Raw genomic sequence first — 230,686 nt, forward strand, 5'->3', positions numbered from 1 at the left:
AAAAGAGCTGGTGTCGATTTTTTAAAGTGGTTTTAGGAAGTGGTTTTAGGAGTTATTGTATTGATGTTGGAATAAAAGACCATAATAAATGTAATCAATTTACTAGGATGATTTCATGATCTATATCTATAATGATTTCGGTGGGACTCATACGACATCTATGGCAGCTGCGTATCATTTAAACCAATTACCTCAATCGGAAAGAAAATTAACTACGGAAGAAATTTTAAATGTAAATTACTTTAATAAATTAACAAAGAAGGATGCAGGAAGACTTATTTTTCACGGAGTCGATGAAGATGGCAACTCGGTTTATACAATTGGGAGGAGAAGGAACAAACTCGTTGTCCCGGCTTTAAAAGAAATGGTGTTGCTTTTAGAGGAGAAATTTCACAGTAATGAAAAAATTGTCTTTTCCAATACATCGCCAACTGTTCCACTTGTCATGTCTTTGGGAGGATTCTTCTCAAGAGGATTAAAAATTGATTTTATCGGTGTACCATTATTAGTTCTTGGCGCTAAGCAATGCTGTGATCATATTTTCCGCTTGGTAGAGCATACAAAGAAAATGGGCTTAACGGAGAATGGAGAAAATGTGGTGATAGTAGAAAATGAGATGTATAAGTAATAATGAAAAACCTTATCCCCTTGATGAGGTTTTTTTGTTGTTTCCGTTTTATAACAGATTTATCGAATGAAAGTGTATTACTAATCATACCAATAGGGTCGTGTTGTGATAAGGTACTTGCAAGAGTAATTCCAATGATTTTTTTTGTCTAATAATTTGCTATATATTGTTTCAGCTGGTTTGTTTAGTGGAAAGATATAAATCTATAAATAGTAGTTATCTAATTCTCGCTCCTTATTCTGCAGTCATGGAAGTTGGTTATTTTAATAGTGGGTCAAGGGACCTGTCCCTCCGTTCCAAATGTTCACGGAATCGTCATAAGTGGGGGATGGTGTGGGGGGATTTTGGGTAGTAGATTCTTGAAAATATAGGGAGAGAGCGGTATTTTTATTATAGTAATAGTTTGGATGGGGGTAGCAATGCGGAAAAAAATTATGAACAAGTATGTTTTCTTAATGATAGCTACAGTTTCCATGTGGATGAAGACATATATTGTGTATCGAACAAGCTTTGATCTGAAAATAGAAAATGCGATGCAATCTTTTATTCTATTTATAAATCCATTAAGTTTCTTTTTACTGATTTTTGGATTTGGTTTATTCATGAAACAGAGGACAAGAAATATATACATTATTGTTGTCAGTACGCTAGGGACGATTTTGTTAATATCAAATATGAGTTTTTATAGCTTTTACACTGATTTTATAACGATCCCTGTATTGTTTCAGTCAAGTAATATGGCCGATCTTGATAGCAGTATTCAAGAGATCATCAAACCGAGTTATTTTTTAATGTTTATTGATATTCTTATTTTAATGTGGTTAGCAAGAAAAAATAGAAATAAAGATTACGGCGTTGTAACTTCTAAGGAAAAGGTCTCTTACTTTCTAGTGGTCTGCGTCGTGTTTATGTTTAATGTTGGATTAGCTGAAGTACAGCGCCCACATTTTTTAACTCGTTCGTTTGACCGTGAGATTCTCGTGAAAAATATTGGACTTTTTAATTTTCATATCTATGATGGAATTGTCCAGTCAGCAACAACGGCACAAAGAGCACTTGCAGATAGTGATGAGCTTGTGGAGATCGAGAATTATATCAATGCTAATGAAAAAGCACCAAGTGAAGAGATATTTGGAATTGCGAAGGGACGTAATGTGATTTTTGTTTCATTAGAATCAACACAAAGCTTTGTTCTGAATGAAACATTAAATGGCAAGGAACTTACACCTTTTCTTAATGATTTTATAAATGAAAGCTATTACTTTGAAAATTTCTATCATCAAACAGAGCAGGGAAAAACATCGGATTCGGAATTTATCGTGGCAAATTCATTGTATCCGCTGGGACGCGGCTCAGTTTTTTTTACAAATACTGAAAATGAGTACAATGCAACACCTGAAATTCTAAAAAACTATCATTATTATTCTGCGACATTCCATGCAAATAATGCGACCTTTTGGAACAGAGATGTGATGTATGATTTGTTTAAAGTGGATAAATTTTTTGATATCGAAAGCTATGATATTACTCCTGAAAATTCGTTCGGATGGGGTCTTAAGGATAAAGAGTTTTTTGAGCAATCCGTTGATCTGATGAAAGAGCTACCTCAGCCTTTTTATAGCTACTCGATTACGTTAACAAATCATTTCCCGTTTGAACTTGAGGAAGAGGATAAGCTAATTGATGAGTATGATTCGAATAGTGAGATCTTCAATCGATATCTTCAAACAATTCGTTATCAGGATGAAGCATTAAAACGATTTATTGAGAAGTTAAAGGAAGAAGATCTTTATGAAAACTCCGTTATTGTTTTGATGGGAGATCATTATGGCATTTCAGAAAACCATAATGAAGCATTAGCTCAGTTTTTAGGTAAGGATGAAATTACACCGTATGATACAATTCAGCTTCAACGAGTGCCGTTTATCATTCATATGCCTGGTATTACAGATCAGCATCCGGAGTTAATTTCGGATATTTCAGGGCAAATTGATGTAAAGCCGACTCTTTTACATTTGTTAGGAATCGATACATCTGATATGATCCAATTTGGTCAGGATTTGTTTTCACCTGAGCGGACATCATTCGCTGTTTTAAGAAATGGAAGCTTTATTACAGAAGAGTATATTTCTGTTTCGAATATGTGTTATGACCGCGATACAGGAGATCAGATTGATCGTGAGGGCACTTGTGATGTGTATGAGGACATGGCCCATGATGAGCTGAGCTTTTCCGATCAGATTATCTATGGAGATTTGCTGAGATTTTATAATAAAGAAGAGGAAAGTGTGGAGGAGTAGCTTCCACACTTTTTTACTTTTAGGATGTTTAAATAAGAAAACTTCCGCCATTTTAGGAGGAAGTTTTCTATTAAAAATTAAAGAACCAAGTATTTATTTAATGCCTGCTGCAATGTTCCAAGTGTTTCAGTTTTATTATCAAATGAGATACCGAGATGAATCATTTTGCGGACCACTTCTTTTCTCAGCCCTGTGATAACAGAATTACAGCCCATCATAGAAGCACCATGGATGATTTTTAGTAAATGTTCGATCACTTCAGCTTCCATATCTGCGATACCTGATAGGTCAATAATTAATGTTTGAATACGTGTATGGCCAATTTCGGTTAGAACCTTTTCCTCAAGGATATTTGTCCGATAGTCATCAATTGCCCCGATCAATGGCAGGATACAAACAGATGAATTAATCGGAATAATGGGTACAGAAAGGTTCTCTACCAGCTTTCTATGGGCTCTTATCAAAGAATCCTTATATGTAGAATAACTAATAAAAAAGCTATTTAAAAATCCATCAATTTGATCATTAATTTCTTTTTCAAGACTGAAAAAATTTTCAGATACTTTCCCGTTTGTCAATTCATTATATTCTCCTACAAAGTACCATACTGTCCTGCGGATTGCTTGAATCCATTCGAGTTTAAATGTTAAATCAATTGAATGTGTAGACCAGGCAATACCTTCTTGCTTTGCAAAGAGCTGCACTTCCTTTTCTTGACCGTCAATGATATACGTAACAAGCTTTTTCGCATTATTTACAAGGTCAATGTTACCGATTGCCAGGATTTCATCAATCTTATCTGTTACATTCACAGCTTCCCTTAGTAATTGCTCTTCAAAACTTTTGATATTGTTTTCAAAGAATTGTTTTAGCTCATACGATTCATGGAAGTTGAATTTCATCATTTTTCCCCCTTATGCTGAATTTTTGAAATTCAATACCTTACTTTTATTTTAATCTATAAAGTAGGAAAAATAAAATGCTATCACTCAATATTATTCAGTTGGGAACTTTTACCTTCGTCAATCGTAGTAATGGTATTACTTCAATTTAGAGGGGAGCTTTCTTTTAAACTAAAAACGCTTAAGCATATACTAATTGCAAAAATATCAAACAATCATTAAATTGAAGGAGAATAGAAGGAATGAAAATGATATTAGCGTATGTCATCATTTTTTTATTGGGAGCAACACCTTTTTTTGAGGTGGTTGGGGTGATCCCAATAGGAGTCGCAGCAGGACTGCCGGCCCTTCCAGTTGCAGTTCTTGCTTTATTGGGTAATATCCTTACACTTTGGCTGCTCATATTGTTGATGGATCGAGTAAAAGGATGGCTTCAAAGACGTAAAGAAAAGAAGGGGAAAGAAGTATCAGAGAAAAAGCAGAAGCGTGCAGAAACAATATGGAAAAAATACGGTTTACCTGGGCTAACCTTTGTAGCGCCATTCTTGATCGGTAGTCACCTTGGAGTTATTTTAGCCATGAGCTTTGGCGGAACGAGAAAACAAATCTTCTTCTGGATTACGGTTAGTGTTGTTTTCTGGGCTGTCGTAATGGGGCTTGTTTCGTATTTTGGCTTTGACTTATTATTCAAACAAACCGGCCAGGACGGATTGTTGAAAAATATATTAGAATAAGGAACGGGGGGACAGGTTCCTCGTCCCATTCTGGGACAAAGAACCTGTCCCCCTGTTCCAGTCTCTAAGATTCCCTTCATAAACAAGGTTGAAGTCGTCACCTTTTATAAGATCATGAGGTGTGATAAGTGAAGGTGGCTTAGAAAAATTAACACAATCACACTCTTGTAGAACGGTTGCGACAAATTGTGAACAGAAAAATGCGTGCTTTCTATTTATTTGCTTGTTTAATAGAATGGCAAATAAACCTAGTAGGTTGTAGCGGTACAAGGACTTTTCTTTATCTATTTTTTGAATGTAGTCAATCATACTTTCATATTGAGCCGTTGAGACCGTACAGCTGTAAACCCGACATTTTGCCTGTCTGAAAAAATGTGATTTCATGTTTTCCTTCACAAATCCGCCAATGAAAGGATTAGAAGGTGTTTTTCTTCCAAAGCTATATACCTCAGTTAAAGATTTGTCAAAAGATATTGATGCATGATTGAACGATTTTTTTGTATATAATTTAATAAGTCTAGTAAACAATGTACCTGTGTCAGTTAATACTACATAAATCTCTTTTTCTTCCACCCTTAATTCCTCCCTCAAATAACCCACATTCTATTATCAAGAATCCAGGCAATTCAAAGAAGAACCTGTGGCTGTATTTGTAGCTAAGTCTTGGGACGGAGGTTCCCTCCTGTGGAACAGAGGGACAGGTCCCTCGTCCCATTCTGGGACAAGGGACCTGTCCCCGTGGTTCACAAACTCATCTGATGCAGCCATCTAATTATTTTCCAATTGAGATATAGTAGTAGATAAAGGAATGGATAGATTATAGCTGAATACCATAATTTCCAACCGTTATAGTGAAATAAATTAGTGTTCACAGCAAACCATTCATATACAACTGCAAATAGTGTCCATCCGAGTATATAGTAGACGGAGGAACTGAATTTTTTAGATGTAGGATAAAAATTCAAAAATATGATACTAACTGAAGGATAAATCCAAAACACGACCCAAAGAGTAATGTAGTCTACCCCTGGACTAAAATACCAGTAAAAATGGTATTTAAATTCTAAATAAATATCTGTGATCAGTTGCAAAACGGTTGAAAATAGAGAGGTTGTATACATTTCGAAATAAGAAATCTTTTTTGGCATAAAATAAATAATCAAACCAAATATGATGACAGAAAAAAATAGCAGTAAAATAGAAATCCACCTCCATCATCATTTTGGCCATTGTTTTATATAATAAACCTCGAGAGGGACAAGGGACCTGTCCCCGTGGACCACTTAGATTCGAGCCAGTAGTCGTTTGATGGAGGAATTTGCTTCTGTTAAGATGGATTTTTTATCCATGGTTTTCATGACGCGATTTTCCATGACGATTTGACCGTTAATTATGGTTGTTTCGACGTCGGCTCTTGTTGCTGAGTAGACGATTCTGGAGATAGGATCAACTCCAATTGCCGGGTAGGTATGAAAGTCATGTAGGTTTAAGATAGCCAGGTCAGCTTTTTTACCGATCTCAATACTCCCAATTTCATTTTCAATTCCGACCGCCTTTGCCCCTCCAATTGTCGCCATCTTAAAAACCGTATGTGCGTCCATTGAGGTTGGACCATGTACCGGTTTTTGAATGAGTGCAGCTAGTCTCATTTCATTAAACATGTCTAAATTATTATTACAAGGTGCTCCGTCAGCCCCTAAACTTAGAGACACCTGTTCATTTACCATGTACGGAGTATCTGCAATACCTGAAGCCAGCTTTAGATTCGAACCGGGACAATGACTAACATGAACACCTTTTTCACGGATGATTCGTTTTTCCTCTTCATCTAACCAAATACAATGAGCGAGAATCAATCGATTATTGGCTAAGCCTAAATGGTCCAAATATACAATATTTCTCATCCCGGTTTCTTTTTGCACAATGTCAATTTCACCTCGATTTTCAGAAGCGTGTGTGTGGACCATGACATTGTAATAGTCGGATAAAGATTGTACTTCTCGAAGCAGCTGTTCTGTACAGGAAACTACAAATCTCGGCGAGAATGCATATTTAATTCGGCCAGAATCATAGTTATGCCACTTTTCCAGTAAGTCGACGCTTTCTTTTATTGATCTTTCCGTTTTCTCCTGGAGGGGCAGAGGCACTTCATCTCCCTTATCCATCATGACCTTTCCTGATAAGGCTCTAATTCCACTTTCAGCAATCGCTTTAAATGCATACTCAGTATGATGAACAGTCTCCATATCAACAATTGTTGTTGTTCCGCTTTGAATGAGCTCACCAATTCCAAGCATAGCAGAATAATAGATTGACTCCTCATCATGTGCTGCTTCCAATGGCCAAATCCTTTGTTTTAACCAGTCCATTAATTCTAAATCATCCGCCTGACCACGGAAAACCGTTTGACATAGATGAATATGTGTTTGAACAAAGCCGGGGATAACGGTTTTTCCTTTTGCATCAAGAATTTTATCAGGGTGTTGAACATCTAAATCAGGTCCAATATTCTGGATGATATCGTCAGCAATGTAAAGATCCCCGATAAAAATTTCCTCATCTTTATTCATCGTAATAATTTGGGCGTTTTTAATAAGTATATTCATCTATGATCATCCTCCAATTCTTATCTTAAAGCTGTTTTTAACACAAAAAAGCCACGAGAAAAATATGCCAAGAAAGCATATTTTCCTCGTAGCAAGAAATTTACGGTTTCTTTGTAGAGACCCTTAATCCAATTATTAAGGTTATACGAGAAAATCCTAACAATATGTTATTTATAAGTAATCATAATTAGCTGACACCATAGATACAACAGGTTTGTTAGGTAATCTAACGATTTTTCTGTAGACTCTTTTCTAAAATAAAGTTATGTTCCCCCATATTAAAAACAAAAATTTTTTTGGTTGATTGAAGCGGAAGGTGTGAGACTCCTGTGGGAGCAGTGGGATAGGTGAGACCCCGCAAGCGCTTGCGCTGAGAAGGCTCATCGCCCACCCCACGGAAAGCGAGCATCCTGGAGCTTCAATCAACCATGCACAACACTCATTACTATAAACATAGTTAGCAAATACCTCTTCTAAATGGAACCTACTTTATTTTGAAACAAATATGAATACCTTGTGAACATAACTAAATCAACATCACAAAACCAAAACGTATCACTGTACGCTTTGGTTGTACATATGCTATGATTTATTCTAATTACTAAGAAAGGGGGCGGATCTATTGGGAAGGCGTTATTGCATATTAGGAAAGTGGCGGAACTAACTGAATCAACACAAAGTTTAATTCATTACACAATGCAAGTCTCTTCAGTACATCGGTCTTCTTTAAACGGAGTTCATTGGCATTTAAGAATTAGTTTGAAGGTCTAAGAAGTAGGATGTACATGAGGGAAGAGATTACACATGTTATTAAAGAACGTTATGATGATCGATAACATCAAATGTTACCTATTTCTGGAGGTGAATCCCTCTATAGAGGGAAGTAATTGGATATAGTTACAATCACAAATCTTTTTTTACTTGTTATTTTACTCGGCCTGACAGCCTTCTTTGTTGGTTCAGAATTTGCAGTTGTTAAAATCCGTATGTCAAGAATTGAACAATTAATTGCAGAAGGAAATAAAAAAGCCATAGTAGCAAAAAAGGTAGCAAGTGATCTTGATTACTACCTGTCAGCATGTCAGCTTGGGATTACAATCACGGCACTTGGTCTTGGTGCATTAGGAAAACCGGCTGTTGAGCGTATTATGTACCCGGTGTTTGACTTTCTAAATGTTTCAGATTCAATTGCATCTGTTGCTTCATATGCGATTGCCTTTATCTTAGTTACATTTCTTCACGTCGTAGTCGGAGAAATGGCGCCGAAAACATTAGCTATACAATTTTCGGAAAAAATGACGTTACTGCTTGCTCCACCATTATATTGGTTTGGAAAAATTATGGCCCCGTTTATATGGGCATTAAATGGAGCGGCCCGTGTTCTCTTGAGGATCTTTGGTGTACAGCCGGCAGGACATGAACAGGCATATTCAGAGGAAGAGTTAAAGATTATCATGACCCAAAGCTACCAGGGTGGTGAAATTGATAAAACAGAGCTTTCATATATGGAAAATGTCTTTTCATTTGATGAACGAGTTGTGAAAGACATCATGGTTCCGAGAACTGAGCTTGTGTCTCTTGATAAGGATATGAATTATGCTGATATTGTTGGGATATTGGATGAATATAACTATACCCGATACCCTGTCACAGAAGATGGAGACAAAGATCATATTGTGGGTGTTGTCAATGTGAAAAAAATGCTTACTCATATTGCGGCAGGACGGGAACGAAAGCTTGAAGAATTTGTTCGTGATCTGCCATTTGTTCTTGAATCAACACGCCTTCAGGATGCCTTATTAAAAATGCAGCAGGAACGGGTTCATATGGCCCTTGTTATAGATGAATACGGCGGTACAGCCGGTATCATCACAATGGAGGATATTTTGGAAGAGCTTGTTGGAGAGATTCGCGATGAGTTTGATGCTGATGAAGTAGCTGATATTAGACCAGCCGGTGATGACTCCTATATCATCAATGGCCGCGTCCTGTTAGTAGAGCTTGAAGAGCGTTTTGGGCTAACATTTGAGGAAAGTGGAGAAATTGATACAATCGGAGGCTGGATTCAATATCAAAGAGTTGATCCGGCTCAAACAGGTGATGAAATCATCCACGGTGAAGATTTATGGACGGTCTTAGAAATGGATAACAATCAAATTAAACAGATTGTTTTAAAAAGGGCGCGCATGGCGAATGTTGGATAACAAAAGCAACATAACAGCTCTTATAATCTTGGAGGTGAATCCCTTAATTAAGGGAAAGAATTGGACTTATTAATCGGATTAAATTTGTTTTTAGTGGCTGTATTTATCGGCCTAACTGCTTTTTTCGTTGGTGCGGAATTTTCTATTTTGAAAGTGCGAATGTCAAGGATCGATCAATTAGTGGCAGAAGGAAACAAAAGAGCGGTCATTGCCAAAAAAGTAGCTTCTGACCTGGACTACTATTTGTCAGCCTGCCAGCTTGGGATTACCATTACAGCACTCGTACTTGGTGCGCTTGGTGAACCAACAGTAGAAAGAATGCTCCATCCGCTATTTGAAAGATTTGCAGTGCCAGAGGCAGTAGCAACCGTATTATCTTATGGAATTGCCCTTGCGATCGTGACCTTTTTACATGTCGTGATCGGGGAATTGGCACCGAAAACATTGGCTATTCAATTTGCGGAAAACATGACATTGCTACTTTCCACACCGCTTTACTTGTTTGGGAAAGTGATGTATCCATTCATTTTTGTTCTTAACGGTTCATCTCAGAGGTTACTTGGTTTTTTTGGCGTAAAGTCTGCAGGCCATGAAACAGCACATTCTGAGGAAGAATTGAAATTAATCGTAACGCAAAGCTATGAGAGTGGTGAAATAAACCAAACAGAGCTAGCGTATCTCGAAAATATTTTTGCTTTTGATGAACGTGTTGTAAAAGATATTATGATTCCTGAATCTCAAATCGTTACTCTCAAAAAAGATATGGAACTAGCAGATATCCTTGAGGTTCTTGATGAATATGACTACACACGTTATCCAGTTAAAGAGGGCGGACAGCAAAACAAAATGATTGGTTTTATTAACACAAAAGAGATGCTTACTAGTATTGCAGCTGGAAGAGAGAAAAGAATGGAAGGGTTTATCCATGATATGCCATGTTTCTCAGAATCTACACCAATTAAACATGTCCTTCTAAAAATGCAGCAAAGTCGGGTGCACATGGGCATCATTCAAGATGAAGAAGGCTCTACAACTGGTCTTGTCACAATGGAAAATATTTTAGAAGAAATCGTTGGTGACATCCGAGAAGAACAAACAGGTGTTGAATCCTCTGTTGCAGGGTAAACAACTATTACACATTAATAAGTATTGACTGTTTAGAACTGTTTTCATTTGTATATGGTTCTGTGTGAATACGAATTAGGGTTAATGAAGCGAGCATCCTGGAGCTTCAATTAACCCACACCAATACTTACTAAAAAGCTACAAAGTTAATGATTAACTTAATTCTAAGCTAAATTATGAAAGTTTGATTAATTTTCACATATCTAAGTTGTATCTGCAAAACCGTAATAATATAATACAACCATCACGTGACAGTTTGGAGGATAAGATCTTGGGACTGAAAAATTAAAAATTGGCGAATTAGCAGAAATAACAGGCGTAACAAAACGTACAATTGACTATTATACAACCTTAGGCTTATTAAAGGCAGAACGTTCCACCTCCAACTACCGGTACTATGATTCTTCAGCAATCGAACAACTGCGATTTATTGAGGAATGCAAAGAGAACGGTATGACGTTGGAAGGAATAAAAAAGAAAATTATCGCTACTGCTGAAGAAATTGATGTTTTAGATTTACGATTAAAAATAAAAGGACTTGAAAAAGAAGTGGCGGAAGTTTTGGCACAGTTCGATAAAAAAGATCTGGAAAATCAGGATTTTGTTAAAAAACATATCTCAAAAGAAAGTCTGTCATTAATTCAAACTTTACTTTTATTAATAAATTAAAACCGGGGGGTTTGTGTAAACAATGTTTTTTCATCCAATGGATATTCTTATTTTTATTACATTAGGTATTTCAATATGGGCTCAGTTTAGAGTAAAGGGTAATTTTAATAAATGGGCGGAAGTTGCGACAAAAACGGGTTTATCAGGTGCGGAAACAGCAAGACGTATATTGGACAGCAATGGGTTATACAATATACCTATAGAAGTTGTACGAGGTACTCTTTCCGATCATTATGATCCAATCAGCAAAGTTGTGCGTTTGTCTGAAGCGGTTTACTATGGGCGTTCGATTGCATCAGTATCTGTTGCTGCTCATGAAGTTGGACATGCGATTCAGCATCAGCAATCATATGCTGCTCTTGTGATAAGACACAAGATTTTTCCGATCGCAAATTTTGCTTCAGGGATTGCGCCATTTTTATTTATTGGTGGGTTCCTATTACAGCAGCTATCTCTTATCGGAATTGGCATTGTCTTTTTCTCAGCAGCTGTAGCTTTTCAACTAATCACACTGCCTGTTGAGTTTGATGCTAGTAAACGTGCAAGAAACCTCATGTTAGCAGAAGGCATTCTTTATAATGAAGAAGAACATGGTGTGAAAAAAGTGTTAAATGCCGCAGCGTTAACATATGTTGCAGGGGCATTAATGGCTTTATTTGAGTTAATTAAGTTTATTATGATATTTACACAGGGTAATAATGAAGAATAAACAACATGCACGAATGAGGAGGTGGATGTCTTACAGATGTAAGACGACTCATTGACCACTGTTAATTTATTGCTAATTGTCATTTTAATTGCTTTAACCGGCTTTTTCGTGGCAACTGAATTTGCCATTGTAAAGGTAAGGATGTCAAAAATTGACCAGCTTATTTCTGAAGGAAAAAAAGGTGCTGTCGCTGCGAAGAGAGTTGTATCCCATCTTGATGAGTATCTATCTGCATGTCAATTGGGGATCACAGTAACAGCTTTAGGACTTGGTTGGTTAGGGGAACCGACTGTTGAAAAGCTTTTACATCCTTTATTTGCGTATTTTAATTTCAATGAATCAGTTACACATATCCTATCCTTTGGTATTGCCTTTGCCCTCGTCACGTTTTTACACGTGGTGGTAGGAGAGCTGGCACCAAAAACAGTTGCGATTCAAAAAGCAGAATTTATTACGTTACTGTTTGCTCCACCAATTATTTGGTTTTATAAAATCATGTATCCGTTTATCTGGTTCTTAAATGGATCAGCTCGTGTGTTAGTTGGAATGTTCGGCTTAAAACCAGCCTCAGAGCATGAGTTGGCTCACTCAGAGGAAGAGCTTCGAATTCTCTTATCCGAGAGCTATAAAAGTGGTGAAATTAATAAAAATGAATTAAAATACGTGAACAACATTTTTGAATTCGATGAAAGAATCGCGAAGGAAATTATGGTGCCACGTACAGAGATTGTCACAATCTCAATTGATAGCAGCTATGATGAGATTATAGAGTTGATTAAAAATGAGCGTTATACCCGATATCCGGTTGTTGATGGGGATAAAGATCATATTGTCGGCTTTTTAAATATCAAAGAGCTTTTAACATCTGCTTTTACAGAGTGTGACGAGCCTAAGCCGTTTGATATCAATTCCTTTGTAAATCCGGTTATTCAGGTAATTGAAACCATTCCAATTCATGATTTATTGCTTAAAATGCAAAAAGAACGTACACATATTGCGATCTTAATTGATGAATATGGCGGTACTTCAGGGTTGGTTACGGTTGAAGATATCCTTGAAGAAATTGTCGGTGAAATTAGGGATGAATTTGATGAAGATGAAATTCCTGAAATCCGAAAATTAAATGATGGCCACTATATATTGGACGGAAAAGTACGAATAGAAGATGTCAACAATCTTCTTGATACAGCATTATCTGACGAAGACATTGATACAATTGGTGGTTGGTTCCTTACGCAAAAATTTGATGCCGATGTTGGCGTCGAAGTTGTGGATCAAGATTACACCTTTAAAGTTCACGAAAGCGACGGCCACCATATTCAATATTTAGAAGTATTTAAAGTCAAAAGTAATATTGTGCCGATGCCGGAACATTAAATAGAAAAAGAGCGAAAAAGGAGACAACGTCAAAGTGAAAACTGACTTTGTCTCTCTTTTACTTTAAATGCATCTGTCACACACTCTCCTAAATCCCATACCTTATAAAGATTCCTTTCCATATCTACTACTTTTCCTATTCCTGGAGTGATCAATTTGTTGAAGAATTTATTACCAATTACCATCATTTTTTGTTTGTCATTAAGTGTTTGGCTGCTTCTACCCCAAACATTTCATGAGGATTATCCTGCGATTGAGGTATTTGGTAAACTGGGAACATGCATTTCTTTGCTGATTCTTGTATTGCTTAGTGTTATTCAATTATTTTATTACACATCAAAAAAGTAAATGCAAGTGGAATGGTGATAGTGACTTATCACCATTCCGTCATATTTATTCACATGGTATAGTTTAATGGAAATCATGGACAGGTGGATTTGAAAGGACTATTTTGAAACAATATAAATGAGGTAGATATAATGAGATTTATTGATATAGAGGACTATAACCCTTTAACGATGCAGCTGGCCATGCCAATTTATGATCGGATGAGAAGGGTGTTATTAACGGCAGGACGAACGATTCACCCTAACTATTTAGAGCGGATAAAAGCAATAGGTGTGTCAACTCTTGTTGTAGAGGATGCTGAGTCAACTGGCATTACCCTTGAGGAAATGCTTGATATGCCGACATGGATGGATACGATCGCTGTTGTTCAGCAGGCGTTTGAAGATGCTTCAAATAAAAAACGGCTAAATATTGTGGCTCTCCAAAGGGCTGTTGTGACTCTTATTAGAGAAGTATCTGCTCATAAAACGATTATCTTAGTGCCAACAACCTCACTATCAGAAGGCTTGGAACGGTACGCACATTCTGTAAATGTGGCATTATTAAGTTTACAAATATCCAAACATCTAGGCTACACTCAAGGTCAATTAAGAGATTTGGCTCTTGGTGCATTATTGCATGATATCGGAAAAGCAGTTACCGACCAGGAAGAAGAACATCCGATAAAAGGCTTTGACATCATGAAGGATAATCGGGAAATAAGTTTATTATCTGCACATATTGCCTATCAACATCATGAATGTGTCAACGGTCAGGGTTATCCGAGAAAGCTGAAGGGACAAGCTTTTTTAGAGCTTCCTCAAGTTGTAGGGATTGCCAATGTATACGATCATTTGTTATCAAATAAGAAAATACCGCCACATGAAGCATTAGAGTACATTATGACAAAAAGTGATGGAGATTTTTCCTATAAAGTGGTCCAGGCTTTTGTAAATAGTGTTCCATCCTATATACCCGGCACTAAGGTAGAGTTGTATACAGGAGAGCAGGTAATTGTCATTGGAATTAAAAAGCATTTGCAAAGACCGGTTATACGTTATGTGAAAAATGGAGAAGAAATGGATTTAGCAGAAAATCCTTCCGTTATGATAAAAGATGTAGTGAAAGAATAATACAGTAGGATTCGGAACGAATAGTTCGGAATCCTTTTTAGTTTATGTAAATTGCGGTTTTCTTTTTAAAAACACGTTTTACACTAGCGGTGAGGCAGTCAGTTTTCCATATAAAACACCTTTTAACGTAATTAGCTTATCACTTAGTGCTCTTAGATCAGCTGGTATTCCTTTCACAACGATTAGTTCTAAACAATTATGATGGTCAATGTGAAGATGAGTTGTCGCAATAATATTATCATGATAATCATGTTGAATGGTCATCATTTCATTTACTAATTTATTTTGATGATGGTTATAAAAAAGTAAAATGGCACCAGCTACGATTTCATTATTTTTTGACAAGCTATGTTGAAAAATAGCATCCCGAACTAAATCTCTCACAGCTTCTGAACGGTTTTGATAGCCCTTCTCCTCTATAATTTGGTCAAAGCTCTGGAGTAATTTCTCATCCATAGAAACACCAAATCTTGTTAGTTTCTTATCTTCCAAAGTTATTTAGCTCCTTTGATCATTTCTCTTATCCATATTGTAAAGCAAATGAAAGGGTAATAAAAGATGACCATTCTTTATTGGGCTGTTAAATGGTTTAGATAGGACATTAGTAGGGAAAATTGAATAAAGTTAGGTTTAGTAGACACTATAAAAAGGTGATTCAATAAGTGATTTCATCTTTTATGTTTATATTTTATTTAAAATTAAAGACTTTTCGACAATATTAGCCGTTGACAAAATGCTAACACTTCTTTCCAAAATTAATCTTGTCAACATTGTGTCAGACAAAATCGAGTTTAGTTTAAATTGTTTCTCTGCTGAAATCGCTTTATCATAAAGACAAGAACTATTAAAGAGGTGACTTACATGGAAGCGAATCAAAAGCAAGGTGATGTTCGCGTTAAAATACAAAGGTTTGGTAGTCATTTAAGTGGTATGATCATGCCAAACATCGGTGCTTTTATTGCATGGGGGATTATTACGGCATTATTTATCCCTACAGGCTGGGCACCAAATGAAACATTAGCATCATTAGTTGACCCGATGATCAAGTATCTACTTCCACTATTAATTGGTTATACAGGTGGTAAGATGGTATACGATGTTCGTGGTGGTGTTGTTGGTGCGACTGCGACAATGGGGGTTATCGTAGGAGCGGAAATCCCGATGTTCTTAGGTGCCATGATTATGGGACCACTTGGTGGATATTTAATTAAAAAGCTTGATGGCTTATTAAAAGATAAAGTTCGTTCTGGATTTGAAATGCTAGTAAACAACTTCTCGGCAGGTATCTTAGGAGCACTTTTAACATTAGCTGCCCTAGTTGGTATTGGTCCTGTTGTTGAGGGTTTAAACAAAGTATTAGCTGGTGCAGTTCAAGCAATCTTTGATGCAGGTTTATTACCATTAGCAAGTATTTTCATTGAGCCGGCAAAGGTTCTGTTCTTAAACAATGCAATCAACCACGGTATTTTAAGCCCGATTGGTATTGAGCAAGCTTCAAGTGCAGGAAAATCAATTTTATTCTTACTTGAGTCAAACCCTGGTCCTGGTTTAGGTATTCTTTTAGCTTATATGTTCTTTGGCAGAGGTTCGGCGAAACAAACAGCTCCTGGTGCAGTGATTATTCACTTCCTGGGTGGTATTCATGAGATCTACTTCCCGTACATCTTAATGAAGCCTATGTTACTTCTTGCAGCAATTGCAGGTGGAATCAGTGGTGTATTCACATTCTCAATCTTCAACGCAGGTCTAGTAGCAAGTCCATCACCAGGTAGTATCATTGCATTACTTGCGATGACACCAAGAGGCGGCTATGTAGGTGTTATTTTAGGTGTAATCGTGGCAGCAGCTGTATCATTCTTAGTTGCGTCACTTATCTTAAAAACTAGCAAACAAAAAGAAGAAGATTTAACAGAAGCTACAGCGAAAATGGAAGCAATGAAAGGTAAGAAAAGCTCTGTAAGTGGTAATCTTGCTGCTCAACCAACAGCTGAAGAGGTAGTAGAAGCTACAACTTCTGAAGAATTTGATTTCGGCAGCGTGAAAAAAGTAATCTTCGCTTGTGACGCTGGTATGGGATCAAGTGCAATGGGTGCATCGATTTTACGTAATAAAGTGAAAAAAGCAGACATTGAAGGTGTTGATGTGACAAATACATCAATCAACAACATTCCTTCAGACGCTGATATTGTCATCACACACAAAGACTTAACAGATCGTGCTGTAGCGAAATTACCAACTGCCTACCACGTATCTGTTGATAACTTCTTGAATAGCCCGAAATATGATGAAATAGTCAATAAACTTAAATAAGTTTTTGAAAAAATGGTGCGACTACATGGGTAGTGGCACCATTTTTGGGTAAAGGTATATAGAGTGGCTTGCGAGTAGATTTGGGCGAAAAATGTCGAATACTGACTAATCGCAAATAAATCTTGAAAATCGCAAATAAATTCTCAGAATAGCAAATAAAAATCCGGTATCGCAAATAAAGCCCGAAAATCGTAAATATTTCTGGATAATTAAATAATGTCAGCAATACCTTTGAAAAAATCACGCTTTCTATCTTTTGAAAACTACATAAACACAGGCCTATAATTAAACTATGTCAATAACTCATATTGAAGCGAGTTGATTTTCATGATTGTTTCCGCAAGAGAGCGTCTAATCGTTCAATTGCTTATGGAAGACGCAGATCAGGAAGTAACCATTAAGGAGCTTGCTGAACAAATTGATGTAAGCGAGCGAACGATACATCGAGATTTAAAAAATATTGAATCTGTCCTACAGCAATTCAATCTTAAGCTCGTGAAGCGGGCGGGAATCGGAATTAAGCTTGTGGGAAATGAGACAAGTCTCACAGAACTTAGAATTGCGATACAAAAACAGGATTATAAAGAATACACGCCTGACGAGCGGATGATCGTTGCACTTTGTACGTTGCTTGATCATCAGGACCCAATTAAGCTGCAAAGCCTGGCGAATGATCTTGGTGTGACAACAGCTACGATTAGTCATGATTTAGATAAAATGGAACCATTTGTTGAAGAATACGGCCTCACACTTATCAGAAGAAGAGGCTATGGAATTGAGCTTACAGGATCTGAAGAAGCAAAACGAAAAGCCATTAAAAGCTTAATATCAGACAGATTCGATGTACCGGACTTTTTAAGAATGGTACGGGAAAATATTGAGCGAAAATCAACGAATAAGGTTGACTCCATTTCTGAGCGTTTACTTGGACTTGTGCAGAAAGAAAAGCTCATTATTATTGAAAATTTAATTAACAAAATCAACTCACGTTTGCCTTATCCGTTAGCAGATAGCTCATATGTTGGCCTAGTTGTTCACTTGGCACTCGCAATTGAGCGTATACAACGCGGCGAAAACATCACAATAAAAGGTGATTATCTTAACCAGCTAAAAAGATCAAAGGAATTTACCTTTGCAGAAGAGATAGCCGAAAAGCTTGAGGAAACCTTTCAAATCACAATTCCCGAGGATGAAAAAGGCTATATTACCATGCATCTAAGGGGTGCAAAGCAACGGTTTGAAGGGAAAGTCGACATTCAGGATGAAAATGTTGAAATTGCCTATCTTGTACAGAGGTTGATTGGTCAAGTAGAACAGCGAACAAACAAGGAACTAAAGCATGATTCATCTTTATTTCAAGGCTTGCTCGCCCATCTTCAGCCAGCGGTTTATCGATTGAAACAAGGGATGATGATTACGAATCCTTTATTATTGGAGATAAAGCGGGACCATCAAGAGCTTTTCAAAATTGTTCAACAAGCTGCAAAAGCTTCCCTTCCCTTTGAAACTGTACCTGAGGAAGAAATAGGATATTTAGTTTTACACTTTGGGGCAGCTTTAAATAAAAGGAAGTCATTCCGAAAATTAAAAGCCCTTATTATTTGTTCAAGTGGAATTGGCACATCAAAGATGCTGGCAACCCAAATTAACAACCAGTTTCCACATATTGCAGAGCTGCGGAATATCTCGGCTTTTGAATTGAAGGAAATAGATATGAAGAAATATGATCTTATCCTGTCGACGATTCCTATTGAGGACATCTCGACAGATTATCTTCTCGTAAGTCCAATTTTAACGACTCATGAGCTGGAAAAAATCAAAGACTATATAGAAGAAAAGGGACTCGAAATCGAACAAGGTATGTCTTTTGAAGAGTCTAATGAACAAGTAGACATCTCGATTAGCTTTGACCAATATCAACGATTTACAAACCAGTCACAGAGATTGATAAGACTTTTGAAAGAATTGGAAGTGTTCAATCTTAACAACACAAAAAATGTTGAAAGTATCCTGCTGCCTGTCAGCAAGCAGTTAAGGCAAAAGGGACTCATTGAAAGTGAACAAGAAATTGTGGAGGCATTACTGGAACGTGAACATATCGGCGGTCTCGCCATTCCGGAAACAAAGCTGGCTCTGTTTCACGCGAGGAGTGCAGCGGTTGTTCGTTCGAGCTTTCACATGATTGATCTTCAGACACCGATGAAGCTTAGGGCAATGGATAATGAGCTAAATGACGTATCAAGAATCCTTTTGCTCATTGCACCTGATGATGCTGAGGCTGAAGAGTTGGAAATCATGAGTTTTATCAGTGCAAGTATTATCGAATCACAAGAAAGTATCCACATGTTTGAAAAGGCTGCAAAGAGCAGCTTAACTCAATATATAAGTCAAAAGTATTTTACAAACTATTTACAACAACTAAGGAGTGTTTAACAAATGTCAATTTTAAACGAATCAAATATTTTATTAAATCAACAATTCGATAACAAAACAGACGCAATTAAAGCAACAGGTCAAATTTTAGTAGAAAAAGGCTATGTAGAAGCTTCTTATATTGATGCGATGCTGCAAAGAGAAGAGCTTTCTTCTACATACATGGGGAACTTCGTTGCGATTCCACACGGTACAGAAGATGCAAAATCAGCTGTTCTTAACTCAGGCTTATCTGTTATCCAAGTACCAAGCGGTGTTGATTTTGGCGGCGGAAATATCGTGAAATTTTTAATCGGGATTGCTGGTAAAGGTGACGAGCACTTAGAAATTCTTTCAAAAATCGCAATCGTATTATCAGAAGAAGAAAATGTAGAAAAGCTTGTGCAAGCACAATCAAAAGAGGAAATTATCGACCTACTTAGCGAGGTGAACTAACTTGAAGGCTGTTCATTTCGGAGCCGGTAATATCGGAAGAGGCTTTATCGGCCTATTGCTTCATCAATCAGGCTATTCGGTAGAATTTGTTGATGTTAATGAAGCATTAATCGATGAGTTAAACAAAGAAAAAGCGTACCGGGTAATGCTGGCGAACGAGGAGAAGCAGGAGTTTTTTGTTGAGAATGTTTCAGGTATTAATAGTCAGCAAAATCCTGATGCTGTTGTTGAGGCGATCTCAAAAGCGGATATCGTAACAACAGCAGTTGGTCCAAATATTTTAAAATTCGTTGCACCGCTTATTGCAGAAGGGCTGAAGAAACGAAAGCAGATGAGTGGCGGAACAGTGAATGTCATCGCATGTGAAAACATGGTTGGCGGAAGCAGTGAGCTTAAAAAGCATGTTGTTGAAAAACTTGGTGCTGAAGAAATCGCTTGGGTTGAAGAAAATATCGGCTTCCCGAACTCAGCAGTAGACCGCATTGTTCCAAACCAAAACAACGAACGCTTACTTGATGTATTAGTAGAACCTTTCCATGAATGGGTCATTGATTCAACTGGAATTAAAGGTGCGCAACCTAAGATCGAAGAAGCGCTGTTTGTGGAAAATCTTCAAGCCTATATCGAGCGTAAACTATTTACTGTGAACACAGGTCATGCTGCAACAGCATATCTAGGCAACTTAGCCGGATATAAAACAATCGCTGAAGCCATTGCTCAAGATGATGTGAAGCAGGACGTACTCGGCACACTTAGTGAGACAGGAAAAGTACTCACAGCAAAATACGGTTTTGACGCAGATCAGCATGGAGCTTACATCGAGAAAATCATCGGACGCTTTGCAAACCCGTATATTGTCGATGATGTACAAAGGGTAGGAAGAGCACCTCTACGTAAGCTTGGAGCAAAAGATCGCTTAGTTGCGCCGGCACTTGAGTATATAGACCAATTCGATGGTGACGTACCAGCGAACCTCGTGAAGGTCATCGTTGCAGCACTACAATTTGTTTCTGACGAGGATCAGGAATCACTAACTCTTAAGCAGAAGGTCGACGAAAAAGGCGCTGCTGCCGCGTTTAGTGAGGTTTCAGGTTTAGCAATGGACCATCCGTTAGTTGTGAGCGTAGCGGAGAAGTTTTAATATAGGTAAAAGCCAGCACAGAATTAAGTGCTGGCTTTTTACGTTCGGCCCGGCAGTAAGTTTGTCGACTGAAAGGTTATCTCGCCTACTTGCAAAATTCCAGTCCAAAGTTGCAAGGTTTTTTCAAAACTTGCAATATTACCGGAAAACCTGCAAAAATAAAAGTAAACTTGCAAAAAAAATAGAAAAGTTGCAAGAATCCAACTCATAGCTCCCCGAAGTTCTTACGCGCCACCCTTGTTTAAAAGCAAAATGCCCACTACCAACCGGCAGTGAGCACCCTATCAACCACAAACTACTGCAAATCAGCAGCACCTTGAGCGATTAAGTCAAATAATTCTTCAATATCCTCAGCTTCTACACAAGAGAATGCAATACGTAAGTCAGTTGAGTTAATGGAAATTGTTCCAACTCCATATTTATCTAATAGATGTAAACGTAATTCCTCTGCATCAATATTGTGAAGCTTCAAGCACATAAAATAGCCTGAGTTAAACGGATAGTAAGTCCAGTATTTTTGATATTCTTCTTTTGCCAAAACTTCTTTAGTTTTGTCCGCACGGCTTTTCATTAAAGCAAATTTCTGTTCTTTTTCAACCGCAAATTCGTCTGATTTTAATGACTGTAAAATAAGCGATTGAGAAGGGTGTGAGCTGCTTGAAATTGTTCCTCTAATTAAGCCTTTTGTTTTTTGCTCTAATGCATTCAGCACGTTTGCTGATTTGCTTGCATATGTGATAAATCCAACACGGAAGCCCCATACATAATTTTCTTTTGTTGCCCCGTCAATTTTCACTGCTAAAATACGATCATGCGCATCTGCCAAGTAACTGAAAATTGATTCAGTCATTGAATCTTCGTAAAATAATCCGAAGTAAGCATCATCGATCAGCACAACAATGTTTAAGCCTTCTTCTGCAGCTTCTGTTAGAACTGCTGCAATTTCCTTTGCTTCAGACTCAAGCGGTGTGTAACCAGTCGGGTTGTTCGGGAAGTTTAGAAGAACAATCACTTTTTCAGCTGATTTTTGTGCATCAATTGTTGCTTTTAAACCTGCTGTGTTAAACCCATTTTCTTCATTAAATAATGGGAAGGTTTCCACAGTTGCACCGCGACGTGTTTTAAATGTGATGTTATAATTCCCCCAATACTTATCAGGTACAATTACCGGTGTACCTTCATCAGCAAATAAGTCTGCTGCAATACTTAAGCCGTGAGTAAGGGCATTTGTGACGATTGGTGAACCAACTACATCTTTATTTAAACTTGGGCTATCTTTAAAGATTTTTTCCTGCCATACTTTACGTAATTCTTCTTTTCCTTGAGGTGGTGCATAAGGGTAAAGGTCTTTAGGTGTTACTTTACCGTCAAAAAGGTCTTGCAAATGTTGAAAGTGCATAGGCTGATTGTTTTCTGTTGCAATACCGATTGTTGCATTAAAGCGATGAGCTTTTTTTCCTGCTTCTGCTGATTGACTTAAGATGCCTTTTGGATAGAACATTTCCTTTCCAAGCTGAGACAACATGTTATAAACGTGTTCGTTATCTTCTTTGATTGCTTGATTTAAAGCTTGTGCTAATTCATTCATGATCCTTTTTTTCACCTCTATAGGAAATAAAAATTTTTGAAAATTCATTAAGAGATATTTTATCACAGTGAAGGGTGTTCTCACAGTGGTAAAGCGAAAAAAATCTGACAAATAATTTATCTTTCAAGATATACTATGAGTGAGATTAGAAAAAGATATGAGAGGAATTTATATGGAAATTGGTTCAATCTTAATCGGGTTTATTGTCCTTTTAAATACGTTCTTTGCGATTGTTATGATTTTTAGAGAAAGAAGAGATGCCACATCGTCTTGGGCATGGCTGTTGGTGTTGTTCTTTATCCCGTTATTAGGATTTTTATTGTATCTTCTATTCGGACAAAATTTAAGTCGATATCGAATGTTTCAATGGGAGGATCGAAAAAAACTCGGAATCGATAAGCTGCTTGCTACTCAGCTGGAGGAAATCAGAAAAAATACCTTCAGTTTTAAAAGTGAGACTGCTGAAAAATACAAGCAAATGATTAACATGCATGTGCTCAATAATGATGCATTGTTAACAGACGATAATGAAGTAGAGATTTTTACAGATGGAAATGAGAAGTTCGAAACGTTATTGAACGATATTGAACAGGCAACACATCATATTCACTTGCAATATTATATTTTGAAAAAAGATGAGCTTGGCAAACGTTTAGTCGCGGCATTAACAAGGAAAGCAGAGCAAGGAGTGAAGGTCAGGGTTTTATACGATGATTTAGGATCAAGAAGCCTGAGACCAAAGTTTTTCAAAGAACTACGTAAGGCTGAAGGGGAGGTCGAAGTATTTTTTCCTTCGAAACTTAGATGGATCAATTTGAGACTCAATTATCGAAACCACCGAAAATTAGTGATCATTGACGGTGAAATCGGTTATGTTGGCGGTTTTAATGTGGGGGATGAATATCTAGGGCTTGACCCTTCCTTTGGCTATTGGCGTGACACACATCTTAAAATTCAAGGAACAGCGGTTCATGCCATTCAAGCCCGATTTATCCTTGATTGGAATCAAGCGACAGAAAAGCGGATGATTTCATACAGCCCTGAATTATTTCCAGTGCCGCAAACAACAGGTGGGAGCAGCTTACAAATTGTGACGAGCGGCCCTGATTCTGAATGGGAGCAAATTAAAAATGGATATATGAAGATGATTACATCAGCTAAGGAGTCCATATGTATCCAAACACCTTACTTTATTCCTGATGCCAGTATTTTAGACGCGCTAAAGATTGCCTGTTTATCAGGTGTAGAAGTAAAGGTAATGATTCCGGATAAGCCTGATCACCCCTTTGTCTATTGGGCAACTCTTTCATACGCAGGGGAGCTCTTAAAATCCGGTGCCAATGTTTACATTTATGAAAATGGCTTTATCCATGCAAAAAGTATTGTCGTTGATCATGAGATTGCCTCAGTCGGAACAGCAAATATTGATATGAGAAGCTTTAAATTGAATTTCGAAGTGAATGCATTTTTGTATGATGTTGACATTGCTACAAAGCTGCATGACTCCTTTATCCAGGATATGGAGAAATCAAGACAATTAACGTTAGAGGCTTATGTTCAGCGTTCAAGAGGTATTCGGATTAAAGAATCTGTCTCACGATTGCTTTCACCAATCCTATAAAAAAATTAGGACCTGTCAACACAGGTCCTAATACTATTTTAGTTTTCAACTTCCTCTTTATTTTTACCCCAAATAAAATTTAACTTTCGTTTTGAGTCTATCCCCTGATAAAGGAGAATAGCTGAATATATGGTTGTTAAAATGAGACCAAAGATTGCAGTCCAAAACAGCGTGTTAATCTTTTCTCCGATTCCAAACATTCTTATCCTCCTTTTATTTTTGGATTATGAATAATATTCCCAAAAGCAGATGGAATATAGGGGGATTTCATAAGAACATCTAGCCCATAAAATTGAATTTGAACCAATAGAGAAATTATTTTCCAACACATGTATAAATAACTAGCATTTAACTTAGCATGTAAGCTACAATACTTTAGTAATTTATATAGTAGAGTCTTGAAATGACAAGAGGTCACTTAATGGAGGATTTTAAATGATGTTTTCTAAAGGAAAAAAAGATAAATTTTCAGATCTGTTATTAAACATAATAAGCAATCTTCAACAAACAACAAAGTTTTGTGTTGAACAAGATATCTCAAACCATCATGAGTTGCAAATTTTTTTGGAAAATGTAAAAGAATTTGAATCAGCTGGTGATGAATTCATTCAACGTATTACAAAGGAGCTCAATCAGACATTTATTACACCGATTGACCGGGAAGATATTTTACAGCTTGCCCTGCATATTGATGATGTGTTGGACGGAATTGAACATATTGCCGCATTGTTTGAGATGTACTCGGTGACCAGCTTAACTGATCAAATGAAAAAGTTTTTGAGCATTACTCATCAATGTGCAGCAGAGATTTCAGAGGCAGTGACTTTACTGTCTTTAAAGAAACTACAGTCTATTCCAGCACATTCATTAAAATTAAAAGAGCATGAAGCAAACAGTGATAATTTGCTTCGGACAGCAGTAAAAAATTTATTCGCAACTGAAAAGGATCCGATCAAAATCATTCAATATAAAGACATTTATGAGTCGCTTGAAGGCATCGTTGATAACTGTCGGAAGGTTGCCATTACATTGGATAGCATTGTCATGAAAAATGCATAAGGGGATTTAGATATATGGATGTAACATTAATGATTACAATATTGATTGTCGTTGGGGCCCTGGTGTTTGATTTTATAAATGGCTTTCATGATACGGCAAATGCGATCGCAACAAGTGTTTCGACAAAAGCTTTACAGCCAAAACATGCAATCATTTTAGCATCGTTAATGAATTTTATCGGTGCCCTTACGTTTACAGGAGTTGCCAAAACAATTACAACCGGAATTGTTGATCCATTTACACTACATAACGGCTCTATCGTCATTCTAGCAGCGCTTATTTCGGCGATTGCCTGGAATCTTATCACATGGTATTACGGTATACCGAGTAGTTCCTCACATGCCATTATCGGGTCTATTGTTGGAGCGGCCATTGCAGCTTCAGGGTTTGGCAGTATCAATTATTCAGGTTTTTCAAAGATTGTACAGTCACTTATTTTATCACCAATCCTTGCATTCATAATTGGATATGTGGTATTTAGTATTTTTAAGGTTTTATTTAGAAATCATTCTTTGACAAAATCCAATAACCGATTTCGAAGAATTCAAATTGTTACGGCTGCGTTTCAGGCTTATACACATGGTACAAATGATGCCCAAAAAGCGATGGGAATTATTACACTTGCCTTAATTGCCAACAACTATCATAAGACAATGGATATTCCGGTATGGGTCCAGGTCTCATGTGCGCTTGCGATGGCGCTTGGAACATCAGTAGGTGGTTGGAGAATAATACAAACAGTTGGAAATAAAATTATGAAGATCAGACCAGTAAGCGGAGTTGCTGCAGATGTATCTTCTGCTTCCATTATCTTAGGAGCAACCTTTATGCATCTTCCGGTCAGCACCACACATGTGATTTCTTCATCTATTCTTGGAGTGGGAGCTTCAAATCGGATAAAAGGGGTTAATTGGGGAACCGCACAAGCCATGGTCTTTACATGGATTGTTACACTTCCTGCATCAGCGGTTTTGTCGGGAATAGTTTATTATTTTCTTAACTTCATCCTTTAAAATAATTGGCAGAATGCGACAGAATTCTGCCTTTTTGGTTAAATTTTTCCTTTTCATGTTATAAACTAGACTATAGAAGTCTTCTTAAAAGGAGTAACCCTCATGAAAAAGGTAATCTCATTAGTAGTACTATTTCTTATAGTCTGTGGTCTAGGCTTATATTTTGGCAAGATAGTATCAGCGCCTGAACAGAACATTGTCAAAGTGGAAGATAAAAGGAATCAACAAATTGTTAAGAAAGAAGAGAAAATAGAGGGAAAAATTACAACTACTACTGCTTCTCTTTCGGCTATAGGTGATATTTTAATTCATGACCGCGTGTATGAACCTGCCCAAATTGGTGAGGGAACATATGATTTTACACCTCATCTGAAAAATGTTCAGTCACTATTAAAAGAAGCCGATATTACCATTGCTAACCAAGAATCAATGATTGGCGGAACGGAGATTGGGCTTTCGACCTATCCTGCATTTAATAGTCCTTATGAAGTTGGGGACGAATTAAAAGAAAGTGGTATAGATCTAGTGACACTAGCCAACAACCATACATTGGATAGGGGAGAAAAGGCAATCCAAAGTGCCATTTCCCATTGGAATCAATTAGGGATTCCTTATACCGGTGCTTTTTTATCGGAAGAAGATAAAAGTAACATTCGAACAATTGAAAAGAATGATATTGTTTTTTCATTCTTGGCCTATACATACGGCACAAATGGGATTGAAACTCCGAAGAATAAACCATACTTAGTAAATAGAATTGAAGAAAGTAACATAAAACAAGATATTGAAAAAGCTGGTGCTATATCAGATGTAGTAGTGGTAAGTCTTCATTTTGGAAAAGAATATGAAAGAATGCCAAATGAGGAACAAAAGCAGCTAGCACTCAACACAGCAAACGCGGGAGCAGACATTATCATTGGACATCACCCACATGTTCTTCAGCCCGTGGAATGGATCGAAAGGGAAGATGGAAAGCGCTCTTTTGTTGCGTATTCCCTCGGTAACTTTTTTACAGGGCAAAATGAAGATTACAAGGACATCGGTGGCGTTTTAAAAATTAACGCTGAAAAAAATCTAAAAAGCGGTGAAATTACCATAAAGGAACCATCATTCGTCCCAACCTTTGTGAATAAGGAATATCATGTTTATCCTCTCGAACAAGTCCCTGACAAAGAAAAGGTATACGAAGAAATCATAAAGCATATGAAAACATGGGTACCAGAACTGACATTTTCCTTTACATGATTTATAAAAAAACATCATATTTCCCCATATCCAACATATACATCTGTACAAGAATGATTGGGGGAACAAAGATGGATATTTTATTTTTAATCATTAGTCTATTAATTTTATGCTTGGTCACAGGATTGCGAATACTCATCCATATTTGGGGGAAAAAATACCGATATAACACCGCATGGAGTTTAATTGACACGGAGAAAAGGAAAGTAAGAATAAGAGATAGAAAACGATATGAGCGATAAACAGGGGGGAACCTTCCTGTTTTTATTTTTATATTCACTTTTAAAGGACAGTCTTTGTAAGAGATATTAAAATTATAAAAATGATAGTGGAATGGAGCGGAAGACACTGACTCCTGCGGGAAGTGAGGAAAGGCTGAGACCCCGCAGGCGAAGCTGAGGAGGCTTAGCCTCCTCCCCGGCGCATGGAGTGTCTGCAGCGCAATGAAAAGGACCTATTCTAACGTTTACCGATCTTAAATAACAACAAAGTATATAAAAAACAGTCTTTTTAAAAAATTGTTCTTTGAATCGCTTTGTAGTATATTTGAGTCACATATTTAATTAAAAGAGGTTATTGCGAATGAGTTTACAACAGGAAATAAATAAACGACGTACGTTTGCGATCATTTCCCACCCGGATGCAGGGAAAACAACGCTAACAGAAAAACTGCTTTTCTTTGGTCAAATTATCCGTTCAACAGGAACAGTTAAAGGGAAAAAATCAGGGAAATTTGCGGCATCCGACTGGATGGAAATCGAAAAAAAACGTGGAATATCCGTAACATCAAGTGTAATGAGCTTTCCATATCATGAATTCCATGTAAACATACTGGATACACCGGGACACGAAGATTTCAGTGAAGACACATACCGTACACTAACAGCGGTTGATAGTGTTGTCATGATCATTGATTCAACAAAGGGTGTTGAGCCTCAAACGATTAAACTTTTTAAAGTATGTCGAATGAGAGGAATTCCAATTTTCACGTTTATTAATAAGCTGGACCGTGAAGGAAGAGATCCTTTGGATTTGCTTTCTGAAATTGAAGAAGTATTAGGGATTGAATCATATCCAATGAACTGGCCAATCGGCAGTGGAAAACGTTTCTTAGGTATCCATGACCGCTTTAATAAGCAATTTGTTCGCTTCAAAGGTGATGAGGAAGAAGAAGTGATTCCGTTAAGCGAGCTTTCTTCAACAGATATTGAAGAAAATCCAATCTATCAAGATACAATGGGTGAGCTGGAACTGCTTGAAGAAGCAGGAAATGAGTTTTCGCCTGAGCGAGTGGAAAAAGGGGAGCTAACACCTGTTTTCTTTGGTAGTGCACTTGCTAATTTTGGTGTGCAAACCTTTTTTGATACATTTTTGCAATTTGCTGCAAAACCACAGCCGCGTAAAACAGATCAAGGCTTAGTTGAGCCGGAAAAAGATCAGTTCTCAGGCTATATCTTTAAAATTCAAGCAAATATGAACCCGGCACACCGTGACAGAATCGCCTTCTTCCGAGTATGTTCCGGTAAATTCGAACGTGGAATGAGTGTAAACTTAAGTCGTACGAATAAAACGATTAAGTTGAACCAAACGCAAGCCTTTATGGCAAAAGACCGTGACACTGTAGACGAGGCTTATCCTGGTGATATTATTGGGATTTATGATCCAAATATTTATCAAATTGGCGACACGTTAATCGGTGGTAAAGACTCTTATGAATATGAAGAGCTGCCTCAATTCCCACCAGAGCTATTCAAACGTGTTCAGGCGAAAAACGTCATGAAAGCAAAGCAATTCCGAAAAGGAATAGAACAGCTTGTTCAAGAAGGAGCTATTCAATTATACCGCCAAGAGTTGAATGACTCGATCATCCTTGGCGCAGTTGGTCAGCTTCAATTTGAAGTGTTTGAATACCGAATGAAGGCTGAATATAATGTGGAAATTGAATTCACCTCACTTGGAGAACGAATTCCAAGATGGATTAAAAGCGAGAAGTTTGAGAAGCGCTTCTTTGATTCAAGAAGCATGCTTGTTCGTGATCGCTTTGGTGCCTATGCGGTACTGTTTGAAAATGAATTTACATTACGTTACTTTTTAGAAAATCAAAAAGACATTGAGTTAGTCGATTTATTAGAAGAAAATGACTATCAAGGTGTGACATCACAGAAATAATCTTAGGGGGCTAATTGTGTTAATTAGCCCTATTTTGTTTGGTTTTCATGTTATGATTGAGCTATACATAAGGAATTGAGGGGAAGCATGTGAACTTAGAAAAAGCAACACTATCTGATTTGGATGATGTATCTGTATTGTTTAATAAGTACCGTATCTTTTATGGACAACCATCTGATCTTGAAGGGGCAAAGGCTTTTATCAAGGAAAGAATGGAGCAAAAGGAATCAACGATATTCCTGGCAAAAAGCAACGATGGAATTCCTGCTGGATTTGTCCAGCTTTACCCGATTTTTACTTCAGTAGGGATGAGGAGAAAATGGCTGCTTAATGATTTGTTTGTTTCTGAAGACTTTCGACGTCTTGGAGTAGGAAAAGCACTAATGAATCAAGCAAAGGAATTTGCGATTGAAACGAATACAGCAGGAATTTTATTAGAAACAACCAAAGACAATGTAAATGCACAGGCTCTCTACGAAAGTGTCGGCTATGAAAAAGAGGATACTGTGTATTTTTACAATTTATCACTATAATAGCTGAATAGGTGATTACGATGGTTTTAAAAGTCATATTAGCAATCATTATGCCTTTTCTACTTGTCCTTCTTTTTACACGGGTAAGCTATAATCATTATGTTGGGATAGCATTAACAGCGGCTTTGCTTATTGCCTCCTATATGAAAGGTTACACACATGGTCCAAGCATCTTCTTTATTGACATCGTCTCACTTGGTGTCGGCTTTTTCTTTGCGAGAAAGATGAAGGAGGACCTGGTGAAGAAGAAATAGGTTTGAGGTTAATTAAAAAGTGAAATACTTAACTAAGAAAGGGCTATGACAGCTCTTTTTTTTATAGTTGCAAAAATATGTGCAAACTCGCAATAAATACAAGATAGTTGCAAAAATAGATGAAAAGTTGCAAGATTTCCATATAAAGGGGAATTTAATCAGGACAATATACATAGTAGAAAAAAATACGAACTATAGTTCGTATTTTTGGTGATTTTCCAACAATTTATGGTAAACTATTCATAGTGATAAAACGGAATGGAGGCTTATGAGTGAGCGAGCAATTTGAATTAGTCTCAAAATACAAACCACAAGGTGATCAGCCTAAGGCGATTCAATCATTGGTTGAAGGAATCCAGCAAGGCAAACGATTCCAAACATTGCTAGGGGCAACAGGTACAGGAAAAACCTTTACTGTTTCAAATGTGATCCAACAAGTAAATAAACCAACCTTAATTATTGCTCATAACAAAACATTAGCAGGACAACTGTACAGTGAGTTTAAAGAATTCTTTCCAAATAATGCTGTTGAGTATTTTGTTAGTTACTATGATTACTATCAACCGGAAGCCTATGTTCCACAGACAGATACATTTATCGAAAAAGATGCAAGTATTAATGATGAAATAGATAAGCTTCGTCACTCGGCTACATCTTCGCTATTCGAAAGAAAAGATGTCATCATTATTGCCAGTGTTTCTTGTATTTATGGTCTCGGTTCACCGGAAGAATATAAAGAGTTAGTTGTTTCGTTAAGAACGGGAATGGAAATTGAACGAAATCAATTATTAAGAAAACTGGTTGATGTGCAATATGAACGAAATGATATTGATTTCCGAAGAGGGACATTCCGAGTGCGCGGAGATGTAGTGGAAATTTTTCCTGCTTCACGTGATGAACAGTGTATCCGCGTTGAGTTTTTCGGTGATGAAATTGACCGGATTCGTGAAGTGGATGCATTAACAGGTGAGATTATGGGAGAGCGTGAACATGTAGCGATCTTCCCGGCTTCCCACTTCGTTACAAGGGAAGAAAAGATGGAGAAAGCCATCAAAAACATAGAAGCAGAGCTTGAAGAAAGATTGGAAGAATTGCGTGAAAACGGCAAGCTTCTTGAAGCACAGCGCCTGGAACAACGAACAAGATACGACCTTGAAATGATGAGGGAAATGGGCTTTTGCTCCGGAATCGAAAACTATTCCCGACATTTAACATTACGACCTTCAGGTTCAACACCTTATACACTGCTGGACTTCTTCCCGGAGGACTCACTTATTGTCATTGATGAGTCACATGTTACAGTGCCGCAAATTAGGGGTATGTTTAATGGAGACCAAGCACGTAAACAAGTCCTTGTTGATCATGGCTTTCGTTTGCCATCAGCAAAGGACAACAGACCTTTGCGATTTGAGGAATTTGAAAAGCATATCGAAAATATTGTGTTTGTCTCAGCGACACCTGGTCCATATGAGATGGAACATACACCTGAGATGATTCAACAGATTATCCGTCCAACAGGACTGCTGGATCCTACAATAGATGTTCGTCCAATTGAAGGGCAAATTGATGACTTAATTGGAGAAATTCAAACAAGAGTTGAAAAAAATCAACGTGTGCTGATTACAACATTAACGAAGAAAATGTCGGAGGATTTAACAAATTATCTGAAGGAAATCGGCATTAAAGTCAATTATCTTCACTCAGAAATTAAGACTTTAGAGCGTATTGAAATTATCCGTGAGCTACGCCTTGGTAAATATGATGTGTTAGTCGGAATCAACCTTTTAAGAGAAGGGTTGGATATTCCTGAGGTCTCACTTGTTGCCATTTTGGATGCAGATAAGGAAGGGTTCCTTCGCTCAGAGCGATCACTCATTCAAACGATTGGGCGTGCTGCCCGTAATGCAGAAGGCCATGTGATTATGTATGCAGATAAAATGACGAATTCGATGGAGATTGCGATTAATGAAACGAAGCGTCGCCGTCAAATTCAAGAAGAGTTTAACGAGAAGCATGGTATTACCCCGCAAACGATTCAAAAAGAAATCCGTGACGCTATCCGTGCGACAATGGCTGCAGAAGACCAGGAAGAATATGAAACAACAGCAGCAAGTAAACTGACGAAGTTAACGAAGAAAGAACGGGATAAAGTGATTGCTGATATGGAAAGTGAAATGAAGGAAGCAGCAAAAGCGTTGAACTTTGAACGGGCTGCCGAGCTTCGTGATTTAATTTTAGAACTGAAAGCGGAAGGATGAAGCAATTATGGCAATGGAACATATTGTTGTGAAGGGAGCGCGAGCCCACAATTTAAAAAATATCGATGTAACCATTCCGCGTGATAAGCTTGTTGTTTTAACAGGATTATCTGGTTCAGGTAAATCATCTTTGGCATTTGATACCATTTATGCTGAAGGACAGCGTCGTTATGTTGAATCACTATCTGCATATGCCCGTCAATTTTTAGGCCAGATGGATAAACCTGATGTTGACGCGATTGAAGGGCTATCACCAGCGATCTCAATTGACCAAAAAACAACAAGCCGTAATCCGCGCTCAACTGTTGGGACAGTGACGGAAATCTATGATTATTTGCGTTTACTTTATGCAAGAGTTGGTCGTCCAACTTGTCCTATTCATGGAATTGAAATCTCGTCCCAAACAATAGAGCAAATGGTTGACCGCATTTTAGAATACCCGGAACGAACTAAGCTACAAGTACTTGCTCCCATTGTGTCCGGTCGTAAAGGAACACATGTAAAAGTGTTTGAAGATATTAAAAAACAAGGGTATGTACGTGTGCGGGTTGATGGAGAAATGCGTGAGCTCTCAGAAGATATAGAGCTTGAGAAGAACAAAAAGCACTCCATTGAGGTTGTAATTGACCGTATTGTCGTGAAGGAAGGGGTTGCTTCAAGGTTAGCCGACTCCTTGGAGGCAGCATTAGGCCTAGGGGAAGGCAGAGTTATCATTGATGTTATGGGAGAAGAGGAACTTCTGTTCAGTGAGCATCATGCATGTCCACAATGCGGATTTTCAATCGGAGAACTTGAGCCGAGAATGTTTTCATTTAATAGCCCGTTTGGTGCTTGCCCTGAGTGTGATGGTTTGGGATCAAAACTTGAAGTTGACTTGGATCTTGTCATTCCAAATAAGGATCTGACACTTAAGCAGCATGCGATTGCCCCTTGGGAGCCAACTAGCTCGCAATATTATCCGCAAATGCTTGAGGCTGTATGCAATCATTATGGCATTGATATGGATATCCCTGTTAAAGATATACCTAAGCATTTACTCGACAAAGTGCTGTACGGAAGTGATGGGGAAGAAATTTACTTTCGCTATGAAAATGATTTTGGCCAAATACGGGAAAATTATATTCAGTTTGAAGGTGTTATTCGTAATGTGGAAAGACGTTATAAGGAAACAACCTCAGATTTTATTCGCGAGCAAATGGAAAAATATATGGGACATCAAAATTGTCCGACCTGTAAAGGATATCGCCTGAAGAAGGAAACACTTGCTGTTTTAATTCAAGGAAACCATGTTGGGGAAGTTACAAAGCTTTCCGTTCAAGAGTCACTTGATTTCTTTCAGAATCTATCTTTAACAGATAAAGAAATGCAGATTGCGAATCTTATTTTAAAAGAAATTCGTGAAAGATTAGGATTCTTAAATAATGTTGGACTTGATTATTTAACCCTTAATCGTGCTGCTGGAACGTTATCGGGCGGAGAGGCTCAGCGGATTCGCCTTGCCACGCAAATCGGCTCGCGGTTAACAGGGGTTCTATACATTCTTGATGAACCTTCTATTGGTCTACATCAGCGTGATAATGACCGATTAATTCAAACACTCCAAAATATGCGTGACATCGGAAACACACTGATCGTTGTTGAGCATGATGAGGACACGATGATGGCGGCAGATTATTTAATCGATATCGGACCAGGTGCTGGAATTCATGGTGGTAAGGTCATTTCAGCGGGAACGCCGGAAGAAGTAATGAATGATGACAATTCCTTAACCGGTCAGTACTTATCAGGGAAAAAATTTATACCACTTCCATATGAACGAAAAAAACCGGATGGCCGTTATATTGAAATAAAAGGAGCAAAGGAAAACAATCTCCGTAATGTTAGTGTGAAGTTTCCATTAGGTACTTTTATTGCGGTAACAGGTGTTTCAGGCTCTGGAAAAAGTACATTAGTAAACGAAGTTCTTCACAAAACATTAGCGCAAAAATTGCACAATGCAAAGTCAAAGCCCGGCGAACATAAAGAGGTAAAAGGAATTGAACATCTTGAAAAGGTCATTGATATTGATCAATCGCCAATCGGTCGAACACCACGTTCCAATCCCGCTACCTACACAGGTGTTTTTGATGATATCCGTGATGTTTTTGCGACAACAAATGAAGCGAAGGTTAGAGGATATAAAAAAGGCCGTTTTAGCTTTAATGTAAAAGGCGGGCGTTGTGAAGCCTGCCGCGGTGATGGAATCATAAAAATTGAAATGCACTTCCTGCCGGATGTCTATGTTCCTTGCGAAGTATGCCATGGGAAACGATACAATCGTGAAACACTTGAAGTTACCTATAAAGGCAAAAATATTTCTGACATCCTGGAAATGACAGTAGAGGATGCTGTTTCGTTTTTCGAAAATATCCCGAAAATCAAGCGGAAACTGCAAACGATTTATGATGTTGGTCTTGGTTATATTACGCTCGGACAGCCTGCAACAACTCTTTCCGGTGGAGAAGCCCAAAGGGTTAAATTGGCATCAGAGCTGCATAGACGTTCATCAGGCCGTTCCTTATATATTTTGGATGAACCAACAACAGGTCTTCACGTAGATGATATTGCACGCTTGTTAAAAGTCCTGCAACGCTTAGTAGATAATGGTGATACTGTGTTGGTCATTGAACATAACCTGGATGTGATTAAGGCAACAGATTATTTGGTAGACTTAGGTCCTGAAGGTGGGGACAAAGGCGGCCAAATCGTTGGCTATGGAACTCCGGAGGATATTATGAACAATGAACAATCCTATACAGGGAAATACTTAAAGCCAATTATTGAGCGAGACCGTGATCGAATGAGAAAATTAATAAAAGAAAAAGAAGAGGTAGCACAAAGCTAATCTTCTGGTTAAAAAGCTGATTTCTTTGGAAATCAGCTTTTTTAGGTTTACACCGTTTTTAAAAAACAATCCTCAATTTCCTTAATAATAGAAATTTGCAGCCGATATAATATTCGTACCATCCTGGAAAGGATAGAACTTGCACAAGGCTTATTATTGGACAGACCGATTCCCGAATTATGGTGATGTTCATACAGGATAATAAAAAAGAATATTTTCATCCAAATGAACTATTAACAATAAATAGCGAACCTGTTTCTTTTTAATCGTTTTATTTGAATTCTGCAAAAGTTAATTTGGTCCAAGGGTAGCGATTCTGCCACTTGCTAAAGGCGCGTATGATTCCAGGCTGAAGTATAGTTCCTTGGATTAGAGGTGTTTTTTTACTGTGTATGTAAATAAGCTTCACTAAAAAGGTCATTCAGAATAACAAGAAGAAAGGATTTAGGGCATCATGAATTTATCAATCAAGCGAAAATTAATTGGGAGTTTTTTGGTTGTCTCCATTATTTTTGGAGCAGCTTCCCTGTTTTCTTATCAAAGTATGAAACAAACAAATGAATCATATGAATATGTGATCGAAACGGTGGCAGAGTTAAGAGCCATTTCTCAAGCAATTCAAACAGATACAGCCTTACAGTCGGGGTATTATCGTGCATATATGCTGTACGATGACGAGAATTTTAGAGAAAAGATGAATGAAGCAAATACTCAATTAAATGAAAGTATATCCAAAGGACTAAAGCTTTCAACCTTACAAGAAACAAAGGATCGTCTTCAGACCATAGGACTTAAACAATCAGTTCAAGGAAACAGCAAATCGGGTGATGGATGAAAAATCAATTGACGAAGCAAAAGCAATTGAAGATGGTTTAAACCTGATTGTCCCAATTAGTACGAGTTTAATAGAGGAAGCTCTTTCTATGAATAACTGGTTAAGGGAAGATGTTTTAGAAGAAAGAGTGAAAGAAACCAAGGACGAGTCTGATCGGGCACAATTAACTCTGATTGTTCTAAGCAGTGTTGCTGCTGTTTTTGCCATTGCGTGTGGAGTAGTAATCTCGATTTTTATTTCGAGACCTATCGTACGGTTGGGTAACGCAGCGAAGCAGGTGGCTTCAGGAAATCTCCAAGTAGAGAAGATAACCATGAAGAATAAAGATGAAATCCATGATCTTAACGAATCATTTAATGCCATGACGGATAACTTGAGGGAAATGATTCGCTCGATAGCTGATCATTCAGATCAGGTTGCAGCATCAGCAGAGCAATTAAATGCAAGTGCAGAGCAATCGAGCATAGCAACAGAAACCGTTTCTTCTGCGATCCAAGAAATCGCAAGTAGTGCAGAGGAAACAACGACAAAGCTGGAACTTAATTCAAGCTCATTACATGAAGTTTTACTGGGAATTCATCATATTTCTGAAAGCTCCTCAACTGTTTCTGAGCTTTCAAGAGAAACAACAAAGGAAGCAGAAGAAGGCGGGCAATACGTGAAAAACAGCCTAGCCCAAATGAGGTTTATTCGTGAATCCGTTGGACGCTCAAATGAAGTTGTCCAATTACTATCACAGCGATCAACGGAAATAGGTTCCATACTAGATGTGATTAGTGACATTGCGAATCAAACAAATTTACTGGCGTTAAATGCTGCAATTGAAGCTGCAAGAGCTGGTGAACATGGAAAAGGCTTTGCTGTCGTTGCGGATGAAGTTAGAAAGCTGGCAGAGCAGTCTCAGCAATCAACAAAGAATATTGCAGAATTAATTACATTCATTCAAAAAGATACCGAAGAATCAGTAAATATAATGAATGAAGTTGTTCATAATGCGAATGAAGGTGTAAAAGTATCAGAAAGAACCTCTGAAAAGTTTGCTCAAATTTTGACAAGTACAATAAATATTACCCCGCAGATTGAACAAGTAACAGCAACGGTACAGCAAATATCAGCAAGTATTGATGAAATTGCAAATTCGGCAATGGAGGTTTCCCGCTTGGCTCAAGAGAATGCCGCCAGTTCTGAAGAAGTAGCTGCATCAACTGAAGAGCAACTAGCATCAATGCAGGAAATAGATTCATCCGCTCAGGCTCTTGCCCATATGGCTGAAGAGTTAAAAAATGTAGTTGGTCGTTTTAAGATTTAATAGATAACCGGAAAACTCGTCATAGCTGACGGGTTTTCTTTTTTTGATTATAGAATCGACCCAACTACTTATTTTTCATCATACTAACTTCCCGTCTAGTACATAAGATTCATTTCTTTCCAAATAGAAAGTGTGTCATCTAGTTTAGTAACCGTTCACAAACTCTATCAGAATAGGAATTAGCTTATTTTTGTGTGATAGTTTGACACATTTATCCAAGTTGACGAAACCTAAAAAATAGAATTAGATATGGTAATAAGAGATATGGCTTTTATGGAAAGGAGCATATGAATGAAGAGCATCAGAAGTCGTTTATTCCTTATGCTTCTTATTTTTATTATCATCCCGTATTTTTTATCTGTTTTTGTCATTTATGGATATACAAAAAATAGAGTGGAGCAGCAAGCACTTAAGGCTAGTCATAATCAGATGGATAAACTTTCGGAGGAACTGGAGCAATACTTTGATGAAATGGTCAACCTGCCTTACCTTATTTACCGAAATCCTGATTTTTTTACTATTTTCACAGACGAGTCAGAAGACCTTCCTCCACAATCTAAGGAAAACAGTGTTGAAACGTTTTACTTGATGAGAAATGAAATCCGTCAAGTTCGTTTTTATCTTGATAAAAAGAAAGAGTCGATTACGGCTTATCATGCAAAAGTGAGTGTTCCAAAGCAAAAGCCGGACGTATTGAATGAAGATTCTATTAAAAAACTATACAATTCGAACAGATCTGATCTGATTGAACCGCCGCATCAGATTGAAAATTATAATGATGCGGCGATTGTACCGGATTCTGACAAAACGGTTGTATTGACGATTCACCATAAAATAGTTGATATTTTATCAAATGAAGTTCTTGGCTTCATTTCTATTGATCTTGATCTTGATGTATATGCCAGGTTGTGTAACAGCCTGATTGAGGAGAATGAAGAATCAGTGCTGCTTATTGATGCTAATGATCGTGTCATGTATGCAACAGATGCTTCGTTAATTGGAAAAACTGCACCTGATGAGTTATTGGAGCAACTGAATGAAAAGAACAAAAATTCAAATGGAGAGATTATCTTATCAAAATCATTATCCGGACCACTCGATAAATGGGAATTGGTGAAAATCACACCTAGTCACTATTTATTTCAGGAGGCGAGACAAACAGCAATCATCAATATCTTAGTTGGTATCGGAGTTGGATTAATGGGACTTTTGATGATTGGATATGTTTCCTACAGAATTACCCGTCCGATAAAGACACTTAGCCAAAAAGTTCGGTCCATTGAGGGCGGAAATAGGCAGGTGCCGTTTGGCAGTGATAGAAAAGACGAAATCGGCCATTTAGACAATCATATGAAGGAAATGATGGATCGAATAAACCTTCATATTGACCGGGAATATAAATTGGAAATTGAAAATAGAAAAAATCAATTTAGAGCACTGAAAGCCCAGGTAAACCCGCATTTCTTATTTAATGCACTACAATCAATCGGGGCTGTGGCATTAAGGTCTGATGCTCCAAATGTCTATAAATTAGTAACAACTTTATCTAATATGATGAGGTACTCGATCAGAGCTGATCAATGGGTATTCCTACATGAAGAGGTTGAATATATTGAACGTTATCTTTCTCTCCAAAGAGAGCGTTTCGGACATGAACTTAATGTTTCTATACAGTTAAACAAAGAACTGCTAACTATGAAGATTCCGAGTATGATCGTACAGCCGCTAGTCGAGAACTTTTTTAAGCACTGTTATGAAGAAGGCTTCTATGATGCCAGTTTAAGCATTTATGGAAAAAGAACAGGTAAGAACATCATCCTTACCGTGGAAAATGATACGTCAAGTGTTACTTCTTCAAAATTGAACTCGTTAAGAGAACAGATCTATTCCTCTTCTTATGAGGGAACGATTTCAAATGATCATATCGGTCTGAAAAATATCCATGATCGTTTAGTTTTAAACTATGGAGAGAATGCAGGCTTGAAGCTCGATACGAAGGAAGGCAAAGTTTTTTGTGTGGATCTTATTATCCCGCTCGAGACTGACCTGCCAAAGGATGAACAGACGATCTTTTTAGATAAATCTAACATCTATTGATTTTTTTCTACATCAAAGGAGGATGGGATAAGGTGAAGGCTCTCATGATCGATGATGAAATCAATGTCCGTTTTGTGATGAAGCAATTAGGTGAATGGGCGAAATATGGAATTACGACTCTTTTTGAAGCGGCTAATGGACAAGAAGCCAAAAGAATTATAGAAAAGGAAAGTCCAGAGATCATTTTCACGGATATAAAAATGCCCGGAATGAGCGGGATGGAGCTGATTGAATGGCTGCATACCAACTCTTATACAGGAAAAGTGATTTTCATCACAGGCTATGACGACTATTCCTTCATGCGAAAAGCGATTCAGTATAACAGCTTTGATTATTTATTAAAGCCTATTGAAGCAGAGCCATTCAATAAAGCATTGGCTGCTGCAGTTGAAGCTTGGAAAAAGGAAGAGAAAGAACGAAACAACAAAGTAAATGAAGAGATGGAAAGTGTTCAAAGGTATCGCATGAACCAGGTCGTGACACAAGCCTGCATAGGAGAACATGTTGATGAGCTGGAAATAGCTTCATTTCTTCCAAATGCAAATCAATACGAATTAACACTTATTTCTTTTTATCAAATGCATCATGCTGAACCTTATGTACAGCAACTAGCTGCTGAGCTTATGAAACAAGAATGGGGAAATGCCTTTGCTCTTCAGAACGATATCAATCTTTGTTTGGTGATTTCAATAGAATCGTACTGGATCCTGATTGAAGAATGGATTAGTCAGCATTTTGATATTCCGGTCAGACTTGTAAGCGGCAAGCCGATAAGCTTTTTAAAAGAGATTCCAAGATCGTTTCAGGATTTACAAAAGGGATTAGAAGGCCAAACCTACCGTTCAATTCATCGTGTAAATGACTTGGATGATGCCCGTCGAATGCAGGATATCGTTGCTTATGTTGAGACGTATTATATGGAAGAACTAAGCTTGGAAAAACTGGCAAACCGCTTCTTCTTAAGTCGGGAGCATATTTCAAGAAAGTTTAAACAACAAACAGGATTGCCACTGTCCAAATATGTAATAAATCTCAGAATTAATCAAGCGAAAACGTGGCTTACGGAAACAGATGAGAGTATCCTCTCTATTTCATTAATGCTAGGCTATCAGGATGAAAAATACTTTTCAAAGCTATTTAAAAAAGTGGTTGGTATGACACCTTTTGAGTATCGAAATGCAAAAGAAAAACAAGCATTGACCAGTAGGGAATGTGAAACATACTGAGGTGAAAGAATGAAAAAAAGGATCGCAGGTTTATTTTTAATTGGGGGTCTAAGTCTAACCCTTTCAGCATGTCAGGAAGCGACGAATCTTAAGGAAATGAGAGCAGCTGAGCCCAAATTGACACTGCATGTTCGAAATCCAAAAGTGGAAATTTCAACACAGTTTGAACAAATGGCGAAGGCCTATGAAAAAGAAAATCCAAACGTTGACATCCAAATTGAAACGGTTGGGGGTGCAACAGATGACCTTGCGGATCTAAAAGCACAGATTGCAGCAGGAGAAGGTCCGGATATTTTCACGAATAATGGATATGAGCAAGGTAAGCTATGGAAGAACCTTTTAGAAGACCTATCAGATCAGCCGTGGGTAAAACAAGCTTACAATGAAACACTAATCCCTATGACGTTCGATGGAAAGTTATATGGAATGCCTGTCAATATGGAAGGATACGGCTTTATCTACAATAAAGATTTATTTGAAAAAGCGGGAATTCAAACACCTCCAAAAACACGAACAGAATTAGAAAAAGCCGCAGAACAATTACAAAAGGCGGGCATTACTCCTTTTACGAATGGATATTATGAAGAATGGAAACTTGGAGTTTTTCTATTAAATATAGCCTTTGCTCAGCAAGATGATCCTGATGAATTTATAAAAAATCTTCATTCAGGAAGTGAAAAAATCACGACAAATCAGGCATTCAAAGAGCTGATTGACTTGCTTGATCTAACCGTAAAATACGGAAATAAACACCCATTAACTACTGACTATTCGATGGAATTAAACATGTTTACAAAAGGTGAAGCAGCCATTCTCCTTCAAGGCAACTGGGTTCAACCGATGATTGACCAAGCTTCTCCGAATATGAATATTGGATTTTTGCCAATCCCAATCAATGATGAACCAAAAAACGATGCTCTTGTCGTCAGCGTCTCGAATTATTGGGTCATCAATAAACAATCATCATCTGAAAAGAAAATAGAAGCAAAGAAATTCCTAAATTGGATGGTCTCATCAACACAAGGAAAATCATATATGACCGAACAATTTAAATTCATCCCGGCGTTTAAGAACATTGAAACAAATCATCTAGGCCCACTTGCACACGACACCTTAACTTACTACAAACAAGGAAAAACCCTACCCTCCAACTGGTTTCACTTCCCAGTCGGCATAAGAGAAGAATTCGGCACCTCCATGCAGCTATACATCGACAACCAACTAAACCGCGACCAACTACTACAAGAACTTCAACAATCCTGGTAGGGACAGGGGGACAGGTACCTTGTCCCATTCAGGGACAGCGTACCTGTCCCTTTGTCCCATCCAGCCCCAGCGCCTTTGTCCCTATATCATATCAATTTAAGACGAAATTCCGATCAATTTGTGACATATCCGCGGATACCAATACTACCCTATAATTTTAGTTGTAAACAAAAACTTGCTAGGAGGACAAGCGATGAACTTTAAGAGTTTTGCCAAACAAGCAACAGTCGTAACACTTAGTACAGCTATTTTATTAGGGGGCGGTGAGTCACTAACGTTTGCGAAAGAAAAAGACTCCCGTGATCACAAAGAGGACTATGGAATTTCCCATATCACACGTTCTGATATGCATAAACTTATTGAACAGCAAGGAGATTCAAAATACACTGTTCCTGAGTTTGATGAATCAAAAATTAAAAACATCTCTTCTGCAAAAGGATATGATGAGCTAGGAAACTTAATTAATTTAGACGTATGGGACACTTGGCCATTACAAAATGCCGATGGGACAGTTGCAACATACAACGGCTACCAAATTGTTTTTGGTTTAGCAGGTGATCCTGACAGAGGCTGGGACACATTCATTTACATGTTCTATAAAAAAGTAGGCGACAATTCAATTGATAGCTGGAAAAATGCAGGAAGAGTCTTTAAAGATTCCGACAAGTTCAAATCAGATGAGCAAAATTTAAGAGACCAAGCAGAAGAATGGTCTGGTTCTGCAACATTAACATCTGACGGAGAAGTTCGCTTATTTTATACAAACCGTCATGGATGGGATCCGGCACATGGATTCTTCGGTAAGCAAACATTAACAACTGCACAAATCAATGTATCTGAGCCAAGTGAAAACACATTGAAAGTAGATGGAATTGAAGACCACAAATCGATCTTTGATGGAGACGGAAAAAACTATCAAACGGTTCAACAAGCATTTGGCGGTGGAGATTATTCAGATAATCATACATTAAGAGATCCCCACTATATTGAAGAAAATGGTCGCAAATACCTTGTCTTTGAAGCGAACACTGGAACAGAAACAGGTTACCAAGGTGAGAACTCATTATTTAATAAAGCTTATTATGGTAACAGTGAAGCATTTTTCCAAAATGAAAAAAGCAATCTATTAAATAGCCCTAAAAAAGATTTAGCAGAAATTTCAAACGGTGCACTTGGGATTATTGAAATTAATGATGATTACTCATTAAAGAAAGTCATGAAGCCACTAATTGCATCAAACACAGTAACAGATGAAATTGAGCGTCCAAACATCTTTAAAAAGGATGGAAAATGGTATCTATTTACAAGCTCACGAGGATCTAAAATGACGATTGATGGCATTGATGATGAAGATATTTATCTATTAGGTTATGTGTCAAACTCATTAACAGGTCCATACAAACCGTTAAACAAAACAGGACTTGTGTTACATCAAGACTTGGATCCATATGATGTGACATGGACTTATGCGCATTTCGCGATTCCACAAGAGGGAAGCGATAATACAGTCGTAACAAGCTATATGACAAACAGAGGATATTTTGAAGACCATCAATCTACCTTTGCACCAAGCTTCCTGTTAAACATTAAAGGTGATAAAACATCTGTTGTGAAAAATGGAATTCTTGAACAAGGTCAAATTACGATTAAATAATTTAGTTGAAAAGAAAATGCCGTTCTACAAATGGCATTTTCTTTTTTCTATATACTGAAACAAACAGTGGTGATAAAAATGAAAAAACATAAAAATATAGCCTTTCTCCTTATTTGCATTTTGATTGTAAGTGTACTTGTGTTTGTAATGAATTTAAAAAAAGAAACACCAGCTCAAAACATTAAAGAAGATACAGAAACGTCCTCCATTCGAGCTCACTACCATTTTACCGTACCTGATAAATGGAAAAACGATCCTCAAAGACCCCTTTATGTGAATGGGAAATATCATTATTACTATCTTTATAACCGTGATTACCCTCATGGAAATGGTACAGAATGGCGGCATGCAACTTCTGAAGATCTTGTTCATTGGCAGGATGAAGGTGTAGCCATTCCAAAATATACGACTGAAAATGGAGATCCCTGGTCAGGCTCAGTCGTCATAGATTGGGAGAATACAGCAGGATTTGGAAAAGGTGCTTTTGTTGCAATCGTGACACAGCCTTCAGCAGATGGAGGGAAGCAGGAACAATTTTTATGGTACAGCACCGACAAAGGACAAACATTCACTCCTTATGGAGATAAACCGATAATGGAAAATCCGGGAACACATGACTTCCGGGATCCAAAGGTGATGTGGGATGAGCGTGATGAAAAGTGGAAAATGGTCATGGCAGAAGGAACTAAAATAGGATTCTACGAATCAAATAACCTGATAAACTGGGAGTATACAAGTGGTTTTACGACCGAGGGAATGGGGATTGTAGAATGTCCAGATCTCTATCTTTTGCAAGCGGATGATGGGGCTTTAAAATGGGTGCTTGGTGTGAGTGCAAACGGACTTTCTACAAATCAGCCAAATACGTATGCTTACTGGATTGGTGATTTCAATGGGAAAGAATTTATTGCTGAACAGAACGATCCCAAATGGCTTGATTACGGGTTTGATTGGTATGGTGGAGTGACATTTGAAGATGGAGCAGAAAAAGATAACCTAACAAGACGCTATGCCTTCGCCTGGATGAATAATTGGGCATATGCCAATAACACTCCAACATTACAGGAAGATTTTAATGGGATGGATTCAATTGTCCGTCAAATAGAATTAAAACATGAAGATGACAATCACTATTACCTGGCCTCACAACCAATTGAAGCCCTGAACAAGTTGGAAACAACAACAGAATCAATCAAGAACATAAACGTAAATGGATCTAAAACTCTCCCATTAAAAGGAGATGTCTATCAACTAGAAGCTCATGTCTCATGGAAAAAGCTCAAAAACGTCGGCTTGAGACTACGTGAATCGGCTGATAAGAAGAAACATGTTGATGTCGGGATTTTCTATAACCCGGAGCAGCCTTATTTTTATGTGAATCGCTCCAATACAGGCCATCCTGATGAAAATCAGCAATTAGTAGAAAGTACATCACCATTTAACAAAAACAAGAAGGAAGTTCATCTGAAGATCCTCGTTGACACAACCAGCATTGAGGTTTTTATTGACGATGGGGAAAATGTGCACACACAAGTTATTTTTCCAGAAGAAAAGGATCAAGGAATCTCACTCTTTTCAGAAGGTGGAGAAGCCGTTTTTTCCAACCTTAAGCTCACATATCTGAAGTCAGCCAACAACTAGCAGACCAAATCTCTTGATGATTTGGTCTAACTCCCTTACCATTAAATAAAAAAATCATAAAACAATACTGAAACCTCTTCCTCTTTCATACGTACTAAAGATAAGGAGAGTGAAGGAAATGGATAATACGAATAAATTCCTTGCTTCATTAAATTATTTTAGTGTGTTTATTGCCCCATTTTTGTTACCTATCATTATTTATTTCGTTGTCGATCACCGCGAAGTGAAACAACATGCAAAAAAAGCACTCGTTTCACACATTATTCCGTTCTTATCTATCATAGGATTATTCATCACAATTTTCGTTGCAGCAGGTACTAGTTCTTCTGAAGATACCGTTTTTTTTAGCATGATTATTGGTTTTGTGTTAGTCGGATTAATCAATATCATTGTATTCATCTGGAACATTGTAAAAGGAATCAAAATTTTTACAAAAGAATCTTAAGGAGGAGTTTAGATGAAAGAGCAAAGAAAACGAATTTTAAGATTAGTAGAAGAAGGCAAACTTTCTGCGGAAGAAGCGTTATCCCTTATTGAAGCCTTAGAAAAAGAGGAAACACTAAAAGAAGAAAAAATGACCGCTTTGTCTACTGAGGTGTTGGGAAATAAGCAGTCAACTAATAACGACCACGAATCTGCAGATCATAAGCAATCAATAGGGAACAAATTAATGGATTGGGTTGATTCAGCAGTTAAAAAGGTAAAGGATATGGATTTGGACTTGAATTTTGGAAAATCAATTGGTCTCCAGCATATTTTTCAATTTCAAGGAGAATCTTTTCAAGATATTGATATTCAGCTTTCAAATGGTAGTGTTACCTTTGAACCTTGGTCTGAAAAAGATACTCGTGTTGAGTGTGATATCAAGGTGTACCGTGTTGAAAATACAGAGCAAGCAAGAGAAACCTTTTTAGCCGGGGTGGATTGTCAAATAGAAGGAAATCGTTTTATCTTCTTTACTGAGAAAAAGACGATGAAAATAAACTTGATGATTAAACTACCAGAGCAAGCATATGAACAAGTTAAAGTGAAATTGTTTAATGGACCGATTAGAGGGGAAGATTTAAAAGTAGAAGAAATAAAGGCAAAGACAGCAAACGGTGTTGTTTCATTTTCGTCACTTCATGGTGCGAAAGGGGAATTTGAAACAGCAAATGGGCAAATTAAACTATCAGATGTACAGTTTGATTCGCTTGAAATGGAGACAATTAGCGGTCATGTTCAATTTAACGGCTCCACTGGTAAATTGGATGCGCAAAGCTTTAATGGAAATGTACAACTTAAGCTTAGCGATGATCGATGTGAAACTTTATACGCAAAAACTGCCACTGGAAATATTGACATTACAGTTCCAGAAGAAAGTACAATCGTTGGAGAGTTAAAGTCAAATTTAGGATCTTTATCTGCGCAGCTTAAAGATGTTGAAGTATCTTACGAGAAAAATGAAACGATTCAGAAAGAGCTTAAGTTTCGCACAGCTCAGCAGGCTAAAATGTCTCTTTTTGCCGACTCGAAAACTGGGTCAATTGAGATTAAATAAATGAAGGATGATGGCGCATGAAGAAACTAACAAGATCTCGACAAAATAAGAAATTAACTGGAGTTTTAGGCGGTTTATCAGACTATATAGGAATGGATGCATCTTTATTACGTATTCTATTTGTTGTTGCTTTAATTTTTACAGGCTTCTTTCCAATGGGTATTATCTATTTGATTTCCATTTTCATCATACCGGAAGAAACGGATACCCTGTAAGATGATAAGGTGGATTGTGAGCATTCTCGTGAATGCTCTCATTTTAATTGTTGTTGCCGGATTTTTTGATTCTTTTCAGTTAAGTAGTTTTTGGGCAGCTATAGGAGCGAGTTTCATTTTGTCGATCCTCAATGTGCTGGTCAAGCCGTTTCTTATTCTCTTAACTTTACCAGTAACCGTTCTAACTTTAGGTTTATTTCTTTTTGTCATCAATGCTGTCACACTTATGATTACAGAAGGCTTGATGGGTGATGCATTTAATATCGATGGCTTTGGTGCGGCGTTACTTGCTGCTATCTTTATTTCAATCTTACATTTAATGATTCAAAAAGGGATTGTTGAACCGATGCAGAAAGATAAATAAACGTTTGTTTAAAAAGAGCGGAGCGTCATTTCGCTTTTTTTTGTAGGCTCTATTTCGTGAATTTTTTTCTATGTACTAAGTGTTGTGTAAGGTTGATTTCAGCTCCAGGTTGCTCGCTTTCCGTGGGGCGTGCGGTGAGCTTCCTCGGCGCAGGCGCCTGTGGGATCTCACCTGTCACGCTACTCCCACAGGAGTCTCGCACCTTCCGCTGAAATCAACCAAATTAGTTTTTGTTATAGAACCCTAATGACAACAACTTCTATTGTAAATTTCATATACATTGCTAATCCGAACTTTTAGAAAAACAATCTTATTTAAACTAGTAAAAAACATAATACCTGCACATACTAAGCTTGGGTGAGTAGCATGTATAAACAACGGCTTAACAAACTATTAATGATCACTTGTTTAACCTTTCTTTTACCTGCGATTGTACAGACTAGTGATAGTGGTATTCCGTCAATACCTGTGCAAGCTAGTGCTCCACAAAATTATTTTCATGCACATCAATACACCTCAACAGATAGAGGTGACATGATGGTAAGTGAAAATGCTACGAAAACAGAACCTCCCCGTTCTTATTCTCCGATCGGAGAGCGTGAATTTTCCAAAGAAAAATATCAGTCCTTAAGAAGTATGTATACAGCTGAAAATGAAACACATTCACAAGTTGAATTTCCTTATCATCGATTTGATGTAAAAGTACATCGAAATGTAAAACCGTCCGATAAAATCACCCTTTATTGGAAAGGAAAATCATTACCAGGAAGGCAAGTTACGATGTATGGGTGGAATGTTTTAGAGGGAAAATGGGTGGAAATTGAAGGTGTGGTAGCCGGTGATACTTCCATTGAGTTAAAAGGGACAGTAAATGTGGAAGATTTTGTGCAAAATCGAAAGGTAAGTGTAATTGTACAAGATCAACTTTCACAGAAATCAAAAAGCTATGATTATTCGTTTGTGTGGATGTCAGATACACAGTATTATTCGCAGGATTATCCGGCCGTTTTTAAATCGATTACGGAATGGATCGCTGAGAATAGAGATGTGATGAATATAAAATATGTTTTCCATACAGGAGATATTGTGAATAGAGGGAATGATGATCGTCAATGGAAAAGAGCAAGTGCTTATATGAACACGTTGGATGTCGCAAGAATTCCTTATGGTGTTTTGCCTGGTAATCATGATGAAGGCCATGACTTTCAGCATTATCAAGCACACTTTGGTGAACAAAGATTTAAGAAAAAGTCCTATTATGGTGGATCTTTCGAACAAAACCGGGGTCATTATGATTTGATTTCAGTTAATGGAAAAGACTATATCTTCGTTTATATGGGCTGGGGAATTGGAAAAAAAGAAATTGAGTGGCTAAATGAGGTTCTTGAACGATATCCAGATCGAACAGCCATTCTTTCATTTCATGAGTACTTGAAAAAGAATGGCGACAGAAGTCGTAAGGGTAATGAAATATATGAAAAAGTCGTCAAACCAAATTCAAATGTTGTTGCAGTGCTTTGTGGTCATTATCATAGCAGTCGACTTGCTGTTGATGAGCTTGATGATGATGGCAATGGTACAGTTGATCGGAAAGTTTATCAAATTCTTGCAGATTATCAAAAAGGTCCTGAAGGTGGAAGTGGTTTTGTACGCTTGCTCCATGTGGACGAAGAAACGAACACAATCGATGTAAGAACCTATTCGCCATACACAAATAAGTATCATTATTACAACCCTGACAAACATCCAAAAAAAGAACAATTTACCATGGATATTAATGTTGAAAAAACAAATAAAATGATTTCAACAACATACTTTGAATTGAATATTTACAAACAAGTTTCAACTCAAAAGGTTGCAGCTGGGAGCATGCCTTGAATGAAAGAAAGGGCAGTCATAGAAAGCGACTGCCCTAATTACTCATTTTACAATAATCGTTTCATATCCTTTTAATTTCAGTTCTTTAGCAAGTGCTTCTGCATTTTGTTTGTTCGCAAAGGCCCCAACTTGTACTTTGTAAAGAGAAGAAGAATCAGTTCTTTTTGTAAGTTTATAATACTGTTCAATTCCTCTTACAATTGCTCTAGCACATGTAAGACGATAACTGGAAGATCTAAGTAATGCAGCCTCTTCTTTGTTTGTCATAAATCCACATTCGCAAAGAATGGCTGTCATGGCTGTTTCTTTTAAGACATGGAAACTAGCTGTCTTCACGCCGCGGTTTTTTCGGTTTGTACGTTTAACGAGCTCTTGTTGAATAATTTGGGCTAACTCGTTAGCCGCTCTTGGTTTTGACTTATAAACATAGGTTTCAATTCCTTCAGCACTTGTCCATTCTTTCCCGTTACCATGAGCGTTTGCGTGAATGGATATATACACATCAACGTTCTCTCGATTTGCCTTTGCCGTTCTGTCGTGTAAAGGGACATCTCGTTGGTCAGAATGGGTAAATAAAACAGTAACACCTTCATAATTCAACAATAGTTTCTTCATATCGTTGGCCACCGCACGATTAAACTCATACTCCTTCATTCCATCCACTGTCCGCTTTCCAGGTGTTTCATATCCATGCCCTGCATCAATTGCAATTTTCATCAACATTCCTCCTAGTTATTTTTTCAATTGTTATATAGGGTTTTTTCAAAAATTAGTAGCGGACAAATTAAGCAAGCAGAATAGATTAATTTTTATTTTGGAAAGTATGACACTAGTGCTAGAATAGAAACAGAAGTTATAGTTTTTTTATGAGTTGTTGTTTTTCAACAAAGTTCTATAAAAATACTGATTTTGGTTGATTGAAGCGGAAGGTGCGAGACTCCAGTGGGAAGTGTGGGACAGGTGAGACCCCGCAAGCGCTAGCGCTGAGGAGGCTCACCGCCCACCCCACGGAAAGCGAGCAACCTGGAGCTTCAATCAACCAGGTACAATACTAATTATAAAGCAAAAAAGTTTGAGGAACGCATCACTTGCTTTTCATGTTCAAAAAGGAGGAAACATCATGCCAAAAGTTCGTACAAAAGATCTTGTTGATAAATTTAATTTTGAAATTGTAAGTGGAGAAGAAGGAATCAATCGTCCAATTACAACGAGTGATTTATCTCGTCCTGGAATTGAAATGGCCGGCTTTTTTACATATTACCCAAAAGAACGTGTTCAATTACTAGGGAAAACCGAACTATCGTTTTTCCATCAACTTACTGCTCAAGAAAAGAAACATCGTATGGACGAGCTTTGTACAGATATTACACCTGCGATTATAGTGACAAGAGAAATGGAAACTCCTCAAGAGCTGATTGATGCCTCTGAACGTGAAGGTGTTCCTGTGTTACGTTCTCCGATGAAGACAACCCGTTTGTCGAGTCATTTAACAAATTTCCTTGAAGGGAAATTAGCGCCAACAACTGCAGTTCATGGAGTATTAGTTGATATTTATGGAGTCGGGGTTTTAATTATAGGAAAAAGTGGAGTCGGGAAAAGTGAAACAGCTCTTGAACTAGTCAAACGTGGACATCGCCTTGTAGCAGATGATTGTGTAGAAATTCGTCAGGAAGACACAGATACTCTAATTGGTAGTGCCCCAGAGTTAATTGAGCATTTGTTGGAGATTAGAGGACTTGGAATCATCAATGTAATGACATTGTTTGGTGCAGGAGCGGTTCGGAGCTTCAAACGCATCACGCTTGTCATTAACCTTGAAATATGGGATCGAAACAAACAATATGACCGCCTGGGACTTGAAGAAGATAAAATGAGAATCATTGATACAGATATTACAAAGCTAACTGTTCCTGTTCGTCCTGGACGAAACTTATCCGTTATTATTGAAGTAGCAGCCATGAACCATCGTCTGAAAAGAATGGGTGTGAATGCGGCTGAGCAGTTTACAAACAAACTTGCAGGTGTGATTGAAGAAGGAGATCATGAAGAGGAATAATGCTCCTAATGAAGCTGAAAGATTATAGTGGAGTCGGAGATTGACCGATTCCACTCCTGTTAAATTTGGAAGAATCAGGTAGATATCATTACATAAAACAAGTAAAATAAGTATGATTGTGCCAAACAACATCTCCTGGTTGAAGGAAATAGAGAAAGTAACAATCATACGTAAAGGGAGATGAAGAAATGGAAGAGAGTATTAAGCCGCTTGATCCAATCGCTCTTGAATTAGGACCACTGCAAATTCACTGGTATGGTGTCATTATTGGTCTTGGTGCATTACTTGCACTGTTGATTGCAGTAAGAGAAAGTGAAAGACGCGGATTGCATAAAGACACATTTGTTGATCTTGTATTATTCGCGATTCCACTTGCCATTATAGGGGCAAGACTTTATTACGTTATCTTTCAGTGGGACTATTATTCTCAAAACCCGGGTGACATTATTAAAATTTGGCAAGGCGGACTTGCCATACACGGAGGATTAATCGCTGCTGTAATTACAGGGGCCGTTTTTGCCCGAGTGAAAAAGATTTCCTTTTGGAAATTAGCCGATATTGCGGCACCAAGTATTATACTAGGTCAGGCAATTGGTCGCTGGGGTAACTTTATGAACCAGGAAGCACATGGGGGACCTGTAACAAGAGAGTTTTTAGAAAGTTTATATTTACCGGATTTTATCGTGAATCAAATGTATATAAATGGTCAATATTATCATCCGACATTTTTATATGAATCATTATGGAGTCTTGTTGGATTTATTGGTCTTATGCTGCTTCGCAGGGCAAACTTTAGACGTGGAGAGCTTTTCCTGACTTATGTTATTTGGTATTCAATCGGTCGATTCTTTATCGAAGGACTTAGAACAGATAGCTTAATGTTGACAGATACACTACGTATTGCACAGGTTATTTCCATTGTTTTAATCCTTATTGCTGTAGGAGTTATGATTTTCCGCAGAATGAAGGGCCATTCAAATGAACGGTATCTAGATGCTAGTCAATAAACCCCTGGCCGATTAACTATTACACCAAGGGAGAGGGTTGAAGTGGTTAACAGTTTGAAAACAGGATTAAAGGCAGGATTGCAGACAACATGGACATTAGGAAAGATCATTTTCCCTATTACATTAATTGTAAGCTTGCTGCAATATACACCAATATTGGGTTGGGTTGTAAAGCTAATTTCACCATTGATGGGGATATTCGGGTTGTCAGGTGAAGCGGCAATCCCCCTTGTTATTGGAAACTTTCTAAACCTCTACGCAGGAATTGGAGCGATTTTATCTCTGGAGTTAACGGTGAAAGAAGTATTTATTTTAGCCGTTATGCTCTCGTTTTCACATAATTTACTCGTTGAGTCCTCGCTTGCAGTAAAGGTTGGATTAAAGTTATGGATCATTTTAATTGTAAGAATTGGTCTTGCCTTTATTTCGGCAATTGTCGTAAACCTTACCTGGCATGGTGGAGGCGAGACCGCACAGTATGGATTTGTAAGCCAAACAAGTGATATTCCAAACGGTTGGCTGGAAATCATCGGTCTTGTCTTACAAAAAGCAACACTTGGAGTTGTTCAATTAGCCTTAATTGTCATTCCATTAATGGTCATTATCCAATATTTAAAGGATTATGGCATTTTAAACATATTTACCCGTTGGATGGCTCCGGTAACGAGGATGCTGGGAATGAAGGAAAATACATCGATGACATTATTAGCCGGATTAACAATCGGGCTGGCATATGGAGCGGGTGTTATGATTCAAGCAGTCAAAGAAGATGGTGTTAGCTATAAGGATTTAACACTTGCCTTCATCTTTTTAGTCTCCTGTCATGCCGTTGTAGAGGATACGTTAATTTTTATTCCATTAGGAATTCCTGTTTGGCCCTTGCTTGTCATTCGTTTGTCGGTAGCTATTATCCTGACAATGACGATAGCCGCCATCTGGAGAAAGCTAGAAGCAGCACCAAGAAGAAAGGAAGCGACGTATGAAAATTAATACACTATTATTCGACCTGGACGGAACATTGATCAATACAAATGAATTAATCATAGAATCCTTTCTCCACACACTACATTCGTATTATCCGGATCAATATAAAAGAGAAGATGTCTTGCCGTTTATCGGTCCTACTCTTTATGATACGTTCACAAGTATCAACCCGGAGAAAACAGAAGAAATGGTAAAGGTGTATCGTAAGTTTAACCACGAACAGCATGATGTGCTTGTAACAGAATACGAAACAGTGTTTGAAACAATCAAGACGTTAAAGGAACATGGTTTCAAGCTGGGCATTGTAACAACAAAAATTCGCGATACCGTGAACATGGGCTTAAAGCTTACAAAGCTTGATCAATTCTTTGATGTTGTTGTTACTCTTGATGATGTAGAAAACGCAAAGCCACATCCAGAACCTGTTTTAAAAGCATTAGCACAGCTTGACTCGAAGCCTGAGGAAGCAATTATGGTCGGGGATAACCACCATGACGTGGAAGCAGGAAAAAATGCTGGTACACAAACAGCGGGTGTTTCCTGGAGTATAAAAGGTAGAGAGTATATTAGCAGCTACAACCCGAATTATCTATTAGAAAGAATGAGTGATTTACTTCCGATTGTTGGAGTGAAGTAAGGTGAGACGAACAACAAGATACCCTGTGTCAGGAGCCAACTCGCTTTGGCATGTGTATAAGACCGTCCCGTTTTGGAAGGTTGTTCGAAACTTTGTTGTTATTCAGCTTGCACGTTATACACCATTTTTAGGCATGAAAAATTGGCTCTACCGTACCTTCTTACACATGAAAATCGGTGATCAAACATCGTTTGCCCTTATGGTAATGCTGGATGTGATGTTTCCGGAAAAAATATCAGTCGGAAGAAACAGCGTTATCGGCTATAACACAACCATTCTTGCTCATGAATATTTGATTAAAGAATACCGGCTTGGTGATGTTCACATTGGTGACGAAGTGTTATTAGGAGCAAACACAACCATCCTGCCGGGTGTCAACATCGGCGACAATGCCATCGTTTCAGCAGGAACGCTTGTGCATAAAGATGTCCCGGCAGGTGCCTTCGTCGGTGGAAATCCAATGAAAATCATTTATACAAAAGAAGAGCTGGCAAAAAAAGAAGAAGCTGCTAGTACTAACTAGCGGCTTTTTCTTTTAGCTGTTTATCTTATAAAATTTCATACTTCTTATTCTTTAGTTAGGACATCTTTAGCAGAAACTATTTAGGTTGATTGAAGCGGAAGGTGTGAGACTCCTGTTCGAAATGCAGAAGAGCCTTGAACAGCCCCGACAAGCATAAGACGATTTAGAATAGAAGGCGCTCTTTGCCTTCAATTCTAAATTGGCTTATGACCTCGAGGGGCTAGGCGCTGGAGCAAGACACGGGAGGTGCGAGACAGGTGAGACCCCACAGGAGCTTGCTCCGAGGGAGGCTCAGCGCTCGCCCCGCGGAAAGCGAGCAACCTGGAGCAGCAATCAACCAACACAACACTACTTACATAGTATCCAGGTATAAAACTGACTTAATCAAACGTTTGTTTAAACACTAAAATATCAGAATAATATGTAAACTAAACAAATTTCACCTAATAAATAGTAAATCCTTGAAATTCCATCTTTACTTTGGTAGTATATTAGCATATTAGCGAAGTAAAGGATTCTGAAAATTAACTTAGTATTCAATAACGGGGGTACTGACACAAATGTTTATGTTTGAAAAACCGCTTGGAATGGTTGATACATTACCAAATCTATATGAAGTAAAAAAGAAAACTCGCAATGAAATGACAAGTGAAATTGAAAGCTGGGGATTTGAATTTATTGAAACACCAACATTGGAATATTACGAAACTGTTGGTGTTCAATCAGCCATTTTAGATCAGCAGCTTTTTAAACTACTAGATCAACAAGGCCATACACTCGTGCTTCGTCCAGATATGACAGCACCAATTGCACGTGTCGCAGCTTCAAAACTATTTAACAATCTATATCCGCAACGACTTGCTTATTCAGCCAATGTATTTCGCGCTCAACAGCATGAAGGAGGACGTCCGGCAGAATTTGAACAAGTTGGTGTAGAGCTGATTGGTGATGGCACCTCAAGTGCGGATGCAGAAGTAATCGCGCTAATGGTTTCAGTATTAAAGAAAGCAGGCTTAGCTAATTTCAAAATTGCGATCGGACATATCGGCTATGCAAATGCGTTATTTAAAGAAGTATTAGGAAACCAGGAACGAGCAGATGTATTAAGAAGGTTTCTTTATGAGAAAAACTATGTTGGCTATCGTGAGCATGTTAAAAGCTTACCTTTATCATCCATTGATAAAGAGAGGTTGTTTACATTATTAACGCTTCGTGGAGGTATTGACAAAGTAAATGAAGCAAAAGAACTTGTTACCTCACAGGAAGCATTGAGCTCTCTTGAAGAGATTTCACAAATTTGGAGTGCACTTGAGGCTTATCAAGTAACAGATTATTTAAAGCTGGATTTAAATATTGTCAGCCATATGAGCTATTACACAGGTGTTTTATTTGAAGTGTATGCTGACAATGTCGGCTTCCCAATTGGAAATGGCGGCCGCTATGACCACTTATTTGAAAAATTCAACCGTGCTGCACCTGCAACAGGATTTGGTCTGCACTTAGATCGTTTAATTGAAGCTCTAAACGTTACAGAAGATGCAACACTTCAATGTGTGATATACAGCCAGGAACGACGTGCAGAGGCAATCTCTTTTGCGACAGAGCTAAGACAGTCAAATAAACGAGTTGTCATGCAGGATATTACTGGTATTAAAGATGTTGATGCGTATACAAAGAAATTCGAAGAAGTCAGTTATTTTATCGGTTCAAGAAAGGAGGAGCTGTAAAATGAGTCAACAGTTAACAATCGCGATGCCAAAAGGGAGAATTTTTGAAGAAGCGGCAGATATGCTTCGAAAAGCAGGCTATCAGCTTCCTCCTGAATTCGATGAATCAAGAAAATTAATTTTAGACGTTCCAAACGAAAATATTCGCTTCATTTTAGCGAAGCCGATGGATGTTGTGACATATGTTGAGCATGGAGTTGCAGATGTTGGAATTGCAGGGAAAGACGTCATGCTTGAAGAAGATCGTGACGTGTATGAGGTGCTTGATCTGAAAATCAGTGAGTGCTATCTTGCTGTAGCAGGTCTTCCGGATACGAAGATTTCTAATGTCGCACCAAAAGTGGCAACAAAATATCCTAAGGTAGCATCAAGCTACTTCCGCGAGCAAGGGGAACAGGTGGAAATTATTAAATTAAACGGGTCCATTGAGCTTGCTCCTTTAATAGGATTAGCAGAGCGTATTGTTGATATAGTATCAACAGGTAGAACATTAAAGGAAAACGGGTTAGTCGAGCTTGAACATATTTGTCATATTACATCCCGTCTCATCGTAAATCCGGTAAGCTACCGAATGAAGGATGAACCAATTGATGAATTAGTTGAGCGTCTATCAAAAGTAATTGGGGGCTAATCGATGAAAATTACGACAATTACAGATAAAAAGGTTAGTTTAAGAAGAACGATCGATACAGGAACAGAAGAGCAACGTAAAACTGTTCAATCGATCATTGCAGACGTCCGTGAAGAAGGCGATGCTGCGTTATTTTCCTACACAGAAAAATTTGATCGTGTTTCACTAGATTCCTTAAAGGTAACGGAAGCTGAATTTGCAGCAGCCTATGAAGCATTAGATCAAGAATTAATAGATATCATCCGCGAAGCTGGATCCAATATTCGTTCTTTTCATGAAAAACAAAAGAGAGAATCTTGGTTTAGCTACAATGAAGAAGGAACGATGCTCGGACAGAAAATCACGGCACTTGACGCAGTTGGCGTGTATGTACCAGGTGGAACCGCAGCCTATCCTTCATCTGTATTAATGAATGTCATTCCTGCTCAAGTCGCAGGTGTAAAACGAATTGTGCTAGTATCACCGCCAAATCAACAAGGAACTCTTCCTGCAGGTGTACTCGTTGCAGCAAAGGAGCTTGGCATTCAGGAATTGTATAAAGTGGGTGGAGCACAAGCGATTGCAGCACTAGCATATGGTACAGAAACAATTGCTGCTGTTGATAAAATCATGGGTCCTGGAAACATCTTTGTAGCCTTAGCAAAACGAGAAGTGTTTGGGAACGTTGATATCGACATGATCGCAGGACCAAGTGAAATTGTTGTGTTAAGTGATGAAACAGCAAGAGCAAATGAGATTGCAGCAGATCTGTTATCACAAGCTGAGCATGACAAACAGGCATCAAGCATTCTTGTGACAACATCAATGAAGCAAGCAGAAGAGGTAAAAGCTGAAGTCGAACGACAAGTCGATACATTACCGAGAAAAGAAATTGCGAAGGCTTCAATTGAAGCGTATGGACATATTTATGTTGCTGAAGATCTTGAAACAGCGATTGCGGTTGTAAATGAACTTGCCCCTGAGCATCTTGAAGTTCTGACAGAAAATCCAATGGCAAGCCTGAATGAAATCCGCCATGCAGGAGCTATTTTCCTTGGCCGTTATAGCTCAGAGCCTGTTGGTGATTATTTTGCAGGTCCTAACCATGTTTTACCAACAAATGGGACAGCTCGTTTTTCAAGTCCTCTGAATGTTGATGACTTTATAAAAAAATCAAGCATTATTCAATATAGTGAGAAAGCATTCCACAACAATTATGCAAAGGTTGCGAAACTAGCGAGATTAGAAGGCTTGGAAGCACATGCTCGTGCGATGGAAGAAAGGCTTAAATAGGAGGAAAACGAAATGACAAGAACAGCTTCAATTAAACGTGATACAAAGGAAACCCAAATATCTTTGTCCTTTTCAATTGATGGAGAAGGTCAATCTTCTTTAAAAACAGATGTACCATTTATGGATCACATGCTTGACTTGTTTACAAAGCACGGGCAATTTGATTTATCAGTTGATGCAAATGGTGATGTTGAAATTGATGATCACCACACAACAGAGGATATTGGCATTTGCTTAGGACAGGCCATCCGTGAAGCATTAGGAGATAAAAAAGGAATTAAACGCTACGGAAGTGCATTCGTTCCGATGGATGAGGCATTGGCACAAGTTGTTGTTGATCTAAGTAACCGACCACATCTTGAGTTCAGAGGAGAACTCCCAAGCACGAAAGTCGGAACATTTGATACAGAGAATGTCCATGAATTTCTTTGGAAGTTCGCATTGGAAGCACGTATGAATTTACACGTTATTGTCCACTATGGCCGCAACACACACCATATTATTGAAGCGATTTTCAAAGCATTAGCAAGAGCGCTTGATGAAGCGACAATGGTTGATCCACGTATGGAAGGGAAGCTTCCTTCAACGAAAGGGATGTTATAAGCATGATCGCGATTATTGATTATGGCATGGGGAATCTGTATAGCGTCAGCAAAGCGTTGGAACGGATGAATGTGGACTATATTTTAACGAGTGATCAAGAAGAACTTGCCAAAGCTGACGGTTATATTTTACCTGGAGTGGGTTCATTTAACGATGCGATGTCCATCTTGAATGAAACAGGATTAACTCAGTTTATTCAAAACGTGGTATCTGAAGGAAAGCCGTTATTAGGAATTTGCCTTGGTATGCAGCTGTTATTCAATGAAAGTATTGAAAATGGTGAAGCAAAAGGTCTTTCTCTCTTACCTGGCAGGGTCATTCGTATTCCTGAGTCTGTAAACGGTGAATCATACAAGGTACCACATATGGGTTGGAATAACTTGACGATTCGTAACGAAAGTCCTCTATTAGCGGGAATATCCAGTGGTTTTGCTTATTTTGTTCACTCGTATTATGTGGATGCAGCTGATGAAGATACATTGTTAGCGACAGCAAGCTACAGTGTTGAGGTACCGGCAGTTGTAGGGCGCGGCAATGTGTACGGAACACAGTTTCATCCAGAAAAAAGCAGTGAACTGGGGCTGGCCATTTTAGAAAACTATATCAACATGGTGGAAGGAGAAAAACGATGAGTCATTTTATCATTTATCCGGCAATCGATATGCGCGGTGGAAAATGTGTTCGATTGCTTCAAGGAGATTATAACAAGGAAACAGTTTATGGTGATTCTCCTTTTGATATGGCAAAGCAATTTGATGATCAAGGAGCAAGCTGGATTCACATGGTTGATTTAGACGGTGCGAAAGAAGGAAAGCTTGTGAATCATCAGCATGTCATTAACGCTGCTGCGAAACTATCAGCGAAAATCCAAATTGGCGGCGGAATTCGTACAGAGGAAGATGTTGAGTATTATCTATCAAATGGTGTAGACCGTGTTATTTTAGGAAGTGCGGCAATCTCAAATCCTGATTTTGTGAAAAAAATGCTCGCTGCATACGGTGAAAAGATTGCTATTGGTATTGATGCAAAAGACGGCTATGTCTCAACAGAAGGCTGGCTAAATACATCAAATGTAAAAGCAACAGATCTTGGAAAAGAGCTGGCAAACGCTGGTGCTGAAGTATTTATTTTCACAGATATTGCAACAGACGGTATGCTATCCGGTCCAAATGTGGAGGCAGTTGTGGAGATGGCAAAAGCAACTGGTAAACAAGTAATTGCTTCAGGAGGAGTTAGCTCTCTTAAAGACTTGGAAACTCTTTCCGAATACAAACAAACTGGTGTGGCTGGTGCGATCGTTGGAAAAGCTTTATATACAAATCAATTCAGTTTGCCTGACGCATTAAAGGTAGGCGCATCATCATGATTACTAAGCGTATTATCCCATGCCTTGATGTAAAAGAAGGACGTGTTGTCAAAGGTATTCAGTTTTTAGGATTACGAGATGCCGGTGATCCTGTAGAGCTTGCGAAGTTTTATGACCAAGAAGGAGCAGATGAGCTCGTTTTCTTAGATATTTCTGCTTCACATGAAGGACGTAAAACAATGGTTGATGTTGTTGAACAGGTTGCAGCACAGCTTGCGATACCGTTTACGGTTGGCGGTGGGATTAACTCATTGGAGGATATGAAGCGCATCCTGCGTGCCGGAGCTGACAAAGTTTCACTTAACACAGCGGCATTATTAAATCCAGATTTAATTACAGAAGGAGCCGGCTTTTTTGGTTCACAATGTATTGTTGTCGCTATTGATGCTAAATACGATGAAGAGTTAGGCAGCTGGAGAGTCTTTACACATGGCGGCAGAAATGCAACAGAATGGGAAGTTGTCGAGTGGGCCCAGGAAGCAGTGAAGCGTGGAGCAGGTGAAATTCTACTCACAAGCATGGATAGTGATGGCGAAAAAAGCGGCTTTAATCTTGCGCTCAATAAGGCTGTGAGTGAAGCTGTAACGGTTCCGGTCATTGCCTCTGGTGGTGCAGGAAACGCAGAACACTTTTTACATGCCTTTCAAGAGGGGAAAGCAGATGCCGCATTGGCCGCGTCTATTTTTCACTATAAAGAAACATCCGTGAAGGAAGTCAAAGCATATTTAGATCAACAGGGGGTGAATGTACGATGATAGAATCTATTAAGTTTGATTCAAATGGTTTAATTCCTGCCATCGTGCAAGATGCAGCTAGCAAGGAAGTATTAACGTTAGCTTATATGAATGAAGAATCACTGCAAAAAACGATTGAAACAAAGGAAACATGGTTTTACAGCCGTTCCCGTCAAGAGTTGTGGCATAAAGGGGCTACAAGCGGTAACACTCAAAAGGTTGTGGAAATGAGATATGACTGTGATCAGGACGCCATTTTAGTCCTTGTACAACCTGCAGGACCAGCATGTCATACAGGAGCCTACACTTGCTTCAGTGAGACAATCGATAAGCAAGAGGTACAAGCTTCCCAAGACCGTTTCCAAATCTTAAATACGTTAGAAGCGTTAATTGCAGAGCGTGAAAGTGCGCTTCCAGAAGGCTCTTATACAACATACCTATTTACTGAGGGTGTTGACAAGATTTTGAAAAAGGTCGGTGAAGAAGCCGGCGAAGTGATTATTGCAGCAAAAAACCGTGATCACGGTGAGTTAAAATGGGAAGTAGCTGATTTATTATTCCACTTGATGGTGTTATTACGTGAACAGAAGCTTCCGCTGGATGATGTGTTGGAGGTACTTGAAGAACGACATATTGGGAAATAATGAAGAGGGCTGTCTCCATTCAATGGGTTTAGGACAGTCCTCTTTTCATTGCTTAGAAATTAATAAAATCCTTGAACTGTGGATAAGCGCTTCGACATCCAGCTCCAGCGCCTAGCCCCTCGAGTCATAAGCCAATTTAGAATTGAAGGCAAAGAACGCCTTCTATTCTAAATCGTCTTATGCTTGTCGGGGCTGGTCAAGGCGCTTCCGCTTTTGTTCTTTAATGTTGTTTTGATAAGTAATCCCGATTCACAGCTTGAGGAGGCCGTTCAAACCAATTGTTTTTGATCATAATATTAGCGGAGTCTTCTGCATATGATCCAATGTCTTTCATCATTTTTAAATATTTAACCGATAAATCACGTCGCATTGCTAATGCTAACGAACCCCCAATATTACCTAAGCCAATACTATTTAATGAGTTAATATGAAAAAGCATTAATTTATCTGAGAATGGAGCAACTGTAGAATCAGTGACCTCTGTATCCCATGTCCTTGGGGATGGTAACGAACATTCCTCTAAAAGACGTCTGAGAGTTTCCATTATAGCGGAAGCAATGTCAATTCCACGCACAAAATGATTTCGTAATTCTTCTGTTCTGGCTGTTTGTGAAAAACCCATTAGTAATGCTTTCCCTAAAGCATTATTCGTATGGTTCATGGAGATATGGGCAATTTCCGTGGCTGTTAAGGTACGCCTATCACCAAACCAACCGCGAAGAAATCCCTGGTGCTCTACCATAGTCGCTTTATCAGGTTTTGCCAGGTTAGGTGTGCGAAGATACAATCCTTTGGAAAGCTCAATTTCCTTTGCCATTTCCTGAACCTTGGCAGCTTCAGTTAAATAATGAGTATAGATCTCACGCAGATCTTTCCTTGCAGACATTGTAAGGGCCATAGCATCAGCCGCGATGGCAGCCTTTCCTAAATTTCGAATAAAATAAAGGATATAGGGATCAGAAAATAATCTTGGTGCATTCACCTTTACATCCCGTTCTGAAAAACCGATGGGAAGAGGATACTTTTCCTTATGAAAAATCCCGGTTAATGTTCCGATATGCTCCTCACACTTTGCTAGGGCTATGTCAAGAAGCCCTTTTATTTCCGAATCCTCAACGATCTGGCTAAAGTATAGTAAAACTGGCTTACTCGCACTTTCCGACATATACGAAGCCCACAATGCACCTATTTCAGAAGCTGTAAGCTCTATATGATGAGGTGATAACTCTTCTTGATTCATTCATAAATCCTCCTGACGTTGTACTACTCCTATTCTTCGCTTTTTTAAAGTGAATATTTGTTGTTTTATCATTTGGAAGTATTTTTCCAAATCAGGTATGTAACGTCTTTAAATTTTACCTACTACTTTGTAAGCACATCTTGTGGTATACTTACGTACGGTGAAATGAATGAAATGGAGGATTTCAGTGGGAAAACAATTGAGCAAACAACAAAAAAACGCACAGGTTGTCCCGTTTCTCCAAGATGGACAATATTATTATAATAAAGGTCTTAAGGCATACCGAGAGCAAAACTATCAAAAAGCAAGTAAATATCTACAAAAGGCTGTTGACCTGGATCCGATGGATTCTGTCAAACTCTCCCAGCTCGCCACAATCTATACAGATATGGGAAAATACAGTCAATCAAATGAATTGCTTTCATATATACTTGATGAACTTGATAAAGATATGACGGAATGTCACTACTTTATGGCAAACAATTACGCACATCTTGGATTATTTCAGGAAGCATATAAATGTGCAACAGAGTACTCAAAAATAGATCCGTACGGTGAGTTTACTGAGGAAAATGAAGATTTGATTGATCTTTTAACAATGGAGGACGATGATGAAGAGCCATTTTTAAAAGATCCTGATGATTTAATTCTAAAGCAAGATGCAGCGAAGTCTCTTTTAGAATCGAGCCAGTTTGAAGAGGCTATTAACCTGCTTGAAGAAATTGTGGAAGAATATCCTGAATTTTGGTCGGCTCACAATAACTTATCTTTAGCTTATTTTTATGTGGGAGAAGTGGAAAAGGCGAAGCAATACTTGCAAACTGTTCTGGAACGAAATCCTGGCAATCTTCATGCATATTGTAATCTTTTAGTTTTTTATTATTATGAACGTCAGGACGACAAGGTCCAAGAAATTGCTAAAGTATTATCAAATGTTCATCCACTTATATTCGAGCATCGTTATAAGCTGGGAGCAACATTCGCTTTAGTAGGACATTACCCAATTGCCTACAGATGGCTTCGCTCGCTCTATAAACAAGGCTTTGAGGGAGATGAAGTCTTTTATTACTGGTTATCCTATTCTGCTTATTTTACAGGGAATGTCGCCTTTGCTGAGCAAATGTGGGAGCGGGTAATAAAGGAGAACAAAGACAAAGAGGGCTCAGAACCGTGGAATGTGACAGGAGATGCTAAACACCGTGTAGGAAGCATGACACTTGAGGAGCGCCTATACGCAATTTTTCTTGCCATTCAAACAAACAATTTAAATGAGATTCAGCAATATCAATTATCAACGGTACCACAATCACAGCTTGAAAAGGAATTCGTTAAATTTGCCTTATCAAATAATGATAGTACAGACGATAAAATGATCTCATTCTATCAAATTGCAAACTCATTATTTGTTCACTCAGAACAAGATGAATTATTTTTATTTTCTTTCAGAATTCTAATGAAGCTTTATAAAGATAATATCACCTTACAAAATCATCAAGGCTGGGCTGCAGCACTGGACTATGTATGGAGAAACAAGACAAATCAACCAATAAGTCAGGCAACGATCGCATCCCAATACGGAACAAGCGTCGCTACCGTTGGGAAATATGCAAAACTTGTCAAAAGCCTACTACCTTAAAAACCCGCCACTTGGCGGGTTTTTTGGTCCGGAGGGACAGGTTCGTTGTCCCGGTCCTGCTGTGGGTCAGAGGGACAGGTTCATCGTCCCGGTTGAAGAATAAAAACGGGAAAACGGAGTTATTTGCGATTTTAAAATTTTGTTTCCGATTAAGGAAATATATTTGCTATTTCTGAATTTTATTTGCGGTTTTCAACAATTTATTTTCGATTAGACAAATTCCTTCCAAAATCGACATAATTCTGTATCTGCGCTTCCCTTCATGAGCAAAAAAATGGCATCATTCTCTTTAATTTAATACGATGTGTATAGCACAAATTAATTGAAGGGTATTTGTCTTCTAAAAAAAGCAGATAATCAAAGTAAAGGTGTAATCGAAGGAGTGAACAATCATGTCAGAAGAAAAAATTTATGACGTTATTATAGCAGGAGCAGGTCCAGCGGGAATGACGGCGGCTGTTTATACATCACGTGCCAACCTGTCAACACTTATGATTGAACGCGGCGTTCCGGGCGGTCAAATGGCAAATACGGAGGAAGTAGAAAATTATCCTGGTTTTGATCACATTCTCGGGCCTGAACTATCAACAAAAATGTTTGATCATGCGAAGAAATTCGGAGCAGAATATGCATATGGAGATATTCAGGAAATCGTAGATGGAGAAGAATACAAAATTGTCAAAGCGGGAAAAAAAGAATACAAAACAAGAGCCGTTATTATTACAACAGGTGCAGAATACAAGAAAATTGGCGTCCCTGGTGAAAAAGAACTTGGTGGACGTGGAGTTTCTTATTGTGCGGTTTGTGACGGGGCATTCTTTAAAGGAAAAGAACTGGTTGTAGTAGGCGGAGGAGATTCTGCCGTAGAAGAAGGAGTATACTTAACTCGCTTCGCTTCAAAGGTAACAATTGTTCACCGTCGAGACGAACTAAGAGCTCAAAAAATTCTTCAACAACGTGCGTTTGATAACGAAAAAGTCGACTTTATCTGGAATCACACAGTAAAAGAAATACACGAGAAAGACGGTAAAGTTGGAAACGTAACATTAGTGAATACCCAGAATGGTGAAGAACAAGAATTCAAAACAGACGGTGTATTCATATACATCGGCATGGTTCCATTATCAAAACCGTTTGTAAATCTTGGGATTACAAACGAAAATGGATACATTGAGACAAATGATCGTATGGAAACAAGAGTTCCAGGGATCTTTGCAGCTGGTGATATTCGTGAAAAAATGCTTCGCCAAATCGTTACAGCAACTGGTGACGGAAGTATTGCAGCTCAAAGTGCACAACACTATGTAGAGGAATTAGCTGAAAAATTAAAGGCTGTAAAATAAGCGGGACGGAATTGTAAAAGGCTGTCGAAAGATGATTAACAATTTCGTAATTGTGTTTTAACTCTGTTGTAACATGAGTGAAACAATTATGAGGTACTATATAAATAGTAATTGACCCCCTTTTATAAATAGACTTATTTTAGAGCATGGGCGCCCTTTCCCATGCTCCCTTTTTTTGTCGTCTTCTGTTTTTATTTTTCTTTTGAAAAAATGAAACAGTTTTCTTTTACAAACGTATATACATTAGTAAATCCTCTTCTTAGAATTTTTCTCTCGTAAAACAATAAAAGAATAACTAACCTTGCCACCCCTGTAACATCGTGATTTTTTATTGCAAATCACCAATCCTGTTCGTTGTGAAGATAATTTGAAATATAGTATAATGGAAGAAAAAGTACGTTGCTAGAAACAGTAATGTTCTATGGGAAATTGAGGTGAAGAATTTGCAAAGAGTAACCAACTGCGTCTTAATGGAAGGAAATAAAGTTCTTCTCCTGCAAAAACCTAGAAGAGGCTGGTGGGTAGCTCCTGGTGGAAAGATGGAGTTAGGAGAATCGGTGAAGGATACGGTCACTCGTGAATTCCGTGAAGAAACGGGCATATATATTAAAAACCCACAGCTTAAAGGGATCTTTACCTTCATCATTAAAGATGGAACAGATATTGTATCAGAATGGATGATGTTTACGTTCTTAGCAACAGATTACCAAGGAACAAATGTATTGGAATCTGAAGAGGGAACGATTACTTGGCATGATAAAGATGTTATTCAGGATTTGCCAATGGCACCTGGTGATCATCACATCTTGGATTATGTGATAAAGGGAACAGGAATGCTTTATGGTACTTTTACATACACACCTGATTATGAGTTACTTTCCTACCGCTTAGATCCACAATAAGACGGGGATATCAGATGTGTGGCATATTTTCTTACAAACGTACATGAGCAAAAGGGAAAACATGGTAACGTTAAAATAAACGATGGAGAAGAAAGAGGGGAGGATATGAAATGACGATTGAACAAAATGATCAGCAGACACCACAAGAGGTGCAAATGGTGATTATTACAGGTATGTCCGGGGCAGGTAAAACAGTTGCCATTCAAAGCTTTGAAGACTTAGGATATTTCTGCGTGGACAACTTGCCTCCAACTTTATTACCAAAATTCTTAGAGTTAATGAAAGAGTCAGGCGCGAAAATGAATAAAGTGGCACTTGTAATGGATCTTCGTGGAAGAGAATTTTTTGATAGCTTGTTTGAAGCTCTTGATGATTTAGCGGAGAATGCATGGTTAACACCACATATCTTGTTTTTGGATGCAAAAGACTCAACTCTCGTGACAAGGTACAAAGAAACCAGACGTTCCCACCCGTTAGCATCAAAGGGTCTTCCATTAGAAGGAATTGGCCTTGAAAGAGAACTTCTTGAGGAATTAAAAGGAAGAGCACAGCTTATTTTCGATACATCTGATCTAAAGCCGCGAGAGCTAAGAGAAAAAATACTAAAACAATTCTCTTCAAGTGTTGAGCATACATTTACGGTAAATGTTACATCATTTGGGTTTAAATACGGTATTCCAATTGATGCAGACCTTGTCTTTGATGTACGCTTTTTACCTAACCCGCACTATATCGATCATATGAGACCAAAAACTGGTTTACAGGAAGAGGTTTCTTCCTATGTGTTAAAATGGAATGAAACTCAGAAGTTCTTAGAAAAGCTGCAAGATCTGCTCACGTTTATGCTGCCTTACTATAAGCGTGAAGGCAAAAGTCAACTCGTTATTGCGATTGGATGTACAGGAGGACAACATCGCTCAGTAACATTAGCTGAATACATTGCCAATTACTATAAAAATGACTACCACACTCAAGTGTCACATCGAGACATTGAGAAAAGAAAGCATCATTAAAGTAATGGCAGAAACATTACCTAAGGTAGTCATCATCGGCGGCGGTACAGGATTATCGGTTTTATTAAGAGGCTTAAAGAAATTTCCTGTTGATATTACTGCGATTGTAACTGTTGCCGATGATGGCGGGAGCTCAGGAAGGCTCCGAAATGAATTAAATATCCCACCTCCTGGAGATATTCGCAATGTATTAGCAGCATTATCTGATGTTGAACCTCTCGTTGAAGAGCTGTTCCAGCATCGTTTTAACAAAGGAAATAATTTAATTGGTCATTCGTTAGGAAACTTAATCCTGGCGGCAATGACGAACATTACCGGTGACTTTGTCCATGCGATCAGAGAAATGAGCACAGTGTTAAATGTGAGGGGAAAAGTATTGCCGGCTGCAAACACAAGCGTAGTTTTGCATGCAGAGATGGAAGATGGAACCGTTGTGTCAGGAGAATCAAAGATTCCTTTTTCAGGAAAGAAGATTAAGCGGGTGTTCCTCAGTCCGAATAAGATTGAACCACTGCAGGAAACGGTTGATGTGATTCGGGAGGCTGATTTAATTGTCGTCGGACCCGGCAGCTTATATACAAGTATTTTACCGAATCTTCTTGTTCCAAAAATAGGGGAAGAGGTTCGCAAAGCAAAAGCAAAAAAAGTGTATATTTGTAATGTAATGACACAAGCTGGCGAGACGTTGGATTTCTCTGCTAGTGATCATGTAAAAGCTTTATACGATCATATGCAGGAATCTTTCATTGATACAATTCTTGTCAATGAAGAGGAAATTCCGGCACACATTAAATCTCTTTATGAGGAGGAACTCGCAAAGCCGGTCCATTATGATATTGAGAACCTAAAGTCACTTGGGCTGGAAGTGTTAACAGATAAAATTGTAAGTTATGAAAACAATGTGATAAGACATGATACAAACAAGGTAGCTAAGCTATTATATGGAATTCTACAACATGAGATGACATGAGTTCCTGGTAAAGAATGGGGGTGCAGAAATGTCATTTGCATCTGAGACGAAAAAGGAATTAACCAACTTAGAACTAAAACCATGCTGTTTGAAAGCAGAACTTTCAGCACTTATTCGAATGAATGGATCACTTTCATTTTCGAATCGTATGCTTATCTTAGATATTCAAACGGAAAATGCAGCGATTGCAAGAAGAATTTATACTCTTCTAAAAAAACAATATGAAATATCAGTCGAACTGCTTGTTCGAAAAAAGATGCGCTTAAAGAAAAACAATGTCTATATTGTGCGTCTTGTTGAGCGAGCAAAAGAGATTTTAGAAGATCTTAATATTCTCAATGAAGGTTTTACATTTTATAGAAGTATTTCTGAAGACCTGGTGAAGAAGAAATGTTGCAAGCGCTCTTATATTAGAGGAGCCTTCCTTGCAGGAGGGTCTGTGAATAATCCGGAAACTTCATCCTATCACCTTGAAATTTTCTCACAATATAAGGAACATAATGATTCTCTTTGTGAGTTAATGAATACATTTGAATTAAACAGTAAAACTTTGGAACGTAAAAAAGGATTTATTACGTACTTAAAGGAAGCCGAAAAAATTACAGAATTTTTGAATATCATCGGCGCACATCAGGCATTACTTAGATTTGAAGACGTTCGAATTGTCCGGGATATGCGGAATTCTGTTAATCGTTTAGTCAACTGTGAAACAGCCAATCTAAACAAAACAATAGGAGCTGCTCTTAGACAAGTTGAAAATATTCGCTTTATTGATGAAAGAATTGGTTTAGATGCTCTACCGGATAAATTGCGGGAAATCGCAAGACTCCGAGTAGAATACCAGGATGTTACACTAAAAGAGCTTGGAGAAATGGTTTCAAGCGGTACAATTAGCAAATCAGGCATTAATCATCGCTTAAGAAAGCTTGACGAAATAGCTGAACAACTTAGATCAGGCCAGCCGTTATCTATAAAATAATAATAAAAAGGAAGAGGAGATTACCATGGTTGAAAAGTTAGTTGAAGTAAATCTAAAAACAGGTTTACAGGCACGTCCAGCAGCATTATTTGTACAAGAGGCGAATCGCTTTGCATCAGATATATTTTTAGAGAAAGATGGAAAAAAAGTAAATGCAAAGAGCATTATGGGTTTAATGAGTTTAGCTGTTAGCTCTGGAGCAGAAATCAACCTTATTGCTGAAGGCAGCGATGAGCAGGAAGCTGTAGACGCATTAGCTAAGTTTGTTGAACAAGAAGGGTAATAACAAGACACACCGAAGTTTACAGGCGGTGTGTCTTTCTGTTTAGAAGTAGTAGGTTTTGAACATGCTTATCATCAGACATTAATTTGCTTTTAAAACAAAAAAGCTAAAACCGTATTGGCTTTAGCTTTTTATCAATTTTATTTTCCTAGAGTATTACGATCTAACACTTTATCAATTAAACCATACTCCAGTGCACGTTCAGCTGTCATGAAGTTATCACGCTCTGTGTCACGCTCGATCACATCTAGTGGTTGACCTGTACGATCAGATAAAATTTTGTTTAATTTATCACGTAAGAATAAGATACGTTTTGCAGCAATTTCGATTTCAGTTGCCTGTCCTTGAGCTCCACCAAGTGGTTGGTGAATCATCACTTCAGAGTTAGGAAGAGCATAACGCTTTCCTTTGTCTCCAGCTGCAAGTAGGAATGCACCCATTGAAGCAGCCATACCGATACAGATTGTTGATACACTTGGCTTAATAAACTGCATTGTGTCATAGATAGCCATACCAGCTGTGATAGATCCACCCGGGCTGTTAATATAGATCGAGATATCTTTCTCTGGATCTTCTGCTTCTAAGAAAAGTAGTTGAGAAACGATAGAGTTTGCCACATTATCGTCAATTCCACTACCAAGCATGATGATACGGTCTTTTAAAAGACGGGAGTAAATGTCATAAGCACGCTCACCACGGTTTGTTTGTTCGATAACTGTAGGGATTAAATTCATTTTCGTATTCCTCCTTTAATATAAGAAAGATTTTTCGTCCTAAAGGGTATTATGTAGATACTATGTAATCCTTTAAGACTTTACACATAGACATGAAACAAAAGGTAAATCTTTATGTATCTCCATCATACAACTAAGGTCAATAAAGGTCAAACGAAAAGACCAATGCAGCACAATGAATTTTAAATATGGATATCTATGTGTTCCTTACTATCCTATGTATGGTAAAAGCATAACATGTAATCATGTTTCCCACATTTTTTGGATTTCAAACAACAAAAGCGCAAGCGCCTTGATCAGCCCCGACAAGCATAAGACGATTTAGAATAGAAGGCGTTCTTTGCCTTCAATTCTAAATTGGCTTATGACCTCGAGGGGCTAGGCGCTGGAGCTGGATGTCGTGCGCTTAGCCACAGTTCAAGAATTTTTATGGATATCCTAAACAATACTAAGAAAAGCAGCACCCATAAGATGCTGCTTATCATACATATTTTTAGAATGGTTTGATTGTCATTAGGATAATTAAGATAATAGCTGAAATATGTAATACATTGTTTAATGGAGCGGATTGTTTTGCGAGTGTTATGTACTCCTCCGGTAGCTCCTCACCTTGATGGTTTTCAAGAGCTTGCATTTGAGCCTTTGCTTTCTTTGGTAATAATCCTGCGGCAATTGGTTGGACAGCCACATAAATAACAAGTGATGCAATGTACCAAATTTCTTTGAATAAATAAGGATTAATAATGGCCATGATGATTCCTGTAATTAATAATACAATGCTTCCAACCTTCGCAAACTTTTCGATCCCTTCTGAAACAGCAAGCGCAAATTTCGCTTGTGAAACTGTTTTGACACTGCGCATCAAAACAGGCATGCCAAAGCTGGCACCAAGCCCAACAACTGCTGCAACAATATGGATTAGTAATAATAATGAGTAAATTGTCATAGTGCACCTCCTCCTTTTTACCTATATTGTAAATTATACATAAAAAGGGATAAATTAGAACCGTTATTTTGAAAGTATTTTTCCAATAAGAATACTTGAAAAGACAGTTGAAATTAAGAGAAAGTTAAAGTATAATTCATCGTACTGACATATATTGTGCGCTCGTAGCTCAGTTGGATAGAGCGGTGGTTTCCGGTACCACGTCTGTCGGGGGTTCGAATCCCTTCGAGCGCGTCTATAAATTCAAGAAAAGCAAGGGTTTGAGTTGATCTCAGGCCCTTGCTTTTTTTATGTAGTAAAAACATTGGAAACTACCAAATCAACGTGCTGCTGTGTATGTAGGCTTTTTTATTTTGGCTTGAAAAATGTCATGCTGCTAATACCTTACTTAAATTAGAAACACGGACACAATAGTCTTGAAAAATACGTAGACTCTATATGTACAAACATAAAGGAGGTATATATGGGGCTTATTATTTCTGATTTCAAACGACGTAAATTAAATAAATTTAAAATATTATATTCTATATTTTTAAATCGTGGGGTATCTGCTGTTCTAATTTATAGGATTTCTTTTTGGTGTTATAAACATAAAATGAAATTTTTAGCGTCTTTATTGTATCAACTAAATGTCTTGATTAATTCATGTGAAATATCATACAGCGCTGAAATAGGAAAAGGTTTTGCTATTGTTCATCCTGTAGGAGTTGTAATTGCAAGTATAAAAGCAGGAGACAATTTAACTGTTTTTCAAAACGTGACGATTGGTAAAAATGGCAAAGTTAATTCGAAAGGTCTATCAAGACCAGAAATTAAAAATAACGTTACTATATATTCAGGAGCAGTTATAGCAGGTCCTCTTGTTATCGGTGAAAATGTTATTATCGGAGCTAATACGGTAGTGCAGAAAGATCTACCGGATGGATCAAAAGTGATTGGTCAAAGACCTTCTATACAATATTCACCTGTAAATCCAGTATCGAACGTGGAGTGAAAGGAACAAAAAATCTAATACTGTAAAAGGGGCCGACCCAAAAGTCTAGATTTTAGACCTTGGGTTAGCCTTTTTTCATACTTTTATTTTTTTAATTCAGTTAACGTAAAAACCGAGACGTTCCATTGCGCTCCAGACACTTGCTTTCCGCGGGGAGGAAGCTGAGCCTCCTCGCCTTCGGCTGTGGGGTCTCAGCCTTTCCTCACTTCCCGCAGGAGTCAAGTGTCTTACGCTCCATTCCACTATCGATCTAAAATTATATTCATAGAAGCAAAACCCCTACGAAAACAGTCTTTTTTAAAGAGTAATTAAACAACAAAAAAATCGCCCCATTTTGTATAATTAAGTTACCACACCAAATTATCCAAGAAAGGAACGATTTTTTATGAAATATGATCATATCTCTTTCGTTAATTATAACATGAATCAGTTAGTTCTTCCATTAGACCTTGAAATTCTCATCCCTCAAAATCATTTATCTACCATTGTCCATGAAGCTGTAGAAAAGCTAGACGATACATTGTTATTTCAACCCTACAAAGGTGGTGGACGCCCATCATATCATCCAAAAATGTTACTTAAAGTCATCGATTATGCTTATACACAAAAAATTTACTCAGGAAGACAGATGGAAAAGTTACTAACCGAAAATATCTACTTTATGTGGTTAAGTGGTAGTCAAACTCCTGATTTTCGTACAATCAATCGGTTTCGATCCGAGCGAATGAAAGATATTATCTATCAAGTCTTCTTTTCAATTGTAGAGTTACTACGTGAAAAAGGATTGGTAAAGCTGGAGCACTATTTTGTTGATGGGACTAAGATAGAAGCAAATGCAAATCAATATACATTTGTTTGGAGAAAAGCGACAGAAAAATATGATAAAAGTTTAGATGACAAATATCGTCAACTCGCTTTCCAAATTGAGCAAATCCTTGAAGAAGAGGAAAAGTCCGCCCCTTCCGCGGGGCTAGAAGAAAAGCTGAAAGAAACACCGATTACTTCAGAACAGATTGAACATAGTATTAAAAAGTTAGAAAAACATTTAGAAACAGAACCCAAAAATAAAGAGGCGAAAAAAGTTGTTCGATTACTAAAAAAAGATTATCTTCCTCGTAAAGTGAAATATGAAGAACAAAATCGACTATTCAATGGAAGAAACAGTTTCTCGAAAACAGACACTGATGCGACCTTTATGAGAATGAAGGAAGATCATATGCGAAATGGGCAATTAAAACCAGGATATAATGTACAAACAGGGACAGAAGGTCAGTTTATTACGGGCTTCTCACTTCATCAAAGAGCAGGTGATCCAAGTTGCTTAATCCCTCACCTCAAACACTTGGAGGTGCACGGAGTGAAACCCCAAAAAATAGTTGCCGATTCTGGCTATGGTAGTGAGGAAAACTATGATTTTCTCGAAAGAGAAGGACGAACAGCATACATAAAATATAATACGTTTGATCAAGAACAAAAAAAGAGCTGGAAAAAGAAAATCGATCGTGTAGAAAATATGGAGTACGATGAGGAGGTAGATGAGTTTATTTGTGCAAACAAGCAACGCCTTATTTTTCAGTATGAAACCACAAGAACATCAGATAATGAATATGTATCAATTAAAAGAAGATATTCTTGTTTTGAATGTACCGGCTGCCCATTCCAAATAACTTGTGCCAAAGGGAAAGAACAAAAAACAATTACAATATCTCTAGAAAATCAAAGGCAAAGAAAAGAGATTCGTGAACGTCTTCAGAGTGAGGAAGGCCGGAAATTATATAGTCAACGAAAATGCGATGTGGAAAGTGTATTTGGACAGTTAAAACACAATCAACAGTTCAGACGGTTTTCAATGCGGGGTCTCCAAAAAAATACGATTGAATGGGGGCTTCTTTGCGTTGCACATAACTGTAAAAAAATGCAGAAAGCGATAAAAAGAAATAAAGAAATGAGGAAAATTGATACCAATAAGGGTTAGGAATAGCCCTTTTAATTGAAAAATCCCACTATTTGGATTCTTATAAAAACACATAAGAAAAGGGTGCTCAAAAGGTTGTCATTTAACGACCTTTTGAGTCACCCTCTTTTTTATGTTTTTAATAAGTGATCAATTATAAAATCATAAGGGGAACGAGGTTAATATTCTGAATTTAGGAGTCCTACAAGATACAACTCATTCTTGGTGCAATGATAACTTCAGAAAGTTAATGGCTTGTCGGTCCAAATACATGGAGTAAAATACGAAAAAGAAACTTCCCGTTTAAAAACGGGAAGTTTTCTTTATGCAAAGGTATATCAACCTTTCATCTGACTGATAATGATCCTGAGGAGGTGTGCGTAATGGACGAGGATTTATACATTATCAACGCTAAAGCAACTATCTTATCTTCATTATTAAACGGAAATATACCGTCAGCAGAAGAATGTCATCTCACAGCAGAAGAGTTCAATAAAATATGTGGGATGTTATATAACGAAGGATTTGTGAGACGGACAAACTTGGGAAATGCCCTTAATGCTGAAGTATCAGATAAAGGGATGAGCTTTCTTCATATGATCACAGAAGCCTAAAAGCCAAAAACAAGGTTTTTAGGCTTTATTTTTTCTTACATCTTTGCTCAAAAAATTAAAGTGACAATGTGTCACTTTTTTTATTGACTTATGACACGGTGTCATTATATAATACATCTTGCGATCAATTATGACACGGTGTCACTTATTGGAGAGGAAGTGAACAAATTGCCTAAACAAACATTTTTTCAAATACCAAAAGAAAAACAGGATACTTTAATTCAAGCAGCTAAGGAAGAGTTTTCCAGAGTTCCATTACATGAAGCGTCAATTGCCAATATTGTTAAGAGTGCTGGAATTCCAAGAGGAAGCTTTTATCAATATTTTGAGGATAAAGAGGATTTATTTTATTACTTAACAAACCAGTTGATTCAAAGAAATAATGAACGATTTATCACAATATTAAAGGACAAAAATGGAGATATATTCGAAGCATTTATTGAATTGTTTCAATTAGTCATCAAGAACCAAAGAGAGCAGGAGTATAAAAACTTCTTTAAAAATGTTTTTCTCAATATGAATTACAAATTGGAAAACAAGTTAGCGGATCATATGTATGAAAACAAGAAAAAGCAGTATCAAAATATCCTTGCTTTAATCAATCGAGATCAATTAAACATTAAAGATGAAGAAGAACTACGTCAGGTCGTTAAAATTTTGAGAGCTATTACCTCCCAAAATTTTGTTCAGGTTTTCGGTCAGGATTTAACGAATGAAGAAGCGTTAAACAATTATATGGCACAAATTGAGTTACTTAAAAGAGGACTTTGCAAGAAAGAATACCAAGTGAAAAACACTAACGAAGAAATTTACATGAAAGAAGGTTAAATGATGGAAGATACTTTACAAAAAAAACCGCCATATTTAATGATTGCTATTTTATTTATTGGAGCTTTTGTCTCTTTCTTAAATAACTCGCTATTAAACGTGGCACTGCCATCTATGATGGTGGACTTGGAAATTAAGGACTATTCTACAATTCAATGGCTTGCTACTGGTTACATGTTAGTCAGCGGTGTTTTAATTCCGGCATCAGCATTTTTACTAACGAAGTTTTCCAACCGAAGATTATTTATCACTTCAATGATTATATTTACGTTAGGTACTGCATTAGCTGCGTTTGCACCTAGCTTCGGTTTATTACTTACTGGACGTATGATTCAAGCGGCAGGTTCTTCTGTAATGGGACCTTTATTGATGAATGTTATGCTTGTCAGCTTCCCGCGTGAAAAACGTGGTGCAGCAATGGGTGTTTTCGGATTAGTTATGATTACCGCTCCGGCAATTGGACCAACATTATCCGGTTATATCGTGGAGAACTATGACTGGCGTTTACTTTTTGAAATGATTTTACCATTAGCTGTTATTACTCTAATCTTAGCATTTTGGAAGTTTGAGAACGTTATGGAACAAAACAAAGAAGCAAAGCTTGATTACTTATCAGTTGTTTTATCTTCAATCGGTTTTGGTGGTTTATTATATGGATTCAGTTCTGCAAGTGCAGATGGCTGGACAGATCCAATCGTGTTAACTACTCTCATTGCTGGTGTGATTGCCTTAATCATTTTCGTTGTCCGTCAATTGAAAATGGAAAAACCATTATTAGACTTGAGAGTATATAAATATCCAATGTTTGCACTAGGATCTGTTGTAATGATTGTCAATGCAGTAGCGATGTTCTCCGGGATGATTTTAACACCTGCTTATGTGCAAAATGTTCGTGGAATTTCACCGCTGGATTCTGGTTTAATGATGTTACCTGGTGCGGTTATTATGGGATTGATGTCACCAATTACAGGTAAGCTATTCGATAAATTCGGTCCACGTGCTCTAGCTGTTTTAGGATTATCGATTACAGCAGTCTCAACTTACATGTTAGCGAATGTGCAACTGGACACTAGTTATGGCCATATTATTCTTATCTACTCACTTCGTATGTTTGGGATGTCAATGGTAATGATGCCAATTATGACAAATGGTTTAAATCAATTACCAACTGTCTTAAACCCACACGGAACAGCTGTTAATAATACTGTTCAACAAGTGTCAGGTTCAATTGGTACAGCTATTCTTGTTACAATCATGAACTCTGTAACAACATCAGAAGCAGAAAACTTAATGACTGGTGTTGACCCTACAACGTTAACGGCATCTAGTCAGGCACTAATCATGCAGAAGTCACTATTAGAGGGAATTCAATATTCTTTCTATGTTACTTTAGTTATTAATATCGTAGCAATTTTGTTATCTTTCTTTATAAAACGTGTTGATACGAGTAAAGAAGCTGTTCAGAAATTAAATAAAGAGGCTAAAACACAAATGAAGCCTAAGACGATATAATAGTCAGAGCCGATTCCTAAGTAGGAGCGGCTCTTTTTGTCTATGAGGAGGAGTGAAATGTGTCGGATTTTGTCTAATAGCAAATAAATTTTGAGAATCGCAAATAAATTCCAGGAATCACAAGTAAAATTAATAAATAGCAAATAAAAACTCAAAATTGCAAATAAAATCAAATTTGCAAGAACATCACATATGTATAACCACTCAATACATAAATATAGTAAAAAAATACTTGTGTAATAGAATCAATGATTAGTAAAATAGTAAATGTAAGCGCTTTCGTTGAACGCTTTTCAACCGATTGTGTAAACTATTATTGGGAGGAAATAAAAATGAAAATGGATTTAGTGCAACAACAGGGGTTAAAACTAAATATGACTCAAGAACTTCAACAAGCCATCTCACTTTTGCAGTATTCCTCAGCAGATTTGCTTTCATATGTGCGGGAGCTTACATTAGAAAATCCTCTTATTGAAGTGAAGGAGAGAAGTAAATCACTCTTCCGTCATTCAAGATCATCCTCAACTAAACAATCCTTTATTGAAAATACGGTAAAAGAAAAAACAAATCTTCGCGACCATTTACGGCATCAGCTAATTAATTTTTCGTTATCAAAGCAAGATCGGGCATGTCTTGAACTGCTCATCAACGCATTGGATTCAAATGGATATGTAAAAGATTCACTTGAAGATCTGGCACATTTAATGAATGTTAACGAAGAGGTAGTTGAAAGTAAATTGTATTTTCTTCAAAGCTTAGATCCTGCCGGAATCGGTGCCCGCTCACTTCAGGAGTGTATTTTGCTGCAACTAAGACGTTTGCACACTAGAAATGAGCTCGCGGAAACGATTATATCTGACCATTTTCACTTGTTCGCTGAAAAATCCTGGAAGGAACTTGCCAAACTTCTAAAAATAAAAATAAATCAAATTCAAGAAATTCATGAAGTGATCAAACAGTTGGAACCAAGACCGGGGTTGAAGTATGGAGTAGACGATAGTACATATGTAACTCCGGACATGACAATAAAAGAAGTAAATGGCGCTTGGCATATCATTTATCATGATGAGTTAATTCCGAAGTTAATGGTTCATGATCCTCTGGAAACAAACGGACCGGTTAGAATAGATAAGGAAACGAAAAGTTTTTACACTAAAAATCTTACTCAAGGAAAATGGTTGATGCGGGCAATTGAACAAAGAAAAGAAACGATGATGAGTGTGATGAATGAAATCTTAAAAAAACAAAGTGATTTTCTTACTAAAGGGAAAAGTTCACTTAAACCATTGACACTAAAGGATATTGCAGATATGTTAGACATTCATGAATCAACAGTTAGTCGTACGGTAAAAGATAAGTTTGTTCAAACTCCACATGGATTAATGAACATGAAATCTTTTTTCACAACAAAGCTATCTGATAACCAAGGTGATGTTTCAACAGCTGCTGTTAAATTAAAACTAAAAGAAGTCATAGATTCAGAGAATAAGAAAAAACCTTTGTCAGACCAAAAAATAGCAAATACGTTAAAAACATTGTATGATATTGATATTTCCAGAAGAACGGTGACAAAATATCGTGAGCAATTAACAATTCCAACGTCTTCAATAAGGAAAGAATATTAATAAATGAAATGGAAGTGCAGGCAGCTGTGAAAAAAGTAGTCTTTTATTCAAAAGAGAATTGCTCGTTATGTGATAAAGGATTAGCCATTATTCATGAACTGCAGGAAGAGTTCGATTTTGAGTATGAAATAGTTGATATTTATCAAGATGATGAGCTCCTGGAAAAGTTTCAAATTATGATTCCAGTTGTTGAAATCGAAAAAGAAGTCGTCACATATGGGATTTTGGATAAAGATTCCATAAGAAAGCGTTTACTTTAAAAAGTCAGTAAACATTTCTTGAATATGTAATTTTCCCCTGTTAAAATAAAGTTATGGCAAGGGAGATTTTTTTTTGAGATGGTGGGACACAATATGTCACAGTGGGACCATTTAAGTCCATATCGACTCAGAAAGGGATAGCAAAAATGAAATCACTTATCGAAGTACAAAAAAAATTATTGCCTGACCTGTTACCGGTTATGCAAAAACGCTATCAAATTCTTCAGTACATACGGTTAATGCAGCCGATTGGACGCAGAAGTCTCTCAACTAGCCTGGGTATTAGTGAAAGAATTCTAAGAAATGAAGTGCAATTTCTGAAGGATCAAAATCTAATTGACATTCAAACTTCAGGTATGACCTTAACAGAAGAAGGAACATCATTGCTTATTCACCTTGAGGAAATGATGAAAGATGTTTTAGGATTGTCTTCTTTGGAAAATACATTAAAGAAGCGATTCAATTTAAACAGAGTCATTGTTGTTTCCGGTGATAGTGATCAATCTCCATGGGTTAAAAAAGAAATGGGAAGAGCATGTGTAACATGTATAAAAGAGCGATTAAAGGGTAATAATATCGTCGCTGTAACTGGTGGTACTACGTTGGCAGCTGTTGCAGAAATGATGACTCCTGATAGTAAAAATCGCGATACTTTATTCGTCCCGGCACGTGGAGGATTAGGAGAAACCGTTGAAAACCAGGCGAACACGATTTGCGCTAAAATGGCCGAACGTGCGAGCGGTGATTACAGACTTCTCTATGCTCCTGATCAACAGCTAAGTAAAGATGCATACCAGGCGATTATTGAAGAGCCGTCGATCAAAGAAACTTTAACAATCTTGAAATCAGCCAGTATGGTCGTTCATGGAATAGGGGACGCTAAAACTATGGCGGAGCGTCGGAAAACTCCTGAAGAACATTTTCGGAAGATTATCGACGGGAAGGCTGTTGCTGAAGCGTTTGGTTATTATTTTGACCAGCATGGTGAGATTGTACATAAAGTTCAAACGGTGGGGATTCAATTAGATGACATTGAGGAAATACCAACTGTTATTGCGGTTGCAGGAGGGGCCTCAAAAGCAAAGGCAATTAGAGCCTACATGAAACAAACATTGGACTCTATTTTAATTACAGATGAAGCCGCAGCTATTGAGTTAATAAGGGATTAACACTCCCTGATTATAAAAAGTTCTTCTCTTTACAAGAGTAGAACCATTTCTTATGAAAGTGTTCGAGGTAAACCCTTGAACAAATTAAAGGAGGAAATTAATCATGGCAGTAAAAATCGGTATTAATGGTTTTGGACGTATTGGACGTAATGTATTCCGCGCAGCTTTAAAAAATCCTAACGTTGACGTAGTAGCAGTTAACGACTTAACAGATGCTAACATGTTAGCTCATCTTTTAAAATATGATTCTGTACACGGAAAATTAGATGCAGAAGTTTCTGTTGACGGTAACAACCTTGTTGTTGACGGAAAAACAATCCAAGTTTCTGCTGAGCGTGACCCAGCGAAATTATCTTGGGGAGCTCAAGGAGTAGAAATCGTTGTTGAATCTACTGGTTTCTTCACTAAACGTGCAGATGCTGCGAAACACTTAGAAGCAGGTGCGAAAAAAGTTATCATCTCTGCTCCAGCTAGTGACGAAGATATCACAATCGTTATGGGTGTTAACGAAGACAAATACGATGCAGCTAGCCACGATGTAATCTCTAACGCTTCTTGTACAACTAACTGCTTAGCTCCATTTGCGAAAGTATTAAACGATAAATTCGGTATCAAACGTGGAATGATGACAACTGTTCACTCATACACAAATGACCAACAAATCTTAGACTTACCACATAAAGACTACCGTCGTGCTCGTGCGGCAGCTGAAAACATCATCCCAACTTCAACTGGTGCTGCAAAAGCTGTTTCTCTAGTATTACCTGAATTAAAAGGTAAATTAAACGGTGGCGCTATGCGTGTTCCAACTCCAAACGTTTCTTTAGTTGACTTAGTTGCTGAGTTAGAAAAAGAAGTAACTGTTGACGAAGTAAACGCAGCACTAAAAGAAGCTGCTGAAGGCGATTTAAAAGGTATCCTAGGATACAGCGAAGAGCCATTAGTATCTGGTGACTACAATGGTAACATTAACTCTTCTACAATCGATGCATTATCAACAATGGTAATGGAAGGCCAAATGGTAAAAGTAATCTCTTGGTATGACAACGAAAGTGGTTACTCTAACCGTGTAGTTGACCTTGCTGACTACTTAGCTTCTAAAGGTCTTTAATTCGTAAGAGTTAACGAACTATATAGCTACAAACCAATGGGGAAAGGGGATCATCCCCTTTCCTTATTTTTTACTTTCAGAAAGTATAAAACTAAGGCTTGCGCCATTAGGACTTGGCGATAAGTCAAATTTTTAAAATGCACGATACCTAACTTATCTGGACCTCATTCCGCTATACCTGACCTTCTGCTAATTATTAGCTGGAGATAGCAACTGATTTCAGGATATAATGTTAGATGTGTGCAATAAGCTTAGTTTTAATAAAAAGGGAGGGCTTTTCATGAACAAAAAATCAGTGAAAGACATTGATGTTAAAGGAAAAGTCGTCTTTTGTCGCGTTGATTTTAACGTTCCGATGAAGGATGGACAAGTTACGGACGATACTCGTATCCGTGCCGCATTACCAACGATTCAATACTTAAGTGAACAAGGTGCGAAAGTTGTTTTAGCAAGTCACTTAGGTCGTCCAAAAGGTGAAGTAGTGGAAGAGTTACGCTTAAATGCTGTAGCTGAAAAACTTCAAGAGCTTTCTGGTAAAAATGTTGTGAAAACTGATGAAGCTTATGGTGATACGGTTAAAGCTGAAATTGCTAAATTAGAAGAAGGCGGTCTTCTATTACTAGAAAACGTACGCTTCTATGCTGGTGAAGAGAAAAATGATCCAGAATTAGCAAAAGCGTTTGCTGACCTTGCTGATGTTTATGTGAACGATGCTTTCGGTGCAGCTCACCGTGCACATGCTTCTACTGAAGGGATCGCAAAACACCTTCCGGCAGTTGCAGGTTTCTTAATGGAAAAAGAACTTGAAGTATTAGGTAAAGCATTATCTAATCCAGAACGTCCATTCACAGCGATCATTGGTGGAGCAAAAGTTAAGGATAAAATCGGTGTAATCGATAACTTACTTGATAAAGTGGACAACTTAATCATTGGTGGCGGACTAGCTTACACATTTATCAAAGCTTTAGGCCATGATGTTGGTAAATCCCTATTAGAAGAAGACAAAATTGATTTAGCAAAATCATACCTTGATCAAGCAAAAGAAAAAGGTGTTAACTTCTATATGCCTGTAGATGTTGTTGTGGCAGACGACTTCTCAAACGATGCCAACACACAAGTTGTATCAATTGACAGCATTCCAAGTGATTGGGAAGGTCTTGATGCAGGTCCAAAAACACGTGAAATCTATGCTGACGTTATTAAAAACTCCAAGCTTGTTATTTGGAACGGACCAATGGGTGTATTTGAATTAGATACATTCGCTGGAGGAACAAAAGCAGTTGCAGAAGCATTAGCTGAGGCAAATGATACATATTCCGTTATCGGAGGAGGAGATTCAGCTGCTGCTGTCGAAAAGTTTGATTTGGCTGATAAAATGAGCCACATTTCAACTGGCGGTGGAGCATCTCTTGAATTTATGGAAGGTAAAGAGCTTCCAGGTGTAGTTGCATTAAACGATAAATAAAAAAACAATACAAAACGTTTGAAAGGTGCTCACCTTTTAACGGCATCTACCTGACTTCAAACATTTTGTATGCAATGAGGACGGTGTAAGCAATGAGAAAACCAATTATCGCAGGTAACTGGAAAATGAACAAAGTTGCTTCAGAAGCGAAAAGCTTTGTTGAAGAAGTAAAAAGCCTGGTACCTACAGCAGAAAATGTGGACTCAGTAGTTTGTGCTCCAGCTCTATTTTTAGAAAGCCTTGTTAGTTTAACAGAAGGTACTGACTTAAAAGTAGGTGCACAAAACATGCACTTCGAAGAAAACGGTGCATTCACTGGCGAAATCAGCCCGGTTGCATTGAAAGACCTTGGTGTTAGCTACGTGATCCTTGGACACTCTGAGCGCAGAGAAATGTTCGCTGAAACTGATGAAACAGTTAACCAAAAGACACTAGCTGCTTTCAAACACGGTTTAACTCCAATCGTTTGCTGTGGTGAAACATTAGAAGAGCGTGAAGCTGGCAAAACAAATGATCTTGTTGGCGACCAAGTAACGAAAGCTTTACAAGGTTTATCAGAAGATCAACTTAAACAAACAGTTATTGCGTATGAGCCAATTTGGGCAATCGGAACTGGAAAATCTTCATCTGCTGAAGATGCAAATGAAGTGTGTGCACACATCCGTCAAGTGATTGCAGAGCAATTTTCTTCTGACGTGGCACAAGCAGTTCGTATTCAATACGGCGGCAGTGTAAAACCGGCTAACATCAAAGAATATATGGCACAGCCAGATATTGATGGTGCATTAGTTGGTGGAGCTAGCCTGGAAGCACAATCTTTCCTTCAACTTTTGGAGGGTAGCAAAAATGAGTAAAGCACCAGTTGCACTGATTATTCTTGACGGATTTGCATGCCGCCAAGAAACAAAAGGGAATGCTGTTGCACAAGCGAAAAAACCAAACTTTGATCGCTTTTGGAACCAGTACCCACATGCTCAACTAATTGCTTCCGGTGAAGCGGTTGGTCTACCTGAAGGGCAAATGGGGAACTCTGAAGTTGGTCACTTAAACATTGGTGCTGGCCGCGTTGTGTACCAAAGCTTAACTCGTGTAAATGTAGCAATCCGTGAAGGTGAATTTGCAAAAAATGAAACATTCACAGAAGCGATAAATCATGTAAAGAAAAATGGTACAAGTCTTCACCTCTTCGGTCTTTTATCAGATGGTGGAGTTCACAGCCATATTCATCACTTATATGCACTTCTTCAGCTTGCAGCTAAAGAAGGCGTTGAAAAAGTATACATTCACGGATTCTTAGATGGTCGTGATGTTGGTCCGAAAACGGCAAAAGTTTACTTGGATGAACTTCAAGAAAAAATCAAAGAATACGGTGTCGGGGAAATTGCAACATTATCTGGACGCTACTACTCAATGGACCGTGATAAGCGTTGGGATCGTGTTGAAAAGTCTTACCGTGCAATGGTTTACGGTGAAGGTCCAACTTACAGCACACCAGATGAGCTTATTGACGATTCTTATAACAATGGAATTTTTGACGAATTCGTCATTCCATCTGTGATGACAAAAGAAGACGGTTCACCTGTAGCAACCATTCAAGATAATGATGCGGTCATTTTCTATAATTTCCGCCCTGACCGTGCGATTCAAATTTCAAACACGTTCACAAATGAAGATTTCCGTTCATTTGACCGTGGTGAAAAACATCCAAAACACTTACACTTTGTGTGCCTAACACATTTCAGTGAAACTGTTGATGGATATGTGGCTTTCAAGCCAACTAACCTTGATAATACGATCGGTGAAGTATTATCACAAAACAACCTAACACAACTTCGTATTGCAGAAACGGAAAAATATCCACACGTTACGTTCTTTATGAGTGGTGGACGTGAAGAGGAATTTCCTGGCGAAGAAAGAATCTTAATTGATTCTCCGAAAGTGGCAACTTATGATTTGCAGCCTGAAATGAGTGCTTACGAAGTAACGGACGCGTTACTTGGTGAAATTGAGGCTGACAAATTTGATGCGATTCTTTTGAACTTTGCTAACCCTGATATGGTTGGGCACTCCGGAATGCTGGAGCCAACAATCAAAGCAATCGAAACAGTTGACGAGTGCCTTGGTAAAATCGTGGATGCGATTATCGCAAAAGGCGGTAAAGCCATCATCACAGCTGACCATGGTAACTCTGACGAAGTAGTAACACTTGAAGGTGAGCCAATGACAGCTCATACGACTAACCCGGTACCAGTAATCGTTACTCAGGAAGGCGTAACCCTTCGTGAAGGTGGTATTTTAGGTGATCTGGCACCAACAATGCTGGACCTGCTAAATGTTGAAAAACCAGTTGAAATGACTGGAACAACTTTAATTAATAAGTAATTTATGTTGATTTAAATAAAAGACGTGTGGACCCAATCCCTCTCAGGCGGCCGCCGAGGTTGTTTGGACCACGAACGCTTTTATAGAAAATCAATCACCCGATATACTTAAAAAATCAATTTTTTATAAAAAGGAGATTAAACAATATGCCATACATTGTAGACGTATATGCTCGTGAAGTATTAGACTCTCGTGGTAACCCAACAGTAGAAGTAGAAGTACACACTGAATCAGGCGCTATGGGACGCGCATTAGTACCAAGTGGTGCTTCAACTGGTGAATATGAAGCAGTTGAGCTTCGTGATGGTGACAAAGAACGCTACCTAGGAAAAGGTGTTCTACAAGCTGTTAAAAACGTAAACGAATTAATCGCTCCAGAATTACTTGGTTTCGAAGTAACTGAGCAAATCGCTATCGACCAAGCATTAATCGAGCTTGACGGTACAGATAACAAAGGTAAACTAGGTGCGAACGCAATCCTTGGTGTATCTATGGCTGCTGCTCGTGCTGCTGCAGATTACCTACAAGTTCCTTTATACCAATACCTTGGCGGTTTCAGCGCGAAAACTCTTCCAGTTCCAATGATGAACATCGTTAACGGTGGAGAGCACGCTGATAACAACGTTGATATTCAAGAATTCATGGTAATGCCTGTAGGTGCTGAAAGCTTCCGTGAAGCACTACGTATGGGTGCTGAAATTTTCCACAGCCTAAAATCAGTTCTTTCTGGTAAAGGTCTTAACACTGCTGTAGGTGACGAAGGTGGATTCGCTCCAAACTTAGGTTCAAACGAAGAAGCTCTTCAAACAATCATCGAAGCAATCGAAAAAGCTGGTTACAAACCAGGTGAGCAAGTAATGCTTGCTATGGATGCTGCATCTTCTGAGTTCTACAACAAAGAAGACGGTAAATACCATCTTTCAGGAGAAGGTGTTGTTAAAACTTCTGCTGAAATGGTTGACTGGTACGAAGAAATGGCTAATAAATACCCAATCATCTCAATCGAAGACGGTTTAGATGAAAACGACTGGGAAGGTCACAAATTATTAACTGAGCGCCTTGGCGGAAAAGTTCAACTTGTTGGTGACGACCTATTCGTTACAAACACGAAAAAACTTGCTGAAGGTATTGAAAAAGGAATCGGTAACTCAATCCTTATCAAAGTTAACCAAATCGGTACACTTACTGAAACATTCGAAGCAATCGAAATGGCTAAACGCGCTGGCTACACAGCAGTAATCTCTCACCGTTCTGGTGAAACTGAAGATACAACAATTGCTGACATCGCAGTTGCTACAAACGCTGGCCAAATCAAAACTGGTGCTCCATCACGTACAGACCGTGTTGCGAAGTACAACCAATTACTACGTATCGAAGATCAATTACATGACGCTTCAAGATACGATGGAATCAAAACTTTCTACAACTTAAAGAAATAAGTTGAGTGGGAGAACTGCCGCGTGGTGCGGCAGTTCTTTTTTGGTTGTGGAGAGGGGGCGATTTTTGGCGAAAATTGTCTAATAGTAAATAAGTTTGTGAAAATCGTAAATATATTTTAATAATCAAAAATAAGTTACCAGAATCGAAAATATCAATTCACAAATAATAAATAAATGTCACTTTAAAGCAGGACTACAAGGAAAAAGAGAGAACATATTTAGTAAAACCAAATATGGAGTGAGAATATGATCGTAAAAACACACGAAGTTCCCCGTATTATTCTTCAATTAGAAGCCTTGCTCAAAAGACTACCGCAAAACCATCCAAAAATCCCGCAAATTATTGAAGATTTAAACATCAGAAATGCTGGTTTCAGAGGAGAATTAGCGATAGAATATCCACTTAGTTTCCTCAACGAAAAAGAATACTCTATTTTTCATGATTTAAGGTTAAAAACGAAAAAACACTATTTTCAATTAGATACATTGATTTTAAACCCGAAAGTGGCAATCATACTAGAAGTGAAAAATTATTCAGGCACGATCCACTTTGATCCAGAATTCAAACAGCTTATCCAAACAAAAGATGGAATTGAAAAAGGATATCCCTATCCACTGACACAACTAGAGCGTCATGAGGTACAGTTGAAAGAGTGGCTGCAGCAACACAAATTAAGGGAAATCAATATTTCTTCACTTGTTGTCATCAGCAACTCTTATACCATTATCCGCACTTCTCCAGAAGAGAGATCCCTCCATAAAAAAATAATCCATAAAGAAGAGTTACCCACCAAAATCCCAAAGTTAGCCAATTCCCAACAAAACCAACCACTTGAAGAAAAGGAGCTTAAAAAGATATCCCGTCTTTTAATTAAACAGCATACTAAAAGAGATTCTTATATATTGGAACGATATCAGATTGATAAAAAAGAACTAATAAAAGGAGCGATCTGCAAGAATTGTGGCTCACTTCCGCTTGTAAGAATAAAAGCCAATTGGCACTGTACCACATGTAATAGCAAAGATAAGCTAGCCCATTTACATGCTCTTGATGATTATGAATTGCTCTTTAAACCAACAATAACGAATAGTGAGTTTAGAAATTTTCTGTGTGTAAATTCTATCGCAACAGCTAATAGGTTACTTCAGTCAATGAACCTAAAGTATGATGGAGAAAAGAAGGGAAGGGTGTACTACCTGTAGAAGAAAGGGTGGGTGGATCTTGTCGAAAAAGGTCTAATAGTAATTAAATCTCCAAAATCGAAAATATAATCGTAGAATCGCAAATAAATCCCTAAAAAAGTAATTAAAATCCCAAAATCGAAAATAAACCAGCAATTCAACGATTTCAGCAGAACTAATCTCATAATCCCATCTTAATATTGTATCCCACCCCCACTTATGGTACATTTAAACTATCTACATGTGCGCATTTCAGGAGGTGTCAACTCATGCATACAGCATTAATTATTCTACTTGTTCTTGTATCTATTGCTTTAATTACAGTTGTCTTATTACAATCAGGAAAAAGCACAGGGTTATCAGGTGCGATCTCTGGTGGTGCAGAGCAGCTTTTTGGTAAGCAAAAAGCTCGTGGTTTGGATTTAGTTCTACACCGCGCAACGATTGTGTTATCCGTATTATTCTTTGTTTTGACAGTTTTAGTGGCATATGTCGTACAATAATGATAAAGATGAAGGGTCTGTAGAAACAGGCTCTTTTTTTATTAAGTTAACATATTGGTCAAGCACTACGTAGTTTGTTTAAAATAGTATACATACTGAAAGTAATACTGAGCGCCCATCTGGGTTAAACTAAATAAAAGTTGTAGAAGGAGTTACAAAGAAATGAAAATTGTGTTACCAAAACCATTTACTTTTGAAGGTGGAGACAGAGCCGTATTGTTATTACATGGATTCACAGGCAATACAGCGGATGTACGGATGCTTGCACGCTACTTAAGTGAGCGCGGATACACATGTCATGCTCCCCTATATAAAGGACACGGAGTACCGCCTGAGGAGCTTGTTCATACGGGACCGGAAGACTGGTGGAAGGATGTCCAAGCAGGATATGAGCATCTAAAACAAATGGGATTTGAAGACATTGCTGTTGGCGGATTATCTCTTGGCGGGGTGTTCTCGCTTAAACTAGGTTACACCGTGCCAGTAAAGGGTATTATCCCAATGTGTGCCCCTATGTATATCAAAAGTGAAGAAGTCATGTATCAAGGTATCCTTGAGTATGCTAGAAACTATAAGAAGTTTGAAGGGAAAACTCCTGAGCAAATTGAAGAAGAAATGAAGGAATTTGAAAAAACACCAATGAATACATTAAAAGAGTTGCAGGGATTAATATCAGATGTGCGAAATAATGTAGATATGATATATTCTCCAACCTTTGTTGTACAGGCCAGACATGATCATATGATCAACACAGATAGTGCAAATATTATCTATAACGAAGTGGAAAATGATCATAAACAATTAAAATGGTACGAGGAATCCGGACATGTCATCACACTTGATAAAGAGCGTGATCAAGTTCATGAGGATGTGTACCAGTTTTTAGAGAGCCTAGATTGGTAACCTATAAAAAGGAGGATGATCACATGGACCAAGACATTCAACTACATATTGATAAACTGCTTTCCTTTATGAAGGAAGAAGCATATAAGCCGTTAACGGTTCAGGAGCTTGAAGAAGCTTTTGGAATTGAAGATTCAACTGAGTTCAAGGACTTTGTAAAAGCATTGGTTGTCATGGAAGACCAAGGACTTGTTGTCCGTACGAGAAGCAATCGCTATGGCTTACCGGAAAAAATGAATCTAATAAAAGGGAAACTAATCGGCCATGCTAAAGGATTTGCTTTTGTTGATCCGGAAGATGTGAGCTTAGATGATATTTTTATCCCGCCTACTGAGCTAAAAACAGCGATGCATGGTGATACAGTTCTTGTCAGAGTGAGCCCAAAGACAGGAGGAACAAGACAAGAAGGAACGATTATCCGTATTATCGAGCGTGGCGTAACAGAAGTTGTCGGGACATATACTGAAAGCAAAAACTTCGGATTTGTTATTCCTGATGATAAAAAAATCGCAAATGATATCTTTATTCCAAAACAAGCATCAAATGGAGCGGTTGAAGGACACAAAGTTGTTGTGAAGCTAACGACATATCCTGAGGGACGTATGAGTGCTGAAGGAGAAATTATTGAAATATTAGGTCATAAAAATGATCCGGGTGTTGATATTTTATCGATCATCCATAAGCACGGACTTCCAGGTCCATTCCCGGTTGAAGCGTTGGAACAAGCGAATGATGTACCGGAAACGATAAAAGAAGAAGATTTAAAGGACCGTCGAGATCTTCGCAATCAAACAATTGTTACAATTGACGGAGCAGACGCAAAAGACCTGGATGATGCGGTAACAGTTACAAAGCTCGAAAACGGAAACTACAAACTAGGTGTTCATATCGCCGATGTTAGTCATTATGTAACAGATCAATCACCAATTGACCGGGAAGCATCAGATCGCGGAACTAGTGTGTATTTAGTGGATCGTGTGATTCCCATGATTCCACACCGCTTATCAAATGGAATTTGTTCCTTAAATCCTAAAGTAGATCGTCTTACATTATCATGTGAAATGGAAGTCGATGAAACTGGTACTGTTGTGAATCACGAAATTTTCCAAAGTGTGATTAAAACAACAGAAAGAATGACATACACAGATGTAAATAAGATTCTTGAAGATCGCGATGAGGAGCTTCTCCAAAAATATGAGAAGCTGGTCCCTATGTTTGAACTGATGGGTGAGCTTGCTCAAGTGTTGCGAACAAAACGTATGACCCGCGGTGCAATCGACTTTGATTTTAAAGAAGCAAAGGTCCTTGTTGATAAAGAAGGAAATCCAACAGAAGTTGTCCTGCGTGAACGTTCTGTAGCAGAGCGTCTAATTGAGGAATTCATGCTTTTAGCAAATGAAACAGTAGCTGAGCACTTCCACTGGATGAATGTTCCGTTCATATATCGTATCCATGAAGACCCTAATGCTGAAAAATTACAGCGTTTCTTAGAGTTTATTACAAACTTCGGCTATACAGTGAAAGGTTCTGGAAACGATATTCACCCAAGAGCTCTGCAAAATATTTTAGAGGAAGTAGCGGGTACACCAGAAGAAACGGTCATCTCCACAGTGATGCTGCGTTCCATGAAGCAAGCAAAATATGATCCGGAAAGCCTTGGACACTTTGGACTGGCAACAGAGTATTACACACACTTTACATCACCAATTCGCCGTTATCCTGACTTAATTGTTCATCGTTTAATTCGAACATATTTAATAGAAGGAAAAGTTGATGAAGAAACACGTTCAAGCTGGGCTGAGAGTCTTCCAGTACTCGCGGAACACTCTTCTAATATGGAACGTAGAGCAGTTGAAGCAGAACGTGAAACAGATGAACTGAAAAAAGCAGAGTACATGCTTGATAAAATTGGTGAAGAATATGACGGTATTATCAGCTCGGTCACAAACTTCGGAATGTTCGTGGAGCTGCCGAATACAATTGAAGGTCTAGTTCATGTTAGTTATTTAACAGATGACTATTATCGTTATGATGAGCGCCATTATGCCATGATTGGTGAACGAACAGGAACTGTCTATCGCATCGGGGATGAAATCACAGTACGTGTTGTCAATGTTAACAAAGACGAGCGCTCCATTGACTTTGAAATTGTAGGAATGAAGGGAACAAGAAGACGTCCTGCAAAAGAAACACCAAAAGTCATTGTCGCGAGTAAAGGAAGAAAAGGTTCTGGTTCACGTGGAGACAATGGAAAAAAACGTGAAAGCGACAGAGATGGAGAATGGTCAACCCGTCCTCCCCGCAAAAAGAAAAAGCATTTTGAAAATGCACCAAAAGCGAAGCGGAAAAAGAAGAAGCGCTAAAAAGGAAAGGGGCTTGCTTGATATTGAGCTTGCCCTTTTCGTTATCTAGCTAATCTTCTATTTCACTCAATAACATCCTTCTAAGTTTATAAAGAGGTGAGTTAGGGAAACTACCAGTAACGACCTATTCTGTTTAACTATGGTGGAAGTTTCTCTTTTATTGAGTTACCGCCCATTTTTTGCTAAAATAGAACGTATCGCTAGATCGAGGGGAGGGAATACAATGCCTAAAGGAATGGGAAAAGCATTAGCGCAAAATAAGAAAGCTAATCATGATTACGCCATTGAAGAAACATTTGAAGCCGGCATTGTCCTTCAAGGAACAGAAATTAAATCGATTCGTAATGGTCGTGTTAACTTAAAGGATTCTTACGCACGAATTGAACGTGGTGAGGTTTTCCTGCTTAATATGCATGTCAGTCCTTATGAACAAGGAAACCGCTATAACCATGATCCATTAAGAACAAGAAAACTATTATTAAAGAAACGAGAAATCGCCAAACTAATTGGAGCCACTAAAGAAGAAGGCTATGCACTTGTCCCATTAAAGATGTACGTCAAAAATGGCTATGCAAAAGTGTTAATTGGTCTTGGAAAAGGGAAAAAGAAATACGACAAACGTGAAGACCTTAAGAAGAAGGAAGCAAAACGTGATATTGAACGTGCCTTTAGAGAACGCCAGAAAATGTAGTGGGAAAACCTTACAATTGCATTTTTAGGCCAGTCTGTTATAATAGGTTTTGTAAGGCAGTCAACTTACTTTAAAAACTTCATAAGCAATTAAGCTTATCTATCTTTAACTTTTAATACTTCCCGTATTCCCTAGCTGGTATATACGGCTTATCATGGGGACGTTACGGATTCGACAGGGATAGTTCGAGCTTAGGTTGCGGGCCGAAGGGATCGTCTTCGTTAAAACGTCAACGCCAATAATAACTGGCAAATCTAACAATAACTTAGCTTTAGCAGCTTAATAACTGCTTAGCTGTTCCTCCCTCCATCGTCCATGTGGTAGGGTAAGGGACTCACTCTTAGTGGACTACGCCTGATTCCTCCGTCTGGGGATGATGGAAGAGACCAATCAGACTAGCTGCTCTGACGCCTGTCGATAGGCATAGGAGTTAGCGAAACCGCAAATATATCGACTACGCTCGTAGACGCTTAAGTGCCGTTATGTCTGGACGAGGGTTCGACTCCCTCCGTCTCCACCAATACATATTTTGGTGGTTAAATACGATAATATTCACGGACTTACCAAATGTGGTAAGTCCGTTTTTACATCTTATAATATATATCCACTGTGATAAGGCAATGCCGAGCGGTATGTGGAGCAATCCAACAGCCGTGTATCGACTTATAGGCTGCCATCTTGGTAGTACTAGGATACGAAAAACTGCCTGGAATTCAGGTAAAACTACTTTTCGTATAAGACGCCGAAGGACCTGTATAGAGGTTCAAGATATAGTCAGTGCCATGACGAAAGCATGGAATAGCACGTCCCACCGTCTCCACCAAATACATATTTGGTGGTTTTTATTTTGTTTATTTTTATATTAAATTTCAAAAAAAGCTTTCTCAAAAGCTAATTTTTTTATAATCCTGAAAAACATAAGGATTCTTTTACGCTAAATATAAAGAAAAAAGAAAAGGTTATTGATATACTCAGTCTTCGGATCCCTGCCCCTGAAATCTTTATCGGTGGAAGACTACCGAACTGCTATGAGTTCTAACATTACAAGACCGTTATAATTTAAAGATGAGAATTATTGGAATTAAATTATCCATCAATGGTAATCCTAAGCAAAAATAGGGAAAAGGAGTTTAGGCATGACCGGAGATAAAGATTTAAATCCAATGAATGTGATAAAACCATTAAATATATATACGAAAATATTAGATGAGACCCAACCATTAACAACTTTTGAAATGGGGAAACTTTGGGCTACGTATATGGGAAACAGTATGTCAATTCAAATCTTAAGTTATTTTCTTCAACACTGCGATGATGAAGATATAAGATTGCTTTTGGAGAATGGTTTAGCCTTATCAAAGGATTTCAAGCAGAGGATAGAAGATTTTTTTAAGAAAGATAACTTCCCCATACCTATAGGATTTACCGAAGATGATGTTAATCTTGGTGCACCTCGTTTATATGCTGACGAATTTTACCCTCATTATTTAAAATATGCTGCTAAAGCAGGGATGAGTCTTTACTCAGTAGCAGTTCCATTGGTCATGAGGGAGGATATAAGGGAGTTTTTTATTTACTGTAATCAATGTGCGACCGTTCTTTTAGGACAAATTAATAATGTTTTAATGGAAAAGAAATTTATTGCAAACCCTCCTATCATTCCAACACCAGATGGAATTGATAGAATCGGTAAACAAAGCTACTTAAATGGATTTATGGGAGATGTCAGACCATTACAGGCACTAGAAATCATTCATCTTTGGGATAACATAGAGAATAACACAACAAGTAAGGCATTATTATTTGGATTCTGTCAGATAGTGAAAGACGAAAAAATAAAAGCGTTGTTTAATAGAGGGTTAGATATGACTGAAAAATCTGTAAAGCAATATAAGGAAAAAATGCACATTGCACATATTCAATCACCGGCGTACTTAGACCATTTAGTTACTACATCTACATACCCACCTTTTTCCGATAAAATCATGCTGTTTCATAAAGTGGATATGTTCTCAATGAAGATAAGGTCATTCGGAAACTCACTTGCAGTAACTGCTAGAAGAGATCTAAATATGTTGTATGCAAGAACTCTTGTAAACATTGGTTTATTTGTTGACGATGGTATGAATATCTTAATTGATAAAGGGTGGTTGGAATCACCTCCGCAAGCTCAAGATAGAGGTTAGTTATACAATTGGAACAGCTTAAAATACAACAACGCTAAAAGGGAATCAGTAAAGCATTGCTAATAAGGCATTTACTTGATCCCTGATTATCATAATCCGACAGCTACCTGGCATCTTTCGTTGGTTGTTATTACCAGAAAAGATTACAGGTGCTGAATTTGAAACGTTAGCAGCTGAACAGGGAGTACAAGTATATGCAGCAGAACGTTTTGTCGTTGGAAATAGTTGTCCGGAAAGAGCTGTAAGAATTTCAGTATGTGTTCCAAAAACGTTTGAAGAGCTTGTGCAAGGTTTAATTATCCTTAACCGTTTGTTTAAAAATCTTACTTAATATTGTTTGCCATACAATTATCATATTGTATGGTTTTTTTGTGCGTGTTATGATGATTCAAATCAAGTTGGGGTTAATCAGCTTCTAGAAAGGGAGATTAGATCATGTTACAGAATGAAAGTGTAAAAGAGTTAGATTCCCAAACAGCTTCATTACAAAGCTACATGGGTTCTTCAGAAAAAAAGGCGTTATACAAGCGGACATTAACGGTTGTAAGCATTTCGCAAATTTTGGGTGGTGCAGGGTTGGCTGCCGGAATTACAGTTGGTGCACTTCTTGCACAACAAATGCTTGGAACAGATGCATATGCTGGACTTCCTTCAGCACTATTTACATTAGGTTCAGCAGGAGCTGCTTTAATTGTAGGAAGGCTTTCTCAACGTTATGGTCGCCGTACAGGTTTAACAGTTGGTTTTATGACAGGTGGACTTGGAGCAATAGGAGTTATACTGTCAGCTATAATAAGTAGTGTAATCCTTTTGTTTGTTTCCCTCCTTATTTATGGTGCAGGAACAGCGACAAATTTACAAGTTCGTTATGCAGGTACTGATCTTGCAAACGATAAACAGCGAGCAACTGCTGTTAGTATAACACTGGTTTTCACAACATTTGGTGCAGTTGCAGGTCCAATGTTAGTTAATGTTATGGGGGCTCTTGCTCTTGCTATTGGTATTCCATCACTAGCAGGTCCGTTTATTTTATCAGCAGTAGCATATATTTTAGCAGGTCTTGTCCTTTTCATCATGCTTCGTCCTGATCCATTAGTCATCGCAAAAGCAATAGAAGCGTCAAAACAAGAATCTAACAGAAGTGGATCCGCAAATACTGTTGAAATAGAGAACAAAAGAGGAATTATCGTTGGTGCTACGATTATGGTTCTGACGCAAATTGTTATGGTTGCTATTATGACAATGACTCCGGTTCATATGAGACATCACGGACATGGTTTAGGTGAAATAGGTCTTGTAATCGGATTTCATGTTGGTGCAATGTATCTCCCTTCACTCGTTACAGGTGTATTGGTTGATAAGTTGGGACGCACTGCTATGGCTATCGCAGCAGGAGCTACATTACTCCTGGCAGGTTTAGTATCAGCTTTTGCACCAGGAGATTCTATGATTCTACTCATAATTGCTCTGTCATTACTTGGATTAGGTTGGAATTTTGGTTTAATAAGTGGCACAGCTTTAATTGTTGATTCAACTGAACCTTCAATACGAGCTAAAACCCAAGGTACGGTGGATGTATTAATCGCTTTAGCAGGAGCTTCTGGAGGGGCCTTATCCGGAATGATCGTTGCTGGTTCGAGTTTTCCAACATTGTCGCTTGTTGGGGGGATTTTATCCTTATTGTTGATCCCAGTTGTAGTCTGGTCCCGTGGTAGTAAAAAATAAAAACACCTCCTGACTCGTATTCGATTTATACGATAACAGGAGGTGTTTTTTTTAATTCTGTTTTCGCATACTTTGGTGTTTTTTAACGCAGTAAAGTTTAGTAATTAGTTCGTTCCATTGCGCTTCAGACAATCCATGCGCCGGGGAGGAAGCTGAGCCTCCTCAGCTTTGCTTGCGGGGTCTCAGCCTTTCCTCTACTTCCCGCAGGAGTCGATTGTCTTCCGCTCCATTCCACTATAGAAGTATATAAGTATTCATAAGCAACAATCTTAGCGAAAACAGCCATTTTTAAAAAAGTCATAAGAAATTAAGCTATTTCTTCCCGTAAAAGTATATTAGGTACCAATCGTATATAAATTAACTCACCTGCAAGTTCAACGATTGTCTGTGTCACGATTATAGCGGCTACTAATGTGCTTAAATTATCTGGTAAAGCTAAAGCGAGTGGAAGCACGACAAGCGAATTACGTGTAGCTCCGCTAAAAATAAGAGCACGACCTGAACCAATATCAAGCTTGAACCACTTTGCAATAATTCTTGAAATAATCGGCATAATGATCATAAAAGCAAAATAAATAGGTATTACTTTGAGAATCAAGTCAATATATGTTGAAAGTTTACCTATTTGAGACGAAACAACAACAAAAAGAGTAAGAGCCATAAATGGAACAGGAAGCCAGGCTGAAAAATCTATTATTTTATTACCAACATGAGATTTCTTTGCATATATCTGTAGGGCGATAGCAAGTCCTAAAGGGATAACAATAAGCCCAAAAAATGCTTCAAGGAATGGACCCGGATCCACTATTTCTGCTGCGTCAACCCCAATAAACAAAAATAAATACAAAGGTAATAGCAGCATTTGAGTAATGAAGAGAATAGGTGTAGAAATTAGCATAATCTTTTCATTTCCACGACCTAGAGCTGTAAAAACAATTACATAATCAATACAAGGTGTCAGTAAAACTAAATAGACCCCCAGCAATAACGGCGGATAGTCGGGTAATAACTTTGCTAAAAGCCACACCACAATAGGAACGGCAATATAGTTAACCGTTAGTAAAGCCCAGATAAAACGACGATTAGCAAATGACTCTTTTAATGAAGTAAAAGGAATCTGTGAAAACATACTATACATTAAAATAGCGATAGCAACAGAAATTGTTACATCTAATTGTGCTCCGATATCAGGGAGGAATAATCCAAACCAAGCTGCTAGTATAAGTACAATGACATATAGCCAAACTTGATTGTTTTCTAATTTTTCTCTGGAAAGCATTTTTGTTTGCCCCTTTAATTGCCTCTAAATTGACGTTTGTGATGCTGTTAAAAGAGACTTATGAATAAGTCATGAACTTTAACTTAATAGTATCATAATTATATTTGTTTAGTTTTAAAAAAACTAAACCGAAAGCTTAGGGGGTGAGAATTTGTTGAAAATTTCATATGAAGAAAAATGTTCAGTATAAGGACCCTTAATATGAAAAATACTAAATGAAAATGGACTGAAAGGATTAACCATGAAACCGATAAAAGTGGGTTCTTATAAAACAAGCACGAACGAACGATTAACGTCAGCAGAATTGGGTAAGCTTTGGGCTACATATATGGGAAACAGCATGTCAAAATGCATTTTAAATTATTATCTCCAACACGTGGAGGATAAGGACATAAAAACGTTATTAGAAAATGCATTAAAACTATGCGGAGAATTCATGGAAGTTACGAAGGATATTATGGAAAAAGAGAATTATCCTATTCCGTTAGGTTTTAGTGATGAGGATGTCAATTTAGGTGCTCCACGTCTATTTCAGGATGAATATTATGTTCATTATTTGAAATATGTAGCAAAAGCAGGAATGAGTATTTATAATGCAGGTATCCCTCTTGTTTTTAGGAAAGATGTAAATGAATTTTTTAGATATATTATGATTTCCACAATTGATTTGGTTGACCAAATTAAAGAACTATTAATGAGTAAGGGGTTAATTATGAAACCACCCCTTATTCCAGTTCCGGAAAAGCCTGCTCTTGCTAGTGAGAACTTTTTAACTGGTTTCTTAGGGGATAGACGCCCTTTACATGCATTAGAAATCGCCCATTTTTACGATAACATTGAAAATAATGTAACAAGTAAAGCGTTAATCATGGCATTCGCTCAAGTAGTTAAGGATGAAAAGATACGAAAACTGTTTGAATGGGGCACAGATATGACCGCAGCCAATATTCAAAACTATATGAAAAAACTCCAACAAGACAATTTGCCAGCACCATCATTTCTTGATGATCTTGTTACATCTTCTACTTTTTCTCCTTTTTCAGATAAGCTTATGCTTTTTCATAAGATGGACATGTTTTCAATGAAAATAAGGGCGTTTGGTAATTCAGTGGCTGTAAACGGAAGACATGATGTAGGGCTTGTTTATACGAAGTCATTCATGAAGATTTCAAAATTTGTTGAATCTGCAGCAGATATTATGATTGAAAAAGGCTGGATGGAAATACCTCCCTTAGCAGCGGATAGAGGAAAATTAGCTTCTGATTAATAGGCTATTTTCCTTTTTTTACACTAGGGGAAGTACCAGCCTTTCATTTCAAGAATGTACCTTTGATGAAGACTTATTCATAGCCAAAAAAACAATCATCATTAAAATACAAGCTGTACCTGCCCATTGGAAAAGTCCAAAGGGTTCTTTTAACCAAAAAACTGTTGTTAAAACAGCGGCAAGCGGCTCGATGCTTCCAAGTAGGCTCGATTCTTTCGGTGCTAAACTTTGTAAGCTCTCTATATAAAACCAAAAAGCAATCATCGTTCCAAATACGATCACAAAGACTAAGTAAAAATACGATTCAAGTGGTAGCATTTTTAGAGCTATCTTCCATGGTGGGTGGATAAGACTAAGGGCTAAACCACCGATTATCATTGCCCAGCCAACAATGACAAGAGAATCGTATTGCTTCAGCAAAGGGATTGCATATAGAGTATAAAACGCTAAAGCTATTCCGGATAAAACACCCCAAACGATTGCTGGTATGGGTACAGAAAGTTGCGAGATTGATCCGTTTGTTAATAAGAAAAAACAGCCCACAAGTGCCAGAGATACAGTCAGCAAATCATTTCGTGTGAAGATCGTTTGTTTGCGGAAAAGTAAATAAACAATAATCATGACCGGTGCTAAATATTGCAATAATGTTGCCACAGCAGCATTACCATGTTTTATGGAGGCCATGTAAGTATATTGAACCGCAAGCATTCCAAATAACCCGAAAATCAGCAATTGAATAGCAATCCTTTTTGTTTTCCAAACACCAAGTATTTGCGAACGATCTTTTCTGAAAAATTGAACGGTTAGAAGTAAAAAGCCGGCAATAAGTAATCGGGTTGTCACCAGCCAATCTACATCAATCCCATATGTTTGAAAAAGCTTCTTAGAAACTGTCCCGCCAATTCCCCAAAACACAGCCCCTGTTAAAACAAGAAGTATTCCTTTTGTTCTATTCATGTATGACTTTCTCCTTAATATATAAAAATTGTGTTATAGTATCTTAAATAATAAAAGGTAATTTCCCGGAAGAATACATAAATCGAATCAAAAAATATAAGGATATTGAGGTGGACATATGCAAATAAAAGATTTTAAGATTGATAACAGCTTAAAAGAATTAACTGAACATCGTACAGTTTTATTACCAATTGCATGTTACGAAACAACAATATCAAAAAATATAAATGGATATATACCACTTCACTGGCATGAAGAATTTCAATTTGTTTTCGTTGTAAAAGGAGAAGCAACTTTTCAAATAAATGATGAAAGTGTTGATGTTAGTGAAGGTGAGGGGGTATTCATAAATAGCGGATGCCTGCATATGGCAAAAGAGAGGAATGACTCGGGATGTGTCTATATATGTTTAAATGTTTCTCCTAGTTTTATCGTATCCCAAGAGCTTTTTCCAACCTTTGTATCCCCCTTTATGCAGGCGACAAATATTCCTTATATACGGTTGGTTCCAAATGAACTTTGGGCGGGAAATATAGTAAACTCTATTTTAGAAATTAATCAAATGGTAAAACAAAAATCGCCATTCTATGAAATGGATATTAGTGTCCATCTAACATTAATTTGGAAAAACCTCATATTGAATGGAAGTCAATTAGAGTATGAACAGACCGAATTGATAAAGAGTAAGCGAATGAAGCAAATGCTAAATTGGATTCATCTTCACTATAATGAGAAAATCCTTTTAGACGATATTGCACAAGCAGGACAATTAAGCCGTTCTGAATGCTGTCGGTATTTCAAAAAAATGGTGAAGAAAACACCTTTGAATTATGTGACTGATTACAGGATTCAAAAAAGCTTACCACTACTACAACAATCAGAAGCTAATGTCACAGAAGTGGCCTATTTAGTAGGTTTTAATAGTACAAGCTATTTCATTGATAAATTTCGAAAGGCGATGCATATGACACCTTTAGCATACAAAAAGACTTTTCACCCTTGAAATAGCAACTTCAGTTTAAAAAAAGATTGGGAGGGAATTGAATGTTAATAAAAAAAATCAATGATGAGTTATCGTTAAAATTAATAGAATTAAATGATGCAAAAAGAGTGGTCGAGTTAACAAATAATCATACGATTAGGTGCATTCCATAAAAAGAATGCACATTTTTTTCGATATGAAAACATTAGGCTTGAATAACCAGGAATATTTACCTAAAATAATGGTATTACATATGGTAGGAGCTTGAAATAATATGATTTCAAATGAAGAAATGATTCTCTTTATGAAACAAATCAATTTGTTAATTAATGAGTATAATAAATGTCATGATTTACAGATCAAGGAGCAAATATATGAAGAAATAATCGTTCTTAGCGATTTAATTGATACCTAACTTCCGAAGACAGCACAGTCCTCTTACAATGCATTTACCAATCTTTCTCCAAGAAATCGTTATCTGTTTCCTTTTATTTAGGAAGTGGAGGGTCAAATATATTCCATAAAAAAATCACAAATACAATAGATAAAACCCATGCAATCCAGGGCTTCCTATAATGGATCACTAATAAAGAATATGTTGTGATATTAAAGATAAAAGACCAGGCAAGTGTCCACCCATGCTGATGGATGATGCTATTATTGTGTTTTTTTATTATTGCCTATATATATTGTCTTACTCTTATTAAGCTTACTGATTCTTGTAGATAAGATGTTGTTTCACTGAGGGACCTCTTTTGGCCATTCTTAAAAGGATATGCTAAGAAGTAAGGTAACATAAAGTTAAAAGTGAAAAATACTCCTTTTTCACCCTCCTGTGTATAAAAACACTTTAAAAATCTTCATTTCGACATAAAAACCCATGCTTTTACAAAAAACCACTATTGAAGGAAAAAAGTGCCTAATATATAATTCGTTTAGATAGGAAAAAAGTATCATATAACTCTATCAGATAATAAAATTTTCCTACGATGATGGCAAACTTATTGAAAGATAAGGACACAAAGTCACAGACCTACAATTTTCGAAAATTATGGTGGCTGGACTACCGAATAGCATGGAGGCTATTCCAATAGTCTCTTTTTTGACCATTAGCACTTGATTAAACAGAGGGTGGACTCATAACTAGGTGAGTGAGTATAAATTATCGGAGGGGATTTAAATGAAAAAACTATTATCAACAATTTTAGCAATGACTTTATCTTTTAGCGTTGGGACAAGCGTATTTGCTATGGAGAATACAGAAGTACCTAATAAAGATGTGAAAAGCGCACTTGAATTAATTGAAAAAACAAATTTGGATATTGATGTAAAGATTGAAAAGGCAGTAGAAGAGGCAGATAAACTTAATGCTGAATATCTTAACGATGTCAAAGAAATAGAATTAGGAAAAGAAATGTTTAAATTAATTGAAGAAAGGGAAAGGGCAGTTGAGGAATTACAAACTGCAATAGATTCTAATAAAGCAGAGAAAGCTCAAGAAAAATTAAATAAAATTGAAGAAAAAATGAAAGAACACCAAGATAAGATAAATGAAAAAATTAGTGCTTTACAAGAAGGCATTATTGAATTAACAGAAGAAATGTTGGCAGTAAATGGTGAAAGAAAGACTGAAAAAATAGAGGGAAAGATTGCAAAATTAGAGGGAAAATTAGATGGAAAATCAGCAAAGACTGCTGAAAGAACACAAAAATATACTAAAGACTTAGAAAAAACAATTGAAAAAGTTTACGATGAAACGTTAAAAATGTCAAATGAAACAGTAGAGAAAGCAGCTGAAAAAGGAGTTATTGCAGAATGTAGTTGGAAACTTGTAAGATTTGCTGATCGCTGGGTTTGGATTGATCCGATTAGAGTTGTAGGATTTTAATAATAAGTAATATGTACTATAGAAATGTAGTGAAAATATGAGGAACGGGAACTCTATTGATCTCGTTTTTTATTTATTCAGGGTTTGGGGTGAAACGAGTGGCTGGTTTCCAAGTGAGAAAAAAAGGTTCTTCATTAGAAAAAGTAAAATTAAATAGTGATGTTGAATTTAGCCTGCTTACTAGAGGAGATGGAGCCGAGGTATTGCATCAGACAATAGAAGAGGGAAGGTTATTCTACGTATATCCAAGTGATAATCCAAATTCATTAGAATTTTACTTTATTCTATCAGGACACGTCTCATTTGAGTTTGAAAATGAAAGGCATATCTTAGGTCCAGAGGATTATTTTATTGCAAGAGATTTAAAAGATCCAATTCATTTTACTACTTTATCTAAGTTATCTCTTCTATGTGTTTTTACAGAACAAGTATTTAAACATATAAGTAAAGATATATCAGCATTAATTGAAATAGTAAATAAAGTAGAAGAAAAGGACCGTTACACTTATAAACATAGTGAAAGAGTTGCACAATACTCCGTAAAAATTGCAAGAAAGCTCAAGTTAAATAAAGAGAATTTAGAAAATCTTACAATTTCAGCTTCTCTTCACGATATTGGGAAAATTCATGTCCCTATTGAAGTCCTTAATAAACCGAGCCGTCTAACTGATGAAGAGTTTGCATTAATAAAAAAACACCCAGTTGATGGTGCTAAAATGCTTAATGGTACATCCTATGAAGAACTTGCTCCAATTATTGAACAGCACCATGAGAGATTAAATGGTACAGGCTATCCATATGGATTAAAAGGAAATGAAATTCTACTTGAAGCTAGGATCATAGCAGTGAGTGATACTTTTGATGCAATGACAGAGGATCGTGCTTATAGAAAGGCAATGAATGACCAAATTGCCATAGATGAACTAATAAGATTATCGGGAACACATTATGATGAAGATGTCGTAAAAGCATTTGAGGAAATCTTAAAAGAAGAAGGAAGGATAAAATAATTTTTACGAAAAAACGGCAGATTCTCAGCCGTTTTATTACTTTATTAAATAATCCTCTAGACACATTGGGAGTTTTCAACACAAACAGCTTGCGCAGCTAAGTTTAAATTATTACTACGATAAAAACCTCTTTGTTTTTTTAGATCTACCGAATCACTAGCTTTTAGTCTAAACATGATAGAGATATTTCTAAATATTAACTATTATAGAAAGTTATTAACAGGAAGTGGACGAATTGAAATCTTTATTAAAGAGTGCTTACCAATCATATCATGCACTTGAAGTAATTTTTTCTTCATTGCGTTGGTTTTTTTTAGTAATTGCAATTGTTGTCTTCACTGTTCAATATGTTGAAAATCCAGTTTATTTAAAACTTAACCTATTTATAGCTTTAGTTGTCTTTGGATTTATATATATGGGTACTTCAGATTATTATTTACATAGGTCACCTAAAGGTTCGAGGATGTATAGAATAATGACTAAAGGAGGACCATTCTTCGACTTTATTGCTTTTTGTGCACTTATCCCATTAACTGGAGGAATTGATAGCCCGTTGTTTCCGGTGGCATATTTAATTCTTTTACACATTGCTGTTTATTGGAGATTTGTAGGAGGAATGATAGCTGCAATTTTATTTATTTCGATATACACTATCATTTTTTTTATACAAGTTTCAGGTGTCTATTCAATAAAAAGCTTAGTTCTTTTTTTATGTCAAGTTTTCTTTTTGTTATTAATTGGTGGTTTAGGTGGAATTATTGTATCGAGGGAAAGGCAGCATCATACAGAAAAAAATGTGTTAGCCGAAGCTGCTAATCGTGATTATCTTACGAATTTATTAAATCACCGTTCATTCCAGGAAAATTTAAGAAACGATTTAGAATACGGCGTAAATTTTTACCTTGTTCTTGCAGATATTGATAAGTTCAAATCAATTAATGATAAATATGGACATGTAATGGGAGATAACGTATTACGTCAAATTGGGAAAATTGTTAATTCGATTATACCAGAAAAACAAGGGAAGGTTTTCCGATATGGAGGAGAAGAGTTTGCCATAATAGTTTATATTTATGAACAATTAGAGGTGAACAAGCTCTTAGTTGAAATCAAACAATCTGTTTCCAACCATATTTTTGTCTGTGAAGGGGAACCCTTTTCTGTAACAATGAGTTTCGGAAGTTGTAAACAAAACGGTGAAAATCCAGGTCAGTTGATAGAAAAGGTTGATAAACTTCTATATGAGGCGAAGGATAGAGGAAGAAACCAAATTGTCCATTCATATGTGAAGGTATAAAACAATAATTAATTTATTTTGTTTTATAAATGACTAGATAATATATTCATTTTTGTTCACCTAAGCATGTACACTTTTACTTGTTTGACCTCTTCCTATACAGTTGAGTGATTAATTACAACTTGACACGGAGCCTCAACGAGCATGACTACTTCTCCAATTACAAAAGAATAAACTAATAATGACAAAAAACACAATAAAATCTTCTCTGAATTTTATTGTGTTTTTAATTATTGCCTTTATATATTTTCTTCCTCTTATTAAGCTTACCTGTAGGTTAGTTGCGTCTTTCAGTCACTATTAAATTAATTACGGCTTTTTTATGTTTTAATTCAATCTGTAAAGGGAATATGTAATAAGCATGTGTTAAAAATTGGAGTTAAATCATTTTGATCATTTCTATTTAACAATCTTACACTTTGTAAATGATAATAAAAAAATGTATATTCATCAGGAGAAAAACCATGATCATTCAACCAAATACTTTTATTTTCAATATTGGAATCGCAGCCATTTTATCTACAATTATTGGCCTGGAACGCCAATTAAAGAAAAAGCCGTTGGGTTTGAAAACCTGTTTAGTTATCGGTATTGTTAGTTGTTTATTAACTTCTGTTTCGATTGAATCGGCTGAAAAATTTGCAGAGGCTTACATAAGACCGATGGATCCTTTAAGATTAGCAGCCCAGATCGTTTCAGGTATAGGTTTTTTAGGTGCAGGTGTTATCTTAAGACGAAACAACGATATGATTTCAGGATTGACAACAGCAGCCATGGTTTGGGGTGCAGGTGGAATCGGGATTTCATGTGGAGCTGGATTTTGGTTCGAAGCTACCATAGCTACATTTCTTATCCTCATTAGTGTAGAAATCATTCCGTTTATCTTCAAATATATCGGTCCCAAATCATTAAGAGAGCGGGATTTAAAAGTAAAAATTACGGTTGACGATGAAGAGAAGATGACAGAAGTCTTAAAGGAACTTAAACAAAAAGATATGAAGGCAAAGAAAGTTAGAGTGAAAGATATCAAACAAGGTGAACTTCAGCAGTTAGATCTAATCCTAGTTGTGAATGAAAAACTATATATAACAGAGGTTTATTATACTTTAAAACAGATCAATCACGTGATTCATGTTGAAATGGAATCTTTGTAGAAGTAAAATAATATGTGTACGAATAAGAGAATATTGTTCTTTTGAACTGGAAAATTGCAGCTAGGGTTCCGCTATTATATAGGTCTGTGACCGAGGGCTGCATCTTTTACATATGTAAAAGGCACCTATTGACATAAAAGGTCCGAGGGGAAAGGTTCAGTGTATTTGTAATGCGCTGATATCTTTCCCTCGGACCTTTTTTATTTTAAGGGTTTATTGTATGAAGAATATTGCTGAAGTAAAAGCAGGTGTGGCGGTGTTGATTTTCAATGAAAATTATCAGGTTTTATTACAGAAAAGAGCAGATGTAGGGTTATGGGGCATCCCTTCAGGTCATATAGAAATCGGCGAAACGGTATCAGAGGCAGCTATTCGGGAAGTAAAAGAGGAAACAAACTTAGATATAAGAATTAATAAACTGATCGGTGTTTATTCCGATCCTCATTCTCAGGTGTTTTCCTATCCAAATGGTCAAGTTGTTCACTTTATCACCACTTGCTTTCTAGCTGAAATAATAGGGGGTGAGCTCATCTGTAATTTAGAGGAATCAATAGAGATGAAGTTTTTTGACGTTCACCAATTGCCGAAGGACTTGTTAAAGATGCATCCAAGGTGGTTAGATGATGCTCTGGCTAATAGGGAGAGAGCATTTATTCGGTAGTTGACAGCTCAAAGACGTTCAGTTTGAGCAGCATGCTAATGTATGTAAATTTCAATTTATCTTCGATTTTGGATGCTTTATTTAAGATTATTCACATTTATCTTCGATTTTGGATGCTTTATTTACGATTATTAACATTTATCTCCGATTTTGATTGCTTTATCTACGATTATTAATATTTATTTACGATTAGACAAATTTCGACAACATTATCTTTGCAGACTATCATTTCTGAGCGGCAAAGTAATGCTATGTCAAACAAATTAAATCCTCGTAATTGAGTGCTTGATGAAGAATTGTACCTAACAAGTCTAAAGGCGTGAACATTTATAGTTCACGCCTTTAGGCAGGTTAATTTTCTCTTCAAATGAAAGCGGAAAAAATCAGTCAGCAATGATCAACCCTAACAGGGCAGAAAATTGAATGGCCTGAAAAGTTGACACTTTGCAACCCCTAAGGTCTGAAAGAGAAACAGTAAGTGTTTCAAAAGTAGAAGTACTTATATCAATCCCTTTCAGTGGAGTTCTTTCAAAGTTAGCAAGATTGATATTACATGATGTAAATTCAACTTTTTTGAATTTACACTCATAAAAATCAGAATTCTCTAATGCTGTATCGTGAAAAATAACCTTTTCTAACTTAGAATTACCAAATCCACTAAGGTTAAGTAAACAATTATTGAAATGGACATTTCCTAAGCTTGACTCTGTAAGATCTGTACCGAGTAATTTACAGTTTACAAATTCAACTCTATGGATGGAAGAATTGCACAATTTGGCATTTGAGAAATCACAGTTATCAAAAACGACATCTGTAAAATCAGCATTTGAAAAGTCAGTATGTTGAAACTTACAATTTTTTAAAATCATCTTATAGAAACGAACTCTAGGTAATACTTCATTATCAAAAACAGCCTCATGTATTTGACATAATTCTAGTTCAGGATCTTCTTCGTAAAAAATATCATTGAAATTTTTAAGGGGTAAATCACGATGTATGGTAGGTGAATCAATTTTCATAACATTCCCTCTCTATCTATGTGTGAATAAGCATTCTTCTTAAGTTACTATAGGGAAGTTTTATAGTAAATATAAGTCTTTATTTTTGGTCGGCAGTATGTACAAAACCTAACCCTCCCTTTAACTTGGTAATGTTCAGCGAGGAATAGACTCTTGTCTTTTTATTCATTTCATTGTTATAATACTGTTGAATTAAATAGCTAAAATTTTCACGTTGTGGATTTTTAAAGAATATTTCTTTTTTCGCCACACAATTATCATCCGATAATTGTGTGGCTTTTTATTTGTCAAAAATGAGGGGGAATCATGATGAAAGCATGGTTTTATGTTATGTGTGTATTTCTAGGAGGCTGCAGTTTTGGTGTATTATCAACTTTTGTAAAACTCGCCTATGGAGCTGGATTTACGATGTTTGAGGTGACAGGAAGCCAAGTCATAATCGGGACAATTATAATATGGGTACTTGCCTTATTTGTAAAGAAGCAAAAGCTAACCATAAAACAGATCATAAAATTATTATTGAGTGGGATTCCAACGGGATTAACGGGCATTTTTTACTATTATTCTTTAGAAACGTTAGACGCATCACTAGCCATCATATTTTTATTTCAATTTGTTTGGATCGGGGCAATTGCTGAATGGGTAATTTTCAAAAATAAACCTTCCAAACAAAAGGTTATGTCCATTTGTATCGTGTTATTTGGTTCTATATTGGCTGCAGGTATTATATCTTCCGGAGAAAAAACGATTGATGTATTGGGTGCTATTTGGGGAATTCTTGCTGCACTAACTTATTCACTATTTCTCTTAACAAGTGGTTTTGTTGAAAAGGAAGTTCCAGCTATACAAAGAAGTGCCATTCTTTCAACAGGATCAATGGTGACCGTGCTAATTATTGTAAATCCATTATCCTGGATAAATCCTGAAACAATCTTGACTATCGCACCATATGGAGCTTTATTAGGATTATTTGGCGTGGTTATTCCTCCAATATTATTTGCAATAGGAATGCCAAAGGTAGGACCTGGAACAGGTTCGATTTTAACAGCATCTGAATTACCAGTGGTAGTCTTATTGTCAATGTTTGTCCTATCAGAACAGGTAGAATGGATACAATGGGTAGGCGTTTTTATTATTTTATTAGGCATTATTTTGGGAAATCGTTCAATTTTATCGAATTCTTTTAGAGAAAAGAATGGACTTTTGCTAAGAAAGGCAAAGTGAAAAAATAGGCACAGACCTCCAAGGTTTAGCCTATTTTTTGTTTTAATAAAATTCTGAAAATGATGGGGAATGTATGCTAAACTGTCATTGAAATGGAAACATACGCTTAAATTTATTTTAATAAAAATGACTAAGGAGGACTACTAAATGAAAACAGTGAAAGTATATCATTACGATGCGTTTAGCAATATACCTAATAAAGGAAATCCAGCAGGAATAGTGCTTAATGGAGATGAGTTAACAGATGAGGAGATGCAGAAAATTGCGTTTAAAGTAGGGTTTAATGAAACATCTTTTCCTGTTAAATCAGATATTGCTGATCTGAGAATTCGTTATTTTACTCCAGGTCATGAAATGAATTTATGTGGACATGCAACAATCGCGACTATTTATGCCTTAAGGTTAACAGGGGTGTTAGGACATAAAAAAGAAATAATGATTGAGACCAGAGCTGGTGTATTACCGATAAAGATAGACATAACCGGTGAAAATGAAGTATACATAACAATGAAACAGGCGGCACCTCAGTTTAAAGAATTTAATGGTTCAACAGAAGACTTGGCCAATTCATTAGGCTTAACACATGAAGATATTGATCATGACTTACCAATTCTATACGGTAGTACAGGTACATGGACATTGCTAATTCCAATAGTAAATCTTGCTGCTTTCGAAAAAATGAAACCTCAAAATAAGTTATTCCCTTCTATATTGAAAGAAATGCCAAGAGCATCTATTCATCCTTTTTGTTTGGAAACCATTGATCACAAGGCAGACATGCATGCCCGTCACTTCTCTTCACCTTATTCCGGAACAATCGAAGATGCAGTAACAGGAACAGCTTCTGGAGTGATGGGGGCATATTATACCAACTATATTAACGGCAAAAGTGAGAATCCTTTACATCTTATTGTCGAGCAAGGCCATGAAATAGGAAAAGAAGGTAGGGTTATGGTGCAGGTCACAAAGTCTGAAGATCATGAAGATATAAAGATTACAGGAAATGCTGTTTATGTAAAGGAGTTTTCAATCACCCTGTAAAAAGTACGAAACTTTTGATTTTATACGATACTAGGTTTGTTATGCGCATTTCCTGCAAAAAGAGTTGTGCTCTCCTAAAGGGATTGCTTCTAAATATGGCGATTTCTTTTTTTTATACGATCATAAATAATCGTATCAGCAAGCCGTGTTTTTCTATTAGGAAATTTGTAACCTAAAATAACTTTATACGTCTAAGGGATAGCTTATTTTAAATGGAGTGGTTAAGTTGAATGATCGTGAAGCATCATTTGTAGATGAAAATTATTTAAGAGAGGTCATGGACAAATATGGTACATCTTTGTTGAAACTTATATATTCATATGTGAAAAATTGGACAACTGCGGAAGATATTGTTCAGGAAACGTTTATTACTTTTGCACAAAAGCATCATCAATTTAAAGGAAATTCCTCCTTAAAAACGTGGATTTATCAAATTGCTATTAATAAATCAAAGGACTTTCTTAGGAGTCCCAAAAATAAAGTATCACAGCTTCCCTTTTCTAAATTCCTAATAACAACAAAAGAGAAAAATATAGAGGAACAATTAATGGATGATGATGAGGCACAAATTATTGCAAAGTGTCTTTTTAAGCTAACCATAAAATATCGAGAAGTGTTAAATCTTTTTTACTACGAGGAATTGACAATTAAAGAAATCTCAAATGTTCTCAATATAAGTGAATCCAACGTAAAAACAAGGCTATCCAGGGGGAGAGAAAAATTTAAACAAGTATATGTAAAGGAGGTCGATAAAGATGGAAGAAAAGTTAAACAAGTTAAAAACTTCATTGGATAAAACGTTATACAAGGATATTAATTTTGAAGAGCAACTTCAGAACAATACAATAACAAAACTCAGAAATAGAAGAAGCGAAAAAAGAAGATACAAACCACTATTTGCCTTAATAACTGTTGTCGCTGTAGCATTCATTTTATTTTTTAGTTTTGATATATCTACCTTACATAGAAATTCAGCCAATCTAGGAGACGAAGTAAAGTCTAATGAAATGATTGGAAATGAATCAATAAATTATTTAATAGTAATGACCCGAGAAGCAGAACCAAGTATTTTACTAATAAATATTAACTATAAAACAAATGGTGTTAAATACATCCCGATCTATCATAAACTTTATGTAGAAAATACTTTTTTTGAGAATCTAATGACAGCTCAAGATATAGAAAAAGCTTTATCAATTGAAGTAGAAAAAGAATTTGTTCTTCATGACCATGAGATAGGTAATTATATTGAAAACCAACAAGACATCCAAGTCGAAAATGAATTTGATTTTACACACGGTGACAGTCAGTTTAATGAAGGTGTAGTAACATTAAACACAGCGGAGAAATTTGTGGATTTTACTTCTATGAGAGTTCAAGACCCCAGAGGCCATAATGGGAGAAATATGAGAGTTGCCACAGTATTAGAGGAATTATTTAAACAAGAAGATTTCTATTCGATTATTTTAAAAAAGGAAATTGACAAGTTTGATGAAGTGCTGTTATCTGGCAGCAATTTAAAACTTGATGAACAAATTACTATTGAAGATCAGTATATTAACGGAAATTACAGCGAGAAAATCAATAAAGAAAACCTTGTAATGTTACAAAAGTCATTCAAATAAACAGACCGCATTCAGGCGTGAACTTTTTTAGAAGCTCACGCCTGTTAGTATTAGGACAAAATTATTTAAAATTTCACCTTTTCAGTGGATAAATATGCTAAAATTATTGGTGCGAATAGAAGCAATAGGCATTAAAGAATAAAATTAGGTGAGAAGCAGAATTCTCATTAGTTAACATAACCTCTAATCTTTTTTAGTTTCAATACATATTTAGTATCTACCGAAGTAATAGCAGCTATTATATCTACTTCTATTGTGGATAGAAACCTTAGAATTAATAGGAATGTAAGAGAAAGTTTTCAAATACCGTTTTTCTTCTTCCGATAAAGGGAAATAGTGGACAAAGTATTAAAAGTGATGACTAGGCTCTGATTATTTCAAAGGCTTTTTTAAAAGGGCTTTGTTTTTAGAAAACACTGTGACAAAAAATGGTTTAAGTAAGCGAACATCACAAAGCCACACATAAACTATGCACAGTACTTACTACCTTCAAAAAAGCTAAAGGAATAGGATAAGCCCCGAGATCGTAACTGAATAACAATTATTAGCATTCTTATATTTGAGTACCAGTTATATAATCGGGAAGCCTATAGTTATCGAAACTTTTTATATGTATTTTTGTAATAGTAAGGAGAGAGGCAGATGGAGTCAATTTGGTTAGAATATGCCTGGGCGCTGTTAATCCTAATAGGATTGGAAGGATTATTATCCGCAGACAACGCTCTGGTACTGGCAGTAATAGCCAAGCATTTACCTGAAGATCAGAAAAAACGAGCAATAAACTATGGTATTTTAATGGCATTTGTATTTAGATTTGGTGCACTATTTGCCATTTCATTTATTGCAAACGTCTGGCAAATTCAGGCGATTGGAGCAGCATATCTTTTATACCTGGGATTAAAGCATGTCATTAAAGCTAAATTTGGGAAAGAAAATGAGAAAGTTCATGAAGAAGAGGAAAAGGAAGCACGTGGTAAAGGTTTCTGGCCAACTGTCGGAAAGATTGCTTTAGCTGACCTTGCGTTTGCAATTGATTCTATTCTGGCTGCGGTTGCCCTTGCACTAGGTCTTCCAGATTCACCACTAGGTAATTTTGGTGGTATGGATGCCGGTAAGTTCATTGTTGTTGTTCTTGGTGGTATTGCCGGTCTTATTCTCATTAAATTTGCTGCAACTTGGTTTGTGGCACTTCTTGCAAAACGTCCGGCATTGGAAACGACAGCATATGCAATTGTTGCATGGGTTGGTGTTAAACTGGCTATAATCACTCTCGCTCATGAGGATATTGGAGTCTTGGACCATCATTTCCCTCATAGTACAGTATGGACATTGATTTTCTATGGAGTCTTAATTGCTATTGCACTACTTGGTTGGTTTGCACCTTCCAAGGAAACAGTACAAGAAAAGGGTTCCTAATATAAATAGTTGGAAAAAGGTGAGTTAAGGTAAGAGATAACTCACCTTTTTCTATTTTTAGGAAAAAATATTCAAGATACATAATGATGGATGGTAAAATAATCTTAGTGATGATTTTTCTCCTGAAGTTTGATTATGTAATTTATAATATATAGATAAAATAAAAAGGGTAGGTGAAAAACATAAATAAAATAATACGTATGTTGTTTTTGCTTCTTGGATTTATTTCCTTAGCAATCGGAATAGCGGGAACTGTATTACCTGTTCTTCCTGGAGGCCCCTTTTATCTATTTGCTCTCTTTTGTTTTACAAAGAGCTCTAAATCAATTGAAAACTGGTTCAAGAGTACTTCCCTATATGAAAAATATGTCTTGAGATTTTTACAAAAAAAAGGAATGACCCGCAAAGAGAAGATCCGCATTAATGTAATCGCTGATTTCTTCATCCTCGTATCTATTTTTTATGTTGATATTCTTCTTGTGAGAATTTTATTGATTATACTTGCTCTTTATAAACATTATTATTTCATAAAAAAAATTAAAACAATTAATCCAATCAATCCGAAACATAAAAAGGCGCGAACACTATAGTTCGTGTCTTTTTTGTACGTTAAAAAAGTATAAATTGGCAGCGTGGAAGTTTAATCGACGCAGTGGCCAATTTTAAGTACAAAGCATAAGGGCAACTACTCATCACGCTTCGCCTTTATAGTCTCGCCAATCGACGAGTTTTCTTTATATTTAGAAGGTCATATGCTTTCCTTTCTCTTTGTAGGAAAAATGCTCTATTTTTCTATTTAGTATTGAAAATGATTATCATTACCATTTATACTGTTGGATAAATACCAGAAAATGAATTGGAGGAACTGGAATGTTTATACAATTAAAGACTGTAACGGTCACAGAGGGAAATGCAGAGAAAATGGTAGAGCGTTTTGCCGGGGAAGGAATCATTGAACAGCAAAAAGGATTTATTGATTTAACTGTATTAAAAAAGAAACAAAGAAGAGGTGATGAAGAAGTGATCATTATGATTCGCTGGGAATCTGAAAGTGATTGGAAAGCTTGGGAGACTAGTGACATACATCTAGCAGGTCATCGGGCAAAACGTGGCAATCCATCACCATCCTATATCATTAGTGGTACTCAAGATGTTTACCATGTGTTAAGCAAAAAAGAATATAGAGAGCCTTCTAATATCCAATAAACTCTGACGATGTATGGAATATCTCCATCAACTGCTTACATATCCCAGTAAAAACTGCAGGTAACCATATAAGAATAAGCCGTTCTGATTTACATGAACACTAAGTACAACAGATCGGCTTCAGTAAAAATGCTTTTTTTTATCAAACATTGAGAATTGTTATCAGTTATTAGGACTAAAGACTCTAAAATGAGGTGTGAAGATGAATTTTACCGCCAAACAGATTGCAGTAGAAGCAACATTACAGGCTTTTCTTAATTGTTATTTGCGTGAAGTAGATCATGGATCATGGATAGATACAGAGAAATGGAAGATAAGAAACAGATGCTCCAGTTTACTTAATGGCAGCGATATGGTGGAACTTAACTTGCCAATGCAAGGTCTTAACTATTCATTTGAGGTGCTTTATCAATCCCAAGCTGGAAAACACCACATTGGATCATCCCTTAAATATTGCCCAAAGGAAAACAGCTGGCAGGCAGAAGACAGATTAACCATCATGATGAACCTTATTCAAGAACTTCACCTAATGGCAAGGGCGAATGGCTGCTTTGAGCTTGCATCTCATTATGATGAACTTATTCTTCGGTTAATTGAAAGCTATCAAACGATGACACGTTATATTGAAGAAAGATTGACTGATACCCAACATTCATCTGAAGGTTCAACCTTTATAGAGAATGAACAGTCACTTTTATTTGGGCATTGGCTCCACCCTACTCCAAAAAGTAGACAAGGAATGTCAAACTGGCAGCAAAAAAGCTTTGCTCCTGAGCTAAAGGGGAAGTTTCAACTGCATTATTTTCAAGTTGATGAACACTTTATTTTGGAATCATCAAGCATGTCAAATAGGGCAAGTGAACTTATCCACCAATCCGTGTTAAAGGCTGTACCACATTTGATAAAAGAAGAGGGAACCTGTCTTATTCCAATGCATCCACTTCAAGCACAGTGGCTACTGCAGCAGAATGAAGTGAAAAAAGCACTTTTGAAAGGAACAATAAAAGATCTTGGAGTATTAGGTCCTCACTTTACCGCAACCTCTTCAATACGAACGGTTTATTGTGAGAGTGAAGATTGGATGTATAAATTTTCAATTCCGGTAAAGGTAACAAATTCGTTAAGAGTCAATCGAATGCACGAGCTTAAAGCAGGAGTAATGATGTCCCGGCTTATAAATAAATTGCCATTCTTAGATAAGTATTCATCTTTTTCCATTATTGAAGACCCTGCCTATATTACCGTGGACTTTTCACATAAGGGAGAATCAGGATTTGAAGTTATTTTGAGATCGAACCCTTTTAAGGAGGGGAATAACAATGTCATTAGCTCAATTGCTGCCATTGTACAGGAACCTTTTCCAACTCATACATCTAAGCTGAATCAAATCATTATGATGAATGCCTATAAAGAAGCCCGGTCAGTGGAGGAAGTGAGTTTGGACTGGTTTGATAAGTATTGGAGCTGTTCAATTGAGCCAATCATTAAACTCTATGATCAACATGGGATTGCATTGGAAGCACACCAGCAGAATAGTTTGCTGGATATATCAACAGGTTATCCAGAGCATTACTATTATCGAGATAATCAGGGATACTACCTCTCTTCATCACGTAAACAAGAGCTTCTTTCCATAGAGCCGGGACTTCTGGAAACATTCGAATTATTTTATGAAGATGAATTAATACAAGAGCGATTTACCTACTATTTAGTGGTGAACCAGTTATTTTCTATCATTTATCGCTTTGGAGCAGATCAACTTCTTACAGAATCAGCCCTGATTAACATAACAGTACAAAAATTAAAAACGCTTGAAAAAGACCTAACCGGAAAAGGAAAAAGGTTTGTCCACAAATTACTGCACGACGAAAAGCTATCACATAAAGCAAACTTATTAACAAGATTTCATGATGTAGATGAATTAACAGCTGAGCTTGAGCAAGCTATTTACACAAAAATGACGAATCCGCTAGTCGGTCATCGTAAGGAGGAAGTGTATGCAGGCGTCCTCTCGTATTCTTTGTAAAAAAAGCAGTGATCGAGTAAAACGGCAGTTGGTTGAAGCAATGATGTATGAAGGATTAATAGATTATAAAGAGGTACAAAAGGGAGTATTTCATCTTTTTGGCAAGGAGCGGACCTATTGGTGCAAAGGAAAAAGAGGGGCATTTGATCGGATTCGTCTTGAAGAAGCAAGTATATGTCAACTACTGTCTAATGATCAATTCAATGAAGTAACAATCGATGAGCTGTTAAGTGAGTGCAGTATTGATGAACAAAGTCATAAGCGTGTTTCCCATGAACTTTCTCAAACGATAAAGCTGTGTGAATGGAATGAAAAGTATCTATCAATCCCTTTATCGAGAAGAAATTCAAATTTTGAAGAACTGGAATCCGAGATAGGTGAAGGCCACCTCTATCATCCATGCTATAAATCCCGAACGGGTTTTACATTAGAAGATCATGAAGCATATGGGCCTGAAGGTAAACAGTCATTTACACTTTTTTGGACAGCCGTAAAAAGACAGAACGTAAATGTCTCTTTGCTTGAGGATGAACAGGAATTTTGGAAGCGGGAGTTTGGTGAAGATATGTGGCAGGATATGAACTTGCAGCTCATGCAATCGGGAGCCACATTTGAGGAGTATACATTTCTTCCAATTCATCCATGGCAATGGCAATCGATTTATCATCAATTATCCGCTCTAATCACAACCGGCGATCTGCTTCTTATGTCTTGTAAAGGTGATCGATATCGTGCAACACAATCAGTTCGCACATTGTGGAATCAAACGGATTCGGACAAGGCATATATCAAACTGTCTATGAATATGGTCAACACTTCATCATTGCGAACATTATCTTCACCTTCTCTTTGTTCAGCACCTTTTATATCAGCATGGTTAGAAAAAGTCATTCAATCAGATCCTTATTTATCTCAAGATGTTTCCTTAGTGATTTTAAAGGAATATGCCGGAATTAGTTTTGAAGCGAAAGAAAAACCTGAATTAACTGGGCAGCTTGGCGCAATCTGGCGAGAAAGTATTAGAACATATATGAAGGAAGGAGAAGAAGCAGTCCCATTTACAGCACTTATGGCAATTGAAAAGGATGGTCACCTATTTATTGATAAATGGTTATCACAATATGGAATCGAAACATGGGTGGAACGTTTAGTAGAAGTAAGTGTTGTCCCAGTGTGGCACTTGTTAGTTGCACATGGAATTGCTGTTGAGGCACATGCTCAGAATATGATTTTGCTTCATCGGAATGGGTGGCCCACACGAGTGGTGCTACGTGATTTTCATGAAAGCATTGAATACACAAGGGAGTTTGTGAAGGAACCACATCTTATTCCAGACTTTGAGAAGATTCATAGCGAATATCACCAAGCTCCTATAGATAAGTATTACTGGATGTCATCGATAGAAGCATTGCGGGAATTAGTGATGGATACACTGTTTGTTTTTCACTTAAGTGAGTTATCTTATGTCATTGAACAAAAAAGAGGATACAATGAAAAATTATTTTGGAATCAGGTTAGTGCAGCCATCTCCAACCATTTGGAGAAGTATCCAAAGCTACAAGACCGTCACGAGAAAATAAAGTATTCAAAACCTGAAATCGCTGTTGAATCTTTATTTACAAAGAAGGTTCAAAGTAGTCGAAAAGAATACCGCCATTTTGTGAAAAATTTTTTTAATCAATTGAATCAAGAGGAGGAATAAGTGATGTTTTATGTGAATGATCACTATTACACGTTAGAGGATGTAGTGAATCAATATCGGTTGTTTGATCAAATACCTTACATTAGAGATTGCCAGAATCATCGGGTAGCTGTTTGTCTGACTGATGCGTTCCAGTGGCTAACACTTTGTTTATATATTCGAGAAAAAGGTGGGTCTGTGTTTCCTATTCATCCTTCCACACCTAAAGATGGGGCCATTCGTATAGCAGAGGAAGCATCTAGAGACTTTCTGTTTTTCCAAACTCTAGATACTGTTATAAATCTATCAAGTGTTAGGTATGATGCAGCTGGAGGACTTATTCAAATGAGCTCAGGGACAACAGGAACTCCAAAAATGATTGAGAGAACGTGGAGTTCCATTGAGGAAGAACTTGAGAGTTATGTTTACGCGTTGCCTATTGAACAAGGGACACCATCTATCATTGCATGTCCTATTACACATTCATATGGGTTAATTAGCGGTGTATTGGCTTGCTTAAAAAGGGGAGAGGAACCCATTATTATCACAAATATGAATCCAAAGTTTGTGATGAAAAAACTACAACAACACCCAAAACATATTCTTTATGCTGCTCCTCCTTTGCTGCATACATTAAGTCGATTAATGGGGTCTGGTGAACAAATGGATTGTGTGATGACATCCGGTACGGTTATGCCAACCAATTGGCTGGATTCAATAAGAGCAGTGTCACATAAGGTTTTCCAGCAGTATGGTTGCTCCGAAGCAGGTTGTGTGACCATTCATTCTCATGTGAAAAATCCGGCAGAAATGGGATCACCTCTGCCACATGTAAGAGTAGAAGCAGGTGAAGAAGATAACCCTGGTGAAGTTGTCATTCACACGTTTGAGAAGTCCATTTATACAAGTGATTTGGGTTATATAAAAGAGGGAATCCTCGTTTTTCTGTCTAGAATTGATGACACAATTAATGTGGCAGGGATTAATGTTTATCCTCAAGAGGTAGAAAATGTTCTCCTAAATGTACCAAGAATTAAAGAAGCAGCTGTATATAAAGTAAAAAACAAACTCTCAGGTGAAAGAGTATATGCTCAGTATGTTTCAGATGAAAGAATTGACGAGTCTGAACTAAGAGATTGGTGCAGCCGTTTTCTTGCCCCCCATCAATTGCCAATAGAATTCAAGTTTGTAAGGGAGATTGTGAAACTCCAAAACGGGAAGATTAGCAGAAAACAATTAGCGGAGTTACATATATGAAGAGAGAAGAAATGATGGAGATGATTTATAACATTTTAAAGGAAAAATTAGAGCTTCCAACAATTTCATCTTTTCATGAAGATACACGTTTGAATGAAGACCTTTATTTGGACTCTGTGATGATTCTTGAACTCGTTTTACATCTTGAATTGGATTTTGGCATTAAAGTACCAGATGAATTACTTGTCCCAAAGGATTTTCGAACGGTTGGTACGCTAATCGATTTTATACAACGTCAACAATGTAAAGCATTTGGAGGAGTAAAATGATAAAGGTTCATTGCTTTGTTAGCTGTGTTTGTGAAGTGATCAAGAAAACGAAGGGCGTAGATCATAGACCCTACTATTTTGGTGTCTGGGATGCTGATTTTGACATTGAAAATGGAAGATTAACCTATCATTCTAAGCAAATTGATCATGAATTCTTTCAAACTTGGTATGAATTGCTATATGGCGTGAAGTTATTTAAATGGTATGACATAACAGAGTCCAAATCTGCCAATATAGAAAAGCTTGAAATGCTTATTGAACAAAAATCCACCCATACGTATGTAATGGTTATGCTTGATTTATCAATGCTACCGGAGCGAGAAAATAAATTTCATCAAAGACCATTTCCTCATTATGTCATGCTGGAGAAAACGGAAAAGAAAGAGGAGTGGATGATGTATGACCCTGATTTTCGATGGGAAGGGGTACTTCCTAAAGAAAGAATTCTTCAAGCTATTAAAGAACCGAGTGTAGAAGGAGGTTATTATTTTCATGCGTCAGACATTCAACTGCCAACAAAGGAGACCATTGAATCCTATTTTCATACATGTATCAAACATGATGTAAATCCAATAATAGAAGCGATTGGAAAGATCATCACAGATTATATGGAGGGAAATCCTCAGCAAGTCAAGCTTTCACTAGCCTTAAAACAACTACCGGTTTTAGCAATAAGAAAGTATGCATATGAACATGCCTTTGCTTATTTTTGGGAGAACCTCGACCTTGAGGAGGAAGGGTTTGAAGAATGGTGTAATGAAATTGAACGCCTTGTTAAAGGGTTTACAACGATTCAATACAGAGCCATGAAGTTTGAGGTAACAAAGGATTCTTCTATTCTTACCTCTATTTATGAGAAATTGAATGAACAAAATGCCTTGGAATTTAAGATAAAACAAGGGCTGCAGGAATGTTTTAACAAATGGTTACTCAAACAAAACCTCTTACAAAAAGAAGGGGAGGCAGTAGGATGAAGCTTTCAATTTGCACCATTTCTTTTCGACATCATTTGTATTCGATTGATCAACTTGCACACTGGGCAAAATCACATCATTTTGATGGAATCGAGCTCTGGGGAGTACATGCCAAAAATCTAGTAGAAGATCACCATTATGGGAAGGAATGGCTAAATTCCTACGGATTAGAAACAAGTATGATATCAGATTATCTTCCGTTAGAAGCTAGTAGTGAAAACTTGATGAAGGAAACAGAATACCTATCAAACATTGCTGATCATTGGGGAACAAATAAGATACGAACATTTGTTGGAAAAAAAGGAAGTGCTATAACAAGTTCAAAAGAAAGAGAGGAGCTCATTCGAAAAGTCCGGATGATATGTGAGTTTCTCCTTTCTAAAGGACAAGTTCTGCTTATCGAAACACATCCACATACTTTAGCAGATCAGCTTAGTTCTACATTAAACATGTTGCAGGAAGTTAACCATCCGGCCCTTCGAATTAATTTCGATGTGCTGCATGTTTGGGAATCCGGGGTCCATCCAGTTGAAGCCATGAAGAAGCTTCAACCATTTATTTCACATTTTCATCTGAAAAATATCTCTTCACGTGACAAATTATCTGTATTCGCTCCTGACAATGTCTACGCTGCATCAGGGTCACGAGAAGGAATGGTTCCATTATTTCATGGTGAAGTAGATTATCATCAGTTTTTATCAGAAGCCTTCAAAACAACTGATGTTCATGCTTCTTTAGAATGGTTTGGACCAAGTGTGAAAGAAGTGCTATCACAGGATGTAGCCGAAGTTAGAAAACTACTTATTCATCAAATTCTAAAACTTACTTAAAATGAATTGGTCATTTCCATATGTATAAATGTATAATAATACATAATATCTATTATTTATACAATATGGAGGGGTGATCTGTTTATGCAATTAGTTTGTGAATCTGACAAATTAGAAGATTATTTACACGAAACTGATGATGTTAACTATTCTCATAAAATGATAAAAGAGAAAACAGAGGAACTTTTTAGCCCGACTCAAACGGAGGTTGAAAAAGCAAAAATAGCTTTTGAATTTGTTCGTGATGGAATTTCTCATTCATGGGATATACAAGGAACACAAGTTACCTGTAAAGCATCCAATGTATTAACATACGGTGAAGGCATTTGTTATGCAAAATCGAATTTATTAGCAGCATTATTGCGCTCCCAAGGAATTCCAACCGGCTTTTGCTATCAGCGTTTAATGTTGTTTGATACACCGGAAAAAGGATACTCCCTCCATGCATTAAATGCGGTTTATCTAACCTCTTTAGACAAGTGGATTCGATTAGATGCCCGCGGAAATAAAGCTGGAGTTGATGCTCAATTTTCAATTGATCAAGAAAAATTAGCGTTTTCGGTGAATGAGACGTTTGATGAGAGAGACTATCCAGTTATTTATACAAAGCCTAATATCAAAACATTGGCTGTTTTGAAAGAGCATCATGATGCATTTGAGCTGTATACACAGCACTTACCTGAAGATATATAATCAACTAAGGGACTGTAAAGTTAAAGCAGTCCTCTTTAGCGTATTTCTATATGACTTGCCCGGTTTGAGAAATCTTGGACTTAATTTAAACTCTTTTCTGCTTTTCGAGAGATTAAATTTATGATTGCATAATGATAAGTTATAATTAGTTATAACTAATGTGGAAAGGGATCAGGCTTAATGAAGAAATTTTCTTTTTTGATACTCGTCTTTATCATCATATTATGTTCAATAGGATGTTCATCTACGGGACAAGTTGCAGAAGATAGGAATATAGAAATAACCGTGTCAGCAGCAGCAAGCTTGACTGATGTTTTAAATGAAATTAAGACTTCTTTTGAAAAAGACTATCCTAACATTCATGTTACATATAATTTTGGGAGCTCGGGAACATTACAACAACAAATCGTACAAGGGGCACCAGCCGATCTGTTTTTCTCGGCTGCAGAAGATAAGTTTGACAATTTGGTAAAAGAGGATTTAATAGACAAAGAGAATATGGTTGACTTAGTTGGAAATAAAATTGTGTTAGTGACGCCTAAGGAAAGTAATAAAAACATTAAGTCATTTCAAGACTTAAAAGATAAGGCAAAAAAAATTTCCATAGGTACACCTGAAACAGTTCCTGCCGGAAAATATGCGAAAGAAATGCTGGATAATGTGGGAGAATGGGAGATGGTGGAAGATAAAATGATTTTTGCTAAAGATGTAAGACAAGTATTAACGTACGTAGAAACTGGAAATGTAGATGCAGGTATTGTATATAATACGGATGCCTTAATTTCTACTAAAGTAGATGTTATTGAAACAGCAGAAGAAGGGACACACACACCAATTATTTATCCGCTGGGTATCCTTAAAGAGAGTGAATATCAACAAGAAGCAGAAGTATTTTTTAACTATATGCAATCTGAAAAAGCTTTAACCATTTTAGAGGAATATGGTTTTTCAAATCTAATAAAATGATCGTAAATGATGCGTTTTGGTCACCAGTCAAACTCTCTCTGGAGATTGCTTCGATCTCACTCTTCATCGTACTAATAGTTGGTATTTTAGCCGCAAAGTTTATGGCAAATAAATCGTTCAAAGGGAAATCAATACTAGAAACTATTTTACTATTACCGTTAGTTTTACCTCCTTCTGTAGTTGGCTTTTTATTGATTGTCATATTTGGTCAACAATCATTCATTGGTCAGGCTATTGAAAATTTGTTCCATCAATCCATCATTTTTACTTGGTGGGCAGCTGTTATCTCTGCGGTAGTTGTTGCTTTTCCCCTTATGTATCAATCTGCTAAAACAGGATTTGAAACAATTGATCGGGACATTGAAGATGCCTCAAGAGTTGATGGAGCAAACGAGTTTAAGGTTTTTACGTTGATTACGTTACCTCTAGCTTCAAATGCCATCATAACTGGAGCTATCTTAAGCTTTGCACGATCACTTGGTGAATTTGGTGCGACCCTCATGTTTGCCGGGAATATCCCGGGAAAAACACAAACCATTCCTACTGCCATCTATATTGCGATGGATTCCGGAAACATGGATTTAGCATGGTCTTGGGTATTTGTTATACTATTAATTTCATTTAGTGTATTAATTTTAATGAATTTGATTAAAAAACGTTATTAAGGTGCTTGTTAAATTTTTAATACTCAAGAAAGTATTTCCTCCCTTGTTAATACTTTTTTGAGTTTATTTATATTTTATAACTCTTTCACACTCAGGCCAGATCATGCAGCTTAGATCAGTTCTACTGAATGATGTCAAAAGTGTTGGTGATTGTAATAATTTTACATTTTGTATCTCTTATAGGGTATAAAAGTAAAAAAGCATACGCAAGAAAGAAATATGTATGCATTTAGAATGCCAGGTAATAAACAAACATTCGCAAAGACCAAAAAAAGGAAAAAATGGTGTCGAAAGTGTTGGTAATTGTAATGATTTTACATTTTTGTATCTCTTATAGGGTATAAAAGTAAAACAGCATACGCAAAAAAGAAATATGTATGCATTTAGAATGCCAGGTAATAAACAAACATTCGCAAAGACCAAAAAAAGGAAAAAATGGAGTCAAAAGTGTTGGTGATTGTAATAATTTTACATTTTTGTATCTCTTATAGGGTATAAAAGTAAAACAGCATACGCAAAAAAGAAATATGTATGCATTTAGAATGCCAGGTAATAAACAAACATTCGCAAAGACCAAAAAAAGGAAAAAATGGAGTCGAAAGTGTTGGTGATTGTAATAATTTTACATTTTTGTATCTCTTATAGGGTATAAAAGTAAAACAGCATACGCAAAAAAGAAATATGTATGCATTTAGAATGCCAGGTAATAAACAAACATTCGCAAAGACCAAAAAAAGGAAAAAATGGAGTCAAAAGTGTTGGTAATTGTAATAATTTTACATTTTTGTATCTCTTATAGGGTATAAAAGAGTCAAGTCCTAGATATTGTGTAAATTCCTATACAATGTTTTCAACCTATTAAGATAGTTGGGGTTAGTCTTTCCCCTTACATTTTTTTGCGAACTTCCATGGGCTTATAACCTCACAATCAGCAAAGGCTGTCAAAGACTCTTTTCACTTTGATAGCCTTTGCTGATTGTGAAATAATTCCATGATGGAAGTTTGAAAAAAATAGGATCTACAATCAAAATTAAGATTTTTTCTTTGAGTATACAGTCTCTTGATACTGCATTAATACAGCTCCTACTAGCCGAAAAGCAGATTGAGTATTAGGGAAAATGCGTATTACTTTTTCTCTTCTTCGTACCTCTTGATTTAATCGCTCGAGAGAGTTTGTACTTCTGATATGTGGGTGAATTGATACTGGATGACTCATGTATTGAATGGTATCTTCGAACCCTTCATCTAATATTTGAAGTGCCTTTTCGTATTTAGAATTAGTGGCAAATTTACTCATTAACTCATCTTTAAATAATCTAATATCTTCAATAGTTACTGCTTCGAATACACGTTTAATCATTGTACGAATTTCAACTGAATCCTTTTTAGGCAATTTTTCAATGATATTACGTTTGAAATGGACATTACACCTTTGCCAAGTAGTGCCTATGAATTCACGTTGTATAGCTTTCTGTAATCCTTGGTGTGCATCAGATATGACTAGCTTAGGGGATTGAAGGCCACGTGATTTAAGTTGTTTGAAAAACTGACTCCAGCTATCATAGCTTTCAGTATGATCTACAGTTAAACCAAGGATCTCACGCTTGTTGTTATCAGTGAGAGCAGTGGCTATATAAACTGCTTTAGAGACAACACGGTGATGTTCATGTACTTTAATATACATTGCATCAACAAAAACAAAAGGATAATAGATTATGTTTAAAGGCCTTTTAGCCCAATCATTGACTATGGGATCTAGTTTTTGAGTTAAAGATGAAACAAAAGATTTAGAGATGTTTTCTCCACAAAGCTGTTCTACGATATGGGTAACCTTTCTAGTGGAAACACCATTGATGACCATTTCCAACATGGACAGGACTAAGGCTTGATCGCAGCGAGCGTACTTCTCAAAAACCGAAGGTGAGAATTCACCATTACGAGTCCTTGGGACCTGCAGTTTTATCTTTCCAATACTCATCGTCAGGTCTCGCTCATAATACCCATTACGGTAATCACGACGTTCATCAGAGCGCTCATATGGGCTAGTCTGGAGAAAATCATCTCTTTCCTTTTCCATGAATTCATTTAATACCAAAACAATAGCTGACTTCACAACCGTCTCCATATTAGAATTCATAACTGAATCTTTTAAAACTTCCATATTTAGGTTAAACTGTAATTGGGTCATTTTATTCCTCTTTTCAATGTTTATCGTCGCTGAAAACATTGTAGCCAAGAGTTAATAAAATGAACCCTTTTTCTTTTTACACAATTATACGGACTTAATCTATAAAAGTAAAACAGCATACGCAAAAAAGAAATATGTATGCATTTAGAATGCCAGGTAATAAACAAACATTCGCAAAGACCAAAAAAAGGAAAAAATGGAGTCAAAAGTGTTGGTGATTGTAATAATTTTACATTTTTGTATCTCTTATAGGGTATAAAAGTAAAACAGCATACGCAAAAAAGAAATATGTATGCATTTAGAATGCCAGGTAATAAACAAACATTCGCAAAGACCAAAAAAAGGAAAAAATGGAGTCAAAAGCGTTAATGATTGTAATAATTTTACATTTGCGCATCTTTTATAGGGAATGAAAGTAAAAAAGCATACGCAAAAAAGAAATACGTATGCTTTTACAATGCCAGGCAATAAATAAACATTCGCAAAGTCCAAAAAAAGGAAAAAACAGAGTCAAAGAGATGAGAAATGTAATAATTCTCCATTCCCCCATCTTTTAAAGGGTGAAAAAGTAAAATAAGCATACGCAAAAAGGAAATATGTATGCTTTTAAAAGCTAGGTAGTAAAAAACCATTTGCAAAAGCTAAAAAAATTCCAAAAGCAGCAAAATCGAAATTGAATCTAGCATTTTAATGATTTTGGAACAAAGGTTGATGCAATATTTAAGTTATTAGAAAACCCAACTATGATTTCAATTTTTTAATTTCCACAATCAATTCCTCAAAATGACTTTGCTGAAACCCGTAGCTGTTTACAACCTCTCCGTTTTGATCGATTAAATAAAAGCTTGTAGAATGGATCACTTGATTAGATGATGATGGTTTTTGCACAAGAGTTTGAAATTCTTCTCTTGCGAATTCTTCGATTTCCTTTTGACTGTAGCCTGATAGCATATGCCAGTTTGATGAGTCATCTGTGAATTTTTCCATAAATGTCTTTAAGACATCTGGAGTATCAACCGTTGGATCGACACTGAAGGAAACAAGTTCAATGTCAAGATCTTGGTTTTTTAGCTCCTTTTGAAGTGCAGACATGCTTGCTGTCATAGGTGGGCAAACTGTTTCGCAATTTGTGAAAATAAAGTTCGCAATCCAAACTTTATTTTTAAGGTTTTCTGTCCCAAAGGGTTGTCCATTTTGGTCTGTAAACGTAAAAGAACTCATTTGAAACGTTGAAGCTTTATTTGTGCCACATGCTGACATAAAGATACAGCAAAGGATAAGCAAAAGGGAAACTTTCTTCATCATGTGTTCTCCTCAAATAATAATGGAATTCGAATGGTCACGACTGTACCGGTTTGGTGATCACTTGCGATTGAAAAGGTACCGTTATGTAAGGTAACGATTTGTTTTACGATCGATAAGCCTAAACCGGAACCACCAGTGGAACGACTTCTCGCTTTATCTGTACGGAAGAAGCGCTCTCCAATTCTTTGAATATCTTCGTTGTCGATCACATGCCCCTTGTTGGTAACAGTGAGGACCATCATATTATAATTGGTGCCTAAATCAATCAACACTTCACTATGTAAAGGTGAGTATTTGATGGCATTGTCAATTACGTTATATAATACCTGCTCCATCCTTTTTATGTCACCAACGATGATCACATCTTCCTGAACAGTCGTCTTATATTGGATTTTATGTTGAGCTAAGCGAATTTTAAAAAGGTCGATCGTATCATACAGTAACTGAGCCATGGCAATCGGTTCCTGATCCAATACATAAAAATCTTCTTCTAAATAATTGAGTTCAATGAGATCATGAACAATTTTATTAAGCCTGTCTGTCTCTTTTTCGATCGTTGTTAAATAGCTGTCTGCCTCTTCCTTAGATGAATATAGCTGCTGTTTAAGAGCCTGAGTGTAGCCGCCGATATAGGTGAGAGGAGTCCGTAATTCGTGGACAACATTTGTAAGAAACTCTTTTTTTCTCTTCTCCTGCTCTTCCAATGATGAGCTCATAAGATTGAATGCTTCTGCCAGTTGTCCAACCTCATCTGAACTTGTTATTTGAAGACGACTTGAGTATTTTCCTTTTGCCACTTCTCCAGATAAAACCTGCATTTCTGTAAGAGGCTTGAAAAGAGAATGTCTAATTCTATTCACAATAATCAATAAGATGATAAAAAAGATCGTTCCAGTAAAAAGTAGAATCGGAATACTGCCTTCAAACACTTCCTGCATGGCTGCTAACGGGACATAAATATACACAATTCCGATTAGCTCTGTTTCGCTATGAATAGGAAACATTGCACCAACAATGTTTCGGTCAAATTCTTTTACGTATCCTTCCTTTAAAATATGATTTCCTTGAGATAATATTTTTTTATCTTCAGAACTTATTAACGCCTCTTGGCCGATTTGATAAGGAAAATACTCCTGAAGTTCGTCATATGTATCAACGACAATGACTTCATATTCTGATACAATATTAAACCAGTGAATTTTCTCGATAATTTCCTCATTTAATGATCCATAATGATAATGTGAAGCAGTGTTTTCTCCTTGGTAAATAACTGATTCACGAATACTATTCAGGTAGAGATCTTTATATAAAAAATGTAAAAAGAAGAATGAAAATAAAATTGAACATGCGATACATATTAAAATGAGGAAGAATACTTTTTGACTTAACGATATCGATTTCAATTTCAAAATTACACCTCTAACTTGCCCCATTCTTAACGGGCAGTAAGATTTTGACTTCAAGATAAGAATATAAGTTCGAGATAACTGCCCGTAAAGATCGGACGAAGGACAGGACGTCCAAGTCAGGCGCAGCCACAGGATGTGGCGCTATGAGCGTGATAAGTTTCGCTAACCATAAGTGGGGGATGAAGAAAACCCCCACTTATGGAAGTGTCACTTTGTAGCCTTTTCCCCAAACAGTCTGAATGAGAGTCCCATATTGCTTTAATTTTAAACGCAGTGTTTTAATATGTGTATCAACTGTTCGTTCACTGCCGGTATAAGCGTAACCCCATATGGACTGTAATAGCCGTTCCCTTGAAAAAACCTTCCCATTATTTTTTGCCAGTAGCAGTAATAATTCATATTCCTTTAATGTTAGTGAAAGTGATTGATCATGTAACATCACAGTGTGTGAATCTGTATCAAATGTAAGTGGTCCTATTATTTGTCGCGATGAAGTTGAAGTTGTTCCTTTTGTCCTTCTCAAAACTGATTCAATCCGGGCCAACAATTCACCGGGATGGAAAGGCTTCACGATATAGTCATCGCCGCCTAATTTTAGTCCATGGACTTTATCCCATTCCTCTCCTTTTGCCGATAAAAAAATAAGGGGAATGTCATGAGTTTTTTTCACTTCGTTAGCAAATGTAAATCCATCCATATATGGCATCATCACATCGACTATTAAGAGATCAGGTATATTTTTATTAATTTGTGAAAGGGCATCTATTCCATCTGAAGCTTCTAGAACCGAATATCCTTCTTTTAATAGAAATGTTTTGACTAGTTGTCTCATCTGTCCTTCATCTTCAATGATCATTATCGTTACACTCATTTCATGTCCCTCGCTTATGTACACTATGATTTCCTATCATACTTATTATTTTACTTTGAAGTTGTGAAGTTTTTGTGAGATTCTAACGCTCTTTCGCTCAAATTCTAGTAATATAAACTGTTATTGTGTCCTTTAGGTACTTAATCTGAAACTAATAGTTTAACTTAAAAACTAGTTCGTTTCATTTCGCTGCAGACACTTGCTTTCCTCTACCTCCCGCAGGAATCAAGTGTCTTCCGCTCCATTCCACTATTTATTTTTATAAATAGTATTCCAATTCATAAATCTTACGAAAAAGCTTTTTAAGGAAGAATTCAAATTTTTAAGAAAATAGTCTTTTTCACAAATCCCACACATTTTTCTCTTATGATAGTAGTAATAGAAAAAATAACGGAGAAGGAGCTACAATAGTTATGAAAACAGAGAAGGAGAAGCAAACCCGACCGTCTCTATATAAAACAATATGGAGATGGCATTTTTATGCCGGGCTGCTCATTGCCCCATTTCTTATTATTCTAGCATTTACCGGCTCGATTTATTTATATAAGCCGCAGATAGAACATTTTCTCTATAAAGATTTATATGAGGTAACCACGCAGGATGAGAGAATTTCACCGACCACACAAATTGAGGAAGTGAAAAAACAGTATCCTCATGCGGTTGTCACGACTTATCGACCTGGAGAGGCAGAGAATCGTTCGAGTGAAATAGGTATTACAAATCATGAAGAATCACTGACGATTTTTAGTGATCCATATACAGGGAACATAATTGGAGAATTAAATAACGAGGATCGAATCATGGATAAAATTGAAGAGTTCCATGGTGAATTAATGGCAGGTACAATAGGCGATCGGTTCGTTGAATTAGTAGCTTGTTGGGCTGTCATCCTTGTTATTACTGGATTTTATTTATGGATGCCTAAGAAAAAATTCATGTTATCAGGTTCACTTTTTCCCCGTTTCAAAAAGGGTAAGAAGATTCTTGTAAGGGACATGCATGCTGTACCTGCATTCTGGATTATGGGGGGTATGCTGTTTTTAATCTTGACAGGTCTGCCCTGGTCAGGATTTTGGGGAGGTCATTTCCAAAACTTCGCAACACAAACAGGCGTAGGATATCCACCTTCTATTTACTTCGGAAATGCTCCGGAATCAACCATTAAAACGAAGGAAATTGCAGATGTACCATGGGCAGCTGAAAACCTGGAGATTCCCTCCTCTGAAGTAGGAGGATTTATTCCAATTTCAATTGATGACGTTGTCAGAGTAGCGGATCGTGAAGGGATTGACCCAAGCTATACGATTTATCTTCCAAGTGATCCGGCAGGTGTTTATACATTATCAGCTTATCCGCCAAAAGCACAGGATGAGTTAACGATGCATGTTGATCAATATACGGGTGCAGTTTTAACTAATTATCGTTTTGAAAACTATGGATTTATTGGGAAGATAGTGGCTTTGGGAGTTACCATTCATAAAGGAACACAGTTTGGGTGGATCAACCAGCTAATAAGTCTCATCATTTGCTGGGGCATCATTTTTGTTGCATTTAGCGGCTATTATTTATGGCTAATTCGTAAAAAGAAGCATGATCTTAGTGCACCAAATGCACCTAGTGCGAGGAAGGTAAAAGGTTTTCTAATTCTATTAATCATTTTAGGCATTATATTTCCACTGGTCGGGTTATCGCTCATTCTAGTTTGGCTAATTGATTTGCTCATCATTCAGAGAACTCCAAAATTAAAGCAGTTCTTTAACGCTTAAAGGAAGGGGAGAGATAGAATGAGAAAAGGATTTAGCTGCTCAATCGTTATGTTTTTTGCCATTTTTTTAGCAGCATGTGCCGATGAAGACAATGTTGCATCATTATATAAACAAGAAAATCCTATTGATGTTGAAATCATGATCCCGGAAAAATTCACTGAAAATCAACAAGAAACAATCAAAGCAAAGCTAACACAAGCAGGAGAGCCGGTTGAAGGTGCAGATTATGTCCATTTTGAGATGTGGAACCAAGAGGGGACCGTTCACTATGAAATGGAACAAGCGAATGAAGAGGGAAAAGGTATATATAGTTTAAGCAAAGATTTTAATGAGGAAGGTCTTTATTTTGTGCAGGTTCATGCAAGTAATAACGGATCTGTCATCATGCCGAAAAAGCAATTTGTTGTTGGAAAATTAACTGCAAATGATGAGGAATTTTTAAAGGAAAATAAAAAACCGCAAAGTGGAGGGCATGAAGGCCACCATTAAATGAAAGGTTAGAATAGGATCATTTATCGTTCCTCCGCTCCTTTTATATGAAGAATTGTGTGAAACAAATTCACAAAATGTTCACTTACGAGGAAATTTTCTACTCTATATAATACAAAGAGTTAATAAAGGAGGAGCGATTAAATTGCCAACAACGAAAAAGGAAAGTATACAATTTGGTTTTATCATGTGTTTTGGAATGGTATTCTTTATGACAATTTATAATTTTTATCTTAATGGAATGCTTGGGGAGCTGACGTTTATAGAAGGAGTATCAGATTTATTCATTGGGTTTATTATTGCATTTATACTTGATTTGTTTATAGTTGGACCTAATGCGAAAAAAATTGCCTTGAAATTAACAGCTAAGACAAGTAATAAGCTCTACAAAATCCTAAGCATATCAATATGCATGGTAATAGGGATGGCATTTTTTATGTCCATTTATGGCCTTGTTACAAATTATATTCATAACGGATATCACGCCAATTCAATTATGTCAGATTTTTTATCTGTGTTCGGTAAGAACTTCATTGTAGCATTGCCGCTGCAAATTATTATTATGGGGCCACTAGTTCGATTTATTTTTGTTAAATTTATTAAATCCAATGAAATGGTAAGTATGGGAAATTAGTTCGTTCCATTGCGCTGCAGACACTCGATGCGCCGGGGAGGAAGCTGAGCCTCCTTGTCTCCGCCTGCGGGGTCTCAGCCTTTCCTCTACTTCCCGCAGGAGTCGAGTGTCTTCCGCTCCATTCCACTATAGAGTTAAAATAGGATTCAAAATCATCTTTGCGAAAACAGCCTAAGATAAAATATTCATCAATACATACTGAGAAATTGGACAGTAGTAATTACTGTGAGATCTATGGCCGGTAAAACAATATAAGAGTCGCTATCAGCATAGCGACCCTTATGATTTCAATTATGTGAACTCAGACTCCAGACGTTTGAGGAATTCTTCTGCCGCACTATAGCCTTGCTGTTTGAGAAGCCAATTATTAGCGGCTGCTTCAATTAACCCTGCCACATCACGACCAGGCTGCAGTTGGATTTCAATATGAGGAATTTTAACACCCATATATTCTGTGAATCTGGACTCCTGCTCTAATTCGTTATTAAGGGTATCTTTCTCCCATTTTTTTAATTCGATATCAAGCGCGATTCTTGTTTCATCTTGAAACGCTTTTCTTCCATATAAACGGACGACATTTAAAAGGCCAATACTTCGTAAAGAAAGAAATTCCTTCGTTTTTTCATCATGAGTCCCGAGAATTGTCGTTGGACTAAGCTTTTTCAGCACGACAACATCATCAGCCACAAGCCGGTGTCCTCTTCCGATCAACGTATGGGCTGTTTCACTTTTCCCAACCCCGGATTTTCCACGTATTAAAATCCCCATTCCATAGACATTAATACAAACCCCATGGATTGCCGATTCAGGTGCTAGTGCTTTCACCATAAAAGCATCAAGTTGTGTCATAACCTCAGATGTTATTCGTGGTTCTTTGGTACATAATAGAGGAATTCCTTCTTCTAGACAATATTGTTTCAAGTAGGTTAACCCTTCTTCACTAGCTGTAACGATAAAACAAGGGGGATGGTATTTAACAATATTTCCGATACGGAATTGGCGCTCTTCTATGCTTAATTTATGTAGATAGTTGATTTCTTTTCGACCGAGTATTTGAACCCGTTCCGTTGGAAAGAAATCAAAATGGCCGACAAACTCCAAACCTGGGCGGTGTGACCTGGGTTGAGTAATCGGTTGTTGCAACTGACTCTCTCCAGCCAGAACTTTTAATGAAAACTTTTGAACCAAATGTTCAACCGTTAATAATTTCAATTCGAGGTTGCTCTCCTTCCTAAATTCTTATTAAGTTGTTAAACGATATAATAAGGAAATAGTTTATTGTATTTTATCATAGCCGATTTTAGTAGTTGAAAGCTATCATAAATGAAAGAATGTCACAGAAAAGATGAAATCATACGAAAGTGTAAGTAAGCGGTTGAGAAAGTATCACATAATTAAGAACAGTCATTGATTAAACGAGCTTTTGTAAGCAACTTTTTGTTGCTTACTTTTTTTATTATCAAAACAATAATTTAAATTTCATAAACTATTCTTTTGGAAGCGTTACACCTATTCTGTAAATACAGAAGTAATGAAGGAGGAAATATCTCATGGAAACAGCAAGAGAATTGGAAACGCTTCAACATGAAGATGGGAAAAAAGGGTTTCTTACAAAGTTAAAACAAGTCAAGGTAGGGGTTATCCCGTTACCACTTTATTTAGTATTAGCAGCAATTGTCTATGGCGCATCTGTTTATAATCAGCTGCCTCCAGACATGATTGGAGGATTTGCGGTTATTATGGTGCTTGGGATCCTATTAGGGGACCTTGGTATGAAGATTCCTATTTTAAAGGACATTGGCGGACCAGCTATATTAGCCTTGCTAGTTCCATCTATCCTTGTGTTTTTAGACTTATTTAACCCGGCTTCGATGGAAGCGGTGACAACTTTAATGAAAACATCTAACTTCCTATATTTATATATTTCTGTTTTAGTAGCAGGAAGCATACTGGGTATGAATCGCAAAGTCTTGATTCAAGGGTTTTCAAAAATGTTTATCCCGCTTGTTCTTGGAACGATAGCTTCTATTGTTGTTGGTATTTCAGTTGGAGCACTTTTTGGATATGAAATGAAGCATACCTTTTTCTATATCATTGTTCCTATTATTGGAGGAGGAGTTGGTGAAGGAATTTTACCATTATCACTAGCATACTCACAGATTTTAGGTGGATCGGCTGAAACGTATGTGTCTCAAATGATTCCTGCTGCAGTCATTGGAAATATCGTTGCAGTAATAAGTGCAGGTTTAATGAAGAATTTAGGTGAAAGAAAGCCGGAACTTACTGGAAATGGTGTATTAGTCAAATCAAAAGATGGCATTAAAGAAATGAACAATGAGAGTACAAATATAAATGCGCCAGTTGATTTTTCATTAATGGGTGCAGGTTTACTTCTTGCTTGTGCATTTTTCATCTTCGGTCAATTTGCCCATATGTTTTTAGGAATTCCGGGCCCTGTGTTAATGATTGTGGCTGCTACTCTGGTTAAATGTCTTCAACTGATGCCGAAAAAAATGGAACAAGGTGCATTTCATCTGTATAAATTTGTTTCTACCGGTTTAACTTGGCCGCTTATGGTGGGGTTAGGAATGCTGTATATTCCTCTTGAGGATGTTGTGAAAATTGTAACTCCAGCTTATGTGGTGGTATGTATGTCTGTTGTTATTGCAATGGTTGGGACAGGTTATTTTGTTGGGAAGTTCTTAAATATGCATCCGGTTGAATCAGCGATTGTAACAGGATGTCATAGCGGTTTAGGTGGAACAGGGGACGTAGCTATTTTGTCTGCTTCGAACAGAATGTCACTTATGCCATTTGCACAAGTAGCAACAAGACTTGGTGGAGCTGCTACAGTCATTATGGCTACACTCTTAATGAAGTTTTTTAGTTAAAAGGATAAGGGAGACTAAGTACAGGCTTGAAAAGTAGAAGAATTTCAGCCTTGCCTGGTCTCCCTTTGTAGCGGGTTCAAGTTAAATATTAATGAATGTAATCTATTTCTGTTGTTATAGATAAAACGTTGTAAATATTACAGTTAGTAAATATAGCCTCAAAAAGGAGCAGTAAATATCATGACAAAAATTATTGCAATCAATGCAGGGAGTTCTTCTTTAAAGTTTCAATTGTTTGAAATGCCGAAAGAGAAAGTACTCACAGCCGGATTGGTAGAACGTATCGGATTAGAAAAGGGAGTATTCACGATCTTAGTGAACGGAGAAAAAGTAAAAGAAACAATTGACATTCCAGACCATGCTGTTGCGGTTAGAATGCTATTGGATAAACTTACGCATTATGGAATTGTTGAATCTTTAAATGAAATTGAAGGTATCGGCCATCGTATTGTACACGGAGGAGAGATATTTAATGATTCTGTTTTAATTTCAGATGAAACACTTCAAAAAATCGAAGAACTATCAGATTTAGCCCCGCTTCATAACCCCGCGAATGTTATTGGAATTAAAGCATTCAAAGAGGTTTTACCAAATGTGAAGTCAGTAGCTGTTTTTGATACAGCATTTCATCAAACAATGCCAGAGAGATCATTTTTATATAGTTTACCTTATGAATATTATGAAAAGTATGGAATCCGTAAATACGGCTTTCATGGCACCTCACATAAATATGTTTCGGAAAAAGCTGCAGAATTACTTGGACGTCCGATCGATCAATTGCGCTTGATTTCCTGTCACTTAGGAAACGGGGCAAGTATAGCTGCAATTGAAGGTGGAAAATCTATTGATACTTCAATGGGCTTTACTCCCCTTGCAGGTGTTGCAATGGGAACTCGTTCAGGGAACATTGACCCGGCGTTGATTCCGTTTATTATGGAAAAAACAGGTCAAACAGAAATGGAAGTACTGGACATTTTGAATAAAAAGAGTGGTATATTGGGGATTTCCGGTTTATCAAGTGATCTTCGTGACATTGAACATGCCGCTGAAGAAGGAAATGAACGTGCAGAAACTGCTCTTGAAGTATTTGCTAGTAGAATTCATAAATATATTGGCTCATACGCAGCTCAAATGTCTGGAGTAGATGCGATCATATTCACTGCAGGAATAGGGGAAAACAGTGATATTATTCGTTCACGAGTATTGCGTGGTTTAGAATTCATGGGTGTTTATTGGGATTCTGCCCTAAATCAGGTCCGTGGTGAGGATAGATTCATTAGCTACCCGCATTCTCCTGTAAAGGTCATCATTATTCCAACCAATGAGGAAGTTATGATTGCACGTGATGTAGAAAGAATAACGGCTGAATTAGCTGTACCTCTTTGATGAAAAGCTACAGGTACAATTAATCCGTTTTTGTCGAATTTAATATTAATTTATAGTAAATAAAAAAGTAAAAATAGTGATGTATTTTCATATTAATGTGTTATACTAATCTTATAATTTAAGTTTAATAGTATATATCAATTTGACTTAGGGGGCATATTAATATGATTAACGTTGCTATTAACGGGTTTGGACGCATTGGAAGAATGGTGTTTCGTCAAGCGATAAAGGATAGCTCATTTCAAATCGTAGCCATTAATGCGAGCTACCCTGCAGAAACATTGGCACATCTAATTAAGTATGACACAGTACATGGGAAGTTTGACGGTTCTGTAGAGGTATCACAAGATCACTTGTTGGTCGATGGTAAAGTGGTCCAGCTTCTAAATCAACGTAATCCGCAAGAGCTTCCTTGGAGGGAACTGGGAATAGATGTTGTCATTGAAGCAACAGGTAAATTTAATGCAAAGGAAAAAGCAAGCTTGCACCTGGAGGCTGGTGCAAAGAAGGTTATTTTAACAGCTCCCGGTAAAAATGAAGACGCTACAATTGTAGTCGGTGTAAACGACGAGCAGTTGGATATTAACAAGCATGATGTGATTTCCAATGCTTCATGTACAACGAATTGTCTGGCTCCAATCGTAAAGGTGTTAGATGAACAATTTGGCATTGAGAATGGCTTAATGACGACTGTACATGCCTATACAAATGATCAAAATAATATTGATAATCCTCACAAGGATTTACGCAGAGCCCGTGCTTGTGCACAATCCATTATTCCGACAACAACAGGTGCAGCTAAAGCGTTAGCAAAGGTTCTACCACATTTATCCGGGAAATTACATGGTATGGCACTACGTGTTCCAACTCCGAATGTGTCACTTGTTGACCTAGTGGTAGACGTGAAGTGTGATGTGACAGTAGACGAAATTAATCATGCTTTCCAGGCTGCTGCTCAAGGATCAATGAAGGGAATCATCGAATTCTGTGAAACTCCGCTTGTATCGGTTGATTTTAATACAAACCCAAGCTCATCAATTGTTGATGGTTTATCAACAATTGTTATGGGGACGCGTAAGGTAAAGGTGCTCGCTTGGTATGACAATGAGTGGGGCTACTCCTGCCGTGTAGTTGACCTTGTAAAGCTGGTAGCAGATCAATTTGTCGCCCAAAGAGATGTCCAGCACGTCTAAGTAGATAACATAAATTTCACCAAAAAACTTCGAAAAAATAGTATGTACCATCTAGGTTAATTGTATGTACTATTTAACCTTCTTTAATAGAGCGTAATGGATCGAACTTATTTCCATTAAAAACTGTATTAAAAACAAAGTATGCGAAAACAGCCAAAACATAAAGGATGATATGAATATGAGCAGTGTAAACATTCAAATAGATGTAAACGAGTTATTAAATGGAAGTAATACACAAAAACAATTAAGTGTCTCACAATTAGTAGAAAAAGTCATTAAGAGAGGTGAAGGCAAACTAACTTCTACCGGTGCTGTTTCTGTTTCAACAGGTAAGTATACAGGCCGTTCTCCTAAAGATAAATTCATAGTAGAGGAAGCATCCACTGTACATAAGATTGATTGGGGGAATGTAAACCAACCAATTTCTAAGCAACATTTTGATAACCTTTACACAAAGGTATTAGAATACTTAAAAGAAAAAGAAGAAATCTTCGTATTTAAAGGCTTTGCAGGAGCGGATCACAATTCCCGTCTTCCAATTACAGTAATAAATGAATATGCTTGGCATAACCTTTTTGCACATCAATTGTTTATTGGTCCAACTGGGACTGATGAGCAAACACATGAAGATCCATTTACAATCGTATCTGCTCCAACATTCAAAGCAAATCCGATCATTGACGGTACAAATTCCGAAACATTTATTATCGTTTCGTTTGAAAAGCGTGTAATTCTGATTGGTGGTACTGAGTATGCTGGTGAAATGAAGAAATCCATCTTCTCAATTATGAACTACTTATTACCTGAACAAGATATTTTACCAATGCACTGTTCGGCAAACGTTTCTGAAGAAGGTGATGTAGCATTGTTTTTCGGCTTATCCGGTACAGGTAAGACAACGCTCTCTGCGGATCCAAACCGTAAGTTAATTGGTGATGATGAGCATGGTTGGTCTGATAACGGCGTATTTAATATTGAAGGCGGCTGCTATGCAAAATGCGTAAGCCTATCTAGAGAGAAGGAACCACAAATCTTTGATGCTATTACATTCGGTTCTGTATTGGAGAATGTTGTCATCGATGAGAATACTGGACTTGCAGATTACAATGATGTTTCTTTAACTGAAAATACACGTGCAGCTTATTCACTTGATGCAATTGATAATATTATGGTTCCGAGTGTGGCCGGACATCCAAATACAATTGTATTCCTAACAGCTGATGCATTCGGCGTATTGCCTCCAATTAGCAAGCTATCAAAAGAACAGGCTATGTACCATTTCTTAAGCGGCTATACGAGTAAGTTAGCAGGAACAGAGCGTGGGGTTACATCTCCGGAAGTAACATTTTCTACATGCTTTGGTTCTCCATTCTTACCGCTTGATGCATCTCGTTATGCAGAAATGCTTGGAGAAAAAATTGATAAACACGATGCGAATGTATTCTTGGTAAACACCGGCTGGACCGGAGGAGAATATGGCGTAGGACACCGTATGAACCTTTCCTACACACGTGGAATGGTGAGAGCGGCACTTAACGGAGAATTAGATAATGTGGAAACAGGAAAGGACGATATCTTCGGCTTGGAGATTCCACTTCATGTGCCGGGTGTACCTGATGATGTATTAATTCCGGAAAAAACCTGGAGTGATAAGGAAGCATACAAAGCAAAAGCCTTAGACCTTGCTGGCAAGTTTAATGAAAACTTCAAAAAGTTCACAAGTGTATCTGAAGATATTGTGAAGCTTGGAGGACCTCTGGTATAACAAAAAGTTCTGCTCTAACAATGGGTAAAGATAATTTAATAGAAACATAGAAACCTAAATGACTGCTTGTTCAATAGCATCTTATGATGAATTTTCATAACCAGTTAAATCAATTAATTTTCATTTGGACAATTTCATCCGTTGGGTGAAGTTGTCTTTTTTTCTGTTTAGAAAATTGCGGAAAACGATAAAGGAGAGGTAATAATGAATAATAAAAGAGAAATGGAAACAGACGTGATTTTAATTGGTGCCGGAATCATGAGTGCAACTTTAGGAACGCTTCTGAAAGAATTAGTGCCGGATTGGAATATCAAGGTGTTTGAAAAGCTTGGAAACGCAGGAGAAGAAAGTTCAAATGAATGGAATAACGCGGGTACAGGGCATGCTGCTCTGTGTGAGCTTAATTATACAGTTGAAAAACCGGATGGATCTATAGATGTTAGTAAAGCGATAAAGATTAATGAACAGTTTCAGGTTTCCATGCAGTTTTGGGCATACCTTGTCAACAACAAGCTGATCCAAAATCCAGAAGAATTTATCATGCCAATGCCTCATATGAGCATAGTCCAAGGAGAACAAAATGTAGCATTTTTAAAGAAACGTTTCGAAGCATTATCAAAGAATCCATTATTTCAAGGAATGGAATTTTCTAATGATCCTGAAAAGTTAATGGAATGGATCCCACTTATGATGAAGGGTCGTACAACGAATGAGCCTATAGCAGCTACTAAGATTGACTCAGGCACTGATATTAACTTTGGCTCTCTAACGCGTATGTTATTTAATCACTTAGAAAGTGAAAATATCGACATGAATTATAACCATAGTGTTGAGAATATGAATCACACAAAAAACGGCTTATGGGAATTAAAAGTTCGGAATCTTAAAAGCGGTACTGCTGAAAGTCATACCGCTAAGTTTGTTTTTATAGGAAGCGGTGGAGGAAGTCTACACTTACTGCAAAAATCTGGTATTCAAGAGGGGAAACATATCGGAGGTTTCCCGGTAAGCGGGTTATTTATGGTGTGTAATAATCCGGATGTTATCGAACAGCATCATGCGAAGGTTTACGGAAAAGCTAAGGTTGGAGCTCCACCAATGTCTGTTCCGCACCTTGATACAAGATTTATTGATCATAAGAAGTCATTGTTATTCGGACCATTTGCCGGCTTTACTCCAAAGTTCCTGAAAAATGGTTCAACATTTGATTTAATCACTTCCGTAAAACCGGACAATCTCTTAACAATGTTAGCGGCAGGTGCCAAAAACATGTCATTGACAACATATCTTATTCAGCAAGTAAGGGTATCAAAAGAACAGCGCATGGAAGAACTACGTGAATTTATCCCGAGCGCAAAAAGTGAGGATTGGGATTTAGTAGTAGCTGGACAGCGTGTTCAAGTGATTAAAGATACAGACGCTGGAAAAGGAATGCTTCAATTTGGGACAGAAGTTGTGAGTGCCGCTGATGGTTCAATCGCAGCATTGCTCGGTGCTTCTCCTGGTGCTTCTACTGCAGTGCATGTCATGCTTGAAGTGCTGGAAAAATGTTTCCCTGAACATTTAGATGAATGGAAACCAAAACTGAAAGAAATGATTCCTTCTTATGGTTTATCACTAATGGAAAATACAGATCTTCTGAACGAAATTCATACTTCAACAACTCAAGTTCTTGGTCTTGAAGAGAAAGAACTAGAACTAGTAATTGGTAATTAGTAGATAGTCAGTTAATGAATTATTTATCCGAGAGATTAAAAAGTAATAAATAAAGGATGTTTTCACAAAGATTGTTGCTATTAAATATTATCTTAGCTTTATAGTGAAATGGAACGGAACTAATTTTCAATTTAATACTGTATAAGAAACACCCTAAATTAATGATATGGCCAAATTTCCCGCGTGTTTTCTTAAATTAAAAAACACTTAAAATAGTTAAAAAACCTATGAAGTTTCCTAAAAAACACTATAATTCTTGTTAAAGTATGAGCATGTAAAATAATAATGTAAATAGGAAGCGCTTTACATTATTAATTAAGTGCTATGTAGAAGTAACATATAAATCTACCAGTTCAATTAGTTAATAAATTCAACAAAAGCAGGGAGATTCTGTTATGTCAACATTACGAGAAGAAGCATTAAAAATGCATCAGGAAAACCAAGGGAAACTTAGTGTTAGATCGAAAGTTAAAGTAAGTAATGCAAAAGATTTAAGTCTTGCCTATTCACCGGGAGTAGCTGAGCCATGTTTAGCTATACATGAGAATGAGAGTAAAGTATATGACTATACAATGAAAGGAAATCTCGTTGGTGTTGTTTCAAATGGAACCGCTGTCCTAGGTCTTGGTAATATCGGACCAAAAGCAGCTATGCCGGTTATGGAAGGTAAGGCATTGTTATTTAAAGAGTTTGCCAATGTTGATGCCTTCCCTTTATGCATAGATTCAACAGATACAGATAAAATTGTCGAGCATGTTAAAATGCTGGAGCCTACTTTTGGTGGAGTTAACTTAGAAGATATTGCTGCACCGCAATGCTTTGAAATAGAAGCGCGTTTACGTGAAGAGTGTGATATTCCTATTTTTCATGATGACCAACATGGAACGGCGATCGTTACAGCAGCAGGATTAATAAATGCTCTTAAACTGGCAAAAAAGAATATTGAGGATATTCGTGTTGTAGCAAATGGAGCCGGGGCTGCAGGTGTAGCTATTGTTAAGCTATTGCTTAATATGGGTGTGAAAGATGTTATTTTATGTGATACAAAAGGAATTATTTATAAAGGCCGCCCGGTTGGCATGAATAAATTTAAAGAAGAAATGGCAAGTATAACAAATAATGAGCAAAAGCAAGGGACATTAGCGGATGCATTGGAAGGTGCTGATGTGTTTGTCGGGGTCTCTGCTGCAGGAGCAGTGACTAAAGAGATGGTGTCTTCGATGAATGAGAATCCAATTATATTTGCTATGGCTAATCCGGTACCGGAAATTATGCCGGTGCAGGCAAAGGAAGCAGGAGCACTAGTCGTTGGTACAGGACGTTCGGATTTCCCTAATCAGGTAAATAATGTTCTCGCCTTTCCTGGAATTTTCCGTGGTGCTTTAGATGTTCAGGCAAAAGAAATAAATGAAGAAATGAAAGTGGCTGCCGTTTATGCCATTTCCAACCTCATTAGCAATGATGAATTGCATGCTGATTATGTCATTCCGGATCCATTTGATACAAGAGTAGCGAAACATGTAGCAGATGCTGTTGCAGCGGCAGCGATAAAAACAGGAGTTGCTCGAAAAAAAGTGGTTGCACAACCACTTAGTGTTTAATATTGCTTGTATACAGGAAATTGATCTATCATATATCATACAAAGTTAAATTTAGCCTTCCTAATAATCTGTTAGGTAAGGCTTTTATTTTATACGATCAAAGTATAAGATTTTATGGATGATCGTATAAGAAAAACTAAGACTGTCGCCATTAGTACGTGGCACAAGCCTGGTTTTTCTAACGTAAGCTTTTAAGAAGCATGAAATGAAAGAATTTGCAGGATCGATTCTAGGAGTGGACTTCATTGTCAAAACAGAAATTTAAACTTAACACCATTATTATTTTCTTTGTATGCTTGGTTGTTCTTTTATCATTACTTTTTACTGATTTATTAATTAGTCATACAGTAAGTGAATCAATCCGTAACACTCAAGAAGAAAAAGCAAAGATTGTCTCAAGAACAGTCGCCAAATCTGAACTTGTTAGAAATGGGCTTGAGATAGAGGATGATCATGGTACAATCCAAGAGTATACAGTCGATATTCAACAAGCAGCTGATGTCCTTTTTGTTGTAGTGATGGATATGAACGGAATTAGAAAATCTCATCCAGATCCCGAGAAAATAGGAAAGCACTTTGTTGGCGGTGATGAAGATGAGGTTTTAAAAGGAAATGAGCATGTCTCGATATCAAAAGGAACACTAGAGCAGTCATTACGCGCATTTACTCCTATCTATAATGAAAAAAATAAACAAATAGGAGCAGTAGTAGTCGGAATATCTCTTAATAGTGTTGAACAAGCACTTGAAAATAGCCATAAAAATATTGTGATTGGCTCGATTGTAGGTATTTTTGTTGGGATCATAGGCGCGGTTATTTTAGCAAGATACATTAAAAAGATTTTATTCGGATTAGAACCGTTTGCGATCGCAAAAATTCATGAAGAACGAAATACGATGCTGCAATCTGTCCATGAAGGCATTATTGCAGTTGATAAAGATGCAATTATAACCCTTGTTAATAAATCTGCTTTACGAACATTTGCAAATATGGGATTGTCAGGTAACCCTGTAGGAATGAAGCTAGCTGATTATTTTCCATTATCAAAGTTGGAGAGGGTATTAAAGACAGGAAAATCTGAAAAAGATGAAGAGATTACGGTCAATGGTGTGACCCTTTTATCTAACCGGGCTCCTTTAATTGTAAATAAAGAAATTGTTGGAGCCATCTCAACATTCAGAGATAAAACAGAGGTTCACCAACTAGCAGAACAGTTAACAGGTGTTCGGATGTATGCGGAAGCATTGCGTGCCCAGTCACATGAGTTCATGAATCGACTACATGTCATTCTGGGAATGGTTAAAATGGGTTTTTATGATGAGTTAATAGAGTTTATAAATGAAATTGTGGATCATCGCGCAAACGAAGTAAGTTATGTGACCAAAAATATAAAGGATCCTGTTCTTGCAGGGTTTATTATGGGCAAGCTGAGCACAGCCAGGGAAAATAAGATAGAGATGAAAATAGATAATGAGACAATTATTCCAAAGCCTAATGAAGAACATATAACACATGAATTAATTACGATTATTGGAAATGTAGTAGATAATGCGATGGAAGCGATGAGTGATATGAGCGAAAAGAAGTTAAACTTAAAGTTAAATTATAATAAAAATCGACTATTAATTAAAGTACGGGACTTAGGGCCAGGAATTGAAAAGGAACAGTTTTCTCATATTTTTGAAAGGGGATACTCGACAAAAGGAGAAGATCGAGGCTATGGGTTATATTTAGTAAGCAAAAGTGTTGAAACTTTAGGAGGATCCATTCAACTAAATTTAAGTGTTGAAAAAGGGACAGAGTTTATCATTCACATTCCTTATAAGGGAAAGGAAGAGACAAGTGATTAATGTTCTAATTGTAGAAGATGACCCGATGGTAGCAGAGTTTAATAAGCGATATTTAAAAGAAATAGATGGTTTCTTTTTAGTAGGTGTCGCAAATTCTGTAAATGAAGCAACAAAAATAATCAAGAATCAAAGATTGGATCTTGTCCTATTAGATATTTATATGCCGGGTGAAAATGGTCTAACGCTACTAAGTAAAATAAGGAGCGAGAAGAAAGAAATAGATGTCATTTTAATTACTGCGGCTACTGATGTAGATAAAATTCAAACAGCATTAAGGTTTGGAGCTGTAGATTATTTAATAAAACCATTTGAATACGAAAGGTTTCACCAAGCACTGACATCTTATAAAGAGAAATTTTCTTATTTAACTAAACAAACAGAGCTGAACCAAAAAGATCTAGATAAGCTTTTGCTTGTGAAAAACGAAGAATTTAAAGCGGCTGAACCTTTAAAGCCTTTACCGAAAGGATTATCAAGAAAGACATTAGATATTGTTTTTAATGCAATTAAAGAGCAGGGGAATACTCCATTTACAACAGATGAAGTGGCAGAGATGACTGATATTTCAAGAGTTTCCATTCGAAAGTATTTAAAGTTTTTAAGTGAGATTCATATTATTGATGAAACATTAACATATGGTATAGGCAGACCTCTTTATTCTTATATGTTTAATGAATCCAATCAATCGTTATTAGGACAATATGAATAATTTGTAAGTAAAAAGGAGTGTTGAAAATTCAACACTCCTTTTTATGAAAATAATATTAGGAAAGACATCCTTCTAAAAGTTAGACCCCGGGGAACCAACCAGGTGTATTAATAATCGCATTCCAAAGAGGATCAGGAATCACTAATTCCTCTTGCTTGTCTTTATCAATTTCTGTGATGATTTCATCTTCTTTTCCTTCAGAAACCTTTTGAACCCAATCAGGGTCAATAATAAGTTCTCTACCTAGAGCAAGAAGCGGAATTCCAGTCTCAAATGCTTTACGAGCATCTTCAGCTTTGTAAATAGACCCGACACCAATAAGTGGAACTCGGTTATTGATGGTCTCCTGGAGATAATCAATTCTAGTTCTCGTTAAATCTTCAACACCTCTTCTTGGTGTTGAAGAGAATTCCATTAGTGACACATGTAAATAATCAAGTCCTTTATTTGATAATGCATCCACTAATGCCAGTGTTTCATCCATTGTAATTCCCGGTGTTTCAGGTTCCTCAGGTGAAAAGCGATACCCAACAATAAAAGGAGATTTCGCATGCTCTTGAACAACGCGTTTTACTGTATCTACAACCGCCAATGGAAACGTCATTCGTTTTTCAAGACTTCCGCCAAATCGATCGTCACGTCTATTTGAATGCGGAGAGAAGAATTGTTGAATCAAATATCCGTTTGCTCCATGAATTTCAACTCCATCAAAGCCTGCTTCAATCGCACGGCGCGTTGTTTCACCGAAAGCATGGATGATTTCCTCAACCTCAGTTTCTGTTAATGCTCTTGGTTTTACATCAGGATCATCTGTGGAAACCCCGCCTTTTTCAGCCGGAATATCACTTGCACTGACAATTTCACCATTAGGAACTAATTCAGGTGGACACATTCTTCCACCATGGAAGATTTGCAACACTGCTTTTGCGCCTTGTTCTTTAATATGTGTAGCCAACTTCTTTAAGCTGGGGATCATTTCATCTGTGTCACCACCAAATTCACCGTGGAATCCTTTTCCGTTTGGAGTGACATATGTACAAGCTGTAATCACCATGCTGACTCCTTTTGACCGTCTAGCATAATAATTTACTTCCGCATCTGTAACTGTCCCATCCTGATTAGAAGAAAAATTCGTCATCGGTGCCATGACAATGCGGTTTTTTAACTCTACGCCATTCGGTAATGTATAGGAAGATAATAAAGGTTCGTTCTGCTCTTTCATCGATTTTCACTCCTTCATGAGAATATGGCTATGATAAAATAACATGTTTGTTTTGTACATCAATATGCTTCACTTAACTGTTGTGCTTTATGAAAAATATGAAGTTAGAATAATATAAAATAAGCGCTATCCTTAAGTGTAAAACAGGAATAGCGCTTATTATATGGGATAGTTAATAATTAAGAATGTTGTTTTTCCAAAGCCAGCTTTAGACCAAAGCCTATCAAAACGAGGCCGGTTGTCTTATCCATAATATTGTGTACCTTTTCTGACATAAGCCATTCACGGAGATAGTTGATAAAAAAGACGAATAGAAAAAACCAGGTGATAGAAAGAAATGTATAGATAACACCCATCGTGATGAGTTGAATGGTGACATCTGTTCCTGATTGTACGAATTGAGGGAGAAACGTGATAAAAAACATCGCTACCTTTGGATTTAGTACATTTGATAATAGACCTTGTTTAAAGGCAGACTTCCTTTTTAAGGGAGCATCAGCTTCTTGATGAGCATTTTGATTCTTCCTCTTAATAAAAGAAGAAATGCCAAGATATATCAAATAAATGGCACCAACATATTTTACAATTTCAAAAGCAAAGGCTGATTGTAAAAGGATAGCTGAAAGGCCAAATGCAGCTGCAAATGTATGAACTAAAGATCCTGATGTAATCCCTAATGCCATTCTATAGCCGATTTTCCTACCGTCTGTGATGGTTCTTTTTGTAATAAGTGCGGTATCAACACCTGGGCTCATAACAACGAATAGTGTAAGGACTAAAAAGGTGAGAAAATCGTTCATGTTTATCACTCCTTTATCACTTGTTACAAGATGATTAATGAAATATAATTTAACTAATGTTAAGTGTAGTTTAACACAATTGGGTAAAGAGTGTTAAATTATATTTTAAATAGTTAAATATAATTTTATTGCAAAGGGTGTACTAATGGAAAATATTGATATAGGAAAAAAAGTTGAACGATTTAGGAAGGAGAAAGGGTTAAGCAGTCGAGAGCTAGCCAAATTAGCTGAAATTACACCATCTATGTTAAGTCAGATTGAACGGGGATTAGCAAATCCATCCATACAAACTCTCAAGGTGTTGGCAAAAGTTCTTGAAGTTCCGACATTTAGCTTTTTACTTGAAGAAACAAATACATCGGATTTAGTGGTGAGGTCTAATCAAAGGAAAAATATGATCGTAGAAAATGTTTCATATGAGCTCGTTTCTCCGGAGTTTACTGGAACTTTGGCAACGGCCATTATGAAACTTCCTCCAAATACGTCTTCTTCAGTGAAGCTGTTGGAGCATAAAGGAGAAGAGGTTGCCTTTGTGTTAGAGGGGAAAATTAAAATCTATTTAAACGTGGAGGAATACATATTAGAAGCAGGAGACAGTGTTAAGATCCCAAAACATATGAAGCATAGGTGGGAAAATCCATTCGATAAAACTGCAGCCATCTTATTTTCAGTGACTCCACCAGCTTTTTAAGAGTATAGCAGTTTAGTAATTCTATCTGAAAGGAGGTTCTGTATGAGATGCGGATCTAAATGTTTTGTTGTCGAGATGGAAATACAAGGTGAAAAGAAAAGAGAATCAATCATTGCCCGAACACCTGTAGATGCCAGAAAAACGGTTCGAATTGAATACGGAGCAGAGGCTCATATTTTGTCAGTAAGAGAAGAGAAAAAGAGATAGATCACGATTATTACTTCTTTCTAGGTATCCGTAAAAACTTTAAAAGGTAGAAATGATTTTAAGGGAGAAGGAATTGTTAGTATTATCTATTTTTGCATCATCTAAAAGGCAAAAAGTTAAAAAAGCATACGTAAAAAAGAAATGTGAATGCTTTTACAAAGGCAGCTAGTAAAAAGCCATTCGGAAAATCCAGAAAAAGGAATAAATGATAACGAAAACGAAAGAAATTGTAAGTATTAACCAATTGCATATCGTTTATAAGATAGATAGTTAAAAAAGCATACGAAAAAAAGAATTGGATTATAACCGGAAATACAAAAGATGCCCTGTTACGCTTTGTGAATGGACAACTTAAAAAATAGGCTCTGTTAAAGGTGAATGTTGATATTGATACCTATTCGAATTCTTGATATAATCAACATAAGAACAAATGTTCGGATGGGTTATCAAGGTGAGCAAAGCGTTTAGCAACTTGTTAAAGTATATTGACAAATTACCACATACACAAAAAGAACAAGTTTATCAATGGGTTAAACGCAATGTTGAACCTTCTTCCTCTGCTGGTGGTAGCTTAATCAATGAAATGAGAGAAACTCGCTTCAAGGATGGATTTGAGTGTCCCTATTGTTCATCAGAACACGTTGTTCGGTTTGGAAAATATAATGGTCGGCAACGGTATCACTGTAAATGCTGTGGCAAAACTTTCACTGACACAACGAATGGATTACATTTGTTGATTGTATGTTCAAGGGATATTCCCTGAGAAAATCGGCTGAAATCGTAGGGGTTACTTGGGTTACGCTTTTTTATTGGAGGCACAAACTGCTAAATGTCTTAAAACAAATAGATTTTGAGAATTTTGATGGTATCGTTGAAATTGAAGAGACCTATTTCCTGTATTCTCAAAAAGGTCAACGGGGCATTACTGAACGAAAACCACGAAAACGTGGAGGTAAGTCCAAGCATAGAGGTATAAGTCACGAACAGGTCTGTGTTCTGGTTGCCAGAGACCGAACAAAGGCAACCGTATCAAAAGTTGCTTGTATGGGGCCGCATTGTGAAATCAAAAGTTGATACTTTAATTGGTTCTAAACTTTCCAACGAAAACGTGCTTGTCACAGATGCTTGGAGAGCCTATATAAAATCTATGCAAAAGAAAAGGGTTTAGAGGTTTAGAGCATTTCCGAATTAAATTAGACAGTGGCAAACACGTTATAAAGGGTTTGTATCACATCCGAAATGTAAACGGTCTCCATTCTCGCTTGAAACAATGGATAGACCGCTTTAAAGGCGTGGCTACAAAGTACCTTGATAATTACCTTGCTTGGTTTTTATTTGTCGATAGTCGTAGTAATGAAAGCACGAAACAGCATATTAAGGAATTTCTACTAACTTCTTATGTATTTGAAATGAAAGATAATAGTATACGATTATCTAAATTCGTTGTGTAATTCTTATTCAACGGGACAGAAGAATTAAAATCTGAATGGTAAAAGGATGAATAGTTATGACAAATAACATAAAACAGAGAAAAATAATTTTAGATTTAGCAGTTACTTTAGATGGATTTATTGAAGGGAAAAATGGAGAAGTTGATTGGTGCATTATGGACCCTGATATGGGGTTTACTGATTTCTTAAATCAAATTGATACTATTTTATATGGGAGAAAAAGCTACGATTTATGGGGACAATATATTCCGAAAAATGAAGACCCTGATACCGAAAAGGAAATTTGGAAATTGGTTCATAGTAAAAAGAAATATGTTTTTTCCAGAACACAAAATGAGATTGATAATCAAGCAATATTTATAAATGATAATATTCATGAAGAAGTAAATAAATTGAAGAAAAAGTCTGGTAAAGACATCTGGCTATATGGTGGAGCGAGTCTCATTACAACTTTTATAAATTTGGGGCTTGTTAATGAATTTAGATTATCTATTCACCCTGTTGTTTTGGGAGAAGGAAAACCGTTGTTTATTGATTTAAAACAGAGGATAAATTTAAAAATGGTTAATACAAGAACATTTTCCTCTGGCGTTGTGCAAATAATTTATCATTGGAATGGCAACTAAAAAAATCTTTCACACCAAAGATATATAGTAATAAATATTATAAGGTAATACTCAACAGTAGTTTCACCTATTGAACTAAAGGGGAATCCATAAATAATAGGTTCCTCTTAATATTATGGAATTATCAACATTAAATTTTAACAGAGCCAAAAAATAAAAAAGTACATGCTTTAAAAACATGTACTTCCCAACAATCCTGCTCTTGTTGAACAACGTTTTTCGTATATGGAGTGTGGTGATCCTACTCGGCACAGCACCTTGTTAACAAGATTATAAGGTAAAGTGTTATTTTACCTTAATGGAGCAAAACCTGTTACTTTCATTAAAATTTCTTCGATTTCTTGTAAAACATCTTCTCGGAGATTTACTTCAACAGCTTTTACGTTTTCTACAATTTGTTCCGGACGACTTGCTCCGATCAATGCTGAACTCACACCTTGGTTACGCAATACCCAAGCTAATGAAAGTTGGGCAAGCGAGATGTCTAATTCTTTTGCTAAACGATTTAGATCTTGAACACATTCAAGTACATAATCTTTAAGATAACTATTTATGACATTGTTCACTTTATCATTAGCTGCTCTGCTTTCTTTAGGAATTTGTGTTTCAGGTTTATATTTCCCAGTTAAGATACCTTGTGCTAGCGGGGAAAAAACGATTTGACCGATTCCTTCTGCAGCGCTTACTTTTAATACATCATCTTCTATATAACGTTCAAACATATTATAAATCGGTTGATTTGATATGAGTGGACGAAGGTTCAATTTTTTACTAATACCAGTAGCCTCAGTTATTTCGGCTGCGCTCCATTCACTAACACCTGCATACAGAATTTTTCCTTGTGAAATAAGGTCATCTAGTGCCCTTAGTGTTTCTTCAGTAGGAGTTTCCTTATCGTAACGGTGGCAAAAATAGATATCAATATAATCTACACCAAGACGCTTCAAACTAGCATCGCATTGTTCTATTATATGTTTACGAGATAGTCCGCGATCATTAGGGCCTTCTCCCATTGGAAAGAAAACTTTAGTAGAAAGAACATAACTGGATCTATCGTAAGGCTTAAGGGCAGAACCAAGTGCCTTCTCACCTGCTCCATTATTGTAAGCGTTTGCTGTGTCAAAAAAATTTATCCCGCATTCAATGGCTTTTTGAACACACGCATCTGCAGCTTTTTGTTCCGAAGCTGTTCCATATGTAAGCCAACTCCCGAGACCAATTGCACTTACTTTTAAACCGCTATTTCCTACACGTCTATATTCCAACACCATTCACCTCACCTAAAATTTATAACTCATCCACTTCTATAAACAAAACAGGAAGCAGATAATTTCATAGTTATCTGCCAGCTATTCGTTTGTACTTCATTTTAAAGATAATATAATTTAAAACAGATATCTTGGTCATGATTTCCAAATTTCTTACCAAAAATGGTTGCGCCACCAACATGTTTTGCATCCTCTTTTACTTCAATTCGCAACGTCCATCTATCACAGGTCGTATCTAAGTCTTCAATTGAAACTTCTGACAATGGATCACCGTCAATATATGTTCCGTGGCTTGTAATTCTTAATGTTTTTAGTAAACCGTATTGATTAATATTGTGCGGCCACCAATCAGGTGTGAATTTCCCTCTTGTGTCAGCAAAATCACCAGGACTGGTCCAGGTACCTAATTCGATACCGTTTAAGGAAAATGTAATATCTGATGGCCATACATCATTAGAAAACGGAAATTCAGATGAAAGTTCCATGCTGATTTCAAACTGCTGTAACTTTTCTTCTTTCTTTAAAAAGTTGGCAATGTTATATTGGACGAATCCTTTGGTAAACCACAGAATTTCGGCATCAACTCTTTTTGGGTCCATAAAGTATTTAGGTTCATCAACTCTTCCAATAAACTCTTTATCTGTAGCAAGTCCGCAAGTTGGCTTTAAGTCAAAATCTGTATAATGTCCGATTGGAACTGAAGTTTCATAAGAAGCAAATGAATGGAAGATCTTTTTAGGGAAATTAATCTCAATATGATCGACCTTTAAGATAGAAATTTTTTGTCGTCCGGATTTACCAGGGACTTTCTCTGTTCTAATAATTCCTGCATCTTCTAGCTTTTTAATATGTTTTAGTACGATTGGGCTGCTTATATCAAGTTCTTCAGCCAACTCTTTAATATTCATTTTATTCTTTGAGAGTAACTGAATAATTCTTATTCGTACCTCACTTGCCAAAGCTTCGTAAACAACGAGTGAGGACTTATCGATTTCGAGCTGCATATCTTCCCCTTCTTCCCTTTTTTCTTTACGAAATAAAATGGTTAACTTAATGCATATAATACCATAATGGAAATTAATGTGTACATAAAATAACTCCAATGTTAATTATATTATGAAACGGTTGTTATAGAAAATCAAGATAAACATTTTTGTTAATTACTAGATTAAAATAAATAAAAGATTTATAAAATGGTTATTGACAGCGTTTTCTAGATGAGTGTATACTGATTTCAAGTTAATTACTTGAAAAGAACATTATCTAAATAAGTAATTTTCTGAATTAATAGAATTAGGGGGAGAAAGGCTTGAAAAAAAGGTTAGGATTTTCATTGATACTTATTTTATTAGTAACAGTAATGTTAGCTGGTTGTAGTGGAGAAGATAAAAATACAATTACTTTTTGGACACCACTAACAGGTGAAGATGGGGCATATATGGATCAGCTTGTTAAAGAATATAATGAAACAGATCCGGAATTTAAGGTAAAACATGTTATTACATCTGATATGTATACAAAGATGGCGACAGTTTTAAACTCTGGTAAAGGTATCCCTGACTTATCAATCATTCATGCTGACCGCGTTCCAGGCTTTGTTAATGATGATATGTTAGAGCCAATGTCTGCTGTAATGGAGTCACAAACTGAACTAAAAGAAGAAAATTTCCTACCGCAAGCTTGGTCTTCAGGAAATATAGATGGAACACAATATACGATTCCACTAGATATTCATAGTAACGCGATGTACTACAATAAAGATTTACTTGAAAAATATAATGCAGAGAGTTTCTTAGATGATAATGTTGTAACGATTGATGAAATGTTGTCTTTACAAGGGAAATTAGATGAAGGCGATTATGTAGTAAATGATGCTTTATTAAGTTGGGTAATTCTTGCACAAGTTCAAAACTTGGGTGGAGATATCCAGGAAGATGGTAAACCAGCAATTGATACAGATGTAATGAAACAAGCCCATGAAGATATTAAAAAACTTGATGATGCCGGTTTAATGACACCGTTTGGTGAAGATGGATATTTAATGTTCCAATCTGGAAACGTTTTATTCTCAACAGATGGTACTTGGAGTTCAACAGCTCACGCTGGTGTTGAAGGCTTGAATTTTGGTGTAACAAATATTTATTCTACTACTCCTGACAAATTTACAAATAGAGCATCATCCCATTTATTTGCAATGTTAGAGAATGAAGCCCGTACAGATGAAAAAGAAAAAGGAATTGCTGACTTCCTGGAATTTATCCGTTCAAATTCACTTGAATGGGCGAAAGCAGGACAAATCGTAGCAAGTAAAGAAGTGAATGAAAGCCCTGAGTATCAAGAATATATGCAATCTTTCTTTACTTCAAATGAACAAGAAATTGAATCTCTGTACATTTACACGTATGAATTCTATCCATATGTTCAGGAAGCACTTGATACGTATTCAGTAGATATGATCCGTAACGATGAAGGAATTGATATTGATGAAGGCTTAAAAACAATGCAAAAATTTGTAGAAGATAAAATTGCTGAAGGTAACAAATAGAAGAGCTAGCCAAAGCAGATTAGATCGTAAAATGAGATGACCTAAAACGAAAGAGACAGACCCCTTAGAACATAGAAATTTTAGTTGTAAGGGGTTAAACTCTTAGTTATCCCTTTTACAGAAGGAGAAATGAATGCCTATGAATAACAAATTTAATTTGACACCTCTTTTCTTTATAGGTCCGCATATTATTTTATTTGCTGTCTTTATTTTCTTACCAACCATCTATGGAATTTACGCTTCATTCACACAATGGAATTTAATTGGTGATCCAGTTTGGGTAGGACTCGAAAACTATAAAACTATTCTTTTTGATCGCGAATCAACCTTCAATTTTCAATTCACGAACGGTTTGAAAAATACCTTACTCTTTGTTTTGTTTAGTGTTCCGTTATTAATTGTTATCCCGTTAATGATTGCAGTTTCATTAGAGCATAAAAAAGTAAAAGCGAAAAACTTAATTCAGTCAATTATTTATATCCCTGGATTAATTTCCATCTCTGCAGCTGCACTTATTTGGTCATTAATTTTCAACAAACAATTAGGGATTACTGGGAACGTATTTGGTTCAGAAACTGTTTGGGCAACACACCAACCATATGCTTGGCTCATTATTATTGTCATCACAATATGGGGTGGAGTTGGAGGAAACATGATTATTTATCGTGCTTCTATAAACGGTGTATCGCAAGACTTATATGAATCCGCAGATATAGATGGTGCAGGGCCAATTAGAAAATTCTTTAGTATTACATTACCTTCTATTCGTTTTCCACTAATTTATACATTTGTCATGACAACTGCTGGTGCATTTAATGTATTCGGCCAACCTCTAATGATGACGGATGGTGGTCCAAACCAAAGTACATCCGTATTGATGATGTATATTCGAGATTTAGCATTTAGTAGTGGGGAGTCCATCGCAGGTATGGCATCAGCCATGGCAGTATTACTTGGAATCGTTATCTTAATTATCTCGGCACTACAATATGTTTTAATGAACCGAAATGCATAATAAACGAGATAATTTCTAAAAACGGAAATAGAAAAGGCAGGTGTAGTAATAATGTCTAAAAGTACAAACATCTCAAATTCAACAAACATCTCAAATAATACACATATAAATACGAGCACCAAGAAGAGTTTGAATATCTCAAAATATTCAGCATACCTATTTTTAATTGTAATTTGTGTCATCTGGGCTGTTCCTGTTATTTTCGGAATTACCACATCATTTCGATCCCAAACAGAGGTTGTCTCTACAGGTTTTAGGTTATTACCTGTTAACTGGATCATTGATAACTATGTGGCTGTTTTGGAAAATACAGCAACAGCACCAATCTTACGTTGGTTAATGAATTCTTTATTTATAGCAACAGCGCATACACTTTTAGTCATTGTGGTTATTTCGATTACTGGTTATGGCTATTCACGCATGAATTTTAAAGGTAGGGATGCGTTATTCTTTACTCTACTTGGTATCTCGTTCTTTCCAGCTGTTGTTAACTTAATTCCTTCTTATAAAATTATTGATGCATTAGGTTGGGTTAATACGGCATGGGCAATGATTATTCCTGGCTTAGCCGGAATGGGGAACATTTTCTTAGTTAGGCAGTTTATGAAAGGAATACCAAAGGAATTGGATGAGTCTGCTCGTGTAGATGGTGCAGGTGACTTCAGAATCTATTTTTCAGTCATTTTACCATTAATTAAACCTGTATTAATTGTTTGTGGGTTGTTCTCTTTTACTGGATCGTGGAATGACTTCCTCTGGCCGGTCATTGTTTATACAGATGTGGATAAAATGCCGGTTACAGCTGGTTTGTTATTATTACAAGACATTTATGGAAACTATCGCTTGATTGGACAATTAATGGGTTCAGCCATATTAGCGATTATTCCAACATTACTATTGTTCTTATTTGCGCAAAAATATTTTGTACAGTCAATTAACTTGAATTCTGGTATTAAAGGATAAGTTTTATTAAATCGTTTTAGATATTGACTTGATATCCGGGGATAATGAACATCTTATGAATATAAGTGAGGGATGGAGAACATGAACAGAGGACTAGAAAGAAAATTGTTAATAGCAGGATCAATATGGAATATGATTACAGCGCTTATCACAATCTTTGGATATTCTACTTGGTTTAAAAAAACAGGTGTTCAAGGGTTGCAAAATACGTCTATTGACACAATGCTCGTCGGAACAACGATGATTGATAGTGTATCAAAAGTCATTCTAACCTTTGGATTATTTATGTTTGTTGGTGCAATTACGAATTTTCTGATTGCTAGAAACATGCAAGATAATACGATTCAAAGAAAGACATTAATTTGGATTGCTTGTTGGGGACTGCTTCAATTGCTTGTAATGGACGTTATTGGGTTCGTAATATTTCTTATTGCATTTGTTATATACACTGCAAAAAATAAAGCAATTAAGCTATCTCAAAGTAGACTTGAGAGTATTTCATAATAATTTTTTTCTGGAAATCCGTAAATTTTCTTCACCTTGAGAAAGAATCATAATGATTAGATTTGATCCAGGATTTGTCGTAAAACCATTTAATAGTAGAGTTTGATAAATAAAAACAATGAAGGTGCGCATAAAACTTTAAAGACCAGCAGGATACCACCTGATTTCAATGGAAAGGAAGATGAAGATGGCAGTGAAAGCATCAATGACAATTGATAAGGAATTTAAAATTGGAGAAATTGATGAAAGAATTTACGGTTCGTTTATTGAACACTTGGGACGCGCTGTTTATGAAGGGATTTATGAGCCGGATCATCCATCCGCAGATGAGCAGGGTTTTCGTACAGACGTAATCGAACTAGTAAAACAATTAAGGGTACCATTAGTAAGATACCCAGGTGGGAATTTTGTTTCCGGTTATAACTGGGAGGATGGAGTTGGCCCTGTTGCAGACCGTCCCCGTAGATTGGATCTTGCGTGGAGAACGACAGAAACAAATCATATTGGTACAAATGAATTTATGGATTGGGCCAAAAAGATAAACGCTGAAGTTAATATGGCTGTAAACCTAGGAACGCGTGGTATTGATGCTGCACGTAATCTAGTAGAATATTGTAACCATACTTCAGGATCTTATTGGAGTGATCTCCGTATTTCTCACGGATATAAAGAACCACACAAAATCAAAACATGGTGTTTAGGAAATGAAATGGACGGTCCTTGGCAAATTGGTCATAAAACAGCTGCTGAGTATGGACGTCTTGCAGCTGAAACAGCGAAGGCGATGAGATGGGTGGATCCATCAATAGAATTAGTTGCATGTGGAAGTTCAAATCGTCATATGCCTACTTTTGCTGAATGGGAAGCTACTGTATTAGATCATACTTATGACCATGTTGACTATATTTCTTTACACACTTACTACGGTAATCGTGACAATGATTTAGGGAACTACTTAGCACAATCATTGGATATGGATCAATTTATTTATTCAATTATCTCAACAGCAGATTATATAAAAGCGAAAAAGCGTAGTAAGAAAACAATTAATCTCTCATTTGATGAATGGAATGTCTGGTTCCATTCTAATGAAGCAGATAGAAAGCTTGAGCCTTGGCAAATCGCACCGCCACAACTTGAAGATATCTATACATTTGAGGATTCCTTATTAGTTGGCAGTATGCTTATTTCGATGTTAAAGCGTGCAGACCGTGTGAAAATTGCTTGTCTTGCTCAACTTGTAAATGTTATTGCACCAATCATGACCGAAAAGGGCGGCGAAGCATGGAAACAAACCATCTTCTACCCATATATGCATGCATCTGTTTTCGGAAGAGGGACTGCTCTGCATTCGATTGTATCATCACCTAAATATGATAGTAAGGATTTCACTGATGTTCCGTATCTTGATACCGTTTCTGTACATGATGAAGAAAATGAAACCTTGACAATCTTTGCAGTAAACCGCCATCAATCAGATGTGCTAAGCCTTGAAGCTGATGTAAGAAGCTTTGACGGATACAAAGTAGTCGAGCATATTGTGTTAGAGAATAACGATGTGAAAGCAACAAATCAATTTAATCATTCTAATGTGGCGCCACATAGTAATGGTGATGCAAAGGTAGACAATGGTCAACTTAAAGCAAATTTCTCTAAGCTATCTTGGAACGTAATTAGATTAGCAAAATAATAGAATGTTTGGGTAATAAATAGATCTTTTTTAATAGATAACAGGCTTTGTTATTAAATTGTTAATAAAGAAGTTGTCCTAGATGTTGATCATGGGAATCAAACTAAAAATACACATAACAAAGCCAAAATTAAATATGTATTGGGGATGTCGTCTTGGTAGAATTTAATGTAAATAATCCACTAATAGAACAACGTGCAGATCCTTGGATTTTTAAACATACAGATGGTTATTACTATTTTACAGCTTCTGTACCTGAATATGACAGAATCGAGTTGCGACGCTCTCAATCTATTAAAGGGTTAGCAGAAGCTGAGGGAAAAACGATTTGGGTTAAACATGAAGCAGGTTTAATGAGTGCAAATATTTGGGCACCTGAAATCAATTATATCGATGGAAAATGGTATGTGTACTTTGCTGCTGCACGAACAACTGAAACGAAGGAAGGTTTATTTGATCATCGGATGTTTGTACTGGAAAATTCATCCGAAAATCCACTGGAAGGTGAGTGGGTGGAAAAAGGTCAAGTGAAAACGAAATGGGAATCCTTTGCGTTAGACGCTACCACTTTTGAGCATAAAGGAATTCGCTACTACGTATGGGCTCAAAAGGATCCTGAGATTGTCGGAAATTCAAATCTTTATATTTCTGAAATGGAGAATCCGTGGACACTTAAAGGTGAACAGGTATGTATCACTACTCCTGAATATGACTGGGAAAAAATTGGCTTTTTAGTGAATGAAGGTGCCGCGGTACTGAAGAGAAATGGTCGTATTTTTATGACGTTCTCAGCAAGTGCGACAGATTATAACTATTGTATGGGATTATTAACAGCAGATGAAAACAGTGATTTGCTGGACCCGAAATCATGGGTGAAATCACCGGAACCTGTTTTTACTACCTCTGAGGAAAATAGTCAATATGGTCCGGGACATAATAGTTTTACTGTTTCTGAAGATGGGTTACAGGATATTCTTGTTTTTCACGCAAGAAGTTACAAGGAAATTGAAGGTAATCCACTATATGATCCAAACCGACACACACGTGTACAGCCTTTTCAGTGGAATGAAGATGGAACACCAAACTTTGGGGTTCCAAGACCGGATACGAAATTGAAATTCCCTACTTTGTAAGTTAAAAAGGCTGATTATCATTAATAATCAGCCTTTCCTTCTATAAGTGATCAATTTAATCGAAAATATTGGAATCCCTTTCGTGAAAATGAATGAACGATTCCGGTAAATCAAAAGTTCTTTTTGTTATCACAAAAAGAACCCGCCGTTTCTGTCTATGATCAAGAAGTTGATGATGTAAAAAAAGGTACTTGAATTTTTTCTTACAATGCTTTACCTCGGGTAGAACCACACAATTACTCTTATTCTAATAAAGGTGGGACTTATCAATGAAAAACACTGTTGTAGTAAATACAGACGTTGAAAAAGGTACTATTAACAAAAATATCTATGGTCATTTTGCTGAACATTTAGGTCGGTGTATTTATGAAGGAATTTGGGTTGGAGAAGACTCATCAATTCCAAATACAAAAGGAATTCGAAATGATGTTTTAGAAGCGCTAAAACAAATTAATATTCCGGTACTTCGTTGGCCAGGCGGCTGTTTTGCTGATGAATATCATTGGAAAGATGGCGTGGGTCCAAGAGAAAATCGTAAGCGCATGGTCAACACACACTGGGGTGGTGTTGTTGAAAACAACCACTTTGGAACACATGAATTTATGCTCCTATGCGACTTATTAGAATGTGAACCTTATATTTGCGGCAATGTTGGGAGTGGAACTGTTCAAGAAATGTCTGAATGGGTAGAGTACATGACATTTGACGGTGAATCACCGATGGCAAACTGGCGTCAAGAAAATGGTAGAGAAGAGCCATGGAAATTGAAATACTTTGGAGTTGGAAATGAAAACTGGGGTTGCGGTGGTCATATGCGACCTGAGTATTATGCAGATCTTTATCGTAGATATCAAACATATGTTAGAAACTATGGCGATAACAAACTCTATAAAATTGCTGGTGGAGCAAATGTAGATGATTACAATTGGACAGAGGTTTTAATGCGTGAAGCAGGTCGTTTCATGGATGGCTTAAGTCTGCATTATTACACGATCCCGGGAGACTTCTGGCTAGGTAAAGGTTCTGCAACAAACTTCCCTGAAGATGAATGGCTAATTACAATGCAAAAGGCTCTTCATATGGATGAGTTAATTACAAAGCACAGCACAATCATGGATAAATATGATCCTGAAAAACGTGTTGGTATGATTATTGATGAGTGGGGTACTTGGTTTGATGTGGAGCCGGGCACAAATCCAGGATTCCTATACCAGCAAAATACAATTCGTGATGCATTAGTAGCTGCAGTTCACTTTCATATTTTCCATAAGCATAGTGACCGTGTACAAATGACAAATATCGCTCAAACAGTTAACGTTTTACAAGCAATGGTATTAACAGAAGGAGAAAAAATGATTCTCACTCCAACATATCATGTATTTGATATGTTCAAGGTACATCAGGATGCAACACTTTTATCAGTTGACGTGTCTGTTGATACAATCAAAGTGAATAACCAGGAACTTCCACAAGTAACTGTTTCTGCATCGAAAGACAAAGATGGAAAAGTAAATATTAGCTTATGTAATATTGATCATAAAGAATCTGCTTCTTTAGCACTTCAGCTTCGCGGTCTTAAAGAACAAATTTCCAGCTTAACAGGAACAATTCTTACAGCAAATACAATTGACGCACATAATACATTTGAACAACCGGAAGTTGTGAAACCAGCTGAATATACTCAAGCTTCCATTGAAAATGATCAATTAAATGCAACTTTACCACCAATGTCAGTTGTGTTGTTAACGATTGAATAGGAAAAGAATAAAACCGGTTGAAAAAGAGACAGAGAATTCACTCTGTCTCTTTTCTATTAGTTGAATAATATTCAAAAATGAATGACCGATAAGTATCAAGGGTCGGATAACCATCGAAATTTGATAGCATCCCGTGAATAACTGGTACTCTAGGTTTTTCCTTTCCAATTTCCTCTTTTAATACTTGATAAGTAACAGCTAATTCATCTGATCCTAGTTTTTCTATTTCATCTTCAAGATCTTTTAACACATTTAACATTGAGGGATGTTCCTCAGAAAATAAAAAATTAGATAATATCGTTTCTGCTCTTTCCTTTGTTAAGAAGGGCTTGTCTTTATGAATGTCTTTCACCATGCTATCCAGCCTATTAAGCATAAACTCTGTCAGGCTCCTTAATTCAAAGTCATGTGTTGAAAACAACAATACACCCATATACGATTTAATAATTCCTTCAAGAATAATCGTAATATCCCATGAAAAGGGCTCAATTTTCGGACCGTAAATCTCTATGATTCTTTTTCGATAATGCTGATGTGACTCCATTTGCTTTTCATATAATAGATGTTTAATGGTGTCATTTCTCGGAATAGCCTGCTCTTTTGCCAGCATTACGAGAAGATCTCGATGAGTAATAAAATGTGAACATAAAGCCACCTGTTCACGAATTAATTTTTCACGAGGATTTTGTTCAGTTTCGGTTACTTCTGTAAAAGTTTTGTTAAGTATGTCAAAATGATATTGTAAAATGGCTGTCAGTAATTCATCCTTTGATTTAAAGTGTAAGTAAAAAGCACCTTTTGAAATACCACTTTCTGTAGCAATTTCTTGAACTGAGGTTGCTGAAAACCCCTTGCTAGCAAACAGTCTCATCCCGACTTCAATAATTTGCATTTCTTTGTTTTTCATAAAAATAACCCCCGTGGTCCCAAGTTCGCACTTCTACTATAAACGATTTCGAAATAAAATGTGAAACTTTTGTTAACCATATCCGTAAATAATGATAAATTACCTAACAAATAAATTGACGATTGACTGGCTGGTCAGTTATATTAGGGTTATTGTGACTAGTCAGTCATTGGTTACATTATACCAGAGTTATCAACCTTATTCAAAAAGGAAGAGGAAGGTGTCATATATTGAAAAGTTTAGTCAATTTTGTCCTGAAAAATAAACTTGCTGTATGGTTATTAACGATCATCATTACAGTTGCCGGTTTATATTCTGGGACAAGAATGAAAATGGAAAGTATACCGGATGTATCAATTCCGTATTTAATTGTCATGGGAGTTTACCCAGGAGCAACGGCTGAGCAAGTAATGGATGAAATATCGATGCCAATGGAACAAAATATTGAGGGACTTGAAGATGTTGCGGCTGTTTATTCGAATTCTTCAGCAAACGTAGCCCAAGTTCAGGTCGAATATGAATATGGCGTAGATATGGATGAGAAAAAACGCGAATTAGAAGCAGCCATTGATAATATTTCATTACCGGAAGATGCCGAAGAGCCAACAATAATGGCGCTTAGTATGAATATGATGCCGGTGGTAGCATTATCTATCAGCAGCACAGATGAAGACATTGTTGACCTTTCTACAACAGTTGAAGAATCAATCCTCCCGGAAATAGAAAAAATTGATGGTGTTGGATCAACAACTATTACTGGTCAACATCTTGAAGAAGTACAATTTACTTATGACCATGCGGAAATGGAAAAATTGGGAATAACCGAAGACACTGTTAAACAAATGGTTCAAGCAAGTGATATGGCTCTTTCTTTAGGTCTGCAGGAATATAAAGAAGGTGAACAAGCTCTTGCAATTGATGGTGATATAAAAACGGTTGATGAATTAAAAAAGCTGCAAATTCCTGTTACACCATCAGAGCAAAATCCAACTCCGTTTGTCAAATTAGAGGAAATTGCTAAAGTAGAAACAGTTGGTAAGGTACAATCTATTTCTCGTACAAACGGGGATGACGCAATTTCTGTCCAAATCACGAAAGGACAACAGGCGAACACAGTAGATGTCGTGAATGCCGTTAAAGATTTGATAGCAGAGCAAGAAAAAGATATAGATGGTTTAGTCATAGATGTTACATTAGACCAAGCGGAACCAATCGAAGATTCAGTTTTCACGATGGTAGAAAAAGCCTTGTTCGGTGGTTTGTTCGCGGTCATTATTATTCTTCTATTCCTTCGTGATATCAAATCAACGATTATTTCTATTATCTCAATTCCAGTTTCTATCTTTATGGCATTCTTGCTATTAAACTGGCTTGATATAACGTTAAATATTATGACACTAGGTGCGATTACAGTCGCTATTGGTCGGGTTATCGACGACTCGATTGTCGTAGTGGAGAATATATATAGAAGGATGCACTTAGAAGAAGAGAAGCTTCGAGGTCGTGCATTAATCCGTGAAGCAACAATTGAAATGTTTAAACCAATCCTTTCTTCAACACTTGTAACAGTTGCAGTATTCGCACCACTTATGTTAGTTGGCGGGATGGTTGGTGAGCTGTTTAGACCATTTGCCTTAACGATGGCATTTGCTCTTGGTGCATCATTACTTGTTGCAATTACGATTGTGCCAGCATTATCTCACTTCTTATTCCGTAAAAAATTATACGGCGAGAAAAAAGCATCGAAACACGAAGAGGTTGGCAGAATTGCAAATTGGTATAAAGGTGTTTTAGAAGGTGTACTAAATCATAAAATCATCACTTCCATCATTGCAATTGTATTACTAGTTGGATCACTCGCATTGACTCCTCTAATCGGTTTCAGCTTTATGGGGTCTGAAGAGGAAAAAACAATCTATCTAACCTATACACCAGCAACAGGTGAACTTGAAGACGAAACGTTAGAAAATCTTGAAGAAGTTGAACAAGAATTAATGAAGCGTGATGATTTAAAGACTGTTCAATTATCGTTCAATAATAGTGATAGTGCAGACGCATCCACGATGATGATGGGTGGAGGAAACGGTGCGTTAATGTATCTATTCTTTGATGAAGATACAGAAAATTTCTCTGATGTGAAAGAAGAAGTTGAAGATTATGTCTTTAACATTGACCAATCAGGTGAATGGAAATCCCAAGACATGATGGGCGGAGGAATGGCATCAAACGAAGTAAGCTATACACTGTATAGTGAAGATTTAGATGATTTGAATAAGGCGGTTAACCAAATAGAGGACGCATTAAAAGAGGTAGAAAACCTTGAAGATGTAGAATCTGATATGGAAAATCCATATGTTGAGCATGTGCTGAACATAGATCACGAGCAAATTATGCAATATGGTTTAACTACAGGACAAATTGTTGGGGCATTAACTGCTACAGGATCTGAAGAAGTGCTTACAACCGTAGAAAATGACGGTGAAGAAATTGATGTTATCGTTCAACGCGAAGAGAAAACCGACGCAACATCTATTGATGAATTACTAGAAACAGAAATTCCTACTGCTACTGGTTCGACTATGCCGTTGTCTGAGCTAGTCACAACAGAAGAGGGTACGACTTATAACACTCTATCCCGCAGTGAAGGGGAATACTATGCAACTGTTTCAGGAACTGTCACAACAGATGATGTTTCTACAGCAACAACTCAAGCAGATGAAAAAATTGATGAGCTAGATTTACCTGAAGGAGTAGAAACTGGAGTAGCTGGTGTTGCTGCTGATATGCAGGAGACATTTACACAGCTTGGAATAGCAATGATTGCGGCGATCCTCATTGTTTACTTTATCTTGGTTGTCACATTTGGTGAAGGTTTAGCACCATTTGCGATTCTATTCTCATTACCATTTGCTGTAATTGGGTCCTTTGTAGGACTATGGATTGCGGGTGAAACCATTTCAGTTTCAGTTATGATGGGTCTACTTATGTTGATTGGTATCGTTGTGACAAACGCCATTGTACTTGTGGATCGTATTATTCATATGGAACGCGATGGTATGGCTTTACGTGATGCAATTGTTGAAGCAGGTGCGACAAGACTACGTCCAATCCTTATGACTGCTATAGCTACGATCGGCGCGATGATCCCAATGGTATTTGAGGGTGCAGGATCTGCCCTTATCTCAAAAGGATTAGCCATCACAGTAATTGGTGGTCTAACATCGTCTACAATCCTTACATTAATCATTGTACCGATTGTGTATGAAGTACTTTCAAAAATGTTAAAGAAAAATCGTAAAGAAATTGAAGAAAATTAATCTTTGAATTACGAGAACCCTCCATCTTTGGATTGAGGGTTTTCTTATGTAGACAAAGTGAAAAAATTGCTATCCTTACTAATGTTAAATTATTCATGAAGTCTAATGCGAATAGTTTGTGAGGGTCTTTCAACTTATTAGTGGAATTTTAATTTTATTCTCATAATGCGTTTTCGGCTTGCGCTCTCCGTTACGTCATATGCTAACCTAAATTTAAGGAGGGATGACGAATAATGGAAAATCAAGAACCGTTTTTTACTATTAGTGAGTTTGGAAAACGAGCAAGGATCACGGTACGGACTTTACGGTTTTATGAAGAAATCGGTCTTCTGAATCCAACACAACAAAATAGCTCTGGTCACAGGTTATACGGATTAACTGAATTAGCGAAACTGCAACAAATTCAGTCTCTAAAATTTTTAGGATACTCTTTACAGGGAATAAAAGAATTAATTAAAAATGATACGGATGCCGTTACCCAACTGAATAAATCTTTACCCTTGCAGCATAATCTTCTGACAGAAAAAAGAAACGAGTTAAATCGCGCAATCGAAGCAATAGAGCGTGTTCAATTCTTAATCGAAAATGGGAAGTCGATCACGTGGAAGGTTTTAAGTTCTTTAATTTTTCAGATGGAACATGAACAAGACCAAATTGAATGGATAAAAGATTATTTTTCAGACGACATTGCGAATCAATTTTTTGCTCTTCCAAAAGAACAGCGTCAGCAATTAGATGTTGAAATGTTAGATTGGTTGGCAACGGTGAAAAAATTGATGAAAGATAAAATTACGCCACAATCTCCAGAAGCATTTGATGTTCTTGTTAAGCTGACTGAATTGGCAACAAAGCATGTCGAAAATAATGAAGAGCTTGCAGAACAACTTGTACAAGCACAGGAAGTAATGGAATCAGATGTCATGAATTTTCAGTTTCCTACTTTATTAACACCTGATGAAGAAGCCTTCTTATTGGAAATAGGAAGAGTGATGGAAGCTTTATATAATGAAAATGACGTTTGAAATTATACGTAATAAAGTGTAATTCAATGATGATAAAGCTTGTTAAGTACCCCTTAAGGTAGGTTTAAAATAAATATCTGCCAACTTTAAGGGGAGTTTTTATTTTTTCTTTAAGAAAGGATAAGATAATACTAGACCTGCAATATATAAAAGAATTAAAAAGTAAACAGGAAGTAAATGAATAAAGGTTGTATACCCAATATAAAAATGTGTTCCAATTCCAGCAATAAATGCAGGTAATGCTCCAATCGCAAGGGTATTCCAAATCCAACGCTCTCCTTTTCTAAAGCCCCATAATGAAAGCGTTAAAACAAGCAAGCCAACACTTACTAATGCACCGCCAAATCCAGCTCGGTCATGTGCGATAACAGGAATCAAATTGTTACTTATCGTATCAATCATTTGTGGTGACATGCACAAGAAGCTTAGATCTGTCGTAATAAATACCTTTGTTACTCCTATTACAGAAATAACGATACCTCCTACTAATATAGAAAAGCCTAAAATAACAAACATTAGCTGTCCATAGATTCCGTATTGCCACGTTTTATCATTCTTTCCATGACTAGAAGAGGGAGTACCTATGACTTTTCTTCCTTCCCTGAAGCTAAAATAATAGATAGGTAATAACACAAGCCAAAATAAACCATGAAGCCAATCAAAGTAACCGAAACCGATAAAAAGGAAAATTCCTAGAAAACCTACAATTGCTGCACTATGAAAAGCAACTTTGGCCCAATGTAAACCATATTTTATCCCATGTCTTGCAAGCTGGATATATATTATTCCGCCAGAGATCATTGTTCCGGCTAACGCCATTCGATCGTGTGACATAAAGGCTAGTATACGTGGATTCAATTGTAAGATATCTGTTTTAGTTAGTCCAATAAATGCTTCATCATAAGGCAAGATAATACTTGTAAGGGCAAAATATAAGGCAATGATACCTCCAAATAAAATAGAGAATCCGAAAAGAAATGACCAGTACCACTTTTGGTTAGGCATGGGTTGAACTTCTTCATGTAATAATTTTTCGTGAATTCGTTTTGGTAATCCTGGGCCAGCTTTTATGTAGCCATCTGTTAACAATAGCAAATCTGTACCCTCCTGAACTAAAGCAAGAGCCTCATCAGGTGTCTCTACCCCACCTGAGGTTACGACGATTAGTTCAGGATATAAACTTTTAATTTCTTTGACCGTTTTGGTTAAAAGTTCATTTGTTTGTGTTTCTTCATGCCAATAGCTGCCTACAGCTTGATAAGGAGCATGTAAAACTATACCGGCAATAGATGAATATTGTGATAAATTCTCCATTTGTGATTTGATTTTGTTTAATTCATCAGTAGAAAAAGACACATAAAACGAACGATCCAAGCAAAGTGAGCTTTTATGTGTGACAGAAGAATGTATTTGTTCTGATGTACCAATAAAAGCATCAACGAAAGGAGCCAAATGTTGCACAATAATGTCCCATTCATTACTTTTAACTTGTGAATCTATTTTAGCAATGATAGGAATCTCGATATTTAGTTTCGTTAATTTCTTAATTACTAGTTTTAGAGGAACCTTTTCCTGATAATTAGAAAATAGAATTCTATTATTTTCCCTTTTCGGTTCATGTTTTTCCTTAGGTTCGTATAACACAATAGGCCCTATTTCTAAAAACCCAAATCCTAATTCCTGAAAGGCATTTATTCCGGACATATTAGGATCAATTTGGCCGCTCAACCCAATAGGAGACGGAAATTTAGTATGATAAATATCCCTTTGTAATTCCCTTGGCGGGTTCATATGCCCTAAAAACCCAATTAAAGCCCGACCTCCAGGAATGGACGATAGTGTACTCATTGATTTATGAAGAAACTCTCGGCTGTTTTTCGCGCTTATCTTATTTAGTAAAAGCTTATGTAATGGATGATAAGACCAGTCTGGCATATTAAACACCTTCTAAAGATCATTGTAAGCTGCTTTTGGTTCTGTTTGTCTTCACTCTTTTACTCTCTTTAATTCTAGCATGTATACCTACAGAGCATAACCTTTCATTATCTTTAATTAATAGACAATGATAAAAAATATCCTTGCTTGGTTACGCTTTACAGTGTTACAATCTTGAAAAACTTCAGGGTGGTAAATAATGGATCAGTATAATTGTTTCTATAATGTGAATGTAACATTGAAATCATTAACAAATAAAACAGCTTATTATTCAGAATCATATACTGTAATAGGAGTGCCGGATCATGAAATGCTCAATAGTTTTTTAGAGTATATTCTTTGCAATCAAGAGATAAACGAAGAGTTAAAATATCTTGGGCAACAGAAATCAAAAAAAGATGAGCGTGAAATGATCTTGCACTCTTATGGAAGCACAGGTAATTTTGTGACAATAACAATTAGAAATTCACCATTAGTTAGTAAAAATGATATTAAAACATTTTCTGCATTACAACGAATATAACAGTAGATATTTAGTGGGGCAATTTTGCAATCCAATATAAGGGCTAATATGTCTCATACAACAAGAAAAGGGAAGCAAATTGCTTCCCTTTTCTTCCCTTAATATAACAGCTGTTCATTAAGCCACCTTATCCCAACCTGTAATATCTTCATCAAGCGGCAAATTATTCGCACGGGCTTTTTTAGCAGCACGGAAGAATAATACTAGCAGGATAGCTGTTCCGATCACACCGCCATACCATGATATATTCATCGGTAAGCGGAAGCCGATTTGGGCATTTAGAATATAGGTAATAACCATGACGAGCATGAACGATCCCGGGATAAGTGATACCCAGTAATTTTTCTTTGCGATATATAAATACATGGCACCGACAAATAATGCGATCACAGCTGTTGCTTGGTTGGCCCAGCTGAAGTATCTCCATAGAATGTTAAAGTCGATCTGAGTTAAGACAATTGAGATAACGAATAAAGGGATCGCAATCCACAAGCGGCTTGAGATTTTCTTTTGTGCGATATTCATGTATTCAGCGATAATCATACGTGCACTTCGGAAAGCAGTGTCACCAGATGTAATCGGTAAAACGACAACACCAAGTACGGCAAGAGTACCGCCTATTGCGCCAAGCATCATTGTTGAAACTTCACTTACAACCGCACCAGGACCACCGGCTGCAAGAACTTCATTTAAACCATTATAACCGTCAAATAAGCTCATAGAAGCTGCTGCCCAAATCATTGCAATGATTCCTTCAGCAATCATCATACCGTAGAAAATTTTACGTCCTTGTCTTTCATTTTGTGTTGTACGTGAAATAATCGGTGTTTGTGTAGCATGGAATCCTGAAAGAGCACCACAAGTGATGGTGAAAAAGATCAATGGGAAAATAGGCGCGTTATCAGGATGAAAATTCTGGAAAGAAAGCTCAGGGATTGGTGCTCCTGTTACGACAAGACCAATACCTACTCCAAGTGCACTGACAACGAGCAATGCTCCAAAGTATGGATATAAGCGACCGATAATTTTATCAACTGGTAATAGAGTAGCTAAAATATAATAAAGGAAAATAGCTGCAATGATTACACCTAATGCAATTTTGCCATCCATTAACACATGTAAAAGGCTTGCTGGTGTTGAGACAAACACTGTTCCTACTAATAATAAAAGCAAGATTGCGAATGCGTTTACAACGTGACGCATCACTTTGCCAAGAAACTTACTTGCAAGTTCAGGTAAGTGGGCGCCGCGATTTCGGATAGAAATCATTCCTGTTAAATAGTCATGCACAGCCCCGGCAAATATACAGCCTACAACAATCCAGATAAACGCTGCTGGTCCGTAAAGCGCTCCCATTATTGGACCGAAAATAGGTCCAGTTCCTGCAATATTTAACAATTGAATGAGTGAATTTTTCGATGTGCTCATTGGAACATAGTCAACACCATCGCTGTTCACATATGCTGGAGTGGCACGATCTTTTTTTACCCCGAACATTTTTTCAATAAATTTTCCGTATGTGAAATAACCTATAAGTAAAAGAGCAATACCTCCTAAAAACGTATACATGATTACTCCTCCTCATCTTCATGAAATTATGAATGCGTTTACATAAAGTATAATAGAATCCCAGTTTGAAAAGGGGAGTTTGGGATTAAAAGGTCAAAAACGAAGATTATCATGTTAAAAATCACGATTAAGATGCAAGTAAGAAACTATATTTCCAAGCGCGCTCTTAGTGACTTCACATAATTCCGGCTTACTGCCAATAATTCCTCTCTGCCTTCTATTTGAAGCTGATAAGCACCATTAAACCATGGAGTTAGCTTCGAAACGTATGACAAGTTCACAAGATAGCTCTTATGTATGCGGAAAAAATCAAACACACTAAGTCTGCTTTCCAGCTCCTTAAGAGGTGTTTTCGTTTCAAATTCCCCAGTTTTTGTGATCAGTTTTGTTACTTTTTCATCCCTGTATATATACAGAATGTCCGCTGGTTCAAGATAAAAAATTTCTCCCTCTGACTCAACAGGTAGTTTCCCGGAACGTTTACCGATCTCACCTTCATCGTTATTTGCTAATTTTTTCTCAATTCGCTGAATGGTTTCCTGTAATTGATCTTCATCATATGGCTTTAATAAATAATCAATGGCATCATAACGAAACGCCTCAGCCGCAAATTGAGGATACGCTGTCGCGAAGACAATAAGTGGAACTTTTTTTAGTTCCATAAGTGCTTTTGCGGCTGCCATGCCATTCATTTTTGGCATCTCTACATCTAAGAAAACAACATCAGGTTGAAGCTGAAGAGATTTCATGACTGCCGCTTCACCTGATTCTGCTTCACCAATAATGTTGATAGCAGGATATTCCTGTAATAAATGCTTTAGCTCATCGCGACTATATAATTCATCATCGACAATTAGCGTTTTAATGGATGATTTCACTTTCTTTTTCCTCCAATTCATACGGAATTGAAAAGGCAATCTCTGTGCCTTTATCAGGTTCGCTCACGATTTTTAGTGCTGCTTCATCTCCAAACATCATCGTCAGCCTGCGATTCACATTATAAATAGCAAGACCGCTTCCTTTCTCAGATTGAATTGGAGTTTGGGAAATTTGTTTAGCGAGTTCTTTGCTCATTCCTTTTCCATTATCTTTCACACTTATATATGTAACGTCCTTTTTCTTTCTTATTGTAATGTTCAACATACAGTTTTCATCCTTATCCCTGAAGCCGTGTTTCATGGCATTTTCAACAAGCGGCTGCAGGGTAAGAGGAGGGATGCTTTGAAAAAGAGCTCCTTCATCTATATCATAGAAAACCTCTAATCGATCAACAAACCGAGCTTCTTCAATCGCTAAATACGCTTTTACATGACGTAATTCCTGCTCCAGCATAATCTTGTTATGTGTTGTCACAGTTAGGTTTTGTCGTAAAAAATGGGACAAAGAAACAAGTAGCTTACGTGCTTTAGCCGGATCAATGCGTATAAGGGAAACAATCGTATTAAGTGTATTAAATAAAAAGTGCGGGCTAATTTGTGCTTGAAGTGCCCGTATCTCTGTTTCCTTTGCAAGCTGATAGGCTTTATCTGCTTCAGAGACTTCAAGCTGATTGCTGATCATTGAACTAAGCCCGGTAATCAGCTCCATCACAACATTCGTGATTTCTTTTTCAGAGCGAAAATAAAATTTTAACGTACCAATCGGCTTGCCGCGCAAGTATAAAGGAGCGATTACTGCTGCACCGAGAGGACATCCTTCAACACGACAATGAATCGAGCGTTGATTTGCCACAACGATTTTACCCTTTTTAATGGCATCCAATGTAATCTTCGTCTGGATGGGGCTTTCTGCACGGTGATGATCATAGCCAAGACCAACATGGGCCAGAATTTCTTTTGTATTGGTAATCGCCACGGCACTTGATTTGATTTCATTATGGATAATATGACAAACGGCAACAGCAGAATCATAGGTAAGACCGTTTCGTAAATAAGCAAGTGTTTGGTCGGCAATGCGCAGTGTTTTCTGAGCCTGCATGGCACCGGCCTTTTCTTCTTCATTAAAAACACTTTTAATAATCAATAGAAAAAGGGCAGATCCGACGCCGTTCGCAAAAATCATCGGAATTCCGATCACTTCCACTAATGCCAAAGCCTGCTCAAATGGCCGCGAGATAAGCAAGATAATGACCATTTGCAATGTCTCTGCTAAAGCTCCAATTAAGAATGCAGAACGTAATTTTACATGTTTGTTCTTTTTATGAAAAAATCCTGCAATCACACCTGCGAGAATGGTAGCCAACCCGCAGGAAATCCCTGTAAAACCGCCTAATGTTAACCGATGAAGCCCTGCAATTATACCGGCACCAATCCCAACCTTATAACCACCAAGGAGCCCACCCAAAACGACACCAATTACTCGCGAATTGGCAATCGCTTCATCAGCGGCAAGATCGGAAGGCAAACGATTAAATTGGAGAGTTTCTGTACTAAGGCTCAACCCTGAATATGTACCGATAATTCCGAAAAAGCCGAAGAAAATCATGGCTGTCACATGCTGTTTGTGATTGAGATGATCGTGATAAATCATTTCACGGAAGAACTTGAATCGCGTTAAAATGAAGGCAATCATGACAATAATGCCAAGACGTTCGACCATTGTGAGTAATAAATCAAACATGTGAAAAACCCCTTTTCACTTTATCTGCTGATGACTTATTGTCATTAAGGTTGGACTAACTATAGTTTGCAAAAACAAACCCTATTCGTTTCCGTATTATATCACTATTAATGTACCAAAAATCTATCAGGCATTCTATAAATCGTATACAGATAATGAAAGATCAAGCTCTTGAAAGATCAAGCTCTTGAAAGATAGAATATTCTTGATAAGAGATGTATGTTGTCAATGTTCATCAATATGATTTATTTTTAAAAACAGGATCATTTTTGATAGAAGTAGGGTCTGAAGTATGATGTGTATTTCATGCATTCCATATAGTACAGGTTATTTCAAAAAAATGGTTTATTAAGGGCCTAACGTTGTGAATCTGTTTGTTATACACGAATAATGTCAATTCCTCTCGAATTCTTTTATGTAAAAAGAAAATGGGGAGGATTTTTTATGTTAAAAAGGATTAGAGACTTGCTTTTTATGGTCTTTGTTTTTGGAGTTGGTATGACTGCAGCCCCTTCATTTACAGAAGCTGCAATGGGAGATCGGATACTAACGAAGGGATCATCAGGAACAGATGTTGACGAATTACAGGATTACTTGATGACAAAAGGGGTATTCCCTTATCATACATCAACAGGATACTATGGAGATATCACTGTAGAAGCAGTCAAAGACTTTCAACGTAAACGCAACCTGAAGGTCGATGGTATTGCAGGACCGCAAACGAACCATGCATTGAAAGTTTTACGATATGGAAACATTGGAAAGCAAGTTATACATATTCAATATCAGTTAAAGCAAACAGGTCATTACAATTCAAGTTTAGATGGTATTTATGGAAACGGCACAGTGAGTGCGGTTAAGAGTTTTCAAAAGCAACAAGGACTAGCGGTTGACGGAATTGCAGGGCCGAGTACAAGATCAGCGTTGGATCGGAAGGCTAAACGCGGTTCAGCTGCCGGTAAAACAGTAACTGTGGCAAGCACGGCATTCACAGCGAATTGTGATGGTTGTTCAGGTGTAACAAGGATGGGGCTTGATTTAAAAAAATACCCTGATGCGAATGTAATTGCTGTTGATCCTAGTGTCATACCACTTGGATCTATCGTAAAAGTAGAAGGTGCTGGAGTTGCGATAGCAGCGGATACAGGCGGTGGTATCAATGGAAATGAAATTGATGTGTTCATTCCTGACCACGAAGATGCTCTACAATGGGGACGTAAAAACGTACGTGTAGAAGTAATTGAATAGGTAAAATGAGCTGACCTGCACACTATTGTGACGGGTCAGCTTCTTTGGTGTGTCGGGGATTATTCGGCCTTAAGTTTCTTTATCTAAGTTTAACTTATGAACTACACCACTTAGTACATCTATCTTTGTTAATTTCTTTAATAATAAAAAACCTACAGCTGCACCTAGTGTATTTGCAATAAGGTCATTAATGTCTGTGCTTCTACCATTTCCTAAAGCAGCCTTAAGAACGATTTGGATGATCTCAAAGGACAAGCTGATTAATAATCCATGAAATGCTGCCTTTTTTATTGAATGAACCTTTTGATTAAGTAAAGGTAAGTACATTCCAAACGGAACCATCATGATGATATTTAGTAGAAATGTTTTAAGATCAATCGTTAAAATTGGAATATAATTAATTGATATATACCAAGGGGTAAGGTTTGCATATTCTCCAATATTCACCTCTATTGGGAAGAAGACTAAATGAATCATACATAAAAAATAAACAAAAAAGGTTGTTAATAAGAGAAATTGCCAAAGGCTATGCTTCGCTCTGAAAAATGTTCTAAAAATCAACAATAGTAAAATAACGATAAAAAATGGAACAAGGATATACCATGAATCAATTGTAAATATCATCGAATTTTCCATTATTCTTCCTCCTATGAATACATTCCGTAACGGGTTGTCTATAGTATAGGTGGGAATTTTTAAGATTTTATAAAGATTTATACAAGGATTTCTTAATCTTTTAGCTGAATTCTCTTAAGAAAGAAATTGAGGGCACGGTGGAAAATAAGCACACTTTGGAGGAAAAAAGCTGTAGTTTGGTCGATAAACTACCGGGAGTGGAGGATAACTATTGCAGTATGGTTGAGAAAAGAAGAAATTGTACGCCGAACATTTATACGGTAAAGGGATTTGAATCATGTTAAAATTGGTTTCATAGAGTGACTAGATTTGAACGGAAAATAGTAATAATATAACAGGTTAAACAAGGAGGTAAAATATGGAGGTCTTTGCAAAATATTTAGCAGGCATTGATAACCCCGACCACCGTGAGCGCACTGAGGAAATTTTGGCGTGGGTTGCAAATAGGTTTCCCAACTTGGAAGGGCAAATAAAATGGAATACACCAATGTTTACAGATCATGGTACATACATCATCGGCTTTTCCACAGCAAAAAATCATATGAGCATATCCCCCGAGGAAGTTGGAATGGTGCACTTTGCAAATGACATTACCGAAGCTGGATACAGTGCTACAAAAGGCTTGTTTCGAATTCCGTGGAAGGAACCGGTAAACTATGAATTGCTTGAAAAAATGATTGAGTTTAACATTCAAGATAAAGCGGACTATACGAAATTTTGGAGAGAATAACATACGTAAAAAAGAAATGTGACTGCTTTTACAAAGCCAAGTGGTAAAAGTTCATGCAAAGGAACCAAAAAAAGTAAAAAGGCTTTCGAGAGCGATGGTGATTGTAATAATTATCCATTTATGTATGGTTTAAAAGGTTAAAAGTAATAAAAACATACGTAAAGAAGAAATGTGAATGCTTTTACAAAGCTAAGCGGTAACAATTCATACATAAATACCAAGAAAAGGTAAAAAGGCTTTCGAAAGCAATGGTAATTGTGATAATTATCCATTTATGTATGGTTTAAAAGGTTAAAAGTAATAAAAACATACGTAAAGAAGAAATGTGAATGCTTTTACAAAGCGAAGCAGTAAAAATCCATACGTAAGAACCAAAAAAAGGTAGAAGTGATATCGAAAGTGATAGAATTATCCATAAATATCCATTTGTGTATCGTATATTAAATGAAAAAGGAATAAAAGTATACGAGAAAAAGAAATGCGTATATTTTTACTACGTGAAGCAGTAATAATGCATACGTAAAAACCAAAAAAGGTAGAAATGAAAAAGCGATAATGGTCATGTTTTCGCAGAAATCAGATGGTTATCAATAAAGACCAGATTTACTTTGACATTTCAAAGTAAATCTGGTCTCTTTTTTTATTCGTCTTTATTATTATTATCGCCCATATCTTCTGCATCCTCAATTGGATCTTCCGGGTCAGGATCTTTATCATTTTCGTCATCTTTTGTCATAGTGTCGTCTTCATCAACACCTGGTACATTCTCTTCTATATCTCCATTATTATCAGTTGTATTATCTTCCTGATCTACCTGGTTTTGATCATCTGCAGGTGGTGCAGGATCTGGTTCAGCGTTACAACCTGCGGCAATCATTGCTGAAAAAACAAGACCTACTAACATAAGAATCCACTTATTATTCATGGTAAATCCCCTTTCAAAAAAGTAATATATGACCATTTAAGTCTTTGTTACTATTCCCACTTTTAATGAAAATATCCGAATGATTTTCTATGTGAAAAAGAATTTTCGGGGTGACTAACTACATGGTACAGACTTCGTAGGTTTTATGTTTTTTTGAGTTTTAAATGTGAGGAGATATGAAAAGATGTTTAGAAGGAAATAAAGGAGTGCACTTTTATCAATGTGTACTCCGTGGGTGTGAAAATTACAGAAAAAGTAAAATTTGAATTAATGCGATGGTGCAGGTTCCTAATATTGGAATAAGTTTTAAAACCAAAAGTCCGTTCGATGTAGATAGTAATGGATCTAGAGGATCTTTTGCTGGTGAAGCCAGAAAATTGATGAATCGTTCCCATCGATTCGGTTTCATTGGGAAATCTGGTATATCTATGTGGTATTCATCCAACTTTTTACTCAGGTGAAGATCCTTTTTAAAGGGATCCTGACTCATATTCGTCACCCTCCAATTCTTCTTTTAATTTTTTGATTGCCGTGTGTAATCTTGATTTAACCGTCCCTTGTGGAATCCCAAGGATCTTGGCAATTTCCTCTTGTGGCATATCGTGATAATAGAAAAGTAATATAACTGCACGTTGTATTTCTGGGAGATTTGCAACGGCTTCCCGAATGGTCATTCTGTCAGAATGGTGAAATTCCTCAGTCTGAATCGGAGTAAGAAAGGGCAAAAGATTTCTCCATTTCTTGCGGCGGTTTAGTTTTGTGACCATTAATCGATAAGCAATTTGAAAAAGATATGACTTTAGTTTGCCTTTCTTTGGATTGTAATCATGCTTATAATGTTGTAGTTTAACAAATGTGTCCTGTACGAGATCAATGGTTAGTTGCTCATCTCTGGAATAGCGAAAAATAAACGAATACAGAGGCTGCCTTAATATGGTATAGATCCGGTCTAAGGCTTCGTCATCACCATTTTGATATGCGATCATTAATTCATCTTCACGTTCAATCAATCTCATCGCCCCAGCGTTCCTTGATAGCTTTCAAGGTCATCGACACCCTGCTTATTAAGTACATGATTGCTACGAGTGTCCATACCTGTCCTTGGTTCGTAAAAAATTGCACAAAATCATTTTCAATTGTTTCACCACTAGAGACTAAATAATTAAGAACTTGAACACAAATAATCGAATAGATGGCTAGACCTAGGGTAAGGGTATCAAAGACATTCCATCTTAAATAGATTTTTGTTTTCTTATAATTGATTTTACCATTTTCCCGGACGACATACTTACGGTCCATTGGAATAGCAATCATTAAAATAAAAATCATTAAAAAGCCTGCTACGATCAGAGAAACAATCCAACCAGTATCCATTTCTAACATCTCCCATTTATCTATTTACTAACTATACAAATGAGTAGGGAAAAAGGTTCACTAAAAAATAAAAAGTTTTTCCCTCTTTATAAGAGATACATAAAGTTAAGGGTATAATTAATGTAAGAAAACGAGGTAAAAGAAGAGAGGTCTAAGATGTTGATTACATTAGAAAATGAATGGTTAAAAGTTGAGTTTATAAGAGACGGAGCAGAGCTGCGTAAAGTGAAACATAAGAAAAACGGGCTGGACTATATGTGGACAGGTGATAGTACATATTGGGGGCGCGTTTCTCCTGTTTTATTCCCGATTGTTGGACGATTAAAGGAAGATCAGTATGAACTTAATGGTCAGAACTACTCTATGTCCCAACATGGTTTTTTAAGAGATATTACATTTGATCTTCATGAACAGACACCAACAAATGTCTCTTTTGTATGTGAGTCGGCTGGACGATTTACTGATATTTACCCTTATGAATTTAAAGCATTTATTCATTATATGTTAAAATACGATGCACTCATTGTCCGGTGGGAAATAGTAAACGAAAACAAAGATGTGATGCATTTTTCTATTGGTGCGCATCCTGCATTTAAAGTTCCGCTTTTAGAAAATGAAACAATTGAGGATTATCATTTACACTTTACTCCATCACCAAATAAAGATGTGGTTCAATATGAACTTAAAAATTCACTTATTCATGAGAAAGGAACAGCTAATGATATTTCAACGGTCCAGCTTTCTAATTCTCTTTTTAAAAATGATGCTCTTGTTTATAGTAATATAGATATCATTAAATTAATTTCAGCTAAATCAAATCATGGTGTAGAAGTTAGCTTTGAAGCATTTCCTTTTGTAGGGATCTGGTCAAAATATATGGATGCGGATGGCACTATAGCACCGTTTGTATGTATTGAACCATGGTATGGCATTGCAGATACATATCATACATCCGGGAAGCTGGAGGAGAAACTTGGAATAAATAAGCTCGGCGCAGGAGAAATGTTCAAAGCTGAGTATCAGATGAAGTTTTTATAATCATTCACTTTTTTTAGTAAGTAAAGGCGCTATTCAGGACAAGGATAGCGCCTTATTAGGTAATTCTATTTAACATTGTTAAAAAGCGGTGCAATCTTATCAATTCGATTTGTCCATATGCCTCCGGAATAGTTGGAAGGCAGTCTTTCTATATCCTGCAGTTGATCAAATCCTTCTGACCAGCCTCCATCACCTGCAACTGTAATCACTCGTGTATCAACGCTTTCCATTCGGTTTAAGAACTTGTCTGACCATCCCCAAATCCATGGAGCAATACTCTCCGGTATATGCAATTGTGTATGATCGCAAGCTGATGGTATATAACCTGTCCAGCCAACAGCAATATATGGGATCATACAGCTTTTCACTGTTGCCATTGACATAACCCGTAACTCAGGGATTTGTTCTTTTAAAGATGCTATCGGTTCATCCCCACCGTATACCGTCAATTGACTTAAGTGATCCTTAGGAAGCTTCACTATATAATTGGCTAGTTGAATTCCCTCTTCAGGATCATTACTTTTAATGTGGATTAAGAATGACTTATTTGGAAATTGATTTAAAACTTCATCTAAAGAGGGAATCATTCCTACACCTTTTCCTCGAAAAGGATAGGTTTTTCCATTATCGGCTGTATATCCATAGCCAATATCAATTTTCTTTAATTCAGCCATTGTAAAGTCTTTTGTCGTACCTTCTACATTTGTTCGACATTCTAGTGTCCAGTCATGGAAAACAGCGAATTGACCATCTTTAGTCGGCTTTATATCAAACTCAACCATATCGGCACCCGCATCAAACGCAGCATTCATTGAAGGTATCGTGTTTTCAAGATAAGGATGTTCAGGTTCATAAATACGCTCTGCTGTACAAGTATCCCCTTCAATTCCCTCCATACTAAAAGTTTGTCCAAGCCCACGATGAGCTAGCAAGAAGGGGTCTATTTCGTCCCGGTCTTTCGTAAACAGAGAACTATTATTAAGGAACATAAATAAAACTAATAGAAATAAAAAGATAGCCGTTCGTTTTAATCCTTTTTTAAATTTCACTATTACAGCCCCTCTATTATTTGTGTGAAAATGATAGGGAAATTGCTTACTTATACTATGATAAATTTTTTTATCGATTTCTCAATGATTAAAATATGATAAGTACATAATAATATTTTCATTATTTGAGTAAAGGGTATTTTTATCGGGGATAGATAAGGATTTTTATTTTATTCATATTAATTACTGGATAAGCGTTGTTTTTAGTATATCTTGGCTATTATTATAAGAGCTTAAGTAGTTGAGGTGATTGTGTTTTATGACTCGGAAACATTTATTATTTAATCTATCGATAATCATCTTTCCATGGTTAACATTGTTATTTATAGGAAAGAAAAGTTTTAAGCGATATTCCTGGGCTGGTATTTTTATCATTGTGTTTGAGATTATTAATCACTTGTACGGAAATAAACGGAATTGGTGGAAGTTTTATGATAAGCGTAAATTGTTTATAAAAGATGAACTTCCTTTTAGTGTTGGGCCGTACATGCCTCTCTCCATGTGGTTACTTAAGTTTTCATTTGGAAACTTTAAAAAGTTTATTATGCTTAATGCTATTGCTGATGGAATCTTTGCCTTTATTGTCATGGATGTTTTAAAAAGGTTTAAGATTATACGGCTGAATAGGTTGAATCGGATTCAATTTTTTGTATATATACACTACAAGGCCTATTTATTATATGGTTTTCAGTATATAGTAGAAAAAATAAAGAGTTTTCGTACTCTTAAACAGACTCAGGATACTTTGTAGGTTGCTATATTGTGTATGTAAGTAATGGTAATGTAAGACGTGAACCTAAAACGTTCACGTCTTATTCATTATGAACGAGAAAAAGCACATCTTATAAGAGGTGTGCTTTTAGACTGTAGAGTCATTGGAATCTATTTTTTCATATAATTTTTGAAAACCATAATTCAAAAGTGCAAGTGAATAAGAAATGCAAAAAAGGGTGGTAGAAGTAAATTTTTTTAATTTATAGTGCCCAATCTTCTGAAAAATGGGATTAAAGAAATAAGCAAAAACCAAGTCCATCATAAGATTACAAAGTGCATATAAAGAAAACTTGCCATATGTCAAATGAAATACCCACAAATTTATTGTGAAAAATGGTCCAATAATAAATGCTAATGCATCAAATACCATATATTTTGTTCCGCCTTTTACCTGCCACCAATTGAATATAGGGTTAAGAACGGTTTGAATTAATAAAAGACATGAACAGAATAATGTCACAGGCAAATATCTTTTAAAAGATTGTTTAGGAAGATATTTGATGATACTCGCCCACAGTAAAATTGCGTTTACGATTCTAAATACAGTAGCTAACACCTGAATCATCCTTAATTTTTTTTCTTAGGATGTGATAGATGAATGGTTTTATTCAAAATTATGAAAAGAACAATAAGAATGGATTTACAGTTCTTTTGTGTCGTTCATTTGACAAAGAGATATCTTATAGATATTATAGACTTGTTAAGTCCCTAATTAGAGGTGAGAACTGTGAAATATTCAAAGGCGACGAATTATGCCCTCCATACAATTGTTTATTTGGCTCTATTGCCATCTGGAAAAACAATTGGGGTAAAGCCTCTAGCAGAGGTACAAAAAGTGTCCCCTACCTATCTCTCTAAAGTGTTAACCACTTTAGTTAAATCAGGTTTTATTGAGTCAGTTACAGGTGTGAACGGTGGATATAAATTAATAAAGGATGTAAAAGATATTACGTTTCTCGATATTATCCAAGCCATCGAAGGAACTTCATCCTTGTTCCATTGTAGTTTAGATCATACCCAACATAATCGGGAAAATTGCTTAATTGAACAAGTGATGAATGAAGCTGAACAAAAGATGGAGGATTATCTAAGAGCACAAACGATTCAAGATTTGGTCAGTAAGGTTGATGAAAAAATGATCAAAAATGTCAATTCTATCGCAAATTAATTTTTTCTACTATGATTAAAGATTCTAAATATCTTAAGAAGGTAGCAATATCGGTTAAACATTGCCACCCTTTCCTTTAAAAGGATAAAGATTTTGTTCCTACCTTCCTTTAAAATCCTTCTTAAACTGATCAAAATCTGCTTTAATGTATTGAAAGGATTTCAGTTGTCCACCGTGATCAGGGTGGGATATTTTCAATAGCTCTTTATAAGCAGTCATGACTTCTTTTTTCCCAGACAATTTTGATAAACCTAATTTATCCCGATAGTCCTGTAAGGGAAAGCGTATCTGTAAGGGAGCTGTTTCTCTTTTTTGTTCATGAGCTTTAGTAGAATTAGTATGTATTGAATTCTCCTTGTGCTTAATTAAGTCATTTCTTAAACGGATATTTTCTGTAAGTAAAGAATTCATTTCTTTTTGTAAATCATTCTTTTCTTTTTTGAGAAGTGATATTTCTTGATGAAGCTGCTCTCTTTGCTTTAAAGAATTTTCATGCAGTGCTTTGATTCCCTCAATATATTCATCTTGTACCTTTAATTTTGATTGAAACTGCTTGATGATTTCTTTTTTTTCTTCTCGTAAGCTACTTTGTAGCAGCTCGGTTGTTTGGTGATCAAGGCTGTATCCATTCGTATCATCTGAGGTGATTTTACCTTCTTTTATCCATTTTCTAATTGTGAGTGTTCTTATATTTTCAGAGACTCCTGCTTTAGTGAGCATCTCTACCGCTTCGTTCATCTTCAATATTCTCACCCTTTTCCTTTTTCTCTACCAAAAAGAATTCTTTATTATATATATAAGGAAAAGGAATGTATTTTCTGTCCGGTATGATATATCTTACAAAAAGGCTGTTTTCGATCCTTTGTTTTTTTAATACAGTTAGGGTAAAAACTAAGTTCGTTTCATTGCGGTCCAGCTCTTTCATTCTTTTTCTCGATGTTTCAATAAATACAATGCTGTAATCCAGGAGGTTATTGGTATAACCATGGTTACACCGATTCCTGCACAAAGTAATGTGAGCATCTCAGCACTGAATATTTTTGAATTCACTATTTCACCAGGAGAGTATGTTAAATCTTTAAACCAAATAAGTAGGGCTAAATATCCTCCGAAGAAAGCAAAAAACAGTGTATTCGTACTTGTTCCTAAAATATCTTTTCCAATGCTTAATCCTGATGTAAATAAATCTTTTCGATTAATGCCAGGATTGTGAAAATGAATTTCCCGCATAGGAGATGAGACAGCGATTGCTGTATCCGTAATGGCACCAATTGTGCTCATGATCATGACGGAAGCTGCGATTTTTGTAAAATCAATTCCGATATAAAGAGAAAAAATACTAAGCTCTTCAACTTCTTCCTCACCAAAGCCTTGAATCATGGCATTTTTAGTAAGAAAGATGATAAATAAAAGTAGAATCACAATCGAAATAATTGTTGAAATAAATGCAGGTATCGTTGTATTATTCACTTTATTTATATAAAAAAGATTAATACAGCTAATCATAATACTTGCAAAAATCGTTATAATGATCGGATCGATATTTGGATCATTCAAGAAGAAGAGAAGGATAAAAATGACAGCAAAGTTAAAGAACAATGCTAAAAATGACCGTATTCCTTTTTTTCCACCTATAAGTGTCATTAATAGAAATAAGATGACTGCGAGTACAACTAATGCATTCATAATTTTGCCCTCTTTCTATTAATGAAAAATATCGTTATAAATAAACCAATAGGAATGGTGATGACAATTCCAATCCCGCCAGCTAGTGCTCTAGCTAATTCTAGTGAAAGATTCATGGAAAGAGTGTATCCCAATGGTGAGTGATTTTTTAAATATAAGATCAACATTGGAAGTGAACCGCTAATATAAGCAAAAAATAAGATGTTTGTCATCGTTCCCATAATATCTTTCCCTATTTCCATACCTGATTTTTTCAGTGCTTTTACAGCAATGTTGTTATTTTTTTCATACAATCCAAATATGGAAGAAGACATTGTAATTGCTACATCCATTACCGCTCCTAACGAACCTAGAAATAACCCTGCCATAAACACCATTTGGTAAGGACGGGTTATGAATTGAAGCTCTTCATATCGAAGCCCTTCTTCAGAGGTCAACCAAATAACGAGATAGGAAATGAACAGAGAAAGAAACGTTCCAAACAATGTCGCTATAATGGCTGCATAGGTCTTTTCATTGAAGCCGTTAGCAAGTAATAAAGATATAATCGTAAACAAAATGACGGCTATACTGCAAATAACGATTAGGTTTCGATCTGGTTGATCGAGATAAAGATCTAAGGCATATGAGAGTATCACGGCATTTACTACTAGACTGATGAGAGAGAAGAAACCTTGTTTTCGGCCGACAGCTAACACGATAATAGCAAAAATCCAAGCTGCAATTAATAGGTAAGTATCACGTTTCAGATCTTTAATTGTGCCAGTTAAATCGGTTTGTTTTCCATTGTTCTCATCAATCGATACAAATATTTTTTGTCCGGCTTGAAATTCTTGGTCATACGCTTTTGAAGATGAAAATTCATTTGTTAAGTGGATAACTTGTCCTTTATTATCCCCGTTTTTTATTGCAGCGATGATTTTCTGGGTAGAAAGCTGATCTTTATTATCATACTGATCTATGACTTCACTAGAGTCTGTTATTTCTGTTTTTAAAACCTCAGCGATAGGACGATCATAAAATGAATAGTTATTGTTTACAAAAATAAGTGATGCTGCAAAAGCGAGTGCTACGAGCAAGTATAATAGAATGGTTTTGTATGGTATTTCTTTATTTTTTGTTTCTGTAACATTCAAGCTAAAGCCTCCATCTGTGATGAAATAAGTACTCTCCATCTTAGTACATTTTTTCACTTGAAGTAAAGGTGGGTCTCTTAATTTTATTGGTGAAACACAGTGTTACATAAAAGGAACATGTTTTAATTGTTGTGACAAATACCTATTTCCAGTGTACTTGTATACTATTTACCTAAAAGTAAGTATGCTATTTCCATTAGTGTTTGATCGTAAGCCAAGTTTTGCTTACTAATAATATGACAAGTATAGTCAATATTAATATGGAATAATATCTGGAGGTAAACCAAATGACACGTTATCCTTTTCCTAAAGGATTTTTATGGGGCGGCGCAACAGCAGCTAACCAAATTGAAGGTGGATATAATGAAGGAAATAAAGGGTTAAATATTGCCGATGTCCTTCCGGGAGGTAAAGCTCGGTATGAATTCTTAGTAAAACCTGGATTTGACTTTGAAATCCATCCTGATCAATATTATTATCCTAATCACGAAGCAATCGACTTTTATCATCGATATAAGGAAGATATTGCTCTGTTTGCTGAAATGGGATTCAAAGCATTTCGTATGTCAATTGCATGGACGCGAATTTTCCCAAATGGTGATGAGCTAGAGCCGAATCAAGAAGGACTGGACTTTTACGACAGTGTCTTTGATGAATTGCATAAGTATGGAATTGAACCTGTTGTCACAATCTCTCACTATGAAATGCCACTTCATTTGGTGAAGGAATATGGTGGTTGGAGAAACCGTAAAGTAGTTACGTTCTTTGAGCGGTATGTGAAAACGATTTTTACTCGTTATAAAAACAAAGTGAAGAATTGGATGACCTTTAATGAGATTAATAGTGGTATAGTGATGCCGATTAATGGACTTGGGTTTTCAATTCAAAAGGAAGAGGACAAATACCAGCCTACATTCCAGGCATATCATCATCAATTTCTTGCAAGTGCAATTGCGGTTAAAGCTTGTCATGAAATGATTCCGGATTCTCAAATTGGTTGTATGATTCTTTTTGCGCCTGTTTATGCTTTTGATAGCAACCCGCAAAATGTGATGCATGCTTTACAGGAAGAGCAGTTATTCAATTACTTCTGTGGAGATGTTCAAGTCCGTGGTGAGTATCCAGCTTTTATTAAGAGATACTTTAAAGAACATCAAATAGAATTAGATATTCAAGATGGTGATTTGGAATTATTGAAGGAAGGGACAGTTGATTATGTTGGTTTTAGTTATTATATGTCCCGTACGGAGAAGAAAGTGAAATCAGATGAAGAATCATCTGAAGGAAATATCATTGGTGGAATTAGAAATCCGTTTCTAGAAGCAAGTGACTGGGGCTGGGAAATTGATCCGGAAGGTTTACGCATCAGTTTGAACAAATTATATGATCGCTATCAGAAGCCGCTATTTGTAGTGGAAAATGGATTAGGAGCATATGACAAGGTGGAGAGTGACGGCTCAATCAATGATGATTACCGAATTGAATATCTTCGAGAACATATTAAAGCAATGGGAGAAGCAATCGAAGATGGTGTTGAGTTAATGGGCTATACAAGCTGGGGCTGTATTGATATGGTCAGCATGTCTACCGGTGAATTCTCAAAACGCTATGGATATGTCTATGTTGACAAACATGATGATGGCAGCGGAACATTAGAACGAAAAAAGAAGAAGTCTTTTTATTGGTATAAAGACGTGATTGAAAGTAATGGAGAAAAATTATAAAAATAACGCCTCTCACATAGTAAAGGTGAGAGGCGTTATTAATAATACAGCAATTCCTAATTCGTAACCCTTACCGACTTTTAGGAATCGTAAGGGTTACGGTTGTTCCTTTATTGACTTCGCTTTGATAATCCAAACCAAACTCATGCCCGTAGGAAAGTTGTACGCGGTGATGGACATTTCTTACTCCATATCCCTTTGTTTTGTTGGTTAAAATGGTCTCCAGCTTTTCAGTTTCTATTCCACAACCATTATCAGATACTGTGAAAATCAAGTGATCCTCAGTTTGTTTGCCTGATATCTTTAAAATCCCTTTACCGGGTGTTACTTTGTGGTCAATCCCATGGTTGATGGCATTTTCTACCAACGGCTGTAAAAGAAGATTGATCATCGTGTAATGAAGGATGTCCTTCTCTACTTCACATTGAACCTCAAATGAATCGGAATGCATCATTCGTTGAATTTGAATATAGGAAGTTGTATTTTCAAGTTCATCTTTAACAGAAATAGTATTTTTTCCTTGATTCAATGTTGTACGGTAAAATGTTGAAAGATACTGAGCCATGTGACTAATATCCTCTTGATCAGCCATAATTGCCTTGCTGTTAATTAGTGACAGGCTGTTATAGAAAAAGTGAGGATTAATTTGGGCTTGTAATGCTTTTATCTCATATTCTTGACGAGCAATTTTACTTTTGTATACTTCATTAATCATTGTGTTTAATTTATGAACCATATTTCCAAACTTTTGAATTAAGTGACCGATTTCATCAGATGCTGTGTTGGTTACCGTTACGACCAATTCCCCTTTTTCAACCTGTTCCATATTTTTAGATAACATGATTAACGGTCGTACGACCACTTTTGAAAGAAAATAAATAGATAAAAACAGAATTAGGATAGAGGAAAGAACAACGATAAAAAAGGTAAGCTCAAGTCCGAATGAAGAAGCAGAGACTGTACCATAGGGACGATAAAGATAGGCTGTCCAATTATAAGGGGTAAGTTCAGCTTTCTTATATATATAGTGTTCTTTTAATGTATCCTCACTTAATCGTTTTAGTAATTCGTTTTCTGTTAAGGCATAAGACATTTTCTTTTCTGAAAATTGGTTTATTTGGAACACAGGTTTACCATTTTCATCAAGAATAATGAGTCCGTAGTTATCTTCATATAAGGTGGACATTGATTCAAACACATTTTCATAATCGATATCCATGTAAACAATATTCGTCGTATTATGGTGACGATCAAATAATTGGCTGGCAACCTCGAATGTCTCTTCTTTAGCTGATACGATTAATTTTGGTGTGGATGCTTCCGAAATGCTTTCAAACCAACTGTATTGTTCAATATCTGATAAAGGTCTGAGACTCTCACCGTGTGAATGCATCTTATTATTACTATAAATTGTAATTCTATTAATGTCTGTTTGTAAAAACTTTGAAGTGTTTAATAGTGGATCAAGTGTATAGTGATAAAATAAAAACATTTCATAGTTATTGTCATAAGTAGAAGTTACACCTCTTTTTACATCTTCATTCCAAACAATATGATTCATTGCATCAAAATAAGTGTTTACTTTATAATCAAGACTTGAGATTGCCTGATTAAGAGATTCATCTAGCACTTCATTTTCGCGTGTGATGAATAAATGTTGGATCTGATTATACCAAAAACTCCCCAAAGTAATAACGGGGAATAAACCCGATAATAGACAAATAAATAATATTTTATTTCTAAATTTTAAGTTCTTAAAACAACCCTTTAAATTGTTCATATCTAAGAATTCTCTTTCTTTTTTCTATCCATTTGTCGGTATTTTTCCGGGCTTGCCCCAAAGTGCTCGCGAAAACTACGAACGAAGTAAGAAAGATTTTGATAGCCTACATTCTTACAAATATCATTCACTTTCATATTTGTACTATGGAGGAGATCTTTTGCTATTTCCATCCTTAGATTTTTAATATATTTGTTGATACCGCAACCTGTTTCCTGAATAAATATTTCACTTAAATATCCTGGTGATAAATACACTTGTTCAGACAATAAATTCAAAGATAAATCTTCTTGATAATGTTTGTGTATATATTTTTTAACAATTTGGATCACATGTTTTGGAGATTTTCTTTCATCCTCTAATTTTTTTATGATTTCATTTTGTACGGATGTTAAAATCTTTTCAATATCAGAAAAATGAGGACAGGAATATATTGCCTCCAATTTTTTATTAATGGTTCTTTTATCATATAATGGCAGATCATAGACTAGCATTTGTAATAGTTTTGAAAATAAAAACCGCACATATATATGAGATATTTCCAGATTCAAACGGTACTTTTCGAATAGAAGGTTCATATTTTGTTTGAAACTAACAATATCTCCAAATATAACGGCATTTTTTATGTCATGCAGGAGGTCATCATCTGCTTCAGGATATCCTTTATCTTCGATTGGTGCGGCTTCTTCTTTTGGATATACATAGGTGTCAGAATAGAAAAAACGGTCCTCGATATCCTTTTCCAACTCCTCATAAAAACTTGGCATCTCACTAGGTGATGAGAATTTCTTGCTGGTTGAGGTAAAACAATTTATACCATATTCTTTATGAATTTGTTTTTGAATTCTTGTTGCAATCTGCTCAGTGTGCATTGAGCTCTCACCATTTATCTTTACTAACAATAGAATTTGAAAAGGATTAAGATCAATAAAGTCACATGAAAAGTTTGTAATGGCTTTTTCAATTTGTTGGTAGAAAAATAAAGTGTCTTTTTCCTGAGGAAGGCGATCGAAAAAGGGTTCAGCAAATTGCATTAAAATCATGTGAGAATAATCACTTAAAAAGTCGAAATCTATGGAAGGGTATTCATTTTTAAGCTTTTCCAAAGGAGTTTTGTTTATAAGACGATTTAGAATATGAGTTTTTATGAGTTCAGTATTTGCTTCTATTTGTGCTAGTTCTTTCTCCTGAGTTTTAATATTTTGTAAGACTGAACTTACTGTTTGTTGAAATTCATTAGGTTTTATTGGTTTTAAGATATAATCAATAGCTCGTAACGAAAGGGCTTTTTTTATATAGTCAAAATCATTATGGCCACTAAAAAAGATGGTTTGAATATTTGGGTAAAGTTCTCTCGCTTTTGTAGCTAGCTCAATTCCATCTATAAAGGGCATTTTAACATCTGTAAACAAAATATTTACAGGCTGTTTTTCTAGCTGAGCAAGAGCCTCTTTTCCATTGCTCGCTTCAATTATATCAAGTTGAAAACGGTATTTATTAAGAAGAAAGCGAATGACGTTTCGCTCATCTTTTTCGTCATCTGCAATTAAAATTCGGTACATATTATTACCCCCAAGATATAATCTTTGTTCACAGGTAAGAAAGTATAAAATTTTGTACTTTGTGTAGGTGTCTAGCTCCAGCCCCTATCGCCTATCAAACTTCAGATCATCTCCCTACGATAAGTCAACATCGGTTCGCTTCGCTTACCGTGTTTCCTTTATCTTAGTCGATGCTCCTCCAGTTTGTACGGCGATGACCAAGGCGCTTGCGCTTTTCTTAATTATATCATTGAGATTTTTTGAGAAAATAAAGATGGATAAATGTTCCGGAAAAAAGTACATGAAAACGGTTTAATTAATATTTTTGAAGAAAGCTAAAACAATTACACTAAGAGTGTACCAATAAAAAGGTGAAAAAGGGATAAATGAGGGGGAGAAAAATGAAGCGGAACTCATTATTTAAGAGGATTACTATGCTATCTATGGTATCTATTATGACATTTTCTTTAGTGGCATGTGTGGAGAAAGAACCATCAAATGCAGCGGATTCTGCGTCAGAGAGCGGAGAAAAAGTCATTAAAATGGGACGTGTAACGTCAGCAAATCCAAAATTACCTGAAGGTGATACTTATGAGAATAATGCCTATACCCGTCTAGTAGAAGAGAAATTAGGTGCAAAAATAGAAAATGCATTTGAAGGTGAAGGAGAAGATTATACAAGACAGGTTGCACTTGCTATTTCTTCTGGAGAACTGCCTGATATGATGCGAGTTGACTCAAGAGAAGAATTGAAAGAGCTAGTTGAGAATGACTTAATAGCAGATTTAACTGATGTTTATGATAAAAATGCAAGCGATTACATTAAAGATATATATAATTCTTATGATGGTCGGAGTTTGGAAGATGCATCATTCGATGGACGATTGATGGCGCTTCCAGCGACAATTGGGGATGAAGCTCCTAATATGATTTGGATCAGAAAAGACTGGACAGAAAAGTTAGGACTGGAAATCGATTCTGATGGTGACCGCCTCATTACATTAGATGAACTGGAAAATACGGCAAAGGCATTCATTGAAAAAGATCCTGGAGGAACGGGCAATCCTATTGGAATCCCTATGGCTTACTGGTTAAATTCAGGAAGTTATGGAGGCTCGGCACTTAATATGACATCTATAGCTGGAATGTTCAATGCATATCCTCGATTTTGGCTGGAAGATGAAAACGGAAATATCACAAATGGTTCAATTACAGAGGGAACAAAGCAAGCATTAGGTATCTTGTCTGATTGGTATAAGGAAGGGATCCTTGATCCGCAGTTTGGAACTAGAACGTGGGACGATATTATGGCTCTAGTAACAAACGGACAAACAGGAATTGTGACTGGCCCATGGCATATACCGGACTGGGGACTATCAACAGTAAGAGAAATGGATAAGAATGCAGTTTTCGAATCTTATACATTAGAAGATAAAAATGGAAAAGTAAACGTTGCTCACACGAACCCAACTGGTGCTTTTATTGTTGTCAGAAAAGATTACGAACATCCGGAATTAGCTATAGAGATTTTGAACCTTTTCTATGACGAGCTGGCAAATTCGAAAGATTTGGCAACTGATTATCCAGAGGTTGCAGAATACAAAGAACTGGGTGTTGATGGTTCAACAAGACCGTTTAATATCGAAGTGTTAAAATCTGATAATTTATTATTCGACTATTCAAATATAATGGGCGCAGTTAATGGTGAAATCAAGATGGAAGAAATCGCGTCTTCTGAGGCAAGAGATGCAGCCACAAGTATTATGAAATATTCGGAAAATCCTGTAGAAGCTGATACAGCCGATTGGTCAAAATATCATTCTCGAGTAAAAGGTATGGGCTTGATCGATAAACTGACAAAAGAGGATAGATTCAATTGGGTAACTCCGGTGTACTTCGGAAATACGGAAACATTAGAGAAAAAAGGAGCGAACCTTCTTAAGCTAGAAGAAGAAGACTTCATTAAAATTGTAACAGGTGCTGAGTCACTGGATTATTTTGATACCTTTGTATCAAATTGGAAAAGTCAAGGTGGAGATGAAATCATCGCTGAAATTGAAGCAATCCTTGCTGAAGAGGAGTAAGGAATCCTAAATAAGGGCTGCCTGGCAGTCCTTATTCTATAAGGAGGCAAATTTTATGAAACAAGTAGAGCATGCAAATACAAATATTGAGCCCATCTATCGAAAGAAAAGAAGAAGTAAATTGACTAAAATGGAAGCATCATACCATCTCATGCTGTTGCCCGGGATGATCTTTCTGTTCATTTTTAGTTATATCCCCATGTTTGGGATCATCATGGCCTTTCAAGATTATATTCCAGCAAAGGGAATGCTGGGTTCTGAATTTGTTGGATTTGAACATTTTATTTATATGTTTTCATTACCTGATATCGGTCAAATCTTTTCAAATACACTTATCATCGCACTTGGAAAAATAGTGTTAGGAACCATAATGGCAATTGTATTCTCCATTTTATTAAATGAAGTTAGACTTAAGCTGTTAAAAAAATCGATACAAACAGTTGTCTATTTACCTCATTTTCTATCATGGGTTGTATTGGCATCTGTTGTGGTGAATATGTTTAACCTCGATGGAACTGTGAATCAAATTTTAACATTTCTAGGGTTTGAAAAGCTCAACTTTCTTGGAAGTAATAAGCTATTTCAACCGTTAATCATTGGGACAGATGTTTGGAAGGAATTTGGATTTAATTCCATTGTCTACTTGGCTGCAATAACAGCCATTGACCCTGGACTTCATGAAGCAGCGAGTATTGATGGGGCCAGTTGGTGGAAGCGGGTTTGGCACATAACACTTCCCGGCATGCTCCCTATAATTCTGCTATTAGCTATTCTAAGTCTTCCTAATATATTGAATGCAGGTTTTGATCAAGTTTACAATCTTTATTCACCTATGGTTTATGAAACAGGAGACATTCTTGACACCTATGTTTATAGAATTGGACTACTTGGCCGTGAATATAGCTTTGGGACAGCAGTAGGCTTATTTAAGTCATTAATAGGATTAATTTTAATATTATCTGCAAACAATGCTGCTAAAAAATACACAGATCGAAAGTTATTTTAAGGAGGTAGAGAATTGTGGTACAGAATAGAACTTTTTCAGGGCGTTTAGGAAAAGTTATCACCTATACTATCGTCATATTTTTAGGACTAATCTGTCTCCTGCCCTTATGGAATATTGTTGCTATTTCTTTTAGCAGTAGTGAGGCGGTTGCGGCAAATGCCGTAGGTTTAACACCTATCAATTTTACAACAAAGGCCTATACGATGATCATGGAGGATGGCCAATTTTGGCGCTCATTTTCTATCTCCATTCAAAGAGTGATTCTTTCACTCATTATTAATATGATATTAATTGTCTTAATGGCATACCCGCTTTCTAAGTCTAAAAGACACTTTAGAGGCAGAAACATCTATATGAATCTTATTATTTTTGCGATGTTGTTTAACGGAGGTATGATTCCTACTTATTTAGTCGTGAAAAATTTAGATCTCCTTAATACAATCTGGTCCTTGGTATTACCTGGAGCAGTCCAGATTTTCAGTATTATTTTGGTCATGAACTTCTTCATAGGTGTACCAAAATCTTTAGAAGAAGCAGCAATTATGGACGGTGCAAATCCATGGCAAATATTGATGAAGGTTTATATTCCGGTCTCCTTACCTGCACTTGCTACAGTTGCATTATTTAGTATTGTTGGAAACTGGAATGACTTTTTTTCAGGACTGATTTATATGACAAAGGTTAGTAATTACCCGTTGATGACATATATTCAGTCATTATCAATTGATATACAAGATATGTTAAAAGCAGGTGCCAATTCAAATCAACTTGAAAATATAATGGAAGTGTCAAATAGAAACTTGAACGCAGCTAAAATTGTTATTTCCACTATTCCATTATTATTAATCTATCCAATTTTACAGAAATATTTTATTACAGGTATTGTGGTTGGTTCAGTAAAGGAATAGTGATTTCCAAATGAAATTGGACAGAAACTTTTTTTGTCTAAGCTGAAAACTTTAATAACTAAATATAAAAAGCATCTACACACACAAATGGTAGGTGCTTTTTTCCTGTTAGTTTAAAAATATAGTAAAAATGGATTATATGAAAATTTTGGATATTATGGAATATATGGTTTATGATAAAACATGTAATTTATCACAAAATCTAGAGTTTGAGATTTACATATATAGTCAGGTTTGTTTGTTAACCTAATAAACAAGTACTGGAGGAAACGAGATGAGCCGGGAAAATCAGCAGGATAAATTTAAAGTGATTTCATTTGATAAAGAACAAAATCGAATGGTTGAGCTAGAACAAACGCGTGAAACATTCGCGGATGTAGGTGGGCTTGAAGAAGTGAAGAAAAGGATAAAAATGGATTTTATAATGCCAATTCAATCTCCGGAAATTTTTCAGGCATTTGGCAAGGAATTAGGTGGCGGCCTTCTATTTTATGGACCGCCCGGCTGTGGAAAAACTTTTTTAGCAAGAGCGGTTGCAGGGGAGATTAATGCCCGCTTTCTTCATTTAGACTTGCAAAATATTTTATCAAGATGGTCTGGTGAAGCGGAAAAAAACTTGCATGAATTTTTTGAAGACGCACGAAAGAGAACGCCATGTGTGCTTTTTATTGATGAGTTGGATGCACTAGGTGGCAATCGACAAAAAATGAGTGCCCATCATGACAGAATGCTTGTAAATCAACTTTTAGTGGAACTGGATGGATCCGTTTCAGAGAATGAAGGAATCTATGTAATTGGTGCAACAAATACACCATGGTATTTAGACCCTGCCCTTAGACGTCCTGGTCGCTTTGATTCATTAATGTTTCTGCCGCCGCCTCAATTTGAGGAAAGAAAAGCAATCTTAACTCTGAAAACAAATGGAAAGCCGCAACAGGATCTTCAATTGGATCTAGTTGCAAAGTATACAGACCATTTTTCAGGAGCTGATCTTGAATATTTAGTAAAAGATGCTGTTAATCTAGCGATTTCGCGATCATTTGAAACTGGAGAAATTCAGCCCCTCACAAATGAGGATTTAATGAAAGCGATGGAAAAGCGACAACCAACCACACTCGAATGGTTTGCGACAGCCAAAAGCTATGCACAGTTTAGTGATAAAAATCATGAATACCAAGATGTACTCGATTATATCTATCAATATAATTTGAAGTAGGGGACGGATATGATGTATGAAACCATACAATCACGAATAAACAAGTTTCATATGTTTGCTTCTAGAAGGATGTATGAGCAATGCCGGGAACAAGCAGAAGCATTGATTCAAATCAAACCTGAAGAACCTATTGGATATTTATTAATGGCACAGTATTCTTATTTTGTGCAAATACATGAGGATGTGCTGACATGGTGTGAAGAGGCGTTATTAAGAGGTCCAGAGGATTTAAGGGTTTTAGTAACAGTGACAGCACTTCACCAGAGCATTCAATGTGATAAAGAAAAGAGAATGGAGCTTGTAGAAACAGGTCTTCGCCTTTATCCATATCATGAGTTTTTTCATATTCATTATGCGATCCTTCATGAAGGAGTAGACAATGAACAAGCGAAAGCCTCCTATGAAGAGGCGATTCGCCTTAATCCACACCATGAACAGTATCTTGGATGGTATGCAACTTTTTTACATGACATTGGTCAATCGAAAGAAGCTGAACAATTAGAGAAATTAGCGCTTCAGGAAGATCCGGAAAACGAACAAAATTTATTTCGTTTTGCGATAAAAGCCTATGAAAACAGGAAGTATCAAAAGGCACAGATGTTAATGGAGAAAGCAATTAGTCAGAACCCCAACAGCTATTGGATGCGTGAATATTATAAGGAAATTTATCCATCAAAAAACAAAATTGTCAGGGCAAAACTGCAGCTTGATCATGCACTTTTAAAAATATGGAAGTATCCTTCAGAGATATTAAGAAAACTTTTATTTGAAAAAATACCTATGGAATATTGTATGCTTTTCGTTCTTATCTTGGGATTCGTAGGGATGATGTCCCTTTTTGGGGTCTTTACGTTAATCGCAGCAACGGGTTATATTTTGCTGCTAATCATTAGCGTGATCATATCGAATTCAATGTTACATGCTGTTGGAATAACAGATGAAGAAGAAATAAAGATGAAAAGAAAAGTAAAATCCACTCAACTTGCTGCATTGAAGAAAATGCAGAAACAAGTGGCAAATAGTAAAAAAAATCCGAAAGAAAAGCAGGAAACTTCCATTCCGCGTGATGCACTGGAAGTACAGTTGGCAAAGGTTTGGGATTCAGACAGTATTGCGGCTTTTAAGGAACAAGCGTTAACACAAGATGATACAGAAGCAAGGAAACGAAGTTCACACACAAACAATCAACCAGTTCCGATCGACTGGCCAAAGGATCATTCCAATTGGCCGTTTTATGTAATTGGAATCGTGATGATTATTATGGCAGCCTTCCGATTTATCCCTTCTACAACTACAGAAACGGTGTCAAAGCCTACTGAAAAGGTTACCCTTGAGGATCTTGAAGAAAAACAGAGCGAATTAAAGGAACTTACTGAAGCGGTAGAAAATCAAGTAAGTATAACTTCGGATTTAGATCAATCTACTATTAACCAATTTCTCCAAGCAGTAAAAGAAGACAATTTGGAAGAGAGTTTGCCAGACCTCATTGCCGAAGATTATCGGCCAATTATTCAGCAAAACCTCACATCTCCTTTATTCAAAGAACTGGCAGAAGCAAGAGTAGTGATGGTTCATCAATCAATAGCGACTACTTATTTTTTAGTGAAAAACGAACAGGAAAATTCTAAAACTGTTGTTGAGGTACTGTTAGGGGAAATCACGCATATTTATGCAGAAAAATGGGATGAATCAGAAAAGGAAGAGTTTCATAGATTAGTTGAGGAGATTGAGAGTAATGGAAAGGCAGTAGTTGAATAGTTAGGAAGCAGTCTGAAGAGAGCATTAGTAAAATTGCTCTCTTCAGACTGTTGACAAACGCTCGCTTTCTTCGTTACTCACCTTATTGCGGTGCTCATTACCAACCTCGGTAACTCCGCTCCTCACAAGGCTTCGTGCCTCGAAAGGCAAGCGTTAGCAATCAGTCTGAGGGCTAGCAATTTTACTTTGTCTACAAGCTGAAGAGAGCATTAGTAAAATTGCTCTCTTTTCTTTAAATTTATGCACATAAATTAGGATAATTATGTTAAAATTTGGTAGGTTGTGTGCTGATGAAATTTTAGAAAAATAGATGGTGATGATATGTTTGCTAAAGAGAGAAGTTATTTCGATTATACACTTGTATTTTTCATTTTTCTCATTATGATATGTAGCTGTGTGGCGATTTCAAGTGCAGAAAAGTATGCTCAATATAGTGAAAATTTCATGATGAAACAATTAATCTGGTTTGTTCTGGGTGCAGTTATCGCTGCGTTTATCTTTCTTTTTGATAGTGAACAAATACAAAAGATCACTCCATACCTTTATGGATTAGGAGTTGTTTTACTGCTCGGAATCCTCATTGCACCAGAGTCAATTGCACCTGTTCGCAATGGAGCAAAGTCATGGTTTATCGTGCCAGGTATAGGCTCTATACAGCCCTCAGAATACATGAAAATATTTCTAATATTGATGCTTTCGAATATTATTCAAAAGCACGATGAACATTCCATGAATCATCATATTAAACAAGATTTATTCCTTCTTGTAAAAATTGCGGTTGTCGCTTTAATCCCCATATTTTTAGTATTGAAGCAAAATGATTTCGGCTCTTCACTCGTTATGCTCGTCATTACTTCAGGAATTGTTTTTGCTTCTGATATCAATTGGCGAATTATTGTGTCGTTTATAGGAATGGCTGTATGTGGTGTGGGATTACTTGTTGTTTTATTTATTTTCCATCCGGAATTTCTATTGAAATTCTTTGGAGAATATCAGTTAAACCGAATCTATTCCTGGCTTGATCCATTTGGAAACTCACAAGATATTGGATATCAATTAAAACAATCATTATTAGCGATTGGTTCTGGAATGTTAGGTGGAAAAGGATATCTAAATAGTGAGGTCTATATACCGGAAGCCCATTCAGATTTTATTTTTACAATCGTATCAGAGGAATTTGGCTTTTTAGGAGCTAGTGTTGTTGTTTCTCTTTATTTTCTCCTTGTTTATAGATTAATCGTAATAGCGATCTATTCAAGAGGAGATCTATTTAATACATTGATATGTATTGGAGTTGCAACGTTATTTACGTTTCATGTTTTCCAAAATATCGGGATGGTGTCAGGGCTCTTACCAATTACAGGTATCCCTTTACTTTTACTTAGTTACGGGGGAAGCTCTGTTATGTCATGCATGATTGCATTAGGATTAGTGTTAAACATTTCTTTGAAGAAAAAAGATTATTTGTTTTCAAATGATGATTAGCTTTTGGTATATAGGAGGAAGCTATGGATGTAGTCGAGTTTTTAAAAAATAAAAAGATACGAGCAAAAGAAATTCCTGCATGGGGTGTCTATTTACGAACAAGATGGGATGAAGAATTTGCTGCCCATCTTAGTGTTCAAGAAAAGAAATCTATATTCCTTTACGATGAAGATGGTTTTTCTGGTTATCTCTGGCATATTTTCAGTTATGAGAAAAAAGAGTGCTTAGAGAGTGAAAAAGCGGAGAGGGCTTTTGATGTAGAGCGTAAAAGGTTTTGCTACCTATTTTATCAACATTGCGATCATGCACTATTAATTGAAAATGCTTCAGCCCTAAAAGCAGCAGATTTAGTTGACGAAGAGGATGTATACATAGTTGACAAAGACTTTACTTGGACCTATGTTGTGACACATGAAAAGGGCTGGTATGGTCCTTATTTTGCAAGGTAAAATAGTGAATAGTGATTATTTAAGGAGTAAATAAATAGTTAATCGTTAGTAGCTTTATAATTAGAGAAACTATCAATTGTTATACCATATATTGGTTTAGTTTAAGACATAAATGGATATGTTGGCTTGTCAGCAATGTTAATGTCAATAAGTTATTATTGAAAGACATTTCTCAAATGATGGGAGGATGTCTTTTTATATTTTTATTTTAATAAGTTCGTATGTATTCCATCTTCAAGATATTTGGCGGAGTGGGTCAATGGGATAAATTTTTATTAAAATACTGTAAAGTCAAAATAAAGGGAAGTCTATGGACAGGGTTAACACCTTGTCCCATTTTTTGTTGTAACAGAGATTTTTTTCTTTTTTTATAACTTTTCCTTATCTCATTTCATTAAATAATAATAATACCCTTATATTGATTTAACAAAAATTGAAAGTGAGAAGAAGGAATTTTATTTAAGGGAAAATTACACTGGTGAATATTAAATAAGATTCTATTGTCTGTATGGATAAAAATGATTCATCCATTATCGTCCCCATGCACAATTTATCTCCTAATAATAAATGTTTATTATGAAATTATAAGAGATATGTGAGATACAAATTTTAATCAGAAAAGGTTAAATAGATAATGTGTATGATGTTAATTAATATGACATCAAATTTTCAGGTTATCAATTTTGAATTTACTCTCTAACATTATACTAGGAGTGGGATGATTTGGAAGAATTTTCAGATTTAGTAATTAAAACAAGTATGGAGAAAGAGAGTTCTATTGTTGTTGGTTTAGATCCTATCATTTCATACTTTCCTAAGAATCTTCAAGGAAACGGTAATATTTGCAAAGCTATTTATGATTTTAACAAATTAGTAATTGATGTTATCCATCCGTTTGTTGTCGCTATTAAACCGCAGCTAGCATACTACGAAGTTTATGGAAGTAAAGGAATTCTAGCACTAGAGAAAACAATCAAATATGCAAAATCAAAAGGATTAATCATTATTAATGACGCAAAGAGAGGTGATATTGGTTCAACTGCAGAGGCTTATTCTGAAGCATTTTTAGGTGAGTCCTCACTATCTAGTCATGCAGTAACAGTTAATCCGTTTTTAGGAAGTGATGGGATTGTTCCTTTTTTAAATAAATCAATTGAGTATTCAAAAGGTTTATTTATTCTATTAAAAACGTCCAATCCTTCTTCAGGAGAGCTTCAAGATCTAACCCTTTACAACGGTAACAAGTTTTATATGTATTTGGCGTCATTATTGAAGGGATTGAGTACAAGTCTAGGAAACTATGGATTTTCTAATTTAGGTGCTGTAGTAGGAGCAACATATCCTGAACAGTCAAAAAACCTAAGAGAATACCTGCCAAATACTTTATTTTTAGTTCCCGGCTACGGGGAACAAGGTGGGAAATTGACCGAATTAGAGCCCTTTTTTAATAATGATGGAAATGGCTCATTAATTAGTTCTTCCAGGTCAATATTATATTCATATATAAAAGAAGAACCTGAAGAGTGGGGGGATCTTAAAATGAGCCAATTAAAGGAAATAATTGAAGCAACATGTATCAAATTTAAAGAAGATATTAATCGAATACGTTAAAAAGAGGAGGGTGACTTGAAAAGGTATTCCAAAGATTTTTTAATTCTATTCTCCGGCCAAACCATATCAAATCTAGGTAACCAGATCTATCTGATTGCTCTACCTTGGTTAGTTTATGAATTAACACATTCAAGTTTTGATATGGGAACGATTTCGGCAATTATGGCTCTCCCTGATCTCTTATTTGCTCTGATTATTGGCACGATCATTGATAGGTATAATCGGAAACGAATTTTATGGATAGCAAGTTTTATTCAACTAATTATTGTATTAATTATTCCGATACTCTTTATAACCAATATGTTGGAAATATATCACATTTATATAACGGGTTTTCTTTACTCCTCCGCAACATTGATTTTTATTACTTGCTACAGAAGTTGTATTCCAGATTTAACTGATGAAGATAGCTTAGTCGAGGTTAACTCTCTAATTCAATTATCCTTAACTCTTATTAAAATGATAGGACCACTATTAGCAGGTATAATTATCGCTAATTTTGGAATTGTTGAAGGTTTTATGGTGGATGCTTTTACATATTTTCTACTAATTATTTGTATTTTTAATACAAAATTACCAAAAGAAAAGGTAAGGAAAAGAAACACTTTCTTTTTTGATGATTTAAAAAATGGTATTACATTCACATTAGGTTCCAAAATTCTAAGATATTTAATTTGGCTTGTATTAATCGTGAATATTGGTATGTCAATTGCACTATCTTTAATGGTTTTCCATTTAAGAGGAGATGGAAATCTATCAGCAAATCAAGTTGGTTATGTATATTCAATTTCTGGCATTTTTTCTCTAGGGTTTACCCTTTTTGCTCCTAAGATTGCAAGGAAAATGGGGAGTATGTCAGCAATTTCATTAGCATGTATGATCTCAGGTTTAGGGTTACTTTTTATTCCATTTACTCAGAATATTATTTTAAAGGGAATTACTTTAGGATTAATAACGGGTGGTGGCACTTTAGGAGCGATCTATATTAATAGTATGTTACAGAAACAAGTTCCCTCTGAATATCTTGGACGAGTGTTTGCAACGACACAGATGATTAGTAGAGTATCCGTACCTTTAGCACTAGTAGTAGGGGGATGGGGATCAGAAACAAGATTTGGGGTTAGTGGAATGTTTATCATTTCTAGTTTCATTGTGATTCTTTCTACCTTAGGTTTTTATTTAAAAATGAAATTGGTGAATGATTCAAAGAGAAAAGGGGAGATACAAGTATGATTAATAAAAAACCAATGCTAGATTATTTAATTAATATAAAAAAGGCTGGCAAGGATACTTACTTAATACGTGGACGTGAGACTTGGGTATTAAATGATGTAGCAGAAGAGGTCTGTATGTTATCTACTGGGAAAAATACAGTGGGGGAGATGAGTAAATTAATTAGCACGAAATTCAATGAAGAAGAGAATGTCGTTCAAGATGATATTAAAGAATTATTACTATATTTTGAACAAGAAAACATCATAAAATTCTAGATTCTAAGTTTGTAATGAAAGGAGGTGAAAAAATGAAAAAATATGCTAAGCCTCAGGTTAAAAAAGTAATGATACCTTCAGCAGCGGTAATTAAGCACTAATTTTTGAGAAAAACAATCAAGGAAGGGGGATTTCTAATGAAGAAATATATCAAACCACAAGCAGTGAAAGTTCAAGCACCAACAGCAGCAGTACTTAAGCATGCAATATTCTAATAGTGACAGAGTAATTAATACTTAGAGTATTTTAAATATATTCAGATATTTCTTATGAGAGGAGGTTTTAGAAAATGAAAAAGTATATCAAACCACAAGCAGTGAAAGTTCAAGCACCAACAGCAGCAGTACTTAAACATTAATAATTAAACTGCGCCATTTCAGTAGAGGGATAAGATTCTCCTTCTGGAATGGCGTAGAAAAAGGATGATAAACCCTTGCCGCTTAAACAGAAGATCGGAATAAGTTGTTGGATTCTTATTCTCGCTATTTCTTATTTTATAAAACATCCAAGCGTATTACTCGTTTTAGCTTTAGGGATACCTTTGGTTGTGATGGGGATCGGACCGTCTCTCTATAAAAAGATAAATCTCCCTCAACAGTATTGGTTTATACCTCTTTGTACATCGATGTCTCTTCCTATATTTTTTGCAGATATTGATACATTAATTGACTTTAGTATTAATCAAAGCTTTCTCAGTATAATGTTAACAGTATTTTCACCAATCATGCTTCTTATTACGAGGATAAAGGAATGCTATCAGTCTATCAAAATTTCAATGATTATTGAGTCGTGTTCTAATAAGGTGTTGTTCAAAAACTTAATACAATTCGTTTGGTTACTAGTTGCCGAGGAATTGTTATTTAGGTATCTTTATTTTCAATATGCCACTAATTCAAGTCATACAGCTTTTTATATTTTAATAAACTGTTTCATTTTTATCTACTATCATTATTTCAATCGGTTTTCATATCGATTTTACAAGCTCAAAGATTATATTTATCAGGGGTTGTTTGCTATAAACGTTGGTGTTTTATTTATGTACACTAATTCGTTTCTGCTCTGTGTAATTTGTCATCTCCTTTACAACTCAATCCAGTTCGTAACATTAATTTTAAGCTCTCAATCAATAAGAAGAGTATTCATACGGAGGGATAATAATGAAAATACCTACACTGGATAAATACGGTCTATCTTATGAAAAGGTGTTAGAAATCATTCATCCACATAAAGAAGATATCGTCTTTATTAGTGGTTCAATTGCAGAAGGATTTAGTAATGATGGATCAGACGTGGATATTTACATAATTACAAAGGTAGGTTATGAAGGTAAGGCCAATGCCCATGTAAAGGAATTTTCTTATGGTGTTGAATACACATTTCTTGGATATGAACGATTAATAAGTGCCTTTGTTATCAATGAAGAGATGTTATTTAAAATCATATATGATATAGAGCAGAAAATCAAAAACAATCAACTTGTAGAACTTAATAATAAATTAATAGAGTTATATCACCGATTATATCGAGGAATCTCTTTACAAAATGATCAAGAATACTTACACATTAAAAACAAGTTAGATTTTGAAGGGTTTAAGAAGGGTCTTTCTAAAAATAGATTAGTGTACAGTGAAAATAGACATGATGATGCTCTCGGGGCTCTCAATTCAAATGATCTTTTAACTGCTTTTATTAGTTCAAAAGTTAGTTTAGAGAAATCAGTTGATGGTTTGCTTTGTGCTCATGGTGAAACAAATCCAAGTGATAAGTGGCTATTTAAAAGGCTATTGTCTATTTATAGTATTGATTGTGATTGGGTGAAAGAATTCATTCTCCTTTATACAGGAGAGAATAAACTAGTAACGTTAGAAGAAAAAACGAAGGAAATGTTACGTCTCGCAAATTTAATTCGTATGAAAGGATATCAAATCATTAAGTGAAGATGATTGGAGGGAAATAATATGATATCCACAGTTGAAATTAAAAATGTAGTTAAGGGGAAATTGAAAACAATCTATGGTGAATTTTATCTTTATCGTTTTTTAATCTCAAATGATCTGGAAGATGGAGAAATATCTGAACATCTAGCTCTTGTAAAAGGGGAAGGGTTGGATAAGGAACCTATTTTATGTAGAATAAATTCAGCTTGTATTACGAGCGAAGCCTTTAATTGTCAAAGATGTGATTGTAAGTGGCAGTTAGATAAGGCGATGGATGTTATTTCAAAAAATGGAAAAGGGATTATCACTTACCATCCTTCCCATGAAGGAAGAGGGTTTGGATTAGGTTTGAAATTATTGTCTTATAATTTAATGGAAACAGGCATCGATTCTTCAACATCTTATTTAAATCTAGGATTAGGAACTGATGATAAGAGGGATTTCCGTGCAGCCGTCAGTATCTTAAATTACTTTAATATTAAACAAGTTAAAATGCTAGGAAATAATAAAAGGAAAAGCAATGTATTAGAAAGTGCAGGGATAAAAATAGTAGATAGATTTTCTCTCATATATGAAGGTAACAACAATGAAATAAAAGAGTATTTATTTAAAAAATCATCAGAACCTGATCAAGATTTATTAAGGGAGAAGTATAGAGTTTATGAAAAACTTTCATAAAGCTAAGAAAAGTGTAATAGTGACGGGGATAAGTGGTGGAATTGCACAGCCATTAATCATAAATTTGAAACAAGAGGGATATGACATCATTGGATTAGATATAAACGATTATGAAGGTGAAACAATTGATTTTCATAGAATTGATTTAAGTAATAAAGAATCTATTATTAAGGTATTAGAAGAGGTTAACTGTCTAAATAATGTTGAAGGTGTTATTCATTTAGGTGGAATTTATCCCAATAAAAAAATAGAGGAGTATGACAGTGATCTGTGGGAAAAAGTATTTTCAGTTAATGTAAGCTCTATATTCTATCTGATTCAGGGTCTCTTAGAGAAAGCTGAAAACTTAAAGTCTATCATATTAGTTTCTTCTACAGCCTCAGTAATTGGAAGTAAAGATCCTGCTTATACAGCTTCAAAAGCAGCATTAACTGGTCTGAGTAAAAGTTTAAGTCTATCTTTAGCTTATCGCAATATAAGGGTAAATACTGTGTTACCAGGAATCATCGATACGAAAATGTCGAAAACACAAAGTGAACAAAGAAGAAATTATCATATTTCCAATACATTATCAAAAAGAATTGGTCATCCAGAAGATGTTGCTAACATGATCAGTTTTTTACTTAGTCCAAAATCCTCTTATGTTTGGGGTGCTCAAATAGAAATAAACGGGGGAATGACATTATGAAAAGAGGATTATTAATTGCAGTCTGTGGCTTGGATGGGGCTGGAAAGACAACTCAAATAAATTTATTAAATAACTGGTTTGAAACGAATAAATTACCATGTGAAATAACAAAGCAACCAACTGATTATTATAGAAACGATAGAAGAGTACGTCGCTATCTTGATCATGGTGAGTGCCAAGATATGAAGGTGTTGGCCCTATTAGCTGCTGCTGATCGAAGATATCACTTATCTGCATATATTGAGCCAAGCATAAAAAGAGGAATGTCGATAATAACAGATAGGTACTTATATAGCTCATTAGCCTATTTTAAATTTAGAGGATTAGAGCACGAGTATGTTAAATACTTAAATGGAGATATTCGCGAACCTGATATAACGATTTTTTTAGACATAGACCCTGAGATTACTTTGTTAAGAGTTCGCAATCGAGATGGTCAGCATACTAAATATGAAGAAAAGGATCCTAGAATGTTTACGGAAATTAGAAATCATTTCAAAGAAGTCCTGCCTGCTACTACTCTTTTAATCGATGCTACGCTAGATAAACAAACAATTCATGAAAGGATCGTTTCAGAAGTGTCTAATAAGCAATCAGTACTTAATGGAGGTGTTTCTGTTGGAATTAAATAAATTCATGAAACGTATTGAAGAATCGGGTGCTCTAGAGACAGGTAGAAATTCTAGAGAATTATGTGATTTCATTAGTACTCATGTTGATTTGAATACTATTCGGCAGTGGTTATCCGATATTGTACATAAACATCCAGATGATAAGTTATCGAATTTAGCTTCCTTAATGGAGATACATCCACTAGGTTTTGAAAAGTATGTTCTATGGGATAGTTCTACTGGCCAAAGGGCAAGACTACATTATTGGCCACAAAATAAATGGCCATTTGAAAGTATCCACGATCATCGTTTTAATTTTTGTGCGATCGTGATAAAAGGCCATTACATACATGAAGAATATGATGTGAATGAAAGGAGAGACACGGATGAGGTTAAAATAACCCTTACAAGGAAGCAAATAGTTGATACAGGTCAATGCTATTACTTCCAAGCAGGTACTTTTCATAGAATTATTCCAAGTGATGAGGAAACAATTTCTTTAATAATCAGGAGCTCCCCTTTGTTACCATACTCCCGCGTAGTGAATCCAGAAACTCTCAAAATGAAGCGTGCCTATGGAGCCGTTAAGAAGTTTAAAGAAAAAATTAAAGTACTAGAATCAGTTATATGATAGTTTTCGATGAATGAAAAGACCTTCAAATTACTTTTGGAGGGTCTTTTTGTTATTAGTAACAAACACAAAGTATCATTTTATAAGTTTTACGTAACAAAAAATAACATAGCAATTTAGGTTAGTGAAAATATTATGTATAGTTAAAATGTAAATTTTGTAAAAAGTTATGAATATCTTGTACATACATAATATTAGGAAGGATGCACATACTCCTTCTGTTATTTAAATCGTATGATAATTCTTTCGTTAGGGAGTGATCTATGGATTCCTAGAATTTAGATAAATGTAATTGATCTTAACCGGCAGCTTCCACGTTTTAGTAAGGATTTAAAATATAGAAGATATCTTAAAACTTATATGTGGAGGGATGAAAATGGGGATTCCGTTAAAAAATATTTTAAATATTGGTGGTCTGAGAGAATGTAAGGTTGTATCTGGACATAAAGGACTAAACAATATTGTTACATATGTAACCGTAATGGAAGTGCCGGATATCGTTAAGTGGTTAAAGGGGAACGAGTTACTATTAACTAGCTTGTATCCGATAAAAGATAATGTTGAAGCTCAAATTCAACTTATTGAAAAACTAAAGGAAGCCGGCACAGCAGCTTTAGCCATAAAACCTAGTAGATTTGTTGAAAAAATACCTGAAGAGATGAAAAAAAAGGCTGATAAATATGGTATTACAATTATTGAGATTCCCGAAAAAATCAGCTATTTAGATATTTTATCTCCTGTTATGAATGCCATTTTTAATAAAAAAATCGTTTTGCAGGAGGATTTAGAACAAGCAACTATGTTATTAAATGAAATATCTCTAACTAGAAGTGGTTTTAATGAATTTATCGAGACACTGGCTTTTTTAACAAAGAGTAAAATATATTTGGAGAGCTTAGTTCCTTATATCAAAGTAAATGATACAACGGAAATGATGCCTCTTAGTGAGGAACAATTAAGTGAACTTTTAGCTATTCAAAGACCACTCAGAATGATCCGGTATTTGAATAAAAATCAAGCAGAATCCTGTATTGTCACACCGATAATCATTGATGGATATTTATTCGGAACAATTACAAGTTGGGATTACAATATTGAATTTATGGAAGTAGACTTAGCGATTCAAGAAAAAGCCTCAAGGCTGCTCTCGCTCGAATTTCTTAGACAAAAAGTGAAATATGAGATAGAACAACAATATAAAAGTGAATATTTAAGAGATTTGTTATTAAATGAAGACATAGATACAAGAGATCTTGAAGAAAGAGGAAGGCTGTATGGTTTAAAAGAGACTTTACCCTATTTTTTAATCATTATTAGGGATAAGAATACATTCAATAAAAATAACATATTTAGTGAAAGATTAACAAAAGTAGAAGCACTCCTAAAAGAAATAGATGCTGATATTATCATAGGTTGTTTAAGAAAATCTCTTATCATCATGGTACCTTATAAAAATCAAAAAAAAAATGCCAAAATTTTAGACAGAATTTACTTAAATAGTAAGAAGGTTATCCATCAGGAAGTTAAATTAGGAGTGGGATCTACGTATCAAGGTTTATCCGGATTAAGAAAGAGTTATCGAGAGGCAGAAAAGGCAGTAACAATTGGTCCAGCTATAAAAAAAGATCAAACCATTATATATTTTGAACAGTTAGGTGTTTACCGTTTAATTTCGTTAATTAAAGAAAAGAAAGAACTTAATCATTTTTATGAAGAGGCAATTGGAGATCTGTTGAAATATGATCAGGAAAGTGATTTAGATTTAGTATACACGATAGAACAATATTTCAAATGCAATGAATCCTTAAAGGAAACAGCAGATAAATTGTATATTCATGTAAATACACTAAAATACAGATTACAAAAAATAAAATCTTTAACAGGCTTAAGTTTACAAAAATCTGAGGAAAAGTTAATGCTACATATGGGGTTGAAAGTCTTTAATTATCATTATAGTAGTCAATGAAGAATAGCAGTTTAAAAAATAGAGTAAGGAGCTAATCATGGAAAAAAACAAAAATTTAGAGGCATTTATACATTTATATGAACTCATTATCTATTATTCTGAAAATAGGGATATGCCAGTGAATCAGGATTTTGATTTCTTTAGTGAAATTGAGAAATATTGTGAAGTTTTAAATATTAACCACAAAGAGCTTGAGAAAGAATTTAGTTTGAAAAAATATTTATAATCATGCTTAGAATCATCTATTTCACTGAAAAGATGATTCTTTTTTTGTCTATTCGGATATATAATTTCACCTTTGAAATAAGTAGTATTAAAAACAAGAAGATTCAGAAAAGTTTATTTTATTATGATCTAGGAGGGAGAGTGTTTATGTCCATACCAGCAAAAACTCATTCACCAGTAGTTGATCGAATTGCAAAAGATACCCTTTTTATTGAAGGTGTAAACAAGGTTTACGAAACTCAATCCGGTACCACACATGCGCTTGAAAATATTAATCTTACGATTAGAGAAGGTGAATTCGTATCGATAATAGGCCCTTCTGGATGTGGAAAATCTACATTATTAAAAATACTGGCTAACTTAGAAAAACCATCTTCAGGAGAAATAAAATGGGAGGAGAAAAGCAGTAGAGATCAAATTGGTTTTGTTTTTCAGGACTCTACATTACTACCATGGAAGAATGTACTGGATAATTCATTATTTCCACTAAAGGTGAAGAAAATGGATACAAGGGAAAATTTAGAGAGAGTCGAGTATCTATTAAAAATGGCAGGCCTGGATTCGTTTAAAAAAGCATATCCGAATGAACTATCTGGTGGGATGAAACAAAGGGTATCCATTGTAAGATCACTTTCTTTTGATCCTAAAGTACTGTTAATGGACGAGCCTTTTGGAGCTTTGGATGCAATGACAAGAGATAAAATGAACATAGAATTACAACGTATCTGGAATGAGACAAAAAAAACAGTCTTATTCATTACTCACAGCATAAATGAAGCAGTGTTTCTATCAGATCGAGTAGTCGTTATGTCACCAAGGCCTGGTCGGATTGATAAAGTTTTTACAATTGATTTAAAACGTCCAAGAACAGTTGATGTACGTGAAACACTTGAATTTGTAAAGTACGTAAAAGAAATTAGGGAAGTGTTAGGAAATGACGATTAGATTGAAAAGAATTAGAGACTTTTCGATTGCGATGATCCTGCTTGTACTTGTTTGGTTTTTCTATATCCATTTGTTTAGTGTTCCAAATTACATACTGCCATCTCCAATAGAAGTCATGAATGAATTTTGGAAGATGTTCGTATCAAATGATATTATTTTTCACTTCTCTGTTACATTTTTAGAGGTTTTAATAGGGTTCGCTCTAGGCTCTCTTTTGGGAATTTGTATGGGACTTATTGTTGGTCATTTCAAGATTATGGAAGAAGTCATTATGCCCTACATTCTAGTCGCTCAGACAGCCCCAAAAATTGCTTTAGCTCCATTGTTTGTGATCTGGTTTGGCTTAGGATTACTATCAAAGGTTGTACTCATTATATCTATGGTGTTTTTCCCTGTTATGTTAGGGACTTTATTAGGATTAAGAAGCATTAGTTATAACTTAAAATGTTTAGTTAAGATTACAGGACTTAATTTCTGGCAATCTTTCATACATGTTAAGTTACCTCATTCACTTCCGCATATATTTTCTGGACTTAGAATTGGGATGATACAAGCTGTAATTGCGGCAATAGTGGCTGAATGGATTTCAGGTCAAAATGGTTTAGGTTTCCTCTTAGTTTTTAATAGCACAACTTATAACACAGAGGGACTCTTTGCGACAATCGTTTATACAATTATTTTGGGGATTATTTACTATCAAATCGTAAATGTTTTTGAAAATAAACTTTTATTTTGGCATGACTCAAAGATAATGAAAACAAAATGAACTAGTTATAAACAAAACAATCTGGAGGGATGTAACATGGTTAAAAAACTATTTAGCTTTTCCTTAATTTTCATATTCGTTTTCTTAGTAGGCTGTGGAGCAACCGAAACAACCACATCATCTACGAATACAGAGAGTGATAGCGGAAATGCTGTTAAAAAGGTTACGATTCAAATCGATGGAGCAGCTGTTCCGTATTATGCCCCATTATATCTAGCGAAAGAAAAAGGCTATTTTAAAGAAGAAGGACTAGAAGTTGAATTTATTTATGCTGCAGCGGCTGATATTGTAAAGAATGTGGCAGCAGGAAATGTTGAATTTGGGTTCCCTAATGGAGACTCTGTCATATCTGCTAGAGCTGAAAATATACCTGTTAATGTAGTTCATTCAACTTACCAGAATGGATTAGGAGCTACTATTTTTAAGGTTGATAGCGGCATAAAAAAACCTAGTGATTTAAAAGGTAGAACCATTGCTGTAACGAGTTATGGAAGTCCAAATTACATTCAATTGCAAGTCCTTTTAGAACAAAATGGATTAAGTTTAGATGATGTAAATGTAAAAATCGTAGGAACAGGGTCAATTGTCAATTCTCTAGTAGTAGATGAAGTTGATGCGATCACTTTTTCATTATTAAGAACGATTGAAATGAAAAACCAAGGGATAAATGTAGATGAATTTCGTTCTGATGAATTCTTGCCATCTCATGGAAATGTCTTAATAACAAGTGAAGATTATCTGAAAAACAATGAGGATACTGTAAAGGCATTTATAAAAGCTTTAAATCAAGGACTCACCGATATGATCGAAGGAGATGTTGAAGAAACAGTTAAGATGGCTATCAATGAATATTCTCCTACATTTAAAGATAAAGAGGAGATTGTTATTGAGTCTATTAATAATGTATTTATCCCATATTTATGGCAAAGCGAACTAACTAAAAGTGAAGGTCTTGGAACGTCTGATATTGAAAAGTGGCAAGGTGCTATCGACTCGTTAAAGAAGTATGAAGTAATTGATAAGGAATTAAAAGCGGAAGATTTCGTTATTAATTTGAAATAATGCAGGTGGTTGATATGAAAAAAATCATAAAAAAAACGAGTCTTACTATATCTGTGTTTATTCTTTTTATAGGATGTTGGGGAACTTATGTTTCCCTCTTCAACATCCCAAGTCACATGTTACCCTCTCCATTACAATTTATTTCTGATCTTATTACCCATTTGAAGGAGGGTAATCTACAAGAACATATAGCTACGACACTTATTGAAATTGCGATAGGATCCGTAATTGGCATATTTTTGGGGTTGGTGACAGGCTATTTTCTTGCTAAAAATCATGTCTTGGAACGGATTTTCATCCCTTACATCATACTTATACAGACGATACCGAAAATATCAATTGCACCGTTGTTTTTGCTTTGGTTTGGAATAGGGGTAGAGTCGAAGGTTGCCTTGGTAGTTTTAGTTGTTTTCTTTCCTATAATGGTAAACTTTGTTGTGGGAATAAGATCGGTTGACAAAAACATGCAAGACTTGCTTCAAATTTTACATGCCAATCGTTTGCAAAAATTTTTCTTTGTTGAGCTTTACTATTCAATACCAGCGTTACTCTCAGGTATAAAAGTGGCATCTACTTATGCCATAACCGGTGCAGTGATTGGTGAAATGATCGGGGCAAAATCAGGGTTAGGATTTCTCATCATTCTTGGAAGTGAAACCTATGATATTAGTTTAATTCTTTCATCAGTTCTATTATTAAGCTTAATTGGCTTAGTTCTTTATAAAATCATTGATTTAGTTGAGAAAAGATTCTTACATTGGAGCAATCACTCTGAAATGGTGTTTTAAGGATTATCTATTACTGGAGGGGTAAAAGAATTTGGCTATTCATTTAACAGGAGTAACGGAAGCTGATATAGGGGAAGTGTGTTTATTAGTTGGTGATCCAGCTAGAGTAGAGTTACTTTCCACAGATTGGAAAGATGTTAAGTTAGTTACAAACAGTCGAGAATTTAAGATGGTGAGCGGATATTGGAAAGGTAAAAAAGTATCTTGTTGCTCCACAGGAATCGGAGTTAGCTCTACTGAAATTGCAGTCATTGAATTACTTGAAAACGGGGCGAGATATTTAGTTAGAGTCGGAGGTTGCGGTGCTTGGAAAAAGGATATCTTACCGGGTGAAGTTATTGTAAATTACGCAATGGCACGTGATTCGGGAACTCTAACCGCATATGGTAGGGATACATTTCCGGCTGTCGCAAACCCTATCTTAGTTCATAATATTCTAAAGACCCTATCCAGTCATCATATAAAGACTCATTTTGGAATTGGGTTAACAACACAATCCTATTACCTGGGACAGGATCGAAAACCAAAGATCGAACACATTCTAGATACGAATGGTGATATGACTTATTGGAAAAAAAGGTCTATTTTAAATTGTGAAATGGAAACAGCAGCTATTTATATACTAGCATCAATATATGGTGCGTTTGCTGCAAACTGTCTAGTGGTTCATGGAAATAGAATAAGTGAACAATGGCTAGGAAATGAAGATTATCACTATACCCATTTAAACGTGTCAAAGCTTGTTTTAGATGCATGTTTTCACACGATAGAACAATTATAGGAATATCATCGTATCGTATTTAAAGACGTTAAAAAAGATATATTTGAAGAAAAGCAGACCCTAATATATGTCTGCTTCTTTTATTTTTCAGTAACGAAGATTCATCGTTGCAACAGACAAAAAACATCAATTCTTTTTGTCTAATAGAACAACCTTTTAAAAGGTACATTAGAAGAAGATAAAAAACATTGATAAATTGGGGGAATAAGATGAAAAAGTATTTGATTTTAATGTTAACTATGATTCTTTTTTTGATGGTTGCTGCTTGTGGGAATAGTGAGAAGGTGGAATCAGGAAGTAATGATAAAGGTGATGGATCAGCGGAGTTTGAAGAGGTAGAAATTACATTTAGTCATAATCAACCAATTGAAAGTCCCGAACATGTAGGGGCAGAGAAGTTTAAACAAATTGTGGAAGAAGAAACGGATGGGAAAGTGAAGGTCAATGTGTTCCCGGCTTCACAACTTGGTAGTTTGAGAGAACAGGTTGAAGGTACTCAAATGGGAGAAATCAATATAACGATGCAACCTACAGCAGTTGTCACACCATTTGTTGATGACATTAAAGTAATTGATCTACCTTATTTATGGCCACCTAGTAATGAACAAACCTATAAAGTTCTGGATGGTGAAGTTGGACAAGAGCTGTTAGGAACTTTAGAGAAAGGTGGTTTTAAAGGTCTTGGTTATTGGCCAGGAGGGTTCAAATTATTTACAACCGGAGAAAAAGAGATTCATAAACCAGAAGATTTCAAAGGTATGACAATGCGAGTTATGGAATCTCCTTTATTAATAGAGCAATATAAAACATGGGGAGCGACAGCTATTCCAGTACCTTATGCCGAAGTTTATAATTCTCTTCAACAAGGTGTTGTGGATGGTCAAGAGAATCCATTACAAACCATTTTCCTTAATAACTATCATGAAGTACAAAAAAATGTGATAGATAGCTATCATGGTACGATGACATATGTTTTAATGGCAAATCAAGATTGGTTTAATGGTTTATCTAAAAATTTGCAAGATGTTCTACTAGAGGCTGAAGCAGAAGGTCATACTGCAGCTCGACAAGCATTGGCAGAGGTTGAAGATGAGTATCGTCAGAAAATAATTGATTCAGGCATTAACTACTATAAGCTTACTGATGAAGAAATTGAAGCCTTCCGTAGTGTTTCACGAGAAATGCATAAAGAAGTTTATAACAAACCAGATCAACTAGAGATGCTTGATAAGCTATATAAGGCGATTGATGAAACTGGAAGTAATTAAGTGATGTACCTAAAAACAAGGAATTTGACAACAATGTTGTTGTTTATTCCTTGTTTTACTTTTAAAGCGACGTCATTAGATAATTTCAAAAATGAGGAGGGTATAGGGAATGATGAGAATCATGAAACGCGTTGAAGAAGGATTAATAGGGATGGGAATTATCGTAGCCACATTTGTTTTATTTGTTAATATAGTTCTTCGTTACTTTTTTCAAGCTAATACAACATGGGCTGAGGAATTTATTCGTTATGTCATGATTTGGATCACTTTTATTGGAGCAAGCGTCTGTTTTAGTCGTGGCTTACATGTGGGGATTGATTTTTTTCTTGAATATCTTTCATCGAGATGGAAGCTGTTATTTGGAATATTTGTAAATATTATTTCTATTATTTTTATGATATTTCTACTTTTCTATGGTATAGAACTTGTAAGATTTAGTGTGGATTCTGGTCAGATAACTCCTTCTTTACAGATAAAAATGTATTGGATCTATCTTGGAATACCAGTTGGGGCTACTTTATCAATCATTCATTTACTAGTAAATACCTTCTCTCGGATAAAAGGTTTCATGAATCAAAGTCAATCTATGCAAACAGAGGAGAATCAAAAATGATCATATTATTAATGGCTTTAATTTTCTTCTTCTTATTTACCAGTACACCTATATTTGTTGCAATGGGGATTGCTTCTTTTTTAACAGTTATATTTTTAACTGACATTAATCCTATGATTTTAATTCAACGTCTGTTTGGAGGTATCGATCAATTTGCATTAATGGCTTTGCCCTTCTTTATTTTAGCGGCAAATATTATGGAGGTTGGGGGACTATCGAGTAGAATTTTGCGCTGGTCTCGTGCACTGGTCGGACATATTACTGGAGGAATAGCTATGACAACTCAAGTATCCAGTATGTTCTTCGGTGCATTATCGGGTTCGAGTCCTGCAACAGTGGTTGCGATCGGGAAGATTATGTACCCTGAGATGATTCGAGGAAAATATGATAAATGGTTCTCAGCTGGGTTGTTAGCTTCTGCAGGTTCCGTATCTCTAATTATTCCTCCTAGTATTACATTAATTATTTTTGGGTCAGTAACAGGTGTATCTGTGGGGTCATTGTTCATTGCAGGAATTGGGGCTGGTATTATTTATGGGATATCTTCGATGATTTATATTTACTTATATGCTAGGAAGCATAATTTACCAAAAGATCCCAAGGCAAGTAAGGGAGAATTATGGGGTGCAACTAAAAGGGCAGCATGGGCCTTGTTAATCCCAGTTATTATTCTTGGAGGAATATATTCTGGAATATTCACGCCCACTGAGGCCGGAGGAGTTTCAGCAGTATATGCATTAATAATTAGCTTTTTTGTATATAAAGAAATGGATCTTAAAAAATTTTATAAAGTGTGTGTAGATTCAGCTGTTTTAACAGCACAAGTGCTGGTTTTAGTTTCTGCTGCTCAAGTACTGGGTTGGATGCTTACTAGAGGACAGGTTCCACAAGTAATTGCAACTTGGATTACAACAAATGTAGATACAGCTTTTATGTTTTTAATCATATTAAATATTGTCTTACTCATTTTAGGGATGTTTATGGAAGGGGTTGCCGCAATTATTATTGTTGCGCCATTAATTTATCCAACTGCTATAGCAATGGGGATTGACCCTGTTCACTTGGGAGTAATTATGATATCAAATCTTGCTATTGGAATGTATACACCTCCGTTTGGTATTAACATATTTGTTACTCAAGGAATAACAAATATGAAAATGGGGGAAATGATGCCAGGCATTTTAAGGTTTTTTGTTTTTAATGTCGTAGCATTAATTATCATTACTTACATACCTGATGCATCTTTGTTTTTATTAAAAATAATTGGTTAGGATGCCATGCCAACCTGTTGTTTAATTCTTTGTCTGATAAGACAGTTTATTCTTAGTTTTGTTAGCTTTATAGACGAAGATATCACCTTTATTTTTATTATATCTTAGAAATATAAGAAGTGTGGGAATAAAATGAGGTGATTTTTTTGAATAATGAAAGAATTGGAAAATTATTAGATGAATTTAATGCTTTTGGCTATACAGATAATGGAATAAGTAGAATCACTTATACAAAGGAAGAGAAACTGGCGAAGGAATTCTTTAAGAAAAAATCTGAAGAATTAGGCATGGATGTTAGATTTGATTCAGTCGGAAATGTCATTGCCCGTCGGGAAGGGGTAGATCATTCCCTTCCTGCTATAGCGATAGGCTCACATATAGATACTGTCTACAATGGTGGAAAATATGATGGGTTAATTGGTGTTATTGCAGGGTTAGAAATTATAGAAATGTTGAAAGAGGAAGCTATTCAGACATTTCATCCAATTGAAGTGATTGCTTTTACTTGTGAAGAATCTTCACGTTTTAATTTCTCAACACTTGGAAGTAAAGCGATGACAGGTGACCTCAAAAAATCAGACATTTCACATTTGAAGGATCGAGATAATATTTCACTACAAGAAGCACTTAAAAGGCAGAATCTTGAATTAGATAATATCCATTTAGCAAAAAGAGAGGAAAAAGAGTTAAAAGCTTTTTTTGAGCTTCATATCGAACAAGGAAATAGATTAATGGAGAATAACAAAACGATTGGTATTGTAGATGGAATTGCAGCTCCATTAAGAGTGTCTTTAACAATTGAGGGAAAAAGTGCTCATTCCGGTACAACTAGTATGGAAAAGCGACAGGATGCATTGTTAGCTGCAGCAGAATTAGCTTTAGAAGTAGAAAAAGCGGCAGTAGTTGAAAGAAAGTGGAGCACAGTTGCGACAGTTGGGGTTTTGAATGTACTTTCAGGTGCGATAAATATTGTACCTGGGCTAGTCAATCTGAAAATTGATATTAGGAGTACGGATGTCAATTCAAGAAATCGAGTGTGGAAGAAAGTATCTGATAAGGTTGAACAATTAGAAAAATACCGTAATGTAAAGGTCGTAATTGAATGGAAAAGTGAAGAAGTGCCTGTCATGATGGACAAAACACTCGTATATTCTCTCTCAGAATTATGTGAAAACATGAATATAGAATATATGACAATGCCAAGTGGTGCTGGACATGATTCTATGAATATGGCAAAGCGTTGGCCAACTGGATTGATCTTTATTCCTTCATTAGATGGATTGAGTCACCACCCGGAAGAATTCACAAAGTTAGAGGATATCTCTACAGGGATAAAATTATTAAAGGAAGTAGTGTTATCATACGCAATGCTATGCTCAAAGAAGGAGAAGAAATTATGAAAGCACATCAGGTGGAAATTCTCATAAATAAGCAAGTAAGTGACCGCTACTATCTTTTAAAAGTGGATATTAGTTCAATAGAAGAAAAAATAGAACCAGGGCAATTTTTTAATCTTCGATGTAGTAATCAGTTGTATCCTTTATTACGAAGGCCAATTAGTGTTTATAAAATTGATCGATATAATCAAACACTTGAATTTCTTTATTTAGTTAAAGGACTTGGTACTAAGAAGTTGGCAGAATTAAATGAAGGTCAAATATTAGATATGTTTGGTCCACTTGGACAAGGTTTTCACCTTGAGGATGGCTATGATACGATCCTCCTTTTAGCAAGGGGTGTTGGCATAGCAACATTGGCGGCATTAGCACAAAAGGCAATTGAGGATAATAGGAGAGTAATAGGGATCTTAAGTGCCCGTAGTCAGAATGATTTATTATCAGCAGATTATTTATCTGATATGGGAGTAGAGGTTCACAAGGTAACGGATGAAGAAGGCACAAGTGATATGAACAGTGTTACATATTTAATAGAAGGGCTTCTTCAAAAATATCGCATAAAAGCATTGTATACATGTGGTTCGAAAAGATTATCTAGATTGATGCAAGAAGTAGCTATACGAGAACAACTCCCCGGTGAAATTGCTTTAGAAGAACATATGGGATGCGCGATGGGAGTATGTTTTGCTTGTGTGTGTGATCTTAACGATGGCTCAACCACAAAAAGTGTAAGAGTGTGCGTGGATGGGCCAGTATTTCCTCTAGAACAGGTGGTCATATCATGAAAAAATTAGCTGTAGATATAGGTGGTCTTAGTCTCCAAAATCCAATTATGCCTGCCTCTGGAGCATTTGGCCCTGAAATGGATTCGGTCATTGACTTTAATAGATTAGGTGCAGTTATACCGAAAAGCATTACATTATCAGAAAGAGCGGGTAATGCAACACCCCGTGTTTGTGAAACACCAGCAGGTATGATCAATTCTATCGGAATTCAAAGTAAAGGAATTAACTATTATATGGAAAATGTTGTTCCTTTCTTTGCTCAATATCGATCCCCTCTTATTTCAAGTTTATCAGCAGAATCTGTAGAAGAATTTGTTCAAATTGCAGATATTGTTGCGAAACATCCTAATGTATCAGCTCTTGAGTTAAATATATCTTGCCCTAACTTAAAAGGTAATGGGTTGGCCTTTGGAATGGATGCAGATTTAACCTATCAATTAGTTAGGAAAGTACGAGACGTAACGGATAAACCGGTTATAACAAAGCTCTCACCTAATGTAACGAGTATTCAAGAAATTGCACTTGCGGCACAAGAGGGTGGAAGTAATGCCTTAACTGTTGCAAATACTTTATTGGCTATGTCAATTGATGTTGAAACTAGAAAGCCTCGAATCGGCAATGTTATGGGGGGATTATCTGGCCCTGCAACAAAGCCTGTGGCTATAAGGCTTATTTATCAGGTTGATAAAGTTGTAACCATCCCAATTATAGGATGTGGTGGCGTTATGACTAGTGATGATGCTATTGAAATGATTCTAGCGGGGGCAACAGCAGTTCAAGTTGGAACAGCCAGCTTCATTCACCCACTTGCAATGGAAGACATTATTAAAGGAATTCAGACGTATATGGATCAACATAACATAAGAGATATTAATGATTTAATAGGAGCTGTTATCATCGACTAAAAGTTAGGAGAGTGTATTATGCCTTTCGACTTACTTATTAAAAATGGACTCATAGTTAAGCCCGATGAATTAGTAATGGGAAATATATATGTGAAAAATGGAAAAATTGCAGCGATAACAAGTGAAGAACTTTTAGCAGAAATAAAAGAAACAATTGATGCGAAAGGAAAACTTGTTTTTCCGGGTTTTATTGATACACATGTACACTCAAGAGACCCAGGAGCTACCTATAAAGAAGATTTTCTCTTTTCAACTCAAGCGGCCGCTGTTGGTGGATTGACAACAATTTTTGAAATGCCAAATACAAATCCACCTATAAATAATGTGGAAAATTTCAATAAACAGGTCAAAAATCTAAAAAGTAAAGCTTTCGTTGATTACGGAATTTGGGCAATCTGTCTAGGACATCTTAATCTATCGGAATTTAAGAAACTTCATGAATCTGGAGTAATAGGATTTAAGTTTTTTTGGGGATATGCCGTTCATTCTGAGACATTTCAATTAATATATAACTATAATCCAGAGGATAGAGATGTCATCCCACCTTTTACGGATGGACAAGTATTTGAAATGTTTGAAGAAGTTGCTAAAACTGAACAGGTTTTCGCCATACATGCAGAAAATAATGACTTAATACATACTTTAAATAAAAAGATTGAGAAAAGAGAAGGTCGCACGTATCAAGATTTGCTTGAAGGACGTCCAAATTTAGCTGAGGAATTAACAATTCAATCAGGTATTGCAATGGCAAAAAAAACAGGTGCAAGACTTCATATTTTACATATTAGTACAAAAGAAGGGGTAAAGCTAATTCGCGAAGCACAAAAACAAGGATATCCGATAACAGGTGAGACATGTCCGCATTATTTGTTTCTTTCAGATGAAGACTACGATCAAATAGGTCCACAAATGAAGGTATATCCTCCAATCAAATATAAAGAGGATCAAGATGCATTGTGGCAAGGAATAAAGGATGGAACGATCTCGCTCGTATGCTCCGACCATGCACCACATACTCAGGAAGAGAAAGACGGTGATTTATGGTCTATTCCAGCTGGGATGTGTGGAGTAGAGACCTTAGTACCTATTATGTTGGATGCTGCTAATAAAGGAATGATATCTATTCATGATGTTGTGAGATTGCTAGCTGAAGGTCCAGCAAAGTTATTTAATATCTATCCGAATAAAGGTGCAATAAAAGTTGGGACTGATGCTGATCTAACAATTGTTGACATGGAAAAGGAATTTACTATAAATAGGAAAGATCTACATAGTAAGAGTAAAATCACTGCTTTTAATGGTTATAAGGTAAAAGGAGCACCTGTATATACGATAATAAGAGGTAGTATCGTGATGGAGAAAGGTGAAATCCTCGGGCAGCCGGCTGGAACATTAGTTACTCCAAAACAACCGTCAACTTAAGAAGTTGGCGGTTAAGTTAACAAGAAATGAAAACGCTTAATTATAACTCGTTTCCAAAGATTGTAAATTTCTTCTGCAGATAAAAATGGCTTTACTACTTAAACAAATTCCTCCTTTTATATAGGTTTTTGGAAAGTTTGGGTAGCGGACTGTTTTGAAAAATAATATAAATATTGTTTTAGAACGTTTTTAAAACAAGGCTGTTTTCGCAAAGATCGTTATCTGTCTTAAATACAAACAAAGTTTGTGAAAATTACCTTTTATTTGTATATCAGAGCTAAAAACTTTACAAAAAAAATAACTTATCATATAGTTAGTTAGTAATACTAACCATCAAGGAGGCCATCATGAATCTATTTTCAACCATCTATCGTTTTAATAAGTTGTATGTATTCCATCTTCAAGATATTTGTTCAGCAAACGGTATTACAGCAGTACAATGGCTCGTTTTACAGCATGTATATAAAAATGAAGGATGTACAAGCATGGATATCGTCAAAGAATGGTCAGTTGAAAAACCAACTGTATCTTCGCTAGTCAGGAAGTTAAACGAACAGGGTTTACTAGAATTCACAAGCGGTGAAGATAAACGCCAAAAATATCTATCACTATCAAAAGAAGGACACGTTCTTTGCCAAAAAGTATCGGAAAAAGTCATGCAACTTCAATCATTTGTCACAGAGCCAATTCCAGATGAAACGGTAAAAGAATGGACAGAACAGTTAATGTTGTTGGAGGAGCGATTAAAGCAGTATGAAGGATAAGATATGGTCAAGAAATTTTATTGTGATCTCATTAATTAATTTTTTATCGATATTAATGTTTTATTTATTAATTGTTACAATAGCCAGCTATGCAATTGAAACCTATCATGTATCGACCAGTATTGCCGGCTTGGTTTCAAGTATTTATGTCATTGGTGCATTGGTCGGAAGGCTCTTTACCGGGCGATTCATTGGCAAATTAGGACCATCAAAAATATTGACGATGGGTGTTGTCTTGTTTTTCGCCAGTGCATGTTTATATTTTGTTGAAATTAATATTGGATTTCTATTATTTAATCGTTTTATACAAGGAACTTTTGTGGGAATTATCGGGACGGCTGCAGGTACGATTATTGCCTCAATTCTCCCGGCCTCAAGAAAAGGGGAAGGAATTGGTTATTACAGTTTGAGTGTTATTCTCGCAACTGCAATTGGGCCGTTTATTGGGATATTCTTAATGAAATTTCAAAATGGAAATACGTATATTTTTGGGTTTAATGTATTCTTATCACTCATTATGATTCTTGCATTAGTGTTTATGAAATTAGATCCGGCAATGTTTCGGGCTAGTGAGCAGAAAGAAACAGACAATTCATTTATTGCAAAATTCATGGAGCCGAAGTCAATTCCGATTTCATTTATTGCCCTTTTAATAGGATTTGCTTATTCAGGTGTTATGTCGTTTTTATCTTTTTTTGCAGAAGAAATTCATTTGGTTGATGCGGCAAGCTTTTTCTTTATTGTATATGCCGTTGCCACGATTTTAACACGTCCTTTTACGGGGCGTTTAATGGATCGAAAAGGACCGAATATCATTGTCTATCCTTGTATCGGGTTATTTGCCGTTGGGATGTATATGTTTAGTGATGCAAGCAGCAGTTGGATGCTGTTAGTTGCTGCGGCTTTAATCGGTCTTGGTTTCGGTAACTTTAATTCCATTGCCCAAACAATTGCGGTAAAAGTAACAGAGCCGCATCGTTTTGGATTTGCAACATCAACATACTTTATTTTTTATGATATCGGACTGGGACTAGGACCGTATTTATTAGGGTTATTCATTCCATTTGTCGGATATCGCGCCATTTTCCTATGGATGCTGCCAGTTATTTTAGTATGTATTCCACTTTATTATGTATTACATGGACGAAAAGCAAAATTATATATTTAAAATGAATAAATGTAGTCCTTAGCGGATGATTGTTCTATTCGAATAGTCATCCTTTTTTTATATAATTGAAACTTTTAAAAGGTAGAAATCGTATGACAGGAAGTGAAAAAAATTTATGGTGAATGGAGAAGCCAATGAAAAACATTTTCGAACAACTAATCCCCTTTTTACCTTCTAAAGCATTTGCTAAAGTTTCAGAATACGATGAAACGGATTTTGACATCATTGATGACAGTACCGACGAGCAGATTGGATCTTTTTCATTAGATGAACATGAAGAACTTGTGAGTTTCTCGCTTTTTGAAGAAGAAACAGAAGAAGGAAATGTGTCAAAGGAAGAAATAGCAGCTATTGCAGACAAATTTCTAAAAACATTTCATCCAACAAAGAAAGAATACGAACTTTCAGCCATTCTGGATCTAGATAATCCATACATGGTCGTTTATGAAAAAAGAGACGAAACCTACGGATTGTTTTTGCATAGCATGGGATTTGTCGTTTCAGTATCAACAGCTGGACAAGTAACCCAATTTCATTTCACAGAAGAAGAGTATGAAGTTGAAAACACTAATCATATTATCACAAAGGAAGAGGCACTAGAGCAATACATAGATCAGCTGGACTTTGCTCTTATCATCGAACATTATGATCATGAAGTGTATAAAAATGGTGATTCAAAATACCACTTATCTTACAGTTTGATTGAGCATATAACAGATGTACCTGTTGATGGGTCTGATCCCTTTAGTATTCGTGAGGAGAATACTTACGAACCTGAAATTTCTTATCAGGATCCACCGAAAAAGAGTGTTTATGAGTTAGTTGGAATCACACCAGAATATAACCTTCTAGATGTTTTAAAAGAAGACGGAAAGAAAACAGAGGTTTGGACAAAAAACAAGTCAGTTGCTTCAGGACCATTCGATATGGATGAACTTGAAAATCATGTTGTAAAGCTTAAATTTGACGAAGAAACAGGGGATCTTCTTGGGGTTATTAGCGGAGAGGAATTTGAAAACGATGGAGATGAAATGAGTTTAGAGAATGCTAAGAAGCATGCTCTGGATTTGATGTTTAAGCTATTTCCGGATACGAATGAAAGATTTCGGCTAGAGGTTCTTGAGGATTGGGATGAAGAAGAGTTTGAGGATGAATTCGAAGATGAATTCGAGGAGGAGGAAGACTTTGAAGAATTTGAAGATGATCTTGACATAGAAGAGATGGATGAAGAAGAATATATCGAACATGAACAAACATATACATTCTATTTCCATCTCTATCATCATGATATAAAGGTCGATTCGCACGTGTCCATTCTAGAGGTAGGTAAATTCACAGGTAAAATCACAAATTTTGACTTGGATATACCAGCTTCAGAGCTATACACATTCCTTCAAACAATCCCAAAGGTTTCAAAGGATGAGGCAAAGGAAATCTATCGAAATCAGTTAGAAATGGAGTTGGGATTTTCCAGGGAGTATGATGAAAATGAAAAAGCCATTTACAAGCTAACTTATAGACCCTCATTCCCTGCAACTGTTGGTCATGTGAGAGCCATTGAAGCTATGACGGGGGAAGCTATGTTTGTTGATGTAGGGGATGCAACATTTTTGTAGGAAATAGACAAATCAAGCCTATCTTTTAGCATAGATTAATATAAGGGGAAAAATGATGAAAAAAGATCTTCAGTTTTTAAGATTAATACAAGATGGAAGCAAGCCTTTTTCGGGTTGGGATTTTTCATATATTACAGACACTGACCGTGTGAGGAGTGATGTCCTTTCATGGTCTTATGGAAGTTTGGCTAAACATTTAATTGATTCTGCTAGTTCAATGCTTGATATGGGGACTGGTGGAGGAGAATTTTTATCTATGCTGAGACCTTTTCCTAAATCCATTTTTGCAACAGAAGGTTACAAACCTAATATAGAAATTGCGAAAAAACGTTTAGAGCCTTTAGGCGTGAGAGTTGTAGCAATTGAAGATGATCAAAATTTGCCCTTTGATGACCATCAATTCGGTTTGATTTTAAACAAACATGAATCATATTCCCCTAAAGAAGTTAGAAGAGTGATAAACAAAAATGGTGTGTTTTTGACGCAACAAGTTGGGGGAACAGATTGTTGGGGAATCAACGAAGCATTAGAGGCACCTTTAAACCGTGAGTTTGAAAATTGGAATGTAACAGTTGCAAGGCAGGAACTTGAGCAAAGTGGGTTTGAAGTCGTGTATAGTAAAGAAGAGTACCCGATTCAGCGCTTTTATGATATCGGAGCACTTGTTTATTACTTAAAGGCAATTCCCTGGCAAATACCTGATTTTGAAATGGAAAAGTATGAAAAGAAATTATTTGAGATTCATCAATCTATTCAATCCAATGGTTTCTTTGATGTAAAACAACATCGATTTATATTAAAAGCTAAAGCCATTTAAGTTTTATAAAGTAGGTGTCATATGTATCCAACTCAAAGTATTCTTACAACTTGGAAGAAGTTTGATAACTTTCCGATGGAAACATTAACAAAAGTTTGGTATAACGCTAAAGGACATGAGAAGAAGCAACGTGATGTATCTCTAATGCGGGAACATCGCCACCAATATGGAATTACAGGTAATTGCTTTGATCTGGCTCTTTGGCTACTTGATGAATTTAAAAGAGATGGTGTTGAAGCATATCCAATTGGACATGATCTAAACTCTGAACATACACATGTGGCAGTTATTGCGGTTAATGAGGATGGAAACAGGTATTTTTGTGATTTAGGTGATCAATGGCTATGTCCTATCTTAATTGATAGGAATAGCCCTGACTATACGAATGAAAAAGTAGAAGGTTATTTTCCGGCAGCCAAGGTACAAGTTCAAGAGAAGGATCATCAATTGCACATCCATTACCACAGACCAAATGGCAAAGTGTCTTCACAAATGTTTCATACAGAGCCAATCGATCTTCATTCCTTTTTAGTAGCTGCGGAGCATTGTCAAAATCTTATTCACCCTAATCCTTTGCTGGAGTGTAGAATACCAATGAAATCCGAGATAGCTCATTGGGAATTTTACAATTGGGAAAGTTTTTTAAGTACAAATAACGGTTTAATAGAAGAGCCTAAATTACTTGGTATCGATGATTGGGTAGAAAAGATTCATGAGAAAACTGGATACAATAAGGAATTTTTGGTTGATGCTTTAAACAAATATGTGGATATTCAAAGTAAATGTTAAAGGAAACCTAGCAGCCTATAGGATATTCTATAGGCTTTTTAGTGACTTTTTTAGTCACGGATTAGTAGATATATTCATGAACAAAATGAACAAAAAAGATATAAGAGACAAAAAGAATAATACATTCATATAGTTTTTTAAGTCTAAATAATACGTAATATTTACCCTCAATAGCCCTTTGTATATAGTAAATATAACATTTTAATTATTCAAACTATTACGTTATGTAAGCGTGTTCAATAAAAGGGGGGCTATTATGTTAGCGATATTAGGTTTTCTCATGGTATTTGTGTTTATGTATCTGATTATGACAGGAAGGCTTTCGGCATTAATTGCATTAATCATTATTCCTGTGTTGTTTGCGGTTATTGGAGGGTTTGGTGCAGATTTAGGTCCAATGTTAATCGATGGAATTAATCAATTAGCTCCAACAGGCGTTATGCTAATGTTTGCCATTTTGTATTTTGGTATAATGATAGATGCAGGGTTATTTGATCCTGTTGTCGGCACCATATTAAAAGCAGTAAAAGGTGACCCGATGAAAATTGTGGTTGGAACTGCTGTACTTGCGTTGGTTGTGTCTCTTGATGGAGATGGAACAACGACGTATATGATCACCATTTCTGCTATGCTTCCTCTATACCAAAGATTGAAAATGAATCCTTTAATTCTTCCTTGTGTTGCAATCATGGGAGTTGGTGTAACGAATCTTACACCGTGGGGTGGTCCAACTGCCAGAGCTGTAAGCGCATTAAGTTTAGATATGTCTGACGTGTTTATCCCTTTAATTCCAGCTATGATTGGTGGCGCTGCGTGGGTTATTTTTGTTGCCTATTTATTTGGCGTGAAAGAAAGAAAAAGAGTTGGCGTTTTAGAACTGGATAAGTTACCGAGTCACCATAACCCGTCATTTAATCAACTTGCAGCAACCATGGAAGTACCGAAGGAAAAACGTCCAAAGCTTTTATGGGTGAACTTTGCACTGACGGTTCTCCTTCTTATTGGTCTTATTTTGGGTGTTATGCCGTTACCTGCATTATTTATGATTGCATTTGCGATTGCAATTGTGATCAATTATCCTAATTTGGATCAACAAAAAGAACGAATTAAAGCACATGCAGGAAATGTATTAGCGGTTGTTTCCCTTGTTTTTGCAGCTGGTGCATTTACAGGTATTCTTTCAGGCACGAAAATGGTGGATGCGATGGCCAATAGTCTTGTTGCATTAATACCGGATGCTTTAGGTTCATATCTGCCAATTATTACAGCTTTAACAAGTATGCCATTTACCTTTTTTATGTCTAACGATGCTTATTATTTTGGAATGCTTCCTATTATTGCAGAAGCAGCTACAGCCTATGGCATTGATCCGGTTGAGATTGCCAGAGCTTCCTTGGTAGGGCAGCCGGTCCACTTATTAAGTCCGTTGGTAGCTTCAACATATTTACTTGTAGGGATGTCAAAAGTTGAATTTGGAGATTTCCAAAAATTCACATTAAAATGGACAGTTGGTACGTCCCTTGTTATGTTAATTGTATCGATAGTAATTGGTGTCATTTCCATATAATATATAAGTAATAACTTTAAGGGTTTGACTCGGGTTACGGGTCTGACCCTTTGCTCTTTTAGGATTGAAAAGTGTGGATAGCGCTTTGACATCCAGCTCTAGCGCCTAGCCCCTCGAGGTCATAAGCCAATTTAGAATTGAAGGCAAAGAACGCCTTCTATTCTAAATCGTCTTATTTGCCCTAGGCTGATCAAGGCGCTTGCGCTTTTGTTTTTTAGACAACATAGAAAAAGGTTGCGAAGATGAGAACGTATAAAAAACTTCCGTTACAATTTAAAATACTGTCATTGATTACTGGGTTGATCGTCACGATCATCTTTTTATTAGTCGGAATCACCTCTTATGTATTGTACATTGATTCTAGAAACCAGGTTGAACAGCTAGTTCTGCAAACAGCTAAAACGATTGCCCTTATGCCTGAGCTTCATGAAGCGATTGAAGAAAATGAATTAGAAGGAACTTTCCGCCCAATTGCTGAACAAGTAAAAGATCAAATTCATGCATCAAATATTGTGATAGAGGATCGGGAGAGTATTATCTATTCACATACTGACCAAAGTCAGATCGGGACAGAATATGATCATGATGCAGATGACCAGGTGCTTACCTTCGGAGGTTCTTATAACTTTGAGGTTGTTCGGGAAAATGGTGACGTGCTTGTTGGGAAAGTACCGATTATTGCAAGTTTTGACCATTATAATTCAGTTATAGGAACAGTTGCGGTTGAATTTTTAGAAAAAGATATTTATGAAAATTTATACAAGAAACTACAAACCATCCTGTTTGCCTCTCTTGTTGTGTTATGTTTAGGGATCATTGGCGGAGTGTATTTAACAAAAAATATTAGAAAAGACACATTAGGTTTAGAGCCACATGAAATTGCTACCCTGTATAGAGAGAGAAATGCAATCTTGCTTTCAATAAAAGAAGGAATTGTTGCCATAAACAAGCAAGGGTTTATCACAATGATTAATCGGTCAGCTAGACACATGTTGAATCTAGGTGACTCAAATTATAATAAACATATTAGTGAAGTCTTACCTTCGCTACAAATTGACAAAGGCCTTGAAACAGGTGAAATCGTTCACCATGCTGAGGTTGCAATCAATGATAAAGTGTTTATTTTTAATTTTATTCCTATTTTAGAAAATGGACAGTTCATTGGTGTTGTAGCAAGTTTCACAGATAAAACAGAGCTGAAAAAATTAGTAGAGACTCTTTCAGAAGTTAGGGAATATTCCGATGGACTGCGAGCCCAAACACATGAATATTCAAATAAATTATATTTATTATCAGGGTTGCTGCAATTGGAAAGATATCAAGATGCACTTGATTTTATTCAAAAAGAATCTTTTGTCCATCAATATCAGACCAAAATTTTATTTAATCAAATTCAAGACCCTAATGTACAAGCTATTTTGCTAGGAAAGCTGGGAAAAGCATCAGAGAAGAAAATAGAGCTGATTATTGATGTTGATAGTTATGTGGACCCTCTTCCAGATCATATTGAAATAACAGATAGTATAACCATTATAGGAAATCTAATCGATAATGCATTTGAAGCTGTTATGTCTCAAACAGAGAAAATGGTCACATTCTCCATTATGGGTATTGGCAATGAAATTATTATTGAGGTAGCTGATAATGGACCAGGTATATCTTCTGAACAGTTTGAGAGTTTGTTCACGATAGGTTCCTCCACAAAAGGGAGCCATAGAGGGTATGGGCTTTTTAACGTGATGAAAATTGTGAAAGCTTTAAATGGAACCATTGAAGTAACAAATCGTAAACATGGTGGAGCGATCTTTACTGTGTTTCTTCCAAAAAAGATACAAAAAAGAGAAGGAGACAATCTACATGATTAAGGTGTTAATTGTAGAGGATGATTTTCGTATCGCTCAAGTACAAGAAGGGTTTCTACAAAAAATACCAGACGTTAGAGTAGTTGGCAAAGCGTTGAATGCAGAGGATACGATCCGTAAATTAAAAGAACAAAAAGTTGATCTTGTCTTATTGGATATCTACTTGCCAGACCGTCTTGGTACTGATTTATTACCGCATATTCGAGAGAATTACCCGGAGATTGATATTATCATGATTACGGCAGCAACAGAAAAATCAATGCTTGAGACATCAATTCGTCAAGGAGTATTTCATTATTTATTAAAGCCGGTAACAATGGAAAAGTTTATCGAAACAATTGAAAGCTATAAAATGAAAAAAAAGCTGCTTCACAACAGTGAAGAAGTTGATCAATCTATTGTAGATCAGTACTTTGGTACATCAGCAAATCAGGTATTAATAAATCAAAAAGATCTACCGTCAGGGGTCGACCGGTTAACACTTCAAAAAGTAAAAGAGGTGTTAAGTACTCTCGACTCAGGAATCTCCATTGAGGAAATGGGAGAAAAAATGGGTGCTTCACGAACAACTGCAAGAAGATATTTGGAATATCTTGTCTCCGTTAATGTTTGTATAGCAAAGCATGAATATGGCATTGTCGGCAGACCTGAAAGAAAATACTATTTAAAAAAATAATGGTTGAGGTAATAACATGAAGTCAAAACCGTTGCTTGTATTGACACTATTTTTCCTGCTTTTGATCGGTTGTTCAAATGAGGAAGATATGAAAAAATACGTTGATGATGAAGTGACAATCATTGCACCT

210 protein-coding genes, 1 tRNA gene, 1 other RNA gene, 3 pseudogenes and 2 riboswitches (2 of these 217 running past the window's edge) are annotated in these 230,686 nt (G+C 36.3%); of the genes and pseudogenes, 174 read left to right on the forward strand and 41 right to left on the reverse strand.

The features are described from left to right. The 3 genes from HWV59_RS22240 to HWV59_RS22250 form a co-directional block, all read left to right on the forward strand. Nucleotides 1–25, forward strand: partial view of an ABC transporter ATP-binding protein gene (locus tag HWV59_RS22240; protein ID WP_175640303.1) — the 3' portion only. The gene continues 737 nt to the left of window position 1, outside the view; 25 of the gene's 762 nt are visible here — the last part of the coding sequence; the start codon falls outside the window, past its left edge; it ends in the stop codon at nucleotides 23–25. A 90-nt stretch (nucleotides 26–115) separates the two neighbouring features. Beyond that, nucleotides 116–628, forward strand: coding sequence for a DUF3189 family protein (locus tag HWV59_RS22245; protein WP_175640304.1), 513 nt, complete (start codon nucleotides 116–118; stop codon nucleotides 626–628). Nucleotides 629–1,047: 419 nt separating this feature from the next. Then, entirely contained in the window at nucleotides 1,048–2,928 is a 1,881-nt protein-coding gene (locus HWV59_RS22250) for an LTA synthase family protein (RefSeq protein ID WP_175640305.1), read from the forward strand. A gap of 77 nt (nucleotides 2,929–3,005) precedes the next feature. On the opposite strand, the gene HWV59_RS22255 is transcribed toward HWV59_RS22250, so the two are convergent. Continuing rightward, nucleotides 3,006–3,830: an STAS domain-containing protein gene (locus tag HWV59_RS22255; RefSeq protein WP_175640306.1), complete on the reverse strand. Its 825-nt coding sequence runs from the start codon at nucleotides 3,828–3,830 to the stop codon at nucleotides 3,006–3,008. Between the two features lie 242 nt (nucleotides 3,831–4,072). Here HWV59_RS22255 and HWV59_RS22260 point away from each other — a divergent pair, with 242 nt between their 5' ends. Next, nucleotides 4,073–4,564, forward strand: coding sequence for a small multi-drug export protein (locus HWV59_RS22260; protein WP_102230934.1), 492 nt, complete (start codon nucleotides 4,073–4,075; stop codon nucleotides 4,562–4,564). Here the strand turns inward: HWV59_RS22260 and HWV59_RS22265 are convergent. The 3 genes from HWV59_RS22265 to HWV59_RS22270 all read right to left on the reverse strand — a co-directional run bounded on the left by HWV59_RS22265 (nucleotide 4,556) and on the right by HWV59_RS22270 (nucleotide 7,170). Further along, nucleotides 4,556–5,137: a hypothetical protein gene (locus HWV59_RS22265; RefSeq protein ID WP_175640307.1), complete on the reverse strand. Its 582-nt coding sequence runs from the start codon at nucleotides 5,135–5,137 to the stop codon at nucleotides 4,556–4,558. The two genes, HWV59_RS22260 and HWV59_RS22265, sit on opposite strands and share 9 nt — an antisense overlap. Nucleotides 5,138–5,307: 170 nt before the next feature. Further along, nucleotides 5,308–5,712 (reverse strand): CBO0543 family protein, encoded by a 405-nt coding sequence (locus tag HWV59_RS27450; protein ID WP_321197722.1) that lies wholly within the window; start codon nucleotides 5,710–5,712, stop codon nucleotides 5,308–5,310. A 135-nt stretch (nucleotides 5,713–5,847) separates the two neighbouring features. Further along, nucleotides 5,848–7,170, reverse strand: coding sequence for a 5'-deoxyadenosine deaminase (locus tag HWV59_RS22270; protein WP_175640308.1), 1,323 nt, complete (start codon nucleotides 7,168–7,170; stop codon nucleotides 5,848–5,850). Nucleotides 7,171–7,239: 69 nt separating this feature from the next. After that, a riboswitch (purine riboswitch) is annotated at nucleotides 7,240–7,339 on the reverse strand. Between the two features lie 718 nt (nucleotides 7,340–8,057). Between HWV59_RS22270 and HWV59_RS22275 the strand changes: the two genes are divergently transcribed. The 8 genes and pseudogenes from HWV59_RS22275 to HWV59_RS22305 all read left to right on the forward strand — a co-directional run bounded on the left by HWV59_RS22275 (nucleotide 8,058) and on the right by HWV59_RS22305 (nucleotide 14,714). Next, the gene (locus HWV59_RS22275) at nucleotides 8,058–9,374 is read left to right on the forward strand and encodes a hemolysin family protein (RefSeq protein ID WP_175640309.1); all 1,317 of its coding nucleotides are present in this window, start codon (nucleotides 8,058–8,060) and stop codon (nucleotides 9,372–9,374) included. A gap of 60 nt (nucleotides 9,375–9,434) precedes the next feature. Then, on the forward strand, nucleotides 9,435–10,499 hold the full coding sequence (locus HWV59_RS22280) for a hemolysin family protein (RefSeq protein ID WP_175640310.1): 1,065 nt from the start codon (nucleotides 9,435–9,437) through the stop codon (nucleotides 10,497–10,499). A 333-nt stretch (nucleotides 10,500–10,832) separates the two neighbouring features. Then, nucleotides 10,833–10,919 (forward strand): annotated as a pseudogene (locus tag HWV59_RS27175) (MerR family transcriptional regulator); the annotation flags it as partial. 33 nt (nucleotides 10,920–10,952) lie between these two features. Continuing rightward, nucleotides 10,953–11,168, forward strand: a complete 216-nt coding sequence (locus HWV59_RS27180; protein ID WP_235991871.1) for a hypothetical protein — start codon at nucleotides 10,953–10,955, stop codon at nucleotides 11,166–11,168. Between the two features lie 22 nt (nucleotides 11,169–11,190). Then, a complete protein-coding gene (locus HWV59_RS22290) occupies nucleotides 11,191–11,877 on the forward strand; it encodes a zinc metallopeptidase (protein WP_102232910.1) in 687 nt (228 codons plus the stop codon). A gap of 51 nt (nucleotides 11,878–11,928) precedes the next feature. Continuing rightward, nucleotides 11,929–13,254, forward strand: a complete 1,326-nt coding sequence (locus HWV59_RS22295) for a hemolysin family protein (RefSeq protein WP_175640311.1) — start codon at nucleotides 11,929–11,931, stop codon at nucleotides 13,252–13,254. 156 nt (nucleotides 13,255–13,410) lie between these two features. Beyond that, complete coding sequence (locus HWV59_RS22300) at nucleotides 13,411–13,602, forward strand: hypothetical protein (RefSeq protein WP_142385670.1); 192 nt, start codon at nucleotides 13,411–13,413, stop codon at nucleotides 13,600–13,602. Nucleotides 13,603–13,733: 131 nt separating this feature from the next. Further along, entirely contained in the window at nucleotides 13,734–14,714 is a 981-nt protein-coding gene (locus HWV59_RS22305; RefSeq protein ID WP_102232912.1) for an HD-GYP domain-containing protein, read from the forward strand. A gap of 78 nt (nucleotides 14,715–14,792) precedes the next feature. On the opposite strand, the gene nikR is transcribed toward HWV59_RS22305, so the two are convergent. Then, entirely contained in the window at nucleotides 14,793–15,206 is a 414-nt protein-coding gene (nikR, locus tag HWV59_RS22310; RefSeq protein WP_175640312.1) for a nickel-responsive transcriptional regulator NikR, read from the reverse strand. A 369-nt stretch (nucleotides 15,207–15,575) separates the two neighbouring features. On the opposite strand from nikR, the gene HWV59_RS22315 reads away from it, so the two are divergent. The 4 genes from HWV59_RS22315 (at nucleotide 15,576) to HWV59_RS22330 (ending at nucleotide 21,033) form a co-directional block, all read left to right on the forward strand. Then, the gene (locus HWV59_RS22315; protein WP_102232914.1) at nucleotides 15,576–17,024 is read left to right on the forward strand and encodes a PTS mannitol transporter subunit IICB; all 1,449 of its coding nucleotides are present in this window, start codon (nucleotides 15,576–15,578) and stop codon (nucleotides 17,022–17,024) included. A gap of 327 nt (nucleotides 17,025–17,351) precedes the next feature. Further along, entirely contained in the window at nucleotides 17,352–19,457 is a 2,106-nt protein-coding gene (locus HWV59_RS22320; RefSeq protein WP_175640313.1) for a BglG family transcription antiterminator, read from the forward strand. A gap of 3 nt (nucleotides 19,458–19,460) precedes the next feature. After that, entirely contained in the window at nucleotides 19,461–19,892 is a 432-nt protein-coding gene (locus HWV59_RS22325; protein ID WP_175640314.1) for a PTS sugar transporter subunit IIA, read from the forward strand. 1 nt (nucleotide 19,893) lies between these two features. Continuing rightward, on the forward strand, nucleotides 19,894–21,033 hold the full coding sequence (locus tag HWV59_RS22330; RefSeq protein WP_175640315.1) for a mannitol-1-phosphate 5-dehydrogenase: 1,140 nt from the start codon (nucleotides 19,894–19,896) through the stop codon (nucleotides 21,031–21,033). 295 nt (nucleotides 21,034–21,328) lie between these two features. Here HWV59_RS22330 and HWV59_RS22335 read toward each other — a convergent pair whose 3' ends face one another. Beyond that, nucleotides 21,329–22,621 carry an aminotransferase class I/II-fold pyridoxal phosphate-dependent enzyme gene (locus tag HWV59_RS22335; RefSeq protein ID WP_175640316.1) on the reverse strand — a complete coding sequence of 431 codons (1,293 nt, stop codon included), beginning with the start codon at nucleotides 22,619–22,621 and terminating at the stop codon, nucleotides 21,329–21,331. Nucleotides 22,622–22,793: 172 nt separating this feature from the next. Here HWV59_RS22335 and cls point away from each other — a divergent pair, with 172 nt between their 5' ends. Further along, nucleotides 22,794–24,242 carry a cardiolipin synthase gene (gene cls, locus HWV59_RS22340; protein ID WP_175640317.1) on the forward strand — a complete coding sequence of 483 codons (1,449 nt, stop codon included), beginning with the start codon at nucleotides 22,794–22,796 and terminating at the stop codon, nucleotides 24,240–24,242. A 38-nt stretch (nucleotides 24,243–24,280) separates the two neighbouring features. On the opposite strand, the gene HWV59_RS22345 is transcribed toward cls, so the two are convergent. Continuing rightward, nucleotides 24,281–24,442, reverse strand: a complete 162-nt coding sequence (locus HWV59_RS22345; RefSeq protein ID WP_175640318.1) for a hypothetical protein — start codon at nucleotides 24,440–24,442, stop codon at nucleotides 24,281–24,283. 238 nt (nucleotides 24,443–24,680) lie between these two features. Between HWV59_RS22345 and HWV59_RS22350 the strand changes: the two genes are divergently transcribed. From HWV59_RS22350 to HWV59_RS22445, 21 genes are all read left to right on the forward strand, one after another. Then, on the forward strand, nucleotides 24,681–25,301 hold the full coding sequence (locus HWV59_RS22350; protein ID WP_175640732.1) for a DUF47 domain-containing protein: 621 nt from the start codon (nucleotides 24,681–24,683) through the stop codon (nucleotides 25,299–25,301). Between the two features lie 14 nt (nucleotides 25,302–25,315). Next, on the forward strand, nucleotides 25,316–26,314 hold the full coding sequence (locus tag HWV59_RS22355; protein WP_175640319.1) for an inorganic phosphate transporter: 999 nt from the start codon (nucleotides 25,316–25,318) through the stop codon (nucleotides 26,312–26,314). 102 nt (nucleotides 26,315–26,416) lie between these two features. Continuing rightward, entirely contained in the window at nucleotides 26,417–27,559 is a 1,143-nt protein-coding gene (locus tag HWV59_RS22360; RefSeq protein ID WP_175640320.1) for a CapA family protein, read from the forward strand. 71 nt (nucleotides 27,560–27,630) lie between these two features. Further along, on the forward strand, nucleotides 27,631–27,801 hold the full coding sequence (locus HWV59_RS22365; protein ID WP_175640321.1) for a hypothetical protein: 171 nt from the start codon (nucleotides 27,631–27,633) through the stop codon (nucleotides 27,799–27,801). 340 nt (nucleotides 27,802–28,141) lie between these two features. Further along, on the forward strand, nucleotides 28,142–29,728 hold the full coding sequence (locus HWV59_RS22370) for a peptide chain release factor 3 (RefSeq protein ID WP_102232922.1): 1,587 nt from the start codon (nucleotides 28,142–28,144) through the stop codon (nucleotides 29,726–29,728). Nucleotides 29,729–29,817: 89 nt separating this feature from the next. Beyond that, entirely contained in the window at nucleotides 29,818–30,261 is a 444-nt protein-coding gene (locus HWV59_RS22375; protein WP_175640322.1) for a GNAT family N-acetyltransferase, read from the forward strand. A gap of 20 nt (nucleotides 30,262–30,281) precedes the next feature. Then, nucleotides 30,282–30,515 carry a CsbA family protein gene (locus HWV59_RS22380; protein WP_175640323.1) on the forward strand — a complete coding sequence of 78 codons (234 nt, stop codon included), beginning with the start codon at nucleotides 30,282–30,284 and terminating at the stop codon, nucleotides 30,513–30,515. A gap of 272 nt (nucleotides 30,516–30,787) precedes the next feature. Next, nucleotides 30,788–32,773, forward strand: a complete 1,986-nt coding sequence (uvrB, locus tag HWV59_RS22385) for an excinuclease ABC subunit UvrB (protein WP_175640324.1) — start codon at nucleotides 30,788–30,790, stop codon at nucleotides 32,771–32,773. A gap of 7 nt (nucleotides 32,774–32,780) precedes the next feature. Then, nucleotides 32,781–35,657: an excinuclease ABC subunit UvrA gene (gene uvrA / locus HWV59_RS22390; RefSeq protein ID WP_175640325.1), complete on the forward strand. Its 2,877-nt coding sequence runs from the start codon at nucleotides 32,781–32,783 to the stop codon at nucleotides 35,655–35,657. A gap of 454 nt (nucleotides 35,658–36,111) precedes the next feature. Further along, complete coding sequence (locus HWV59_RS27185) at nucleotides 36,112–36,492, forward strand: CHASE3 domain-containing protein (protein ID WP_235991872.1); 381 nt, start codon at nucleotides 36,112–36,114, stop codon at nucleotides 36,490–36,492. Then, on the forward strand, nucleotides 36,485–37,801 hold the full coding sequence (locus HWV59_RS22395; RefSeq protein WP_235991873.1) for a methyl-accepting chemotaxis protein: 1,317 nt from the start codon (nucleotides 36,485–36,487) through the stop codon (nucleotides 37,799–37,801). Before HWV59_RS27185 ends, HWV59_RS22395 begins: the two co-directional genes overlap by 8 nt. Nucleotides 37,802–38,092: 291 nt before the next feature. Then, on the forward strand, nucleotides 38,093–39,898 hold the full coding sequence (locus HWV59_RS22400; RefSeq protein WP_175640326.1) for a cache domain-containing sensor histidine kinase: 1,806 nt from the start codon (nucleotides 38,093–38,095) through the stop codon (nucleotides 39,896–39,898). A gap of 32 nt (nucleotides 39,899–39,930) precedes the next feature. Further along, nucleotides 39,931–41,124: a response regulator transcription factor gene (locus tag HWV59_RS22405; protein WP_175640327.1), complete on the forward strand. Its 1,194-nt coding sequence runs from the start codon at nucleotides 39,931–39,933 to the stop codon at nucleotides 41,122–41,124. Nucleotides 41,125–41,133: 9 nt separating this feature from the next. Beyond that, nucleotides 41,134–42,390: an ABC transporter substrate-binding protein gene (locus HWV59_RS22410; RefSeq protein ID WP_175640328.1), complete on the forward strand. Its 1,257-nt coding sequence runs from the start codon at nucleotides 41,134–41,136 to the stop codon at nucleotides 42,388–42,390. Nucleotides 42,391–42,583: 193 nt separating this feature from the next. After that, nucleotides 42,584–44,044, forward strand: a complete 1,461-nt coding sequence (locus HWV59_RS22415) for a glycoside hydrolase family 68 protein (protein ID WP_102232931.1) — start codon at nucleotides 42,584–42,586, stop codon at nucleotides 44,042–44,044. A 78-nt stretch (nucleotides 44,045–44,122) separates the two neighbouring features. Beyond that, nucleotides 44,123–45,685, forward strand: a complete 1,563-nt coding sequence (locus HWV59_RS22420) for a glycoside hydrolase family 32 protein (protein ID WP_175640329.1) — start codon at nucleotides 44,123–44,125, stop codon at nucleotides 45,683–45,685. A gap of 118 nt (nucleotides 45,686–45,803) precedes the next feature. After that, a complete protein-coding gene (locus HWV59_RS22425) occupies nucleotides 45,804–46,130 on the forward strand; it encodes a DUF4870 domain-containing protein (protein WP_175640330.1) in 327 nt (108 codons plus the stop codon). Nucleotides 46,131–46,142: 12 nt separating this feature from the next. Next, nucleotides 46,143–47,225 carry a DUF4097 family beta strand repeat-containing protein gene (locus HWV59_RS22430; protein ID WP_102232934.1) on the forward strand — a complete coding sequence of 361 codons (1,083 nt, stop codon included), beginning with the start codon at nucleotides 46,143–46,145 and terminating at the stop codon, nucleotides 47,223–47,225. A gap of 17 nt (nucleotides 47,226–47,242) precedes the next feature. Continuing rightward, entirely contained in the window at nucleotides 47,243–47,440 is a 198-nt protein-coding gene (locus tag HWV59_RS22435) for a PspC domain-containing protein (RefSeq protein ID WP_102232935.1), read from the forward strand. A gap of 1 nt (nucleotide 47,441) precedes the next feature. Further along, nucleotides 47,442–47,804, forward strand: a complete 363-nt coding sequence (locus HWV59_RS22440) for a phage holin family protein (RefSeq protein WP_102232936.1) — start codon at nucleotides 47,442–47,444, stop codon at nucleotides 47,802–47,804. Between the two features lie 366 nt (nucleotides 47,805–48,170). Further along, nucleotides 48,171–49,682, forward strand: a complete 1,512-nt coding sequence (locus HWV59_RS22445; protein WP_175640331.1) for a metallophosphoesterase — start codon at nucleotides 48,171–48,173, stop codon at nucleotides 49,680–49,682. A 42-nt stretch (nucleotides 49,683–49,724) separates the two neighbouring features. On the opposite strand, the gene HWV59_RS22450 is transcribed toward HWV59_RS22445, so the two are convergent. Then, the gene (locus HWV59_RS22450) at nucleotides 49,725–50,399 is read right to left on the reverse strand and encodes an N-acetylmuramoyl-L-alanine amidase (protein ID WP_175640332.1); all 675 of its coding nucleotides are present in this window, start codon (nucleotides 50,397–50,399) and stop codon (nucleotides 49,725–49,727) included. A 403-nt stretch (nucleotides 50,400–50,802) separates the two neighbouring features. Between HWV59_RS22450 and hprK (HWV59_RS22455) the strand changes: the two genes are divergently transcribed. From hprK (HWV59_RS22455) to hisIE, 13 genes are all read left to right on the forward strand, one after another. Further along, nucleotides 50,803–51,738 (forward strand): HPr(Ser) kinase/phosphatase, encoded by a 936-nt coding sequence (gene hprK / locus HWV59_RS22455; RefSeq protein ID WP_175640333.1) that lies wholly within the window; start codon nucleotides 50,803–50,805, stop codon nucleotides 51,736–51,738. Nucleotides 51,739–51,926: 188 nt separating this feature from the next. Continuing rightward, nucleotides 51,927–52,745 carry a prolipoprotein diacylglyceryl transferase gene (gene lgt, locus HWV59_RS22460; protein WP_175640334.1) on the forward strand — a complete coding sequence of 273 codons (819 nt, stop codon included), beginning with the start codon at nucleotides 51,927–51,929 and terminating at the stop codon, nucleotides 52,743–52,745. Nucleotides 52,746–52,787: 42 nt separating this feature from the next. After that, nucleotides 52,788–53,735: a nucleoside recognition domain-containing protein gene (locus HWV59_RS22465; RefSeq protein ID WP_175640335.1), complete on the forward strand. Its 948-nt coding sequence runs from the start codon at nucleotides 52,788–52,790 to the stop codon at nucleotides 53,733–53,735. Then, nucleotides 53,725–54,366, forward strand: a complete 642-nt coding sequence (gene ppaX / locus HWV59_RS22470) for a pyrophosphatase PpaX (RefSeq protein ID WP_175640336.1) — start codon at nucleotides 53,725–53,727, stop codon at nucleotides 54,364–54,366. Before HWV59_RS22465 ends, ppaX begins: the two co-directional genes overlap by 11 nt. 1 nt (nucleotide 54,367) lies before the next feature. After that, nucleotides 54,368–54,889, forward strand: coding sequence for an acyltransferase (locus HWV59_RS22475; protein WP_175640337.1), 522 nt, complete (start codon nucleotides 54,368–54,370; stop codon nucleotides 54,887–54,889). 566 nt (nucleotides 54,890–55,455) lie between these two features. Continuing rightward, complete coding sequence (locus HWV59_RS22480; protein ID WP_175640733.1) at nucleotides 55,456–56,616, forward strand: ATP phosphoribosyltransferase regulatory subunit; 1,161 nt, start codon at nucleotides 55,456–55,458, stop codon at nucleotides 56,614–56,616. Between the two features lies 1 nt (nucleotide 56,617). Then, entirely contained in the window at nucleotides 56,618–57,247 is a 630-nt protein-coding gene (hisG, locus tag HWV59_RS22485; RefSeq protein ID WP_102232427.1) for an ATP phosphoribosyltransferase, read from the forward strand. A gap of 3 nt (nucleotides 57,248–57,250) precedes the next feature. Continuing rightward, nucleotides 57,251–58,519, forward strand: coding sequence for a histidinol dehydrogenase (gene hisD, locus HWV59_RS22490; protein WP_175640338.1), 1,269 nt, complete (start codon nucleotides 57,251–57,253; stop codon nucleotides 58,517–58,519). 12 nt (nucleotides 58,520–58,531) lie between these two features. Continuing rightward, nucleotides 58,532–59,122 carry an imidazoleglycerol-phosphate dehydratase HisB gene (gene hisB, locus HWV59_RS22495; protein WP_102232429.1) on the forward strand — a complete coding sequence of 197 codons (591 nt, stop codon included), beginning with the start codon at nucleotides 58,532–58,534 and terminating at the stop codon, nucleotides 59,120–59,122. A gap of 2 nt (nucleotides 59,123–59,124) precedes the next feature. Beyond that, nucleotides 59,125–59,754, forward strand: coding sequence for an imidazole glycerol phosphate synthase subunit HisH (hisH, locus tag HWV59_RS22500; protein ID WP_175640339.1), 630 nt, complete (start codon nucleotides 59,125–59,127; stop codon nucleotides 59,752–59,754). Next, nucleotides 59,751–60,488, forward strand: coding sequence for a 1-(5-phosphoribosyl)-5-[(5-phosphoribosylamino)methylideneamino]imidazole-4-carboxamide isomerase (gene hisA, locus HWV59_RS22505; RefSeq protein ID WP_175640340.1), 738 nt, complete (start codon nucleotides 59,751–59,753; stop codon nucleotides 60,486–60,488). The genes hisH and hisA overlap by 4 nt, the downstream gene beginning before the upstream one ends. Further along, nucleotides 60,485–61,243 (forward strand): imidazole glycerol phosphate synthase subunit HisF, encoded by a 759-nt coding sequence (hisF, locus tag HWV59_RS22510; protein WP_102232432.1) that lies wholly within the window; start codon nucleotides 60,485–60,487, stop codon nucleotides 61,241–61,243. Before hisA ends, hisF begins: the two co-directional genes overlap by 4 nt. Then, the gene (hisIE, locus tag HWV59_RS22515; protein WP_175640341.1) at nucleotides 61,240–61,866 is read left to right on the forward strand and encodes a bifunctional phosphoribosyl-AMP cyclohydrolase/phosphoribosyl-ATP diphosphatase HisIE; all 627 of its coding nucleotides are present in this window, start codon (nucleotides 61,240–61,242) and stop codon (nucleotides 61,864–61,866) included. The genes hisF and hisIE overlap by 4 nt, the downstream gene beginning before the upstream one ends. Nucleotides 61,867–62,086: 220 nt before the next feature. On the opposite strand, the gene HWV59_RS22520 is transcribed toward hisIE, so the two are convergent. Next, complete coding sequence (locus HWV59_RS22520) at nucleotides 62,087–63,106, reverse strand: DUF3231 family protein (RefSeq protein ID WP_175640342.1); 1,020 nt, start codon at nucleotides 63,104–63,106, stop codon at nucleotides 62,087–62,089. Between the two features lie 187 nt (nucleotides 63,107–63,293). Between HWV59_RS22520 and HWV59_RS22525 the strand changes: the two genes are divergently transcribed. The 7 genes from HWV59_RS22525 (at nucleotide 63,294) to HWV59_RS22555 (ending at nucleotide 70,232) form a co-directional block, all read left to right on the forward strand. Beyond that, nucleotides 63,294–64,742: a tetratricopeptide repeat protein gene (locus tag HWV59_RS22525; RefSeq protein WP_175640343.1), complete on the forward strand. Its 1,449-nt coding sequence runs from the start codon at nucleotides 63,294–63,296 to the stop codon at nucleotides 64,740–64,742. Between the two features lie 392 nt (nucleotides 64,743–65,134). Beyond that, on the forward strand, nucleotides 65,135–66,085 hold the full coding sequence (gene trxB / locus HWV59_RS22530; protein WP_175640344.1) for a thioredoxin-disulfide reductase: 951 nt from the start codon (nucleotides 65,135–65,137) through the stop codon (nucleotides 66,083–66,085). Nucleotides 66,086–66,519: 434 nt separating this feature from the next. Then, entirely contained in the window at nucleotides 66,520–66,987 is a 468-nt protein-coding gene (locus HWV59_RS22535; protein WP_102232439.1) for an 8-oxo-dGTP diphosphatase, read from the forward strand. Nucleotides 66,988–67,097: 110 nt separating this feature from the next. Then, nucleotides 67,098–68,000, forward strand: coding sequence for an RNase adapter RapZ (gene rapZ / locus HWV59_RS22540; RefSeq protein ID WP_102232440.1), 903 nt, complete (start codon nucleotides 67,098–67,100; stop codon nucleotides 67,998–68,000). A 4-nt stretch (nucleotides 68,001–68,004) separates the two neighbouring features. Continuing rightward, nucleotides 68,005–68,970, forward strand: coding sequence for a gluconeogenesis factor YvcK family protein (locus HWV59_RS22545; protein ID WP_102232508.1), 966 nt, complete (start codon nucleotides 68,005–68,007; stop codon nucleotides 68,968–68,970). 28 nt (nucleotides 68,971–68,998) lie between these two features. Further along, on the forward strand, nucleotides 68,999–69,949 hold the full coding sequence (gene whiA / locus HWV59_RS22550) for a DNA-binding protein WhiA (protein WP_175640345.1): 951 nt from the start codon (nucleotides 68,999–69,001) through the stop codon (nucleotides 69,947–69,949). A gap of 25 nt (nucleotides 69,950–69,974) precedes the next feature. Next, on the forward strand, nucleotides 69,975–70,232 hold the full coding sequence (locus HWV59_RS22555) for an HPr family phosphocarrier protein (RefSeq protein WP_102232442.1): 258 nt from the start codon (nucleotides 69,975–69,977) through the stop codon (nucleotides 70,230–70,232). Between the two features lie 140 nt (nucleotides 70,233–70,372). On the opposite strand, the gene clpP is transcribed toward HWV59_RS22555, so the two are convergent. Together clpP and HWV59_RS22565 are read right to left on the reverse strand one after the other, a co-directional pair. Beyond that, a complete protein-coding gene (gene clpP, locus HWV59_RS22560) occupies nucleotides 70,373–70,966 on the reverse strand; it encodes an ATP-dependent Clp endopeptidase proteolytic subunit ClpP (protein WP_102232443.1) in 594 nt (197 codons plus the stop codon). Nucleotides 70,967–71,459: 493 nt separating this feature from the next. Beyond that, entirely contained in the window at nucleotides 71,460–71,912 is a 453-nt protein-coding gene (locus tag HWV59_RS22565) for a DUF2269 family protein (RefSeq protein WP_175640346.1), read from the reverse strand. Nucleotides 71,913–72,070: 158 nt separating this feature from the next. Here HWV59_RS22565 and HWV59_RS22570 point away from each other — a divergent pair. The 23 genes and pseudogenes from HWV59_RS22570 to HWV59_RS22680 all read left to right on the forward strand — a co-directional run bounded on the left by HWV59_RS22570 (nucleotide 72,071) and on the right by HWV59_RS22680 (nucleotide 96,818). Continuing rightward, nucleotides 72,071–72,146, forward strand: a tRNA-Arg gene (locus tag HWV59_RS22570). A 229-nt stretch (nucleotides 72,147–72,375) separates the two neighbouring features. Continuing rightward, entirely contained in the window at nucleotides 72,376–72,906 is a 531-nt protein-coding gene (locus tag HWV59_RS22575; RefSeq protein WP_175640347.1) for a serine O-acetyltransferase, read from the forward strand. A gap of 385 nt (nucleotides 72,907–73,291) precedes the next feature. Then, nucleotides 73,292–74,881, forward strand: coding sequence for an IS1182 family transposase (locus tag HWV59_RS22580; RefSeq protein WP_175640348.1), 1,590 nt, complete (start codon nucleotides 73,292–73,294; stop codon nucleotides 74,879–74,881). 362 nt (nucleotides 74,882–75,243) lie between these two features. After that, on the forward strand, nucleotides 75,244–75,474 hold the full coding sequence (locus tag HWV59_RS22585; protein ID WP_102232446.1) for a hypothetical protein: 231 nt from the start codon (nucleotides 75,244–75,246) through the stop codon (nucleotides 75,472–75,474). Between the two features lie 159 nt (nucleotides 75,475–75,633). Then, nucleotides 75,634–76,302, forward strand: a complete 669-nt coding sequence (locus HWV59_RS22590) for a TetR/AcrR family transcriptional regulator (RefSeq protein WP_321197704.1) — start codon at nucleotides 75,634–75,636, stop codon at nucleotides 76,300–76,302. A gap of 3 nt (nucleotides 76,303–76,305) precedes the next feature. Beyond that, complete coding sequence (locus HWV59_RS22595; RefSeq protein WP_175640349.1) at nucleotides 76,306–77,814, forward strand: DHA2 family efflux MFS transporter permease subunit; 1,509 nt, start codon at nucleotides 76,306–76,308, stop codon at nucleotides 77,812–77,814. A 332-nt stretch (nucleotides 77,815–78,146) separates the two neighbouring features. Then, nucleotides 78,147–79,439, forward strand: coding sequence for an RNA polymerase factor sigma-54 (gene rpoN, locus HWV59_RS22600; protein WP_175640350.1), 1,293 nt, complete (start codon nucleotides 78,147–78,149; stop codon nucleotides 79,437–79,439). 26 nt (nucleotides 79,440–79,465) lie between these two features. After that, complete coding sequence (locus tag HWV59_RS22605) at nucleotides 79,466–79,699, forward strand: glutaredoxin family protein (protein ID WP_235991874.1); 234 nt, start codon at nucleotides 79,466–79,468, stop codon at nucleotides 79,697–79,699. Between the two features lie 146 nt (nucleotides 79,700–79,845). Continuing rightward, on the forward strand, nucleotides 79,846–80,868 hold the full coding sequence (locus tag HWV59_RS22610; protein ID WP_175640352.1) for a sugar-binding transcriptional regulator: 1,023 nt from the start codon (nucleotides 79,846–79,848) through the stop codon (nucleotides 80,866–80,868). A 103-nt stretch (nucleotides 80,869–80,971) separates the two neighbouring features. Further along, nucleotides 80,972–81,979 carry a type I glyceraldehyde-3-phosphate dehydrogenase gene (gap, locus tag HWV59_RS22615; RefSeq protein ID WP_175640353.1) on the forward strand — a complete coding sequence of 336 codons (1,008 nt, stop codon included), beginning with the start codon at nucleotides 80,972–80,974 and terminating at the stop codon, nucleotides 81,977–81,979. Nucleotides 81,980–82,259: 280 nt separating this feature from the next. Next, nucleotides 82,260–83,444 carry a phosphoglycerate kinase gene (locus tag HWV59_RS22620; RefSeq protein ID WP_175640354.1) on the forward strand — a complete coding sequence of 395 codons (1,185 nt, stop codon included), beginning with the start codon at nucleotides 82,260–82,262 and terminating at the stop codon, nucleotides 83,442–83,444. Nucleotides 83,445–83,536: 92 nt separating this feature from the next. Further along, entirely contained in the window at nucleotides 83,537–84,298 is a 762-nt protein-coding gene (tpiA, locus tag HWV59_RS22625; RefSeq protein WP_175640355.1) for a triose-phosphate isomerase, read from the forward strand. Then, entirely contained in the window at nucleotides 84,291–85,826 is a 1,536-nt protein-coding gene (gene gpmI / locus HWV59_RS22630; protein ID WP_175640356.1) for a 2,3-bisphosphoglycerate-independent phosphoglycerate mutase, read from the forward strand. Before tpiA ends, gpmI begins: the two co-directional genes overlap by 8 nt. Before the next feature lie 146 nt (nucleotides 85,827–85,972). Further along, entirely contained in the window at nucleotides 85,973–87,265 is a 1,293-nt protein-coding gene (eno, locus tag HWV59_RS22635) for a phosphopyruvate hydratase (protein ID WP_102232456.1), read from the forward strand. Between the two features lie 246 nt (nucleotides 87,266–87,511). Then, nucleotides 87,512–88,468, forward strand: a complete 957-nt coding sequence (locus HWV59_RS22640) for a nuclease-related domain-containing protein (RefSeq protein WP_175640357.1) — start codon at nucleotides 87,512–87,514, stop codon at nucleotides 88,466–88,468. Nucleotides 88,469–88,716: 248 nt separating this feature from the next. Beyond that, nucleotides 88,717–88,950: a preprotein translocase subunit SecG gene (gene secG / locus HWV59_RS22645; protein ID WP_102232458.1), complete on the forward strand. Its 234-nt coding sequence runs from the start codon at nucleotides 88,717–88,719 to the stop codon at nucleotides 88,948–88,950. Nucleotides 88,951–89,112: 162 nt separating this feature from the next. Next, a complete protein-coding gene (locus tag HWV59_RS22650) occupies nucleotides 89,113–89,853 on the forward strand; it encodes an alpha/beta hydrolase (RefSeq protein ID WP_175640358.1) in 741 nt (246 codons plus the stop codon). A 23-nt stretch (nucleotides 89,854–89,876) separates the two neighbouring features. Continuing rightward, nucleotides 89,877–92,216, forward strand: coding sequence for a ribonuclease R (rnr, locus tag HWV59_RS22655; RefSeq protein ID WP_102232460.1), 2,340 nt, complete (start codon nucleotides 89,877–89,879; stop codon nucleotides 92,214–92,216). Nucleotides 92,217–92,439: 223 nt separating this feature from the next. Continuing rightward, nucleotides 92,440–92,907, forward strand: coding sequence for an SsrA-binding protein SmpB (smpB, locus tag HWV59_RS22660; RefSeq protein ID WP_102232461.1), 468 nt, complete (start codon nucleotides 92,440–92,442; stop codon nucleotides 92,905–92,907). 156 nt (nucleotides 92,908–93,063) lie between these two features. Beyond that, nucleotides 93,064–93,427, forward strand: a transfer-messenger RNA (tmRNA) gene (gene ssrA / locus HWV59_RS22665). A gap of 616 nt (nucleotides 93,428–94,043) precedes the next feature. After that, complete coding sequence (locus tag HWV59_RS22670; RefSeq protein ID WP_235991875.1) at nucleotides 94,044–95,093, forward strand: DUF3231 family protein; 1,050 nt, start codon at nucleotides 94,044–94,046, stop codon at nucleotides 95,091–95,093. Nucleotides 95,094–95,202: 109 nt separating this feature from the next. Further along, nucleotides 95,203–95,424: pseudogene (locus HWV59_RS22675) on the forward strand (PLP-dependent aminotransferase family protein); the annotation flags it as partial. Between the two features lie 101 nt (nucleotides 95,425–95,525). Continuing rightward, nucleotides 95,526–96,818, forward strand: coding sequence for an MFS transporter (locus HWV59_RS22680; RefSeq protein WP_175640735.1), 1,293 nt, complete (start codon nucleotides 95,526–95,528; stop codon nucleotides 96,816–96,818). A 307-nt stretch (nucleotides 96,819–97,125) separates the two neighbouring features. Here HWV59_RS22680 and HWV59_RS22685 read toward each other — a convergent pair whose 3' ends face one another. Continuing rightward, the gene (locus tag HWV59_RS22685; protein ID WP_175640359.1) at nucleotides 97,126–98,097 is read right to left on the reverse strand and encodes an arsenic resistance protein; all 972 of its coding nucleotides are present in this window, start codon (nucleotides 98,095–98,097) and stop codon (nucleotides 97,126–97,128) included. Between the two features lie 241 nt (nucleotides 98,098–98,338). Here HWV59_RS22685 and HWV59_RS22690 point away from each other — a divergent pair, with 241 nt between their 5' ends. Further along, entirely contained in the window at nucleotides 98,339–99,364 is a 1,026-nt protein-coding gene (locus HWV59_RS22690) for a DUF3231 family protein (RefSeq protein WP_175640360.1), read from the forward strand. A 48-nt stretch (nucleotides 99,365–99,412) separates the two neighbouring features. On the opposite strand, the gene HWV59_RS22695 is transcribed toward HWV59_RS22690, so the two are convergent. Beyond that, entirely contained in the window at nucleotides 99,413–100,321 is a 909-nt protein-coding gene (locus HWV59_RS22695; RefSeq protein ID WP_175640361.1) for an EamA family transporter, read from the reverse strand. A 118-nt stretch (nucleotides 100,322–100,439) separates the two neighbouring features. Between HWV59_RS22695 and HWV59_RS22700 the strand changes: the two genes are divergently transcribed. From HWV59_RS22700 to HWV59_RS22725, 6 genes are all read left to right on the forward strand, one after another. Further along, nucleotides 100,440–101,324 (forward strand): AraC family transcriptional regulator, encoded by an 885-nt coding sequence (locus HWV59_RS22700; protein WP_175640362.1) that lies wholly within the window; start codon nucleotides 100,440–100,442, stop codon nucleotides 101,322–101,324. 963 nt (nucleotides 101,325–102,287) lie between these two features. Beyond that, nucleotides 102,288–102,374: riboswitch (cyclic di-GMP riboswitch) on the forward strand. 109 nt (nucleotides 102,375–102,483) lie between these two features. Next, on the forward strand, nucleotides 102,484–103,191 hold the full coding sequence (locus tag HWV59_RS22705) for a hypothetical protein (RefSeq protein ID WP_102232468.1): 708 nt from the start codon (nucleotides 102,484–102,486) through the stop codon (nucleotides 103,189–103,191). 98 nt (nucleotides 103,192–103,289) lie between these two features. After that, nucleotides 103,290–104,201, forward strand: a complete 912-nt coding sequence (locus HWV59_RS22710) for an HD-GYP domain-containing protein (RefSeq protein WP_102232469.1) — start codon at nucleotides 103,290–103,292, stop codon at nucleotides 104,199–104,201. A gap of 235 nt (nucleotides 104,202–104,436) precedes the next feature. Further along, complete coding sequence (locus tag HWV59_RS22715; protein ID WP_102232470.1) at nucleotides 104,437–105,498, forward strand: GGDEF domain-containing protein; 1,062 nt, start codon at nucleotides 104,437–104,439, stop codon at nucleotides 105,496–105,498. Nucleotides 105,499–105,962: 464 nt separating this feature from the next. Further along, complete coding sequence (locus tag HWV59_RS22720) at nucleotides 105,963–106,652, forward strand: MgtC/SapB family protein (RefSeq protein WP_175640363.1); 690 nt, start codon at nucleotides 105,963–105,965, stop codon at nucleotides 106,650–106,652. Between the two features lie 220 nt (nucleotides 106,653–106,872). Continuing rightward, nucleotides 106,873–107,313 (forward strand): NUDIX domain-containing protein, encoded by a 441-nt coding sequence (locus HWV59_RS22725; RefSeq protein ID WP_175640364.1) that lies wholly within the window; start codon nucleotides 106,873–106,875, stop codon nucleotides 107,311–107,313. A 383-nt stretch (nucleotides 107,314–107,696) separates the two neighbouring features. On the opposite strand, the gene HWV59_RS22730 is transcribed toward HWV59_RS22725, so the two are convergent. Beyond that, a complete protein-coding gene (locus HWV59_RS22730) occupies nucleotides 107,697–108,332 on the reverse strand; it encodes a pentapeptide repeat-containing protein (protein ID WP_175640365.1) in 636 nt (211 codons plus the stop codon). A 79-nt stretch (nucleotides 108,333–108,411) separates the two neighbouring features. Continuing rightward, nucleotides 108,412–108,582, reverse strand: coding sequence for a hypothetical protein (locus HWV59_RS22735; protein WP_175640366.1), 171 nt, complete (start codon nucleotides 108,580–108,582; stop codon nucleotides 108,412–108,414). Between the two features lie 59 nt (nucleotides 108,583–108,641). On the opposite strand from HWV59_RS22735, the gene HWV59_RS22740 reads away from it, so the two are divergent. The 16 genes from HWV59_RS22740 (at nucleotide 108,642) to modB (ending at nucleotide 124,205) form a co-directional block, all read left to right on the forward strand. Continuing rightward, on the forward strand, nucleotides 108,642–109,556 hold the full coding sequence (locus tag HWV59_RS22740; RefSeq protein ID WP_175640367.1) for an EamA family transporter: 915 nt from the start codon (nucleotides 108,642–108,644) through the stop codon (nucleotides 109,554–109,556). Nucleotides 109,557–109,703: 147 nt separating this feature from the next. Beyond that, nucleotides 109,704–110,597 (forward strand): PhzF family phenazine biosynthesis isomerase, encoded by an 894-nt coding sequence (locus tag HWV59_RS22745; protein ID WP_175640368.1) that lies wholly within the window; start codon nucleotides 109,704–109,706, stop codon nucleotides 110,595–110,597. A 226-nt stretch (nucleotides 110,598–110,823) separates the two neighbouring features. Beyond that, a complete protein-coding gene (locus HWV59_RS22750) occupies nucleotides 110,824–111,393 on the forward strand; it encodes a sigma-70 family RNA polymerase sigma factor (protein WP_235991876.1) in 570 nt (189 codons plus the stop codon). Beyond that, nucleotides 111,353–112,222 carry an LCP family protein gene (locus tag HWV59_RS22755; RefSeq protein ID WP_175640369.1) on the forward strand — a complete coding sequence of 290 codons (870 nt, stop codon included), beginning with the start codon at nucleotides 111,353–111,355 and terminating at the stop codon, nucleotides 112,220–112,222. The genes HWV59_RS22750 and HWV59_RS22755 overlap by 41 nt, the downstream gene beginning before the upstream one ends. Nucleotides 112,223–112,864: 642 nt before the next feature. Further along, a complete protein-coding gene (locus HWV59_RS22760; RefSeq protein WP_102232477.1) occupies nucleotides 112,865–113,638 on the forward strand; it encodes a TerC family protein in 774 nt (257 codons plus the stop codon). A 200-nt stretch (nucleotides 113,639–113,838) separates the two neighbouring features. Next, on the forward strand, nucleotides 113,839–114,228 hold the full coding sequence (locus tag HWV59_RS22765) for a YbaN family protein (protein ID WP_175640736.1): 390 nt from the start codon (nucleotides 113,839–113,841) through the stop codon (nucleotides 114,226–114,228). 280 nt (nucleotides 114,229–114,508) lie between these two features. Further along, nucleotides 114,509–114,844 carry an antibiotic biosynthesis monooxygenase family protein gene (locus HWV59_RS22770; protein ID WP_102232479.1) on the forward strand — a complete coding sequence of 112 codons (336 nt, stop codon included), beginning with the start codon at nucleotides 114,509–114,511 and terminating at the stop codon, nucleotides 114,842–114,844. Between the two features lie 202 nt (nucleotides 114,845–115,046). Then, entirely contained in the window at nucleotides 115,047–116,870 is a 1,824-nt protein-coding gene (locus HWV59_RS22775; protein WP_175640370.1) for an IucA/IucC family protein, read from the forward strand. Further along, the gene (locus HWV59_RS22780) at nucleotides 116,842–118,572 is read left to right on the forward strand and encodes an IucA/IucC family protein (protein WP_175640371.1); all 1,731 of its coding nucleotides are present in this window, start codon (nucleotides 116,842–116,844) and stop codon (nucleotides 118,570–118,572) included. The genes HWV59_RS22775 and HWV59_RS22780 overlap by 29 nt, the downstream gene beginning before the upstream one ends. A gap of 3 nt (nucleotides 118,573–118,575) precedes the next feature. Continuing rightward, nucleotides 118,576–119,808, forward strand: a complete 1,233-nt coding sequence (locus HWV59_RS22785) for an AMP-binding protein (protein ID WP_175640372.1) — start codon at nucleotides 118,576–118,578, stop codon at nucleotides 119,806–119,808. Continuing rightward, a complete protein-coding gene (gene asbD, locus HWV59_RS22790) occupies nucleotides 119,805–120,077 on the forward strand; it encodes a petrobactin biosynthesis protein AsbD (protein ID WP_175640373.1) in 273 nt (90 codons plus the stop codon). Before HWV59_RS22785 ends, asbD begins: the two co-directional genes overlap by 4 nt. Further along, a complete protein-coding gene (locus tag HWV59_RS22795; RefSeq protein ID WP_175640374.1) occupies nucleotides 120,074–121,051 on the forward strand; it encodes a DUF6005 family protein in 978 nt (325 codons plus the stop codon). The genes asbD and HWV59_RS22795 overlap by 4 nt, the downstream gene beginning before the upstream one ends. Continuing rightward, nucleotides 121,048–121,881, forward strand: coding sequence for a sugar phosphate isomerase/epimerase family protein (locus tag HWV59_RS22800; protein WP_175640375.1), 834 nt, complete (start codon nucleotides 121,048–121,050; stop codon nucleotides 121,879–121,881). Before HWV59_RS22795 ends, HWV59_RS22800 begins: the two co-directional genes overlap by 4 nt. Nucleotides 121,882–121,965: 84 nt before the next feature. Further along, nucleotides 121,966–122,574 (forward strand): transglutaminase-like domain-containing protein, encoded by a 609-nt coding sequence (locus HWV59_RS22805; protein ID WP_175640376.1) that lies wholly within the window; start codon nucleotides 121,966–121,968, stop codon nucleotides 122,572–122,574. A gap of 180 nt (nucleotides 122,575–122,754) precedes the next feature. Next, the gene (gene modA, locus HWV59_RS22810) at nucleotides 122,755–123,540 is read left to right on the forward strand and encodes a molybdate ABC transporter substrate-binding protein (protein WP_102232487.1); all 786 of its coding nucleotides are present in this window, start codon (nucleotides 122,755–122,757) and stop codon (nucleotides 123,538–123,540) included. Continuing rightward, entirely contained in the window at nucleotides 123,537–124,205 is a 669-nt protein-coding gene (modB, locus tag HWV59_RS22815) for a molybdate ABC transporter permease subunit (protein WP_175640377.1), read from the forward strand. The genes modA and modB overlap by 4 nt, the downstream gene beginning before the upstream one ends. Nucleotides 124,206–125,235: 1,030 nt before the next feature. Here modB and HWV59_RS22820 read toward each other — a convergent pair. The 4 genes from HWV59_RS22820 to HWV59_RS22835 form a co-directional block, all read right to left on the reverse strand. Next, complete coding sequence (locus HWV59_RS22820; RefSeq protein ID WP_175640378.1) at nucleotides 125,236–126,393, reverse strand: IS256 family transposase; 1,158 nt, start codon at nucleotides 126,391–126,393, stop codon at nucleotides 125,236–125,238. A 741-nt stretch (nucleotides 126,394–127,134) separates the two neighbouring features. Beyond that, nucleotides 127,135–127,698, reverse strand: coding sequence for an SCO family protein (locus HWV59_RS22825; protein WP_175640379.1), 564 nt, complete (start codon nucleotides 127,696–127,698; stop codon nucleotides 127,135–127,137). After that, entirely contained in the window at nucleotides 127,695–129,107 is a 1,413-nt protein-coding gene (locus tag HWV59_RS22830; RefSeq protein ID WP_175640380.1) for a sensor histidine kinase, read from the reverse strand. Before HWV59_RS22830 ends, HWV59_RS22825 begins: the two co-directional genes overlap by 4 nt. Nucleotides 129,108–129,303: 196 nt before the next feature. Further along, nucleotides 129,304–129,978 (reverse strand): response regulator transcription factor, encoded by a 675-nt coding sequence (locus HWV59_RS22835; protein ID WP_175640381.1) that lies wholly within the window; start codon nucleotides 129,976–129,978, stop codon nucleotides 129,304–129,306. A 413-nt stretch (nucleotides 129,979–130,391) separates the two neighbouring features. On the opposite strand from HWV59_RS22835, the gene HWV59_RS22840 reads away from it, so the two are divergent. The 3 genes from HWV59_RS22840 to HWV59_RS22850 all read left to right on the forward strand — a co-directional run bounded on the left by HWV59_RS22840 (nucleotide 130,392) and on the right by HWV59_RS22850 (nucleotide 132,867). Beyond that, the gene (locus HWV59_RS22840; RefSeq protein ID WP_175640382.1) at nucleotides 130,392–131,744 is read left to right on the forward strand and encodes a PepSY-associated TM helix domain-containing protein; all 1,353 of its coding nucleotides are present in this window, start codon (nucleotides 130,392–130,394) and stop codon (nucleotides 131,742–131,744) included. A gap of 18 nt (nucleotides 131,745–131,762) precedes the next feature. Next, nucleotides 131,763–132,233 carry a FixH family protein gene (locus HWV59_RS22845; protein WP_175640383.1) on the forward strand — a complete coding sequence of 157 codons (471 nt, stop codon included), beginning with the start codon at nucleotides 131,763–131,765 and terminating at the stop codon, nucleotides 132,231–132,233. Nucleotides 132,234–132,378: 145 nt separating this feature from the next. Then, the gene (locus tag HWV59_RS22850) at nucleotides 132,379–132,867 is read left to right on the forward strand and encodes a DUF2798 domain-containing protein (RefSeq protein WP_175640384.1); all 489 of its coding nucleotides are present in this window, start codon (nucleotides 132,379–132,381) and stop codon (nucleotides 132,865–132,867) included. 291 nt (nucleotides 132,868–133,158) lie between these two features. Here HWV59_RS22850 and hprK (HWV59_RS22855) read toward each other — a convergent pair whose 3' ends face one another. Next, on the reverse strand, nucleotides 133,159–134,079 hold the full coding sequence (gene hprK / locus HWV59_RS22855; protein WP_102232495.1) for an HPr(Ser) kinase/phosphatase: 921 nt from the start codon (nucleotides 134,077–134,079) through the stop codon (nucleotides 133,159–133,161). Between the two features lie 338 nt (nucleotides 134,080–134,417). Between hprK (HWV59_RS22855) and HWV59_RS22860 the strand changes: the two genes are divergently transcribed. From HWV59_RS22860 to HWV59_RS22895, 8 genes are all read left to right on the forward strand, one after another. Beyond that, entirely contained in the window at nucleotides 134,418–135,758 is a 1,341-nt protein-coding gene (locus HWV59_RS22860; RefSeq protein WP_102232496.1) for a 2-hydroxycarboxylate transporter family protein, read from the forward strand. Between the two features lie 180 nt (nucleotides 135,759–135,938). Then, complete coding sequence (locus HWV59_RS22865; protein ID WP_175640385.1) at nucleotides 135,939–137,144, forward strand: acetate kinase; 1,206 nt, start codon at nucleotides 135,939–135,941, stop codon at nucleotides 137,142–137,144. 164 nt (nucleotides 137,145–137,308) lie between these two features. Then, the gene (locus HWV59_RS22870; RefSeq protein WP_175640386.1) at nucleotides 137,309–138,337 is read left to right on the forward strand and encodes a glyceraldehyde-3-phosphate dehydrogenase; all 1,029 of its coding nucleotides are present in this window, start codon (nucleotides 137,309–137,311) and stop codon (nucleotides 138,335–138,337) included. Between the two features lie 178 nt (nucleotides 138,338–138,515). Further along, nucleotides 138,516–140,102 (forward strand): phosphoenolpyruvate carboxykinase (ATP), encoded by a 1,587-nt coding sequence (gene pckA, locus HWV59_RS22875; protein WP_175640387.1) that lies wholly within the window; start codon nucleotides 138,516–138,518, stop codon nucleotides 140,100–140,102. A 204-nt stretch (nucleotides 140,103–140,306) separates the two neighbouring features. Beyond that, complete coding sequence (locus tag HWV59_RS22880) at nucleotides 140,307–141,818, forward strand: malate:quinone oxidoreductase (protein WP_175640388.1); 1,512 nt, start codon at nucleotides 140,307–140,309, stop codon at nucleotides 141,816–141,818. A gap of 395 nt (nucleotides 141,819–142,213) precedes the next feature. Next, nucleotides 142,214–143,419 carry an NAD(P)-dependent malic enzyme gene (locus tag HWV59_RS22885; protein WP_102232501.1) on the forward strand — a complete coding sequence of 402 codons (1,206 nt, stop codon included), beginning with the start codon at nucleotides 142,214–142,216 and terminating at the stop codon, nucleotides 143,417–143,419. A gap of 245 nt (nucleotides 143,420–143,664) precedes the next feature. After that, the gene (gene dcuS / locus HWV59_RS22890) at nucleotides 143,665–145,269 is read left to right on the forward strand and encodes a DcuS/MalK family sensor histidine kinase (RefSeq protein ID WP_175640389.1); all 1,605 of its coding nucleotides are present in this window, start codon (nucleotides 143,665–143,667) and stop codon (nucleotides 145,267–145,269) included. Further along, the gene (locus tag HWV59_RS22895; RefSeq protein WP_175640390.1) at nucleotides 145,262–145,978 is read left to right on the forward strand and encodes a response regulator; all 717 of its coding nucleotides are present in this window, start codon (nucleotides 145,262–145,264) and stop codon (nucleotides 145,976–145,978) included. The genes dcuS and HWV59_RS22895 overlap by 8 nt, the downstream gene beginning before the upstream one ends. A 79-nt stretch (nucleotides 145,979–146,057) precedes the next feature. Here the strand turns inward: HWV59_RS22895 and HWV59_RS22900 are convergent, their stop codons facing one another. Both HWV59_RS22900 and HWV59_RS22905 read right to left on the reverse strand, forming a co-directional pair. Next, nucleotides 146,058–147,200, reverse strand: a complete 1,143-nt coding sequence (locus tag HWV59_RS22900; protein WP_102232504.1) for an NADH-dependent flavin oxidoreductase — start codon at nucleotides 147,198–147,200, stop codon at nucleotides 146,058–146,060. Nucleotides 147,201–147,379: 179 nt separating this feature from the next. Next, nucleotides 147,380–148,000: a LysE family translocator gene (locus tag HWV59_RS22905; RefSeq protein WP_175640391.1), complete on the reverse strand. Its 621-nt coding sequence runs from the start codon at nucleotides 147,998–148,000 to the stop codon at nucleotides 147,380–147,382. 145 nt (nucleotides 148,001–148,145) lie between these two features. Here HWV59_RS22905 and HWV59_RS22910 point away from each other — a divergent pair, with 145 nt between their 5' ends. The 4 genes and pseudogenes from HWV59_RS22910 (at nucleotide 148,146) to HWV59_RS22925 (ending at nucleotide 150,975) form a co-directional block, all read left to right on the forward strand. After that, nucleotides 148,146–148,691: a cupin domain-containing protein gene (locus HWV59_RS22910; RefSeq protein ID WP_175640392.1), complete on the forward strand. Its 546-nt coding sequence runs from the start codon at nucleotides 148,146–148,148 to the stop codon at nucleotides 148,689–148,691. Between the two features lie 42 nt (nucleotides 148,692–148,733). Then, a complete protein-coding gene (locus HWV59_RS22915; RefSeq protein ID WP_175640393.1) occupies nucleotides 148,734–148,898 on the forward strand; it encodes a hypothetical protein in 165 nt (54 codons plus the stop codon). Nucleotides 148,899–149,349: 451 nt separating this feature from the next. Next, nucleotides 149,350–150,349, forward strand: a pseudogene (locus tag HWV59_RS22920) (IS1595 family transposase). Between the two features lie 56 nt (nucleotides 150,350–150,405). Continuing rightward, entirely contained in the window at nucleotides 150,406–150,975 is a 570-nt protein-coding gene (locus tag HWV59_RS22925; RefSeq protein WP_175640394.1) for a dihydrofolate reductase family protein, read from the forward strand. Nucleotides 150,976–151,265: 290 nt separating this feature from the next. Here HWV59_RS22925 and HWV59_RS22930 read toward each other — a convergent pair whose 3' ends face one another. Beyond that, nucleotides 151,266–152,240 (reverse strand): aldo/keto reductase family protein, encoded by a 975-nt coding sequence (locus HWV59_RS22930; RefSeq protein WP_175640395.1) that lies wholly within the window; start codon nucleotides 152,238–152,240, stop codon nucleotides 151,266–151,268. Nucleotides 152,241–152,344: 104 nt separating this feature from the next. Further along, entirely contained in the window at nucleotides 152,345–153,247 is a 903-nt protein-coding gene (locus HWV59_RS22935; protein ID WP_102233112.1) for an ArsR/SmtB family transcription factor, read from the reverse strand. 305 nt (nucleotides 153,248–153,552) lie between these two features. On the opposite strand from HWV59_RS22935, the gene HWV59_RS22940 reads away from it, so the two are divergent. The 7 genes from HWV59_RS22940 to HWV59_RS22970 all read left to right on the forward strand — a co-directional run bounded on the left by HWV59_RS22940 (nucleotide 153,553) and on the right by HWV59_RS22970 (nucleotide 161,850). After that, entirely contained in the window at nucleotides 153,553–154,788 is a 1,236-nt protein-coding gene (locus HWV59_RS22940; RefSeq protein WP_235991877.1) for an extracellular solute-binding protein, read from the forward strand. Between the two features lie 139 nt (nucleotides 154,789–154,927). After that, the gene (locus HWV59_RS22945) at nucleotides 154,928–155,803 is read left to right on the forward strand and encodes a carbohydrate ABC transporter permease (protein WP_102233141.1); all 876 of its coding nucleotides are present in this window, start codon (nucleotides 154,928–154,930) and stop codon (nucleotides 155,801–155,803) included. Nucleotides 155,804–155,854: 51 nt separating this feature from the next. Next, nucleotides 155,855–156,766, forward strand: a complete 912-nt coding sequence (locus tag HWV59_RS22950; RefSeq protein ID WP_235991878.1) for a carbohydrate ABC transporter permease — start codon at nucleotides 155,855–155,857, stop codon at nucleotides 156,764–156,766. A gap of 81 nt (nucleotides 156,767–156,847) precedes the next feature. Then, entirely contained in the window at nucleotides 156,848–157,270 is a 423-nt protein-coding gene (locus HWV59_RS22955) for a hypothetical protein (RefSeq protein WP_102233113.1), read from the forward strand. A 187-nt stretch (nucleotides 157,271–157,457) separates the two neighbouring features. Continuing rightward, nucleotides 157,458–158,960 carry an arabinosylfuranosidase ArfA gene (arfA, locus tag HWV59_RS22960; RefSeq protein ID WP_175640396.1) on the forward strand — a complete coding sequence of 501 codons (1,503 nt, stop codon included), beginning with the start codon at nucleotides 157,458–157,460 and terminating at the stop codon, nucleotides 158,958–158,960. A 155-nt stretch (nucleotides 158,961–159,115) separates the two neighbouring features. Then, on the forward strand, nucleotides 159,116–160,093 hold the full coding sequence (locus tag HWV59_RS22965; RefSeq protein ID WP_175640397.1) for a glycoside hydrolase family 43 protein: 978 nt from the start codon (nucleotides 159,116–159,118) through the stop codon (nucleotides 160,091–160,093). Nucleotides 160,094–160,362: 269 nt separating this feature from the next. Then, nucleotides 160,363–161,850, forward strand: a complete 1,488-nt coding sequence (locus HWV59_RS22970) for an alpha-N-arabinofuranosidase (protein ID WP_175640398.1) — start codon at nucleotides 160,363–160,365, stop codon at nucleotides 161,848–161,850. Between the two features lie 37 nt (nucleotides 161,851–161,887). On the opposite strand, the gene HWV59_RS22975 is transcribed toward HWV59_RS22970, so the two are convergent. Then, entirely contained in the window at nucleotides 161,888–162,757 is an 870-nt protein-coding gene (locus HWV59_RS22975; RefSeq protein WP_175640399.1) for a TetR/AcrR family transcriptional regulator, read from the reverse strand. A gap of 230 nt (nucleotides 162,758–162,987) precedes the next feature. On the opposite strand from HWV59_RS22975, the gene HWV59_RS22980 reads away from it, so the two are divergent. Together HWV59_RS22980 and HWV59_RS22985 are read left to right on the forward strand one after the other, a co-directional pair. After that, nucleotides 162,988–166,074 (forward strand): efflux RND transporter permease subunit, encoded by a 3,087-nt coding sequence (locus tag HWV59_RS22980; RefSeq protein ID WP_175640400.1) that lies wholly within the window; start codon nucleotides 162,988–162,990, stop codon nucleotides 166,072–166,074. 233 nt (nucleotides 166,075–166,307) lie between these two features. Continuing rightward, a complete protein-coding gene (locus tag HWV59_RS22985) occupies nucleotides 166,308–167,096 on the forward strand; it encodes a MerR family transcriptional regulator (RefSeq protein WP_175640401.1) in 789 nt (262 codons plus the stop codon). Nucleotides 167,097–167,195: 99 nt separating this feature from the next. On the opposite strand, the gene HWV59_RS22990 is transcribed toward HWV59_RS22985, so the two are convergent. Next, nucleotides 167,196–169,031, reverse strand: coding sequence for a dihydroorotate dehydrogenase (locus HWV59_RS22990; RefSeq protein WP_175640402.1), 1,836 nt, complete (start codon nucleotides 169,029–169,031; stop codon nucleotides 167,196–167,198). Between the two features lie 199 nt (nucleotides 169,032–169,230). Here HWV59_RS22990 and HWV59_RS22995 point away from each other — a divergent pair, with 199 nt between their 5' ends. Next, on the forward strand, nucleotides 169,231–169,554 hold the full coding sequence (locus HWV59_RS22995) for a hypothetical protein (RefSeq protein WP_175640403.1): 324 nt from the start codon (nucleotides 169,231–169,233) through the stop codon (nucleotides 169,552–169,554). A gap of 117 nt (nucleotides 169,555–169,671) precedes the next feature. Here the strand turns inward: HWV59_RS22995 and HWV59_RS23000 are convergent, their stop codons facing one another. The 3 genes from HWV59_RS23000 to HWV59_RS23010 form a co-directional block, all read right to left on the reverse strand. After that, nucleotides 169,672–171,123 (reverse strand): carbon starvation CstA family protein, encoded by a 1,452-nt coding sequence (locus HWV59_RS23000; protein ID WP_175640404.1) that lies wholly within the window; start codon nucleotides 171,121–171,123, stop codon nucleotides 169,672–169,674. Nucleotides 171,124–171,269: 146 nt separating this feature from the next. After that, nucleotides 171,270–172,001, reverse strand: a complete 732-nt coding sequence (locus tag HWV59_RS23005; RefSeq protein WP_175640405.1) for a LytR/AlgR family response regulator transcription factor — start codon at nucleotides 171,999–172,001, stop codon at nucleotides 171,270–171,272. Then, nucleotides 171,985–173,742, reverse strand: coding sequence for a sensor histidine kinase (locus HWV59_RS23010; RefSeq protein ID WP_175640406.1), 1,758 nt, complete (start codon nucleotides 173,740–173,742; stop codon nucleotides 171,985–171,987). Before HWV59_RS23010 ends, HWV59_RS23005 begins: the two co-directional genes overlap by 17 nt. Nucleotides 173,743–174,186: 444 nt before the next feature. On the opposite strand from HWV59_RS23010, the gene HWV59_RS23015 reads away from it, so the two are divergent. After that, entirely contained in the window at nucleotides 174,187–174,990 is an 804-nt protein-coding gene (locus tag HWV59_RS23015; protein ID WP_102233125.1) for a peptidoglycan-binding protein, read from the forward strand. Between the two features lie 69 nt (nucleotides 174,991–175,059). On the opposite strand, the gene HWV59_RS23020 is transcribed toward HWV59_RS23015, so the two are convergent. Next, nucleotides 175,060–175,626, reverse strand: a complete 567-nt coding sequence (locus HWV59_RS23020) for a VanZ family protein (RefSeq protein ID WP_102233126.1) — start codon at nucleotides 175,624–175,626, stop codon at nucleotides 175,060–175,062. Nucleotides 175,627–175,984: 358 nt separating this feature from the next. Here HWV59_RS23020 and HWV59_RS23025 point away from each other — a divergent pair, with 358 nt between their 5' ends. Then, nucleotides 175,985–176,356, forward strand: coding sequence for an iron chaperone (locus HWV59_RS23025; RefSeq protein WP_175640407.1), 372 nt, complete (start codon nucleotides 175,985–175,987; stop codon nucleotides 176,354–176,356). 640 nt (nucleotides 176,357–176,996) lie between these two features. Here HWV59_RS23025 and HWV59_RS23030 read toward each other — a convergent pair. From HWV59_RS23030 to HWV59_RS23045, 4 genes are all read right to left on the reverse strand, one after another. Next, entirely contained in the window at nucleotides 176,997–177,281 is a 285-nt protein-coding gene (locus HWV59_RS23030; RefSeq protein ID WP_175640408.1) for a hypothetical protein, read from the reverse strand. 244 nt (nucleotides 177,282–177,525) lie between these two features. Further along, entirely contained in the window at nucleotides 177,526–177,771 is a 246-nt protein-coding gene (locus HWV59_RS23035; RefSeq protein ID WP_175640409.1) for a hypothetical protein, read from the reverse strand. After that, nucleotides 177,752–178,297, reverse strand: coding sequence for an RNA polymerase sigma factor (locus HWV59_RS23040; protein WP_407941649.1), 546 nt, complete (start codon nucleotides 178,295–178,297; stop codon nucleotides 177,752–177,754). Before HWV59_RS23040 ends, HWV59_RS23035 begins: the two co-directional genes overlap by 20 nt. Next, nucleotides 178,284–178,664: a group-specific protein gene (locus HWV59_RS23045; RefSeq protein WP_321197735.1), complete on the reverse strand. Its 381-nt coding sequence runs from the start codon at nucleotides 178,662–178,664 to the stop codon at nucleotides 178,284–178,286. Before HWV59_RS23045 ends, HWV59_RS23040 begins: the two co-directional genes overlap by 14 nt. 147 nt (nucleotides 178,665–178,811) lie before the next feature. On the opposite strand from HWV59_RS23045, the gene HWV59_RS23050 reads away from it, so the two are divergent. After that, nucleotides 178,812–179,693 (forward strand): aldose 1-epimerase family protein, encoded by an 882-nt coding sequence (locus HWV59_RS23050; RefSeq protein WP_235991879.1) that lies wholly within the window; start codon nucleotides 178,812–178,814, stop codon nucleotides 179,691–179,693. A 65-nt stretch (nucleotides 179,694–179,758) separates the two neighbouring features. Here HWV59_RS23050 and HWV59_RS23055 read toward each other — a convergent pair whose 3' ends face one another. Then, nucleotides 179,759–180,745, reverse strand: a complete 987-nt coding sequence (locus HWV59_RS23055; protein WP_235991901.1) for a glycerophosphodiester phosphodiesterase family protein — start codon at nucleotides 180,743–180,745, stop codon at nucleotides 179,759–179,761. A 256-nt stretch (nucleotides 180,746–181,001) separates the two neighbouring features. Here HWV59_RS23055 and HWV59_RS23060 point away from each other — a divergent pair, with 256 nt between their 5' ends. After that, the gene (locus HWV59_RS23060; protein ID WP_102233131.1) at nucleotides 181,002–181,493 is read left to right on the forward strand and encodes a hypothetical protein; all 492 of its coding nucleotides are present in this window, start codon (nucleotides 181,002–181,004) and stop codon (nucleotides 181,491–181,493) included. Nucleotides 181,494–181,601: 108 nt separating this feature from the next. Here HWV59_RS23060 and HWV59_RS23065 read toward each other — a convergent pair whose 3' ends face one another. Then, nucleotides 181,602–182,072, reverse strand: a complete 471-nt coding sequence (locus tag HWV59_RS23065; RefSeq protein ID WP_235991880.1) for a stage III sporulation protein AF — start codon at nucleotides 182,070–182,072, stop codon at nucleotides 181,602–181,604. A gap of 171 nt (nucleotides 182,073–182,243) precedes the next feature. Between HWV59_RS23065 and HWV59_RS23070 the strand changes: the two genes are divergently transcribed. Then, nucleotides 182,244–182,684, forward strand: coding sequence for an Rrf2 family transcriptional regulator (locus tag HWV59_RS23070; protein ID WP_175640411.1), 441 nt, complete (start codon nucleotides 182,244–182,246; stop codon nucleotides 182,682–182,684). Between the two features lie 99 nt (nucleotides 182,685–182,783). On the opposite strand, the gene HWV59_RS23075 is transcribed toward HWV59_RS23070, so the two are convergent. The 3 genes from HWV59_RS23075 to HWV59_RS23085 form a co-directional block, all read right to left on the reverse strand. Beyond that, complete coding sequence (locus HWV59_RS23075) at nucleotides 182,784–183,428, reverse strand: hypothetical protein (RefSeq protein ID WP_175640412.1); 645 nt, start codon at nucleotides 183,426–183,428, stop codon at nucleotides 182,784–182,786. A gap of 177 nt (nucleotides 183,429–183,605) precedes the next feature. Next, complete coding sequence (locus tag HWV59_RS23080) at nucleotides 183,606–184,370, reverse strand: YibE/F family protein (RefSeq protein ID WP_175640413.1); 765 nt, start codon at nucleotides 184,368–184,370, stop codon at nucleotides 183,606–183,608. Beyond that, nucleotides 184,367–185,506 (reverse strand): YibE/F family protein, encoded by a 1,140-nt coding sequence (locus HWV59_RS23085; protein ID WP_175640414.1) that lies wholly within the window; start codon nucleotides 185,504–185,506, stop codon nucleotides 184,367–184,369. Before HWV59_RS23085 ends, HWV59_RS23080 begins: the two co-directional genes overlap by 4 nt. 287 nt (nucleotides 185,507–185,793) lie before the next feature. On the opposite strand from HWV59_RS23085, the gene HWV59_RS23090 reads away from it, so the two are divergent. Further along, nucleotides 185,794–187,230, forward strand: coding sequence for a glycoside hydrolase family 1 protein (locus tag HWV59_RS23090; RefSeq protein ID WP_175640415.1), 1,437 nt, complete (start codon nucleotides 185,794–185,796; stop codon nucleotides 187,228–187,230). 70 nt (nucleotides 187,231–187,300) lie between these two features. Here HWV59_RS23090 and HWV59_RS23095 read toward each other — a convergent pair whose 3' ends face one another. Together HWV59_RS23095 and HWV59_RS23100 are read right to left on the reverse strand one after the other, a co-directional pair. Further along, nucleotides 187,301–189,010 (reverse strand): sensor histidine kinase, encoded by a 1,710-nt coding sequence (locus HWV59_RS23095; protein ID WP_175640416.1) that lies wholly within the window; start codon nucleotides 189,008–189,010, stop codon nucleotides 187,301–187,303. Between the two features lie 2 nt (nucleotides 189,011–189,012). Further along, nucleotides 189,013–190,572: a response regulator transcription factor gene (locus tag HWV59_RS23100; RefSeq protein WP_102233188.1), complete on the reverse strand. Its 1,560-nt coding sequence runs from the start codon at nucleotides 190,570–190,572 to the stop codon at nucleotides 189,013–189,015. Between the two features lie 380 nt (nucleotides 190,573–190,952). Here HWV59_RS23100 and HWV59_RS23105 point away from each other — a divergent pair, with 380 nt between their 5' ends. The 39 genes from HWV59_RS23105 to HWV59_RS23295 form a co-directional block, all read left to right on the forward strand. After that, nucleotides 190,953–192,635: an extracellular solute-binding protein gene (locus tag HWV59_RS23105; RefSeq protein WP_235991881.1), complete on the forward strand. Its 1,683-nt coding sequence runs from the start codon at nucleotides 190,953–190,955 to the stop codon at nucleotides 192,633–192,635. A 130-nt stretch (nucleotides 192,636–192,765) separates the two neighbouring features. Then, nucleotides 192,766–193,641 carry an ABC transporter permease gene (locus HWV59_RS23110; RefSeq protein WP_235991902.1) on the forward strand — a complete coding sequence of 292 codons (876 nt, stop codon included), beginning with the start codon at nucleotides 192,766–192,768 and terminating at the stop codon, nucleotides 193,639–193,641. Nucleotides 193,642–193,655: 14 nt separating this feature from the next. Next, a complete protein-coding gene (locus HWV59_RS23115) occupies nucleotides 193,656–194,549 on the forward strand; it encodes a carbohydrate ABC transporter permease (RefSeq protein WP_102233185.1) in 894 nt (297 codons plus the stop codon). A gap of 274 nt (nucleotides 194,550–194,823) precedes the next feature. Next, the gene (locus tag HWV59_RS23120; RefSeq protein WP_175640417.1) at nucleotides 194,824–195,765 is read left to right on the forward strand and encodes an ATP-binding protein; all 942 of its coding nucleotides are present in this window, start codon (nucleotides 194,824–194,826) and stop codon (nucleotides 195,763–195,765) included. A gap of 12 nt (nucleotides 195,766–195,777) precedes the next feature. Continuing rightward, the gene (locus HWV59_RS23125; protein ID WP_175640418.1) at nucleotides 195,778–197,523 is read left to right on the forward strand and encodes a tetratricopeptide repeat protein; all 1,746 of its coding nucleotides are present in this window, start codon (nucleotides 195,778–195,780) and stop codon (nucleotides 197,521–197,523) included. Between the two features lie 321 nt (nucleotides 197,524–197,844). Continuing rightward, nucleotides 197,845–199,008, forward strand: coding sequence for an FtsW/RodA/SpoVE family cell cycle protein (locus HWV59_RS23130; protein ID WP_175640419.1), 1,164 nt, complete (start codon nucleotides 197,845–197,847; stop codon nucleotides 199,006–199,008). A gap of 23 nt (nucleotides 199,009–199,031) precedes the next feature. Further along, nucleotides 199,032–199,457: a DUF4275 family protein gene (locus HWV59_RS23135; RefSeq protein WP_175640420.1), complete on the forward strand. Its 426-nt coding sequence runs from the start codon at nucleotides 199,032–199,034 to the stop codon at nucleotides 199,455–199,457. A 723-nt stretch (nucleotides 199,458–200,180) separates the two neighbouring features. Further along, nucleotides 200,181–201,068, forward strand: coding sequence for an orotidine-5'-phosphate decarboxylase (gene pyrF / locus HWV59_RS23140; RefSeq protein WP_175640421.1), 888 nt, complete (start codon nucleotides 200,181–200,183; stop codon nucleotides 201,066–201,068). A gap of 15 nt (nucleotides 201,069–201,083) precedes the next feature. Then, the gene (locus HWV59_RS23145; protein WP_175640422.1) at nucleotides 201,084–202,301 is read left to right on the forward strand and encodes an MFS transporter; all 1,218 of its coding nucleotides are present in this window, start codon (nucleotides 201,084–201,086) and stop codon (nucleotides 202,299–202,301) included. Further along, nucleotides 202,298–202,558: a PqqD family peptide modification chaperone gene (locus HWV59_RS23150; protein ID WP_175640423.1), complete on the forward strand. Its 261-nt coding sequence runs from the start codon at nucleotides 202,298–202,300 to the stop codon at nucleotides 202,556–202,558. Before HWV59_RS23145 ends, HWV59_RS23150 begins: the two co-directional genes overlap by 4 nt. 775 nt (nucleotides 202,559–203,333) lie before the next feature. Continuing rightward, nucleotides 203,334–203,738: a CPBP family intramembrane glutamic endopeptidase gene (locus HWV59_RS27580; protein WP_407941663.1), complete on the forward strand. Its 405-nt coding sequence runs from the start codon at nucleotides 203,334–203,336 to the stop codon at nucleotides 203,736–203,738. Continuing rightward, entirely contained in the window at nucleotides 203,716–204,495 is a 780-nt protein-coding gene (locus tag HWV59_RS23160) for a hypothetical protein (RefSeq protein ID WP_175640425.1), read from the forward strand. The genes HWV59_RS27580 and HWV59_RS23160 overlap by 23 nt, the downstream gene beginning before the upstream one ends. Nucleotides 204,496–204,501: 6 nt before the next feature. Beyond that, entirely contained in the window at nucleotides 204,502–205,173 is a 672-nt protein-coding gene (locus HWV59_RS23165; RefSeq protein ID WP_175640426.1) for a GTP cyclohydrolase II, read from the forward strand. Then, the gene (locus HWV59_RS23170) at nucleotides 205,157–205,861 is read left to right on the forward strand and encodes an SDR family NAD(P)-dependent oxidoreductase (protein WP_175640427.1); all 705 of its coding nucleotides are present in this window, start codon (nucleotides 205,157–205,159) and stop codon (nucleotides 205,859–205,861) included. Before HWV59_RS23165 ends, HWV59_RS23170 begins: the two co-directional genes overlap by 17 nt. Then, a complete protein-coding gene (gene tmk, locus HWV59_RS23175; protein WP_175640428.1) occupies nucleotides 205,858–206,493 on the forward strand; it encodes a dTMP kinase in 636 nt (211 codons plus the stop codon). Before HWV59_RS23170 ends, tmk begins: the two co-directional genes overlap by 4 nt. Then, nucleotides 206,480–207,103, forward strand: a complete 624-nt coding sequence (locus tag HWV59_RS23180) for a cupin domain-containing protein (protein WP_175640429.1) — start codon at nucleotides 206,480–206,482, stop codon at nucleotides 207,101–207,103. Before tmk ends, HWV59_RS23180 begins: the two co-directional genes overlap by 14 nt. Before the next feature lie 376 nt (nucleotides 207,104–207,479). After that, nucleotides 207,480–209,069, forward strand: a complete 1,590-nt coding sequence (locus tag HWV59_RS23185; RefSeq protein ID WP_175640430.1) for a PucR family transcriptional regulator — start codon at nucleotides 207,480–207,482, stop codon at nucleotides 209,067–209,069. A 37-nt stretch (nucleotides 209,070–209,106) separates the two neighbouring features. Next, nucleotides 209,107–209,295 (forward strand): hypothetical protein, encoded by a 189-nt coding sequence (locus tag HWV59_RS23190; protein WP_175640431.1) that lies wholly within the window; start codon nucleotides 209,107–209,109, stop codon nucleotides 209,293–209,295. Between the two features lie 146 nt (nucleotides 209,296–209,441). Then, nucleotides 209,442–210,239 carry an ABC transporter ATP-binding protein gene (locus HWV59_RS23195; protein ID WP_175640432.1) on the forward strand — a complete coding sequence of 266 codons (798 nt, stop codon included), beginning with the start codon at nucleotides 209,442–209,444 and terminating at the stop codon, nucleotides 210,237–210,239. Beyond that, on the forward strand, nucleotides 210,229–211,005 hold the full coding sequence (locus tag HWV59_RS23200) for an ABC transporter permease (RefSeq protein WP_175640433.1): 777 nt from the start codon (nucleotides 210,229–210,231) through the stop codon (nucleotides 211,003–211,005). Before HWV59_RS23195 ends, HWV59_RS23200 begins: the two co-directional genes overlap by 11 nt. Before the next feature lie 36 nt (nucleotides 211,006–211,041). After that, on the forward strand, nucleotides 211,042–212,067 hold the full coding sequence (locus HWV59_RS23205) for an ABC transporter substrate-binding protein (protein ID WP_175640434.1): 1,026 nt from the start codon (nucleotides 211,042–211,044) through the stop codon (nucleotides 212,065–212,067). Between the two features lie 14 nt (nucleotides 212,068–212,081). After that, complete coding sequence (locus HWV59_RS23210) at nucleotides 212,082–212,855, forward strand: ABC transporter permease (RefSeq protein WP_175640435.1); 774 nt, start codon at nucleotides 212,082–212,084, stop codon at nucleotides 212,853–212,855. A gap of 31 nt (nucleotides 212,856–212,886) precedes the next feature. Next, the gene (locus HWV59_RS23215) at nucleotides 212,887–213,636 is read left to right on the forward strand and encodes a nucleoside phosphorylase (RefSeq protein WP_175640436.1); all 750 of its coding nucleotides are present in this window, start codon (nucleotides 212,887–212,889) and stop codon (nucleotides 213,634–213,636) included. Between the two features lie 209 nt (nucleotides 213,637–213,845). After that, nucleotides 213,846–214,904 (forward strand): TRAP transporter substrate-binding protein, encoded by a 1,059-nt coding sequence (locus tag HWV59_RS23220; protein ID WP_175640437.1) that lies wholly within the window; start codon nucleotides 213,846–213,848, stop codon nucleotides 214,902–214,904. Nucleotides 214,905–215,013: 109 nt separating this feature from the next. After that, nucleotides 215,014–215,517, forward strand: a complete 504-nt coding sequence (locus HWV59_RS23225) for a TRAP transporter small permease (protein WP_175640438.1) — start codon at nucleotides 215,014–215,016, stop codon at nucleotides 215,515–215,517. After that, nucleotides 215,514–216,788, forward strand: a complete 1,275-nt coding sequence (locus tag HWV59_RS23230) for a TRAP transporter large permease (RefSeq protein ID WP_175640439.1) — start codon at nucleotides 215,514–215,516, stop codon at nucleotides 216,786–216,788. Before HWV59_RS23225 ends, HWV59_RS23230 begins: the two co-directional genes overlap by 4 nt. 146 nt (nucleotides 216,789–216,934) lie before the next feature. Then, nucleotides 216,935–218,188 carry a M20 family metallo-hydrolase gene (locus HWV59_RS23235; protein ID WP_175640440.1) on the forward strand — a complete coding sequence of 418 codons (1,254 nt, stop codon included), beginning with the start codon at nucleotides 216,935–216,937 and terminating at the stop codon, nucleotides 218,186–218,188. Further along, complete coding sequence (locus tag HWV59_RS23240) at nucleotides 218,185–218,970, forward strand: dihydroorotate dehydrogenase electron transfer subunit (protein WP_175640441.1); 786 nt, start codon at nucleotides 218,185–218,187, stop codon at nucleotides 218,968–218,970. The genes HWV59_RS23235 and HWV59_RS23240 overlap by 4 nt, the downstream gene beginning before the upstream one ends. Continuing rightward, nucleotides 218,967–219,875, forward strand: a complete 909-nt coding sequence (locus tag HWV59_RS23245; protein WP_175640442.1) for a dihydroorotate dehydrogenase — start codon at nucleotides 218,967–218,969, stop codon at nucleotides 219,873–219,875. Before HWV59_RS23240 ends, HWV59_RS23245 begins: the two co-directional genes overlap by 4 nt. A gap of 18 nt (nucleotides 219,876–219,893) precedes the next feature. After that, on the forward strand, nucleotides 219,894–221,297 hold the full coding sequence (gene allB / locus HWV59_RS23250; protein WP_175640443.1) for an allantoinase AllB: 1,404 nt from the start codon (nucleotides 219,894–219,896) through the stop codon (nucleotides 221,295–221,297). A gap of 347 nt (nucleotides 221,298–221,644) precedes the next feature. Continuing rightward, a complete protein-coding gene (locus tag HWV59_RS23255; protein ID WP_175640444.1) occupies nucleotides 221,645–222,061 on the forward strand; it encodes a MarR family winged helix-turn-helix transcriptional regulator in 417 nt (138 codons plus the stop codon). Further along, entirely contained in the window at nucleotides 222,051–223,229 is a 1,179-nt protein-coding gene (locus HWV59_RS23260; protein WP_102233179.1) for an MFS transporter, read from the forward strand. The genes HWV59_RS23255 and HWV59_RS23260 overlap by 11 nt, the downstream gene beginning before the upstream one ends. A gap of 134 nt (nucleotides 223,230–223,363) precedes the next feature. Further along, complete coding sequence (locus tag HWV59_RS23265; protein ID WP_175640445.1) at nucleotides 223,364–224,845, forward strand: YcdB/YcdC domain-containing protein; 1,482 nt, start codon at nucleotides 223,364–223,366, stop codon at nucleotides 224,843–224,845. Between the two features lie 55 nt (nucleotides 224,846–224,900). After that, nucleotides 224,901–225,662, forward strand: a complete 762-nt coding sequence (locus tag HWV59_RS23270) for a class I SAM-dependent methyltransferase (RefSeq protein WP_175640446.1) — start codon at nucleotides 224,901–224,903, stop codon at nucleotides 225,660–225,662. A 21-nt stretch (nucleotides 225,663–225,683) separates the two neighbouring features. Beyond that, entirely contained in the window at nucleotides 225,684–226,451 is a 768-nt protein-coding gene (locus HWV59_RS23275) for a hypothetical protein (RefSeq protein ID WP_175640447.1), read from the forward strand. A 256-nt stretch (nucleotides 226,452–226,707) separates the two neighbouring features. Further along, nucleotides 226,708–228,018, forward strand: a complete 1,311-nt coding sequence (locus tag HWV59_RS23280; protein ID WP_175640448.1) for a CitMHS family transporter — start codon at nucleotides 226,708–226,710, stop codon at nucleotides 228,016–228,018. A 242-nt stretch (nucleotides 228,019–228,260) separates the two neighbouring features. After that, nucleotides 228,261–229,883, forward strand: coding sequence for an ATP-binding protein (locus HWV59_RS23285; RefSeq protein ID WP_175640449.1), 1,623 nt, complete (start codon nucleotides 228,261–228,263; stop codon nucleotides 229,881–229,883). Then, a complete protein-coding gene (locus HWV59_RS23290; RefSeq protein ID WP_102228468.1) occupies nucleotides 229,876–230,556 on the forward strand; it encodes a response regulator in 681 nt (226 codons plus the stop codon). Before HWV59_RS23285 ends, HWV59_RS23290 begins: the two co-directional genes overlap by 8 nt. A gap of 16 nt (nucleotides 230,557–230,572) precedes the next feature. Beyond that, nucleotides 230,573–230,686, forward strand: partial view of a tripartite tricarboxylate transporter substrate binding protein gene (locus tag HWV59_RS23295; RefSeq protein WP_175640450.1) — the start only. It continues 846 nt past the right edge of the window; 114 of the gene's 960 nt are visible here — the first part of the coding sequence; the start codon lies at nucleotides 230,573–230,575; its stop codon lies off the right edge, out of view.

Origin of the sequence: Metabacillus schmidteae, assembly GCF_903166545.1 — a bacterium.
Taxonomy (GTDB): Bacteria; Bacillota; Bacilli; order Bacillales; family Bacillaceae; genus Metabacillus; species Metabacillus schmidteae.

Coding starts and splice junctions, on each gene's coding strand:
- HWV59_RS22250 (WP_175640305.1), top strand. CDS start 1,048: ATGCGGAAAAAAATTATGAACAAGTATGTTTTCTTAATGATAGCTACA.
- HWV59_RS22395 (WP_235991873.1), top strand. CDS start 36,485: ATGGATGAAAAATCAATTGACGAAGCAAAAGCAATTGAAGATGGTTTA.
- HWV59_RS23120 (WP_175640417.1), top strand. CDS start 194,824: ATGAGCCGGGAAAATCAGCAGGATAAATTTAAAGTGATTTCATTTGAT.
- rapZ (WP_102232440.1), top strand. CDS start 67,098: ATGACGATTGAACAAAATGATCAGCAGACACCACAAGAGGTGCAAATG.
- modB (WP_175640377.1), top strand. CDS start 123,537: ATGATCGTAAATGATGCGTTTTGGTCACCAGTCAAACTCTCTCTGGAG.
- HWV59_RS22925 (WP_175640394.1), top strand. CDS start 150,406: ATGACAAATAACATAAAACAGAGAAAAATAATTTTAGATTTAGCAGTT.
- HWV59_RS22985 (WP_175640401.1), top strand. CDS start 166,308: ATGGAAAATCAAGAACCGTTTTTTACTATTAGTGAGTTTGGAAAACGA.
- lgt (WP_175640334.1), top strand. CDS start 51,927: ATGGAAGAGAGTATTAAGCCGCTTGATCCAATCGCTCTTGAATTAGGA.
- HWV59_RS23160 (WP_175640425.1), top strand. CDS start 203,716: ATGAAAATACCTACACTGGATAAATACGGTCTATCTTATGAAAAGGTG.
- HWV59_RS22415 (WP_102232931.1), top strand. CDS start 42,584: ATGAACTTTAAGAGTTTTGCCAAACAAGCAACAGTCGTAACACTTAGT.
- HWV59_RS22770 (WP_102232479.1), top strand. CDS start 114,509: ATGTTTATACAATTAAAGACTGTAACGGTCACAGAGGGAAATGCAGAG.
- gap (WP_175640353.1), top strand. CDS start 80,972: ATGGCAGTAAAAATCGGTATTAATGGTTTTGGACGTATTGGACGTAAT.
- HWV59_RS22585 (WP_102232446.1), top strand. CDS start 75,244: ATGGACGAGGATTTATACATTATCAACGCTAAAGCAACTATCTTATCT.
- secG (WP_102232458.1), top strand. CDS start 88,717: ATGCATACAGCATTAATTATTCTACTTGTTCTTGTATCTATTGCTTTA.
- HWV59_RS22620 (WP_175640354.1), top strand. CDS start 82,260: ATGAACAAAAAATCAGTGAAAGACATTGATGTTAAAGGAAAAGTCGTC.
- HWV59_RS22595 (WP_175640349.1), top strand. CDS start 76,306: ATGGAAGATACTTTACAAAAAAAACCGCCATATTTAATGATTGCTATT.
- HWV59_RS22370 (WP_102232922.1), top strand. CDS start 28,142: ATGAGTTTACAACAGGAAATAAATAAACGACGTACGTTTGCGATCATT.
- hisIE (WP_175640341.1), top strand. CDS start 61,240: ATGATAGAATCTATTAAGTTTGATTCAAATGGTTTAATTCCTGCCATC.
- HWV59_RS22700 (WP_175640362.1), top strand. CDS start 100,440: ATGCAAATAAAAGATTTTAAGATTGATAACAGCTTAAAAGAATTAACT.
- modA (WP_102232487.1), top strand. CDS start 122,755: ATGAAGAAATTTTCTTTTTTGATACTCGTCTTTATCATCATATTATGT.
- HWV59_RS22420 (WP_175640329.1), top strand. CDS start 44,123: ATGAAAAAACATAAAAATATAGCCTTTCTCCTTATTTGCATTTTGATT.
- HWV59_RS23060 (WP_102233131.1), top strand. CDS start 181,002: ATGACTCGGAAACATTTATTATTTAATCTATCGATAATCATCTTTCCA.
- HWV59_RS22775 (WP_175640370.1), top strand. CDS start 115,047: ATGAATTTTACCGCCAAACAGATTGCAGTAGAAGCAACATTACAGGCT.
- HWV59_RS22720 (WP_175640363.1), top strand. CDS start 105,963: ATGATCATTCAACCAAATACTTTTATTTTCAATATTGGAATCGCAGCC.
- HWV59_RS22860 (WP_102232496.1), top strand. CDS start 134,418: ATGGAAACAGCAAGAGAATTGGAAACGCTTCAACATGAAGATGGGAAA.
- HWV59_RS23240 (WP_175640441.1), top strand. CDS start 218,185: ATGAAAGCACATCAGGTGGAAATTCTCATAAATAAGCAAGTAAGTGAC.
- HWV59_RS22745 (WP_175640368.1), top strand. CDS start 109,704: ATGAAAACAGTGAAAGTATATCATTACGATGCGTTTAGCAATATACCT.
- HWV59_RS22670 (WP_235991875.1), top strand. CDS start 94,044: ATGACCGGAGATAAAGATTTAAATCCAATGAATGTGATAAAACCATTA.
- HWV59_RS22355 (WP_175640319.1), top strand. CDS start 25,316: ATGGATGTAACATTAATGATTACAATATTGATTGTCGTTGGGGCCCTG.
- HWV59_RS22885 (WP_102232501.1), top strand. CDS start 142,214: ATGTCAACATTACGAGAAGAAGCATTAAAAATGCATCAGGAAAACCAA.
- HWV59_RS22650 (WP_175640358.1), top strand. CDS start 89,113: ATGAAAATTGTGTTACCAAAACCATTTACTTTTGAAGGTGGAGACAGA.
- HWV59_RS22820 (WP_175640378.1), bottom strand. CDS start 126,393: ATGACCCAATTACAGTTTAACCTAAATATGGAAGTTTTAAAAGATTCA.
- HWV59_RS22255 (WP_175640306.1), bottom strand. CDS start 3,830: ATGAAATTCAACTTCCATGAATCGTATGAGCTAAAACAATTCTTTGAA.
- HWV59_RS22445 (WP_175640331.1), top strand. CDS start 48,171: ATGTATAAACAACGGCTTAACAAACTATTAATGATCACTTGTTTAACC.
- HWV59_RS22425 (WP_175640330.1), top strand. CDS start 45,804: ATGGATAATACGAATAAATTCCTTGCTTCATTAAATTATTTTAGTGTG.
- HWV59_RS22995 (WP_175640403.1), top strand. CDS start 169,231: ATGGATCAGTATAATTGTTTCTATAATGTGAATGTAACATTGAAATCA.
- HWV59_RS23220 (WP_175640437.1), top strand. CDS start 213,846: ATGAAAAAGTATTTGATTTTAATGTTAACTATGATTCTTTTTTTGATG.
- HWV59_RS22480 (WP_175640733.1), top strand. CDS start 55,456: ATGTTTGAAAAACCGCTTGGAATGGTTGATACATTACCAAATCTATAT.
- gpmI (WP_175640356.1), top strand. CDS start 84,291: ATGAGTAAAGCACCAGTTGCACTGATTATTCTTGACGGATTTGCATGC.
- HWV59_RS22245 (WP_175640304.1), top strand. CDS start 116: ATGATCTATATCTATAATGATTTCGGTGGGACTCATACGACATCTATG.
- hisH (WP_175640339.1), top strand. CDS start 59,125: ATGATCGCGATTATTGATTATGGCATGGGGAATCTGTATAGCGTCAGC.
- HWV59_RS23210 (WP_175640435.1), top strand. CDS start 212,082: ATGAAAAAAATCATAAAAAAAACGAGTCTTACTATATCTGTGTTTATT.
- HWV59_RS22835 (WP_175640381.1), bottom strand. CDS start 129,978: ATGAGTGTAACGATAATGATCATTGAAGATGAAGGACAGATGAGACAA.
- HWV59_RS22785 (WP_175640372.1), top strand. CDS start 118,576: ATGTTTTATGTGAATGATCACTATTACACGTTAGAGGATGTAGTGAAT.
- HWV59_RS22805 (WP_175640376.1), top strand. CDS start 121,966: ATGCAATTAGTTTGTGAATCTGACAAATTAGAAGATTATTTACACGAA.
- HWV59_RS23275 (WP_175640447.1), top strand. CDS start 225,684: ATGTATCCAACTCAAAGTATTCTTACAACTTGGAAGAAGTTTGATAAC.
- HWV59_RS22725 (WP_175640364.1), top strand. CDS start 106,873: ATGAAGAATATTGCTGAAGTAAAAGCAGGTGTGGCGGTGTTGATTTTC.
- HWV59_RS22870 (WP_175640386.1), top strand. CDS start 137,309: ATGATTAACGTTGCTATTAACGGGTTTGGACGCATTGGAAGAATGGTG.
- HWV59_RS22695 (WP_175640361.1), bottom strand. CDS start 100,321: ATGAATAGAACAAAAGGAATACTTCTTGTTTTAACAGGGGCTGTGTTT.
- HWV59_RS23285 (WP_175640449.1), top strand. CDS start 228,261: ATGAGAACGTATAAAAAACTTCCGTTACAATTTAAAATACTGTCATTG.
- HWV59_RS22290 (WP_102232910.1), top strand. CDS start 11,191: ATGTTTTTTCATCCAATGGATATTCTTATTTTTATTACATTAGGTATT.
- HWV59_RS23010 (WP_175640406.1), bottom strand. CDS start 173,742: ATGTTTGATTTATTACTCACAATGGTCGAACGTCTTGGCATTATTGTC.
- hisG (WP_102232427.1), top strand. CDS start 56,618: ATGAGTCAACAGTTAACAATCGCGATGCCAAAAGGGAGAATTTTTGAA.
- HWV59_RS23200 (WP_175640433.1), top strand. CDS start 210,229: ATGACGATTAGATTGAAAAGAATTAGAGACTTTTCGATTGCGATGATC.
- HWV59_RS23035 (WP_175640409.1), bottom strand. CDS start 177,771: ATGAGTCAGGATCCCTTTAAAAAGGATCTTCACCTGAGTAAAAAGTTG.
- HWV59_RS23040 (WP_407941649.1), bottom strand. CDS start 178,297: ATGAGATTGATTGAACGTGAAGATGAATTAATGATCGCATATCAAAAT.
- HWV59_RS22440 (WP_102232936.1), top strand. CDS start 47,442: ATGATAAGGTGGATTGTGAGCATTCTCGTGAATGCTCTCATTTTAATT.
- HWV59_RS22905 (WP_175640391.1), bottom strand. CDS start 148,000: ATGAACGATTTTCTCACCTTTTTAGTCCTTACACTATTCGTTGTTATG.
- rnr (WP_102232460.1), top strand. CDS start 89,877: ATGGACCAAGACATTCAACTACATATTGATAAACTGCTTTCCTTTATG.
- HWV59_RS23190 (WP_175640431.1), top strand. CDS start 209,107: ATGGAAAAAAACAAAAATTTAGAGGCATTTATACATTTATATGAACTC.
- HWV59_RS22955 (WP_102233113.1), top strand. CDS start 156,848: ATGAACAGAGGACTAGAAAGAAAATTGTTAATAGCAGGATCAATATGG.
- HWV59_RS23050 (WP_235991879.1), top strand. CDS start 178,812: ATGTTGATTACATTAGAAAATGAATGGTTAAAAGTTGAGTTTATAAGA.
- HWV59_RS23170 (WP_175640427.1), top strand. CDS start 205,157: ATGAAAAACTTTCATAAAGCTAAGAAAAGTGTAATAGTGACGGGGATA.
- HWV59_RS22315 (WP_102232914.1), top strand. CDS start 15,576: ATGGAAGCGAATCAAAAGCAAGGTGATGTTCGCGTTAAAATACAAAGG.
- HWV59_RS22865 (WP_175640385.1), top strand. CDS start 135,939: ATGACAAAAATTATTGCAATCAATGCAGGGAGTTCTTCTTTAAAGTTT.
- HWV59_RS22800 (WP_175640375.1), top strand. CDS start 121,048: ATGAAGCTTTCAATTTGCACCATTTCTTTTCGACATCATTTGTATTCG.
- HWV59_RS22760 (WP_102232477.1), top strand. CDS start 112,865: ATGGAGTCAATTTGGTTAGAATATGCCTGGGCGCTGTTAATCCTAATA.
- HWV59_RS22335 (WP_175640316.1), bottom strand. CDS start 22,621: ATGAATGAATTAGCACAAGCTTTAAATCAAGCAATCAAAGAAGATAAC.
- hisF (WP_102232432.1), top strand. CDS start 60,485: ATGATTACTAAGCGTATTATCCCATGCCTTGATGTAAAAGAAGGACGT.
- HWV59_RS23265 (WP_175640445.1), top strand. CDS start 223,364: ATGAAAAACATTTTCGAACAACTAATCCCCTTTTTACCTTCTAAAGCA.
- HWV59_RS22765 (WP_175640736.1), top strand. CDS start 113,839: ATGTTGTTTTTGCTTCTTGGATTTATTTCCTTAGCAATCGGAATAGCG.
- HWV59_RS22780 (WP_175640371.1), top strand. CDS start 116,842: ATGCAGGCGTCCTCTCGTATTCTTTGTAAAAAAAGCAGTGATCGAGTA.
- HWV59_RS22690 (WP_175640360.1), top strand. CDS start 98,339: ATGAAACCGATAAAAGTGGGTTCTTATAAAACAAGCACGAACGAACGA.
- HWV59_RS22580 (WP_175640348.1), top strand. CDS start 73,292: ATGAAATATGATCATATCTCTTTCGTTAATTATAACATGAATCAGTTA.
- HWV59_RS22825 (WP_175640379.1), bottom strand. CDS start 127,698: ATGATGAAGAAAGTTTCCCTTTTGCTTATCCTTTGCTGTATCTTTATG.
- HWV59_RS23080 (WP_175640413.1), bottom strand. CDS start 184,370: ATGAATGCATTAGTTGTACTCGCAGTCATCTTATTTCTATTAATGACA.
- HWV59_RS23185 (WP_175640430.1), top strand. CDS start 207,480: ATGGGGATTCCGTTAAAAAATATTTTAAATATTGGTGGTCTGAGAGAA.
- HWV59_RS22910 (WP_175640392.1), top strand. CDS start 148,146: ATGGAAAATATTGATATAGGAAAAAAAGTTGAACGATTTAGGAAGGAG.
- HWV59_RS22350 (WP_175640732.1), top strand. CDS start 24,681: ATGTTTTCTAAAGGAAAAAAAGATAAATTTTCAGATCTGTTATTAAAC.
- HWV59_RS22610 (WP_175640352.1), top strand. CDS start 79,846: ATGAAATCACTTATCGAAGTACAAAAAAAATTATTGCCTGACCTGTTA.
- HWV59_RS23225 (WP_175640438.1), top strand. CDS start 215,014: ATGATGAGAATCATGAAACGCGTTGAAGAAGGATTAATAGGGATGGGA.
- HWV59_RS23280 (WP_175640448.1), top strand. CDS start 226,708: ATGTTAGCGATATTAGGTTTTCTCATGGTATTTGTGTTTATGTATCTG.
- HWV59_RS23135 (WP_175640420.1), top strand. CDS start 199,032: ATGGATGTAGTCGAGTTTTTAAAAAATAAAAAGATACGAGCAAAAGAA.
- HWV59_RS22450 (WP_175640332.1), bottom strand. CDS start 50,399: ATGAAAATTGCAATTGATGCAGGGCATGGATATGAAACACCTGGAAAG.
- HWV59_RS23090 (WP_175640415.1), top strand. CDS start 185,794: ATGACACGTTATCCTTTTCCTAAAGGATTTTTATGGGGCGGCGCAACA.
- hisA (WP_175640340.1), top strand. CDS start 59,751: ATGAGTCATTTTATCATTTATCCGGCAATCGATATGCGCGGTGGAAAA.
- HWV59_RS23230 (WP_175640439.1), top strand. CDS start 215,514: ATGATCATATTATTAATGGCTTTAATTTTCTTCTTCTTATTTACCAGT.
- HWV59_RS23130 (WP_175640419.1), top strand. CDS start 197,845: ATGTTTGCTAAAGAGAGAAGTTATTTCGATTATACACTTGTATTTTTC.
- whiA (WP_175640345.1), top strand. CDS start 68,999: ATGTCATTTGCATCTGAGACGAAAAAGGAATTAACCAACTTAGAACTA.
- tpiA (WP_175640355.1), top strand. CDS start 83,537: ATGAGAAAACCAATTATCGCAGGTAACTGGAAAATGAACAAAGTTGCT.
- HWV59_RS27450 (WP_321197722.1), bottom strand. CDS start 5,712: ATGCCAAAAAAGATTTCTTATTTCGAAATGTATACAACCTCTCTATTT.
- asbD (WP_175640373.1), top strand. CDS start 119,805: ATGAAGAGAGAAGAAATGATGGAGATGATTTATAACATTTTAAAGGAA.
- HWV59_RS23205 (WP_175640434.1), top strand. CDS start 211,042: ATGGTTAAAAAACTATTTAGCTTTTCCTTAATTTTCATATTCGTTTTC.
- HWV59_RS27180 (WP_235991871.1), top strand. CDS start 10,953: ATGACGTTGGAAGGAATAAAAAAGAAAATTATCGCTACTGCTGAAGAA.
- HWV59_RS22840 (WP_175640382.1), top strand. CDS start 130,392: ATGAAAACAGAGAAGGAGAAGCAAACCCGACCGTCTCTATATAAAACA.
- HWV59_RS22380 (WP_175640323.1), top strand. CDS start 30,282: ATGGTTTTAAAAGTCATATTAGCAATCATTATGCCTTTTCTACTTGTC.
- HWV59_RS22270 (WP_175640308.1), bottom strand. CDS start 7,170: ATGAATATACTTATTAAAAACGCCCAAATTATTACGATGAATAAAGAT.
- HWV59_RS23000 (WP_175640404.1), bottom strand. CDS start 171,123: ATGTATACGTTTTTAGGAGGTATTGCTCTTTTACTTATAGGTTATTTC.
- HWV59_RS22410 (WP_175640328.1), top strand. CDS start 41,134: ATGAAAAAAAGGATCGCAGGTTTATTTTTAATTGGGGGTCTAAGTCTA.
- HWV59_RS23020 (WP_102233126.1), bottom strand. CDS start 175,626: ATGGAAAATTCGATGATATTTACAATTGATTCATGGTATATCCTTGTT.
- HWV59_RS22345 (WP_175640318.1), bottom strand. CDS start 24,442: ATGTTTGGAATCGGAGAAAAGATTAACACGCTGTTTTGGACTGCAATC.
- HWV59_RS23150 (WP_175640423.1), top strand. CDS start 202,298: ATGATTAATAAAAAACCAATGCTAGATTATTTAATTAATATAAAAAAG.
- HWV59_RS22320 (WP_175640313.1), top strand. CDS start 17,352: ATGATTGTTTCCGCAAGAGAGCGTCTAATCGTTCAATTGCTTATGGAA.
- HWV59_RS23125 (WP_175640418.1), top strand. CDS start 195,778: ATGTATGAAACCATACAATCACGAATAAACAAGTTTCATATGTTTGCT.
- HWV59_RS27185 (WP_235991872.1), top strand. CDS start 36,112: ATGAATTTATCAATCAAGCGAAAATTAATTGGGAGTTTTTTGGTTGTC.
- HWV59_RS22935 (WP_102233112.1), bottom strand. CDS start 153,247: ATGCAGCTCGAAATCGATAAGTCCTCACTCGTTGTTTACGAAGCTTTG.
- HWV59_RS23105 (WP_235991881.1), top strand. CDS start 190,953: ATGAAGCGGAACTCATTATTTAAGAGGATTACTATGCTATCTATGGTA.
- HWV59_RS22730 (WP_175640365.1), bottom strand. CDS start 108,332: ATGAAAATTGATTCACCTACCATACATCGTGATTTACCCCTTAAAAAT.
- ppaX (WP_175640336.1), top strand. CDS start 53,725: ATGAAAATTAATACACTATTATTCGACCTGGACGGAACATTGATCAAT.
- HWV59_RS22305 (WP_102232912.1), top strand. CDS start 13,734: ATGAGATTTATTGATATAGAGGACTATAACCCTTTAACGATGCAGCTG.
- HWV59_RS22970 (WP_175640398.1), top strand. CDS start 160,363: ATGAAAAACACTGTTGTAGTAAATACAGACGTTGAAAAAGGTACTATT.
- HWV59_RS23270 (WP_175640446.1), top strand. CDS start 224,901: ATGAAAAAAGATCTTCAGTTTTTAAGATTAATACAAGATGGAAGCAAG.
- HWV59_RS22555 (WP_102232442.1), top strand. CDS start 69,975: ATGGTTGAAAAGTTAGTTGAAGTAAATCTAAAAACAGGTTTACAGGCA.
- HWV59_RS22975 (WP_175640399.1), bottom strand. CDS start 162,757: ATGAAAAACAAAGAAATGCAAATTATTGAAGTCGGGATGAGACTGTTT.
- HWV59_RS22845 (WP_175640383.1), top strand. CDS start 131,763: ATGAGAAAAGGATTTAGCTGCTCAATCGTTATGTTTTTTGCCATTTTT.
- HWV59_RS27580 (WP_407941663.1), top strand. CDS start 203,334: ATGATTATTGAGTCGTGTTCTAATAAGGTGTTGTTCAAAAACTTAATA.
- HWV59_RS22640 (WP_175640357.1), top strand. CDS start 87,512: ATGATCGTAAAAACACACGAAGTTCCCCGTATTATTCTTCAATTAGAA.
- HWV59_RS22565 (WP_175640346.1), bottom strand. CDS start 71,912: ATGACAATTTACTCATTATTATTACTAATCCATATTGTTGCAGCAGTT.
- HWV59_RS22795 (WP_175640374.1), top strand. CDS start 120,074: ATGATAAAGGTTCATTGCTTTGTTAGCTGTGTTTGTGAAGTGATCAAG.
- HWV59_RS22360 (WP_175640320.1), top strand. CDS start 26,417: ATGAAAAAGGTAATCTCATTAGTAGTACTATTTCTTATAGTCTGTGGT.
- HWV59_RS22545 (WP_102232508.1), top strand. CDS start 68,005: ATGGCAGAAACATTACCTAAGGTAGTCATCATCGGCGGCGGTACAGGA.
- HWV59_RS22755 (WP_175640369.1), top strand. CDS start 111,353: ATGGAAGAAAAGTTAAACAAGTTAAAAACTTCATTGGATAAAACGTTA.
- HWV59_RS23245 (WP_175640442.1), top strand. CDS start 218,967: ATGAAAAAATTAGCTGTAGATATAGGTGGTCTTAGTCTCCAAAATCCA.
- HWV59_RS23290 (WP_102228468.1), top strand. CDS start 229,876: ATGATTAAGGTGTTAATTGTAGAGGATGATTTTCGTATCGCTCAAGTA.
- HWV59_RS22435 (WP_102232935.1), top strand. CDS start 47,243: ATGAAGAAACTAACAAGATCTCGACAAAATAAGAAATTAACTGGAGTT.
- HWV59_RS23255 (WP_175640444.1), top strand. CDS start 221,645: ATGAATCTATTTTCAACCATCTATCGTTTTAATAAGTTGTATGTATTC.
- uvrA (WP_175640325.1), top strand. CDS start 32,781: ATGGCAATGGAACATATTGTTGTGAAGGGAGCGCGAGCCCACAATTTA.
- HWV59_RS23110 (WP_235991902.1), top strand. CDS start 192,766: ATGGAAGCATCATACCATCTCATGCTGTTGCCCGGGATGATCTTTCTG.
- tmk (WP_175640428.1), top strand. CDS start 205,858: ATGAAAAGAGGATTATTAATTGCAGTCTGTGGCTTGGATGGGGCTGGA.
- eno (WP_102232456.1), top strand. CDS start 85,973: ATGCCATACATTGTAGACGTATATGCTCGTGAAGTATTAGACTCTCGT.
- HWV59_RS23030 (WP_175640408.1), bottom strand. CDS start 177,281: ATGAATAATAAGTGGATTCTTATGTTAGTAGGTCTTGTTTTTTCAGCA.
- trxB (WP_175640344.1), top strand. CDS start 65,135: ATGTCAGAAGAAAAAATTTATGACGTTATTATAGCAGGAGCAGGTCCA.
- hisB (WP_102232429.1), top strand. CDS start 58,532: ATGACAAGAACAGCTTCAATTAAACGTGATACAAAGGAAACCCAAATA.
- HWV59_RS23015 (WP_102233125.1), top strand. CDS start 174,187: ATGTTAAAAAGGATTAGAGACTTGCTTTTTATGGTCTTTGTTTTTGGA.
- HWV59_RS22900 (WP_102232504.1), bottom strand. CDS start 147,200: ATGAAAGAGCAGAACGAACCTTTATTATCTTCCTATACATTACCGAAT.
- HWV59_RS23260 (WP_102233179.1), top strand. CDS start 222,051: ATGAAGGATAAGATATGGTCAAGAAATTTTATTGTGATCTCATTAATT.
- HWV59_RS22945 (WP_102233141.1), top strand. CDS start 154,928: ATGAATAACAAATTTAATTTGACACCTCTTTTCTTTATAGGTCCGCAT.
- HWV59_RS23045 (WP_321197735.1), bottom strand. CDS start 178,664: ATGTTAGAAATGGATACTGGTTGGATTGTTTCTCTGATCGTAGCAGGC.
- clpP (WP_102232443.1), bottom strand. CDS start 70,966: ATGAATTTAATCCCTACAGTTATCGAACAAACAAACCGTGGTGAGCGT.
- HWV59_RS22365 (WP_175640321.1), top strand. CDS start 27,631: ATGGATATTTTATTTTTAATCATTAGTCTATTAATTTTATGCTTGGTC.
- HWV59_RS23195 (WP_175640432.1), top strand. CDS start 209,442: ATGTCCATACCAGCAAAAACTCATTCACCAGTAGTTGATCGAATTGCA.
- arfA (WP_175640396.1), top strand. CDS start 157,458: ATGGCAGTGAAAGCATCAATGACAATTGATAAGGAATTTAAAATTGGA.
- HWV59_RS22400 (WP_175640326.1), top strand. CDS start 38,093: ATGAAGAGCATCAGAAGTCGTTTATTCCTTATGCTTCTTATTTTTATT.
- HWV59_RS23100 (WP_102233188.1), bottom strand. CDS start 190,572: ATGTACCGAATTTTAATTGCAGATGACGAAAAAGATGAGCGAAACGTC.
- HWV59_RS23025 (WP_175640407.1), top strand. CDS start 175,985: ATGGAGGTCTTTGCAAAATATTTAGCAGGCATTGATAACCCCGACCAC.
- hprK (WP_175640333.1), top strand. CDS start 50,803: ATGCCAAAAGTTCGTACAAAAGATCTTGTTGATAAATTTAATTTTGAA.
- HWV59_RS22520 (WP_175640342.1), bottom strand. CDS start 63,106: ATGAATCAAGAAGAGTTATCACCTCATCATATAGAGCTTACAGCTTCT.
- HWV59_RS22880 (WP_175640388.1), top strand. CDS start 140,307: ATGAATAATAAAAGAGAAATGGAAACAGACGTGATTTTAATTGGTGCC.
- allB (WP_175640443.1), top strand. CDS start 219,894: ATGCCTTTCGACTTACTTATTAAAAATGGACTCATAGTTAAGCCCGAT.
- HWV59_RS22430 (WP_102232934.1), top strand. CDS start 46,143: ATGAAAGAGCAAAGAAAACGAATTTTAAGATTAGTAGAAGAAGGCAAA.
- HWV59_RS22325 (WP_175640314.1), top strand. CDS start 19,461: ATGTCAATTTTAAACGAATCAAATATTTTATTAAATCAACAATTCGAT.
- cls (WP_175640317.1), top strand. CDS start 22,794: ATGGAAATTGGTTCAATCTTAATCGGGTTTATTGTCCTTTTAAATACG.
- hisD (WP_175640338.1), top strand. CDS start 57,251: ATGAAAATTACGACAATTACAGATAAAAAGGTTAGTTTAAGAAGAACG.
- HWV59_RS22260 (WP_102230934.1), top strand. CDS start 4,073: ATGAAAATGATATTAGCGTATGTCATCATTTTTTTATTGGGAGCAACA.
- HWV59_RS22740 (WP_175640367.1), top strand. CDS start 108,642: ATGAAAGCATGGTTTTATGTTATGTGTGTATTTCTAGGAGGCTGCAGT.
- HWV59_RS22915 (WP_175640393.1), top strand. CDS start 148,734: ATGAGATGCGGATCTAAATGTTTTGTTGTCGAGATGGAAATACAAGGT.
- HWV59_RS23095 (WP_175640416.1), bottom strand. CDS start 189,010: ATGAACAATTTAAAGGGTTGTTTTAAGAACTTAAAATTTAGAAATAAA.
- HWV59_RS22685 (WP_175640359.1), bottom strand. CDS start 98,097: ATGCTTTCCAGAGAAAAATTAGAAAACAATCAAGTTTGGCTATATGTC.
- HWV59_RS22950 (WP_235991878.1), top strand. CDS start 155,855: ATGTCTAAAAGTACAAACATCTCAAATTCAACAAACATCTCAAATAAT.
- smpB (WP_102232461.1), top strand. CDS start 92,440: ATGCCTAAAGGAATGGGAAAAGCATTAGCGCAAAATAAGAAAGCTAAT.
- HWV59_RS22705 (WP_102232468.1), top strand. CDS start 102,484: ATGAAAAAACTATTATCAACAATTTTAGCAATGACTTTATCTTTTAGC.
- pckA (WP_175640387.1), top strand. CDS start 138,516: ATGAGCAGTGTAAACATTCAAATAGATGTAAACGAGTTATTAAATGGA.
- HWV59_RS22990 (WP_175640402.1), bottom strand. CDS start 169,031: ATGCCAGACTGGTCTTATCATCCATTACATAAGCTTTTACTAAATAAG.
- rpoN (WP_175640350.1), top strand. CDS start 78,147: ATGAAAATGGATTTAGTGCAACAACAGGGGTTAAAACTAAATATGACT.
- HWV59_RS22575 (WP_175640347.1), top strand. CDS start 72,376: ATGGGGCTTATTATTTCTGATTTCAAACGACGTAAATTAAATAAATTT.